General features: G+C 69.3%; 203 protein-coding genes, 1 tRNA gene, 3 pseudogenes and 3 riboswitches (2 of these 210 cut by a window edge). Of the genes and pseudogenes, 91 read left to right on the top strand and 116 right to left on the bottom strand.

The genetic code is table 11. The annotated features are described in order from the left end of the window. Positions 1-185, top strand: partial view of a tetratricopeptide repeat protein gene (locus ASE10_RS04530; protein ID WP_157480860.1) — the end only. The gene continues 1,954 nt to the left of window position 1, outside the view; the window shows 185 of its 2,139 coding nt (coding positions 1,955-2,139); its start codon lies beyond the left edge, outside the window; the stop codon is at positions 183-185. A 9-nt stretch (positions 186-194) separates the two neighbouring features. Here ASE10_RS04530 and ASE10_RS04525 read toward each other — a convergent pair whose 3' ends face one another. Further along, positions 195-674 (bottom strand): hypothetical protein, encoded by a 480-nt coding sequence (locus ASE10_RS04525; RefSeq protein WP_055903820.1) that lies wholly within the window; start codon positions 672-674, stop codon positions 195-197. Between the two features lie 289 nt (positions 675-963). On the opposite strand from ASE10_RS04525, the gene ASE10_RS04520 reads away from it, so the two are divergent. After that, on the top strand, positions 964-1,296 hold the full coding sequence (locus ASE10_RS04520) for a hypothetical protein (RefSeq protein WP_055903817.1): 333 nt from the start codon (positions 964-966) through the stop codon (positions 1,294-1,296). Between the two features lie 140 nt (positions 1,297-1,436). On the opposite strand, the gene ASE10_RS04515 is transcribed toward ASE10_RS04520, so the two are convergent. The 3 genes from ASE10_RS04515 to ASE10_RS04505 all read right to left on the bottom strand — a co-directional run bounded on the left by ASE10_RS04515 (position 1,437) and on the right by ASE10_RS04505 (position 5,745). Continuing rightward, positions 1,437-2,549, bottom strand: a complete 1,113-nt coding sequence (locus ASE10_RS04515) for a hypothetical protein (protein WP_055903814.1) — start codon at positions 2,547-2,549, stop codon at positions 1,437-1,439. A 227-nt stretch (positions 2,550-2,776) separates the two neighbouring features. Continuing rightward, the gene (locus tag ASE10_RS04510; protein ID WP_055903811.1) at positions 2,777-3,469 is read right to left on the bottom strand and encodes a hypothetical protein; all 693 of its coding nucleotides are present in this window, start codon (positions 3,467-3,469) and stop codon (positions 2,777-2,779) included. A gap of 341 nt (positions 3,470-3,810) precedes the next feature. Next, positions 3,811-5,745: an acetyl-CoA hydrolase/transferase C-terminal domain-containing protein gene (locus ASE10_RS04505; RefSeq protein WP_055903810.1), complete on the bottom strand. Its 1,935-nt coding sequence runs from the start codon at positions 5,743-5,745 to the stop codon at positions 3,811-3,813. A gap of 84 nt (positions 5,746-5,829) precedes the next feature. Here ASE10_RS04505 and ASE10_RS04500 point away from each other — a divergent pair, with 84 nt between their 5' ends. Both ASE10_RS04500 and ASE10_RS04495 read left to right on the top strand, forming a co-directional pair. Next, positions 5,830-6,201, top strand: coding sequence for a BlaI/MecI/CopY family transcriptional regulator (locus tag ASE10_RS04500; RefSeq protein ID WP_055903807.1), 372 nt, complete (start codon positions 5,830-5,832; stop codon positions 6,199-6,201). Continuing rightward, positions 6,188-7,534, top strand: coding sequence for a M56 family metallopeptidase (locus ASE10_RS04495; protein WP_055903804.1), 1,347 nt, complete (start codon positions 6,188-6,190; stop codon positions 7,532-7,534). The genes ASE10_RS04500 and ASE10_RS04495 overlap by 14 nt, the downstream gene beginning before the upstream one ends. Before the next feature lie 81 nt (positions 7,535-7,615). Here the strand turns inward: ASE10_RS04495 and modC are convergent, their stop codons facing one another. The 7 genes from modC to ASE10_RS04460 form a co-directional block, all read right to left on the bottom strand. Beyond that, entirely contained in the window at positions 7,616-8,272 is a 657-nt protein-coding gene (gene modC, locus ASE10_RS04490; protein WP_055903801.1) for a molybdenum ABC transporter ATP-binding protein, read from the bottom strand. Then, a complete protein-coding gene (gene modB / locus ASE10_RS04485; RefSeq protein ID WP_055903798.1) occupies positions 8,269-8,961 on the bottom strand; it encodes a molybdate ABC transporter permease subunit in 693 nt (230 codons plus the stop codon). Before modB ends, modC begins: the two co-directional genes overlap by 4 nt. A 13-nt stretch (positions 8,962-8,974) precedes the next feature. After that, positions 8,975-9,763 carry a molybdate ABC transporter substrate-binding protein gene (modA, locus tag ASE10_RS04480; protein ID WP_055903795.1) on the bottom strand — a complete coding sequence of 263 codons (789 nt, stop codon included), beginning with the start codon at positions 9,761-9,763 and terminating at the stop codon, positions 8,975-8,977. A gap of 82 nt (positions 9,764-9,845) precedes the next feature. Then, on the bottom strand, positions 9,846-10,361 hold the full coding sequence (locus ASE10_RS04475; protein WP_055903792.1) for a hypothetical protein: 516 nt from the start codon (positions 10,359-10,361) through the stop codon (positions 9,846-9,848). A 7-nt stretch (positions 10,362-10,368) separates the two neighbouring features. After that, positions 10,369-11,232 carry an MBL fold metallo-hydrolase gene (locus ASE10_RS04470; RefSeq protein ID WP_055903789.1) on the bottom strand — a complete coding sequence of 288 codons (864 nt, stop codon included), beginning with the start codon at positions 11,230-11,232 and terminating at the stop codon, positions 10,369-10,371. A 75-nt stretch (positions 11,233-11,307) separates the two neighbouring features. After that, positions 11,308-12,102 (bottom strand): S1/P1 nuclease, encoded by a 795-nt coding sequence (locus ASE10_RS04465; protein WP_055903786.1) that lies wholly within the window; start codon positions 12,100-12,102, stop codon positions 11,308-11,310. A gap of 132 nt (positions 12,103-12,234) precedes the next feature. Further along, positions 12,235-12,861, bottom strand: coding sequence for an OmpW family outer membrane protein (locus ASE10_RS04460; RefSeq protein WP_055903783.1), 627 nt, complete (start codon positions 12,859-12,861; stop codon positions 12,235-12,237). 273 nt (positions 12,862-13,134) lie between these two features. Between ASE10_RS04460 and gap the strand changes: the two genes are divergently transcribed. Beyond that, complete coding sequence (gap, locus tag ASE10_RS04455) at positions 13,135-14,139, top strand: type I glyceraldehyde-3-phosphate dehydrogenase (protein ID WP_055903780.1); 1,005 nt, start codon at positions 13,135-13,137, stop codon at positions 14,137-14,139. 232 nt (positions 14,140-14,371) lie between these two features. On the opposite strand, the gene ASE10_RS04450 is transcribed toward gap, so the two are convergent. The 3 genes from ASE10_RS04450 to ASE10_RS04440 all read right to left on the bottom strand — a co-directional run bounded on the left by ASE10_RS04450 (position 14,372) and on the right by ASE10_RS04440 (position 19,033). Continuing rightward, complete coding sequence (locus tag ASE10_RS04450; protein ID WP_055903777.1) at positions 14,372-14,746, bottom strand: acyl-CoA thioesterase; 375 nt, start codon at positions 14,744-14,746, stop codon at positions 14,372-14,374. Between the two features lie 399 nt (positions 14,747-15,145). Next, positions 15,146-16,192, bottom strand: a complete 1,047-nt coding sequence (locus ASE10_RS04445; RefSeq protein ID WP_055904091.1) for a ribonucleotide-diphosphate reductase subunit beta — start codon at positions 16,190-16,192, stop codon at positions 15,146-15,148. Positions 16,193-16,684: 492 nt separating this feature from the next. After that, positions 16,685-19,033, bottom strand: coding sequence for a ribonucleoside-diphosphate reductase subunit alpha (locus ASE10_RS04440; RefSeq protein WP_235565838.1), 2,349 nt, complete (start codon positions 19,031-19,033; stop codon positions 16,685-16,687). Positions 19,034-19,409: 376 nt separating this feature from the next. Then, positions 19,410-19,700, bottom strand: a riboswitch (cobalamin riboswitch). A gap of 127 nt (positions 19,701-19,827) precedes the next feature. Here ASE10_RS04440 and ASE10_RS04435 point away from each other — a divergent pair. The 5 genes from ASE10_RS04435 to ASE10_RS04415 all read left to right on the top strand — a co-directional run bounded on the left by ASE10_RS04435 (position 19,828) and on the right by ASE10_RS04415 (position 26,375). After that, positions 19,828-22,581, top strand: a complete 2,754-nt coding sequence (locus ASE10_RS04435; protein ID WP_056304962.1) for a DUF2339 domain-containing protein — start codon at positions 19,828-19,830, stop codon at positions 22,579-22,581. After that, positions 22,578-23,960, top strand: coding sequence for a DUF3999 domain-containing protein (locus tag ASE10_RS04430; protein ID WP_157480861.1), 1,383 nt, complete (start codon positions 22,578-22,580; stop codon positions 23,958-23,960). Before ASE10_RS04435 ends, ASE10_RS04430 begins: the two co-directional genes overlap by 4 nt. Positions 23,961-24,126: 166 nt before the next feature. After that, entirely contained in the window at positions 24,127-25,302 is a 1,176-nt protein-coding gene (locus ASE10_RS04425) for a phosphoglycerate kinase (protein ID WP_055903768.1), read from the top strand. Further along, positions 25,299-25,955, top strand: coding sequence for an HAD hydrolase-like protein (locus ASE10_RS04420; RefSeq protein ID WP_082559695.1), 657 nt, complete (start codon positions 25,299-25,301; stop codon positions 25,953-25,955). The genes ASE10_RS04425 and ASE10_RS04420 overlap by 4 nt, the downstream gene beginning before the upstream one ends. A gap of 189 nt (positions 25,956-26,144) precedes the next feature. After that, positions 26,145-26,375, top strand: a complete 231-nt coding sequence (locus ASE10_RS04415; RefSeq protein ID WP_055903762.1) for a DUF6289 family protein — start codon at positions 26,145-26,147, stop codon at positions 26,373-26,375. A 298-nt stretch (positions 26,376-26,673) separates the two neighbouring features. On the opposite strand, the gene ASE10_RS04410 is transcribed toward ASE10_RS04415, so the two are convergent. Continuing rightward, positions 26,674-27,258, bottom strand: a complete 585-nt coding sequence (locus tag ASE10_RS04410) for a GNAT family N-acetyltransferase (RefSeq protein WP_055903759.1) — start codon at positions 27,256-27,258, stop codon at positions 26,674-26,676. A 90-nt stretch (positions 27,259-27,348) separates the two neighbouring features. Between ASE10_RS04410 and pyk the strand changes: the two genes are divergently transcribed. After that, a complete protein-coding gene (pyk, locus tag ASE10_RS04405; RefSeq protein ID WP_055903756.1) occupies positions 27,349-28,815 on the top strand; it encodes a pyruvate kinase in 1,467 nt (488 codons plus the stop codon). A 137-nt stretch (positions 28,816-28,952) separates the two neighbouring features. Here the strand turns inward: pyk and ASE10_RS04400 are convergent, their stop codons facing one another. Continuing rightward, complete coding sequence (locus tag ASE10_RS04400; protein ID WP_056304964.1) at positions 28,953-29,312, bottom strand: hypothetical protein; 360 nt, start codon at positions 29,310-29,312, stop codon at positions 28,953-28,955. A gap of 219 nt (positions 29,313-29,531) precedes the next feature. Between ASE10_RS04400 and ASE10_RS04395 the strand changes: the two genes are divergently transcribed. The 3 genes from ASE10_RS04395 to ASE10_RS04385 all read left to right on the top strand — a co-directional run bounded on the left by ASE10_RS04395 (position 29,532) and on the right by ASE10_RS04385 (position 33,369). Then, on the top strand, positions 29,532-31,388 hold the full coding sequence (locus ASE10_RS04395) for a hypothetical protein (RefSeq protein WP_055903749.1): 1,857 nt from the start codon (positions 29,532-29,534) through the stop codon (positions 31,386-31,388). Between the two features lie 222 nt (positions 31,389-31,610). Next, positions 31,611-32,621, top strand: coding sequence for a class I fructose-bisphosphate aldolase (locus ASE10_RS04390; protein ID WP_055903746.1), 1,011 nt, complete (start codon positions 31,611-31,613; stop codon positions 32,619-32,621). A gap of 217 nt (positions 32,622-32,838) precedes the next feature. Next, entirely contained in the window at positions 32,839-33,369 is a 531-nt protein-coding gene (locus ASE10_RS04385) for a hypothetical protein (RefSeq protein ID WP_055903743.1), read from the top strand. A gap of 373 nt (positions 33,370-33,742) precedes the next feature. On the opposite strand, the gene cysK (ASE10_RS04380) is transcribed toward ASE10_RS04385, so the two are convergent. Next, positions 33,743-34,699 carry a cysteine synthase A gene (cysK, locus tag ASE10_RS04380; protein ID WP_056098879.1) on the bottom strand — a complete coding sequence of 319 codons (957 nt, stop codon included), beginning with the start codon at positions 34,697-34,699 and terminating at the stop codon, positions 33,743-33,745. Positions 34,700-34,988: 289 nt separating this feature from the next. Between cysK (ASE10_RS04380) and ASE10_RS04375 the strand changes: the two genes are divergently transcribed. The 4 genes from ASE10_RS04375 (at position 34,989) to ASE10_RS20945 (ending at position 41,092) form a co-directional block, all read left to right on the top strand. Further along, positions 34,989-36,086: an efflux RND transporter periplasmic adaptor subunit gene (locus ASE10_RS04375; RefSeq protein WP_056304966.1), complete on the top strand. Its 1,098-nt coding sequence runs from the start codon at positions 34,989-34,991 to the stop codon at positions 36,084-36,086. 49 nt (positions 36,087-36,135) lie between these two features. Beyond that, positions 36,136-39,261, top strand: a complete 3,126-nt coding sequence (locus ASE10_RS04370; RefSeq protein WP_056304968.1) for an efflux RND transporter permease subunit — start codon at positions 36,136-36,138, stop codon at positions 39,259-39,261. Between the two features lie 90 nt (positions 39,262-39,351). Continuing rightward, positions 39,352-39,912, top strand: a complete 561-nt coding sequence (locus ASE10_RS04365; protein WP_055903730.1) for a GNAT family N-acetyltransferase — start codon at positions 39,352-39,354, stop codon at positions 39,910-39,912. A gap of 400 nt (positions 39,913-40,312) precedes the next feature. Beyond that, entirely contained in the window at positions 40,313-41,092 is a 780-nt protein-coding gene (locus ASE10_RS20945; protein WP_055904086.1) for a TrmH family RNA methyltransferase, read from the top strand. 562 nt (positions 41,093-41,654) lie between these two features. Here ASE10_RS20945 and ASE10_RS20940 read toward each other — a convergent pair. From ASE10_RS20940 to ASE10_RS04335, 5 genes and pseudogenes are all read right to left on the bottom strand, one after another. Then, a pseudogene (locus ASE10_RS20940) lies at positions 41,655-41,888 on the bottom strand (RebB family R body protein); the annotation flags it as partial. A 298-nt stretch (positions 41,889-42,186) separates the two neighbouring features. Continuing rightward, positions 42,187-43,611, bottom strand: a complete 1,425-nt coding sequence (locus tag ASE10_RS04350; protein ID WP_055903727.1) for a M28 family peptidase — start codon at positions 43,609-43,611, stop codon at positions 42,187-42,189. A gap of 506 nt (positions 43,612-44,117) precedes the next feature. Beyond that, entirely contained in the window at positions 44,118-44,519 is a 402-nt protein-coding gene (gene mscL / locus ASE10_RS04345) for a large-conductance mechanosensitive channel protein MscL (RefSeq protein ID WP_055903724.1), read from the bottom strand. Positions 44,520-44,564: 45 nt separating this feature from the next. Then, positions 44,565-45,278 carry a fumarylacetoacetate hydrolase family protein gene (locus ASE10_RS04340; RefSeq protein ID WP_055903721.1) on the bottom strand — a complete coding sequence of 238 codons (714 nt, stop codon included), beginning with the start codon at positions 45,276-45,278 and terminating at the stop codon, positions 44,565-44,567. Between the two features lie 8 nt (positions 45,279-45,286). Next, entirely contained in the window at positions 45,287-45,598 is a 312-nt protein-coding gene (locus ASE10_RS04335) for a hypothetical protein (protein ID WP_055903714.1), read from the bottom strand. Positions 45,599-45,701: 103 nt separating this feature from the next. On the opposite strand from ASE10_RS04335, the gene ASE10_RS04330 reads away from it, so the two are divergent. Continuing rightward, entirely contained in the window at positions 45,702-46,037 is a 336-nt protein-coding gene (locus ASE10_RS04330) for a Rieske (2Fe-2S) protein (RefSeq protein ID WP_200945840.1), read from the top strand. Positions 46,038-46,061: 24 nt separating this feature from the next. On the opposite strand, the gene ASE10_RS04325 is transcribed toward ASE10_RS04330, so the two are convergent. The 4 genes from ASE10_RS04325 to thiS all read right to left on the bottom strand — a co-directional run bounded on the left by ASE10_RS04325 (position 46,062) and on the right by thiS (position 50,245). After that, on the bottom strand, positions 46,062-47,909 hold the full coding sequence (locus ASE10_RS04325; protein ID WP_055903708.1) for an SLC13 family permease: 1,848 nt from the start codon (positions 47,907-47,909) through the stop codon (positions 46,062-46,064). Between the two features lie 20 nt (positions 47,910-47,929). After that, complete coding sequence (gene trmB / locus ASE10_RS04320; RefSeq protein WP_055903704.1) at positions 47,930-48,664, bottom strand: tRNA (guanosine(46)-N7)-methyltransferase TrmB; 735 nt, start codon at positions 48,662-48,664, stop codon at positions 47,930-47,932. Continuing rightward, positions 48,664-49,458, bottom strand: coding sequence for a thiazole synthase (locus tag ASE10_RS04315; protein WP_055903701.1), 795 nt, complete (start codon positions 49,456-49,458; stop codon positions 48,664-48,666). Before ASE10_RS04315 ends, trmB begins: the two co-directional genes overlap by 1 nt. A gap of 586 nt (positions 49,459-50,044) precedes the next feature. Next, positions 50,045-50,245 carry a sulfur carrier protein ThiS gene (gene thiS, locus ASE10_RS04310; RefSeq protein WP_055903698.1) on the bottom strand — a complete coding sequence of 67 codons (201 nt, stop codon included), beginning with the start codon at positions 50,243-50,245 and terminating at the stop codon, positions 50,045-50,047. Between the two features lie 214 nt (positions 50,246-50,459). Here thiS and ASE10_RS04305 point away from each other — a divergent pair, with 214 nt between their 5' ends. The 6 genes from ASE10_RS04305 (at position 50,460) to ASE10_RS04280 (ending at position 56,398) form a co-directional block, all read left to right on the top strand. Next, positions 50,460-52,277: an autotransporter domain-containing esterase gene (locus ASE10_RS04305; RefSeq protein WP_055903695.1), complete on the top strand. Its 1,818-nt coding sequence runs from the start codon at positions 50,460-50,462 to the stop codon at positions 52,275-52,277. An 88-nt stretch (positions 52,278-52,365) separates the two neighbouring features. Beyond that, positions 52,366-52,439 (top strand) — tRNA-Gly (locus ASE10_RS04300). A 75-nt stretch (positions 52,440-52,514) separates the two neighbouring features. Next, complete coding sequence (locus ASE10_RS04295) at positions 52,515-52,970, top strand: RimK/LysX family protein (protein WP_055903692.1); 456 nt, start codon at positions 52,515-52,517, stop codon at positions 52,968-52,970. Beyond that, the gene (rimK, locus tag ASE10_RS04290) at positions 52,967-53,875 is read left to right on the top strand and encodes a 30S ribosomal protein S6--L-glutamate ligase (RefSeq protein WP_055903690.1); all 909 of its coding nucleotides are present in this window, start codon (positions 52,967-52,969) and stop codon (positions 53,873-53,875) included. Before ASE10_RS04295 ends, rimK begins: the two co-directional genes overlap by 4 nt. A 488-nt stretch (positions 53,876-54,363) precedes the next feature. Continuing rightward, positions 54,364-55,044 (top strand): response regulator transcription factor, encoded by a 681-nt coding sequence (locus tag ASE10_RS04285; protein WP_055903688.1) that lies wholly within the window; start codon positions 54,364-54,366, stop codon positions 55,042-55,044. A 4-nt stretch (positions 55,045-55,048) separates the two neighbouring features. Continuing rightward, on the top strand, positions 55,049-56,398 hold the full coding sequence (locus ASE10_RS04280; RefSeq protein ID WP_055903685.1) for a HAMP domain-containing sensor histidine kinase: 1,350 nt from the start codon (positions 55,049-55,051) through the stop codon (positions 56,396-56,398). Positions 56,399-56,512: 114 nt separating this feature from the next. Here ASE10_RS04280 and ASE10_RS04275 read toward each other — a convergent pair whose 3' ends face one another. The 3 genes from ASE10_RS04275 to metF form a co-directional block, all read right to left on the bottom strand. Continuing rightward, positions 56,513-57,427 (bottom strand): branched-chain amino acid transaminase, encoded by a 915-nt coding sequence (locus tag ASE10_RS04275; protein ID WP_055903682.1) that lies wholly within the window; start codon positions 57,425-57,427, stop codon positions 56,513-56,515. 90 nt (positions 57,428-57,517) lie between these two features. Further along, the gene (locus ASE10_RS04270; protein ID WP_056304970.1) at positions 57,518-58,177 is read right to left on the bottom strand and encodes a hypothetical protein; all 660 of its coding nucleotides are present in this window, start codon (positions 58,175-58,177) and stop codon (positions 57,518-57,520) included. 90 nt (positions 58,178-58,267) lie between these two features. Then, positions 58,268-59,092, bottom strand: coding sequence for a methylenetetrahydrofolate reductase [NAD(P)H] (metF, locus tag ASE10_RS04265; RefSeq protein ID WP_056304972.1), 825 nt, complete (start codon positions 59,090-59,092; stop codon positions 58,268-58,270). A gap of 144 nt (positions 59,093-59,236) precedes the next feature. On the opposite strand from metF, the gene ASE10_RS04260 reads away from it, so the two are divergent. Next, positions 59,237-59,920 carry a GNAT family N-acetyltransferase gene (locus ASE10_RS04260; protein WP_055903674.1) on the top strand — a complete coding sequence of 228 codons (684 nt, stop codon included), beginning with the start codon at positions 59,237-59,239 and terminating at the stop codon, positions 59,918-59,920. A gap of 285 nt (positions 59,921-60,205) precedes the next feature. Here ASE10_RS04260 and ahcY read toward each other — a convergent pair whose 3' ends face one another. Continuing rightward, positions 60,206-61,636, bottom strand: coding sequence for an adenosylhomocysteinase (gene ahcY, locus ASE10_RS04255; RefSeq protein ID WP_055903671.1), 1,431 nt, complete (start codon positions 61,634-61,636; stop codon positions 60,206-60,208). 68 nt (positions 61,637-61,704) lie between these two features. Continuing rightward, a riboswitch (S-adenosyl-L-homocysteine riboswitch) is annotated at positions 61,705-61,784 on the bottom strand. Positions 61,785-61,941: 157 nt separating this feature from the next. Here ahcY and ASE10_RS04250 point away from each other — a divergent pair. Next, a complete protein-coding gene (locus ASE10_RS04250; protein WP_082559692.1) occupies positions 61,942-64,482 on the top strand; it encodes a prolyl oligopeptidase family serine peptidase in 2,541 nt (846 codons plus the stop codon). A gap of 206 nt (positions 64,483-64,688) precedes the next feature. Here ASE10_RS04250 and ASE10_RS04245 read toward each other — a convergent pair whose 3' ends face one another. Both ASE10_RS04245 and metK read right to left on the bottom strand, forming a co-directional pair. Next, positions 64,689-66,854, bottom strand: a complete 2,166-nt coding sequence (locus ASE10_RS04245) for an XVIPCD domain-containing protein (protein ID WP_056304974.1) — start codon at positions 66,852-66,854, stop codon at positions 64,689-64,691. Between the two features lie 314 nt (positions 66,855-67,168). Then, positions 67,169-68,392 (bottom strand): methionine adenosyltransferase, encoded by a 1,224-nt coding sequence (gene metK, locus ASE10_RS04240; protein WP_055903663.1) that lies wholly within the window; start codon positions 68,390-68,392, stop codon positions 67,169-67,171. A 211-nt stretch (positions 68,393-68,603) separates the two neighbouring features. Between metK and ASE10_RS04235 the strand changes: the two genes are divergently transcribed. Together ASE10_RS04235 and ASE10_RS04230 are read left to right on the top strand one after the other, a co-directional pair. Then, on the top strand, positions 68,604-70,364 hold the full coding sequence (locus tag ASE10_RS04235; RefSeq protein ID WP_055903660.1) for a GNAT family N-acyltransferase: 1,761 nt from the start codon (positions 68,604-68,606) through the stop codon (positions 70,362-70,364). After that, positions 70,361-71,185 carry a UDP-2,3-diacylglucosamine diphosphatase gene (locus ASE10_RS04230; RefSeq protein WP_055903656.1) on the top strand — a complete coding sequence of 275 codons (825 nt, stop codon included), beginning with the start codon at positions 70,361-70,363 and terminating at the stop codon, positions 71,183-71,185. Before ASE10_RS04235 ends, ASE10_RS04230 begins: the two co-directional genes overlap by 4 nt. A 245-nt stretch (positions 71,186-71,430) precedes the next feature. Here the strand turns inward: ASE10_RS04230 and ASE10_RS04225 are convergent, their stop codons facing one another. The 9 genes from ASE10_RS04225 to ASE10_RS04185 all read right to left on the bottom strand — a co-directional run bounded on the left by ASE10_RS04225 (position 71,431) and on the right by ASE10_RS04185 (position 81,203). Continuing rightward, positions 71,431-71,733 (bottom strand): hypothetical protein, encoded by a 303-nt coding sequence (locus tag ASE10_RS04225; RefSeq protein WP_056098938.1) that lies wholly within the window; start codon positions 71,731-71,733, stop codon positions 71,431-71,433. 287 nt (positions 71,734-72,020) lie between these two features. After that, complete coding sequence (gene dusB, locus ASE10_RS04220) at positions 72,021-73,019, bottom strand: tRNA dihydrouridine synthase DusB (RefSeq protein WP_055903648.1); 999 nt, start codon at positions 73,017-73,019, stop codon at positions 72,021-72,023. A gap of 97 nt (positions 73,020-73,116) precedes the next feature. After that, complete coding sequence (locus ASE10_RS04215) at positions 73,117-73,452, bottom strand: YegP family protein (protein ID WP_055903637.1); 336 nt, start codon at positions 73,450-73,452, stop codon at positions 73,117-73,119. A 93-nt stretch (positions 73,453-73,545) separates the two neighbouring features. After that, positions 73,546-74,640 carry a PepSY-associated TM helix domain-containing protein gene (locus tag ASE10_RS04210; RefSeq protein WP_055903634.1) on the bottom strand — a complete coding sequence of 365 codons (1,095 nt, stop codon included), beginning with the start codon at positions 74,638-74,640 and terminating at the stop codon, positions 73,546-73,548. A 27-nt stretch (positions 74,641-74,667) separates the two neighbouring features. Further along, positions 74,668-76,788 carry a TonB-dependent receptor gene (locus tag ASE10_RS04205; protein WP_055903631.1) on the bottom strand — a complete coding sequence of 707 codons (2,121 nt, stop codon included), beginning with the start codon at positions 76,786-76,788 and terminating at the stop codon, positions 74,668-74,670. 117 nt (positions 76,789-76,905) lie between these two features. Beyond that, a complete protein-coding gene (locus ASE10_RS04200) occupies positions 76,906-77,871 on the bottom strand; it encodes a ribokinase (RefSeq protein ID WP_055903629.1) in 966 nt (321 codons plus the stop codon). A gap of 3 nt (positions 77,872-77,874) precedes the next feature. Then, on the bottom strand, positions 77,875-79,251 hold the full coding sequence (locus tag ASE10_RS04195) for a nucleoside transporter C-terminal domain-containing protein (protein WP_055903627.1): 1,377 nt from the start codon (positions 79,249-79,251) through the stop codon (positions 77,875-77,877). 142 nt (positions 79,252-79,393) lie between these two features. Beyond that, positions 79,394-80,530 (bottom strand): GGDEF domain-containing protein, encoded by a 1,137-nt coding sequence (locus ASE10_RS04190; RefSeq protein WP_056098963.1) that lies wholly within the window; start codon positions 80,528-80,530, stop codon positions 79,394-79,396. A gap of 82 nt (positions 80,531-80,612) precedes the next feature. Beyond that, positions 80,613-81,203 (bottom strand): TMEM165/GDT1 family protein, encoded by a 591-nt coding sequence (locus ASE10_RS04185; RefSeq protein WP_235565823.1) that lies wholly within the window; start codon positions 81,201-81,203, stop codon positions 80,613-80,615. Between the two features lie 476 nt (positions 81,204-81,679). Between ASE10_RS04185 and ASE10_RS04180 the strand changes: the two genes are divergently transcribed. The 5 genes from ASE10_RS04180 to ASE10_RS04165 all read left to right on the top strand — a co-directional run bounded on the left by ASE10_RS04180 (position 81,680) and on the right by ASE10_RS04165 (position 87,219). Continuing rightward, positions 81,680-82,648 (top strand): aldo/keto reductase, encoded by a 969-nt coding sequence (locus tag ASE10_RS04180; RefSeq protein WP_055903614.1) that lies wholly within the window; start codon positions 81,680-81,682, stop codon positions 82,646-82,648. Positions 82,649-82,814: 166 nt separating this feature from the next. Beyond that, on the top strand, positions 82,815-83,042 hold the full coding sequence (locus tag ASE10_RS19460; protein WP_082559691.1) for a hemin uptake protein HemP: 228 nt from the start codon (positions 82,815-82,817) through the stop codon (positions 83,040-83,042). A gap of 335 nt (positions 83,043-83,377) precedes the next feature. Continuing rightward, positions 83,378-85,609 carry a TonB-dependent hemoglobin/transferrin/lactoferrin family receptor gene (locus ASE10_RS04175; RefSeq protein ID WP_056305269.1) on the top strand — a complete coding sequence of 744 codons (2,232 nt, stop codon included), beginning with the start codon at positions 83,378-83,380 and terminating at the stop codon, positions 85,607-85,609. A 4-nt stretch (positions 85,610-85,613) separates the two neighbouring features. Beyond that, positions 85,614-86,195 (top strand): hypothetical protein, encoded by a 582-nt coding sequence (locus tag ASE10_RS04170; protein ID WP_055903611.1) that lies wholly within the window; start codon positions 85,614-85,616, stop codon positions 86,193-86,195. Positions 86,196-86,268: 73 nt separating this feature from the next. Continuing rightward, positions 86,269-87,219 carry a DUF6607 family protein gene (locus ASE10_RS04165; protein WP_055903609.1) on the top strand — a complete coding sequence of 317 codons (951 nt, stop codon included), beginning with the start codon at positions 86,269-86,271 and terminating at the stop codon, positions 87,217-87,219. Between the two features lie 188 nt (positions 87,220-87,407). On the opposite strand, the gene ASE10_RS19975 is transcribed toward ASE10_RS04165, so the two are convergent. From ASE10_RS19975 to ASE10_RS04150, 3 genes are read right to left on the bottom strand one after another with little or no spacing between them, the layout of a single operon-like run. Next, entirely contained in the window at positions 87,408-88,718 is a 1,311-nt protein-coding gene (locus tag ASE10_RS19975) for a PDZ domain-containing protein (protein WP_055903605.1), read from the bottom strand. 59 nt (positions 88,719-88,777) lie between these two features. Continuing rightward, the gene (locus ASE10_RS20525) at positions 88,778-89,683 is read right to left on the bottom strand and encodes a hypothetical protein (protein WP_055903602.1); all 906 of its coding nucleotides are present in this window, start codon (positions 89,681-89,683) and stop codon (positions 88,778-88,780) included. Then, entirely contained in the window at positions 89,676-90,272 is a 597-nt protein-coding gene (locus ASE10_RS04150) for a sigma-70 family RNA polymerase sigma factor (RefSeq protein ID WP_055903599.1), read from the bottom strand. Before ASE10_RS04150 ends, ASE10_RS20525 begins: the two co-directional genes overlap by 8 nt. An 85-nt stretch (positions 90,273-90,357) precedes the next feature. On the opposite strand from ASE10_RS04150, the gene ASE10_RS04145 reads away from it, so the two are divergent. The 8 genes from ASE10_RS04145 (at position 90,358) to ASE10_RS19440 (ending at position 97,326) form a co-directional block, all read left to right on the top strand. Next, positions 90,358-91,311, top strand: coding sequence for an SPFH domain-containing protein (locus ASE10_RS04145; protein ID WP_055903596.1), 954 nt, complete (start codon positions 90,358-90,360; stop codon positions 91,309-91,311). 9 nt (positions 91,312-91,320) lie between these two features. Continuing rightward, complete coding sequence (locus tag ASE10_RS04140) at positions 91,321-91,758, top strand: NfeD family protein (protein WP_055904067.1); 438 nt, start codon at positions 91,321-91,323, stop codon at positions 91,756-91,758. 31 nt (positions 91,759-91,789) lie between these two features. Further along, positions 91,790-92,389 carry a hypothetical protein gene (locus tag ASE10_RS20695; RefSeq protein ID WP_056306734.1) on the top strand — a complete coding sequence of 200 codons (600 nt, stop codon included), beginning with the start codon at positions 91,790-91,792 and terminating at the stop codon, positions 92,387-92,389. Between the two features lie 226 nt (positions 92,390-92,615). Next, positions 92,616-93,722 (top strand): glycine cleavage system aminomethyltransferase GcvT, encoded by a 1,107-nt coding sequence (gcvT, locus tag ASE10_RS04130; RefSeq protein ID WP_055903590.1) that lies wholly within the window; start codon positions 92,616-92,618, stop codon positions 93,720-93,722. 8 nt (positions 93,723-93,730) lie between these two features. After that, positions 93,731-94,366, top strand: a complete 636-nt coding sequence (locus tag ASE10_RS04125) for a 2-hydroxychromene-2-carboxylate isomerase (RefSeq protein ID WP_055903587.1) — start codon at positions 93,731-93,733, stop codon at positions 94,364-94,366. A gap of 81 nt (positions 94,367-94,447) precedes the next feature. After that, entirely contained in the window at positions 94,448-94,843 is a 396-nt protein-coding gene (gene gcvH, locus ASE10_RS04120) for a glycine cleavage system protein GcvH (RefSeq protein WP_055903584.1), read from the top strand. Between the two features lie 1,142 nt (positions 94,844-95,985). Continuing rightward, positions 95,986-96,315, top strand: coding sequence for a hypothetical protein (locus ASE10_RS20930; protein ID WP_157480862.1), 330 nt, complete (start codon positions 95,986-95,988; stop codon positions 96,313-96,315). Between the two features lie 561 nt (positions 96,316-96,876). After that, positions 96,877-97,326: a histone gene (locus ASE10_RS19440; RefSeq protein ID WP_082559689.1), complete on the top strand. Its 450-nt coding sequence runs from the start codon at positions 96,877-96,879 to the stop codon at positions 97,324-97,326. A 536-nt stretch (positions 97,327-97,862) separates the two neighbouring features. Here ASE10_RS19440 and ASE10_RS04110 read toward each other — a convergent pair. Further along, entirely contained in the window at positions 97,863-99,185 is a 1,323-nt protein-coding gene (locus tag ASE10_RS04110) for a serine hydrolase domain-containing protein (RefSeq protein ID WP_327037117.1), read from the bottom strand. Positions 99,186-99,328: 143 nt separating this feature from the next. Here ASE10_RS04110 and ASE10_RS04105 point away from each other — a divergent pair, with 143 nt between their 5' ends. The 3 genes from ASE10_RS04105 (at position 99,329) to ASE10_RS19960 (ending at position 103,777) form a co-directional block, all read left to right on the top strand. After that, positions 99,329-99,922, top strand: a complete 594-nt coding sequence (locus ASE10_RS04105; protein ID WP_055903578.1) for a LemA family protein — start codon at positions 99,329-99,331, stop codon at positions 99,920-99,922. A 103-nt stretch (positions 99,923-100,025) separates the two neighbouring features. Further along, positions 100,026-101,921: a M48 family metallopeptidase gene (locus ASE10_RS04100; RefSeq protein WP_056304976.1), complete on the top strand. Its 1,896-nt coding sequence runs from the start codon at positions 100,026-100,028 to the stop codon at positions 101,919-101,921. A 1,397-nt stretch (positions 101,922-103,318) separates the two neighbouring features. Beyond that, positions 103,319-103,777, top strand: coding sequence for a hypothetical protein (locus tag ASE10_RS19960; RefSeq protein ID WP_157480863.1), 459 nt, complete (start codon positions 103,319-103,321; stop codon positions 103,775-103,777). Positions 103,778-104,022: 245 nt separating this feature from the next. Here the strand turns inward: ASE10_RS19960 and ASE10_RS04090 are convergent, their stop codons facing one another. Beyond that, a complete protein-coding gene (locus ASE10_RS04090; RefSeq protein ID WP_055904065.1) occupies positions 104,023-105,609 on the bottom strand; it encodes a choline dehydrogenase in 1,587 nt (528 codons plus the stop codon). A 220-nt stretch (positions 105,610-105,829) separates the two neighbouring features. Between ASE10_RS04090 and ASE10_RS04085 the strand changes: the two genes are divergently transcribed. The 5 genes from ASE10_RS04085 to ASE10_RS04065 are packed head-to-tail and all read left to right on the top strand — an operon-like array spanning position 105,830 to position 110,260. Then, a complete protein-coding gene (locus tag ASE10_RS04085) occupies positions 105,830-107,197 on the top strand; it encodes an MFS transporter (RefSeq protein WP_055904062.1) in 1,368 nt (455 codons plus the stop codon). Beyond that, the gene (locus ASE10_RS04080) at positions 107,194-108,336 is read left to right on the top strand and encodes an NAD-dependent epimerase/dehydratase family protein (protein WP_082586045.1); all 1,143 of its coding nucleotides are present in this window, start codon (positions 107,194-107,196) and stop codon (positions 108,334-108,336) included. The genes ASE10_RS04085 and ASE10_RS04080 overlap by 4 nt, the downstream gene beginning before the upstream one ends. Continuing rightward, on the top strand, positions 108,333-109,220 hold the full coding sequence (locus ASE10_RS04075; RefSeq protein ID WP_056099006.1) for a metallophosphoesterase: 888 nt from the start codon (positions 108,333-108,335) through the stop codon (positions 109,218-109,220). The genes ASE10_RS04080 and ASE10_RS04075 overlap by 4 nt, the downstream gene beginning before the upstream one ends. A gap of 17 nt (positions 109,221-109,237) precedes the next feature. After that, on the top strand, positions 109,238-109,846 hold the full coding sequence (locus ASE10_RS04070) for a DUF922 domain-containing protein (RefSeq protein ID WP_055903565.1): 609 nt from the start codon (positions 109,238-109,240) through the stop codon (positions 109,844-109,846). Positions 109,847-109,906: 60 nt separating this feature from the next. Beyond that, positions 109,907-110,260 (top strand): DUF1304 domain-containing protein, encoded by a 354-nt coding sequence (locus ASE10_RS04065; RefSeq protein WP_055903562.1) that lies wholly within the window; start codon positions 109,907-109,909, stop codon positions 110,258-110,260. Positions 110,261-110,272: 12 nt separating this feature from the next. On the opposite strand, the gene ASE10_RS04060 is transcribed toward ASE10_RS04065, so the two are convergent. The 3 genes from ASE10_RS04060 to ASE10_RS04050 form a co-directional block, all read right to left on the bottom strand. Further along, positions 110,273-110,650, bottom strand: coding sequence for a hypothetical protein (locus ASE10_RS04060; RefSeq protein ID WP_055903559.1), 378 nt, complete (start codon positions 110,648-110,650; stop codon positions 110,273-110,275). A 202-nt stretch (positions 110,651-110,852) separates the two neighbouring features. Continuing rightward, positions 110,853-111,323 carry a hotdog fold domain-containing protein gene (locus tag ASE10_RS04055; RefSeq protein WP_055904056.1) on the bottom strand — a complete coding sequence of 157 codons (471 nt, stop codon included), beginning with the start codon at positions 111,321-111,323 and terminating at the stop codon, positions 110,853-110,855. A 179-nt stretch (positions 111,324-111,502) separates the two neighbouring features. Next, positions 111,503-113,980 (bottom strand): acyl-CoA dehydrogenase, encoded by a 2,478-nt coding sequence (locus ASE10_RS04050; protein ID WP_056304978.1) that lies wholly within the window; start codon positions 113,978-113,980, stop codon positions 111,503-111,505. A gap of 226 nt (positions 113,981-114,206) precedes the next feature. Between ASE10_RS04050 and ASE10_RS04045 the strand changes: the two genes are divergently transcribed. The 8 genes from ASE10_RS04045 (at position 114,207) to ASE10_RS04010 (ending at position 122,046) form a co-directional block, all read left to right on the top strand. Further along, positions 114,207-114,797: a TetR/AcrR family transcriptional regulator gene (locus ASE10_RS04045; protein ID WP_055903552.1), complete on the top strand. Its 591-nt coding sequence runs from the start codon at positions 114,207-114,209 to the stop codon at positions 114,795-114,797. Between the two features lie 88 nt (positions 114,798-114,885). Then, positions 114,886-116,661, top strand: coding sequence for a phosphoenolpyruvate carboxykinase (GTP) (locus ASE10_RS04040; protein ID WP_235567534.1), 1,776 nt, complete (start codon positions 114,886-114,888; stop codon positions 116,659-116,661). A gap of 7 nt (positions 116,662-116,668) precedes the next feature. Continuing rightward, entirely contained in the window at positions 116,669-117,271 is a 603-nt protein-coding gene (locus tag ASE10_RS20925) for a 2OG-Fe(II) oxygenase (protein WP_055903546.1), read from the top strand. Next, positions 117,268-118,302: a hypothetical protein gene (locus ASE10_RS19950; protein WP_055903543.1), complete on the top strand. Its 1,035-nt coding sequence runs from the start codon at positions 117,268-117,270 to the stop codon at positions 118,300-118,302. The genes ASE10_RS20925 and ASE10_RS19950 overlap by 4 nt, the downstream gene beginning before the upstream one ends. Beyond that, positions 118,299-119,903, top strand: coding sequence for a sulfotransferase (locus ASE10_RS19945; RefSeq protein ID WP_056304981.1), 1,605 nt, complete (start codon positions 118,299-118,301; stop codon positions 119,901-119,903). The genes ASE10_RS19950 and ASE10_RS19945 overlap by 4 nt, the downstream gene beginning before the upstream one ends. Positions 119,904-119,982: 79 nt before the next feature. Beyond that, positions 119,983-120,582: a sigma-70 family RNA polymerase sigma factor gene (locus ASE10_RS04020; protein WP_056305273.1), complete on the top strand. Its 600-nt coding sequence runs from the start codon at positions 119,983-119,985 to the stop codon at positions 120,580-120,582. After that, positions 120,579-121,100: a hypothetical protein gene (locus tag ASE10_RS04015; protein WP_056099031.1), complete on the top strand. Its 522-nt coding sequence runs from the start codon at positions 120,579-120,581 to the stop codon at positions 121,098-121,100. The genes ASE10_RS04020 and ASE10_RS04015 overlap by 4 nt, the downstream gene beginning before the upstream one ends. A gap of 16 nt (positions 121,101-121,116) precedes the next feature. After that, positions 121,117-122,046: a DUF4097 family beta strand repeat-containing protein gene (locus tag ASE10_RS04010; protein ID WP_162250444.1), complete on the top strand. Its 930-nt coding sequence runs from the start codon at positions 121,117-121,119 to the stop codon at positions 122,044-122,046. Positions 122,047-122,083: 37 nt separating this feature from the next. On the opposite strand, the gene ASE10_RS04005 is transcribed toward ASE10_RS04010, so the two are convergent. The 5 genes from ASE10_RS04005 to ASE10_RS03985 form a co-directional block, all read right to left on the bottom strand. Beyond that, positions 122,084-122,743, bottom strand: coding sequence for a putative 2OG-Fe(II) oxygenase (locus ASE10_RS04005; protein WP_055903531.1), 660 nt, complete (start codon positions 122,741-122,743; stop codon positions 122,084-122,086). A gap of 142 nt (positions 122,744-122,885) precedes the next feature. After that, entirely contained in the window at positions 122,886-125,879 is a 2,994-nt protein-coding gene (locus ASE10_RS04000; protein ID WP_055903528.1) for a TonB-dependent receptor, read from the bottom strand. Between the two features lie 223 nt (positions 125,880-126,102). Continuing rightward, a complete protein-coding gene (locus ASE10_RS03995; RefSeq protein WP_055903525.1) occupies positions 126,103-128,979 on the bottom strand; it encodes a TonB-dependent receptor in 2,877 nt (958 codons plus the stop codon). 543 nt (positions 128,980-129,522) lie between these two features. After that, positions 129,523-130,341: a hypothetical protein gene (locus ASE10_RS03990; RefSeq protein ID WP_055904050.1), complete on the bottom strand. Its 819-nt coding sequence runs from the start codon at positions 130,339-130,341 to the stop codon at positions 129,523-129,525. Between the two features lie 142 nt (positions 130,342-130,483). Next, positions 130,484-131,431 (bottom strand): Hsp33 family molecular chaperone HslO, encoded by a 948-nt coding sequence (locus ASE10_RS03985; protein WP_055903522.1) that lies wholly within the window; start codon positions 131,429-131,431, stop codon positions 130,484-130,486. A gap of 117 nt (positions 131,432-131,548) precedes the next feature. On the opposite strand from ASE10_RS03985, the gene mtgA reads away from it, so the two are divergent. From mtgA to ASE10_RS03970, 3 genes are all read left to right on the top strand, one after another. Beyond that, positions 131,549-132,283 carry a monofunctional biosynthetic peptidoglycan transglycosylase gene (mtgA, locus tag ASE10_RS03980; RefSeq protein WP_235567533.1) on the top strand — a complete coding sequence of 245 codons (735 nt, stop codon included), beginning with the start codon at positions 131,549-131,551 and terminating at the stop codon, positions 132,281-132,283. 85 nt (positions 132,284-132,368) lie between these two features. Then, complete coding sequence (locus ASE10_RS03975; RefSeq protein ID WP_055903516.1) at positions 132,369-133,409, top strand: glycosyltransferase family 2 protein; 1,041 nt, start codon at positions 132,369-132,371, stop codon at positions 133,407-133,409. Then, positions 133,369-133,797, top strand: coding sequence for a CBS domain-containing protein (locus ASE10_RS03970; RefSeq protein ID WP_055903513.1), 429 nt, complete (start codon positions 133,369-133,371; stop codon positions 133,795-133,797). The genes ASE10_RS03975 and ASE10_RS03970 overlap by 41 nt, the downstream gene beginning before the upstream one ends. A gap of 67 nt (positions 133,798-133,864) precedes the next feature. On the opposite strand, the gene ASE10_RS03965 is transcribed toward ASE10_RS03970, so the two are convergent. Then, positions 133,865-135,868: an AsmA family protein gene (locus tag ASE10_RS03965; RefSeq protein WP_082559684.1), complete on the bottom strand. Its 2,004-nt coding sequence runs from the start codon at positions 135,866-135,868 to the stop codon at positions 133,865-133,867. 167 nt (positions 135,869-136,035) lie between these two features. Then, a complete protein-coding gene (locus ASE10_RS03960) occupies positions 136,036-136,686 on the bottom strand; it encodes a hemolysin III family protein (protein WP_055903510.1) in 651 nt (216 codons plus the stop codon). A 94-nt stretch (positions 136,687-136,780) separates the two neighbouring features. Here ASE10_RS03960 and ASE10_RS03955 point away from each other — a divergent pair, with 94 nt between their 5' ends. Then, positions 136,781-137,404 (top strand): sulfotransferase family 2 domain-containing protein, encoded by a 624-nt coding sequence (locus ASE10_RS03955; protein ID WP_055903507.1) that lies wholly within the window; start codon positions 136,781-136,783, stop codon positions 137,402-137,404. Positions 137,405-137,474: 70 nt separating this feature from the next. On the opposite strand, the gene ASE10_RS03950 is transcribed toward ASE10_RS03955, so the two are convergent. The 5 genes from ASE10_RS03950 to ASE10_RS03930 all read right to left on the bottom strand — a co-directional run bounded on the left by ASE10_RS03950 (position 137,475) and on the right by ASE10_RS03930 (position 142,133). Further along, positions 137,475-137,720 carry a hypothetical protein gene (locus ASE10_RS03950; protein ID WP_055903504.1) on the bottom strand — a complete coding sequence of 82 codons (246 nt, stop codon included), beginning with the start codon at positions 137,718-137,720 and terminating at the stop codon, positions 137,475-137,477. A 123-nt stretch (positions 137,721-137,843) separates the two neighbouring features. After that, complete coding sequence (locus ASE10_RS03945) at positions 137,844-138,332, bottom strand: hypothetical protein (protein ID WP_055903501.1); 489 nt, start codon at positions 138,330-138,332, stop codon at positions 137,844-137,846. After that, complete coding sequence (locus ASE10_RS03940) at positions 138,332-139,936, bottom strand: peptide chain release factor 3 (RefSeq protein WP_055904043.1); 1,605 nt, start codon at positions 139,934-139,936, stop codon at positions 138,332-138,334. Before ASE10_RS03940 ends, ASE10_RS03945 begins: the two co-directional genes overlap by 1 nt. 176 nt (positions 139,937-140,112) lie before the next feature. Then, positions 140,113-141,036 carry a M23 family metallopeptidase gene (locus tag ASE10_RS03935; protein ID WP_082559683.1) on the bottom strand — a complete coding sequence of 308 codons (924 nt, stop codon included), beginning with the start codon at positions 141,034-141,036 and terminating at the stop codon, positions 140,113-140,115. Positions 141,037-141,044: 8 nt separating this feature from the next. Further along, positions 141,045-142,133: a hypothetical protein gene (locus tag ASE10_RS03930; protein ID WP_055903498.1), complete on the bottom strand. Its 1,089-nt coding sequence runs from the start codon at positions 142,131-142,133 to the stop codon at positions 141,045-141,047. 118 nt (positions 142,134-142,251) lie between these two features. After that, positions 142,252-142,369: riboswitch (SAM riboswitch) on the top strand. A 65-nt stretch (positions 142,370-142,434) separates the two neighbouring features. On the opposite strand from ASE10_RS03930, the gene ASE10_RS03925 reads away from it, so the two are divergent. The 3 genes from ASE10_RS03925 to ASE10_RS03915 are packed head-to-tail and all read left to right on the top strand — an operon-like array spanning position 142,435 to position 145,828. Next, complete coding sequence (locus ASE10_RS03925) at positions 142,435-143,484, top strand: homoserine O-succinyltransferase (RefSeq protein ID WP_055903495.1); 1,050 nt, start codon at positions 142,435-142,437, stop codon at positions 143,482-143,484. Then, entirely contained in the window at positions 143,481-144,710 is a 1,230-nt protein-coding gene (locus tag ASE10_RS03920; protein WP_055903492.1) for an O-succinylhomoserine (thiol)-lyase, read from the top strand. Before ASE10_RS03925 ends, ASE10_RS03920 begins: the two co-directional genes overlap by 4 nt. Beyond that, on the top strand, positions 144,707-145,828 hold the full coding sequence (locus ASE10_RS03915; protein WP_082559682.1) for a homoserine dehydrogenase: 1,122 nt from the start codon (positions 144,707-144,709) through the stop codon (positions 145,826-145,828). The genes ASE10_RS03920 and ASE10_RS03915 overlap by 4 nt, the downstream gene beginning before the upstream one ends. 30 nt (positions 145,829-145,858) lie before the next feature. On the opposite strand, the gene ASE10_RS03910 is transcribed toward ASE10_RS03915, so the two are convergent. Continuing rightward, positions 145,859-146,680: a dienelactone hydrolase family protein gene (locus ASE10_RS03910; protein ID WP_055903489.1), complete on the bottom strand. Its 822-nt coding sequence runs from the start codon at positions 146,678-146,680 to the stop codon at positions 145,859-145,861. 92 nt (positions 146,681-146,772) lie between these two features. Here ASE10_RS03910 and ASE10_RS03905 point away from each other — a divergent pair, with 92 nt between their 5' ends. Beyond that, positions 146,773-147,753, top strand: coding sequence for a helix-turn-helix domain-containing protein (locus ASE10_RS03905; protein ID WP_055903486.1), 981 nt, complete (start codon positions 146,773-146,775; stop codon positions 147,751-147,753). Positions 147,754-147,931: 178 nt separating this feature from the next. Here the strand turns inward: ASE10_RS03905 and ASE10_RS21355 are convergent, their stop codons facing one another. The 7 genes from ASE10_RS21355 to ASE10_RS03870 form a co-directional block, all read right to left on the bottom strand. Next, positions 147,932-149,989 carry a glycosyl hydrolase family 18 protein gene (locus ASE10_RS21355; protein ID WP_056304983.1) on the bottom strand — a complete coding sequence of 686 codons (2,058 nt, stop codon included), beginning with the start codon at positions 149,987-149,989 and terminating at the stop codon, positions 147,932-147,934. A 572-nt stretch (positions 149,990-150,561) separates the two neighbouring features. Beyond that, positions 150,562-151,833, bottom strand: a complete 1,272-nt coding sequence (locus ASE10_RS03895; RefSeq protein ID WP_055903479.1) for a cytochrome c — start codon at positions 151,831-151,833, stop codon at positions 150,562-150,564. After that, complete coding sequence (locus ASE10_RS03890; protein ID WP_055903477.1) at positions 151,830-152,387, bottom strand: (2Fe-2S)-binding protein; 558 nt, start codon at positions 152,385-152,387, stop codon at positions 151,830-151,832. Before ASE10_RS03890 ends, ASE10_RS03895 begins: the two co-directional genes overlap by 4 nt. Next, complete coding sequence (locus ASE10_RS03885) at positions 152,384-155,242, bottom strand: molybdopterin cofactor-binding domain-containing protein (RefSeq protein ID WP_056304985.1); 2,859 nt, start codon at positions 155,240-155,242, stop codon at positions 152,384-152,386. The genes ASE10_RS03890 and ASE10_RS03885 overlap by 4 nt, the downstream gene beginning before the upstream one ends. A gap of 262 nt (positions 155,243-155,504) precedes the next feature. Next, positions 155,505-156,200: an alpha/beta fold hydrolase gene (locus tag ASE10_RS03880; RefSeq protein WP_082586044.1), complete on the bottom strand. Its 696-nt coding sequence runs from the start codon at positions 156,198-156,200 to the stop codon at positions 155,505-155,507. A 2-nt stretch (positions 156,201-156,202) separates the two neighbouring features. Next, positions 156,203-156,892, bottom strand: coding sequence for a hypothetical protein (locus ASE10_RS03875; RefSeq protein ID WP_056306730.1), 690 nt, complete (start codon positions 156,890-156,892; stop codon positions 156,203-156,205). Between the two features lie 19 nt (positions 156,893-156,911). Next, complete coding sequence (locus ASE10_RS03870; protein ID WP_056304989.1) at positions 156,912-158,309, bottom strand: L-serine ammonia-lyase; 1,398 nt, start codon at positions 158,307-158,309, stop codon at positions 156,912-156,914. 256 nt (positions 158,310-158,565) lie between these two features. Here ASE10_RS03870 and ASE10_RS03865 point away from each other — a divergent pair, with 256 nt between their 5' ends. Then, positions 158,566-158,793 (top strand): glutaredoxin family protein, encoded by a 228-nt coding sequence (locus ASE10_RS03865; protein ID WP_056304991.1) that lies wholly within the window; start codon positions 158,566-158,568, stop codon positions 158,791-158,793. Positions 158,794-158,920: 127 nt separating this feature from the next. Here the strand turns inward: ASE10_RS03865 and ASE10_RS03860 are convergent, their stop codons facing one another. From ASE10_RS03860 to ASE10_RS03850, 3 genes and pseudogenes are all read right to left on the bottom strand, one after another. Then, positions 158,921-159,472, bottom strand: a complete 552-nt coding sequence (locus ASE10_RS03860) for a YceI family protein (RefSeq protein WP_055903460.1) — start codon at positions 159,470-159,472, stop codon at positions 158,921-158,923. Between the two features lie 79 nt (positions 159,473-159,551). Then, a pseudogene (locus ASE10_RS03855) lies at positions 159,552-160,088 on the bottom strand (cytochrome b); the annotation flags it as partial. Then, on the bottom strand, positions 160,085-160,747 hold the full coding sequence (locus ASE10_RS03850) for a YceI family protein (RefSeq protein ID WP_235567538.1): 663 nt from the start codon (positions 160,745-160,747) through the stop codon (positions 160,085-160,087). The gene ASE10_RS03850 and the pseudogene ASE10_RS03855, both read right to left, overlap by 4 nt. Before the next feature lie 299 nt (positions 160,748-161,046). Here ASE10_RS03850 and ASE10_RS03845 point away from each other — a divergent pair, with 299 nt between their 5' ends. Both ASE10_RS03845 and ASE10_RS03840 read left to right on the top strand, forming a co-directional pair. Continuing rightward, on the top strand, positions 161,047-164,553 hold the full coding sequence (locus ASE10_RS03845; RefSeq protein WP_056304993.1) for an ATP-binding protein: 3,507 nt from the start codon (positions 161,047-161,049) through the stop codon (positions 164,551-164,553). Between the two features lie 196 nt (positions 164,554-164,749). Beyond that, on the top strand, positions 164,750-165,727 hold the full coding sequence (locus ASE10_RS03840) for a hypothetical protein (RefSeq protein ID WP_056304995.1): 978 nt from the start codon (positions 164,750-164,752) through the stop codon (positions 165,725-165,727). Positions 165,728-165,811: 84 nt separating this feature from the next. On the opposite strand, the gene hemE is transcribed toward ASE10_RS03840, so the two are convergent. The 3 genes from hemE to ASE10_RS03825 form a co-directional block, all read right to left on the bottom strand. Next, positions 165,812-166,894, bottom strand: coding sequence for a uroporphyrinogen decarboxylase (gene hemE / locus ASE10_RS03835; RefSeq protein ID WP_055903451.1), 1,083 nt, complete (start codon positions 166,892-166,894; stop codon positions 165,812-165,814). 223 nt (positions 166,895-167,117) lie between these two features. Then, positions 167,118-167,372 (bottom strand): WGR domain-containing protein, encoded by a 255-nt coding sequence (locus ASE10_RS03830; RefSeq protein WP_055903447.1) that lies wholly within the window; start codon positions 167,370-167,372, stop codon positions 167,118-167,120. Between the two features lie 50 nt (positions 167,373-167,422). After that, the gene (locus ASE10_RS03825; protein WP_055903444.1) at positions 167,423-168,376 is read right to left on the bottom strand and encodes a helix-turn-helix domain-containing protein; all 954 of its coding nucleotides are present in this window, start codon (positions 168,374-168,376) and stop codon (positions 167,423-167,425) included. Positions 168,377-168,494: 118 nt separating this feature from the next. On the opposite strand from ASE10_RS03825, the gene ASE10_RS03820 reads away from it, so the two are divergent. Continuing rightward, a complete protein-coding gene (locus ASE10_RS03820) occupies positions 168,495-169,127 on the top strand; it encodes a cysteine hydrolase family protein (RefSeq protein ID WP_056099087.1) in 633 nt (210 codons plus the stop codon). A 125-nt stretch (positions 169,128-169,252) separates the two neighbouring features. Here the strand turns inward: ASE10_RS03820 and ASE10_RS03815 are convergent, their stop codons facing one another. The 3 genes from ASE10_RS03815 to ASE10_RS03805 form a co-directional block, all read right to left on the bottom strand. Beyond that, positions 169,253-169,702: a hypothetical protein gene (locus ASE10_RS03815; RefSeq protein WP_056304997.1), complete on the bottom strand. Its 450-nt coding sequence runs from the start codon at positions 169,700-169,702 to the stop codon at positions 169,253-169,255. Positions 169,703-169,845: 143 nt separating this feature from the next. Then, positions 169,846-170,967 (bottom strand): 3-dehydroquinate synthase, encoded by a 1,122-nt coding sequence (gene aroB, locus ASE10_RS03810; RefSeq protein ID WP_056304998.1) that lies wholly within the window; start codon positions 170,965-170,967, stop codon positions 169,846-169,848. After that, positions 170,964-171,518: a shikimate kinase gene (locus ASE10_RS03805; protein ID WP_056099102.1), complete on the bottom strand. Its 555-nt coding sequence runs from the start codon at positions 171,516-171,518 to the stop codon at positions 170,964-170,966. Before ASE10_RS03805 ends, aroB begins: the two co-directional genes overlap by 4 nt. 126 nt (positions 171,519-171,644) lie before the next feature. On the opposite strand from ASE10_RS03805, the gene ASE10_RS03800 reads away from it, so the two are divergent. Continuing rightward, on the top strand, positions 171,645-171,848 hold the full coding sequence (locus tag ASE10_RS03800; RefSeq protein ID WP_055903428.1) for a dodecin family protein: 204 nt from the start codon (positions 171,645-171,647) through the stop codon (positions 171,846-171,848). A gap of 28 nt (positions 171,849-171,876) precedes the next feature. On the opposite strand, the gene ASE10_RS03795 is transcribed toward ASE10_RS03800, so the two are convergent. After that, on the bottom strand, positions 171,877-172,689 hold the full coding sequence (locus ASE10_RS03795; protein WP_056305000.1) for a kinase: 813 nt from the start codon (positions 172,687-172,689) through the stop codon (positions 171,877-171,879). 17 nt (positions 172,690-172,706) lie between these two features. Between ASE10_RS03795 and pdxH the strand changes: the two genes are divergently transcribed. After that, positions 172,707-173,309 carry a pyridoxamine 5'-phosphate oxidase gene (gene pdxH, locus ASE10_RS03790; protein WP_055903423.1) on the top strand — a complete coding sequence of 201 codons (603 nt, stop codon included), beginning with the start codon at positions 172,707-172,709 and terminating at the stop codon, positions 173,307-173,309. After that, the gene (aac(6'), locus tag ASE10_RS03785) at positions 173,282-173,773 is read left to right on the top strand and encodes an aminoglycoside 6'-N-acetyltransferase (protein ID WP_156087598.1); all 492 of its coding nucleotides are present in this window, start codon (positions 173,282-173,284) and stop codon (positions 173,771-173,773) included. Before pdxH ends, aac(6') begins: the two co-directional genes overlap by 28 nt. Before the next feature lie 90 nt (positions 173,774-173,863). On the opposite strand, the gene ASE10_RS03780 is transcribed toward aac(6'), so the two are convergent. Then, positions 173,864-174,277: a GNAT family N-acetyltransferase gene (locus tag ASE10_RS03780; protein ID WP_055903416.1), complete on the bottom strand. Its 414-nt coding sequence runs from the start codon at positions 174,275-174,277 to the stop codon at positions 173,864-173,866. Positions 174,278-174,352: 75 nt separating this feature from the next. Between ASE10_RS03780 and ASE10_RS03775 the strand changes: the two genes are divergently transcribed. The 3 genes from ASE10_RS03775 (at position 174,353) to ASE10_RS03765 (ending at position 177,240) form a co-directional block, all read left to right on the top strand. Continuing rightward, entirely contained in the window at positions 174,353-175,147 is a 795-nt protein-coding gene (locus ASE10_RS03775; protein WP_055903414.1) for a cobalamin-binding protein, read from the top strand. Positions 175,148-175,308: 161 nt separating this feature from the next. Next, positions 175,309-176,268, top strand: a complete 960-nt coding sequence (locus tag ASE10_RS03770; protein ID WP_056305002.1) for a triacylglycerol lipase — start codon at positions 175,309-175,311, stop codon at positions 176,266-176,268. After that, complete coding sequence (locus tag ASE10_RS03765; RefSeq protein WP_056305004.1) at positions 176,269-177,240, top strand: lipase secretion chaperone; 972 nt, start codon at positions 176,269-176,271, stop codon at positions 177,238-177,240. A 15-nt stretch (positions 177,241-177,255) separates the two neighbouring features. Here ASE10_RS03765 and ASE10_RS03760 read toward each other — a convergent pair whose 3' ends face one another. The 3 genes from ASE10_RS03760 to ASE10_RS03750 all read right to left on the bottom strand — a co-directional run bounded on the left by ASE10_RS03760 (position 177,256) and on the right by ASE10_RS03750 (position 179,434). After that, positions 177,256-177,750, bottom strand: a complete 495-nt coding sequence (locus ASE10_RS03760) for a DUF4426 domain-containing protein (protein WP_055903404.1) — start codon at positions 177,748-177,750, stop codon at positions 177,256-177,258. Positions 177,751-177,775: 25 nt separating this feature from the next. Continuing rightward, on the bottom strand, positions 177,776-178,621 hold the full coding sequence (gene proC / locus ASE10_RS03755) for a pyrroline-5-carboxylate reductase (protein WP_056305007.1): 846 nt from the start codon (positions 178,619-178,621) through the stop codon (positions 177,776-177,778). Between the two features lie 162 nt (positions 178,622-178,783). After that, positions 178,784-179,434 carry a YggS family pyridoxal phosphate-dependent enzyme gene (locus tag ASE10_RS03750; RefSeq protein ID WP_056099895.1) on the bottom strand — a complete coding sequence of 217 codons (651 nt, stop codon included), beginning with the start codon at positions 179,432-179,434 and terminating at the stop codon, positions 178,784-178,786. A gap of 230 nt (positions 179,435-179,664) precedes the next feature. Between ASE10_RS03750 and ASE10_RS03745 the strand changes: the two genes are divergently transcribed. From ASE10_RS03745 to ASE10_RS03735, 3 genes are all read left to right on the top strand, one after another. Next, positions 179,665-180,702, top strand: coding sequence for a type IV pilus twitching motility protein PilT (locus tag ASE10_RS03745; RefSeq protein WP_056306727.1), 1,038 nt, complete (start codon positions 179,665-179,667; stop codon positions 180,700-180,702). A gap of 117 nt (positions 180,703-180,819) precedes the next feature. Continuing rightward, entirely contained in the window at positions 180,820-181,950 is a 1,131-nt protein-coding gene (locus ASE10_RS03740; protein ID WP_055903394.1) for a PilT/PilU family type 4a pilus ATPase, read from the top strand. Positions 181,951-182,226: 276 nt separating this feature from the next. After that, positions 182,227-185,985: a hypothetical protein gene (locus tag ASE10_RS03735; RefSeq protein ID WP_055903390.1), complete on the top strand. Its 3,759-nt coding sequence runs from the start codon at positions 182,227-182,229 to the stop codon at positions 185,983-185,985. 142 nt (positions 185,986-186,127) lie between these two features. Here ASE10_RS03735 and ASE10_RS03730 read toward each other — a convergent pair whose 3' ends face one another. After that, positions 186,128-187,168: a hypothetical protein gene (locus ASE10_RS03730; RefSeq protein WP_235565820.1), complete on the bottom strand. Its 1,041-nt coding sequence runs from the start codon at positions 187,166-187,168 to the stop codon at positions 186,128-186,130. Positions 187,169-187,408: 240 nt separating this feature from the next. Next, complete coding sequence (locus ASE10_RS03725) at positions 187,409-187,975, bottom strand: DNA-3-methyladenine glycosylase I (RefSeq protein WP_055903387.1); 567 nt, start codon at positions 187,973-187,975, stop codon at positions 187,409-187,411. 159 nt (positions 187,976-188,134) lie between these two features. On the opposite strand from ASE10_RS03725, the gene ASE10_RS03720 reads away from it, so the two are divergent. From ASE10_RS03720 to ASE10_RS03705, 4 genes and pseudogenes are all read left to right on the top strand, one after another. Beyond that, entirely contained in the window at positions 188,135-188,701 is a 567-nt protein-coding gene (locus ASE10_RS03720; protein WP_055904021.1) for a YqgE/AlgH family protein, read from the top strand. Next, positions 188,698-189,192 (top strand): Holliday junction resolvase RuvX, encoded by a 495-nt coding sequence (ruvX, locus tag ASE10_RS03715; protein ID WP_055903384.1) that lies wholly within the window; start codon positions 188,698-188,700, stop codon positions 189,190-189,192. The genes ASE10_RS03720 and ruvX overlap by 4 nt, the downstream gene beginning before the upstream one ends. Beyond that, a complete protein-coding gene (locus ASE10_RS03710) occupies positions 189,189-190,133 on the top strand; it encodes an aspartate carbamoyltransferase catalytic subunit (RefSeq protein ID WP_055903381.1) in 945 nt (314 codons plus the stop codon). Before ruvX ends, ASE10_RS03710 begins: the two co-directional genes overlap by 4 nt. 53 nt (positions 190,134-190,186) lie before the next feature. Then, a pseudogene (locus ASE10_RS03705) lies at positions 190,187-190,396 on the top strand (alkylphosphonate utilization protein); the annotation flags it as partial. Positions 190,397-190,435: 39 nt separating this feature from the next. Here ASE10_RS03705 and ASE10_RS03700 read toward each other — a convergent pair. Together ASE10_RS03700 and mgtE are read right to left on the bottom strand one after the other, a co-directional pair. Beyond that, on the bottom strand, positions 190,436-191,242 hold the full coding sequence (locus ASE10_RS03700) for a prolyl oligopeptidase family serine peptidase (protein WP_055904018.1): 807 nt from the start codon (positions 191,240-191,242) through the stop codon (positions 190,436-190,438). Between the two features lie 231 nt (positions 191,243-191,473). Next, on the bottom strand, positions 191,474-192,835 hold the full coding sequence (gene mgtE, locus ASE10_RS03695) for a magnesium transporter (RefSeq protein WP_055903373.1): 1,362 nt from the start codon (positions 192,833-192,835) through the stop codon (positions 191,474-191,476). A gap of 292 nt (positions 192,836-193,127) precedes the next feature. Here mgtE and ASE10_RS03690 point away from each other — a divergent pair, with 292 nt between their 5' ends. After that, positions 193,128-193,682 (top strand): DUF4189 domain-containing protein, encoded by a 555-nt coding sequence (locus tag ASE10_RS03690; protein WP_055903370.1) that lies wholly within the window; start codon positions 193,128-193,130, stop codon positions 193,680-193,682. A 139-nt stretch (positions 193,683-193,821) separates the two neighbouring features. Here the strand turns inward: ASE10_RS03690 and ptsP are convergent, their stop codons facing one another. From ptsP to ASE10_RS03615, 15 genes are all read right to left on the bottom strand, one after another. Further along, a complete protein-coding gene (ptsP, locus tag ASE10_RS03685) occupies positions 193,822-195,534 on the bottom strand; it encodes a phosphoenolpyruvate--protein phosphotransferase (RefSeq protein ID WP_055903366.1) in 1,713 nt (570 codons plus the stop codon). 28 nt (positions 195,535-195,562) lie between these two features. Then, the gene (locus ASE10_RS03680) at positions 195,563-195,832 is read right to left on the bottom strand and encodes an HPr family phosphocarrier protein (RefSeq protein ID WP_055903365.1); all 270 of its coding nucleotides are present in this window, start codon (positions 195,830-195,832) and stop codon (positions 195,563-195,565) included. A 61-nt stretch (positions 195,833-195,893) separates the two neighbouring features. Then, entirely contained in the window at positions 195,894-196,286 is a 393-nt protein-coding gene (locus ASE10_RS03675; protein WP_055903362.1) for a PTS fructose IIA subunit family protein, read from the bottom strand. Between the two features lie 142 nt (positions 196,287-196,428). Then, a complete protein-coding gene (locus ASE10_RS20690) occupies positions 196,429-196,725 on the bottom strand; it encodes a hypothetical protein (protein ID WP_055903358.1) in 297 nt (98 codons plus the stop codon). A gap of 57 nt (positions 196,726-196,782) precedes the next feature. Continuing rightward, positions 196,783-197,124 (bottom strand): hypothetical protein, encoded by a 342-nt coding sequence (locus tag ASE10_RS03665; protein WP_156087599.1) that lies wholly within the window; start codon positions 197,122-197,124, stop codon positions 196,783-196,785. A gap of 214 nt (positions 197,125-197,338) precedes the next feature. Then, complete coding sequence (rapZ, locus tag ASE10_RS03660) at positions 197,339-198,220, bottom strand: RNase adapter RapZ (RefSeq protein WP_055903352.1); 882 nt, start codon at positions 198,218-198,220, stop codon at positions 197,339-197,341. Beyond that, positions 198,217-199,167: an HPr(Ser) kinase/phosphatase gene (gene hprK, locus ASE10_RS03655; RefSeq protein WP_055903348.1), complete on the bottom strand. Its 951-nt coding sequence runs from the start codon at positions 199,165-199,167 to the stop codon at positions 198,217-198,219. Before hprK ends, rapZ begins: the two co-directional genes overlap by 4 nt. Then, complete coding sequence (locus tag ASE10_RS03650) at positions 199,164-199,637, bottom strand: PTS sugar transporter subunit IIA (RefSeq protein ID WP_055903346.1); 474 nt, start codon at positions 199,635-199,637, stop codon at positions 199,164-199,166. Before ASE10_RS03650 ends, hprK begins: the two co-directional genes overlap by 4 nt. Positions 199,638-199,680: 43 nt before the next feature. Further along, positions 199,681-200,007: a ribosome-associated translation inhibitor RaiA gene (gene raiA, locus ASE10_RS03645; RefSeq protein WP_055903344.1), complete on the bottom strand. Its 327-nt coding sequence runs from the start codon at positions 200,005-200,007 to the stop codon at positions 199,681-199,683. A gap of 362 nt (positions 200,008-200,369) precedes the next feature. Continuing rightward, on the bottom strand, positions 200,370-201,809 hold the full coding sequence (locus ASE10_RS03640) for an RNA polymerase factor sigma-54 (RefSeq protein WP_055903342.1): 1,440 nt from the start codon (positions 201,807-201,809) through the stop codon (positions 200,370-200,372). 98 nt (positions 201,810-201,907) lie between these two features. Next, entirely contained in the window at positions 201,908-202,627 is a 720-nt protein-coding gene (gene lptB / locus ASE10_RS03635; protein ID WP_055903341.1) for an LPS export ABC transporter ATP-binding protein, read from the bottom strand. Further along, complete coding sequence (gene lptA, locus ASE10_RS03630; protein WP_055903340.1) at positions 202,627-203,154, bottom strand: lipopolysaccharide transport periplasmic protein LptA; 528 nt, start codon at positions 203,152-203,154, stop codon at positions 202,627-202,629. The genes lptB and lptA overlap by 1 nt, the downstream gene beginning before the upstream one ends. After that, a complete protein-coding gene (gene lptC / locus ASE10_RS03625) occupies positions 203,135-203,701 on the bottom strand; it encodes an LPS export ABC transporter periplasmic protein LptC (protein ID WP_055903339.1) in 567 nt (188 codons plus the stop codon). Before lptC ends, lptA begins: the two co-directional genes overlap by 20 nt. After that, entirely contained in the window at positions 203,698-204,246 is a 549-nt protein-coding gene (locus ASE10_RS03620; protein WP_055903336.1) for an HAD hydrolase family protein, read from the bottom strand. The genes lptC and ASE10_RS03620 overlap by 4 nt, the downstream gene beginning before the upstream one ends. A 76-nt stretch (positions 204,247-204,322) precedes the next feature. Continuing rightward, positions 204,323-205,339, bottom strand: coding sequence for a KpsF/GutQ family sugar-phosphate isomerase (locus tag ASE10_RS03615; RefSeq protein ID WP_056305009.1), 1,017 nt, complete (start codon positions 205,337-205,339; stop codon positions 204,323-204,325). A 326-nt stretch (positions 205,340-205,665) separates the two neighbouring features. On the opposite strand from ASE10_RS03615, the gene ASE10_RS03610 reads away from it, so the two are divergent. Beyond that, positions 205,666-205,902, top strand: coding sequence for a BolA/IbaG family iron-sulfur metabolism protein (locus ASE10_RS03610; protein ID WP_055903328.1), 237 nt, complete (start codon positions 205,666-205,668; stop codon positions 205,900-205,902). 16 nt (positions 205,903-205,918) lie between these two features. Next, entirely contained in the window at positions 205,919-207,175 is a 1,257-nt protein-coding gene (gene murA, locus ASE10_RS03605) for a UDP-N-acetylglucosamine 1-carboxyvinyltransferase (protein WP_055903326.1), read from the top strand. 187 nt (positions 207,176-207,362) lie between these two features. On the opposite strand, the gene ASE10_RS03600 is transcribed toward murA, so the two are convergent. From ASE10_RS03600 to purM, 7 genes are all read right to left on the bottom strand, one after another. Next, positions 207,363-208,061: a DUF3108 domain-containing protein gene (locus ASE10_RS03600; protein ID WP_055903324.1), complete on the bottom strand. Its 699-nt coding sequence runs from the start codon at positions 208,059-208,061 to the stop codon at positions 207,363-207,365. Next, positions 208,061-208,774, bottom strand: coding sequence for a DUF3108 domain-containing protein (locus ASE10_RS03595; protein ID WP_082586041.1), 714 nt, complete (start codon positions 208,772-208,774; stop codon positions 208,061-208,063). Before ASE10_RS03595 ends, ASE10_RS03600 begins: the two co-directional genes overlap by 1 nt. Before the next feature lie 110 nt (positions 208,775-208,884). After that, on the bottom strand, positions 208,885-209,547 hold the full coding sequence (gene purN / locus ASE10_RS03590) for a phosphoribosylglycinamide formyltransferase (protein ID WP_055903322.1): 663 nt from the start codon (positions 209,545-209,547) through the stop codon (positions 208,885-208,887). A gap of 220 nt (positions 209,548-209,767) precedes the next feature. After that, a complete protein-coding gene (locus ASE10_RS20515) occupies positions 209,768-210,175 on the bottom strand; it encodes a DUF4259 domain-containing protein (RefSeq protein WP_055903320.1) in 408 nt (135 codons plus the stop codon). A gap of 101 nt (positions 210,176-210,276) precedes the next feature. Next, positions 210,277-210,750 carry a hypothetical protein gene (locus ASE10_RS20510; protein ID WP_162250443.1) on the bottom strand — a complete coding sequence of 158 codons (474 nt, stop codon included), beginning with the start codon at positions 210,748-210,750 and terminating at the stop codon, positions 210,277-210,279. Beyond that, positions 210,747-211,352 (bottom strand): DUF2238 domain-containing protein, encoded by a 606-nt coding sequence (locus ASE10_RS03575; protein ID WP_055903232.1) that lies wholly within the window; start codon positions 211,350-211,352, stop codon positions 210,747-210,749. The genes ASE10_RS20510 and ASE10_RS03575 overlap by 4 nt, the downstream gene beginning before the upstream one ends. Before the next feature lie 28 nt (positions 211,353-211,380). Continuing rightward, positions 211,381-212,442: a phosphoribosylformylglycinamidine cyclo-ligase gene (purM, locus tag ASE10_RS03570; RefSeq protein ID WP_055903230.1), complete on the bottom strand. Its 1,062-nt coding sequence runs from the start codon at positions 212,440-212,442 to the stop codon at positions 211,381-211,383. Positions 212,443-212,569: 127 nt separating this feature from the next. On the opposite strand from purM, the gene ASE10_RS03565 reads away from it, so the two are divergent. From ASE10_RS03565 to hda, 3 genes are all read left to right on the top strand, one after another. After that, entirely contained in the window at positions 212,570-213,643 is a 1,074-nt protein-coding gene (locus ASE10_RS03565; protein ID WP_055903228.1) for a DUF2066 domain-containing protein, read from the top strand. Positions 213,644-213,742: 99 nt separating this feature from the next. Continuing rightward, positions 213,743-214,894 (top strand): AI-2E family transporter, encoded by a 1,152-nt coding sequence (locus ASE10_RS03560; RefSeq protein WP_055903226.1) that lies wholly within the window; start codon positions 213,743-213,745, stop codon positions 214,892-214,894. Positions 214,895-214,904: 10 nt separating this feature from the next. Beyond that, positions 214,905-215,600: a DnaA regulatory inactivator Hda gene (gene hda, locus ASE10_RS03555; RefSeq protein ID WP_055903224.1), complete on the top strand. Its 696-nt coding sequence runs from the start codon at positions 214,905-214,907 to the stop codon at positions 215,598-215,600. Between the two features lie 371 nt (positions 215,601-215,971). On the opposite strand, the gene murU is transcribed toward hda, so the two are convergent. From murU to cysG, 4 genes are all read right to left on the bottom strand, one after another. Beyond that, positions 215,972-216,670 (bottom strand): N-acetylmuramate alpha-1-phosphate uridylyltransferase MurU, encoded by a 699-nt coding sequence (gene murU, locus ASE10_RS03550; protein WP_055903222.1) that lies wholly within the window; start codon positions 216,668-216,670, stop codon positions 215,972-215,974. Beyond that, entirely contained in the window at positions 216,667-217,683 is a 1,017-nt protein-coding gene (locus tag ASE10_RS03545) for a phosphotransferase (protein WP_055903220.1), read from the bottom strand. Before ASE10_RS03545 ends, murU begins: the two co-directional genes overlap by 4 nt. A 979-nt stretch (positions 217,684-218,662) precedes the next feature. Next, on the bottom strand, positions 218,663-219,640 hold the full coding sequence (cysK, locus tag ASE10_RS03540) for a cysteine synthase A (protein ID WP_055903218.1): 978 nt from the start codon (positions 219,638-219,640) through the stop codon (positions 218,663-218,665). Positions 219,641-219,683: 43 nt separating this feature from the next. Next, complete coding sequence (gene cysG, locus ASE10_RS03535; RefSeq protein ID WP_055903216.1) at positions 219,684-221,111, bottom strand: siroheme synthase CysG; 1,428 nt, start codon at positions 221,109-221,111, stop codon at positions 219,684-219,686. Positions 221,112-221,400: 289 nt separating this feature from the next. On the opposite strand from cysG, the gene ASE10_RS03530 reads away from it, so the two are divergent. After that, positions 221,401-222,384, top strand: a complete 984-nt coding sequence (locus ASE10_RS03530; protein ID WP_055903214.1) for a LysR family transcriptional regulator — start codon at positions 221,401-221,403, stop codon at positions 222,382-222,384. A gap of 14 nt (positions 222,385-222,398) precedes the next feature. Here the strand turns inward: ASE10_RS03530 and ASE10_RS03525 are convergent, their stop codons facing one another. Then, positions 222,399-223,082 carry a hypothetical protein gene (locus tag ASE10_RS03525; protein ID WP_055903212.1) on the bottom strand — a complete coding sequence of 228 codons (684 nt, stop codon included), beginning with the start codon at positions 223,080-223,082 and terminating at the stop codon, positions 222,399-222,401. A 111-nt stretch (positions 223,083-223,193) separates the two neighbouring features. Here ASE10_RS03525 and ASE10_RS03520 point away from each other — a divergent pair, with 111 nt between their 5' ends. Further along, positions 223,194-223,754 (top strand): TetR/AcrR family transcriptional regulator, encoded by a 561-nt coding sequence (locus ASE10_RS03520; protein ID WP_055903209.1) that lies wholly within the window; start codon positions 223,194-223,196, stop codon positions 223,752-223,754. A 12-nt stretch (positions 223,755-223,766) separates the two neighbouring features. Here ASE10_RS03520 and ASE10_RS03515 read toward each other — a convergent pair whose 3' ends face one another. Further along, entirely contained in the window at positions 223,767-224,513 is a 747-nt protein-coding gene (locus ASE10_RS03515) for a phosphoadenylyl-sulfate reductase (RefSeq protein ID WP_055903207.1), read from the bottom strand. Beyond that, positions 224,510-224,915, bottom strand: the 3' portion of a protein-coding gene (gene cysI / locus ASE10_RS03510; RefSeq protein WP_055903205.1) for an assimilatory sulfite reductase (NADPH) hemoprotein subunit. It continues 1,349 nt past the right edge of the window; 406 of the gene's 1,755 nt are visible here — the last part of the coding sequence; the start codon falls outside the window, past its right edge; the stop codon is at positions 224,510-224,512. Before cysI ends, ASE10_RS03515 begins: the two co-directional genes overlap by 4 nt.

The following is a 224,915-nucleotide window of genomic DNA, read 5'->3' as shown; positions in this document are numbered from 1 at the left end:
GCGTGCGTGCGATGGAGCGCTATCTGGTCTTGTCCAAGCTGCCGCGGCAACCGCGCTGGCGCGATGTGCTGCGTTCGGCCTACTACGTGCTCGGACATTGCACGATGGCGCCGCAGGAGCGCGAGGAACTGCAGCGCCGGGTCGACGCGGCGCTGGCCTACACCCGCCGCCGCGCCCTGGTGTGAACGCCGCGCTCAGCTATCGGGCGCGAGCACTTCGCCCGGCACCCGGTTGTCGACGCAGACCACGCACACGCCGCGCAGGTCGCCGTCCTTGAAACGGTACAGGTCGTGGTGGCTGCCGTTGTCGGGATTGAAGTCGGCCGGCCCCTGGACGAAGGGCATGGCCTGCTGACTGGGGCTTTGCATCGACTTGTCGCCCAGCGCCGAGCACTGGTCGTGCGCAGCCTGGTTGGCCCAATACCACTCGTCGACGATGCCGCAGGTCTTTTCCGGAACGCAGTAGCCGGATGCCTCCTGGCCCAGCAGCGGGGCGTGCTCGGCGCGGTACTGCGCCAGCGCGGCCGGAGTGATGCTGAAAGTGCTGACGATCTGCGGCGAGGCGTTCGGGTCCAGGCACCAGTTCTTGCTCTTGGCCAGGGGGTCGTGGGCGTGGGCGCAGGTGGCGAACAGCAGGCTCAGGCCGAGCAGGCGGGGCAGGCAATGACGCGTCATGGCTCGATCACGGTGTGTGGATGACCCGGCCAGTGTAGGCGTCGGCCGCGCCGGGGCTCCAATGGTTTCGGGGGCGAAACGGGGCACGAATTCACGCCAAGCGATTGATTCTTCGAAACATCGCCGGGATTCGTTCCCGCCGCGGTCCGGTTTGGTCCCTGCTGCGTTCTGGTGGGCGGGCGGCGTCGACCCTAGCGTGATCCGGCCCGGTCGGCCCGCGATCGCGTCGCTGCCCGGGAACCCGCATCGTCCAACCGCCGTGCCACGGCGGTCCCACCTGGAGACCGATATGAAGCTCAAGCTGTTCAACCTGGCCCTGATGACGACCGTGCTGCTCGGCGCCGGCCTCGCCTCCGATCCCGCCAGCGCCGCCAACGGCGTGCCGGGCCGGGTCATCAACGACCGCGACCCGAGCGGCCCGCAGACCGGCACCTGGCGCGGCAGCTACTACACCGAATACACCGTGTGGGGCGACGGCATCGAGCACATCGGCGAGGTCGGCACCACCTTCCGCACCGGCCACGACGTCTACGGCACTTCGTACGCGAACTGCCACAGCGCCCTGATCGCCGAGATGAGCGCCGCCTACGCGTCCGGCTGGACCGACTGCTCGCCGATGTAAAGCGGTCCACGGCCGCGAGGGATCGCAGGCCGTCGCGTATCGGCATCGGCGCTCCGGACTCCCCCGGGGCGCCGATGTCTTTCCTTGAGGGCGCCGCAGGCTGGAACGCAGGCGGCGGATCGAACCGGCTGGCGCGGCCGTCAGCGGCGCGCGGGCTTGTCGGCGATGCTGATCACGCGTTGTTGCGCGGGTTTCGGCTCATCGGTTTCCAAGCGGCCCGGGTAGCGGTCGTATTCCGACATCGGGCTGTCCTGCGCGCAGCGCGCATCCGGGAAGCCGTAACGCTGGCGCAGGGCCAGGCCGCATTCGGCCATGGCTTCGAAGGCCTGGCCGACCTGCATGCACTGCTTGTCGAAGTCGCGCCGGAAGGCGTCGCGGCGGCGCATGAAGTCTTCGCCGCATTTGCGTCCGACCCGTATCCGGTCGAGGTCGTCCTGCGCGGCGTTGCTGCCGGCCAGGCCGTATTCCTTGAGTTCGGCTTCGCTGAGGATGCGCAGGTCGCGGTTGGCGACCGTCATCATCTGGTCGGCGACCGCGGTGGCGACGCCGTTGCGTTCCAAGTAATCGCGGACCTGGGTATTGATCGCCTTGAGCTCGGCGCTGAGCTCGGCGCGCGAGGTCGCGGTGGAACGGTCGCGGATCAGGCGGTGGATCCCGACCTTGCCCGAAATCGAGCGGGTGTCGCCGGCGGCCAGCACCAGCACGCAGGCGCTGTGGCACAGCGAGTCTTCGCGGATCCAGATCGCCCAATGCGATTCGGCGATCGAGTCGCCGGCGCGGATCGCTTCTTCGACGTGACCGCCGGTCGAATCCAGGTCGAGGATGCGGGTCGGGATTTCCATGCGGTCGGCCATCGCCGCCACGCGCTGGACCAGGGCGGTGAAGCCGGCGCCGATCTTGCCGCGGTAGCGGACCCGGACCATGCCGCGCGGCTGGCAGTCCCTGAGCGCGTCGACCAGGCTGAAGAATTCCAGCGAAGCCAGCGGTTCGCCGTCGCCATGCCGGGCGTAGTCGTATTCGCAACTGATCGAGGCTTCGCCGGCGTCGAGCCTGGCCGGCGGCCAGTAGGTGCCCTTGAGTGCGTCGGCCCGCGCCGGAGCGGCGTTGCCGGGCGCCGCAGAACGGTCGCCGGACTGGTCGCCGATGGTCACCGCCGCGGGCTGGGCGTCGTCGCTGGGCGCCCGCGGCTGGCAGGCCGCGGCCAGCAGGCACAGCGGTAACAGCCCCGATGCGAACGACCACCTCTTCGACATGCCTTGCCCGTCCTGGTTACGTTCCGGTCGCATCCGCGGCTGTGTTGCCACGGTAACCGGCGCTGGTTTCGACCTCGCCCGGCGCCGAGTTTCGTCCGCCGGTTGCAGCATGATCGCGGGTCGAGGATGAACGCGGGCGCGCTCGACGGTTTCCATGTCATGGATAACGGCATGGACGCCGCTGCCGGGACGCCGTCGTCGCGGGCGACGACGGCCGGGCATCGCGCTCAGGCCGCTGGGCGCGGCGTGTCGTGGCGCTTGAAGTAGCGGTGATGGCGCAGGTGGTCGTGCTGCTGTCCGATCGCGAAATAGGCCTTGCCGCCGCGCCGGCCGTCCTGCAGGCAGGGCAACTCGTACTGCGCGTCGGGATTGTTGGTGTAGTAGACCGGGACCTTGTCGATGAAACGGCTGAGCATGCCCGGCCCGCATTCGACGTCTTTGTAGCTGTCGAAGCCGAAGCGCGGGTTGCCGATGTTGAAGTCGTCGACGCAGACCACGCCGTTGTCGATCAGCGCCAGTTCGCGCTCCAGCGGCCAGGCGTCGTACCAGTGGGCGTCGAGGTAGTACAGCGGGCAGCGGAACTGGTCGCGGAATTTCGCGATCAGCTCGGGCGAATCGAGCTTTTCGACATGGGTATGCGGCATGAAACCGACCCGGCGCTTGACCAGGTCCACGTAACGGTCGACCACGTCGCAGGTGACGATGCTCAGGTGCGGGTAGGTGCGCGCCAGGTAGTCGGTGGTGTCGCCGACGTTGGAGCCCGTCTCGATGATCGCGTCGCACTGGTAGCGTTCGATCAGGTAGTCGAATTCCAGAGCAGTGGTGATGTCGAAGCCGAACGGCCCGCCGCCGTCGCTGAGTTCGGCCGCGCCCAGGCGCAGGGTGCGGTAGAAATGCTTGTAGACGTTCTCGGCGGACATCCGCGACGCGCTCCAGGGTTCGTAGCCGGGAAGTATAAGCGGCCGCCGTCCCGGTCATCGGGGCCGTGCCGTGCCCCCGAGGGAGCGATGCTGACCGCGGCCGCGGTCTCGCGATCCATGGCGCTGGCTCCGTTGCACCGAAGCGCCCAGCCTTCTGTGGGAGCGGCGTAAGCCGCGATCGCGGTCTCACGGCCCGTGGCGCTGGCTCCGTTGCACCGGAGCGCCCAGCTTTCTGTGGGAGCGGCGTAAGCCGCGATGGCTACCGGCGGGGGCGGCGCCGCGACTGGCGAATTCGCGATCGCGGCTTACGCCGCTCCCACAGGACGCAGGAGCGAGCCGGCTCAACTCCGCGTTTCGCGCAGCGCCAGCGCCAGCAGCCGGGCCTCCAGCCTGGCGCCCAGGCCGGACGGGGCGGCCAGGTCCATGCGCGCCAGCGCCTCGGCGTCGTCGCCGCTGCCGCCGAGCAGGGCGCGCGCGACCGTGCCCAGCTTGCCGGTTCGGGTCGCGGTGGCGGCCTTGAGCCAGCCCAGCGCCCGTACCAGGCGCTCCTCGACCGGGGTGAAGTCGCTGCCGAGCGGATAGTCGGGCAGCAGGCCCTCGCGGCGCAGCGGCGCCAGGGCCTGGCGCAGATGCTCGGGAGTGTTGCGGCGGGCCGCGGCGGTCAGGCTGAAGTCGGCGCGCAGCTTGCCTTCGCGGCGCGCGGTGTCCAGCAGGCCGCGGCCGTAGCGCGCGTCGGCGATGGCGGCCATCGCCTGCACGCAGTCCTCGTCGGCGCGGCCGCGCAGGTCGGCGATGCCGTACTCGCTGATGTAGATGTCGCGCAGATGGCGCGGGATGGTGGTGTGGCCGTAGTTCCACACCAGGTTGGAGCGGTTCTCGCCGCCGGCGTCGCGGGTCGCGCGCAGCATCAGCACCGAGCGCGCGTCGGGCAGGGCGTGGGCCATGGCGACGAAGTTGTACTGCCCGCCGACCCCCGACACGACCCGACCGTCGGCGAGGCCGTCCGACACCGCCGCGCCCAGCGCGGTCGCCATCATGCAGGTGTTGAAGAAGCGCGCGTCGCGGCGCTGCAAGCGTTCCAGCGCTTCGTGGCCGCCGTAGAGTTCGTTGACCTCGCTGATGCGGCGCATGCCGATGCCGCGGCGCTGGTCCTCGGGCAGGTGCCGCAACCACTCGTAGAACTCGGGCGAGCCCAGGTAGAAGCCGCCGTGCAGATATTCGCCGTCGCGTTCCAGGACGGCGCGATCGGCATCGTCGGCGCGGCCGTCGGCGATGCGGCGCATCAGGGCCTCGTCGTCGACCACCTTGCGCCGGATCACCCCGACTTCGACCAGGCGCCGGAAGCCCTCGTTGATCATTTCGCTGCAGCCGTACAGACCTTCGGCGAACGGCGCCAGGTCCGGGCGCGAGGCCAGGGCCGGGTCGAGCGCCGCGAGCACGCGCCGGTAGCCGGCGTTGTCGGCGTGGCGCAGCGCCAGCGCGTGGCAGAGCGCGTCGGCGAGCGCGCCGATGCCGATCTGCAGGGTGCCGCCGTCGCGCACCAGGGTGCTGGCGTAGAAGCCGATCGCGTAGTCGGCGTCGGTCACCGGCTGGCGCGGCAGGCCGAACAGTTTCGGATGCGGGCCGGGCGGGGTCACCACCGCATCGAAGTAATCCTCGGCGACCGTCGCGCTGCCGCCCAGCCAGGGCAGCTGCGGATCGACCTCGGCGATCAGCAGCGGCCGCGGCAGGCCGCGGGCGACGATCGCATCGACCGCGTCCTGGGTCAGGTCGGTATTGCACGACAGCGACAGCCGCGTGTCGCCGTCGCGGCGCGCGACCTTCTGCACGATCGCGTTGACGCCACGGTCGGCGAGCGCGCGGGCGACGTGGGTGTAGTTGAGGCTGGCGTAACGCTGCTGCGCCAGCGGCGAATTCAGCAGCGCGCCGGACTGCAGATAGAACTCTTCGATCTCGATATGCGCGGGCAGGGTGTTGCGCTTGAGCGCGTCCACGTAGGCCAGGCGCGGGAAGTCGTCGCCGAAGTGGCGGCGCGCGAACGGCCCGACGAAGCGGCCCTCCAGGCCCTTGCCGGCGCCGGGAGGATCCAGCGACAGCGCGGTGTACAGATGCAGCGCGCGCGAGGGATCGGCGGCGATCCGCGCGTACAGCGCATTCAACAGCCGGTGCGGCTTGCCCAGGCCGAGCGGGGCACCCACGTGCAGCGGGCCCTGGGTGCGGGCAAGCAGGAAGTCGACGGCGTCGTCGATGCGTTCGAAGCGGGCGGGTGCGGTCATGGCGGCAGTATCGCATCGGCCCGGCGGATCGCTTGACATCGTCGTTTACGGGTGTAATCTCAAGAAAAATTACGGATGTAATCGATGCAGATCAGCGAAGCCGAATCGGTGGTGATGGACGTGCTCTGGCGGCGGCATCCGCTCGCCGCCGAGGACGTGGTCGCGGCGCTGTCCGAGCGCCAGGACTGGCAGGAGGCGACCATCAAGACCCTGCTCAACCGGCTCTTGAACAAGGGCGCGGTGCGCGCCGAGAAGCAGGGCCGGCGTTATCTGTATGCGCCGGTGCTCAAGCGCGAGGACTGGGTGCTGGAGGAGAGCCAGGGCCTGCTGCAACGCCTGTTCGACGGCCGGGTCGCGCCGCTGGTCGCGCACTTCAGCGAGCAGCGCAAACTCAGCCGCAAGGACATCGCCGAACTGCGCAAGCTGCTGGAGGAGCTGGACGATGGACAGGCTTGAGCTGCTGACCGCGCTGATCGAAACCGCGCTCGCCGGCAGTGGCGCGATCGTGCTGGTGTTGTTGCTGCGCCATCCGTTGCGGCGCGGCTTCGGCGCCGGCGCGGCCTATGCGCTGTGGGCGCTGGTGCCGGCGGCGATGTTCGCGGTGTTGCTGCCGGCAGCATCGGCGCCGATGCTGCCGGTCGTGCCCGTCATGGCCGTGATCGCGTCGCCGTCGACTGCGGCGGCCTCGGGGTCGGCGCCGCTATCGCTGCCGACGCTGGCGCTGATGCTGTGGCTGGCCGGCACGCTCGCGACCGCGCTGGTCTTCGCCGTCCAGCAGCGCCGCTTCGTGCGCGCGCTGGGGCGGCTGCGCCTGCGCGCCGACGGACTGCATCAGGCCGATGCGGTCGCGGGCCTGCCGGCCGCGATCGGGGTGCTGCGGCCGGCGATCGTGCTGCCGCAGGACTTCGAACAGCGCTACAGCGAGCAGCAGCAGACGTTGCTGCGCGCCCACGAGCGTGAGCACATCGCGCGCGGCGACCTCTTGCTCAATGCCGCGGTGGCGCTGCTGCGCTGCCTGCACTGGTTCAATCCCTTGCTGCACTACGCCGCGCATCGCTTTCGCCACGATCAGGAACTGTCCTGCGACCAGCGCGTGATCCGGCGCCACCCGCAGGCGCGTCGCGCCTACGGCGAAGCCATGCTCAAGACCTCGTTGGCGTCGCGCCCCGCGCCTCTGGGGTGCCAATGGGGCCACGGTCATCCGCTCAAGGAGAGAATAGAAATGCTGAAGCGTCCCGATGTTTCGTCCCGGCGCTGGAAAGCCGGCGCCGTCCTGATCGCACTGCTCGCCGCCGCCACCGGCACCGCGGCCTGGTCGGCGCAGCCGCGGCGCGCGCCCGCCGCGCCGACGGACTTCGTGCGCGCCGACTTCGCGATCGCCCTCGATGGCGGGCAACCGGAAAACTTCTCGTTGATCCAGCGCCTCGGCGAGCCTTTCGAGGCGCGCGGTTCGTCCTGGCGCATCGAAGGCAAAGTGCTGCCCACGCGCGCAGGCCAGTTGAGCCTGGAAGCCTCGCTGCAGCGCGACGGCAAGACCCTGGGCGAGCCGCGTTTGCTGATGCGCAACGGCGAGCCCGCACGGATCACGCTGGGCAGCGTGCGCGGTTCCGGCCCGACCGAAACCCTGCAGGGCATCGACGTCACGGTGACGCTGACGGCGTCGGTGAAGCCGCCGCCGCCCCCACCGCCGGCACCTCCGGCGCCGCCGGTTCCGGTGTCAGCGTCTTCCGCCGCGACAGCGTCGACGCCGGTTGCGACCGTCGCCGCCGACCGCGCGATCGCGCAGTAGGGCGCGTTGTCGCCGCCGCCGTACCCGATCCAGGTCGGGCAGGGCTGATCCAAGCGCGGCTGTGGTGCGTTCCAGTGCAGGCTAGGCAGTGCGTTGCGATCCATCGCCGACGATGTGGACCTCGTCGGCGATCCGGCGCACTTCGTCCGGGTAGTGGCTGACGTAGATCATCGGCAGCGCGATCTCGTCGCGCACCCGCTGCAGGTACGGCAGCAGCTCGTCGCGGCGGTTCATGTCCAGCATCGACAGCGGTTCGTCCAGCAGCAAGATCTGCGGCTGCGACAGCAGCGCGCGGCCCAGGGCCACGCGCTGCATCTCACCGCCCGACAGGCCGGCGGTGGAACGCGACAGCAAGGCATCGATGCCCAGCAGGTCGACGACGGCGTCGAACTGGAACCGCGGCGCGGCCCGGGCGTCGCCGTGCAGGCCGTAGAGCAGGTTGCGGCGCACATCCAGGTGCGGGAACAGGCGCGCGTCCTGGAACACGTAGCCGATCCGGCGCCGATGCGCAGGCAGGTCGATGCCGGCGGCGGCATCGAACAGGCAGCGCCCGCCGATCTCGATGCGTCCGCGCTGCGGCCGCAGCAGGCCGGCGATGGCGTGCAGCAGCGAGGTCTTGCCGGCGCCCGAGTCGCCGACCAGGGCGATCACCCGGCGTTCGCTGCGGATGCTCACGCTGCGCTCGAACGCGCCGCGCCGCAGGCTGAAGTCGAGCAGATAGGTCGGCGCGGCGCTCATGCCTGCGTCTCGCGGCGCTGGCGCTGCACCAGCCATTCCGACAGCAGTACCGCGCCGAACGAGATCGCGACCGCGACCACGGTCAGCCGCCACAGCCCGGATTCGGCGCCGGGCACCTGCAGCAGGCCGTAGATCGCCGACGACAGGGTCTGGGTTTCGCCGGGGATGTTGGACACGAAGGTGATGGTGGCGCCGAACTCGCCCAATGCCTTGGCGAAACCGAGCACGGCGCCGGCGATCACGCCGGGCAGGGCCAGCGGCAGAGTCATGCCGAAGAACACCCGCCAGGGGTTCGCGCCCAGGGTCGCGGCGGCCTGCTCCAGGCGGCGGTCGACCGCTTCGATCGAGAGCCGGATCGCGCGCACCATCAGCGGGAAACCCATGATCGCGCAGGCCAGCGCCGCGCCGGTCCAGCGGAACGCGAAGCTCACGCCGAACCAATCGGACAGGAACCGCCCGATCGGCCCCTGCGAGCCGAACAGAATCAGCAGCACGTAGCCGGTCACCACCGGCGGCAGCACCAGCGGCAGATGCAGCAGCGCGTCGAGCAAGAGCTTGCCGGGAAAGCGTTTGCGCGCGAGCAGCCAGCCCATCGCCACGCCCAAGGGCAGGCTGGCCAGCACCGCCACGGTCGCGACCTTGAGGCTCAGTGCGATCGCCGTCAGTTCGGCTGGGCTGAAGTCGAACATGCGCCGGCCGCGCTCAGTCCAGGACCGCGAAGCCGTGGCGGCGGAACACCGTCGCCGCCGCCGGGGTCTTGAGCCAGCGCACGAACGCGGCCGTCTGCGCGCGCTTGCTGGCGCGGATGCGCGCGACCGGGTAGACGATGGCGGGGTGGGTGTCGGCCGGGAAGGTCGCGAGCACGCGCACGTTCGGCTCGGCGCGCGCGTCGCTGGCATAGACCACGCCCAGCGGCGCTTCGCCGCGCGCGACCAGCATCAAGGCCGCGCGCACGTTTTCGGCTTCGGCGACCCTGGGCTGCAACTGCCGCCACACGCCCAGCGATTCGAACGCGGCGCGCGCGTACTTGCCGGCCGGCACGCTCGCGGTCAGCGCCAAGGCCAGGCGGCCGTCGCCGAGCAAGGGGCGCAGATCGACGCCGGGTTTCAGCGTCAGCGCCTGTGCGCTGCTGGTCCTGGGCGCGATCAGCACCAGGCTGTTGCCGAGCAGGTTGCGGCGGCTGCCCTCATCGATCAGCTTGCGTTGCTGCAGGTAATCCATCCAGTCCAGGTCGGCGGACACGAACACGTCGGCCGGCGCGCCCTGTTCGATCTGCCGCGCCAGCGCCGAACTGGCGGCGTAGGACATCCGCAGTGGTTGACCGGTCTGGCCCTCGTAGACCACCGCGGCTTCGTCCAGCGCTTCCTTGAGGCTGGCCGCGGCGAACACGGTGATCGGCTCGGGTTTGGGCGGAGCGGCAGCGGCGCTGGCCGCCAGGGACAGGCCGAGGGCGCAGAACGCGGCGAGCCAGCGGCGACGCGACAGGATCATGAGGGGACAGCTCCAGGGGCCACGGCGCGAGCGTAGCGCGAAACCGCTGCAGCGCAGAGGCGTGGACGCGCTGCGGGAAAGATCAGGGCGCGTCGATCACGCGGATCGATTCGATCTGGCGGATCCAGCGCGCGGGCCGCGATTCGCCCGGCGCGATCAGGCGCCAGGGGCCGTCGTCCGCGCCGAGCGCGGCGCCGTCGCAACGGTCGGTCAGGACCACCTCCCGTGCGCCCAGGCTGGCGTCGAGTTCGGCCAGCGAGTAGGCGACGCGGTAGCCGTCGCGCGCCGACACCACCACCATGCGCGCCAGTTGCGGCCCGCGCAGCGGTTCCTCGGGCATGGCGCCGGACGCGCGCAGCAGCGCCGCCAGCGACACGCCTTCGCAGCTCAGGGTCTTGCCGTGCGCGTTGCCGGTGGCGACGACGCGCGGCAGGCCCGCGATCTTCGCCGCGTCCAGGGCCACGTCGATCGGCGCCATGCGCTGCGGCGGATCGGAAGCATGCGCGTGCGGGTTCTTCTCGGGCTCCGCGGCGACAGCGGCCGACACGGCCCCGATCAGCAGGCAGGCGATCGCGAGCGGCAGGCGTGTCGGACTCATGGCGGCCTCAGAGCTGATTGAGCGGAATCTTGAGGTAGCGCACGCCGTTGTCTTCGGCCTCGGGCAGGGCGCCCGCGCGCAGATTGACCTGCAAGGCCGGCAGGATTAGCGCAGGCACCGCCAGGGTCGCGTCGCGGGCCTCGCGCATGCGCACGAACTCGGCTTCGACGGTGTCGTCGCGGAGGTGGATGTTGGCGCGCTTCTGTTCGCCGATGCTGGTTTCGCAGCGCGGCGCGCGGCCGTCGGGGCCGTAGTCGTGGCAGACGAACACGCGGGTGGCGTCGGGCAGTTCGTACAGGTGCCGGATCGAGGCGTACAGCATGGCCGCGTCGCCGCCCGGGAAATCGCAGCGCGCGGTGCCGCTGTCGGGCATGAACAGCGAGTCGCCGGCGAACAAGGCGTCGTCGATCAGGTAGGCCAGGCTGTCGAGGGTGTGGCCGGGCACCGCGATGGCGCGTGCGCGCAGCTCGCCGATCGCGAACGTTTCCTCGTCCTCGAACAGGTGGTCGAACTGGCTGCCGTCGGCTTCGACCTTGGCGTCCAGGCCCAGCACCGGTACGAAGGTGCGCTGCACTTCGCGGATGCGGCGGCCGATCGCGATGCGCGCCTGCGGCAGGCGCTGCTTCAGCCAGTGCGCGGCGGTGAGGTGGTCGGCGTGGGCATGGGTTTCCAGCAGCCAGCGCACGTCCGCGCCGCAGGCTTGCGCAGCATCGAGGATCGCCTGCGCCGAGTTGCCGCCGGTGCGGCCGGAACGCGCGTCGTAGTCGAGCACCGGATCGACGATCGCGGCCTGCGACGTCGCCGGGTCCACGACCAGATAGCTCCAGGTCCCGGTGTCGGCATGATGGAAGGACTGCACCTGCGGGGACATCGGCTTCCTCTGACTGCGGCGTCCGTGCGATGGAGCCTGCGCGCGGTGTGCGGCGCGCGGCGTTTTGCGTCGCGCTCAGCGCTTGAGTGCGGCGTTGAGCAGGGCGGCGAGGCGGGTGCCGCCGCGGCGCAGCTGGGCTTCGGCTTCAGGTCGCCAAGTCTGCACGTATTCGTCGTCGATCGTCGCCCGCGGCGGATAGAAGCCTGGTTGCAGCGCGATCCGGCAGGAGGCCTCGGCCCAGCCCGCCGAATCCGGCGGCAGCGGCGGCTCCGACAGCGCCACCGCCAGCGGCAGCGCGCGCAGGCGTTGCAGCCAGGCGGCCTCGTCCAGGCCGGCGCGGTTGAGCATGCCGCTGTCCCACAGCGCGTGCAGGTTGGTGCCGCGCCCGCCGAGGTTGACCTGGACGTCGTTGCCGCCCTTGTCGCGGGCGTAGCCGGCATGCAGCGGCTGGTGCACGTCGCCGACGAAATGGACCACGAACTTCAATGCCTGCAGGCGTTCGGCACGCGGACGGTGGCGGTCGGCCAGGATCAGGCTCTGGTCGCGGATCGCCGCGACCACGCAGGCGTCGCCGGGGCAGTCGCGCTCGGGCTGGTAGACGCAGTCGTGCTCGGCGATGTTGACGTAGTGCCACTTCGCGCTCTTCTTGCCCAGGTCGGGGTCGTTGGCGCGCAGTTCGTCGGCCCAGTTGGCGACGCCGGGCAGGGTCGGGTCGGGTTCGCCGGCCAGCAGTTCGTCGATATCGCGGCGCACGGCCGGATCGAGTTCGTCCAGGGCCAGCAACGCGACCAGGCGGTGGCCGAGCGGGCCCCAGGCCAGGGCGTCGATCGGCAGCAGCAGAAGTAGGGCGAGGGAGAGGGCGCGGATCATGACGCCACTTTACCGGAGACGGCAGGGTTCCCGGCTGTAATCAGTGCACACGAATGGTGCCGCTCCTGTCGGTTCGCGCCCCGGCGCCGCGGTACCGCCGCAACGCCGGGGCTGCCGCCTTGGTCGGCGGGCTCAGAACCGGTAGATGTAGGCGACGCCGTAGGTCAGCGGATCGATCTGGGCGGTGCCGATCTTGACTCCGTCGACCTCGACATCGGTGTCGATGTCCATCCAGCGCACGTCGACCCGGATCGCGCCGCTCTCGCCGAGCATGAAGTCCACGCCCGCGTGCGCGGCCGGGCCCCAGGAGTCCTTGAGTTTGATCGTGGTGCCTTCGAGCGCGCCGCTGGTCTTCTCGCTGAAGAACAGGGTGTAGTTGATGCCGGCGCCGACGAACGGCGAGACCATGCCGCGGCTGTTGAAGTGGTACTGCAGGGTAACCGTCGGCGGCAGCTGCTTGGTCGTGGCGACCTGGCCGACGTCGACGATGTCGATGTCGTGCTCGAACGGGAGCGAGGCCAGCACCTCGATGCCCAGGTCGTTGCTGATGAAATACTCGAGCGTCACCGTCGGCTGGACGCTTTCGCTGACCTCCAGGTCGAACTCGCCGTCCAGGACGCTGCCGTTGTCGGAGGTCGGCGAGACCTGGTGGACCCCGACGCCGACGCTCCAGGTGCCGGCCGACTGGGCCAGGGCGGATTGCGACAGGCAGGCCAGGGCCAGGGCGGCGATCGCGCCACCGTAAGTACGCTTGTTCATTCCTTGAATCCCCTGTTGGATCGAGCTGATTTGATCGGGCTTGGCGTAGTTCGGTGCGTTACCGCATGGATCGCCACCCACTTTATGTGCGCCGAATCCTGCCCGTCCTTGACTTTGGTTGCAATATCGCCCGTCCGGAGGCCGCCCCGGGCGTCCAGGCCGCCTGGGCCGCCCCGAGGCCGGGGGCGGCGTCGGGGCGGGGTCGGGCCCGCGCTTGCTACAATGGCGGTTTCCCATCCCAGCCGCGTGTTGCGGGCCCAGGAGTTTCCAGAAATGGCGATCAAGGTAGGCATCAACGGCTTCGGCCGCATCGGACGCAACGTGCTGCGCTCGGCGGTGCAGAATTTCGGCGGCGAGATCGAGATCGTCGCGATCAACGACCTGCTCGAGCCGGACTACCTGGCCTACATGCTCCAGTACGACTCGGTCCACGGCCGCTTCAAGGGCGAGATCGCGGTCGAGGGCAACACCCTGATCGTCAACGGCCAGAAGATCCGCCTGACCCAGGAACGCGATCCGGCCAACCTCAAGTGGGACGAGGTCGGCGCCGAGGTGGTGATCGAATCGACCGGCCTGTTCCTGGACAAGGCCACCGCGCAGAAGCACCTCGACGCCGGCGCCAAGAAGGTCGTGCTGTCGGCGCCGTCCAAGGACGACACGCCGATGTTCGTTTACGGCGTCAACGACAAGACCTACAAGGGCGAGGCGATCATCTCCAACGCTTCGTGCACCACCAACTGCCTGGCCCCGCTGGCCAAGGTGCTGAACGACAAGTGGGGCATCAAGCGCGGCCTGATGACCACCGTGCACGCCGCCACCGCCACCCAGAAGACCGTCGACGGCCCGTCCAACAAGGACTGGCGTGGCGGCCGCGGCATCCTCGAGAACATCATCCCGTCCAGCACCGGCGCGGCCAAGGCGGTCGGCGTGGTGATCCCGGAGCTCAACAAGAAGCTCACCGGCATGTCGTTCCGCGTGCCGACCTCGGACGTCTCGGTGGTCGACCTGACCGTCGAACTGGTCAAGGACGCGACCTACGCCGAGATCTGCGCCGAAATGAAGGCGCAGAGCGAAGGCGCGCTCAAGGGCATCTTGGGCTACACCGAGGACAAGGTGGTCGCCACCGATTTCCGCGGCGACACCCGCACTTCGATCTTCGACGCCGACGCCGGCATTGCGCTCGACGGCACCTTCGTCAAGCTGGTGAGCTGGTACGACAACGAGTGGGGCTACTCGAACAAGTGCCTGGAAATGGTCAAGGTGGTCGCGGGCAAGTAAGCCGCGACGGTCCTGGCGATGCGAGAAAGCCCCGCGGTTGCGGGGCTTTTTCTTTGTGACGTCTTCTTCGGAAGGTCGAGCACGTAGCGGTCCCGAGTCTTCCCCAGCCCGCAGGAAGAGCCGTCGTCGGCTCAGGTCGCGGCCGTCGCTGAATCATGAGCTGGACTCGCAGCTCAACGACCTGCGCAAGTTCCTGCCGATCTCGACCAAGATGCTGATCGGCGCAGGCGCGTCAATCTTCCGGATACGGCGGCACCGGCGTCGGCACGCCCTCGCGATCCAGCGCGATCATGGTGAAACGGCCGCGCGTGGCCAGCTGCGACTCGCCGCTGAGCAGGTCTTCGCTGTGCATCTCCACCTCGACCTGCATCGAGGTGCGCCCCACCGAGACCACGCGCGCGATCAGTTCGACCAGCGCGCCTTTGGGCACGGCGGTATGGAAGTCGATCTGTTCCGAACGCGCGGTCACCACCGTGCGGCGCGCGTAGCGCGAGGCGGCGACGAACGCGGCCTTGTCCATCCACGCCAGCGCCTGGCCGCCGAACAGGGTGCCGAGGTGGTTGGTGTGGTCGGGGAAGACGATTTCGATGATGCGGGCTTCGGTCATGGGGCTTGTGTGTTGGAGATAAGCGACGAGAGTGGCGTCGCAGCGGCCCTCACCCCAACCCCTCTCAGCCTTGCACACCCTTCGGGCGCCGCAGGCGGGAGAGGGGCTTTAGCGATGAGAGTGGCGCCGCGGCGAACCGTTCCCTCTCCCGCTTGCGGGAGAGGGCTAGGGTGAGGGGGCTTTTGATCTTCAATAGGGGGAACGAGAGCAAAGGCATTCGCGCCTTTGGCGCTCATCCCCTCACCCCAACCCCTCTCCCGCAAGCGGGAGAGGGGCTTTATTCAGCGATGAGAGCGGCGCCGCGGCGAACTGTTCCCTCTCCCGCTTGCGGGAGAGGGCTAGGGTGAGGGGCTTTTGATCTTCGGGGGGCTTTGAGCGGAGAGGCGCACTTCGATGTCCTCAGAACGCCTCGTCGAACGCCACTTCGCCCTGCACGCCGACCTGGTAGGCCGAGACCCGGCGTTCGAAGAAGTTGGTCACTTCCTGCACGTCCTGCAGGTCCATGAAGCCGAAGGGGTTGGTCGAGCCGAAATGCTTGGGCATGCCGAGCTGCGCCATGCGCTGGTCGGCGCAGTACTCCAGGTACTGGCGCATGTCCTTCAGCGACAGGCCGACCACGCCGCCGGACAGCACGTCCTGGGCGAACTGCAGCTCGCAATCCACCGCATCCTCGAACATCTTCACCACCTGCGCGCGCAGATCGGCGTCGAACAGGTCGGGCTCCTCCTCGCGCGCGGTGCGGATGACTTCGAAGGCGAAGGCCATGTGGCAGCTTTCGTCGCGGAACACCCAGTTGGTGCCCGAGGCCAGGCCGTTGAGCAGGCCGCGCGAACGCAGATAGTAGACATAGGCGAAGGCGGCGAAGAAGAACAGGCCTTCGATGCAGCCGGCGAAGCAGATCAGGTTGAGCAGGAACTGGCGGCGCTGCTCGCGGGTCTCGATGCGCTTGAGGTCCTGCACCGAATCGATCCAGCGGAAACAGAACTCGGCCTTGGCCCGGATCGAAGGGATGTTCTCGACCGCGTCGAAGGCCTTGGCGCGCTCGTTCGGATCGGGCAGGTAGGTGTCGAGCAGGGTCAGGTAGAACTGCACGTGCAGCGCTTCTTCGTACAGCTGCCGCGACAGGTACATGCGCGCTTCCGGCGCGTTGATGTGCTGGTAGAGGTTCAGCACCAGGTTGTTGGCGACGATGCTGTCGCCGGTGGCGAAGAACGCGACCAGGCGCTCGACCAGATGGCGCTCGGCCGGGCCGAACTTGTGCTTGAGGTCGTTGACGTCCTGCGAGAAATCGACCTCTTCGACGGTCCAGGTGTTGCGGATCGCGTCGCGGTACATCTCGTAGAAATGCGGATAGCGCATCGGCCGCAGGGTGAGATCGAAACCGGGGTCCAGGAGCTTGGGAACTAGTAGGGAGGAATCAGTAACGGGAAGGGCTTTGGCTGACATGGACATGGGCGGTTTTCCGACATATGAAAGGCAGTGGTGCGGTCAAGCTTGAGGCGAACACGAAGCGACGGCATGCACTACCGGGGAGCATTGGTTTGGATCAAGTCCATGCGGCTGGCGGAGCTGGTTTGTATGAATGCGGCGAGATTGCCGGTGGAGGAGCGATACGGCGTGAGGCTGCAGATGACGAGGGCCGCAATCTCCGTTCCCAGCAACATCGCAGAAGGGTGGACGCGAGAGTCCCGCAAGGAAAAGGCTCAGTTCCTGGCGGTCGCGCATGGATCGCTTGCCGAAGTGCATACGCAAATGCTGCTTTGCGTGCGACTTGGTTGGCTCGACGGCCAGAAACTGGCGGAGGCCCTTGCCCTGGTCGACGAGGTCGGCCGAATGCTTACCTCGTTGCGCAGAACAGTGAGAGGTCCGCCAAGCATCGGCGGCCCTCCAGGCTCAGGCACTCGTTGCTAGTTCCTCTCCCTTCTAGTTCCCCCGCAACTACTGACAGGCTTCGCAGGACTCGGGGTTTTCCAGCGAGCAGGCGATCGCTTCGTCCGCGGTGTATTCCGGCTTCGGCGTTGCCGCCACCGGAGCGCTGACCGTGCTCTTGGCGATCTTGGTGGCCGGGCGCGAACGCAGGTAGTAGGTGGTCTTCAGGCCCTTCTTCCAGGCGTACATGTACATCGAGCTGAGCTGGCCGATGTTCGGGCTTTCGATGAACAGGTTCAGCGACTGGCTCTGGTCGATGTAGGCGCCGCGCTCGGCGGCCATGTCGATCAGCGAGCGCATCGGCAGTTCCCAGGCGGTGCGGTAGACCTGGCGCAGCGACTCGGGCACTTCGTGCACGGACTGGATCGAGCCTTCGGCCATCTTGATTCGGTCGCGCATCTCCGCCGTCCACAGGCCGAGCTTCTTGAGCTCCTCGACCAGGTATTTGTTGACCACCAGGAAGTCGCCGGACAGCGTTTCGCGCTTGAACAGGTTGGACACCTGCGGCTCGATGCATTCGTAGCAGCCGGCGATCGAGGCGATGGTCGCGGTCGGCGCGATCGCGATCAGCAGCGAGTTGCGCAGGCCGTGTTCGGCGATGCGCTGGCGCAGCGCGTCCCAGCGCTCGGGCTGCGACGGGGTCACGCCCCAGGCTTCGAACTGCAGCTCGCCGATGCTGGCGCGGGTGTCGTCGAAGCCGGGATGGCGGCCGTGTTCCAGCGCGAGTTCGTTCGAGGCCGACAGGGCGTGGAAGTAGATCGCCTCGGCGATGTCCTGCGACAGCTTGCGCGCGGCCTCGGAGTCGAACGCCAGGCGCAGCTTGAAGAACACGTCCTGCAGGCCCATCGAGCCCAGGCCGACCGGGCGCCACTTCAGATTGGCGCGGCGCGCGGTCTCGATCGGGTAGAAGTTCAGGTCGATCACGCGGTCGAGCTGGCGCACGGCCAGGCGCACGGTTTCGGCGAGCTTGTCGAAATCGAAAGCGCCCTTGCCGTCTTCGTACATCTCGACGTGGTGGGAGAGGTTGATCGAGCCCAGGTTGCACACCGCGGTCTCGTCCTGCGAGGTGACCTCGAGGATTTCGGTGCACAGGTTGGACAAGTGGATGACGTTGCCGTCGCGCAGGGTCTGGTTGGAGGCGCGGTTGGACTTGTCCTTGAAGTTCATCCAGCCGTTGCCGGTCTGCGCCAGGGTCCGCATCATGCGGCCGTAGATGTCGCGCGCCTTGACCTTCTTGACCGCCAGGCCGGCGGCTTCGGCCGCGGCATAGGCCTGCTCGAAAGCTTCGCCCCACAGGTCGGTCAGCTGCGGCACCTTGGCCGGATCGAACAGCGACCAGTCGGCGTCGGCCTCGACCCGGCGCATGAATTCGTCGGGAATCCAGTTGGCGAGATTGAGGTTGTGGGTGCGGCGCGCTTCGTCGCCGGTGTTGTCGCGCAGTTCCAGGAACTCTTCGACATCGGCATGCCACGGCTCCAGGTAGACGCAGGCCGCGCCCTTGCGCTTGCCGCCCTGGTTGACCGCGGCCACCGAGGCGTCGAGCGTCTTCAGCCACGGCACGATGCCGTTGGACAGGCCGTTGGTGGAACGGATCAGCGAGCCGCGCGAACGGATGCGGGTGTAGCTCAGGCCGATGCCGCCGCTGAACTTGCTGAGCTTGGCCACGTCCATGTAGCGCTTGTAGATCGACTCCAGCGAATCCTCGGGCGAGTCGAGCAGGAAGCAGCTCGATAGCTGCTCGTGGGTGGTGCCGGCGTTGAACAGGGTCGGCGAGGACGGGATGTAGTCGAGCTGGGCCATGCGCCGGTACAGGGCCAGGGCGTCGCCGACGTCTTCGCTGAGCGCGCAGGCGATGCGCAGGAAGAACTGCTGCGGGGTTTCGATCACGGTGCGCGCGGTCGGGTGGCGCAGCAGGTAGCGGTCGTACAGGGTGCGCAGGCCGAAGTAGTCGAAGCGCGCGTCCAGGCTGCGGTCGATGGCGTCGTTGAGCTTGCGCGCGTTGGCCTGCACGAAGCTCAGCAGGCGGTCGTTGATCAGGCCCAGTTCGTGGCCGCGCACGACCGACTGCGAGAACGCATGGATCTCGATGCCGGCGACTTCCTTCTCGATCACGTTGCTGAGCAGGCGCGCGGCGAGGCGGCCGTACTCGGGCTCCTCGGCGGTGAGCAGGGCGGCGGTGCGGATCGACAGTTCGTCGAGCTCGCGCGTGGTCGCGCCGTCGTAGAGGCCGGAGATGGTGCGGGTGGCCACGCGCATCGGATCGACCGCGTAGAGGTCCTCGCTGCAGCGGGTGACCGCGCGCACGATCTTGTTGAGGTCGACCGGCTCGCGGCGTCCGCTGCGCTTGGTCACGCTCATGGTGAGGTTGGCGGCCGGCGGGGTCAGGGCGAAACCGGGGGCGGCGTCGGTATTGCGCGCGGGCGCTTCGGCGGGGGAGGGGGCGGAAGAGGAGGTGCTCGCTGCGGCGGGCGCTTCGGTGGTGGCGGTCATGGGGGCTCCGATGCGTGGGCGCACGGGTCGCCGGCCTCCCTCGAGGGCCGACGTGCGCGGACGCAGGACGCAACGCCGGGTGGAGTCGGCGTTGCGGCGTGCGCCCCCGCGGGCGCGAAGTGTTCGAGGATGACGACAGGGTGTCGCGCAGTCCGAGACGGGCTGCGGCCGCGACGGAAGACCGAGGCGGCGGAACGACACCGGCCGCCTTCCCCCGAAGACTCCTGAGCCGGTACCGCGCGGTGTGCGACGCGCGGCTGTCGGCAGGTCTTCGGGCTCGGGACTTGGAGCGAGGGGCGAGTTAAGAGCGGTGGTCGGCAGGCCTCGGCCCGCGTCTCACTCCTCTCTACTCGCTCCTCGGCTCCTCCTACTGGTGGCCGCTTCCCAGGCGCCGGGCGCCCAGTGCAATGACCACGTTCGTTTCCCATACCGCTGCGGGGCAGCGCCGGCTTTGTCGCCGTCCAGAAGGACGGGTCCGCACCGGCTTCCCTATTAAGCCGATCTCGCGATCGGCACCGACGGACACAACATATTAGGGGTCCTTCGATCCGTCAACACGATATGTGGTGAGCGACAGCAGATTCGAAATAAAATCCCGGCGCCCTCGCGGCGGCGCGCTTGGTGTTAACGTGCGGGGCGACAAGGACAGGGGGCGCGGCGCGATGGCAGGACTGGTGACGTTGCTGGTGCTGGTGCTGCTGGCGGTACCGGCGCTGCTGATCGCGGCGCTGGTGATGATCTCCGGCCTCAAGGGCCGGGTCGCGATGTTGGAGGCGAGGGTCGACGAGCTCGGCTCGCCAGCCGCCCGTGCGGCCGATGCCCCGGTCGATGCGCGCGAGGCCGCGATGGCCGCCGAGCCGACCCTGGACGAGCTGATGCGCAGCGCGCCCACACCCGTGGTGCCCGAAAGTCGCGTCGATGCCACGCCGATTGCGCCGCCACGGACGCCTGTGCCCGAATCGTCGGTTCCGCCGCCGGTCGCACCGCCGCCCCTGCCGTCGACGCCGCCGCGCGCGGTGTTCGACACGCCGCCACCGAGCCCGCAGGCCGCCACACCGGCGCGCGCCGCGCCTGCGGCGGTGCGCCGTCCGCCGCCGAATCCGGCCACCGTATTCGTGCGTGCGGTCAAACGCTGGTTCACTGAAGGCAACGTGCCGGTCAAGGTCGGCATGCTGGTGCTGTTCGCCGGCGTCGCGGCCCTGCTCAAGTACGCGACCGATCAGGGCTGGATGCGCTTTCCGATCGAACTGCGCCTGGCCGGCATCGCCCTGGCCGCGCTGGGCGGAGTGGTGTTCGGCTGGTACCAGCGCGAGCGCAAGCGCAGTTTCGCCCTGAGTCTGCAGGGCGGCGCGATCGGCGTGCTGCTGTTGGTGGTATTCGCGGCCTTCAAGCTGTACGGCCTGATCGAAGCGGGCCCGGCGTTCGGGCTGAGCATCGTGCTGGTCGCCGGCGCCGGCGTGCTGGCGGTGCGGCAGAACGCGATCGCGCTGGCCTTGCTCGGCATCCTCGCCGGTTTCATGGCGCCGATCTGGCTCTCGACCGGGCAGGGCAACCACGTCGCCCTGTTCGGCTATTACGCGGTGCTCAACGCGGCGATCTTCGCGATCGCCTGGTGGCGGCCGTGGCGTGCGCTCAACCTGCTCGGTTTCGTCTTCACCTTCGGCATCGGCACCGCTTGGGGCGTATTGAGTTACCGCGCGCAGGACTACGCGACCACCGAACCGTTCCTGCTGCTGTTCTTCGGGTTCTATCTGCTGATTCCGATCCTGTACGCCTGGCGCCGTCCGGCCGGCAAGCGCGATCTGATCGACGGCTGCCTGGTGTTCGGCACGCCGCTGATCGCGTTCATGCTGCAGGCCGGCCTGCTCGAAGGCGAGCGCATGCCGCTGGCGTTCTGCGCGCTGGGCCTGGCCGCGCTGTACGCGGCGCTGGCGTGGTGGCTGCAGCGGCGCGAGCACTTCGCCGCGCTGGCCACCCCGTACGCGCTGCTCGCGGTCGGCTTCGCGACCCTGGCGGTGCCGCTGGCGTTGTCGGCGCAGAGCACCGCCTGCGTGTTCGCGGTCGAAGGCGCGGCGCTGGTCTGGCTGGGGCTGCGTCAACAACGCATCCTGCCGCAGCTGGCCGGCTTCGCCCTGCAGCTGTTCGCCGCGGGCGGTTTCGCGATCGGCGTCAGCGACGGTCCCGAGCCGCTGACCGCGCTGCTCAACGCGCGTTTCATGGGCGCCTTGCTGATCGCGCTGGCCGCTTTCGCCAGCGCCTGGAGCTATCGCCGCGCCGAGCGGCGCGGTTTCGCCCTGGCCTATTACCTGTGGGGCCTGGCCTGGTGGTGCGGCAACGCGCTCGGCGAGATCGAGCGCTTTCTGATGTCGGACGTGCGCGCCGACGCGGTGCTCGCTTTCGCCGCGCTCAGCGCCTGGCTCGCGGCCGAGACCTATCGCCGTCTGCCGGCGCGCGCGCTGGCCTGGACGGTCGCGGCCGGTCTGGCCGCGGCGCTGCCGCTGGCGTTCGCGCAGGAGTCGGCGCACCTGCACCCGTTCGGCGGCTATGGCCTGGCGGCCTGGCTGGTCTACGCGATCGCCGGTGCGCGCGCCTTGCGCTGCCTGCGCGATCGGGCCGGCGGCGAGCTCGGTGTCGCGCATGCGGCCTGGCTGTGGGCCTGGCCGCTCGCGGCCAGTCTGTCGCTGCACGAGTTCGTCGGCCGCAACACGGTCGGCGACGGTTGGACCTGGGCTGCGCTGGCGCTGCCGTTCCTGGCGATGGCGGCGGCGCTGCAATGGCGTCCGGCCGCGATCGCGGCGCCGCTGAGCGAGCGTTTCGGGCAATGGCGCGGCGCGGTCCAGGGCACGTTCCTGTTCGCGCTGGTGCTGGGCGCGATCGTCGCCCTCGGCCAGCCCGGCGCGAGCGCGCCGCTGCCGTGGCTGCCGCTGCTCAATCCGCTCGACCTGAGCCAGCTCGCGGTGCTGGCGCTGTTTGCGTTCTGGCTGGCCTCGCCGGTGGGCCCGGACGATCTGCGCGCACGCCGGGTGCCGCTGCTGGCGACCGCCGGCTTCGCCCTGATCACCGTCGTCACCCTGCGCGCGACCCATCACTGGGGCGGCGTGCCCTGGGATGGCGCGATGTTCGGCACCGGCCTGGTTCAGACCAGCCTGACCGTGGTCTGGAGCCTGCTCGGCGTGCTCGGCTGGGTGATCGGTTCGCGCCGTGGCCAGCGCGCCTTGTGGCTGGCCGGCGCGGTGCTGATGGCGGTGGTGCTGGCCAAGCTGGTGTTGGTCGACCGCACCCACCTGGGCAACCTGCTCGGCATCGCCTCGTTCATCGCATACGGCTTGCTGTGCACGCTGGTCGGTTACCTCGCGCCGGCGCCGCCGAGCCGGGCCGCCGACGCCGAAGACCGCCAACCGGAGATCCCGGCATGAGCCTGGCCCGTACTGTCGCTGCGTTCGCTCTCGTACTTTTGCCCGCGTTGGCGAGCGCCGGGCCGCGCGACGATTACGCCCAGCAATGGCCGCTGCAACTGGGCAGCGAAGGCGCGGGCGCGTACCGGGTCGCGCTCGACGACAGCGTCTACCAACATGCGCGCCGCTCCGGCCTGCGCGATGTCGACGTGATCGACGGCGCCGGCAATCCGGTGCCGGCCGCGCTGTACCGGCCCGGTCCGGGCGAAGCGCGCGCGGCGGTCCGCGCCAGCCTGCCCTGGTTCGCCTTGCCGGCGCGTCCGGCCAGCGGCGCCCAGGAGTGGCAGTTGGTCAGCGAAGTCGAAGCCGACGGCCGCCTGCGCCGGGTCGAGGCGCGCGGCATCGGCCGCGGCGCTGCGATCGGGCCGCAGACCGCCTTGCTGATCGACGCCAGCACCTTGCGCGCGCCGATCCGCGCGCTGGAACTGGACTGGGCGCCGGGCACCGCGTTGGACGCCACCTACCGCGTCGAAGCCAGCGACGACCTCGAACATTGGCGGGATGTGGTCGCGCGCGGACGTCTGGTCGATCTGGAGCAGGGCGGCCGCCGCCTGCTGCAGCGCCGGATCGCGTTCGACCCCGACGGCCTGCGCGCGCGCTACCTGCGCCTGAGCCCGACCAACCCCGACGCGGTCGCGCCGATCCGCGCGGTCAGCGCCGAACTCGACGCCAGCGCCGATCCCTCGCCGCTGCGCTGGCGCCAGCTCAAGGGCCGCAGGGTCGCCGCCGAGCGCGCCGGCGAGAAGGGCGCGCGTTTCGAATTCGAACTCGACGGCCGCTTCCCGATCCAGCGCATCGACGTCGCGCTGCCCGGCAATTACGCGGTCGGCTGGAACCTGGAAAGCCGCGACCGCACCGACGCGCCCTGGCAGCGCCGGCTGGCGCCGTGGACCGCCTACCGCGTCGGCAGCGATGGCCGCTCCTCGTCGCGGGCGCTGCCGGTGCGCAGCGACGACCGCTATTGGCGCTTGAGCGCCGACGCGGCGGTGCCCGGCGAACCGAGCCTGCGCCTGGGCTACCAGCCCGAGATGATGGTGTTCATCGCCCAGGGCGCACCGCCCTACGCCCTGGTCGCCGGCAGTGCGCGCACGGCGCGCGAAGACCTGCCGCTGCCGCAGACGATGCTGGCGCTGCAGGCCGAGCGCGGCCCGACCTGGCGCCCGGCCGAGGCCGCGCTGGGCCCGATGCAGGCCCTGGCCGGCGCCGCCGCGCTGGTGCCGGACGAACCCGAGCGCAACTGGCGCACCTGGCTGTTGTGGGCGGTGCTGGTGGTCGGCGCCGTGGTGGTCGCCGGATTCGCCGTCGCCCTGCTGCGCGGCAGCGCGCCGCCGGCGGCGTAGACGGTCGGGATTCGTCGCAGCGATCAAGGCCTGCCATCGCGGGCCTTTCGCATTTTCGAATCCCAAATCCCGAATCCCAAATCCCGGCCTTTACAATGTCCGGCTCCGGCAGTCGGCCCCGCGTGCGCCGCCGCCTTCCCCCTTTGTCCGCGCCCAGGAGGCCTCCGTGTCCATCGTCCGCATGACCGATCTCGATCTCGCCGGTAAACGCGTGTTGATTCGAGAAGATCTCAACGTGCCGATCGATGCCGGCCGCATCACCTCCGAACAACGCATCCTGGCCGCGCTGCCGACCCTGAAGCTGGCGCTGGAAAAAGGCGCCGCAGTGATGGTGACCTCGCACCTGGGCCGGCCCAAGGAAGGCGTGTGGAGCGAAGCCGATTCGCTGGCGCCGGTGGCCGCGCGCCTGTCGCAGTTGCTGGGCATCGACGTGCCGCTGATCAAGGACTGGGTCGACGGCGTCGATGTGCAGCCCGGCCAGCTGGTCCTGCTCGAGAACTGCCGCATGAACCCCGGCGAGGGCAAGGACGACGACGCCCTGTCGAAGAAGTACGCCGCGCTGTGCGACGTGTTCGTCATGGACGCCTTCGGCACCGCCCATCGCGCCCAGGCCTCGACCCACGGCGCGATCCGCCATGCCAAGCTCGCCGCCGGCGGCCCGCTGCTGATGGCCGAACTCGATGCCTTGGCCAAGGCGCTGGAGCAGCCGGCGCGTCCGCTGCTGGCGATCGTCGCCGGCTCCAAAGTCTCGACCAAGCTGGAATTGCTGTCCTCGCTGGTCGGCAAGGTCGACCAACTGATCGTCGGCGGCGGCATCGCCAACACCTTCATCGCCGCGCTCGGCCACGGCGTCGGCAAGTCGCTGGTCGAAATCGACCTGATCGGCACCGCGAAGCAGATCATGGCCGACGCCAAGGCGCGAGGCGCCGACATTCCGGTGCCGACCGACGTGGTGGTCGCGCCGGCTTTCGCCGCCGACGCGCCGGCCACGGTCAAGGCCGTCGATGCGGTGGGCGCCGACGACATGATCCTCGACATCGGTCCGGACACCGCCGCGCGCTACGCCGAGCTGATCAAGAACGCCGGCACCGTGGTCTGGAACGGCCCGGTCGGCGTGTTCGAGTTCGACGCTTTCGGCCACGGCACCCAGGCCCTGGCGCGCGCGATCGCGGCGTCCAAGGCGTTCTCGATCGCCGGCGGCGGCGACACTTTGGCCGCGGTCGACAAGTACGGCATCGCCGACGACGTCAGCTACATTTCCACCGGCGGCGGCGCCTTCCTCGAATTCCTCGAAGGCAAGGAACTGCCGGCGGTCGCCGCGCTCAAGCAGGCGGGCGCGTGAGCGTGGCCACGGCCGCGCCGACGCTGTTCTTCGACCTAGACGGCACCCTGATCGACTCGGCGGTCGGCATCACCCGCTGCGTCGCCCATGCGCTGACCCAGATGCAGCATCCGGTGCCGCCGCAGGCCGAACTGCGGCGCTGGATCGGCCCCTCGCTACGCACCAGCTTCGGGCCGCTGTTCGCGCAGCCCGAGCAGGTCGAGCGCGCGGTCGAGCACTACCGCGAACGCTTCGAAACCCACGGCTGGGCCGAGCACGAGGTCTACGCCGGAATCGAGCGGACCGTGGAATCGCTGCATGCGGCCGGGCACCGGCTGGCGATCGTGACCGCCAAGAACGAGCCGCATGCGCGCAAGATCATCGATCACCTGCCGTTCGGCCACCGCTTCGAGGACGTGATCGGCTCGACTCTGGACGGCCGGCTCAGCGACAAGCCCGAGCTGATCGCCGAGGCGCTGCAGCGCCTGTCGTTGACCGCGCAGGACTGCTGGATGATCGGCGATCGGCGCATGGACATCGAAGGCGCGCGCCACCACGGCATGCGCAACATCGGCGTGCTCTGGGGCTTCGGCGGCGAAGAGGAACTGCGTCGGGCCGGTGCGCAACGCCTGGCGGACGCGCCCGAGCAACTGCCGGCACTGCTCGCGGCCTGAGCCTGCCGCACTGCCGCATCGCGCGGCGCCGCAAGCGCCGCACGTCGGTCGGTGCGCGTGCGGATGTGCCGGCGCGCCCAATTCGCGGCCTCCGCTCGGCCGCCTGTGAACCGGATCAAGGTTTGCGGCGGCGGCGGGGGGTAGCGTCCGGTTGCGGTCAGGAGACCGCGTCGAACCGGAGATCGCATCATGCGTCGCAAGGGATTTCTGCTGTCGAACACGCTGATCGCCGCGGCCCTGCTCGGGCTGCTGCTGGCCGGCGCTGCCGTCGCCGGACGCGCCGGCGAGGCTTATTCGGTGATCTATTTCGACGACGCCGGCAACGAGGTCGGCGGCGCCACCGCCAACTGCGGCGGCCAGTACCTGTCCTGGGGCATCCGCACCACCCATTACACCCGCAACACCTGGATCTGCGACTGAGCGCAGCCGGGTCCCGCATCGGCCTCCCCGACGTAGGATGCGGTGAGCGCAGCGAAACGCATCGCTGCGGATCACCGACACAGGCGCCGCGTAGCGAAGCATCGCGGCGAGGCGGTTCGCCCGTGGCTCATCGCATCCTGCGGTTCCACCGCTGTTCGCAAGCCGTCGCCGCGCGTTTCCTGCGCGGCGTCGCGTGCCGCCCGCGCCACCGTGAGCGCGGACGCCGCGACGATGCCGCGCTGTCCCGGTGCGCAAGCCCTTCAACGCAGGATTCGATGAGCGCGGCGACCCGCGTCCTTCAATCCGTCTGCGACCGCCACTCGCGCGCGAGCAGACCGTAGATCGCCGAATCCTGGCATTCGCCGGCGACGTTCCAGCGTTCGCGCAGCAGGCCCTCGCGGCGGAAACCCAGGCGTTCCACCAGCCGGCACGAGGGCAGGTTGCGCGGGTCGATGTCGGCCTCGATGCGGCGCAGCGACAATGTGGAATACGCGTAGTCCAGCACCAGCCGCAACGCTTCCTGGGCGTAGCCGCGGCTCCAATGCGCGGACCGCAGCGCATAGCCGATCTCGGCCCGGCCCTGGGCGCGCTGGATATCGAACAAGGTGGTCGCGCCGATCAGGCGGTCGTCGTCGCGCCCGACGACGGCCCAGCACAGCATCTCTTCGTTCGAGCGCGCCGCGATCGCCCGGGCCAGGTGGTCCTCGGCCTGGTGGCGCTGGGTCCAGGCCGGGAAGCTCCAGTAGCGCATCACCGCAGGATCGGCGTGCAGGGCGAAGAAGTCGCCGAGGTCGTCGCTGCGGAAGCCGCGCAGGCGCAGGCGTTCGCCGCGCAGCAGCGGCAGGTCGTCGCGCTCGACCGTTTCATCGTGGACAAGATTCATCGTGGACAAGAGAGGACATGGGCGCGAAACCGATCGAAGGACGCGGCAGCTGTGCTAGCGTGGCCCGCAGTCACGGAACCGCAGTCTGCCATGTCCGCCAATCCTCGTCGCACCAAGATCCTCGCCACCCTCGGCCCGGCCACCGATCCGCCGGGCGTGCTCGATGCGCTGCTGACCGCAGGCGTCGACGTGGTTCGCCTCAATTTCTCCCACGGCGATCCCTCCTCGCAGGTCGCCCGCGCGACCGCGGTGCGCGAAGCCGCGCAGCGGGTCGGCGTCGAGGTCGGCATCCTCGCCGACCTGCCGGGTCCGAAGATCCGCATCGAGCGTTTCGCCGAAGGCCGGGTGCTGCTCAAGGCCGGCGACCGCTTCGACCTGGTCGCCAGCACCGACGCGCCGCCGGGCAGCCTGCGCGAAGTCGGGGTCAGCTACCTGGGCCTGCCCAACGACGTGAAGCCCGGCGACGTGCTGTTGCTCGACGACGGCCTGCTGCAGCTGCGCGTGGACGCGGTCGAAGGCCAACGCATCGTCAACACCGTGCTCAACGACGGCGTGCTCTCGGACCGCAAGGGCCTGAACAAGCAGGGCGGCGGCCTGTCGCTGGGCGCGCTGACCGAGCGCGACAAGGAACTGATCGCGGTCGCCGCCGAACTCGGCGCCGACTTCATCGCGGTCTCGTTCTGCCGCAACGCCGCAGACATGAACGAGGCCCGCCGCATCGCCCGCGCCGCCGGCAGCGACGCCGCGCTGGTGTCCAAGATCGAGCGCGCCGAGGCGATCGAGAACCTCGCCGAAATCGTCGAGGCCAGCGACGTGGTCATGGTCGCGCGCGGCGACCTGGGCGTGGAGATCGGCGACGCCGAACTGCCCGGCCTGCAGAAGAAGATCATCCGCGAGTCGCTGGCCCGCAACCGCGTGGTCATCACCGCCACCCAGATGCTGCAGTCGATGGTCGACAGCCCGATTCCGACCCGCGCCGAAGTGCTGGACGTCGCCAACGCCGTGATCGACGGTACCGACGCGGTGATGCTGTCGCAGGAGTCCGCCGCCGGCCGCTATCCGATCAAGGCGGTGGAGGCGATGGCGCGCATCTGCCTGGGCGCCGAACGCCAGTTCGACCACGACACCGATTTCGAAGCCGCGCCGCGCAACCTCGAACGCGCCGACCAGGCGATCGCGATGGCGGCGATGTTCCTGTCCGAGCACATCGGCGTGCGCGCGATCGTGGCCCTGACCGAGTCCGGCGGCACCGCGCGCTTCCTGTCGCGGTTCCGCTCCAACTCGCCGATCTACGCCTTCTCGCGCCATCCCGGCGCGCGCCGGCGCATGGCCCTGATGCGCGACGTCTACCCGATCGACTTCGACAGCCGCGGCCTGGCCTCGCGCGACGCCGCCCGCAGCGCGGTCAAGCAGCTGTTCGACACCGGCAAGCTGGCGATCGAGGAACGGGTGATCTTCACCAGCGGCGACACCATGGAACAGCACGGCGCCACCAACACCCTGCGCCTGCTCCAGGTCGGCGCCGGCGGCTCCGCCGAGGGCCTGGGCGAGCTGTAAGCCTGTTCGTCGCGGCCTTATCCTCGGCCGATCAGCACAAGGCCCAGCTCACGCTGGGCCTTTCTTCTATCGGTCGTTGACGATACAGGGTTCGCGTCCGTGACCGTCGTCGTCAAAGTTTCATGACTAAAGTGCTTTCAGCGGCATCGCGCCACATATCGGCATCGTGTATCAAGCGAGTTATTAGTGGCATAGCCAGTAGATGCCACTCCGATGATGCCGTATCGAGCATTTGAGGGGCCCGAGGCCTCCAGCAACAGCACCGAATCCAGCGTCGCATCGGCCTGGTCCGGGCTGCGCGGCGGCACCGCGGCCATGGCGGTGGCGACCAGCAGGCGCTTGCCGCCGGCGAGGGCGAGCGCTTGCACGCGCAGGCCGCTGCGCTCTTCGGCGTCGTAAGGGCGCAGTGCCTTGTCGACGGCGGCGCGGTCCAGGCGCTGCCGGCCCAACGGGGCGCGCAGCTCGCGCTCGACCGCACGGCGCTCGACCGCACTCACTTTCCCGCGATGACAGGTGCCGGCGCCGAGGGTTTCGTCGCTGGCCAGACCGATCAGCTATTGGTCGCGCTCGGTCGCCACGGCGGTATATATCCCGGTCGGCCAATCCCCACCCGTCGGGATGGCACATCTCGCTTGTTGCGATGATCTCGGGTTACAACGGCGCTCGCGGCGGGCGAATGCGACCGCGGCGACTGGACCATCAAGGCAGGGGTTGGAATGAACAAGCGATTCAAATGGATATGGCGGGCGGCGCTGGCCACGTCGATGCTGGCTTCGGCGTCGGCCTGGGCGGCGGACGAGGACGCCTACGATTTCGGCGGCATGTTCGGCCTGTACCCGGAGGGCGGGGTGGTCAAGTACTACAACAATCCCGCGACCGGAGCGGCCAGCTGTCCCGCGGGTTACGACGCCAGGCAAGTATTCGGCACCGGCAACGTGGATTGGTCGATGTTCCTGTGTACGCGACCGCATGTCGCCGGTCGCGCGCCGCTGTACGACTTCGGCGGTATGGTCGGTCTGGCCAATGGCTCGGAAGAGGGCGCGTTGCCCTGGCGCGGCTACTATTACTTCGTTAATCCTTTCACGCATACCCATGAGTGCCCGAACGGCTACCAGGCCCGGCAGGTCTTGGGTACGCCGAGCGTCGATAACAACTTGTTCTATTGCTACCGGCCGCATGTCGAAGGCGGTCTGCGCATGGATTTCGGCGGCATGACCGGCCTCGGTGCGGTCGAATACCCGAACCCCGCGACCGGCGTCGCTCGCATTTGCCCCTCCGGTTACTCTCGCTACGCGGCATTGGGGAGTCCCAATGTCGATTATCAATTCTTCTACTGCGGCAATCCGCGCAATGCGAATCTTCAGGCGGCCGGCAAGGGCAGCCTGGGCCTGGGCGAGCCGATTGTGCCGAATGCGATTAGTCGGTATCCGTACGACACGGCGAAGCAGATCGAGGATGTCGACCGGCAAGTGCTGGTCGCCAAGGGGTTCCGGCCCCGTGTCTTTCGCATGTGGATGCTGAATACCCATCTGCTGGTCGACGAGAACACGTTCGGTCCCTATCTCGGTCTGCATCGGCGGGCAGTGGACGGACTGAGGGACGCCAACATCACCTTGGTGGGCGTCGACAATAGCTTCCCGCAATGGCTGACCGGCCATGCATCGCGAAATAATTCGTGGGTTTTACCGTGCGTCGATACGCCTCTGCAGCCCAGTGCGGCCTATCGGGCCTTCCTTGCCCGCTATGAGCGCAGCTGGACCACGATCGCACGCGAATTCCCGGAGATCGAGCTGTGGCAGATCGCCAATGAGACCAACGGCCCCACAGTCCTTGCGCCTCCTTTGGTAGGCCAGGCTGACGCTTGTTCGGACAGACGCGAGGAATTCACCGAGATGGATCGGGTCAACATCACCCTGGACCTCATGTTTGCGGCCCGGCGTGGAATCAAGGCAGGTAACCCGGCCGCCAAGGCGGTGATGCCGCCGCCGTCGCCGCTGGGGCATAACGACCTTGAGCCGATCAAGACGTTCATCAAAGCCCTCTACGAAGGTATCGCCAGCGGGCGGCGCGGTCCGCCGGATGCGCGCCAGTACTTCGATGTGGCGTCGTGGCATCCGTACATCTTTCGCGATGCCGACGACAGCACCTGGGTCGCCAAGAACGAAGCCATTCACGATGTGCTGGAAGGCTATAACGACGACACTTTGCCGGTGATCCTGTCCGAGGCTGGCAACTCGAGTACGCGTTGCACCGGTACGCCGGATGAAGTCACCGGCCAGTATCCGTCCTGCACCAAGGCCGATCCGGCAGAGCTGGCGCTGTGGATGAAGAACACGCTGTATCACACCCACAAGCTCGTGGAAACGGAGCCGGGCCAGTTCGAGGCTGCGCTACCTTGGCTGACCTATCTGATCTGGTTCCGCATGGCCGACGCACATGGCTTTGATCCCGACTTCCCCAGCCCGGAGCCGTTCTACGGACTGCTCAAGGTTGAAGGCGAGCCGTGGTCAGCATCGGCTGACGTGTTCTGCCGCCAGACCGGTTGCTACTGGCCGGAGAGCATCCCGTTCTGAAGGCGAGACGGCGGGCGGCATGGCCGCCCGCCGTCTCCGGCACGATTTCGCTCCAGTGCCTTCTTCGGGCCATGGCATCGGTATCGATCGACAAGGTGCCTCCCTGTAACCGATTACCGCGCAACGCGTCGCAAGTCACTGATTGAACAGGGTAAGGCTCAAGGCAAGGTTCACCGTCAGCGGCTATAATCGCGGGCTTCCCACCGCTGCCGCAGGATCTCCATGAGCATCGAACAGCTTGCCGAAACCGCCCAGGCCATGGTCGCCGCGGGCAAGGGCATCATCGCCATCGATGAGTCCAACAACACCATCGCCAAGCGCTTCGCCGGCGTGGGCATCGAGAACAGCGAAGAGAACCGCCGCGCCTACCGCGAGCTGCTGCTGAGCACGCCCAAGCTGGGCGACTACATCTCCGGCGCGATCCTGTACGACGAAACCATCCGCCAGTCGACCAAGTCCGGCGTGCCGTTCACCAAGCTGATGGCCGACAACGGCATCATTCCGGGCATCAAGGTCGACAAGGGCCCGCAGCCGCTCGCCGGCTTCCCGGGCGAAGTGGTCACCGAAGGCCTGGACGGCCTGCGCGCGCGCCTGGAGGAGTACTACAAGCTCGGCGCCCGCTTCGCCAAGTGGCGCGCGGTCATCAACATCGGCGACGACATCCCGTCGGGCACCTGCATCGAAGCCAACAGCCACGCCCTGGCGCGCTACGCCGCGCTCTGCCAGGAGCAGGGCCTGGTGCCGATGGTCGAGCCGGAAGTGATCATGGACGGCAGCCACGACATCGACGCCTGCTTCGAAGTCACCGAGGTCGTGCTGCGTTCGCTGTTCGGCGCGCTGTACGAGCAGAGCGTGATGCTCGAGGGCACGATCCTGAAGGCCTCGATGGTGCTGCCGGGCACCACCAGCGACGAGCAGGCCAGCGTCGAGGAAGTCGCCGCGGCGACCCTGCAGTGCCTGAAGTCGACCGTGCCGGCGATCCTGCCGGGCATCGTGTTCCTCTCGGGCGGCCAGTCCGACGAGGACGCGACCGCGCACCTGGATGCGATGAACCGCATGGGCCCGAATCCGTGGCCGCTGTCGTTCTCCTACGGCCGCGCCATGCAGTCGGCCGCGCTCAAGTTGTGGTCGCAGGACCTGGTCAACAACGTCGCGTCGGCGCAGCAGACCGTGTTCGCGCGCGCCCGCGACAACGGCCTTGCCGCGCTCGGCCAGTGGCAGTCGGCCGCGTAAATCGCGCAGCACGACTCGACTCAGCGGAAACGCCGGCCTTGCGCCGGCGTTTTCGTTTCCGGGGTTCGCGCCGGCCCTTAGCCGACCCCGCTCCCGCCGAGCGGAAGAGGGGTGGGGAGAGGGCAGCGTTTCGGCCTCCGGCTAACGCCATTTAGCTAGATCGGCGGCGCGCCAAAGCCGGGTAGACTGACCGCAGTCGATGCAGGAGGCAGCGAGCATGGCCGAGTCGAAGAAGGTCGCGATTTCCCCCGAGGCCGCTGCGGCGGTCGCGCGCGGCGATCTGATCGCGGCGATCAAACTGGTGCGCGACAGCAACGGCAAGATCGAGCTGCGTCTGGCCAAGGAAGCGGTGGAGGCCTGGCGCGACAGCCGGCCGCTGCCCAGCGCGAGCGTGATCAAGCCCGCGTCGAGCCCGGGGTCGGCGCCATCGGCGCACGGCGGCCTGCCCGCGGCCGCGTTGCTGGCGCTGTCGCAGGGCAAGACCATCGAGGCGATCAAGGTTCTGCACCAGTCCGGCATGGACCTGCGCACCGCCAAGGAGCGGGTCGAAGCGCACATCCATGGGCATGCGAAGGCCGCGGCGACGATGCGTTCGGGCAATGCCGCTACGACCCGCCCGATCACAGCTGCGACCGTACGCCCGCCGACCGTGCAGCACGACGACAGCGACCGCCGAGTGGTGGTGTTCGCGCTGCTGGCGGTGGCCCTCGCCCTGATCGTCTACGTTTGGGACGCGGGCTGGTTGTAACGTCTGCGTCGCTGCGCAACGGCGGCCGCAACCCTCGCCCTAGGATGCACTGAGCGCAGCGAACCGCATCTGGCCGCGAGGCACACCGTTATCGATGCGGCTCGTTGCGCTCACCGCACCCTATGAAGCGCGAGTTTGCGAAGTGCGGGGTCGCGAAGCGCAGATCCGTGCAGTGCGACCCGCGCTCACGTTTCCTCGTCGCCCGCCGCACTCGCGCAGCGACGGCATGCGTCGCCGCGCGTAGTAGCCGACGATCACGCTCTGGATCCAGTACGTCCACAGCAGCCTGCCCACGCTCCAGTGCAGCGCCAACGCTGCGACCAGGGGCGCGGCGTTGGACGGCAGCAGGTTGCGGGCCGACGGGCTCACGCGCTCAGGACAGGCCGGCCAGCCACTCGTCGTCGGAACCTTCGTTGACGCCTTCGAACAGCAGCGTGCTGAGATAGCGCTCGCCGGTGTCGGGCAGCATCGCCAGGATCACCGCGCCCGGGGCCGCGGTCTTGGCGACTTCCAGCGCCGCGGCCGCGGTCGCGCCTGCGGAAATGCCGACGAACACGCCTTCCTCGGCGGCGAGCCGGCGCGCGGTGTCGCGCGCGAGCATGTCCTCGACCGGCAGGATCGCGTCGGCGGCCTGAGGGTTGAGCACTTCCGGCACGAAGTCGGGGGTCCAGCCCTGGATCTTGTGCGGTTGCCACTCCTTGCCGCTGAGCAGGGCCGCGCCGGCCGGTTCGGACACGGTCACGCGCACCTCCGGCCGCGCCAGCTTGAGCATCTCGCCGACCCCGGTCAGGGTGCCGCCGGTGCCCCAACCGGTGACGAAATGGTCGAGCCTGCGGCCGGCGAAGTCCTGCAGGATTTCCGCGGCGGTGGTCTGGCGGTGGTAGGCCGGGTTGGCCGGATTCTGGAACTGGCGGGCCAGGAACCAGCCGTGCTGTTTGGCCAGTTCCTCGGCGCGCCGGACCATGCCGCTGCCGCGCTCGGCGGCCGGCGTCAGGATCACCTTGGCGCCGTAGGCGCGCATCAATTTGCGGCGCTCGACCGAGAAGGTTTCCGACATCGTCGCCACGAAGTGGTAACCGCGCGAGGCGCAGACCATCGCCAGGGCCACGCCGGTGTTGCCGGAGGTCGCTTCGATCACGGTGTCGCCGGGCTTGAGCAGGCCGCGCGCCTCGGCGTCGAGAATGATCGCGATGGCGAGGCGGTCCTTGACCGAGCCGCCGGGATTGAAGGATTCGACCTTGGCGTACAGGGTGACGTGGGCGGGGGCGATGCGATGCAGCCGCACGATCGGCGTGCGGCCTATCGTGTCGAGAATGCTGTCGTAAATCATGTTCGGCGGCTCCTGAGTGGGGGACGGGAGGAGGATGGGGGAGGCGAACGGGGCGGGCGACCGCCGCGGACGATCTCCGACCCGATGCGGGTCCGGCTCGCGACCCGCCACATTCGGCAAACCTTACACGCGCTGGGCGGCGCGGGCCGGCCACGCAGGCCCGCGGCGTCAACCAATGGCCCACGCGAACGTTAACGCAGGGCCGCTAGAATCGCCCGGCTGGGCCTTTGCGCGCCTGTCGCGGCCGCGCGTCCAGCCTCCCTTCCGTGTTTCCCGTTCAGAGAACCGCATGCGCCTTGCCCCCGGATTCCGTGCAGCTTGCTTCCGCGCCAGCTGCGCGCTCGTCGTCGTTCTGGCCGTAGCGGCCTGCAGCAAGGGCGAGGAACGCCAGCAGGGCGGCGGCGGCGACCGGCCGGTGCCGGTCACGATCCAGGCGGCCGCGCTGCGGCCGTGGAACGACACCGTGCAGGCGCTGGGCAACGTCAAGGCGCGCGAATCGGTGACCGTCACCGCCAAGGTCAGCGAGACCGTGCAGCGCGTGCATTTCGACAGCGGCGACGTGGTCGCCGCGGGCGCGCCGCTGATCACCCTGACCGGGCAAGTGCAGCAGGCTTCGCTGGAACAGGCGCAGGCCACCGCCAAGGAGGCCGAGAGCCTGTACCAGCGTCAGACCGAACTGGCTGCGCAGCAGTTGATCGCGCGCTCGGCGCTGGACACGCAGCGCGCCACCCGCGACGCGGCGCGCGCGCGCGTGGCGCAGATGGCCGCCGATCTCGACAACCGGGTGATCCGCGCACCGTTCAGCGGCGTGCTCGGCATCCGTCAGGTCAGCCCGGGTTCGCTGGTGACGCCGGGCACGCCGATCGCGACCCTGGACGACACCGCGCGCGTCTACGTCGATTTCCCGGTGCCGGAAACCCTGCTGGCCAACATCGCCGTCGGCCAGCGCGTGAGCGGCACCAGCGCCGCGTATCCGGGCCGCGCCTTCGAAGGCCAGGTCAGCACCGTCGACGCGCGCGTCGATCCGGCCACGCGCGCGATCACCGTGCGCGGCGACTTCGCCAACGGCGACCGCGCGCTGCGGCCGGGCATGCTGGTGCAGATCACCCTGGAACGTCCGCAGCGCCAGGCCTTGCTGATCCCGGAGATCGCCGTGGTCCAGGTCGGCAACGACTCGTTCGTGTATCGGGTCAAGCCCGACAGCACGGTCGAGCGCGCCGACGTCAAGATCGGCACCCGCCGCGAAGGCCTGGCCGAGATCGTCGAAGGCCTGAAGGCCGGCGACCGTGTCGTGATCGACGGCACCGGCAAGCTGCGCGCCGGCAGCAAGGTGGCCGAGGGCGGCGCCAAGCCGGCCGCGGCCGCGAAGGGCGGCGCCAATGGCTGAGCGCGCGCATCGGCTGTCCGCTAACGCCGCAGTGCAGGGCTGAGCGACGATGAATCTGTCCGATCTCTCGATCCGCCGTCCGGTGTTCGCCACCGTGATGAGCCTGCTGCTGATCACCCTGGGCGTGATGGCGTTCTCGCGCCTGACCCTGCGCGAACTGCCGGCGATCGATCCGCCCATCGTCTCGGTCGACGTGACCTATCCCGGCGCCTCGGCGGCGGTGGTCGAAACCCGCATCACCCAGGTGCTCGAGGATGCCCTGGCCGGCATCGAGGGCATCGAGACCATCGAGTCGCGCAGCGTCAACGGACGCGCCTCGATCAGCATCGAGTTCACCCTGCAGCGCGAGATCGAGGCCGCGGCCAACGATGTGCGCGACGCGGTCAGCCGCGTCACCAATCGCCTGCCCGAAGAAGCCGATCCGCCGCAGATCGAGAAGGTCGAGAGCGACGCCGACCCGATCATCTGGCTCAACATGAGCTCCAAGCAGATGGACACGCTGCAGCTGTCCGACTACGCGGAGCGCTACGTCGTCGATCGCCTGTCGTCGGTGGACGGCGTGGCCCAGGTCCGCATCGGCGGCCAGCAGCGCTACGCGATGCGGATCTGGCTGGACCGCGACGCCCTGGCCGCGCGCGACATCACCGTCAACGAGGTCGAGGCCGCGCTGCGCGCCGAGAACGTCGAGCTGCCGGCCGGCCGGATCGAATCCGAATCGCGCGACTTCACCCTGCGCGTGGCGCGCAGCTACCAGAAGCCCGAGGACTTCGCCCAGATTCCGCTGCGCAAAGGCGCCGACGGCTACGTGGTGCGCCTGGGCGACGTCGCCAAGATCCAGCTCGACTCGGCCGAGCGCCGCGCCTACTACCGCAGCAACGGCGAGCCCAACATCGGCCTGGGCATCGTCAAGACCTCGACCGCGAACAGCCTCGACGTGGCGCTGGCGGTGCGCAAGGCCGCCGACACCATCCGTCCGTCGCTGCCGCAGGGCACCGACATCTTCGTCGCCTTCGACACCACGGTGTTCATCGAATCGGCGGTGGAGCGCGTCTATCACACCCTGGCCGAAGCGATCGTGCTGGTGCTGATCGTGATCTGGCTGTTTCTGGGCAGTTTCCGCGCCGCGCTGATTCCGGCGGTGACGGTGCCGGTGTGCCTGATCGCCGCGTTCATTCCGCTGTACCTGTTCGGCTTCTCGATCAACCTGTTGACCCTGCTCGCGCTGGTGCTGTGCATCGGCCTGGTGGTCGACGACGCGATCGTGGTGCTGGAGAACATCCAGCGCCGCGCCGACCTGGGCGAACCCAAACTGGTCGCGGCCGCGCGCGGCACCAAGCAGGTCGCGTTCGCGGTGATCGCGACGACCGCGGTGCTGGTGGCGGTGTTCCTGCCGGTGGGCTTCATGGAAGGCAACACCGGGCGCCTGTTCCGCGAGTTGTCGGTGGCGCTGGCCGGCGCGGTCGCGATCTCGGCCTTCGTCGCCCTGACCCTGACGCCGATGATGTCGTCCAAGCTGGTGCGCCCGCACAAGGACGAGAAATCCAACCCGATCAACCGTTGGGTCAACGCGCGCCTGGACGGCGTCAGCGATCGCTACCGGCGCTGGCTCGACCGCAGCGTCGAGCGCCCCTGGCTGTTCGGCGTGCTGATGCTGGTCGCGATCGGCTTGAGCTACGGCCTGTTCCGTTACGTGCCCTCGGAACTGGCGCCGCCGGAAGACCGCGGCGCGTTCCAGATCTCGATCCTCGGCCCTGAGGGCGCCGGCTTCGATTACACGGTCAAGCAGGTGCAGCAGGTCGAGAAGATCGTCGCCGCGCACGTCGGCCCGGACAAGACCATCCAGCGCTACAACCCGCGCGTGCCCGGCGGCTTCGGCGCCAGCGAGGAAATGCACACCGGCCGCATCGCGGTGTTCCTGCAGGACTGGGACAAGCGCGACGTCAGCACCGCCGACGTCGCCGACAGCCTGCGCGCCGAGCTCGGCCAGCTCACCGGCGTGCGCGCGCTGCCGCAAGTCGGCGGCGGCCTGGTGCGCACGCGCGGCCAGCCGATCCAGATCGTGCTCGGCGGTCCCGAGTACGCCGAGCTGGCGCAGTGGCGCGACAAGCTGCTCGCGCGCATCGAGAAGAACCCCGGTTTCTTCTCCGCCGATTCGGACTACAAGGAAACCCGGCCGCAGATGCGGGTCGAGATCGACCGCCAGCGCGCCGCCGACCTCGGCGTCAGCGTGACCGATATCGGCCACGCGCTGGAAACCATGATGGGTTCGCGCCGCGTCACCACCTTCGTCCAGAACGGCGAGGAGTACGACGTGATCGTGCAGTCCGACAAGGCCCTGCGCGCTTCGCCGGCCGATCTGGCCGCGATCCAGGTGCGCGCGCGCGACGGCGCGCTGGTGCCGCTGTCGAACCTGGTCACGCTGCAGGAACTGGCCGAACCCGGCAGCCTCAACCGCTTCAACCGCCTGCGTTCGATCACGATCAGCGCGGGCCTGACGCCGGGCTATCGCATGGGCGAGGCCATCACCTGGCTCAACCAGGCCGTGCGCGAGGAGTTGCCGGACCAGGCCCAGATCGACTGGAAGGGCGAATCGCGCGAGTACCAGGCTGCCGGCGGCGCGGTGCTGCTGACTTTCGCCCTGGCCCTGCTGGTGGTGTATCTGGTGCTGGCCGCGCAGTTCGAGAGCTTCATCCACCCGTTCGTGATCATGCTGACCGTGCCCTTGGGCGTGCTCGGCGCATTGATCGGCCTGGCCGTCACCGGCGGCACGCTCAACCTGTTCAGCCAGATCGGCATCGTCATGCTGGTCGGCCTGGCGGCGAAGAACGGCATCCTGATCGTCGAGTTCGCCAACCAGTTGCGCGACGAGGGCCGCAAGATCCACGAGGCGATCGTCGAGTCCGCGGCGGTGCGCCTGCGTCCGATCCTGATGACCTCGATCGCGACCGTGGTCGGTGCGCTGCCGCTGGTGCTAGCCGGCGGTCCGGGCTCGGCCAGCCGCGCGACCATCGGCGTGGTGGTGATCTTCGGCGTGTCGTTCTCGACCCTGCTGTCGCTGTTCATCGTGCCCGCGTTCTACGTGCTGCTGGCCAAGTACACCCAGTCGCCGGAAGCGGTCGCGCACGAGTTGGAGAAGCTGGAGCGCGAGACCCCGCAGGCCGGCGGTCACGCCTGATCCGCTGCGCGGGAGCGGTTTGCGCCGCTCCCGCCGCCGCCGTCGCGTATTTCGATTTGCGCCGGAGCGCGGGCGTATTAGGCTAGCGGCATGAACCGCGCCTCCAGCCGCCATGGCCCGCCTCCGACGGGCGCGGGCTACATCCTGCGCCGGTGGCGCGGCGACGACCTCGACAGCCTGCTCGCGCACGCCGACGACGCCCAGGTCGCGCGCGGCGTCAGCGACCGCTTCCCGCACCCGTACACGCGCGACGACGGCGAACGTTTCCTGGCCGGCGAAGTGGTGAGCTTCGACGATCCGGTCTACGCCATCGAGGTCGGCGGCCGTGCCTGCGGCGGCATCGGCGTGCGGCCGGGGCAGGGCGAACGCGGCTACGGCGCCGAGCTGGGCTATTGGCTGGGCCGCGCGCACTGGAACGGCGGCTTGATGACGCGGGTAGTCGGCGCGTTCGCGCCCTGGGTGATGGGCGAGCTCGGCCTGCACCGCCTGTTCGCGACGGTGCTGGACAGCAATCCGGCCTCGGCGCGGGTGTTGCTGAAGAACGGTTTTATCGAAGAGGGCGCGCAACGCTGCGCCGTGGTCAAGTACGGCGAACTGCACGATCTGCGTGTGTTCGCCAAGGTGAGAAGGAGTCTGCAAGATGCGCCGTGATCCTCCCCGTGGTCCGCGCCCGCCCGGCGGCGGCGATCCCTGGCGGCGCGAAGGCGCAGGCGACGAACGCAGGCCCGGCCGCGAACGCACCGACGATCGCCCTGGCGAGCGTGCGAGACCCGAGCGTGCGACACCAGAACGTGGCCCGCGCGAACCGGGCAACGCCGGTCCCTGGGCCGGTCGCGGCGACGACCGCAACCCGCGCAACGAAGATCGCAACCGCGGCGGCGAGCCCGCGCGCGGCCGCGACACGCCCTGGCGCGAGCGCGCACCGCAGGCGCCGCGCGGCGCCGAGCGCAGCGGTGCCGTGCATCCGCGCAGCGAACACCCGCGCAGCGAGCATGCGCGGCCTTCGCGTCCGCCGCGCGACGACGCTCAGGGTTACCAGGTCGGCGAGCGCCTGGACGAAGCGCAGCTGCAGGCCGAGGCCGCGCCGCGTCGCGCGCGCGATCTGGAGCTGCGCCTGTACGGACTCAACGCGGTGCGCGCGGCGTTCGCGCGCCGTCCGCAGGCGATCCGCAAGCTGTATCTGACCGAAGCGCGCATTCCGGCCCTGCAGCCCTTGCTGGCCTGGTGCGTCGCCCATCGCGTCGGTTATCGCGTGGTCGAGGAGGGCGATCTCGACAAACTCGCCGCCAGCAGCCATCACGAAGGCGTGGTCGCCGACGTGCTGCGCGAGGAGGTCGGCTCGCTGTCGACCTGGCTGCGCGATCTGCCGGCCGGTCCGCAGGCCGCGCTGTGGCTGGACGGCGTCGGCAACCCGCACAACCTGGGCGCGATCCTGCGCGCCGCCGCGCATTTCGGCGTGTCGGCGGTGCTGCTGCCCAAGCATTCGCCCCTGGCCCTGTCCGGCGCCGCCGCGCGCGTCGCCGAGGGCGGCGCGGAGGCGGTGCCGATGGTGCGCCTGGGGCGCGAGGACAACGCGATCGCGCAACTGCACGGCGCCGGCTTCGCGCTGGCCGCGACCGTGGTCCACGGCGGCGGCGACCTGTTCGCGACCGCGCTGCCGGAGCGCTTGGTCTATGTGATCGGCGCAGAAGGCGAGGGCATGGATCGCGAACTGGCTGCGGCCTGCGACCTGCGCCTGTCGATCCCCGGCAGCGGCGCGGTCGAAAGCCTCAACGTCGCCTCGGCTACGGCGGTGTTCCTGGCGGCCTGGGCTGCGCGAAAGCGGGGTTGAGGGCGTTCGTAGGCGGCGGCGCGTCGCCGCAACACAGCAAGACCAAGTCCCCCCAGTCCTCTCGACAAAGGGGACTTGTGGGCAAGTTCAATACTGCCGATAGCTCGCTGGCCCCCTTAAAAAAGGGGGCAAACGTATGCGCAACGGGCGCTGGGGGATTTGCTGCGGCTGTTGTCCCAGCTCAGACGAACAGCCCCGCAGGTAGACGCCGAGCCGGCGCCGCGGCTCAGCTCAAGCGCCGGATCGCATCCATCACCACCGCATAGGCGTCGGCCTTGTCCGGGTCGGCGATCATCGCGCGCAGGCAGCTCGCGGTCGCGGCGAGTTTCACCGTGTCCAGCGCATCGTGGTGGGAGTTCTTGCTCATGTCGTCCAGCGCGGCCTGCATGGCCTGGGCCGCGCAGCGCACCGCGTAGGAAAAGTCGCCGGCGCTGTCGAGCACGCTGTGCAGGTTCATTTTCACCGCGTCGACGATCTGCGGATTGACGCCGCCCATGACCGCGTTCTTGAGTTCGGCCGCGCTTTGTTCGGCCTTGGCCTGCAGCTGTTGCGGGCCGTCCGGCGCCTGCGTGTCCGTGCTGTAGATCTGGATCGCGCCCTGAGCGGCCGCGGATTGCAGCAGGATGTTCATCTGCTGTTGCTGCATTACCGCGTTCTCGAACAGGATGCCGGTGGAGCGGGCCATGCTTTGGTAGATCGAGCCCATCGCGAACGCCGGCGCTTCGCCGATGACTTTGACGTTGGACTGGGTGATGGAGTCGGTGATCTGGTCGTTGACGGCGGTCGGGAAGGACATGGCGGCGTTCCTGGTCGGTGAGTGGGCGTTCCTTGCGCGATCAGTCTAAGGCCGCGCAACGACGCCAGGGGACGGCCGTGAACCGATGCGACGAATGGATTCGGCGCGAGCGACGAACGGTCGTTGCCGGGGCGACGGCGGGCTCGGCTAGGGCACGCCGCGGGCGATCAGCGGGCGATCAGCGGGCGATCAGCGGGCGAGGGCGCGATGACGCGCACGGCGACTTCGGCAAGGGAGCGCCGGCTGCAGCCGGCGCTCCGTGGTTGGAGCTTGCGCCTTGGAACTTACTCTTCGGAACTTACTCTTCAGGAACTGGGGCGGCCTTGGGCTGGCTGCCGAAATCGCCGTCGGCGGACGCGGCCAGGTAGGCGAACACCGCATAGGCCGCGACGTTCTGCGCCAGCGCCTGGGGATCGATCTTGTCGAAGGTGTCGTCGGGCGTGTGGTGCAGGTCGAAGTAGTCGCTGCCGTCCTGGGCCAGGCGCGCCCAGGCCATGCCGCGCTCGGCGATCGGGCCGATGTCCGGCCCCGGGCCGCCGCTGCCCGGCGTGTGCTCGATGCCCAGCGGCGCCAGCGCTTCGGCGATCTGCTTGTCGGCGGCCTGCGCGTGCGCGGGCGCCGAGCTGGAGTAGGCGTAGATGCGGCCGGCGCCGAAGTCGCTCTCGGCGCCGATCTGATGCTTGGCGACCGCATTGGCGTGCGCCGCCGCGTAGGCCTTGCCGCCGTACAGGCCCTGCTCTTCGTTGGCGTAGGCGATCACGCGGATGCTGCGCGCGGGGCGTTGTTTCATCTCGCCGATCAGCTTGCCGGCGGCCATGGTCAGGCCGACGCCGGCGCCGTCGTCGATCGCGCCGGTGCCCAGGTCCCAGGAATCCAGATGACCGCCGATCACCACGACCTCGTCGGGCTTCTTGCTGCCGCGGATTTCGCCGATCACGTTGTGCGAGCTCACCTGGCCGTTCCAGCCGCAGTCCAGGGCGACGCGGACCTCGACCGGGCCCTTGGCGACCAGGCGCGCGAGCTGGTCGGCGTCGGGCGCGGCCAGCGCGGCCGACGGGATCGGGGTCAGGCCTTCGTCGAAACGGGTGATGCCGGTGTGCGGCGCGCGGTGCGAGTCGGTGCCGGCCGAGCGCATCAGCATGGCGCTGGCGCCGGCGCGGATCGCCGCCGACGGCGCGCGGCTGCGCACGCGCGAACCGGGGCCGTAGCCGGCGCCGTCGCGGGCGCGCTGCATGCGGTAGTCGACGAAGGCGATCTTGCCGGCCAGCGAGCCGGCCGGCGCGGCTTCGAGCGCGGCCAGATCGGCGAAGCGCACGACTTCGGCCTCGACCGTGCCGCCCGGGCTGCCGCCCAGCGCGGTCAGGGTCAGCGGCTGGCGGTGCGCGCCCAGCACTTCGGCGCGCTCGCTGCGGCGTTCCCACTTCGGGAAGCTGACCGGCTCCAGCCAGACCTTGTCGAAGCCCAGTTCGCGGAACTTGGCTTCGGCCCAGGCGACCGCGCGCGCATCGGCTTCGCTGCCGGCCAGGCGCGGCCCGACTTCGGTGGTCAGCGATTCGGTGATGCGGTAGCCCAGGTCGCTGGCCAGCGCGCGCTCGCGCAATTGCGCGGCATTGGCGATCGCAGCTTCCGGAATGCGGGTTTCGCGCTCGGCGGCATAGGCCGGACCGATCAGCGACGAGACGGACAAGACGGCGACGATCGCCGCCCACAACGGTGCACGCATTCCCAACTCCCCGGCTGCAAAGACGAAGCGTCGAGCTTAGCAAGCCGGCGCGCTTCGCCTGCATGCCTCAAGTCACGCCGGACTTGAGCCTTATTTGTCGCTGCCTATCGCGGCGCTTGAGGCTGGCGCGAAAGTTTGCCGAAGCAGCGTTTTCGTTTCGGCGCGCGCCGCGCCTTTTCGCTTCGGGGCATCGGGGCTCCGAGCTTTCGTGGCTTCGGGCTTCGGGCCTCGTAGCTTCGGTCCTCGTGGCTTCGGGCCTGAGCGCTTTGGGGTAGGAGCGGCGTAAGCCGCGACCGCGCAATGGCCATGGATTCGCAATCGCGGCTCACGCCGCTCCCACATTGGCCCGGCGATTCCGCTGTGGGAGCGGCGTGAGCCGCGATTTCGCAGGCGCCGGAGCCGCGCGGTCGCGGCTGGCGCCGCCACTACCCCAAGCGGGACGCAGGACTCCGAAAAGCGCAACGGCCGCACTGGGCGGCCGTCATGGGCTCTTCGCGGAGGAGCGCTTACTTCTTCAGCGAATCGCGAATCTCGCGCAGCAGCGCGATGTCCTCGGGCGTGGCCGGGGCTTCGGCGGGCTTGCGCAGCTTGTTGTACGCCTTGAGGACCAGGAAGATCACCAGCGCGATCAGCAGGAAATCGATCGCCGTCTGCAGGAACAGGCCGTACTTGACCGCGACTTCGGCCGCGACTTCCTTGCCGGCCGCGTCCAGCTGCGAGGGCTTGAGCACGAATTTCCAGTCGCTGACGCTGACGCCGCCGCTGGCGTAGCCGATCAGCGGCATCACGATGCCGTCGACCAGTGCGGTGACGATCTTGCCGAACGCGGCGCCGATCACCACGCCGACCGCGAGGTCGACGACGTTGCCGCGCGAAATGAATTCCTTGAACTCGCTGATCATGCCCATAGCGGATCTCCCTGGAAGTGCGGCACGGGGGTGCCTGGCGCCCGACTATACCGTTGCGGGTGCGATACGGCCGCGCAACTCGGCCACGCCTTCGAGCACGGCGTGGTAGCGGTCGCCCGGTTGCAGCGCGGCGACCCCGGCCGGCGTGCCCATGAACACCAGGTCGCCGGCGCGCAACGCATACAGCCGCGACAACTCGTGCAGGATCTCGGGCACGTTCCACACCAGGTCGTCCAGCGAGCCGCGCTGGCGGATCTGGCCGTTGACCTCGAGGGTGAGCGCGCGTGCGCCGAGTTCGCCGACCTCGGCCGCGGGCACGATCGGGCTGATCGGCGCGGAATGGTCGAAGGCCTTGCCGGTGTCCCAGGGCAGGCCCTTGGCCTTGGCCGCGGTCTGCAGATCGCGGCGGGTCAGGTCCAGGCCGACCGCGTAGCCGAAGATCAGCGCCGTGGCGTCGGCCGGGTCGAGCTCGCCGGCGGGCGCGTCGCGGCCCAGCGCCACCACCAGTTCGACTTCGTGGTGCAGGTCCTGGGTGCCGCGCGGGTAGGGCACGGCCTCGTCGAGCACGATCGCGTCGGCGGGCTTGAGGAAGAACACCGGGTTGCCGCGGTCGGCGGCGGAGGTCGGTACGGCGGCGCCCATTTCGCGCGCATGCTCGGCGAAATTGCGGCCGACGCAGTAAATGCGGCGGACCGGGAACTGTCCGCCGCCGCGGACCGGAATACGGGGCTGCGGCGCGGCCGCGATCACGTCGGTCATTGCTGGCCTTACAGGGGACGGGTGGTATCGGCGCGCTCGACGCGCGCGGCATCGACGACGCGGAACTCGCCTTCGACGATGCGCGGGTCGCGCGCCGCCATCGGCTGGCCGCGGCGCTTCCACAGTTTGTAGACGATGCCGGCGGCGATCATGGCCGTGCCGATCACGACGCTGAACATCACCAGCAGCGCCAGCAGTCCCAGGCCGACGATGCCGACGGCGAAGCGCAGCAGCCGGTGGCGCGGCTTGCGCGGCTCGAAAGCGTGGCGCATGCGCTGCTGGAACTGGTGGTGGTCGAAGCGGAAGCTGTGGGCGAACATTTCTTGCGTCGTGACACAATGCGGCAACAAGGCCGGGCAGGCGAGTATCGGACCAGCGATGAACGAGGGTGTGAGAACTTCGTTAAACCATGCCGAAGCCGGCATTTCGGCGGCGCAGCCCTTGATTTCATTGGAGCGCATCGCCGTCGGCGGCTTTGCCGAGGCCGAGGCGACCATCGACGGAGACGCCGAATCGCTGCTGCTGTACCGCGACGGCGACGCCGTGCGCGCCTGGCTCAACATCTGCCCGCACGCCGGCCGCCGGCTGGACTGGGCGCCGGGCCAGTTCCTCAGGAGCAAGGACGGGTTGCTGGTGTGCGCCGCGCACGGCGCCAGTTTCGAGCTGGCCGGCGGCGAATGCGTGGCCGGCCCCTGCCGCGGCGAAGCGCTGCGCGCGATCGCGGTGGTGGTGCGCGATGGGGCGGTCTGGTTGGCCTGAGGGCAGGGATTTGCTCCCGCACGCTTACTTGCCCCAGAACAGCAGGTTGACCATCAGCACCGCGATCACGGTGTAGATCAGCGACAGCGGCGCGCCGATCTTCCACAATTCCTTACCGGTGTAACCGGCCGGGCCGGTGATCATCGAGATCACCGGGTTCGACGCGGTCATGAAATTGTTGGACGCCGACAGCGCCACGATCAGGGCGAACGCGGTCGGGTTGCCGCCCGCGGCCAGGGCCAGGTTGACCGCCAGCGGTACGACCACGATGGTCGCGCCGACATGGCTGATCACCAGGGAAAAGATCGTCGTCAGCAGGCCGATCAGCAGCTCCAGCAGCCACACCGGCGTGCCCGTGGGCAATCGCTCGATGGTGTGGCCGGCGATCCAGGCCGCCGCGCCGCTGGAATCCATGGCCCAGCCCAGCGGGATCAGGCAGGCCATCAGGAACACGGTCTTCCAATTGATCGCCGCGTAGGCCTCGTCGATGTTGATGACGCCGGCGATCAGCATGCCGGCCACACCGGTCATCAGCGCGATCGACACCGGCAGCCGCGACGACAGCGCCAGCAGCATGGCCACGGCGAAGATGGTCAGCGCCAGCTTGAGCTTGTGCGGACGCTGCTCGCCCTTGGGGTAGTCGGTAACGACGACCAGGTCCTTGCTCGCCGCGACATCGGCCAGGTCGGTCCAGATGCTGTGCAGTACCAGCATGTCGCCGGCGCGCAGCGGCACGTTGCGTACGTTCTCGCGCAGCACCTGCTTGTCGCGATTGACCGCGAGCAGGCTCAGGCCGGCCTGCTTGCGCAGGTGCAGGTCGCCGGCGGTCTTGCCGATGTAGCCCGAAGTGGCCGGGATCACCGCTTCGGAGATGCCGGCGCGGCTGGGATTGAACAGGTCGCCGAAGGTGCGCAGGCGCGAGGACAGGCGCAGGAAATGGTTCTGGGCGAAGTCGCTGACGTGCTGCTTGGATCCCATCGCGCCGAGCACGCTGCCGACCCAGATGCGGGTATCGGCCGGCGGCGACAGCCGCGATTCGTTGTCGCTCTTCAGCGCCAGCAGCAGCGGTGCGCCGCGCAGCGCTTCGGCCTCGCCCAGCGACATGCCGACCAGCGGGCTGTCGGCGGTGACGGTGAGCTCGTAGACGTCGCCTTCGATGCCGTAGGCCTTGGCGAAATAGCTCTGGGTGCGCGCCGGGGTCGCGCCCTTGTCGCTGTCGTCCTTGAGCAGCTTGTCGCCGAAGAAGTGGAAATACGCCAGCGAGGCGGCCAGCAGGGCCAGGCCGATCGGCAGCGGCGCGAACATCTTCAGCGGTTCGATCGTGGCCGCGCCCGAGGGCAGGTTGCTGTTGGCGTTGAGCAGCAAGTCGTTGAGCAGGATCAGCGGCGAGTTGCCGACCATGGTCAGGGCGCCGCCCATCACGATCGCCGCGGCGATAGGCAGCAGCAGGCGCGGCAGCGACAGGCCGGTGCGCGAGGACAGGCGCGAGGCGACCGGCATGTACAGCGCCATCACCGACGGGTTCTGCATGAACGAGGAATTGAGGCCGGCGACCGCGGTGGTCAGCAGCAGCAGGCGCTGCTCGACGCCGTGCGCGCGCCGCAGCAGCCAGCCGGCGAGCCGGTTGAGCGCGCCGGTGCGGTCCAGGCCGGCGCCCAGGATCATGGTCGCGATGATGCTGATCACCGCGTTGCCGGAGAAACCGTTGAACAGCTCGTCGGGTTCGACCAGGCCGGACAGGCCCAGCAACACCAGCACCACCAGCGCGACCACGTCGGCGCGGATGCGCTCGAACAGGAACATCGCCATCGTGAAGCCCACCAGCCCGAGTACGAGCTTCATGTCGGTGGTGAGCGTCAGCGCGGTGTCCATGCCGGATCGGTCAGGGCTCGTCAGGTGCGGTCGTAGAGCAGATCCCAGACGCCGTGTCCCAGCTTCTGGCCGCGGGTCTCGAAATGCGTTTGCGGGCGCCAGTCCGGGCGGGGCACCGCGCCGCGCGCTCCGGCGCGGTTGGCGAGGCCCTGGGTCGCGTCCAGAACGTCCCACATCTGTTCGGCATAGTCCTGCCAATCGGTGGCGAGGTGCAAGCGACCGTCGCCGGCGAGCTTGCGCACCAGCAGCTGCGCGAACTCAGGTTGGACCAGACGGCGCTTGTTGTGGCGCTTCTTGTGCCAGGGGTCCGGGAAGTAGATCCGGATCTCGTCCAGCGCGCCGTCGGCGACTTCGTTGTTGAGCACCTCGACCGCGTCGTGGTGATAGAGGCGGACGTGGTCGCTGGCGTCTTCGGCCAGCGCGTTCAACAGGCGGCCGACGCCGGGGGCGTGGACCTCGATGCCGATCAGGTCGCGGTCCCGGTCGTGCCGGGCCGCGAAACGCAGGGCGTCGCCGTTGCCGAAACCGATTTCCATGACGCGTTTGGCGCTGCGGCCGAAGATCGCGTCGTAGTCGCGCGGCGCGCCTTGGTAGTCGATGCCGAAGCGCGGCCACAGTTCGTCGAAGGCGCGCTGCTGGGCCGGGGTGAAGCGGCCCTGGCGCAGCACGAAGCTGCGCACCTGGCGCCGGCCTTCCTCGACCGTGAACGGCTTGGGCGGGGTCTTGGCGCCGTCGCTGGAAAACGGGTCGGTCATCAGCCGATCAAACCGTCGACCGGCGAGGACGCGCTGGCGTAGCGCTTGCGCGGGATGCGTCCGGCCTTGAACGCGGCGCGTCCGGCCTCGACCGCGAGCTTCATCGCATGGGCCATCAGGATCGGATCGCGGGCGCCGGCGATGGCGGTGTTCATCAGTACGCCGTCGCAACCCAGCTCCATCGCGATCGCCGCGTCCGAGGCGGTGCCGACGCCGGCGTCGACGATGATCGGCACCTTCGCGTTCTCGACGATTTCCAGCAGGTTGTACTTGTTCTGCACGCCCAGACCCGAGCCGATCGGCGCGGCCAGCGGCATCACCGCGACGCAGCCGATCTCTTCCAGGCGCTTGGCCAGGATCGGATCGTCGGAGGTGTAGACCATCACGTCGAAACCGTCGCGCACCAGGATCTCGGCCGCGGCCAGGGTCTGGACCACGTCCGGGAACAGGGTGCGCTGGTCGCCCAGCACCTCCAGTTTCACCAGCGTGTGGCCGTCGAGCAGCTCGCGCGCCAGGCGGCAGGTGCGCACCGCGTCGTCGACGTTGTAGCAGCCGGCGGTATTGGGCAGCAGGGTGTAGCGGTCCGGCGGCAGCACGTCGAGCAAGCTGGGCTCGCCGGGGTTCTGGCCGATGTTGGTGCGGCGGATCGCGACGGTGACGATCTCAGCGGCGGCGGCCTCGCTGGCCAGACGGGTTTCGGTCAGGTCTTTGAACTTGCCGGTGCCGGTCAGCAGGCGGGAACGGTAGGACTTGCCGGCGATGACCAGCGGATCTGCAGCGATGGGGGTCGTCATGTGCGGAATTATGAACGATAGCCCGGGGCGCAGGGTGATCGCGGAGCCACTGCGTCAGGGGTTTTTCAGGCCCGCGAGGTGAGCACGCTGGGCTTTGGGGTGGGAATGGCGTGAGTTGCGGCTGGGAGCAGGCGCGGCACGGGCGATCGCGTTGCCGCTTCATGTGGGAGCGGCGTGAGCCGCGATGGCGGGCGGTGTATTTGCCGCGCTTGCCGTGGCATGCGGTGGTAGCCGCGCGGTTTTGCGGAGGGGTGGGCGGGGGGCGATGCGATGCGTCTTAGGCTTGCCGCGTCCTTCGGGCCTTGGCTTTGGGGTAGGAGCGGCGTGAGCCGCGATCGGGGCTTGCGGGGCGCGACACGGGCGATCGCGTTGCCGATTCATGTGGGAGCGGCGTGAGCCGCGATGGGGGCTGCGCGGGCGATGTAGGTCTGGGTTGGGGCGTTGCGCTGTTTCCGGCGTCGTTTCGGTGAGTTGCGCGTTGCCGTCCATGGCGCTACTTACTTGGCTTCGGATCGTCCGGCCCGGCCATCCCTGGCCGGGCGTTCGCCCGGACTGCGCGGCAGTGCCGCGCAAAGCTCGTCCGGGCTCACCCCCCCCCCAACGCATGCACGATTTCGACCTTGTCCCCCGCGCCCAGCGCATGCGCGGCATGCGCGCCGCGCGGGACGATTTCGCCGTTGACCTCGACCGCGACCCGGCGTTCGCCCAGGCCCTCGTCCAGCAGCAGTTGCGCGACCGTGGTCGCGGCCGCGATCGCGCGCGGCTCGCCATTGAGAGTGATGTCCATGCCGGCTATTGTCCCGCGCCGCCCGGCGCTCGGCCAGGGCGGCTGCGGCCACTATGCCGAGGTGGGCCGTCGGCCTGGGGTTTTGCCGCACTGCGCCTTGTATGTCGCAGCGCCGCATGCTTCGATGCCGAGCCATCCGCGGGCGTACTGTCGCACCGCGGCAGACGTTGCGCCCCGATACCTAACGCTTACTCACGATCTCGCAGGGAATCCCATGATCAAACCCGTTCGCACCGTGCTCGCCGCCGCCCTGGCGCTGGCGACCGCGCCGGCCTTCGCCCAGACCTATTCGCAGACGGTCTTCTTCGGCGACAGCCTGACCGACTCCGGCCATTTCCGCCCCGCGCTGATCCAGGCGGTGGGTCCGAACGGCGCCTTGCTCGGTCGTTTCACCACCAACCCGGGCCTGGTCTGGTCGGAGTACCTGGCCGACTACTACGGCACCAATGCGGTCAGCGACAACCAGGGCGGCACCAATTACGCCGTCGGCGGCGCCCGCACCGGCACCAACACCAGCGGCGCACTGGGCCCGATCCCGTCGCTGAACACCCAGGTCACCGGCTACCTCGCCGCCAACGGCGGCCGCGCCGACGCGCGCGCGCTGTACACCGTCTGGGGCGGCGCCAACGACCTGTTCGCGGTCGCCGGCGGCGCCCCGGCCAGCACCATCGGCACCGCCGTCGCCTCGCAGATCGGCGTGGTCGGCGCGCTGACCAACGCCGGCGCCAAGTACATCCTGGTCCCGACCATCCCCGATCTGGGCCTGACCCCGCAGTTCCGCGCCGGCGGCGCCGCCCAACAGGCCGCGGGCACCCAGCTGTCGAGCACCTACAACACCGCCCTGTTCGGCGGCCTGGCCACGGCCGGCTACCGGGTGATCCCGCTCGACACCTTCAACCTGCTGCGCGAGATCACGTCCAACCCGGCGCCGTACGGCATCACCAACGTCACCGGCACCGCCTGCAATCCGCAGATCACGGCGTCCTCGCTGACCTGCAGCCCGCTCAACTACGCCGACCCGACCGCGCCGGACACCTACGCCTTCGCCGACGGCGTGCATCCGTCATCGCGCGCGCACAAGATCCTCGGCGATTACGCCGTGTCGATCCTGGAGGCGCCGCGCCAGATCGCGCTGCTGCCCAATTCCGAAGCCATGGTCGGCCGCTCGCGCGCCGATCGCGTCGCCAATCACCTGGGCGCCAAGCCCGAGGGCGACGGCATGCGCTGGTGGGCCGACGCGCGCGGCGACTTCCAGCGCTACGGCAAGGGCGACAGCTACGACGGCGCCGGTCCCGGCCTCAGCGGCGGCGTCGACTGGACCCGCGGCGACTGGGTGTTCGGCGCATTCGCCGGCTACAGCCGACAGAGCCTGGACTGGGGCCGCAACGGCGGCGAGTTCGACCAGAACGACGCCACCCTGGGCGGCTTCGCGGCCTGGTACGGCGCCAACGCCTGGGTCAACGGCCAGCTGAGCTGGACCAAGGTCGACTACGACACCGACCGCCGCGTCGTGCTCGGTCCGACCAGCCGCGTCCACAGCGGCTCCACCGACGGCCGCAACCTGACCGCCGCGATCAACGCCGGCTGGGAGTTCGGCGAAGGCGCACTGCGCCACGGCCCGGTGATCGGCGTGACCGCCCAGCAGATCGACGTCGACGGCTTCAAGGAAAGCGATCCGGCCCTGGCCACCTCGCTGGCCTACGGCGATCAGAACTACGACTCGCTGATCGGCAGCGCCGGCTGGCAGGTGAGCTATGCGATCAACGACCACCTCAAGCCCTACGCCCGCCTGACCTACGACCACGAGTTCGAGGACGCCGACAAGGAAGTGTTCGCGCGCCTGCAGTCGATGCCCGGCACCGCGCCGTACGCGGTTCCCGGCCACGACTTCGACCAGAGCTACGGCACCTTGCTGATCGGCGCGCGCACCCAGCTGTTCGGGCTCGACGCCAACCTCGGCACCAGCGTCACCGTGGGCCAGGCCGGCGGCAACCACGCCACCGTGTTCGCGACCATCGGCGCCGGCTTCTAAGCATCGGCGCAGGCACCACGCCGCGCGGGCCCGCAACGGGTCCGCGCGGTTTGCCAACCCGCAAGGGCGCGCATAGACTTCGCCGCATGCGGGTGTAGTTCAATGGTAGAACTGCAGCTTCCCAAGCTGCTAGCGTGGGTTCGATTCCCATCACCCGCTCCATATCGAGACGGCGGCACGTCCCAGCGGACGGCCGCTGTTTTTTCTTGAGGGCGACCTCGGCGCAGCGGAGACGCGATGGCAGCTCGTATCGTGCTCGGTTGGCGGGAGTGGGTGGCGTTGCCCGGCCTGGGCGTCGCCGCGCTGCGCGCGAAGATCGACAGCGGCGCGCGCAGTTCGTCCCTGCACGTCGACGCGCAATGGCAGTTCAGCGACGCCGGGACGCCCTGGGTCGGCTTCCGGTTCAGCCCGGGTGCGGTCGGCGCCGGCACGGTCGAATGCCAGGCCCCGATTCACGACATCCGCGACGTCACCGACTCCGGCGGCCACCGCACCCAGCGCCTGTTCGTGCGCACCGGCCTGCGCCTGGCCGGGGTCGAACGCGAAATTGAAATAAACCTCACGGATCGTCGCGGCATGCGATTCCCGATGCTGCTCGGGCGCACCGCGATGGCGCGCGTGTTCACGGTCGACCCCGCACGCTCGTTCCTGCACGGCAAAGCCGCCCCTATTCCGGATACCCCCTCGCCATGAAGCTCGCGATCCTGTCGCGCAACACCAAGCTCTATTCGACCCGGCGTCTGGTCGAGGCCGCGCGCCAGCACGGCCACAGCGTGCGCGTGCTGGACCCGCTGCGCTGCTACATGCGCATCGCCTCCGACGGTTTCGAGATGCATTACAAGGGCCGTGAGATCTCCGGCTACCACGCGGTGATCCCGCGCGTCGGCGCCTCGATCACCCGCTACGGTTCGGCGGTGCTGCGCCAGTTCGAGCTGATGGGCACCTACACCCCGAATTCGTCCGACGCGATCCTGCGCGCGCGCGACAAGCTGCGCAGCCACCAGCTGCTCGCTGCCGAGGGCATCGGCCTGCCGGCGACGGTGTTCGGCGATAACCCCGACGACACCGCCGACCTGCTGTCGATGCTCGGCCCGCCGCCGCACGTGATCAAGCTCAACGAAGGCACCCAGGGCGCCGGGGTGATGCTGACCGAGAAGCTGTCGGCCTCGCGCGGCGTGATCGAGGCGCTGCGCGGCCTGTACGCCAACTTCCTGGTGCAGGAGTTCATCGAGGAAGCCAAGGGTGCCGATCTGCGCTGCTTCGTGGTCGGCGGCAAGGTGGTCGCGACGATGAAGCGGCAGGCGCCGAAGGGCGACTTCCGCTCCAACCTGCATCGCGGCGGCACCGCCAAGGGCGTCAAGGCCAGCTTCGCCGAACAGGACGTGGCGATCCGCGCCGCGCGCGTGCTCGGCCTGGGCGTGGCCGGCGTCGATCTGATCCGCTCCGATCGAGGGCCGCTGGTGCTGGAGGTCAACGCCTCGCCCGGCCTGGAGGGGATCGAGGAGGCCAGCGGCGTGGACGTGGCCGGCGAGGTCATCGCCTACGTCGCCGCCAGCATGAAGCGGCGTGCGGCCCGACGGGCGGCGGCGAAGAAATAGTGACGGACCGCTCATTTTGAGGATTTGCCACGATCTGCCGCGAACGCCCGCCAATCGGCAGATTCGTCGGCCATCGGGCCCTGCCGGACGTCCTGGGCTTTGCCAGCGGCGCCAGCGTGGACCTGAACAAACTGCGATTTCGAGTTGCTGTTAACAAAAACATAACAAGCGTTTTAACAGCTGTTTAATCGATTTCCGCGTAGCGTGTCCGGACCGCAGCACTGCCGCTCTTCCAAGTCAGCGATCTGGTCGAAGCAGGTTACGGTAATCGGGGCAATACCCTTTTGGCCCAGGCGCGGTGGCCCCGCGCTTGGGCCTTTGTTTGCCCGGTGCGGCCCGTCATGAACGAGTGAGAAGCGCATGGCGCGGGCTCTGGCAGAATCATGAACTACGCCGCCTCGTCTTCACTATCGCCGCCGCGGGTCGCCGCCACAGAGTCAGGAACCTTGCAGCGACTGCAGGGTCGAAGGCACAAACAGGAAGGTCCAATGCGCATACTCGTAATCGAAGACAATCAGGACATCGCCGCCAACCTGGGCGACTTTCTCGAAGACCGCGGCCATACCGTGGACTTCGCCGCCGACGGCATCACCGGATTGCACCTGGCGGTGGTGCACGACTTCGACGCGATCGTGCTCGATCTGAACCTGCCCGGCCTGGACGGCCTGGAGGTCTGCCGCAAGCTGCGCAACGAAGCGCGCAAGCAGACCCCGGTGCTGATGCTGACCGCGCGCGACAGCCTCGACAACAAGCTCGCCGGCTTCGATTCCGGCGCCGACGATTATCTGATCAAGCCGTTCGCGCTGCAGGAAGTCGAGGTGCGCCTGAACGCGCTCTCGCGCCGCGGCCGTGGCGTGCAGACGCGCGTGCTCAACGCCGCCGATCTGGAATACAACCTGGACACGTTGGAAGTGCGTCGCCAGGGCAAGCTGCTGCAGCTCAACCCGACCGCGCTGAAGATCCTGCAGGCGCTGATGGAAGCCTCGCCGGCGGTGGTCACGCGCCAGGAACTGGAAACCCGGGTCTGGGGCGAAGAGCTGCCGGACTCCGACAGCCTGCGCGTGCACATCCACGGCCTGCGCGCGGTGGTCGACAAGCCCTTCGAAACGCCGCTGATCCAGACCCGTCACGGCATCGGCTACCGCATCGCGGCCCCCGAGAACGGTTGATCGCGTGGCGACAGGGGAATCGCCCGCGCCCGAACGGCGCAAGAAGCGGGTTCGTTACCGGCGGCGCCTGCGCAGCCGCATCATCCTGTCTTTCGTCCTGCTCGGCTTCGGGCTGACGACCTTGTTCGCGTTCGCGACCAACTGGACCCGGACCCGGGTCGAGAACGCGCTGGTCGAAGACGTGATGAACCGCAACATCAGCCAGTTCGCGTTGCAGTTCGAGAAGGATCCGAAGAATCCTGAATTCGCGGTCGATCAGATCCGCGCGTTCGTCTACACCCAGGACAAGTTCGATTCGGTGCGGCTCAACCGGCCGGAGTGGTCCGAACTCAAGGACGGCATCCACGGCCTGCGCGGCCAGGACGAGAACGGCGAGTCGTTCGCCTACAAGCTCGCGGTGCGCAAGACCCCGAAGGCCTGGTTCTTCCTCGCCTACGACATGAGTTCGACCACGCGCGGCGAAATGCAGTTCAACCGCGCGATCTACGGCTCGGTGCTGGTGTTCACCCTGCTGTCGCTGCTGGTCGGCTGGTGGGCGGCCTCGCGCGTGATGAGCCCGGTGTCGGAACTGGCGCGGCGCCTGCGCCTGTCCGGCCGCGCCTCGCAGCCGGAAGGCCTGGCCACGCATTTCCCCGACGACGAGGTCGGCGAGCTGGCCAAGGCCCTGGACGACTACGCCGAGCGCCTGACCGACGTGGTCCAGCGCGACCGCGAGTTCAACGCCGACGTCAGCCACGAACTGCGCACGCCGCTGGCGGTGATCAAGGGCGCGGTCGAGCTGTTGCTGACGCGCTCGGACCTGGACGAGAAGACCCGCATCCGCCTGGCCCGCATCCAGCGCGCCGAACAGCAGTGCACCGATCTGATCAGCGCCTTGCTGCTGTTGTCGCGCAACGAACGCGGCCACGGCGCGACCGACATCGCGCGCCTGTCCGAGCAACTGCTGGAAGCGCACCGCGCCCAGCTGGCCGGCAAGCCGCTGGACCTGCGCGTGGAAGGCGAACGCGGCCTGACCGTAGATGCGCCGGAGGCCGCGGTCGCGGTCGCGCTGGGCAACCTGATCGGCAACGCGGTCAAGTACACGACCCAGGGCGAAGTGATCGTGCGCCTGCATCCGACCTGGGTGGAAGTGATCGATTCCGGTCCCGGCCTCAGCGCCGAGGACGCGGCCAAGCTGTTCGAGCGCGGTTACCGCGGCACCCACGCCGGCCATTCGCAGGGCGGCGGCATCGGTCTGTCGATCGTGCGCCGGCTGTGCGAGCTCTACGGATGGGACGTGCGGGTCAAGCCGGGCGAGCGCAAGGGCGTGGTGGCGACGCTGCGGTTCGACGGCTCGATGAACCGGTTGGGCTGACTGCCGCGTGGCGGCGCCGGCTGTGCGCTGGCGCCGCGGGTTCGTTCCTGCAATGGAATCTGTTTCCCCGCTTCATGCGTAGCGGGGAAACTCCGGCGCGGTCGCGCCGCGCGATCAATCGACGCGTTCGAGCCAGCCGTACTTGTCCGGCGTCTTGCCGTTGAACAGGCCGAAGAACAGCTCCTGCATGTGCTGGGTCACCGGGCCGGGCTTGCCGGCGCCGACCTGGCGGCCGTCGACCGAACGGATCGGGGTGATCTCGGCGGCGGTGCCGCACATGAACAACTCGTCGCACAGGTACAGGTATTCGCGCGGCAGGTCGCGCTCGACCACCGTGTAGCCGGCGTCGCGGGCCAGGGTGATGATGGTGTTGCGGGTGATGCCGTTGAGCAGGGCGGCGCTGACCGGGGTGGTGTGCAGGGCGCCGTCGAAGACCAGGAACAGGTTCTCGCCCGCGCCCTCGGACAGCAGGCCGGTCGAGGCCAGGGCGATGCCTTCGCCGAAGCCCAGGCGACGCGCTTCGCGCGCGACCAGCTGGCCCGACAGGTAGTTGCCGCCGGCCTTGGCGCCGGCCGGAATGGTGTTCGGAGCGAAGCGCTGCCAGCTCGACACGCAGGCGTCGATGCCCTGCTCGAGCACGCTCGCGCCCAGGTACTGACCCATCTTCCAGGTCGCCACCGCCATGTCGGTCGGGGTGTCGGCGGACAGGCCGAAACCGCCCAGGCCGCGATAGGCGACCGGACGCAGGTAGTCGGTGGTGTAGTCGTTGGCCTTGAGCACGTCGCGGCAGGCCCGGTTGACCTGGTCCAGCGTGTACGGCATCGGCATGTCGTAGATCTTGGCCGAGGCGAACAGACGCGTGTTGTGCTCGCTCAGGCGGAAGATCATCGGCCCGTTCGGGGTGTCGTAGCTGCGGATGCCTTCGAACACCGACGAACCGTAATGCAGCGCATGCGACATCACATGGGTGGTGGCTTCGGCCCAGCGCTTGATCGCGCCGTTGTGCCAGATCCATTCGGGGTAGTTCATGCCGGCTTCCGTGGGGGAGAAACCGCTATTGTGCCCTGAAGGCGCGACCGGACCCATCCGCACGTTCCGGCACGCTCCGGCCGCGGCGGTTCAGCCCTTGATCCACCAGCAGCCGAAATGCCGGATCAGCCCGAACACGGTGTGCGAGGGCGTGCTGCCGTTGGACAGGGTCTGCTCGACGCGCAGCGCCACCGGGGTGCGGCGGACGCTGGTCTGCGGGTAGTAGTCGGGATCGGGTGGGACGGGGGTGAGCTCCGAGCCGGGTTCGGCATCGGCCGGCGCCGCATCGTCGCTGGCGACGACCCAGGTGGGCTCGGATGGCGGGACAGGCGGCGTGGCCGGTGTCGACATCACCGGCACGATGTCGACCAGGGGCCGCCGGGCGATCGCGTCCAGCCGCTCCAGCACCGAATAACCGGTGCTGCCGGACATGCCGGTCCAGTGGTAGACCCCGGCCAGGCGATTGGCGTCGTGGCTCTCGATCGCGCTGGTCATCTGGAACACCAGGTCCTGCAGGTTGCGCGCGCAGCCGCCGCGGTAGCCGCGGTCGCTGCTCTTGGCGCCGGCCGCCGCGGCCGGGGTGCGCGGCAGGCTGTCGGCGCTGCCGATGTCCTCGCAGCGACGGTCGGTGAACACCGCCGCGCCGTCCGCTCCGACGCAGCGCCGGATCTGCGCCTGCGCCGCCCGCGGCCACAGCGACGCCGCGATCAGCAGCAGGACTAGGGCGCAGAAACGGACGTACCAAGGCATCGCCGCAGCGTAGCGCCGGTGCCGGGTGGGCGACAGTGCGAAGGTCGCAGTCCGTTCATCCGCCGTACGCGTAGCGCGCACGGCGGCGCATCAACCCAGGCGCGAGACCACGCTCAGCGTCGGCTTGGACAGATTCAGGGTGTAGAAATGCAGGCCCGGCGCGCCGCCTTCGATCAGGCGCCGGCACAGCTGCGCGACCACGTCGGCGCCGAACTCGCGCAGGCTGTCGGCGTCGTCGCCGTAGGCCATCATGCGCTGCTGGATCCAGCGCGGGATTTCGGCGCCGCACAGGTCGGAAAAACGGTGCAGCTGGCTGAAGTTGGCGATCGGCATGATGCCCGGCACGATCGGAATGTCGATCCCGGCCGCGCGCACGTCGTCGACGAAACGGAAGTAGGCGTCGGCGTTGTAGAAGTACTGGGTGATCGCGCCGTTGGCGCCGGCGCGGACCTTGCGCTTGAAATTTTCCAGGTCGCTGTGGGCGTCGCGCGCCTGCGGGTGCATTTCCGGATACGCCGCGACTTCGATGTGGAAGTGGTCGCCGGTTTCGGCGCGGATGAACTCGACCAGTTCGTTGGCGTAGCGCAGGTCGCCGGCGCTGGCCATGCCCGAGGGCAGATCGCCGCGCAGGGTGACCAGGCGGCGGCAGCCGATATCGCGGTACTGGCTCAGCAGCTGGCGGATTTCGGCGCGGGTGCCGCCGACGCAGGACAGGTGCGGCGCGGCGTCCAGGCTGTGGGTTTCGCGCAGGTGGCGCACGGTGTCCGGGGTGTAGCTCAGGGTCGAGCCGCCGGCGCCGAAGGTGCAGGACACGTAGTGCGGCTTGCGCGCCTTGAGCTTGGCCGCGGTCTTGTCCAGCTGCGCGCGCTGCTCGTCGGTCTTGGGCGGGTAGAACTCGAAACTGATCGGCAGCATGGGCGAGGGACGCGCGACGGAGTGGCGTCCATGGTATCGCTTCATCGCGATGAAATAAAACGTAATCCGTTCAGCCCTTGATCGCCGCGCCCGCCGGCCCAAACCTGCCCCTTAGACCCGTCTCAGCGCACACGGTGACCCCGCATGTCCGAACAAGTACTCGATAACCCGATCTGGGAATCCCTGGCCAGCCGGCACCGGCCGCTGGCCTTGCGCGAGGGGCAGGCCGCGCGTTATCCGGCGCAGGTGGCGCCGTTCCTGGGCGTGCCGCAGGCCGGCCTGGAGGCACATACCGCGCTGCAGGCGCTGGTCCCGGCCGGCGATACCGCGCTGGTGCTGGGGCGCGCGCCGACGGTGTCCGCGGCCTGGCAGCTGACCCATCTGGCCGATCTGGCGCAGATGATCTGCGACCGCCCGGTGGCTGCGGTCGAAGGCCCGGAGATCGTGCCGCTGGACGAGAGCCGGCGCGAGGACGTGCTGGCCCTGACCGCTCTGGTGTATCCGCATTATTTCCGCCCGCGCACCATGGACCTGGGCCGCTACTTCGGCATCTACCAGGACGGCCGGCTCGCGGCCATGATCGGCGAGCGCATGGGCACGGATGCGTACACCGAGATCAGCGCGGTCTGCACGCATCCGGATTTCAACGGCCGCGGCTACGCGCGCCGGCTGCTGGTGTTCCTGTCCAACGACAACCATGCGCGCGGGCGGATCCCGTTCCTGCACGTGAGCCAGGAGAATCCGCGTGCGATCGCCCTGTACGAGCAGAACGGCTATCGACTGCGGCGCGAGATACCGTTCTGGTCGCTGCGTCGCGCGGACGGGTAGGGCGCGATAGTCAGCGCATTGCCTTGATGCGACGGACGATGCGCCGCGCCGGTGCATCGCCGCATCCCACGGGACCGAGGCTTTGGGGTAGGAGCGGCGTAAGCCGCGACCGCGCCGCTATGCCACCTTCCGCAATCGCGGCTCACGCCGCTCCCACAGGAAGCCGGTGCGCCTGTCGTGCGCCCGTCGCCATCGCCTCGACGCCGCAGCCCGTCCGCAAAAGAAAACGGGCGCCGTAGCGCCCGTTCCCGTCTTGCATCGCAGCGGCCTGGCGGCCGCCGTCGATCAGTAGCGGTAGTGATCCGGCTTGTACGGACCGTCGGCCGAGACGCCGAGGTAGGCGGCCTGCTCGTCGGTCAGACGGGTCAGCTTCACGCCGATCTTTTCCAGGTGCAGACGCGCGACTTCCTCGTCCAGCTTCTTCGGCAGGATGTAGACCTTCGGCTCGTAGCTGTCCTTGTTCGCCCACAGGTCGATCTGGGCCAGGGTCTGGTTCGAGAACGAGTTCGACATCACGAAGCTCGGGTGGCCGGTGGCGCAACCCAGGTTGACCAGGCGGCCTTCGGCCAGCAGGAAGATCGAGTTGCCGTTCTTGAAGGTGTACTTGTCGACCTGCGGCTTGATGTTGAGCTTGGTCGCGCCCGAGGCGTTCAGCGCATCGACCTGGATCTCGTTGTCGAAGTGGCCGATGTTGCAGACGATGGCCTGATCCTTCATCTGCGACATGTGCTCGAGCGTCAGCACGTCCTTGTTGCCGGTGGTGGTGACGTAGATGTCGCCGCGGCCGAGGGTGCTCTCGACGGTGTTGACCTCGAAGCCTTCCATCGCCGCCTGCAGGGCGTTGATCGGGTCGATTTCGGTGACCACGACGCGGGCGCCGTAAGCGCGCAGCGAATGGGCCGAGCCCTTGCCGACGTCGCCGTAGCCGCACACGACCGCGACCTTGCCGGCCAGCATCACGTCCATCGCGCGCTTGAGGCCGTCGGCCAGCGACTCGCGGCAGCCGTACAGGTTGTCGAACTTGGACTTGGTGACCGAGTCATTGACGTTGATCGCCGGGACCAGCAGGGTGCCGGCTTCGGCCAGCTGGTACAGGCGGTGCACGCCGGTGGTGGTCTCTTCCGAGACGCCCTTCCAGTCCTTGACCACGGTATGCCAGAAGCCCGGACGTTCCTTGGCGACGCGCTTGAGCAGGTTCTTGATGATCTGCTCTTCGTGCGAGGACGCCGGCTCGTCGACCCACTTGGAGCCGTTCTCGAGCTCGTAGCCCTTGTGGATCAGCAGGGTCACGTCGCCGCCGTCGTCGACGACCAGCTCCGGGCCCTTGTTGCCCGGGAAGGTCAGCGCGTCGAGCGTGCAGTCCCAGTATTCCTCCAGGGTTTCGCCCTTCCAGGCGAACACCGGGGTGCCGGTGGCCGCGATCGCGGCGGCGGCGTGGTCCTGGGTCGAGAAGATGTTGCACGAGGCCCAGCGCACGTCGGCGCCGAGATCCTTCAGGGTCTCGATCAGGACCGCGGTCTGGATGGTCATGTGCAGCGAACCGGTCACGCGCACGCCCTTGAGCGACTGCGAGGCGGCGTACTTCTTGCGGATCGACATCAGGCCCGGCATTTCATGCTCGGCGATGTCGAGTTCCTTGCGGCCCCAATCGGCCAGCGAGATGTCGGCGACCTTGTAATCGCCGTCGGTGGAGAAGGTCTTGGCTACAGCGTTCATTGTTTAGCTCCGATTTTTGGGGTCTGCCGCGTCGAGACCGGCATGGGGCCGGAAAGCGCGGTGACCGCGGACATCGGGCGCCGTTACGTTTGGAATCCGCCAAGCCTGGCCGCGCTCTTGCGTCGCGGTCGCAGCGCCCCTCGGCGAACCGGCAGAATTGTACCGGTAGTCGCCGCCGGAAGCCGCTATCCTCGACCCTTGGGGAGGGCTCCGGCCCGGCCCCGTTCATCGACGGACCGCCGCCGGCAGGGGATCCACGCCGTGGCCGCGGCCGTTTCCGCCATCACTACGCAAGCGGATCGCCCATGAAGAAGCCCTTACGGCCTCGTTGTGTTTCCCTGGCCCTGGTTGCCAGCCTGATCGCCAGCCTGATCGCGGGCGTGTCGCTCGCGCCTGCCGCCGCGTTCGCGGCCGCGCCTGCCGCCGCGTTCGCGGCCGCGCCTGCCAAGCCCGCCGCTGCCGCCGACAGCGGCTACCGCCTGCCGCCGCCCGCGCTGCAGGCCCTGGTCGACGCCCCGCGCCCGCCGCAGCTGATGCTGAGCCCGCGCCGCGACCTGGCGGCGATGATGCAGGTGCCCAGCCTGCCCGGCATCGACGTGGTCGCGCAGCCCGAACTCAAGCTCGCCGGCCTGCGCATCAACCCGCGCACGTACGCGCAAAGCCGGTTCAGTTTCGGCACCGATCTGTGGCTGCTGGATATCGCGACCGGCAAGGACATCCGTCTGCAGGGTCTGCCGCAGCCGTTGGCCCTGGCCAGCGTCAGCTGGTCGCCGGACCAGAGCCAGATCGCGTTCAACCACATCGACGCCAAGACCGGCGCCAACGAACTGTGGGTGGTCGATGTGGCCGCGCGCAGCGCGCGCCGGCTGATCGCGCAACCGCTCAACACCGTCAGCGGCCGCGGTTACACCTGGATGCCCGACAGCCGCCGCCTGCTGGTGCAATTGCAGCCCGAAAACCAGGGCGCGCCGCCGGCGTCCGACGGCATCCCGACCGGCCCGGCCACGCAACAGACCCTGGGCGGCGGCACGGTGCGCCAACTGCGCACCTTCCAGGATCTGCTCAAGAACGAGAACGACGCGCGCCTGTTCGCGCATTACCTGCGCTCGCAGCCGGCCCTGATCGACCTGACCGGCAAGCTCGCCAAGGTCGGGCTGCCGGATCTCTACCAATCGCTGGCGCCGTCGCCGGACGGCAAGCTGCTGCTCGCGCAGCGGATCGAGCGGCCGTTCTCCTACGTGGTGCCGTCGTTCTATTTCCCGCGCCGGATCGAAGTGCTGGCGTTGGACGGCAAGCTGGTCTACGAAATCGCCAAGCTGCCGCTGTTCGAGGGCCTGCCCACCGGCAACGACGCCGTGCCCACCGGCGTGCGTTCCATCGGCTGGCGCGGCGACGCGCCGGCGACCCTGGTCTGGGCCGAGGCGCAGGACGGCGGCGATCCGGCCAAGCAGGTCGCGATTCGCGACGCGGTGCTGATGCAGGCCGCGCCGTTCGAGAAGCCGCCGGTGACCCTGGCGCAGCTGGGCACGCGCGTGTCCGACATCGAATGGGGCCGCGGCGACCTGGCGCTGATCAGCGAGTCCTGGTGGAAGACCCGCCAGACCAAGCAGTGGCGCGTGGCGCCGGACGACGTCGGCCGCGAGCCGCAGCTGGTGTTCGAAGGTTCCTATGAGGACCGCTACAACGACCCCGGCACGCCGGCCACCGAAAGCGACGCGGCCGGCAATCCGCGCCTGATCCTGGACGGCGACAGCGTGTTCCTGATCGGCGACGGCGCCTCGTCCGAGGGCGACCGTCCGTTCGTGGACAAGCTGAACCTGGCCGACGGCAAGAAGACCCGGCTGTTCCACTCGCAGGCGCCGTACTACGAGTACCCGCGCGCGCTGCTCGACAACACCGGCACGCGCGCCGTCACCACGCGCGAATCGCCGACCGAGCCGACCAACTACTACATCCGCGACCTGGCCCGGGCCGACGCCGCGCCGACCGCGCTGACCCGCTTCCCGCATCCCACGCCGCAGCTCAAGGACGTCAAGAAGGAGCAGATCCGCTACAGCCGCGCCGACGGCGTCGAACTTACCGGCACGCTCTATCTGCCGCCCAAGTACGAACCCAAGCGCGACGGCCCGCTGCCGCTGCTGATGTGGGCCTATCCGCAGGAATTCAAATCCGCCAGCGCCGCCAGCCAGGTCACCGACTCGCCGTACCGCTTCAACGCGGTCGGCTACTGGGGCCCGCAGGCGTTCCTGGCGATGGGCTACGCCGTGCTCGACGACCCCTCGATGCCGATCGTCGGCGAGGGCGACAAGGAACCCAACGACACCTATCTGCAGCAGCTCACCGCCAGCGCCCAGGCCGCGGTGGACGAAGTCGTGCGGCGCGGCGTCGCCGACCGCGAACGGATCGCGATCGGCGGTCATTCCTACGGCGCCTTCATGACCGCCAACCTGCTCGCGCATACGCGGCTGTTCAAGGCCGGCATCGCCCGCAGCGGCGCCTACAACCGCACCCTCACGCCGTTCGGTTTCCAGGCCGAGGAGCGCAACTACTGGCAGGCGCAGGGCACCTACGACACCATGTCGCCGTTCAACTTCGCCGACAAGATCAAGGATCCAATACTGCTGATCCACGGCGAACAGGACAACAACTCCGGCACCTACCCGATCCAGAGCGAACGCATGTACGCCGCGATCAAGGGTCTGGGCGGCAATGCGCGCCTGGTGATGCTGCCGAACGAAGCGCATGGCTACCGCGCGCGCGAGTCGATCCTGCACATGCTGGCCGAGTCGAACGACTGGCTGGAGCGGTATGTGAAGAATGTCCAGCCCGCGATAAGCCGTGAATGACATAGAACCGGGCGCCTTCACGGCGCCCGGTTCGCTTTGGGGCGTAGGCGACGGACGGCCGCACAGATCGCCGCGTACGCCGTGCGCTGGCGATGAGGTCGCGGTGAAGCAGCGTCAAGGTTCGTGGGCGGGATGGTGAGCCGTCACGGCGGCTTGCGTGAGCGGCATGGCTGGCGAAACGACTAGCGGAATGACGAACGGAATAGTCAGCGCGTCTTTCCAGGATCGTTGGGGTTGTGTGCTTGCTGTTGCGTTTGCGTGCGTTGGCGCTCCAGCTCCTGGTCGATCGTCTGGTTTGCGGCCGCGAGCTTCTGGTCGGACTGTTCCACCGGCGTCTTGAGCGCCTGTTCCGACGCAACGAACGCGCGTTTGTGGGCAGGGTCGTCGAGCTTGCCCTCGACCGCGAAGATATTGCCGTTGTTGGCGGCCACGACGTGATCCACGCGGCCGAGCGCATTGGCCGACGCCGACACGTTCGCACCCGGGTACCGGCCGCGAGGGTCCTTCGACTCGGCCAGCAAGGCGCGGCTGATCCGCTCGCTGCCTTCGTCGTAAGGCTTGCCGATCTGCGCATCGAGCTTGCGCACGCCATCGCGGATCTGCAGCAGCATCGAATGGTCGCGATGGCCGGGGTTGTCCGGACCCGCCGGCGCCGGCTTGGTAGCCGCTTGCGCCGGCGCCGGCGCGGTCAGTTGCGGGAACTCGGCGCGCACGGCGCGTTCCTGCGCTTGCACGCGCGAGGCCATGCTCGGCAGCACGGCTTCGGTCATCAGGTGGCGGGTGATGCCTTCTCCGCCCTGCGTATAAGCGCCGCGAGCGAAGCGCTCGGTCTGCACCAGGTCGCTCGGATTGAGGTGGCTCATCACGCCGGCCGCGCCGCCGGCGGCGGCGCCCGCGCCGGCGCCAAGCATCGGCGTGCGGCCGCCGGCATCCAAGGCCAGGTCCGCTGAAGCACCGGGCCCGGCGATGACCGAGCGCTGCGTATCTTCGACCACTGCCTGCACCCGCTCCAGATCGACCACGCGCGCGGACGCCGCGGCTCGGATCGAGCTCGCATCCTGAGTCGCCTCGGCGCGCGCCTGTGCGGCTTCGCCGCGATTGCGCGCGTGCGCCTCGACGCCGCCGCGCTTGATGCCGTCGGCGTGGTCGTGCGCCCAGCGCTGGACGTTGTCGGGCAGCACGTCCAAGCCGCTGATGTGGCGCAGCACGCCCGCCGCCGCTTGCGCGCCACGCAGTTGCGCCTGGCCCTGCGCCGTGTCGACGATCGCCTCGGCGTGGCCGGCCGCAAGCCGTACCTGCGCCGCGGCCTCGCCGCCGATGCGCACGCTGCCCTGCGCCGTCGCGTGCGAGACGTGGGACACGACATCGGCGAAATCGGCCGCGTTCGCGCTCGACATGCGCATGACGTTGCCGGCGCCGTCCAGGCCGTGCGCGGCGGCGCGCCCGGAGGTCGCCGTCAGTTCGCCGACTTCGCGGCCCGCGTGCGCGCCCAGCAAAGTGAGGTGTGCGGTTTCGAGCACCGGCTTGGCGAAGTTGGAGATTTCGGTGAGCGTCAATTGCTGCTCCCGATCGACCAGACGGCCGTTGTTCCATACCTTTACGTCGTCCAAGGGCACCACCTTGCCCGCTGCGAGCGGCAGGTCGCGCAGCATCTGGCGGGTGTCGCCCTCGGCGAGTTCCTTGACGAACTCGCGGGCCGCGGGACGGGCGTGCTCCGGCAGCATGGCGTAGAGCTTGGAACTCAGCAGCCGCTGGCCCTCGGGCACGCTCCGCAACAGGTCGCAACTTTCCTTGAGCACGCCGGCCAGCTGCGCGCGATGGTAGGCGTCGAGACGGTCGATATTGTGCTGGACACCGTCGTTGAGCAGCTCGCCGCGGATCTGGTAGGCGGTGACGGTGCGGTGGGTGTCGTGGACCTGCACACCGGGATGTTCGCGAGCGAAGCGCGCGGCGGTTTCCGGGTGCAGGCCGGCGGCGTTGAAGGTGGTGGCCGGACGACCGGTGACGGCCGACATGGCGGATGCGTTACCTCCGCCGAGGGAGTGTCCGGCGTATTCGGCGATGAGGCCGCTGTTTTCCACAAACAACGCCAACTGCATCGAGCGGTCGTAATAGTCGCTCCTTAATCCGATTGACTGCGGGAAATTGTTGGCGATGAAGTCCTCGGGGCCGGTGGCATGCAACTTGCCGTCCGGGCCCGCTACTTCGCCGGCCGAACCCTTCGGCACGATCACTGGTATGTAGCCTGGGCCCAGGATCTTCGGGTCGGGCAGGTAGATTTCGGCGCGAAAGCCGGAGTCGTCGGGCTTGAGATAGTCGAGCAACTGCCTGTCGGTCAGGTGCGCAAGATCCGGCGCAGCCTGCCGCAGCATATCGAGATTCTCGCTGGCGCGAGTCCATCCGGCCGGTGGATGCTTGCCTTCTTCTGGAGCCAAGCTCCCCATCGCCGACCAGTACGTGTCCTGGACCTGGAGCAGGTTAGGGTGCGGACCCGAGTGGCCGCTCCGTTCTTCCATGCAGCCAGGCCGGGGTCGCGCGCGATGCGTTGCCGAGCGCGTCCACGACGCAGCAGGCGGTGGCGCGCGGTCGCCAGGCGTAGCCGCGCGCATGCTGCCCGCTGCCTGGCGGAACCCCATAAAAAAAGGCCGCTTTCGCGGCCTTTTTTTATGATGCGGAGATGCTGGGCTTACTTCTTCAGCCCGGCGTCCTTACGCAGATCGTCGGCCCGGTCGGTCTTTTCCCACGAGAACGCGGTCGCGGTGTGCTTCTTGCCGGCGGCGTCGACGTAGCTGACTTCCTTGGGCTTGCGGCCGAAGTGGCCGTAGGCCGCGGTCAGCTGGTAGACCGGGTGGATCAGGTCGAGCATCTTGACGATGCCGTACGGGCGCAGGTCGAAGTGCTTGCGGATCAGCTTCTCGATCTTGTCGTCGCTGATCTTGCCGGTGCCGAAGGTGGTGACCGAGATCGAGGTCGGCTCGGCGACGCCGATCGCGTAGGACACCTGCACTTCGCAGCGATCGGCCAGGCCGGCGGCGACGATGTTCTTGGCGACGTAGCGCGCGGCGTACGCGGCCGAGCGGTCGACCTTGGACGGATCCTTACCCGAGAACGCGCCGCCGCCGTGACGGGCCATGCCGCCGTAGCTGTCGACGATGATCTTGCGGCCGGTCAGGCCGCAGTCGCCGACCGGGCCGCCGATCACGAAGATGCCGGTCGGGTTGATGTGGACCTTGTTCTTGGGCAGCTTCTCGAGCCACGCCTTGGGCAGCACCGGCTTGAGGATGTGCTCGTACACGCCCTCGACCAGGTCCTTCTGCTTCACGCCCGGATCGTGCTGGGTCGACAGGACCACGGCGTCGAGGCCGGCGACCTGGTGCTTGTCGTCGTAGCGCAGGGTGACCTGCGACTTGGCGTCCGGACGCAGCCACGGCAGCTTGGAATTCTTCTGCTTGCGGACCTTGGCCTGCTGCTCGACCAGACGGTGCGAGTAGTAGATCGGCGCCGGCATGAACTCCGGAGCTTCGTTGCAGGCGTAGCCGAACATCAGGCCCTGGTCGCCCGCGCCCTGTTCTTCCGGCTTCTTGCGGTCCACGCCGGCGGCGATGTCCGGCGACTGCTTGCCGAGCATGTTGATGATCGCGCAAGTGTGGCCGTCGAAGCCGACGTTGGAATTGTTGTAGCCGATGTCGTTGATCACCTTGCGCGCCAGCGACTCGATGTCGACCCAGGCCGAGGTGGTGACTTCGCCGGCGACGATCGCCGCGCCGGTCTTGACCATGGTCTCGCAGGCCACGCGCGCGCGCTTGTCCTGGGCCAGGATCGCGTCCAGCACCGCATCGGAAATCTGGTCGGCGATCTTGTCCGGATGGCCTTCGGACACGGACTCGGAAGTGAACAGGTAGCTGGACATCAGGCGAATATCCTTCGATTCGGATAAAAAGATGGCCGCCCATGATACAGGCTCGGGCGGTTCGGCGCATTGTGCCCATTTCCGATGTTGATGGGTCGTTAAGCGGCCGCCGCAGGAAACGGCTGTCACATGGCTGAAGCGTCGGCGCCATCGGACTGTCGCCGGGGCGGCCCAGGCTGCGCGGCATAACGCCGCCAGCGCGACGCCAGCCATGCTGCAACTCGAACGACGCCTGCAAGAACGCTTCCCGCAGTGGTTCCGGGGCCGCCGGGCACGGTTGGCCCGGCCGCTGCTGCGGACCATCGGCCGCTGGTCGAAGTTTGACGCCGTAGACGGCTTCCTGGCCGAGAACGGCCACCTACGCGGCTTCGCCTTCGTCAGCGCCGGCCTGGAGTTCCTGCAAGCCCGCTACACCGCCGACCCGGCCGAGAAGCAGCGCATCCCGGCCAGCGGCCGCCTGCTGGTGGTCGCCAACCACCCCTCCGGGGCGATCGACGCGCTGGCCCTGCTGGACCTTGTGGGCAGTGTGCGCAGCGACGTGCGCATCGTCGCCAACGACCTGCTGCAGGCGCTGGACGGCCTGGACGGGCTGATCCTGCCGGTGAAGATTCTCGGCGGCCGACCCAGCGCCGAGAGCCTGCAGGCGATCGAGGCGGCGCTGGAGGCCGAGCAGTGCGTGATCGTGTTCCCGGCCGGCGAAGTCGCGCGGCTGGGCCTGCGCGGCGTCACCGACGGGCGCTGGCGCCGCGGTTTCCTGCGTTTCGCCCGCAAGACCGGAGCGCCGGTGCTGCCGGTGCGGATCGAGGCGCGCAATTCGGCTTTGTTCTACGGCGCCTCGGCCCTGTTCAAGCCGGCCGGCACTGCGCTGCTGGCGCGCGAAATGTTCGCGCGCGGCGCACGCCGGATCGCCCTGCGCATCGGCCGCCCGCTGACCCTGCCGGCCGACGCCGATCCCAACCGCCTGCTGCGCGAGGTCCGGCGCGAGCTGCACGCGATCGGCACGGTGCGCGAACGGCCGGCGCCGGAAGGCCCGGAGCCGCTGATCGACGCGGTCGATGCGGACGCGCTGCGCGTCGAGGTCGCCGCGCTGACCTCGCTGGGCCAGACCTTCGACGGCAAGCAGATCCGGGTCGGCCGCCTCCAGGCCGGTTCCAAGCTGCTGCGCGAAATCGGCCGCCTGCGCGAACTGACCTTCCGCGCGGTCGGCGAGGGCACCGGGCGGCGCCTGGATGTGGACCTCTACGACAGCTGGTACGAGCACATCGTGCTGTGGGACGCGGCGGCTTCGAAGATCGCCGGCGCCTACCGCATCGCGCGCGGCGCTCAGGTGCTGGCCGAACGCGGCCTGGCCGGGCTCTACACCGCCTCGCTGTTTCGCTACGCCGACGACACCGTGCCGCGTCTGGCCCAGGGCATGGAGCTGGGCCGCAGCTTCGTCGCCCCCGATTACTGGGGCAGCCGCAGCATCGACTACCTGTGGCAGGGCATCGGCGCCTACCTCGCGCGCCATCGCAACGTGCGCTATCTGTACGGCCCGGTCTCGATCAGCGCCGCGCTGCCGCCGGCGGCGCGCGAGCAGATCGTCGCCTACTACGCGCGCTACTACGGCGCCGGCGAGGGCGCGGCGGTGTCCAGGCAGCCCTTCGCCTACCGCGCGGCGCCGCCGCAGTTCGACGAACTCGACGCCGGCACCGCGTTCCGGGTGCTGCGGGGCAACCTGGACGCGCTCGGCGCGACCCTGCCCATGCTCTACAAGCAATACACCGAACTGTGCGAGCCGGGCGGGGCACGGTTCCTCGCCTTCGGCGTGGACCCGGCCTTCAGCGACGCGGTCGACGGCCTGATCGAGGTCGATCTGGAACGCGTGCGGCCGAAGAAGCGCGAACGCTATCTGAGCGTGGTCGATCCGGCGGCCGAAGCGGCCGCGTCGCGCCACGACGATGCTTCCGTCGCCAGCGAGAGCCGCGTATGAGCCCGTCGATCGCACAACTGCCACCGCGCCGCCGTGCCGTGTTCCTGTCGGACGTGCACCTGGGCGCCAAACACTGCCACGCCGCGGAACTGGCCGAGTTCCTGGGCAACCTGCGCTGCGACCGTCTGTACCTGGTTGGCGATATCGTCGACCTGTGGTGGATGGCGCAGCGGCGCATGAGTTGGGGCGCGGCCCAGTACCGGGTGATCGAAGCCCTGCATGCGCTGCGCCGCGCCGGCACCGAACTGATCTACGTGCCCGGCAACCACGATCGCCCGATCCGCCGCTTCTGCGGCCTGGCGCTGCCGCGCATGTCGATCCGCCGCCGCACCATCCACGTCGCCGCCGACGGCCGCCGCCTGCTGGTCACCCACGGCGACGACTACGACGGCGTCACCCATTTCGGCGGCCTGCAAGAGCGCTTCGGCGACTGGCTCTACTACCGCATCCTCACCGGCAACCAGATGCTGAACCGGGTGCGCCGCCGCTTCGGGCTGCGCTACTGGTCGCTGTCGGAGTTCCTCAAGCGCCAGAGCGGCGCGGCCGAGCGCTACATCGCGCGCTTCGTCCAGGCCGGCATGGACGACGCACGCCGGCGCGGCCTGGACGGAGTGATCTGCGGCCATATCCACCGACCGGGCCTGTTCGAGCGCGATGGCTGCGTCTACGCCAACGACGGCGACTGGGTCGAAAACCTGACTGCGCTGGCCGAAGATCCCGACGGCAGCCTGCGCCTGCTCTCGCACACCGGCGAAACCCTGGCGATGCTGCCCTCGCGCGAACCGCGCCAGTTGCCGTCGGCGTTGCCGCAAGCGGCTTGAGCCGCAGCCGCCGGGCTTCGGTTCGGGAGCGACGCGAGTCGCAGTCGTCGATGTTCGCGAAGTCCGCGCGGCTACGAGCCGGTGGGTCCCAGCCATCTGCATGAACGCGCCCGCATTGCGTCCACTGCTGGCGAGAGCGCTCGCGCGCTATGGCTTCGAGCGGCGTGGCGCCTGTGGCCCGCATTCGCCATCCGCCCGCCTCGCCGAAGGGGAGGGAAGGCTGGCGGTGGCGAATGCGCCGCGGCTTACTTGGCCGCGACGTCGCGATCCTGGACGCCGCCCAGCGCGACCTGGCGGTCGCCGATCTGAATCGCCTTGCCGGCCATCAGGCGCTGATAGCGCTCGTTGCCGAGTTCGCGCTTGAACTGCGCGAGCGAGCGATCGTAACTGCGCGTGTATTCGGCAAAGGCCGTGCGGTTGCCGATGATCATCTGGACCTTGCGTTCGCTCAGCCCGGTTTCCTGGGACAGCGTACTCACCACTTCATTGGCGTAGACCGGTGCGGCCGCGGCCATGGCGACGACGAACAGTGCGGTTCTTGCGTTCATTGACGTTCTCCGGTCGGGCCTCCTGGCCCTGTGGCTGCGACGTCGCCGCAGGCCGGTGTGGGGTGACTCCGGCACTGACATCATTCGCGTCTAAGCGCTTGCGCGCGAGTGCCGTACTGCCCCATGACTGATGTCACGTCTGCGTAGAAACCGACGAACGGCAGCAACGTTTTTTTGCGTTGCGGCATCGGAATTCGGATGAGTCGATGTCGCGTGCGTGCGTGCGCGCTGCGCGCGCATCGCGGATAACGTGTGCAGTCGTTGCGATCCCGTCGACGATGCGCGGCTCAGGCCGCTGCCGGCAACTCCGGCGTCACGCCGGCGATCAGCGCGTCGAAGTAGTCGCGGGTCAGGCGCAGCTGCGCATCCGCGCTTTCGGCGCGGTTGACCACGGCGCGGAACGCGGCGTTCTCGGGCCGGTCCTTGGCGTACCAGCCCAGGTGCTTGCGCGCGATGCGCACGCCCGAGAGTTCGCCGTAGAACGCATGCAGATGTTCCAGATGGCCGAGCAGCCAACCGCGGATATCGGCCAGCGAAGGCTCCGGCAGCAATTCGCCGTGAGCCAGGTAGTGCGCCACTTCGCGGAAGATCCACGGCCGCCCCTGCGCGGCGCGGCCGATCATCACCGCATCGCAGCCGGTGCGCGCAAGCACCGCCGCGGCCTTCTGCGGCGAGTCGATGTCGCCGTTGGCCAGCACCGGGATGCGCAGTTCGGCCTTGACCGCGGCGATGGTGTCGTACTCGGCCGTGCCGGTGTACTGCTGGTCGCGGGTACGTCCGTGCACGGCCAGGGCCTGGATGCCGGCGTCCTGGGCGATCCGCGCGATGTTCAGCGCGTTGCGTTGGTCGTGGTCCCAACCGGTGCGGATCTTGAGCGTGACCGGCACGTCCACCGCCCGCACCACCGCCTCCAGGATGCGCGCCACCAGCGCCTCGTCGCGCATCAGCGCCGAGCCGGCCCAGGCGTTGCAGACCTTCTTGGCCGGGCAGCCCATGTTGATGTCGACGATCTGGGCGCCGTGATCGACGTTGTGGCGCGCCGCGTCGGCCATCACCTCGGGCACGGTGCCGGCGATCTGCACGCTGATCGGCGCGGGCTCGCCGCTGTGGTCCATGCGGTGGCGCGACTTGGCGGTGGCCCAGAAGCGCGCGTCGCTGGTGGTCATCTCCGACACGCACAGCCCTGCGCCCAGGCGCTTGCACAGCACCCGGAACGGTTTGTCGGTGACGCCGGCCATCGGCGCGAGCACCACGCGGGGATCGATGTCGTGGGGACCGATGCGCATGCGGCGATTGTACCGGGCCGCCGTGTCGGGCCGCGGTGGCAGGCCCGAATTGCCAGGCATCGAAGCCCGGCCGGCGCTGGCCGGCCGGGCGCGGAACTCAGCCGGTCTGGTCGTCGACCGTGGCGCCCGGGGCGTTCAGGGTTACCGAGGCGATGCCGTTTTCGCGGCCGCTCTCGTCGGCGTACATCTGGCTGGTACCGATCACCTGGCCGTTGGTCGCGGTCAGGTTGAAATAGAGCTTGGCGTTGCTGGCGGTCTTGCGGTCGTAGCGCTTCGGGTCCTGGCTGTTCTTGCGTACCGACTCGATGCCGGCGGTGCAGGATGCTTTGGCCGAATAGCCTTCGCTGGTCAGGATCACTTGGCCGTTGCCGGCCTTGAGCACGAACTGGGACTCGCCGTTGGAACGTTTGCTGATCTCGAACTTGCCGGCCATCGTGTTTCCTCTTGGGGAAGGGCAACTGCCCTAGTCAAGCACACTAGACCAGGCTGTGTTACCGATCCATTGACATTGAGCGGCCAGGACCGCTCAGTGGCGGGCGGTGCGGCGGCGCCAGAACAAGAAACCGGTGACCAACAGGAAGCCCGGCACCAGGCCGGTGAAGGCGACCAGCCATTGCCAGATGCGGCCGCCGACGAAACCGCCGTGCACCGGGTAGAAGGCCTCGCTGACGCGCGCGCCGGTGCCCTGGGCGGTGGCGTCGTGCACACCGAGCACGACGCCCTTGTAGGGATCCAGCCAGACCGCGCTGCGCCCGACCGGGTGCCATTCGCCGGCGGCGCGCATGCGGATCGTGACCAGGCCGCTGTCGGCCTTGGGCAGGCCGATCCGGCGCAGCTCGGCGCCCGCCAATTGGCCGTCGGCGACGCGCAGCAGGGCCGGCCAGTCGATCGCCGCCTCGCGCGCGCCGAGCTTGGGCGGCTTGCGCGCATCCGCGCCATCGCCGAATACGGCTCGCAAGACCGTGCGGGTGGGGCCGTCGTAGACCATGCCGACGCCGGTCAGCACCGCCAGCAGGGTCAGCGGCAGCCACAGCACGCCGGCGCCGCGGTGCCAGCTGAACCAGCGCCGGGTCGGCGGGCCGCGGTACCAGCGCAGGCTCGCGGCCAGCGCCGACCATCGCGGCCACCACAGGTAGAGACCGCTGAGCAGCAGGAGCAAGGCGATCAGGCCGACCACGCCCAGCACCTGTTCGCCGGCTTTGCCCGCGAGCAGATGGGTGTGCCAATCGCGCAGCCATAGCACGGCATCGTTGTGCTTGTTGCGGACCAGCAGCAGCTCGCCGCTGGCGCCGTCGAAGTAGCGCCGTTCGCCGTCGGGGAAATAGCCTTGCCAGACCGGCAGCTGAGCGGTCGGCAGGTCCAGCGAACTCATGCCCTGCGGCTGCCAGTCGGCGACGATGCGCGCGAGCGCGGCTTCGCGTTGCGCCGGCGACGGCAGCGCGCGTTCGACCAGGTCCGGCTGCGACCACGCCAACAGCTCGCGCTGGAACGCGAGCACCGTGCCCGACAGCGCGACCAGGGCGAACACCAGGCCCACGCTCAGCCCCAGCCACAGATGCAGCCACTTCAGCGCCGCCCGCAGGCGGCGCTTGATCGGATGAGATGCCTGGCGTGAGGTCATGCTGGGCTCGGACTAGTGAGTGGCCGCTTAGAACCGGTGCGACCAGCTCGCGCTGAACACCCGGCCGCGGCCGGCGACGTAGGTGTCGGCGCGCGGCGTGCTCTGCGAGTAGTAGGTGATGTACTGCTCGTCGAACAGGTTTTCGATGCCCAGGCTCAGGCTGCCCAGCGGCAGGGCGAAGCGCGCCTGCAGGTCGAAGGTGGTGTAACCGTCGGCGCTGGCGACCTGGACGCCGCGCAGGTCGAAGTCGCGGTCCAGCGAGCGGCTGCCCTGCAGGCGGGTGGAGATGCCGGGGGTCCAGGTCTGGTCCCAGAACGCGGTCACGCGGTCGGGGCTGATGTTGATGCCGGGCAGGTCGCTGTCGACGCGGTCGTCGCCGTTGCTGTCGTAGCGGCCCTTGGCGCCGGCGTAGCCCAGGCCGACGCGGCCGGCCTCGGAGAACTGGAACGCGACGTTGCCTTCGATGCCGCGGATCTCGGTGCGCTCGCGCACCACGTTGTAGCTTTGGGTGGCGGTGTCGAAGGCCAGGCGCGAGCCCAGGTCGGAGTCCGACCAGTACGCGGCCAGGTGCACCAACCAGCGGCCGTTGTCGAAGTCCAGGCCGATCTCGCGGTTGTCCGACACCACCGGCGACAGATCGACCAGCTGGTCGACGCGCTGGTTCGGCGCGGTGATGCCGCGCAGCACGCGGCCGATGTCGGCGACGGTGTAGCCCTCGGAGTAGGAGGCATAGAACTTGAGCGCGTCGGTGGCTTCGAACACCACGCCGAAGTTCGGCAGGGTTTCGCTGGTCTTGGGCGAGCCGCCTTCGACGAAACGGCTGCCGCCGGCGTTGGCGGGAATGGTGTTGAAGTCGTCGACCTTGAGCTTGCCGCGCTCGTATCGCAGGCCGCCGGTCAGCATGATCTTGTCGGTAAGCCACCACTCGGCCTGCACGAACGGCGACCAGGATTCGTACTGCGTTTCCGGCACCCAGTTCAGCCGCGCCACCACCAGTTCCTGGTAGGTCTTGTCGCGCGCCCAGTCCAGGCCCAGGGTGACGCGCAGGCGCTGGTCGAACAGGTTGTCGCGCGACCAGCTGAACTTGCCGCCGAGCTTTTCCGAGACGTTCTGCGACTGGTCCCACCAATGGAGGTCGCGGCCGTCGCGCCAGAAATCGCCCCAGTCGGTGGCGCCGTACAGGCCTTTGAAATCGACCCAGTACAACTGCGCCTGAAAATAGCCGCCGGCCAGCGATTTGTCGGTGTAGTCCAGCGCCAGCGAGGTCGAACGGTTGCGCGCGCCTTCGCCCTCGCGGCTGCCGCGCGTGGAGGTCGCAAGCTGGCCGGTGGCGAGGTTGCCGTTGACGGTGATGTAGTCGTTGTTGCCCCGCAGCTCGTAACGGCTGGCGGTGAGCTGGAGGCGGCGTTCGTCGTCGAGTTCCCAGCCGGCCTTGGCGAACAGGTTGTGGCTGCGTGCGTCCATCAGGTCGCCCTGGATGTCGTTGACCGCGATCGCGTCGCCGTTGCCGTCGTAGTACAGGCCCTCGCTGGCGTAGGACAGGCCGCCGACGAAATCGAAGGCGCCGCTGCGGGTGCCGAACAGATAGGACGCGCGGTAGCCGGTGCTGTCGCTCTGGTGTGGCAGCGCGGTGCTGGCGCCGATGCTGATGTCCTGGAAGGTCTCGCCGTCCTGGCGCGGGGCGCGCTTGGTGATGATGTTGATGATGCCGCCCGACGCGCCCAGGCCCTGCAGCGCGTTGGCGCCGTGGATCACTTCGATGCGCTCGATCATGGCCGGATCGACGGTGTGGCCGTCGCGTCCGCCTTCGCGCAGCGGCGTGGACTGCGGCACGCCGTCGACCAGGTACAGCGGCTTGCGTCCGCGCAGGGTCTCGCCGCCGTTGGTGAGCTTCTGGCGCGAGGGCGAGAACGAGGGGATCAGGTTGGCCAGCACCTGCGAGATGTCCTGGGTGACGGCGAGCTGCTGACGCAACTGCGCCTGGTCGATCACCGTGATGGTGTTCGGCAGCGCGGCCTCGGAGTCGGGGCTGCGGCTGGTGCTGGCCGACACGGTGACCCGATCGAGGTCGGTCGCCTCTTCGGCGTAGGCCACGGGCGCGGCGAGGACGGCCAGCAGGGCGCTGGCGAGCAGATGACGAGGGGGCATTACCGGGTCCGGGAACTGCAGGGGACCGCTATGATAATGCGAGTTATTCTCATTTGACAGCCGGGAGTGGGGTCGGCCGCCAGCCCGGAGTTGGAATCGTCGGCCCTGGGCCCCTCTTTACGCGCCGAAGCGGGCCCGCAGCTCGTGGTCGCGCGGCATCGCCGAAGCGGCCCCGGCGCGCTCGGTGGACAGGCCGGCGTAGCGATTGGCGTAGGCCACGTGGTCCGCGAACGGGGTCTGGGCGTGGCGCGCCAGTGAGGCGGCCAGGGCGCCGTTGAAGGCGTCGCCGGCGCCGGTGGTGTCGATTGCGCGCACCGGCGCGGCCGCGACCCGGTAATAGGCCTGCGCGTCGCCGTGCAGGCGGCCCTCGGCGTGGGACACGAAGCAGCCGGCCGAGCCCAGGGTCACCACCACGCTGCCGTGCGGCAGCAGGCGCCGACAGTCGGCGTGCAGCTCGTCGTCGGCCAGGGCGGCGAGCTGGTCGGGATCGACCACGGCGCCGGTGTGGCGCTTGAGCTGGGCGCAGAACTCGGTTTCGTTGGGCGTGACCACGTCGGCCAGCGCCCACAGTTCCGGCGTCGCCACGGCGTCGGCCGGCGCCGGGTTGAGCAGGGCCAGCGCGCCGGCACCGCGCGCATGCGCGAACGCGGCCGCGACCGAGGCCGGCGGCGATTCCAGTTGTCCCAGCACCACGCGGGCCTGGGCGATGGCCTCGCGCTGCAGGTCGACGAAAGCGGTCGACAGCTCGGCGTTGGCGCCCGGGCCGATCACGATGGAATTGCGGCCGTCGCGATCGACGTAGATGCCGGCGGTACCGGTCGGCGCGTCGCTGCGCAGGTCGCGCAGGTCGATGCCGTCGGCGGTCGCCAGCGCGCGTGCGAGCTGTCCGCCCGCGTCCTCGCCCAGCGCGCAGACGAAGCTGGTGCTGGCGCCGGCGCGCGCCGAGGCGGTGGCCTGGTTGAAGCCCTTGCCGCCGGGGCCGGTGTGGTACTGCCCGGCCAGGGTCTCGCCGGGCCGCGGCAGCGCCGCGACCGACCAGACGTGATCGACGTTGAAGGAACCGACGACGACGACCTTGCTCATGGTTCAGGACGAGAAGTGGGTGAGCACGCCGGCGATGGTCGCGGTCATGAAGGTCGCGATCGAACCGCCGAGCACCGCGCGCAGGCCGAAACGGGCCAGATCGGCGCGACGCTCGGGGGCCAGGCCGCCGATGCCGCCGATCTGGATCGCGATCGAGCTGAAGTTGGCGAAGCCGCACAGGGCGTAGGTCGCGATCAGGCGGCCTTCGTCGCTCAGGCTCACCCCGGCGGTCTTGCCGTTGACGATGTCGGCCAGCTGCAGATAGGCCACGAACTCGTTGATGACGACCTTCTGGCCGATCAGCGAACCGACCGTGGTCGCGTCCTGCCACGGCACGCCGATCACCCAGGCCAACGGCGCCAGCAGATTGCCGAGCAGCGACTGCAGCGACAGTTCCGGGCGCGTGCCGAACAGCGAGAACCAGCCGTCCTGCAGGCTCGGCGCCAGCCAATAGGTGAACTGGCTGTGGATGCTGTCGTAGCCGTTGGGGATCATCAGATGCGAAGCCCAGACTCCGCCGATCATGCCGTTGACCAGCGCGATCAGGGCGATGAAGGCCAGCAGCATCGCGCCGATGTTCAGCGCCAGGCGCAGACCGTCGCCGGCGCCGGCCGCGGCGGCGTCGATGATGTTGCTGGAGGTCTTCTCGACTTCCATCTTGACCGTGCCGCGGGTCAGCGGTTCGCCGACCTCGGGGATCAGGATCTTGGCGACCACCAGGGTCGCCGGCGCGGCCATGATCGAGGCCGCGAGCAGATGCTTGGCGTAGAACGCCTGCTGTTCCGGATCGCCGCCGCCGAGCATGCCGACATAGGCTGCGAGCACGCCGCCGGCGATATGGGCCATGCCGCCGATCATCATCGTGATCAGCTCGGACTCGGTCATCTTCGGGATGTAGGGGCGCACCGTCAGCGGCGCCTCGGTCTGGCCGATGAAGACGCTGGCGCAGACGCTGGTGGTCTCGGCGCCGGACACGCGCATGACCTTGGTAATTGCCCAGGCCATGCCGCGCACGATGCCCTGCATCACGCCCAGGTGGTACAGCACGCCCATCAGGGCGGCGAAGAAGATGATGGTCGGCAGCACCTGGAAGGCGAAGATGAAGCCGTAGGTGTTGATGTCCATCAGGCCGCCGAAGATGAACTTCGAGCCTTCGCCTACGAAACTCAGCACGGTCACGAAGCCATGGCCGATCCCGTCGAACACGTCCTTGCCGCCCGGCACCAGCAGCACCAGAGACGCGAACGCGATCTGCAGCGACACGCCGGTCGCCACCAGCTTCCAGTCGACCCGGCGCTTGTTGTTGGAGAACAGCCATGCGATGCCGACCAGCACCGCCAAACCAAACAGGCCGAATAACACCCGGACGATCGAATCCACTCAGTTCTCCCCGTGCCGTCCGGGATCCCGGCGGCTGAAATTATCGTTATTGGACCACGCCGGGCGCGGCCGCCGGCCTCTACGCGGGCCGGAGGCGCAGCCTAGTCCACCGGTCCGCGCCGCGGCAAGCCGCGGGGCCGGTTCAGGTATCGCGCGCGACCACGCGGTTGCGGCCGGTCTGCTTGGCCTGCTGCAGGCGGCGGTCGGCACGGCGCAGCAGCCGCGATAGGTCCGAGCCCTCCTGCGGGTAGCCGGCCAGGCCGGCGCTGAAGGTCAGGTGCAGCGGATCGGCGCCGCGGCCGGGCTCGAACGGGCGCTCGGCCAGGACCTGCCGGATCGCGTCGACCTGCTCCCAGGCCGTGCCCAGGGGTTTGCGCAGCAGCAGCACGAACTCCTCGCCGCCCAGCCGCACCAGCCATTCGGTCGAGCCGGACTGCTCGCGCAGCACCGCGACCACGTGGCGCAGGGCGCGGTCGCCGGCGTGGTGGCCGTTGTCGTCGTTGATGCGCTTGAAGTGGTCCAGGTCGATCAGGGCCAGGGTCAGGCTGCCGCCGTCGTGGCGCACCGCGTCGAACAGGCGCTGGATGCGGTGCACCAGCCAGGTCCGGTTGGGCAGCCGGGTCAGGCCGTCGGTGCCGGACATCTCGATCAGGCGCTGCATGCGGTACACGACCATGGACGTGATCAACGCGAACATCAGCAGCAGCAACACGCGCTGGCCCTGGCCGCCGGGGGCGACCGCGCCGTAGTCGCTGGAAATCAGCTGTTCGGGCGAGGAGGTCAGCGCGAACACCGCCAGCACCAGCACACCGTACTGGACGATCGCCATCGCGCCCGCGAACAGGGTGACGCGGCCGTCGCTGCGTAGCGCGGTCAGCACGATCGACAGCGGGTAGCCGCACCACACGATCAGACTGTTGAGGCCCGACGGCAGGTGCTGCAGCGCCAGCGCGATCAACACCAGGGTGGTCGCGGTGACGTCGAAGCCGGCGGTAGCGAACGGCAGCCAGCGGTAGCGTCGCGGCCGCCGCGCCAGCACCAGCCACAGCTGCGCGAACACGTTGACGAAGATCGCGCCGCCCAGGCCGATCAGGGTTTCCTGGATGGTGCCGCCGCCGATCGCGTTGACCAGCGGCAAAAGCAGCAGCATCGCCGCAAGCACGGCGCGCAGGCGCGCGACCATCAGCTCGCCGCCGGCGCCGATCTCGAGCATGATTTCGTCGGGTCGCGACGTCAGCGATACCGCGATGTCGCGCAAGCGTTCGCCCACTGCGTGCATGGTGTCTCCCCGTTGGGCCAGCCGAGCATAGCGCGCGTGCGTCGCCCAGGGCAGGGTGGCCCAACGGCGCCGGCGCCCGGGCTCAGATCCCGCGCACCGCCACCCACAGCGCCAGCACCGCGAACACCGCGGCGGCGACCAGGCGCGCGGCCTTCAGCGGCAGGCGGTCGGCGAAACGGCTGCCGAGCGCCACCACCGGCACATTGGCCAGCAGCATGCCGACGGTGGTCCCGGCGACCACCTCCCACAGCGGCGAATAGCGGGCCGCCAGCAGCACGGTCGCGACCTGGGTCTTGTCGCCGATTTCGGCGACGAAGAAGGCGATGGCGGTGGCGATGAAGGCGCCGCGCGCCGGCAGGCGCTCGCCTTCGCCGTCGAGCTGGTCCGGTTTCAGGGTCCACAGCGCCACCGCGAGGAAGCTGGCGGCGACGATCCAGCGCAGCACCGAGGGCTGCAGCCACTGGGCGGCCAGCGCGCCCAGCCAGGCGGCCAGGGCGTGATTGAGCAGGGTCGCGACCAGGATGCCGGCGACGATGGGCCAGGGCCGGCGGAAGCGTGCGGCCAGCAGCAGGGCCAGTAACTGGGTCTTGTCGCCGATTTCGGCGAGCGCGACCGTACCGGTCGAAAGGGCGGCCGTAGCCAGTGGGGGCGTGCCCATCAAAAGCGTGTCCATCGGAACTCCGGGGCCGGGCTTCGCGCGGAGGCGAAGGCAAACGCTGCACGGCCCGACCCGGGTGCGCGCAACGCCTGCCTTCGGTCTTGCCCGTGGTCGCTGGCGCGGACATGCGTCGCGCGCTGGCTGCCGCTCCTGCGCCATGGCCGGTGGGCCAAGTGTGTTGACGCAGGTCCCCGCGTGCCGGATCGGCGGCGGAGGGGCTACTCCCCGGAGGAGGAAGTGCGCGCATTGTAGCCCCGTGCGGCGGCGAGTGCGTTAATGCTAGGAACTAGTAGAGGCAGGAATTAGGAACTAGTGAGCTTCTACTAATTCCTGCCTCTACTAGTTCCTGCCCCGAGTTCCTACTATTTCCTAATTCCCGCTCCTTCTATTTCCTGCTATTTCCTGCCCCGAGTTCCTACAGTTCCCAATTCCTGCCCCCCTCCAATCCCGGTCCCGGTTAGCATGCGGGGGCGAACCTCTCGGAGCACCTCATGCAATACCGTCGCCTGGGTTCTTCCGGCCTGCAGCTGTCGGCGCTGTCCTTCGGCGCCTGGGTCACCTTCGGTGCCCAGATCGGCCGCAGCGCCGCACGCGAACTGATCGCCACCGCCTGGGACAACGGCGTTAATTTCTTCGACAACGCCGAGGGCTACGCCAACGGCGAAGCCGAGCGCGTGATGGGCGACGTGATCGCCGACCTGCGCCTGCCGCGCGACGGCTATTGCGTGTCGAGCAAGGTGATGTTCGGCGCCGCCGCGGATCCTCTGCCGACCCAGAAGGGCTTGTCGCGCAAGCACGTGACCGAGGCCTGCCACGGCGCCCTCAAGCGCCTGCGCGTCGATCATCTGGATCTGTACTACTGCCACCGCCCCGATCCGGAGGTGCCGATCGAGGAAACCGTGTGGGCGATGGATGCGCTCATCCGCCAAGGCAAGGTGCTGTACTGGGGGACCTCGGAATGGTCGGGGGCGCAGATCCGCGAGGCCCACAAGGTCGCCCGCAACCATCATCTGCATGCGCCGACCATGGAGCAGCCGCAGTACAACCTGCTGCATCGCGAGCGGGTCGAACTGGAATACGCCTCGCTCTACGCCGAACTCGGCCTGGGCACCACGATCTGGTCGCCGCTGGCCTCGGGCCTGCTGACCGGCAAGTACAACGACGGCGTGCCCGAAGGTTCGCGCCTGGACCACGACGACTATCGCTGGCTGCAGCGCAGCGTGCTCAGCCCCGAGCAGCGCCGGATCGAACGCGCTCGCGCCTACTCCGCGGTCGCGCGCGAGCTGGGCACGGAGCCGGCACCGCTGGCGATCGCCTGGTGCTTGCGCAACCCGCACGTGTCCAGCGTGATCCTGGGCGCGACCCGGCCCGAGCAGCTGGTGCAGAACCTGCAGGCGCTGGACCTGCTGGACCGTTACTCCGAGCCGGACTGGGACCGGGTCGAGAAAGCCACCGCCTGAGCAGTCCCGGCTGAAGCGGCCCGATCCGAGGCCCGTGCCCGGGCCGGCCTGCGGATGGGCGCAGGTCCGGGGTGCCGGCTGCGTTCCGGCCAGCAGTGCAAACAGGTGTTGACTGGCAAATGAGAATCATTATCATCCAACTCGACCCCTGATCGAGTCACCTGCCATGTCCCTGCGCCAGCCGGTGTTGCAGCTCAAACCTCGTACTGACCGCTCCCTTCCCCCGGTAGTAACCGCCGTCGCCCCCGCGGCGAGCGCCGTGACGGCGGCCAACGTCTTGTTGGTCGAAAGCGTCGCCCTGTTGCGCGGCGCGCGCGAAATCCTGATCCGCCACGGTGGGGAGGTCTATCGCCTGCGCCACACCCGCAACGACAAGCTGATCCTGACCAAGTAAGCGCCGTAGCCCGCGACACCCGTTACGGCATGGCCGCGCCGCAATCCCAGGGAAGGGAGGCGGTGCGGCCATGCCATGACGGGCGCGGCGGGCTCGCTGAGCGGCTTCGCGGCAATTCCGGTAACGCCAATCGGCAACCCGACCCGCTCGGGTTCCGCGCCACGGACGGCGCTCCAAACCCTCCTCCAGGCCGCCAGCCAGCCGTTCGACGGCATGCCAGCCAGCCCGAATCCACCACTCGAGCTGACTCCATGCACCGCGTCGATCGCAACGCCGGCCTGCGCCGGTCCGTCCGTACTCCCCTCGTTCCCAGCGCGCTCGCGCTGGCCCTGATGCTGGCCCTGCCGGGCGTGGCGCTGGCCGCGCCCGCCGACGCCACGGCCGAATCGCCGGACGGTTCCGGCGCCGGCGCGCGCGAGCTCGAACGCATCGTCGTCACCGCCACCCGCACCGAGCGCGAACTGCAGGACGTGCCGGCCGTGGTCACCGCGATCGACCGCGAGCGCATGGACGAGGAGATCGTGCGCGATCTCAAGGATCTGTTCCGCTACGAGCCGGGCATCAGCGTGAGCAATGCGGTCGGTCGCTTCGGCCTCGGCGACATCCGCATCCGCGGCCTGGGCGGCAACCGCGTGCGCGTGGAGACCGATGGCATCCCGGTGTCGGATAGCTTCAGCATCGGCAGCTTCTCCAACGCCAACCGCAACTTCGTCGACCTCGACACCCTCAAGCGGGTCGAGATCGTGCGCGGCCCGAGCAGCGCGCTGTACGGTTCCGACGCGCTCGGCGGCGTGGTGTCCTTCGTCACCAAGGACCCATCCGACTACCTGCTCGACGGCAAGGACAGCTACTTCGGTTTCAAGCTCGGCTACCAGGGCGAGAACCGCGGCCTGTTCGGCGGCGCCACCGCGGCCTTCGGCGGCGAGCGCTGGTCGGGCCTGGTCGCGGTCGGCCACCGTCAGGGCAAGGAAACCGAAAGCATGGGCACGCGCCGCAGCGAGGACGCCACCCGCACCGCTGCCAATCCACAGGACAGCGACGGCCGCAGCCTGCTGGCCAAGCTGGTGTTCGCGCCCAGCGAGCACCAACGCTTCAAGCTGACCGTGGAAGGCAACGAGGATCAGACCGACACCGACGTGCTGAGCTCGCGCGGCAACGCCCTGGTCGCACCGGGCGCGCCGGCCGTGCGCACTCTGTCGCTGCTCGGCGACGATCATCAGACCCGCGCCCGGGTGTCGTTCGCGCACGAGATCGACGCGCTAGACGCCGCGTTCGCCGACTCGCTGCAGTGGCAGATCTTCCGTCAGGACAGCGAAACCACCCAGCGCACCAGCGAAGAACGCGTGACCATCGTCGGCGGCCGTCCGACCAACCCGACCCGGCGCGAGCGCGAGTTCAACTTCGACCAGCGTGCAACCGGCGCCGAGGCCACACTGCACAAGGGCTTCGTCACCGGTTCGGTCGAGCACACCCTGACCTACGGTTTCGAATACACCCGCACCGACATCCGCCAGAAGCGCGACGGCCAGGCCATCAATCTCACCACCGGCGCGGTCACCAAGAGCATCTCGCCGGACGTGTTTCCGGTGCGCGATTTCCCGGTCAGCCGGACCACGGTCGCGGCGCTGTTCGTGCAGGACGAGGTCGGCTTCGCCGACGGCGCGTTCCGTCTGGTGCCGGCGTTGCGCGTGGACCGTTACGAGCTCAAACCCGAAGTCGACGCGATCTTCGCCGGCGACAACCCCGGCGTGGCGGTGAGCGAACTCAGGGAAACCGCGGTGTCGCCGAAGCTGGGCGCGGTCTGGCATTTCGCCCAGGACTGGTCGCTGTTCGGCGGTTACCAGCACGGTTTCCGCGCGCCGCCGTACAACGACGTCAACCTGGGCTTCACCAACCTGCAGTTCGGCTACACCGCGATCCCCAACCCCGACCTCAAGCCCGAGACGAGCAACGGCGTCGAGCTGGGCCTGCGCTACTCGGGCGAGGCGGTCTACCTCGAAGCCTCGGCCTACTACAACCGCTACAACGACTTCATCGAATCGCAGCGCTACATCGGCAACAACGCCCAGGGCCTGATGGTGTTCCAGTCGCAGAACGTAGCCGAGGCCGAGATCCGCGGCGTCGAACTGCGCGGCGGCGTCGACTTCGCTGCGCTGTCGCCGGCGCTGGCCGGCTGGTCGCTGCGCGGCGCGGCGGCCTGGTCGAAGGGCGAGGACCGCAGCACCGGCGCAGCGCTGTCCTCGATCGACCCGCTGCGCGGCTCGCTGGGCCTGGCCTACGACCGCGACCGCTGGGGCATCGAGCTGGCCGGCCGTTTCGCGCGCCGCAAGAGCGATCTGCCGCAGACCGGATTGTTCGCGACGCCGGGCTACGGCGTGCTCGATCTGCTCGCGCACTTCAGCTTCGCGCCGGGCGCCAAGGTCGACATCGGCGTGTTCAACCTCGGCGACAAGAAGTACTGGGACGGCGGCGATCTGCCCAGCACCCTGGCGGTGACCAGCGGCACCGTCGACCGCTACAGCGCTTCGGGCCGCAATCTGGGCGTCAGCCTGGCGGTGAACTGGTAAGCGCATGCGCGCGTCGCGATCACGGCCGGGAGCGAACACGGACGCGGGCGCGCTGCCCGCGCCCGAGCGACTGGCCGCGGTCGCGACCGTGCTGTGCCTGTATCCGCGCCGCCACCACGATGCGCTGGCCGGCTGGCTGGACAGCGTCGACGCGCAGCGCTGCCTCGGCGAAGAGGTCGAGGCAGCGCGCGAGTCGATCCTGTTCCGCGACGCACGGGAACGCCCGTGCTGGCGCCTGTACCTGCTGCCCGACAGCGACTTCCTGGCCTGGGACCTCGCCGTCGGCGCCTTGCCCCACCATCGCTACGAACCGGCCGGCGGTCGCTTCGTCCGCGTTTGCCGTGGTCTGTGGCGCCGGCTGGGCAACGGTTGGAATGCGCAGGTGCTGCGCTTGCAACTGGCCCACGACGAAGCCGGCCGCCGCATCGTGGTCGCCGACAGCGCCACGCCTTCGGCGCTGGGCCTGGAGCATGCACGCCGCATCGCCGCGGCCGAAGGCGCGCTCCTGCGCACCGGGCCGGACACCTGTTGCTGCATGGCGCGTCGCGCCGCCGCATCCGGCTCGCAGCCGATCGCCTCGCATTGAGCTTCACCGAATCCGCCGAATTCAATTCGCCGCAACGAATCCGTTATCCATTCATCAACCGAGAACCGTACCCATGAATCTCCGACTGCTAGCCGCCTGCCTGACGCTCTCCTGCGCGGCAACGCCAGCCTTCGCCGCCGCGCCTGCCGCGGCCGACGCCGCGCGCGACCGCGCGTCGATCCTGGCCATGCAGGGCGAGTACATCGTCGATTTCGCGTTCGACGAAACCGTGCTGCTGCAACCCGGCTACGAGCGTGCGCCGGCCATGCGCAGCGGCGGCAACGAGACCGTGATCGTGGTCGAGGACACGCCGACCAAGATCGTCCTGCAGCACATCCTGGTAGATGAGAAGAGCGGCCACGTGACCAAACACTGGCGTCAGGATTGGACCTACGAGGCGCCGACGCGCTTCGAGTTCAGCGCCGACCAGACCTGGCAGGTGCGCGCGATCCCGGCCGAGCTGACCCGCGGCGCCTGGACCCAGTGCGTGTTCGAGGTCAGCGACGCGCCGCGCTACTGCGGCACCGGCCGTTGGGAATACCGCAACGGCGCGGCCACCTGGACCAGCGACCTGAGCTGGCGTCCGCTGCCTCGCCGCGAGTACACCAAGCGCAGCGACTACAACGCGGTCTCGGCGATCAACCGCCACACCCTGACCCCGGGCGGCTGGACCCACGAGCAGTTCAACACCAAGGTGCTGCGCAAGCCCGACGGCAGTCAGATCGAACTGGCGCGCGAGTTCGGCTTCAACGATTACCAGAAGACCAAGGACGTCGATTTCAAGCCGGCCTACAGCTACTGGGATGCGACCCGCGGCTACTGGGCCAAAGTGCGCCAGCGTTGGGACGGATTCCTGGGCAAGGCGCCGGGCGTGCACCTGAAGACCAAGATCGACGGCATGGCGATGATCGTTCCGCTGTTCGAGCAGGCCGGCGGCCTGGAGCAGGGCAAGGCGGTCGCCGACAGCGAGATCGATGCGGTGTTCGCCAAGTGGGTGGAGGCGGCGCCGCAGGAAAAGCGCTGAGCCGGCGCAGGCGGCGCGGACATTCGGCCGCGTCGTCGTGAAGCGCGGGGTTGGCGCGGATCGTCACTCGTATCGCGCCGCCTTGAACCGCGGTGTGAGATCGCGGCCGTGCGTCGCAAACGCGCTGCCGCCAATCCGCCGATGAACCGCTGCCGGCGCCCGATGCGGCGCCGGCTACGCGTACCGGATCAGACCAGGACCGGCGGGGGCGGCGGCGGAGGCGGTGCGGGAGGAGCCGGGGGCGCAGGCGGTGCCAGTGTCGGCGGTGCGTCCGGTGCCGCCGGCGGCCTCGGTGCGCGTGGCGCGGACGGCGGTGCGGGCGGCGCAGAGGGCGCCATCGCGTGCGGCGGTGCGGGCGGTGCCGGAGGAGCGGGCGGTGCTGGCGGCGTCGGCAGCAGCAGGCGCACGCTCTTGGGCACCTTGACCCGCGCGCTGGCTTCCTTGCGATCGCGCAGATAGGCGACCGCGACTTCGCTGCCTTCCGGACGCGCGCGCAGCGCTTCCATGGTGTCGCGCGGCGTGCTCACCGGCTTGCCGTCGATGCTGCGGATCACGTCGCCGGGTTCCAGGCCGGCCAGGTCGGCGCCGGCGCTGAGCACCAGCACGCCGCGGTCGGTGCCGAAGTAACGCCCCAGTCCGCGATCGACCGCGGCCAGGTTCAGGCCGTTCCAGCGGAACGCCTCGACCAGCGCCGGCGTCGGGCAGTCGCCGCCCTTGCAGGCGAAGATCGGGCCGGTCCGCGCGATGTCCGCACGCACGCGCTGCTTGATGGCCGGCAGCTGCTGCATGTCGAAGGCATAAGACTTGGCGTCTTCGGGATCGAAGGCGAATCGGCCCATGACCACGTTGCCGCCAGGCGTGACGATGCCGCCCTCGTCGCTGTCGAACACCAGCACGTGCTCGCCCAGCTGCGGCTTGATCTTGACCGTGGTCTTGCGGCCCTCGCGTTCGTAGCCGATCGTGATCGGCACATCCACGTCCAGCGAGTCGAGCGCGGAACGGGTCGCGGCCAGGCGGGTTTCGCTGTCGTCGCCGCGCACCGCGTCGCCGTTGACGGCGACGATGCGGTCGCCGCTGCGCAAGCCGGCCTTGGCCGCGGCGCTGTCGGGGGTGACGGCGACGATGCGCGCGCCGGCCTGCGGATCGGAATTCAGCACCACGCCCAGCAAGGGGCGCTGTTCGGTCTGGCGGATCACGATCTGGCGCTGCGCGTCGAGCGCCCCCAGCCGTGCGAGGCCGGCTTCGTCGCGGGCGATGTAAGCCTGGCCGCGCGCGCCTTCGGCGCGCGAGCGTGCCAGTTCGCTGACCCGGCGCTGGGCTTGGCGCAGCTGATCCAAGGCCGCCTTCATTTCGGCGTCGGTCTTGGCATCGGTCTTGGCGTCGCTGCGGGTCGTGACGGTGCGCGTGCGCACGGTCGCGTCCTGGGCGACCGCCACCGAAGCGACGGTCGCGGCGGTCGCGAGCGCGAGCGCGGTGATGCGGAGGCGGCGGGATGTCATACGGACCTCTGGAGGTGATGTGGACTGGACGGGCAGGAGATAAGGAGCGGCATGGCGGATCAGTCGACGCGCACCAGCGCGCCGTCGTAGCGCTCGCCGTGGGCGGCGAGCCAGCGTTGGGTGCTCTCGACGCCGGCCAGGTCGCGCAGCGTCTGCACCCGTTGTTCCCACAGAGAGGCGCGTTGCGCGGCCGGCAGGCCGTCCTGACGCAGGGCGGCGTCGATCACGCCGATCCGGCTGTCGAGGTCGGCGCTCATCAGGGTCGCGCCGGCGCTGCCGACGCGCTCGTCGCGGGCCAGCGCGACCAGGGCTTCCAATTGCGCCGACTCGGCCTGCCATTGCGCGATCGCGGCGGCTTCGGCGGTTTCGACATCGGTGGCATCGGCGGCGGCCAGCGCGGTCGCAGGTTCGGCGCTCGCCGATTCGATGACCGGCGCCGGGGCGCGGCGTTGCGGCTGACGCGCCTTCGGGTGCGGCTTGCGTTGTGTGCCGGCGATCTTGCCCGGCAGCTCGCGGGTCGCGATGGCGGGTGCGGACGCGACGAGGTCCGGCAAGGTGGCGGCGGACGGACGAGTGTCGGCGGCGATGCTCGGCGTCGGAGCCGGCTCGGCGCTGCGGTCGGACGCCGGAACGATCGTGGCAGGCGCGGTCTTGGCCGGCACGTTCGTGGCCGGTGCGTTCGCAGTCGCGATGCGGCCCGGCTCAGGCGTGTCGGTACCGCGCTGCAACGCGATCGGCACCAGCGCCATTACCGCCAAAGCCGCGGCGGCCGCGGTCCAGACCGGCCAGCGTCGACGCCGCGGCGAACGGGCGGCGCTCGGCGCGCTCGCACCGCCGCGCGCGTCCAGCGCTGCGGACAGGCGCGACCAGCCGTCGGCCGGTGGCGTCTCCGCCGGCAGGGCGGCGAAGGCGGTGGACCAGTCGCTCGGCGCGGGCACGCCGTGGCGGGAGCTGGCGTCAGGCATGGGTGGCCTCCATGGTCGGTTCCAGCAGTTCGCGCAGGCGGCGACCGCCGCGCGCGAGTTGGGATTTGGAGAAACTCGGCGTCCGCTGCATCAGCGCGGCGATTTCGTCGTGGGTGTAGCCCTCGGCGTGGTACAGCCACAGCACGCTGCGGGTCGCGGCCGGCAACTGCGCCAGCGCGCGCCCCAGCGCCGAGGCATCGGCGGCGGCCGGCGGCGGTGGCGCCTGTTCGTCGGCGTAGCGGTCGTCTTCCAGCACCAGGGCGTGCTCGTGGCGGCGTTGGCTGCGCAGGCGCATCAGGGCTTCGTTGATCGCGATCTGGCGCAACCAGCCCCAGAACGGGCTGTCGCCGCCGCCGCCCTGGCCGCGGAAGTCGCCGATCCGTCCCAGCACCTTGAGCATGGTGTCCTGCAGCACTTCGGCCGCCTCCTCGCGATCGCCGCCGCTGCCGCCCAGGATCCGCAGCGCCAGGGTGTAGACCGGGCGCTCGAACCAGCGATAGATCTGCTCGAACGCGGCCCGCTCGCCGGCGCGCGCACGGGCGAGCAGGGCGTCTGGCACATCGATCGCGAAGCTTGAGGTGGCTGGCATGTATTGGTCTGGATGCGGCCGGGCGGCAAACCGTCGCAGCGGCCGGCTGGGCCTATACTCCGCCTATCTAAAGGGAGGGGACACCATGGGACCGATTCTGGCCGTCGTGCTGCTGGTAGCCGGCGTGATTATCCTGTTCAAGACCGTGCGGATGGTGCCGCAGGGTTACGAATGGACGGTGGAGCGCTTCGGCAAATACACCCACACCATGACCCCGGGGCTGCACTTCCTGATCCCGGTGGTCTACGGCGTCGGCCGCAAGATCAACATGATGGAGCAGGTGTTGGACGTGCCCTCGCAGGACGTCATCACCAAGGACAACGCCGTGGTCAAGGTCGACGGCGTGGTCTATTTCCAGGTGCTGGACGCGGCCAAGGCCGCCTATGAGGTCGCGCAGCTGGAAATCGCCACGCTCAACCTGGTGATGACCAACATCCGTACCTCGATCGGTTCGATGGACCTGGACGAATCGCTGTCGCGTCGCGACGAGATCAACGCCAAGGTGCTGGTCGCGGTCGATCAGGCCACCCATCCCTGGGGCCTGAAGGTCAACCGCATCGAGCTCAAGGACATCCAGCCCCCGCGCGACCTGGTCGATTCGATGGCCCGGCAGATGAAGGCCGAGCGCGAGAAGCGCGCCAACATCCTGGAGGCCGAGGGCTTCCGCCAGGCCGCGATCCTCAAGGCCGAAGGCGAGAAGCAGTCGGTGATCCTGGAAGCCGAGGGCGAACGCGAAGCCGCGTTCCGTCACGCCGAGGCGCGCGAACGCCTGGCCCAGGCCGAAGCCAAGGCGACCGAGATGGTGTCCAACGCGATCGCCCAGGGCAACGTGCAGGCGATCAATTACTTTGTCGCGCAGAAGTACATCGAGGCCTTCAAGTCGCTGGCCGAAGCGCCGAACGCGAAGTTCGTGATGATGCCGATGGAGTCGGCCGGCGTGATCGGTTCGCTGGGCGGCATCGCCGAACTGGCCAAGGAAGCGCTGGACCGTCAGCCCGGTCGTCCCGCCGCTCCGCCGCCGCGTCTTCCGGGGGCCTGAGCGATGCAGCTGAACTGGCAGATGGTGACCTGGGCCGCGGTGGCCCTGCTGCTGTTCGCGGCCGAGGCCTTGGCGCCGGGGGCGTTCATGCTCTGGCTCGGCTTCGCCGCGGGCGCGGTGTTCGTGGTGGTGCTGGTGTTCCCCGACCTGCCGGTGCTCGCGCAGGTGACGATGTTCGTGGTGCTGAGCTTCCTGTCGATCCAGGTCTACCGGACCTGGTTCCGCGGCCGCGAGCGCAGCAGCGACCAGCCGGCGCTGAACCGCCGCGGCGAACAACTGGTCGGCCGCGTGCTCGTGTTGGACCGCGCCATCGTCCAGGGCCGCGGCCGGGTACAGATCGCCGACGCGTACTGGGAAGTGATCGGCCCGGAGCTGCCGACCGGCGCCTCGGTGCGCGTGGTCGCCTGCGAGGGCATGAGCCTGCGGGTCGAGGCGTTCGGGCAATAAAGGGTTCGCGATATTGCAAGGAAGGGATGCGATGAAGCGCCGTGAAAGCCTGTGGATCGGTGTCGCCCTGGTTGCGCTCGCAGCCGCAGCCGCTTCGCGCCCGGCGCTCGCCGGGCGGGCCGTGCCCGCGGCCGCACCGGCGCAGGCACCGGCACCGGCACCGGCACCGGCACCGGCACCCGCGGCCAGTTGGATCGGCCGCGTGGTGCCGCCGTATCCGGACGGCCTGAAGTCCAACACCGGCAGTTGCGTGGGTTCGGGCAGCTCGCCGGAACAGATCTGCGCGCGTTCGATCGGCACTCTCGACGACGCCGAGGACCATTCGGTCAAGTTCTACGCCGGCGAATTCGCCGGCCGCGAAGGCAACGAACCGCGTTGGAAGATCACCGACGTTATGCCTTATCCCAAGCTCAAGCGCGGCGAGTACGTTTCGGTCGCGACCTGCCAGCGCGACGGCGTCGACGACCCGGGCCTGGTCGCGATCGTCGATACCGCGGTACCCGATGCGGCTGCGCAGGAGATGTTCGAGGCCCGGCGCTGGGCGATGCGCCTGGACCGCGACAGCGGCAAGTTCGTCGAAGTGCCGCCGGCGAGCGTGCGCTGCTACAACGAAGGCTTCGGCGCCGAGTAAGGCTTGTCGTCCGGCCTGCTACCTGCGGCGACGACGTAGATCGCGGCCGGGTCTCCGGACGGCGGCGACGACCCGCATAGCGCATCGCGACTCGCGTCGCTTCCACCGTCGTGCCACCGTTGCCGCACCTGTCCGGCCCATGCGCCGGCGTACCGTGGGCCGGGGCGCATCGCGGTCGGTCTCCGTGGGATAATCCTGGGCTCCCCAACGTCCAGGCCCGCCGCTCATGACCCAGAAGACCATTCTTAACGACGCCCACCGCGCGCTCGGCGCCAAGATGGTCGACTTCGGCGGCTGGGACATGCCGATCAGCTACGGCTCGCAGATCGAAGAACATCACCAGGTCCGCCGCGATGCCGGCATGTTCGACGTCAGCCACATGACCGTGGTCGATCTGCGCGGCGCGCGCACCCGCGAGTTCCTGCGTCACCTGGTCGCCAACTCGGTCGACAAGCTGCAGAAATCCGGCAAGGCGCTCTACACCTGCATGCTCAACCCGCAGGGCGGCGTGATCGACGACCTGATCGTCTACTTCCTGGCCGAGGACTTCTTCCGCCTGGTGGTCAACGCCGCCACCCGCGAGAAGGACCTGGCCTGGATCGGCGAGCAGGCGCGCGCGTTCGACGTGCAGGTCACGGAGCGTCCGGACTACGCGATGATCGCGGTGCAGGGCCCGAACGCGCGCGACAAGGTGCTGAGCCTGCTGCGCGAGGAAGACCGCGCGCGCATCGGCAAGCTCGGCAAGTTCGTCGCCGGCGACGCACAGACCGCCGACGGCACCGCGCTGTTCGTCGCCCGCACCGGCTACACCGGCGAAGACGGCTTCGAAGTGGTAGTGCCGGAAACCGGCGCGGTCGCGCTGTGGAATGCGCTGCTGGCCGCGGGCGTGAAGCCGGCCGGCCTGGGCGCGCGCGACACCCTGCGCCTGGAAGCCGGCATGAATCTCTACGGCCAGGACATGGACGACCAGGTGTCGCCCTACGAGGCCGCGCTGGCCTGGACGGTCGCGCTCGACGAGGGCCGCGACTTCATCGGCCGCGCTCCGCTGGAGCAGCAGAAGGCCGCCGGTGCGCCGCGCCAGATGATCGGCCTGGTGATGGACGAGAAGGGCGTGCTGCGTCACGGCCAGAAGGTGCTGACCGCCAACGGCGACGGCGAAATCCTGTCGGGCACGTTCTCGCCGACCCTGAACAAGTCGATCGCGTTCGCGCGCGTGCCGGCCGGCGAGCCGGGCCAGGTGCGGGTCGACATCCGCGGCAGGGAAGTCCCGGTGCGCGTGGTCAAGTTCCCGTTCGTGCGCGACGGCCAGCCCCAGGACGGCGTGCTGGGCTGATCGCGACCATGGCCGCGCGCGTCGACTATTACTTCAGCCTGATCTCGCCCTACGCCTACTTCGGCCACGCCGCGTTCCTGGACGCGGTGCGCGAAGCGGGCGCCGAGGTGGCGTACCGGCCGTCGCGGATCTTCGACCTGTTCGCGGCCAACGGCGGTCTGCCGCTGGGCCAGCGCGCGCCGGCACGCCAGCGCTACCGCCTGATCGAGCTGCAGCGCTGGCGCGCCAAGCGCGGCTTGCCGCTGAACCTGGCGCCCAGGTACTTTCCGCTCGACCCCGGCCTGGCCGACCGCTGCGCGATCGCCCTGGTCGCGGCCGGCGCCGACCCGGCCGCATACATGGACGCCGCATTCCGCGCGCTGTGGGTGCACGACGCCGACATCGCCGCCCCGGCGGTCCTCGCAGAACTGTTGACGCGTCACGGTTTCGATGCCGCGCCGGTGCTCGCCGCGGCCGACGCGGCCGAGACCGTCGCCGCCTATCAGCGCAATACCGAGGCCGCGATCGCCGCCGATCTGCCGGGCCTGCCGGGCTACGTGCTCGACGGCGAGCCGTTCTGGGGCCAGGATCGCGTCGAGGATCTGCGCGAAGCCCTGATCAGCGGCCGCGCGCCCTTCCGGATCGGGCAGGACGACCGCGCATGAACACACCCTCTCGCATGTTGCTTCCGCGCCGCTAAACTAGGCGCAGTTCCCCAGCCGCCCCCGCAGAGTTTGAGGCCAGCCATGAGTGAAATCCCCGGCGATCTGAAGTTCATGAAATCCCACGAGTGGGCCCGCGTCGAAGGCGACGGCAAGGTCACGGTCGGCATCTCCGACCATGCCCAAGGCCTGCTCGGCGACCTGGTCTACGTCGAGCTACCGAACATCGGCGACCGTGTCGAAGCCGGCACCGCCTGTGCCGTGGTCGAGTCGGTGAAGGCCGCCTCCGACGTCTACGCGCCGATCAGCGGCACCGTCACCGCGGTCAACGCCGCGCTGGCCGACAAGCCGGAGACGATCAACGAAGACGCCTACGGCGAAGGCTGGATCTTCACCGTCGAGGTCGAGGAACCGGACCAGCTCAACGAACTGCTCGCACCGGACGACTACGCCGAGCTGCTCGAAGACGACGACCACTGAAGGCAGGCGTCGCCGGGCCCGCGCGGTCCGCGACGCAAGCCTGGCCGGACCGCAAGCGCGTCCGGCCTGTCCGCCACGGCCGCCTCGCGCGGCCGTTCGCTTTTGTGGAGGACGTCGGGCTCCGGCGCGCGGCCCGACGCGATGGCCTGGCTAAGAGGCTTCGCGCGGCGCAGGTGGTCCGGTGCCCTGCAGCCGGGTGAGCGGCGTGGGCGAGGGCGCGGAGCGAACTCGGAACTCGCGACATCCGTCCATGCGACGTCCGCGCGTGCGACGCGCGGACGTGCCGGGGCTGCGCGGCAGCAGGAGTGAGGCGCCGATCCGCGTCAGCTTCCGCTCTCGTTCGCCGGCTTCCGGCCGACGGCAACGCCCAGGCCGCGTCGTCGACGCTGGCCTGCCATCCACGCCAGTCCGGTATCTGCCGGTCGCATGCGGCGGCTGCAGCCAGACGCGCGCGGCGGCTATCGGTACCCGCCATAGCCGGTGCAGTGACGAAAGCGAGCAGGCGGCGCGCGCCTGTCGCTGACGTCAGCCTCTGACGACTTATGGCCGCGTACAGCGGGCGAAGCGGTTCGCGGACGCATATCGGTCGCCGCCGCGGTCGCCCGGTTTGCGGCCACGTACGGCGGGTGCAGCGCGTCGTCGGCGCGCATACGCCGTGCTCGGCGGCCCTTCGATTCGTGGCCGCTCGCTGCGAAATCCGTCCCGCGTTCGGCGTCGGCGCCGCCGCCGTTCGTACCGGCGCACACCCCGCGTAGGGCGCTCGGTCGCCGCGCGAGGCATGGAGTGGGCTCGCGATGCGAGGCCCGATCCGGTCGGCGACTCGCCCGCGGCGTCGGCGAACCGAGACGCTCCGCCGCGGCCGATGGGCGGCAGCGACCGTGGTCGCCGTGCCGCTTCACCCACTCCTCACGCGTCCGACGTCGCCGCGTCCATCCCTCGTGCGCCGCGCCGATGCCGTTCGGCGGTCGCGCCGGAGCGGCGGCATCGGTCGATCGGTTGCCGGTCCGATCGCCGACGAGGGCGAGCCGCCGCCTCCGCGATCTCCCTCCGCCGCCGACGATGGCCGCTGCCGCTGCCGCTGCCGCTGCCGACGCCCGATCGCGAACACGATTAAAAACCCCTTGTTTTCAGCATCCGCGTGGATGCTGCGCGAGCGCAGCGCCGGCGCCGGAACCGACGTTCGGCGGCACCACATCGAACGCTCACCAGCGCCGCGCGTGTGCCCACGCCGAGTGCGCGCAGCGTCGCCGCCGATGCCGTTCGCGGTGCGTCGCCGGTCGCCGGCGGCTTCGAAGGCGGCGGAAAAAGTTCGCGCACTTTTGCGCAAATCGGCTTGTGCGGCGCGAAACGCGGCGCCCGTCGGCGCCGTCGCCGACGGGCGCGAAACGACGCTCGGAACGACCGCGATCGCGCTGCGACGCAATGCGCGCATCGCAACGCGCACGCGCGATAAAAAAATAGCGATGCGCTGAAAGCCGCGCCAGATATGGCTTTCAGCGTAGTCGTTCGAACTCGATGCGATGCGCGACGCGCGATCGCCGCGTCGTCGCGTCGTCGTCGTGGTGGTTTTCCGTCAGGGTCGGCGGGAGCCGGTCCGAAAAAAAAGTTGCCGGAATTGTTGACAGTGCGAAAAAGCGTGATTAGGTTTCGCCCAGCAGACGTTTCCTGCGGAAGAGAGTGAGTACAACGAACGCGACAACGCGCAGCAAAAAACGAACCTCCGCCCGGACAGTCAAAACGGTGGACGCAGGATTCGTTTCCCTCGCGAAAACGCAATCGTTCTTCTCGGCCCCGTCGGCGTCGCGCCCCATACGACCCGGTTCGCCCTGTGCGGATCGGGTTTTTGTTTGGCCGCAGTACGCGGCCGGATGCGTTCCCGCCCCCGGGGAGCGTGTCGAAGAATCCGTTCCGGCGCGCTCTGCGCGTCGACGGCTGCTCGCGGGTCCGACTCCCGCGGCTCTGGTTCAACTGGGCTTTAAAACCTGCAATACCCCTGATCAATCGCTGATCAACCACTGACGAGGAGCCATAACATGGCCACGAAGAAAGCTGCGAAGAAGAAACCCGCCGCCAAGAAGGCTGCTAAGAAGGTCGCCAAGAAGCCGGCCGCCAAGAAGGCCGTGAAGAAGGTAGCCAAGAAGGCCGCTAAGAAGGTCGCCAAGAAGCCGGCCAAGAAGGCCGCCAAGAAGGCCGCCAAGAAGGTCGCCCGCAAGCCGGCGAAGAAGGCCGCCAAGAAGACTGCCAAGAAGGCCGTCAAGAAGGCTGCTAAGAAGGCCGTCAAGAAGGCTGCCAAGAAGGTCGCCAAGAAGCCCGCTAAGAAGGCTGCTAAGAAGGCCGCCAAGAAAGTAGCCAAGAAGCCCGCTAAGAAGGCTGCTAAGAAGGCTGCCAAGAAGCCTGCCAAGAAGGCGAAGAAGGCCGCGAAGAAGTCGGCTCGCAAGCCGGCCGCAGCGGCCATGCCGGCGACCCCGGCTCCGCTGATCTAATAAAGCCCCGAAAGCCGTAATCCCGCTCTCTCCCCGCAGCCCAGGCGGGGGGAGAGTTTTTTATTTGGGGCCCGCGAAATCTTCGGGGACCCGCCATCGTCGGTGGCCAGCGTCGCCGATCCTGGTTTCTGCGCCTGAGCCGTGGTGTTCGACGGCCGCCTCCCGCGCGAGCCCTAAGGCACAGCCAGTGTGCCGCCGCTGACCATGGCAGCCCTCTCACTCTGGGCTCGGGTCGTAACGGCCTCGCTCAGGAGGGCGCTGGTGCCCACACGCATTCGCGAACGCCGTAGGGTGTGGTGAGCCGAAGGCGAACCGCACCACCGCTCGGACCGGGAGGTCCGCGTCGATCGATTGCTGCCGCAACCGCGAGCTGCGCGCTGATCCCCGGGTAGGTGCGCCCAAGGACGCCAGCAGCTGGCCGCGCTCGATCCAAAGGACCATGGGCGCATAAAGGCGCAGGCACGCCTACAGACCGCCTGCGACGCGTGTGAGCGCGCAGGCTGGGGTTTGGATCGTCTTGAGTCGCTGCGCGCCGCTTAGCGCGGCGCGGCGGTCGCGGTCGCGGCTTCGCTGCCGGCCGGGTTGGCCGGATTGCGGCCGCTGTCGGCGTCGACGTACAGGGTCGGATCGTCGAAGTCGACGTCGAGCCAGCGCTCCGGCGGCATGCCGATGGCGCGGTCGAGTATGGTCGGCAGCAGGCCGGAGGGCAGGGCGCTCTCGCTGTTCCAGAGCACGGCGATGCCGAGGTCGCGCTCGGGCAGCAGCGCGACCAGGCCGCGGTAGCCCTGCACCGCGCCGCCATGGAACACCAACTGATGGCCGGCGTAGTCGTACACGCGCCAGCCCAGGGCGTAGCCGGCCGAGCTCACGCGCGAACGGCGCCAGGCCGAGCCGCGGGTTTCGCCCGGGGTATCGACCAGCGGCTGGTGCAGCGTCGCCAGCAGCGGCGCCGGCAGCACGTCGGGACGATGGCCGGTCTGTGCGAGCAGCCACTGCGCCATGTCGCTGGCGCTGGCGTTGACGCCGGCGGCCGGCGGCAACTGGTAGTAGGTCGGCTTGGGCGCGACCGAGGTCCAGCCGCCGCGCGCACGCACGTGCGGACGCGCCCAGCGCGCGCTGGCGGTGATGCCTTCCAGGCCGAGGCTGGCGTCGTTCATGCCCAGCGGCTTGAACAGACGGCGCTGCACTTCCTGGCTGTAGAAGTCGCCGGTGGCGGCGAAGACCACGTCGCCGATCAGGCTGAAAGCGATGTTCTGGTAGCCGTAGCAGGTGCCGGGCTGGCAGGACATCGGCGCGTACGCGAGCTTCTGCGTCAGCGTGCGGTAGTCGGTGTAGTTCTCGAGATCGCGGTCGTAGGTGTTGTGGGTCAGGCCGACGCGATGGCTGAGCAGGTCGGCGACGGTGATCTGCTGCGCCGCAGAAGGATCGACCAGCTGGAAGCCGGGCATGTAGTCGACCAGCTTGCTGTCCCAGCGCAGGGTGCCGTCGTTGACCAGCACGCCGGCCATGGTCGCGGCCACGCCTTTGGACAACGAAGCCAGGCGGAATACGGTGTGGGCATCGACCGGCTCGGCCGCGCGCACGTCGGTGATGCCGTAGCCGCGCGCGCTGAGGATGCGGCCGTTGTGCACGATCGCCATCGCCAGTCCCGGCACGCGCTGATTGGCGACCAACTGCTGGGCCATGGCTTCGAACTGCTGCACCTCGAAGCCCGCAGCCAGCGGCATGACCGCATTGCGGGTCGCGTAATTCGCCACGGGTTGCGGCAGGCCATGCGCCGGTTCGGCGGTGGCGACGCGCGCGCTCGACGTCGGCGGGTTCCAGCGCAACGAAGTCTGCGCGGCGGAACCCAGGGTCAAAGTAAGCAGGCCGGCGAGGCTCGCTACACGCCAGAACGTGCGTCGCGACCGCGGGATCGGCTCTTCTTTCATCGGTCGCAGCGCCTGCGTATGCTGGGTTGCGCTCGATAATAGCGCCGATCTAAGGGGATTGGGGAACAACCATGTTCAGCATTCTGATTTTGTTGGCTTTAGTGGCCATCGTCGCAGTTTGGATCGTGGGCATTTACAACGCCCTGGTGACGTCCCGGAACGCCTATAAAAATGCCTTCGCCCAGATCGACGTGCAGCTGCAGCGGCGCTTCGACCTGATCCCGAACCTGGTCGAGACGGTCAAAGGCTATCTGACCCATGAACGCGAGACCCTGGAAGCGGTGATCGCAGCCCGTGGCGCGGCGGTGTCGGGCCTGGCCGCGGCCAAAGCCAACCCGGGCGATCCGGCGGCCATGGAGCAATTGGCGGCGGGCCAGGGCCAGCTGAATGGGGCGCTGGGGCGGCTGCTCGCGGTCTCGGAGGCCTACCCGGACCTCAAGGCCAACCAGAACATGATGCAGCTCACCGAGGAGCTGACCAGCACCGAGAACAAGGTCGCGTTCGCGCGCCAGGCCTACAACGACTCGGTGATGGCCTACAACAATCGGCGCGAGATCTTCCCGTCCAGCGTGGTCGCCGGCATGTTCAGCTTCGGCGCCGCCGCGCTGCTGGAAATCCCGGCCGAGCGCGCGGAAATGCGCGAAGCGCCGAAGGTGAAGTTCTAACCGGCCCGGATCCGGAATCGGGGAGGCCGGATCCGCCCGGCGAGCGCCGGCGAGCCGGGCCACGAATCCCCGAATCCCGGGTCTCCCATCTCGGATTCCCTGCATGAATTTCTTCGAACGCCAGGCGCAGGCCCGGCGCACGTCGGCCCGGTTGGTGTTGCTGTTCGGGCTGGCCGTGGCCGGCATCGTGTTGGCAGTGGACCTGGCGGTGCTGGTGTTCGCCGGTGCCGATCCGGTAATGCTGGCCCTGGCCAGCTTGGGCACGATCGCCGTGATCGGCTTGGGTTCGTTGTTCCGCATCGCCTCGCTGCGCGGCGGCGGCGAATCGGTCGCCTTGCAGATGGGCGGCGTGCCGGTGCCGGAAGACACCCGCGATCTCAACCTGCGCCGCTTGCGCAACGTGGTCGAGGAGATCGCGATCGCGTCCGGCGTGCCGATGCCCAGGCTCTACGTGCTCGAACACGAGGCCGGCATCAACGCGTTCGCGGCCGGTTACTCGCCGTCGGACGCGGTGGTCGCGGTGACCCGCGGCGCGCTCGACCGGCTCAACCGCGACGAGCTGCAGGGCGTGATCGCGCACGAGTTCAGCCACATCCTCAACGGCGACATGCGCCTGAACATCCGCCTGATGGGGGTGCTGTTCGGGATCCTGATGCTGGCCATCATCGGCCGCAAGATCCTCGAGGGCGGCCGCCTCGGCGGGCGCAACAGCAAGGGCCTGGGCGCGATTCTGGTGGCGGCGCTGGTGGCGATGCTGGTCGGCTACATCGGTCTGTTCTTCGGCCGCATGATCAAGGCCAGCGTGAGCCGCAGCCGCGAGCGCCTGGCCGATGCCTCGGCGGTGCAGTTCACCCGCCAGACCGCGGGCCTGGCCGGCGCGCTGAAGAAGATCGGCGGCCTGCATGAAGGCGCCCAGCTCAACGACCGCGCCGATGCCGAGGAGGTCAGCCACATGCTGTTCGGCGACGGCGTCGGTTTCAGCGGCTTGTTCGCGACCCATCCGCCGCTGCTGGAGCGCATCCGCGCGCTGGAGCCGTCGTTCCGCGCCGATCAGCTGGAAAGCCTGAGCCGCCGCTGGTCGATCGAGCCGCCGCAAGGCCTGGCCGAGGACGTGGCGATGGGCTTCACCGATCCGGCGCCACCGCCGCCGCTGCCGCCGATCGAAAGCCTGCACGCGGTGACGCCGCCGATGGTCGCGGCCCAGGTCGCTCAACCCGGCGCCGACGATTACCGCCGCGCCGACCTCATCGCCGCGACTCTGCCCGATGGATTGCGCGCGCTGGCGGCGCAGCGCGACGCGGTGGTGCCGCTGTTGCTGGCCCTGCTGCTGGACGACGACGCCCAGATCGCCGCGCGTCAGCACTACGAGATCGCCGCGCGCCTGGGGCCGGAACTGGCCGACGAGGCGCGCCGTCTGCGCCTGCAAGCACTGGCCGACCTGCACCCGATGCTGCGCCTGCCGCTGGCGTCGCTGGCGTTCCCGGTGCTGCGCTTGCGCCCGCGTCCACAGCTGGACATGTTCATGGACGCGGTGCAGGCGGCGGTCAACGCCGACGGCCGGGTCTCGCTGTTCGAGTACTGCCTGGCGCGGTTGCTGACCGTGCAGGTGGTGGAGTCGCTGGATCCGTCGCGGCACGCGCGCTTCGGCCGGCGCAAGCCGCAGGCGGTGGCGGCGGAACTGGCGACCTTGCTGGCGGTGGTCGCGCAGAGCGGGCACGCCGATGCGGCGTCCGCGCAGCGCGCCTACCTTGCCGGCCTGCAGCGCGTACTGCCGCAGGAGCACCGTCCTTACGCGCCGCCGGCCGACGGCGTGCTGGCCCTGGATCGTGTGTGGGAGGCCTTGGATGCGCTGGATCCGCTGGCCAAGCAACTGCTGGTGGAAGCGGTGACCGCGGCGGGCAGCCACGACAACCGGATCGCGGTCGCGGAAGCGGAATTGCTGCGCACGATCTGCGCGGTGTTGCATTGTCCGTTGCCGCCGATGTTGGCGAAGGCCTAGCTGCGGGGCGCGCTGCTTTTTCGGGAGGGGCGCGGCATGCGGCGGTCGAGCTTCGAAGGTGTTCCGGCGGTGTGCATGGCCCGCTGCCGTCGCTTTGGGGTAGGAGCGGCGTAAGCCGCGACCGCGACCTTCGCCTGCCGGCGGGGCTTCGCGCCGGGTCCGCCGTCCGCTTTCTGCCTTGTGCTTTCTGTGGGAGCGGCGTGAGCCGCGATCACCAGTCCGGCGGCCGCGCCTGTTCCGCTCTGGCCTTGGGGTAGGAGCGGCGTGAGCCGCGACCGCGAACTTCGGCTGCTGGTGGGGTTTCGCTTCGGGTCCGCTTTCTGCTTTCTGTGGGAGCGGCGTGAGCCGCGATCGCCAGTTCGGCGGCCGCGCCTGTTCCGCTCTGGCCTTGGGGTAGGAGCGGCGTGAGCCGCGACCGCGAACTTCGGCTGCTGGCGGGGTTTCGCTTCGGGTCCGCTTTCTGCTTTCTGTGGGAGCGGCGTNGGCCTTGGGGTAGGAGCGGCGTGAGCCGCGACCGCGAACTTCGGCTGCTGGCGGGGTTTCGCTTCGGGTCCGCTTTCTGCTTTCTGTGGGAGCGGCGTGAGCCGCGATCGTCAGTTCGGCGGCCGCGCCTGTTCCGCTCTGGCCTTAGGGTAGAAGCGGCGTGAGCCGCGACCGCGAACTTCGGCTGCTAGCGGGGTTTCGCTTCGGGTCCGCTTTCTGCTTTCTGTGGGAGCGGCGTAAGCCGCGATCGCCAGTCCGGCGGCCGCGCCTGTTCCGCTCTGGCCTTGGGGTAGGAGCGGCGTGAGCCGCGACCGCGAACTTCGGCTGCTGGCGGGGTTTCGCTTCGGGTCCGCTTTCTGCTTTCTGTGGGAGCGGCGTNGGCCTTGGGGTAGGAGCGGCGTGAGCCGCGACCGCGAACTTCGGCTGCTGGCGGGGTTTCGCTTCGGGTCCGCTTTCTGCTTTCTGTGGGAGCGGCGTAAGCCGCGATCGCGAATTCCGTTTGCTGCGTTGGCTTCGTTCTTAAGCAACAGCTTCCGCCCGCTGCGCGTGCGGGTCACTTTCTCTTGCTAGCCCAAGAGAAAGTAACCAAAGAGAAGGGCTTACCTTGACAACTCTCCCGTGCGAGATCGGAGGTGGCGCGGGGATTTTTCGAAGGAACATCCTGTTCCTCGAAAAACGGCGCGCGTCCTGCGCGCCGCCCTTCGGGTCTGAGGCGCGGGGATTTTTCGAAGGAACATCCTGTTCCTCGAAAAACGGCGCGCGTCCTGCGCGCCGCCCTTCGGGTCTGAGTGGGGTTGGGCGAGTGCGGGGGCATTGGATTTCAATGCAACAGCAACAACAACGGCAACAGCAACAGCAACGGCAGTCGTGGGGCACCAGCACCAGCACCCGAAACAGGGCCGCACGTTCGCTGCATGCATCGCCAAGCCGGTCACGTCTCGGGAGTCGATCCGTACTTCAGCGCAGTATCTGCTAGCGTTGGCCCCGCCGTGCATCGAGAGGCCGCCGCCGCCTCCGTAAGCCGCTCGCCGTGGCTGTCGCGCTGGCAAGGCGAGCGCTTTCGTTGCCTGGAAAGGGACGACTTCCGGCGGTTTTCAATGGAGGAAAACGCAATGAAGAAATGGACTGCGAAAGGCGCTGTGTTGGCTCTGTTCGTCGGGATGGGTGCGACCGCTCCGGTCGCGGCGGAACCGACCTATGCCTGCACGGCGGAGACGGAAGGGCATATGTTCCTGGTGGCTTACGATCATCCGGTCGATCCGGGTTACTACTACCAGTGCCGCGGCGGCGCATGGCGTCTGGTCGGTATCTGCACGGCGGGCGGGGGCTGTCCTCCCGAGCCGGACCCGAATGGGCCGATCGTGGAAATGTAGCGCCTTAGGATGCGCTGAGCCGCAGGCGAACCGCATCGTCGCGCGAATCGGTGATTGGCGGTGGCGCGGTTGTCCGCACCCTGCGGCCTACTGGCTACGCTGCTCGATCCGCATGCGCATCCGCTCCCTCTCCCGCTTGCGGGAGAGGGTTGGGGTGAGGGGATGAGCGCCGCAGGCGCGAAGGCCGTTGCGCGAAACTCCGCAAATGGTTGCGTTAGCCGCAGCCTGCGACATGCCGCCGATGCTTACTGCGCGCGGCCGCGAATCAAATCCGCCGCGCGCTCGGCGATCATCATCGTCGGCGCATTGGTATTGCCGCCGATCAAGGTCGGCATCACCGAGGCGTCGACCACGCGCAGGCCTTCGACGCCGCGGACGCGCAGTTGCGGGTCGACCACCGATTCCTCGTCGCTGCCCATGCGGCAGGTGCCGATCGGGTGGTAGACGGTTTCGGCCTTTTCGCGGATGAACTCGATCAGCTCGGCGTCGCTGTAGTCGTTGCGGGGCGGGAAGATCGGCGCGCCGCGGTAGGCGTCGAAGGCCTTCTGCGCGAACAGTTCGCGCGAGAGCTTGGCGCATTCGAGCATCATCTTCAGATCGAAACCTTCCGGATCGCTCAGATAACGCGCTTCGATGCGGGCCTTGTCCGCGGCGCGCGCGCTGACCAGGCCGATGCGGCCACGGCTGCGCGGGCGCAGGAAGCAGGCGTGCAGGGTGTAGCCGTCGCCGACGAGGCGGCGGCGGCCGTGGTCGTCGAGCATGGCCGGCACGAAATGCAGCTGGATGTCGGCGCGCTCGTCGGGCGCCAGCGCCGAACGCACGAACGCGCCGGCCTCCGCGATATTGCTGCTGCCGGGGCCGCTGTGGCCGCGCAGGTAGTAGTCGAAGGCGATGCGCAGGTCGCTGACGCGGTCGTAGGTGACGCGTTGGGTCGAGTGCTGCAGGGTGCAGATGTCGAGGTGATCCTGCAGGTTCTCGCCGACCTGCGGCGCGTCGGCGACCACGTCGATACCGTGCTTGCGCAATTGCGCGGCCGGACCGACGCCGGACAGCATCAGCAGCTGTGGCGAGTTGATAGCGCCGCCGCTGAGCAGGATCTCGCGCGAGACTTCCTGGTGGTAGGGCTGGCCGTTGGCGACGTAGATCACGCCGTTGGCGCGGCCTTTGTCGAAGGTGATGCGGTTGACCTGGGCGCCGGTGACGATGGTCAGGTTGTGGCGTTCGCGCGCCGGGTCGAGGTAGGCGACCGCGCTGGAGCAGCGCGCGCCGTTCTTCTGGGTGACCTGGTAATAGCCGAAACCCTGCTGGGCGGCGCCGTTGAAGTCGCGGTTGACCGCATAGCCGGCTTCGCGGCCGGCCTCGATGAACACCTGCGACAGCGGGTTGGTGTAGCGCAGGTCGGAGACGTAGAGCGGGCCGTTGGCGCCGTGCAGGGCGTCGTCGCCGCGGCTGTTGCGCTCGGAGCGGCGGAAGTAGGGCAGCACCGTCTTCCAATCCCAGCCGGTCGCGCCTTGCGCGGACCAGTCGTCGTAGTCGCCGGACACGCCGCGGATGTAGCACATGGCATTGATCGAACTCGACCCGCCCAGCACCTTGCCGCGCGGCCACCACAGGGTGCGGCCGTTGAGCTCGTGCTCGGGTGCGGTGTCGTAGTCCCAGTTCACGCCCTTCTTGTTGACCAGCTTGGACAGGCCGGCGGGCATGTGGATAAAGGGATGGCGGTCGCGCGGCCCGGCTTCGAGCAGCAACACCTTGGTGTCCGGGTCTTCGCTGAGGCGGTTGGCGAGCACGCAGCCGGCCGAACCGGCACCGATGATGATGTAGTCGTACACGCCCACGCCCTGTCTGTGACCGGGCGACCGTAAGCCTGGCGATTAGAGCAAATGCTCCCAATAACGCGCGAGCGGCCGGCATGCGCCGCGGTGGCGGGGTGGGGCGGGTTCGGCTAACGTTCCGCCAGCACGTGCCGGCCAGCGCGCACGGGAGCGAGGACATGAGGCGCGATCCCAGCCAGCCGACACCGACCGCGGGACGCTGCGCGTGACCGATCCGATACGGACCGACGCCGAGCCCGCGCCCGCGCCCGCCACCGGTCGCTGGGGCCGTTTCCGCGCCGCGCTGGCCGAGTCGCCGCCGCTGTGGTGGTCGCTGCTGTACTTCTTCAGCCTGCTCTGCGGCTACTACGTGCTGCGCCCGGTGCGCGACGCGATGGGCGCCTCGGGCGATATCGAGACCGTGTTCCCGCCCGGGTTGATCGCCTGGGCCCTGAGCCACGGCGTGTCGCTGAAGGAGTTCACCCTGCAGGTGCTGTTCACCTGCACCTTCCTGAGCATGCTGGCCTTGCAGCCGGTGTACGGCGCGCTGGTGTCGCGCTTCCCGCGCCGGGTGTTCCTGCCGGTGGTGTACCTGATCTTCATCGCCTGCCTGCTCGGTTTCTACTGGGCCTTCCACCACGAACTGGCGGGGCGCGGCGCGCTGTTCTTCGTCTGGACCGCGGTGTTCAACCTGTTCGCGGTGACGGTGTTCTGGAGCTTCATGGCCGACGTGTTCGACCACGAGCATTCCAAGCGGGTATACGGCTACATCGGCGCCGGCGGCACGGTCGGCGCCCTGTTGGGCCCGCTGATCACCGGCCTGCTGGTCGGCCGTCTGGGCGTGGCCAATCTGCTGCTGGTGTCGGCCGCGTTCCTGGCGGTGTGCCTGCTGTGCATCCTGCGCCTGCGGGTGTGGGCGATCCGGCGCGAGCAGGTCAGCGGCGCGGCCAGCGGCGAAGTCGCGATGGGCGGTTCGGTGCTGGCCGGCCTGAAACTGGTCTGGCAGCGGCCGGTGCTGCGCGCGCTGGCGCTGGTGATGTTCTTCGGCGTCGGCGTGGGCACGCTGCTCTACAACGAGCAGGCGGCGATCGTGAAACAGTTCTACCCGAACGCGCAGGCGGCGGCGCGCTATTACTCGATCATCGACGGCTTCGTGAACGGCACCACCATCCTGGTGCAGCTGCTGCTCACGCGCTTCCTGCTGCGGCGCTGGGGCGTGGCGCCGACCCTGCTGGTGCCGGCGTTCGCGATCCTGTTCGGCTATGCGTTGCTGGCGCTGTCGCCGCTGCCGCTGCTGGTGGCGATCGTGCAGGTGGCCACGCGCGCGGGCGAGTTCTCGCTGGCCAAGCCCGGCCGCGAGACGATCTACACGCGGGTCGACCGCGAATCGCGCTACAAGGCCAAGGCGGTGATCGACACCGTGGTCTACCGCGCCGGCGATCTGACCTTCGTCTGGCTGCACAAGGCGCTGGCGATCTTCGGCACGCGCATGGTGTTCGTGGCTGGCATCGGCGTGGCCCTGGGCATGACCTTCGGCGCATGGCGGGTGATCCGTGCCCAGCGCACGCTGCCGGTCGACGCCGCCACGCCCGGGACCGACCGATGACCCACCGCCGCGATTTCCTCGCCGTCGGCCTCGCCGGCGCCGGCCTGCTGGTCCTACCGTCGTTCGCGCGCAGCAAGCCGCGGTCGAAGCCGCTGAAGATCCTGGTCATGGGCGGCACCGGTTTTCTCGGCCCGCATTTCGTCGAGGCCGCGCGCAAGGCCGGCCATACCCTGACCCTGTTCAACCGCGGCAAGACCAACCCGGAGCGTTTCGCGGGCGCGGACTACCGCGACGTCGAGCAACTGCACGGCGACCGCAAGACGGACATGAAGGCGCTGGAAGGCGAGCGCCGCTGGGACGCGGTGCTGGACACGTCCGCGTATCTGCCCGCCGACGTGACCCGTGCGGCCAAGCTGCTGGGCCCGCGGGTGGGCCAGTACCTGCTGGTGTCGACGATCTCGGTCTACGCCAAGACCGATACCCCGAACCAGGACGAGACCGCGCCGCTGGCGCAGCTGGCCGATCCCACCGTTACCGAGGTCACCGGCGAAACCTACGGCGGCCTCAAGGCGCTGTGCGAACGCGCCGCCGAAGCCGAACTGCCGGGCCGCACGACCGTGGTGCGGCCGGGCCTGATCGTCGGTCCCGGCGACACCACCGACCGCTTCACCTATTGGCCGGCGCGCGCGGACCGCGGCGGCGAGATCCTCGCCCCGGGCAGCGCTAAGGATCCGACCCAGTTCATCGACGTGCGCGATCTGGCCGCGTTCCTGCTGCGCACGCTGGAGCAACGCAGCTTCGGCATCTACAACGCCGACGCGCCGGCCGGAAAACTGAGCATGGGCGAGGTGCTGGGCGTCTGCCAGCAGGTCGCGGGCGCAATGAAGGCGCCGAAATCGACCCTGACCTGGGTGCCGGCCGCGTTCCTCGAAGCGCAGAAGGTCAGCCCTTGGCAGGACATGCCGATCTGGATTCCGGCCAGCGGCGACTACGCCGGCTTCGGCCGCATCAGCAGCGCCAAGGCGCAGGCGGCGGGCCTGACCTACCGGCCGCTGCGCGAGACCGTGCGCGACACCCTGGCGTATTGGCGCGGCCTGCCCGCCGAACGTCGCGCCAAGCCCAAGGCCGGCCTGTCCGCCGCGCGCGAAGCCGAAGTGCTCGCGGCCTGGCACGCGCAGGCCAAGCAAACCGCGGGATGAACCGGCCGGATCGGCGGCGGCGATGGTGGCGGCGCTGGAGCGCGCGCATCCTCGCTCTGCTGGTGCTGGTCTTCGCGGTCTGGGGCTGCGTGATCGAGCCCGGCTCCTTGACCGAGCGCGACTACGCGTTTTCCCTGCCGAACTGGTCGCCGGAGTGCGACGGTCTGCGCGTGGAACTGGTGTCGGACCTGCACGTGGGTTCGCCGCGCAACGGCCTGGCCCAGTTCGACCGGCTGGTCGCGCGGCTGGCCGTGAGCGATTCGCAGGCGGTGCTGATGGCCGGCGACTACGTGATCCTGAGCGTATTCCTGGGCACCTACATCCCCGCCGACACCATCGCCGAGCACCTCAAGCCGCTGACCGCGCGCAAGCCGGTGTATGCGGTGCTCGGCAACCACGACTGGTGGAAGGACGGCGTACGCGTGCGCCGCGCGCTGGAGTCGGTCGGCGTGGTGGTGCTGGAGGACCAGGCGCGCGAGGTGCAGCTCGGCCGCTGCCGGCTGTGGATGGTCGGCGTGGGCGATCTGCTGGAGGCGCCGCACGATGTCGGCCGCGCGTTTTCCGCAATCGACGACAAGGCGCCTGCCCTGGCGATCACGCACAATCCCTTGCTGTTCCGGCGGATGCCGGCGCGCGCTTCGCTGGTCGTGGCCGGGCATACCCACGGCGGCCAGATCGCGTTCCCGCTGCTGGGCCGGCCGGGTTTGTGGAAGGAAGTCGATGGCGCCTATCCGGTCGGCCGTTTCGAAGAGGACGGACGGCAGCTGTTCGTGACCCAGGGCATCGGCACCAGCATCCTGCCGATCCGGTTCGGCGTGCCGCCGGAGATTTCGCGACTGCATTTGTGCGGGCAGGGCGCGGGCCGCGACGCGGCCTGCCGTTGATACCGAGGAGCGAACGCATGGCCGCAGGACGGCGCGCGTGGCGACTGACGGTCCCGCTGTGGGGCCTGGCGTCGCTGTGCGCCGCGGCGGCGCCGGTCGAGACGCCGACCGCCGAGGTCAGCATCGAGGAGCGCATCGTCCGCTACCGCATCTTCGGCCGCAGCGCGCTGGAACTGGCCGGGCAGATGCGCCAGCACGGCCCCGAGCACGCCCTCGGCGGCCGCCGCCTCGCCGGCAGCACCGACTGGCACGTGACCTGGTCCTACCAGTCGCTGCCGCGCCACGGGCGCTGCGAGCTGATTTCGGTGACGGTCGGCGCCGAGATCGTGACCACCCTTCCGGAGTGGAGCGGCGCACGCGTCGAAAGCGACCTGGCGCGCGAATGGCGGCGCTTCTACGCCGGTCTGCAACGGCACGAGGCCGGCCACGTCCAGCATGGCCGCGAAGCCGCGCTGGCGGTGCGCGACGCGATGCTGACGGCGACCGCGCAGCCGGATTGCAAACTGCTGCGGCGTGCCCTGGACGACGCCGCGCGCGCGCAGCTGCGGCGTTACGCCAGCCTCACCCGCCGCTACGACGCCGAGACCGACTTCGGCCTCCAGCAGGGCGTGCAGTTGCGGCCGTGAGCGCGGCGCCGGTTCCGGCCCTAGACTAGGCCGAACGCACGTCCACTTTCGGAGTCGCCCATGTCCTTGCTCGCCGTCTCGCTGATCCTGCTGGTCGCCGCGCTGCATGCCGGCTTCCTGGTGCTGGAGATGTTCCTGTGGACCAAGCCCGCCGGCCTCAAGGTGTTCCGCCAGTCGCGCGACAAGGCCGAGCAGTCCAAGGTGCTCGCGGCCAATCAGGGCCTGTACAACGGCTTCCTCGCCGCCGGCCTGATCTGGGCCGCGGCCGGCGGGCGCCGCGACGTGGCGCTGTTCTTCCTGGGCTGCGTGGTGGTCGCCGGCGTTTACGGCGCGGCCACGGTCAACCGCCGCATCTTCTTCGTCCAGGCGGTGCCGGCGCTGCTTGCGATCGCCGCGGTCTGCCTGGCCGGTTAACAGGGACGGCCGTCAGGCCAGCAGCGGCATCGCGAACGCGATCGCACCGAGCACGAACAGTGCGGTCAGCGCGTGCACCAGCGGCCGATCGATGCGCAGGAACACGAACTGCTCGACGGTGCGTCCGATCCAGAACAGCGACATGCCGGCCAGCAGCGCGCGGCCCAGCGCGCTGCCGTGCAACTCGTCGGTGAATACGAAGCACAGCGCGGCCACGCCCAGCAGCACGTAGATCAGGCGCAGGTTGAGGATCTGCAGGATCGCGCGGTCGGCGACGGTCGCCGTCTTCAAACTCTCGCGCCAGCGGAACAGCTTCCAGAACGCCATATGGAACACGGCGAAGGCGAGGCTGTGCAGGCCGCAGAGCCAGATCCAGGTGTGCGCGCTCATGGCCCGCACTCTAGCCGATGCGGGCTGCATGGGTTGTGCGGGACCGTCCGCAAGACCTGTGCTTGCGCACGCAGCGCCCTCGGCCCGGGCCTAGGGTGCGGTGAGCCGAAGGCGACCATCGCACCGTCGCGTCGCGCCGATGCGGCGGTCGCCGCCTCCTACGAGCGATGTCTCGATCGCGGCATTCGTTGGGGCAAGCGCTTCAAGCCTTGCGCGGCGATACCCACATCGCGATGCGGGCGCGGAACACCGCTTCGCCGGCGTCGTTGTTGACCACCACGCTGACCGGCAGGTCGTAGCCGGCGGCGGCTTCGACCACCGGGATGTCGGGCGTGGCGATGCCGTGCATGGTGCCGGTCGCCTTCTTCAGGTATTCGACCGTCATACCCTTGGGGATCCAGCGCATGCTGCGCGGGATCGTGGCGTCGGTCATCACTCCAGCGGTGAGTTCGGCCAGGTTGCACAGCGCGATCGCGTGCACGGTGCCGAGATGATTGGTGACGCGGCGGCGATGGCGCAGGGTGGCGACGCAGCGGCCGGGCTCCAGCGACTGGAAACGCGGCGCGATGCTGGCGAAGTAGGGCGCCTTGTGGCAGACCGCGCGCGAGAACAGCCAGCGGCCCGCGGGCAGGCGCTCGAGTTTGCGGTAGGTGGCGAGGATGTTGGTGCTCATCGGTGGACTCCGCTGGAGGGTGGCGACGTCGCGGCGCGGGCCGACGGCGCGCGGCGGCGTATCGAATGGATCGGCTTTGCGCTGTCGGCGGGCGCGCGACGGCCGCATGCGAAAACGGCGGACCCGAAGGCCCGCCGTTTCAGTTCAAGCGTCGAGGCGGTGCACGCCGCGGTTACGCGTCAGGCCGCGGCGCGTGCGTCGTGGCCGTGGTCGCGCAGGTTGCGGTACCCGGCCGAACGCAGCTCCTCGGTGTCGAAGTCGTCGACGCTGATCGCGTCGATCGTCATCTCACGCAGTTCTTCCAGTTGCTTGCGTTCCTCGGCGGTGATCCAGCCCTCGCGCACGCCCTCGTCGAGCTGGCTGGGGAAATCCAGCGCTTCGATGTCGCTGTTCTTCAGGGCCTTGAGGAACTTGCGCTCGACCGGCTCGGCCAGGATCACCTTCTGCAGGTAGCTGTTGATGCGGCCGGCCGGGTTGTTGGCGCAGGGCGTGGTGAACACGCCCTGGGCGAGGCGGTCGCGGGCGTCGTTGGGCGACATCAGCAGCGCCGCGGCGCGATGGCCGAGGCGGTCGCTCGGGGCCTGGGCACGACGGCCCCAGGGGAAGATCAGCGCCCACAGCAGCCAGCCGACCGGACGGATCGGGAAGTTGCGCAACGCGCCCGACAGCGCCAGTTCGATCTTGTGCACGGCGTCGTGGAAGGCCCAGGCCAGCAGCGGCTGGTCGCCGACCGGACGGCCCTCGTCCTCGTAACGCTTGAGCATGCTGCTGGCGATGTAGAGCTGGCTGAGCACGTCGCCCAGGCGTCCGGACAGCGACTCCTTGAACTTGAGCTTGCCGCCCAGCAGCAGCATCGAGGTGTCGGCCATCACCGCCAGGGTCGCCGAGTAGCGGTTGAGCTTGCGGTAGTAGCGGCGCGTGTAGGTATCGCCCGGGGCGGCGCCGATGCGCGCGCCGGTGAAGCCGTACCACCAGCTGCGCACGGCGTTGGAGATCGCGAAGCCGATGTGGCCGAACAGGTTCTTGTCGAACTCGCGCAGCGCCTGCGCCTTGTCGGGCAGCATCGCCGCCTTCATTTCCTTGAGCACCCACGGGTGGCACAGGATCGCGCCCTGGCCGAAGATCATCAGCGAGCGCGTCATGATGTTCGCGCCTTCCACCGTGATCATGATCGGCAGCGCCTGCCAGTTGCGGCCGGCGTAGTTCTGCGGTCCCAGGATGATGCCCTTGCCGCCGTGGATGTCCATCACGTCCTTGGCGACTTCGCGCGCCATCTCGGTGCAGTGGTACTTGGCGATGGTCGAAGGCACGGCCGGGTTCTCGCCGCGGGCGACCGCGGCGGCGGTGGCCTGCGACAGCGCACTGACCGCGTAGGCGCGGCCGGCGATGCGCGCCAGCGCTTCCTCGACGCCTTCGAAGCGGCCGACCGAGAGGCCGAACTGCTTGCGGATGCGGGCGTAGGCGCCGGTGACGATCGCGCCCATCTTGGCGCCGCCGCTGCCGGTGGAGGGCAGGGTGATCGAGCGGCCGATCGACAGGCACTCGACCAGCATCTGCCAGCCCTTGCCGGCGTAGGCTTCGCCGCCGATCAGCTGGCTGAGCGGAATGAACACTTCGTGGCCGCGGATCGGGCCGTTCTGGAAGGTGCTGTTGAGCGGGAAGTGGCGGCGGCCGATTTCGACGCCGGCGGTATCCCGCGGCAGCAGCGCGATGGTGATGCCGATGTCGCGCTTGTCGCCGATCAGGCCGTCCGGGTCGTACATGCGGAAGGCCAGGCCGATCAGGGTCGCGACCGGCGCCAGGGTGATGTAGCGCTTGTCGAACGTCAGCTTGACGCCGACCACGCGCGCGCCGTTCCAGTCGCCCATGGTCACGATGCCGAAGTCCGGAATCGAAGTGGCGTCCGAACCGGCCCAGGGACCGGTCAGGCCGAAGCAGGGCACTTCGCGGCCGTCGGCCAGGCGTGGCAGGTAGTGGTCCTTCTGTTCCTGGGTGCCGTAGTGCATCAGCAGTTCGGCCGGGCCCAGCGAGTTGGGCACGCCGACGGTCGAGCTGACCACGCTCGAAACCGAGGCCAGCTTCTGGATCACCTTGTGGTTGGCCAGCGCGCTGAAACCCAGGCCGCCGTATTCCTTCGGGATGTTGAGGCCGAAGAATTTGTTTTGCTTGATGTAGGACCAGACTTCCGGCTGCAGATCGGCGTAGACGTGGGTGATTTCCCAGTCGTTGGTCATCTTGCACAGCTCTTCGACCGGGCCGTCGAGGAAGGCCTGTTCTTCGGCGCTGAGTACCGGCTTGGGCTGCGACAGCAGCGCGTCCCAGTCCGGCTTGCCCGAGAACAGCTCGCCCTCGAACCCGACCGTGCCGGCTTCCAGCGCGGTGCGCTCGGTTTCCGACAGCGGCGGCAGGATCTTGGTGTAGAAGCCCAGCAGCGGCTTGGTGATCAGCGGCAGGCGGATCTGCGGGATCAGCAGCGGCACCGCGATCAGGGCCACGATGGCCGCGGCGATGACGGTCGCGACCGGATTGGCGCCGAACAGCCAGCAAGCCACCAGCACGGTGGCGGTCAGCGCGGCCCAGACCGGCAAACGCAGCCGGTGGTAGGCGGCGATCGCACCAATAAGAAGGAAAGCGATAAAGGGAATGGCGATGCTCATGGCGACGCTCCAGCGGCGTTACGGCGTGTTGGCTAGGCTCAGGCTAGTCGGGCATGCGTGATGCTGGAGGAGTTTGCGTGGGCTTCCTGGCCGCACCGCCTTCAAACGCCAGCATCAAACGCTCAACATACGCACGAGTATGGTAAGGTTCCCGGGTCGCTGTCAACTGACGGATGCTGCACTGCATACTGTTCCCGTCGGTGGCGTATGGTTACACTTGTCATCCATGAGCCATCCCGTCCAGACCAAGCAAGAACGCAACGGCCGATTGAGCGCCGACGACTGGGCGCAGGCCGCCCTCGACCTGATCGCCGAACAGGGCGTGGCCGCGGTCGCGGTCGAACCCCTGGCCCGGCGGCTCGGGGTCACCAAAGGCAGCTTCTACTGGCACTTCCCTTCGCGCGACGCCCTGCTGGTCGCGGCGCTGGAGCGCTGGGAAAAGGTCGAGCAGGAGACCGTGTTCGGCCAGCTCGAACCGATCCCTGATCCGCGCCAGCGCCTGCGCTCGCTGTTCCACCTCGTCGCCCACGAGGTCAAGTCGCACATCATCTATTCCGAGCTGCTCAAGGCGCTGGACCATCCGGCGGTGCAGCCGGTGATCGGCCGCGTGTCCGAGCGGCGTCTGGACTATCTCACCGCTTCCTTCCGCCAGGCCGGGCTCAGCCGCACCGACGCGCAGCATCGCGCGCGACTGCTGTACGCCGCCTACGTCGGTTTCCTGCAGCTCAACCTGCAGTTGCACCAGACGCGGATGCAGCACGACGAATTCGAGGCCTATGTCGAGCACATGATGGCCACGCTCATTCCTAACTCTTAATCAATCCCCCCGGCTGGAGGCCCTTGCCGTGAACGCCCTTTCCAAAGACGTACCGACTGCTCCAGCGCCGGGGAGCGCCGGCAGCCGTTTGGCCGCATTGAACGAGTGGGTCGCGCAGGTCGCGACCCTGACCCGTCCCGACCATATCCATTGGTGCGACGGCAGCGACGCCGAGAACGCCGCCCTGATCGAGCGCATGCTCGCCGACGGCACCCTGGAGAAGCTCAACGGGGACACCCACCCGGGCAGCTACCTGCACCGTTCGCATCCCGACGACGTCGCCCGCGTCGAACACCTGACCTTCGTGTGCACGCACGAGCGCGACGATGCCGGTCCGAACAACCATTGGATGGAGCCGGCCGAGGCCCACGCCAAGATGGACGCGCTGTACGACGGCTGCATGCGCGGCCGCACCCTGTACGTGATCCCGTACTGCATGGGTCCGATCGATTCGCCGCTGTCGCGTTGCGGCGTGGAGATCACCGACAGCCCGTACGTGGTCGCCAACATGCGCATCATGACCCGCATGGGCGCGCCGGCGCTGGCCCGGATCGAGCGCGAGGGCGCTGAGAGAGCCGCTCGCGGCGAACGGAACGACACGTTCGTGCGCGGCCTGCATTCGATCGGCGAGCTCGACCCCGAGCGCCGTTTCATCATGCATTTCCCGGAAGAGCTGACGATCAAGTCGTTCGGCTCCGGCTACGGCGGCAACGCTTTGCTGGGCAAGAAGTGCCACGCCCTGCGCATCGCCTCGCACCAGGCGCGCAGCGAAGGCTGGCTGGCCGAGCACATGCTGATCCTGGGCATCGAGAATCCGCAGGGCGAGATCCACTACGTCGCCGCCGCGTTCCCCTCGGCGTGCGGCAAGACCAACCTGGCGATGCTGATCCCGCCGCAGGGCTATCGCGACGCCGGCTGGAAGGTCTGGACGGTCGGCGACGACATCTGCTGGATGCGTCCGGGCGCCGACGGCCGCCTGTACGCGATCAATCCGGAAGCCGGTTTCTTCGGTGTCGCCCCGGGCACGTCGAGCAAGTCGAACCCGAACGCGCTGGCGACGATCCAGCGCGACACCATCTTCACCAACGTCGGCGTCACCGCCGACGGCCAGCCGTGGTGGGAAGGCCTGGACAACGGCCAGACTCCGGTCACCGACTGGCGCGGCCATCCCTACGATCCGGCCAAGGGCCCGGCCGCGCACCCGAATTCGCGCTTCACCGTCTCGGCCAAGCAGTGCCCGAGCTATTCGGACAAGGCCGAGGACGCGCAGGGCGTGCCGATCTCGGCGATCGTGTTCGGCGGCCGCCGCGCCTCGCTGGTGCCGCTGGTGTTCGAGGCCCGCGACTGGACCCATGGCGTGCTGGTCGGCGCCGCGATGGGCTCGGAAACCACCGCCGCCGCGACCGGCGCGGTCGGCGTGATGCGCCGCGATCCGATGGCGATGAAGCCGTTCTGCGGCTACAACTTCGCCGACTACTTCAGCCACTGGCTGTCGTTCGACGGCGAACAGGTCCAGTTGCCCAAGGTCTTCCACGTCAACTGGTTCCGCAAGGGCGACGACGGCAAGTTCCTGTGGCCGGGCTTCGGCGACAACCTGCGCGTGCTCGAATGGATGATCGGCCGGGTCAAGGGCGAGGCGGGCGCGGTGGAAACGCCGATCGGCCACCTGCCGGCGACCACCGACCTCAATCTCGACGGCATCGGCCTGTCGGACGAAGCGCGCGCCAAGCTGTTCGGCTTCGACCACGCCGGCTGGAGCGCCGAGTTCGACAGTATCGGCGGCTACCTGGACGAGTACGGTCCGCGCATGCCGCAGGCGCTGAAGGACGAACAGCAGCGCATCGCCGCCGCACTGGCCCGCTGAGACCTCCATGTCCGTCGCACATCCTGCCGCGCTCGCGGCCAGTCGTGAAATCCTGATCGACGGCCGCCCGCTGCGGGTGTACGACGGCTTGCTGGGCAACGTCGGCGAGTACGTGCGCGGCCTGGCGCGGGCACCGTTCACCCGCACCGAAGTCGCGCGGCCGGAAACCAACGACTACAAGCACTGGGCCACCGAGGTGAAACTCGAAGCCCTGGTGCAGCAGCCGATCTTCGACCTGACCCGGCGCGCGGTGCTCGGCTTCACCGGCCCGAACTTCGGCTACAAGCCGTACCGCGCCTACACCAACGTCGCCAGCTTCGGCGACATGCTGTTCACCCATACCGACTGCCTGCCGGACCAGCACGACCTGACCGCGCTGTGGTACCTGTGCGAGCAGTGGGACCTGGAGTGGGGCGGCGAGACCATGTTCTACGACGCCGCCGACGAGGTCGCCTGCGCGGTCACGCCGCGCCCGGGCCGGCTGGTGATCTTCGACGGTGCGATCAAGCATGCCGGACGGCCGCCGAACCGGATCTGCTACGCGCCGCGCTACACCTTCGCGATCAAGTTCGAACGCGTGGCCGTCGCCGCCGGCCACGGCCCGGGATGAGCGCCGCCGGCGCGGCGCCGCCGTCGCCCGAACTGGGCGACGCGCGCTGGTTCCCGGTCGATCTGCACGTACCCGGACGGGTGTACGGTTTTCTGCGCCTGGACGAAGGCGTGCTGGAACGTTCCAGCTTCCTCGACACCCGCATCGACGCGCCGCTGGCGCAGGCGCGGCCGCTGCCGGCCGACGCCGTCGACGCCGCCGGCCTGGCGCAGGCGCCATTGGGCTGGCTGTTCCACACCTCGTTCTGCGGCTCGACCCTGCTGGCGCGCGCGCTGCACCTGCCGCCGTACCAGGTGGCGCTGAAGGAGCCGATGCTGCTGCGCCGGCTCGGCGATGCGCGTCACGAAGGCCAGGCGTTGGGCGATCTGGTCGCGACCAGCGTGCGGCTGCTGGCGCGGCCCTGGCACGCGGACGGCGCGGTCCTGGTCAAGCCGACCCATGCCGCGCTCAACCTCGCCCTGCCGCTGCTGGACGCCGCCCCGGCCAGCCGGGCGCTGGTGCTGAGCTCGTCGCTGGACGATTTCCTGGTCTCGAATCTGAAGAAGCGCCCCGAATCGCAGGCGCGGATACCCGAGCTGGCCGAACGCGCGCTGCGCGCGGGTGCGTTCCACCGGCGCCTGTCCGCGACCGCGCTGCAACCGCCGGACCTACTGTGCGCGGCCGGCCTGCAGTGGGCGGCGCAGCGCGAGCTGGTGCTGGACCTGGTCGAAAGCGCCGGCGTCGGGCGCGTGCGCCTGCTCGACATGCAGACCCTGCTCGACGATGTCGCCGGCACCGCCTGGGCCTGTGCGCAGTGGCTGGGCCTGCCGGCGCCGCGTGCGGCCCTGCTCGCGCAGGCCGAGGCGGTCGCCGGACGCAACGCCAAAGCGGTCGAAACCGCTTACGACGCGCAGCGCCGGGCCCGGGAAGCGGATATCGTGATCGGCATGTATGCCGACCCGCTGGCGCGCGCGCGCGACTGGCTGGGCGAACATGTGCTGCCGGCGATGCGTCCGGCGGCGCGGGCCACACCGCATTGGGAATCGCAGTGAACCGTCCACCGTCCAATATCCAACCGGCCGCGGCCGGCGAGTCCAAGCAGCAGCGCCTGTGGCGCAACGGCGAGGACTACATCACCCGCAAGCAGTGGCGCGAGGCCGCCGACTGTTTCGAGCAGATCGTCGCCCACGAGCCCGGCCACCTGCCGGCGCTGCTCAAGAGCTGCAGCACGCTGCTGCAGCTGGACCGCTATCGCGATGCGCGCGCGCGGTTGTTCGCGGCGCTGCCGCTGGCCAACGCGCATCCGGGCCTGGTGATGGAACTGGGCCGCAAGCTGCGCCAGTTCCACGAGGCGGCGATCCTGCTCGATCTGGTCCGGCATTCGGGTTTCCTGCGTTCGGCGTCGCCGCCGATGCTGACCGAGATGGCGCTGATCGTGAGCTCGGTCGGCGACCAGGAAATGGCCCTGGAGCTGGTCAGCCGCGCCGCCGCGCTCGACCCCAACGCGGCGCATCCGCACTATCTGCGCGGCACGGTGCTGATGTTCCTGGGCCGCATGGAAGAGGCCGAAACCGAGCTGGAAACCTGCATCCGGATCTCGCCCAGCTTCCCGCAGGCGCATTGGGTGCTGTCGCGGTTGCGCAAGTGGAGCGACGCCGACAACCACGTCGAACGGCTGCAGCGCGAAATCGCGCGCGTCCCGGCCGGCACCGAGGCCGAGGCCTATTTCGCCTACGCGCTGCACAACGAACTGCACGACCTCAAGCGCTACGAGGAATCGTTCCGGGCGCTGGAGCGCGGTTGCGCCGCCAAGCGCAAGCTCGACCCCTACAACGAGAGCAAGACCACCGAGCTGTTCGCCGCGATCAAGGCCCTGTGCACGCCCGAGTTCGTGCGCGCGCAGCCGCGCGAGCACGAGTACACGCCGATCTTCATCGTCGGCATGCACCGTTCCGGCACGACCTTGCTCGAACGCATCCTCGGCGGCCACAGCCTGGTATCCGACGGCGGCGAGACCTACGCCTTCACTGCGCAGATCAAGGTCGCGACCGACCACAAATGCTCGCAGGCGCTGGACCTGCTGTCGGTGCAGCGCCTGGCCGAGGCCGATTTCGAGGCGATCGGGCGCGGCTTCATCGCCGGCTCGCGCTGGCGCGCCAAGGGCAAGCCGTTCCTGACCGAGAAGCTGCCGCCCAATCTGACCAACGCCGGCTTCATCGCCAAGGCGCTGCCGAACGCGCGCATCCTGCACATGGTGCGCGACCCGGTCGATACCTGTTTCTCCAACCTGCGCACCTACTTTTCGAACGCGGCGCTGTATTCGTTCGACCAGAACGACCTGGGCAACTATTTCGGCCATTACAGCGGCCTGATGCAGCACTGGCGCCAGGTCATGCCGGACCGCATCCTGGACGTGTCCTACGACGCGCTGGTCAGCGATACCGAGGCCACCGCGCGGCGGGTGTTCGAGTTCTGCGGTCTGCCGTACGAGGCCGAAGCGCTGCAGGTGGAGCGTTCTTCGGGCGCGGTGTCTACCGCCAGCAGCGCGAGCGTGCGCCAGGGCATCCTGACCAACCGCGGCGCGGCCTGGAAGCCGTACGAGCCTTACCTGCAGCCTCTGCTGGAGCGTCTGGCCGCGCAGGGCCTGATCTGAGCGTCCCGTCCGCCCGCCGGCCGTCCGCGCCGTCGGGGCGGTATTTAAACCCGGAGCCATGGCCGGACATCCCATGGACATGCTGACCGCTTACGTGCCCCAAGACTGGACCACTCGCGACGCCAGGACCGAAACGGCCGGTGCCGACGGCGACCTCGCCCTGGTGCGCGCGGCGGCCGGCGGCGACGTCCGCGCCTTCGAGGCCCTGTACCGGCAGCATGCGGGCCGGGTCCACGGCGTGATCGCGCGGCTGGTCGGCCAGCACGGCGCCCGCGCCGAGGACCTCACCCAGGAGGCCTTCGTGCGGGCCTGGCAGGCGCTGCCGGCGTTCCGGTTCGAGTCGGCCTTCACGACCTGGCTGCATCGGCTGGCGGTCAATACCGCGCTGATGGAGCTGCGCAGCCGCCGCGGCAAGCCGCAGGAGGATGGCGACGACGAGGTGTTCGAACTGGTCGGCAGCGCCGACTCGGCCGGACACATCACCGCGCTGTCGATGGACCTGGAGCGTGCCGTCGCCAGCCTGCCGCCGCGTGCCCGCGCGGTGCTGGTGCTGTACGACGTGGAAGGCTGGAAGCATGAGGAGATCGCCGCCGAACTCGGCATGGCGGTCGGCAGCAGCAAGGCGCAATTGCACCGGGCGCGCGGATTGTTGCGCGAACGGCTAGGAGGACAGGCATGAACACCGAACATCGAGACCCCGCGGCGGACGGCGAACTGCCCGACGCCCTGCGCTTTCAGCTGCGCGCGCTGCGCCGCGACCAGCCGCCGGCCGCCGACCTGTGGCCCGGGATTGCCGCGCGCCTGCAGCCGCAGGCTGTAGCGCCGGTACGCGCGCCGCGTCCGCGCTGGCTGGCGCCGTTCGCGGTCGCCGCGACCCTGGCGCTCGCGATCGGCTTCACCGGCGTCTGGCGCGACCAGGCCGCGAACGACGCGCCGCAGGCGCAGGCCGAATCGCTGGTCCAGCGCGAAGCCGCCGGCATGACCCTGCAGTACCAGGCCGCGATGCACGAAATGCAGCGCACCGCGCCGGCCGCGACCGCGACCACCCTGCAGCCCACCTTCGACGAACTGGACCGCAACGCCGCCCTGATCCTGGATGCGCTGGCCCACGACCCCGATTCGCGCCTGCTGCTGGATCAGCTGCGCCGCACCTACGCACGACGCCTCGCGCTCGCCCAGCGCGTGGCCTATACCTGATTACCGGAGGACGACCATGACCCGCGCAACCCATCAAGCAAGCAAGCTCGGACTCGCCCTCGGCTTGGCTTTGGCCGTCGCCCCGGCGTTCGCCGCTACCCCCATCAACCAGACTCGCCCGCTGGATCCGCGCGGACGGGTCGAGATCGAAAACGTCAAAGGCCGCATCGACGTGCGCGCCTGGGACCGGCCGGAAGTGAAGATCGAAGGCAGCCTCGGCAACGGCGTCGAGAAGCTGGAGATCGAAGGCAACGGCGAGCGTCTGTCGATCAAGGTCAAGTACCCCAACCGCGGCAGCGGCATGGGCTTCCTGATGGGCGGCGACAAGAGCGAACCCACCGACCTGAAGGTGACCCTGCCGCTGCGTGCCGACATCGAGATCGACGGCGTCTCGGCCGACATCGACGTCACCGGCGTGGCCTCCTCGGTGCTGTCGATCGACAGCGTCAGCGGCGACGTCGCGGTGGCCGCGGCCCCGCGCGAGGCCCGGATCGACAGCGTCAGCGGCGATCTCACCCTCACGCTCAACAGCAGCAAGGTCAGCGCCGAGACGGTCAGCGGCGACATGCAGTTGCGCGGCCGCCTGGACGGCGATGTCGACGTGGAGACGGTGTCCGGCCGGGTCGACGTGACGGTGCGCGAATCGTCGCTGCACCGCTTCAGCGGCAATTCGGTGTCCGGCGACATCCGCCTGGCGACCGCGCTGACCGGCAACGGCGAGATCTCGGTGGAAACGGTCAGCGGCGATGTCCAGCTGACCCTGCCGCGCAATCTGTCGGCGACCGTGCACGGGCAGAGCTTCAGCGGCGACCTGTCGGCGCCGGATGCGCAGATCGTCAAGCCCAAGCACGGCCCGGGTTCGAGCTTCGAGCACCGCTACGGCAGCGGCAGCGGCGAAGTCCGGATCGAGACCTTCTCCGGCGACGCGACCCTGCAGCTCGACTGAGCCGCGCGCGCCTGCCGGGACGAAACGACGCCGCCGCTCAGGCGGCGTCTTTCATTCCGAACCAGCAATTGAAGGCGATGGTGATGCGCTCGTCGTTGCCGTAGAAGGGCAGGACTTCGTGCTGCAGCCAGGACGGGAACAGCACCAGCTGGCCGGGCTGGAGGCGGATGCTCCAGGTGCCGTGATGGTAGGGCTGCTGCTGACGCATGTTGCCGGCATCCATGAAGTAATTGCTGTAGTGGTGCGGGTTATGGAAGCGCAGCACGCCCGATTCGGGGCGGTCTTCCGGCATCTCGCCCGGGGTCACGCAGTACACGCCCGACCACGACGCCATCGGGTGGGTGTGCAGGATCGTGAAGCCGCCGTGGCGGGTCACGTGGTACCAGGTGTGCGAGAAGATCTGCAGGCGCTGCATTTCCTCGACGCTGTAGCCGTTGAGTTCCTGGATGGTGCGGCCCAGGACGGTCCAGCAGAACTGGCGCAGCTGCTGCACGCAGGCGTCCGGCCACGAGAACAGGTTGAAGTCGCTTTCGAACACGCCGGGCTGCTGCTTCAGCGACGGGTTCGGGTTGGCGTAGCCGCCCTGTTTCTCGCGGGTCAGCAGCAGCGATTTGAGCTGCGCGTTGAGACCCTCGGGACTGGGCACGAAGTCCTGCGCGAAGGGGACCGAAAAGGCGGGGTAGAGCTCGAAGGGCATGGTGCGGTTCCGGGATCGGAGGCCGCGCGCGCGGCCGCGTCGGGAGTGTAGCGCGGCGGGCCGGGCGCTGGCGCGCGGCCGGCGCCGCAAAGAACTACGGCCCCTTTCGGGGCCGTAGCGGGTGTTGCGTACAGCGGGTCGATCAGAACTTCTGCGCGTAGCGGAAGTAGATGAAGCGGCCCGGGACTTCGTACTGCGGGTCGAAGCTGTTGGCGAAGGCCGACACCGAACGCGGCGGATCCTTGTCGAACAGGTTGTTCACGCCGATGGTGACCTTGGAGTTCCACGGCGTGTTCCAGAAGACGCTGGCGTCGTGGTAGGTGGTCGCACCGATGTGGTTGCGGGCGTGCTGGACCGAGACCAGGGTATCGCCACCAGCGCCGGTGCCGTCCCAAACGCCGTTGCCGTTGGTGTCCTGCGGCTCAGCCGTGAAGCGGTTCGGATCCGAGCAGAGGAAGCTGTAGCCGTAGTCCACGAAGGTCTGGCAGTCCTCTTCCTGGCCCGAGAAGTAACGCACGTTCCAGGTCGCGCCGAAGTCGCCCTTCTCCCAGCGCATGGCCAGGTTGGAGCGGATACGCCAGGCGTTGGAGTTCTGCGCGTACAGGCCCGGAGCGTTGTTGGACTCGTCGATGCCCCAGGTTGCGACCGGAGCGCCGACAGCCGGCACGTCGTTCTTGCGCTCGTTGAAGCGGCCGTCGCCGTCCAGGTCGAAGTCCGACTTGGCCAGGTAGGTCGTATCCCAGCTGAAGCTGAACTTGCCCCACGAGTTTTCCGGAAGCTTGTAACCGATGGTCAGGTCGTAGCCTTCGGTCGTGATGCCGCCGACGTTGCCCGGTTGCGCGGTCAGGTTGAGGCTGCCACCCGGGTTGCGGGTGAACATGTTGCAGTAGAACTGGACGTTACCGACGATGCACTCGTCGACGATGAACTGACCGGTCGGCAGCGTCAGCGCGTTGTCGATCTCAATCTTCCACCAATCGAGGCTGACGTCGAAACCTTCGATCCAGCTCGGGCTGTAGACGAAGCCGAGGGTGGTCGATTCGCTGCTTTCCGGCTTCAGGTTCGGGTTGCCGCCCGAGTTGATACGGATCTGCGGGTTGCCCTGGTCGTAACCGCCGGCCGGGACGCCCTGCGCGATGCATCGGGCCTGGGCGTCGGGCGCCAGGTTGCCGAAGCCGGCGAGGGCGCAAGGATCGGCGATGGTCGGGAACGAGTCGCCGATACCGGTGAACAGCTCGCCGATGGACGGAGCGCGGAAGCCCTCCGACCAGTTGCCGCGGATCATCAGGTCGTCGATCGGCTTCCAGCGAAAACCGAATTTGCTGTTGAGCGTGTCGCCGACGTTGCTGTAATCCGAGTAGCGGGTGGCCACCGAGAAGTCGAGCAGCTTGGCGAACGGCATGTCGGCCAGGACCGGCACGGCCAGTTCGAGGTAGGCCTCGTCCAGGCTGTAGCCGCCGGCGGTCGGAGCCGTGGCGTTACCGGTGGTGTTGCCCGAGGCGATCAGCGCGTCCGGCTGCGAGAAGCCGTTTTCGCTGCGGTGCTCGAGGCCGAACGAGAAGGCCAGCGGGCCGCCCGGCAGATCGAACAGGTCGCCGCCGATGTTGGCGTAGTAGCTCTTCTGCTTGTAGCCGAGCTGGTCGTGGGCGACGAAGGTCGAGTAGGCCAGCATTTCCGGGGTGATCGTGCCGACGGCGCCGAGCAGGTTCAGCGGCACGCAGCCGGTGATGACCGCGGTCGGGGTGCCGCAACGGGCCACGCCGTTGGCATCGCGGAACGACGGGCCGAGCGCGTTACGCAGCGCCAGCACGTTGAACAGGCCTTCGGTGACGTTGTTCTGCTTGTTCTCGCCGTAGAAGTAGCCCGCTTCCCAGTCGAACGGCTTGCTGCCGACGTTCAGGGTGCCTTCGAGGCCGAAGTTGGCGGCGAAGGTGTCGACGTCCTGCTCGAAGGTGCGGAAGCCGGCTTCGATCGCGCGGCGCTGGATGCGCGACACGGTCTGGCCGAAGGGGTTGTAGATGCTCTGCGCCGAGATCGTGAGCTGCTTGGACTGGGCGTTGGCGCCCGGGCCGCTGCCGAGCACGATCGGCATCGCCGCCAGCAACTGTTCCGACTTGCGGTTGTTGTAGGTCAGCGTGGTCTTGAAGCGCAGGTTGTCGGTGATGTCCAACGAACCGGCCGCGAACAGCGACTTGCGCTCCTGCGGGGTCAGCAGGTAGTTGTCCGGGGCGAAGTTGTAGATGTCCGCGCCGGTGCGGTTACGCCAATTCAGGCCCGACTGGCCGTCGTTGTAGGTGAACTGACCGGCGGTGCCGTTGGGACGGGTCTCGCCGACCGAACAGGTGCCGGTGGCCGGATCGTAGGTGCCGCCGCAGAGGGCGAAGCGGCCGTTGGGCACGGTCGAGCTGCCGAAGGCGTTGCCGGTACCGGCGACGGGCTCCTTCGAGATCTTGCGATCGCCGGCCATGACCGGCTCTTCCTTGACGTAGCCGACGCCGAACATGGCGGTCCAGCGGTCGGAGGCTGCGCCGACGGTGAAGTCGTAGGCTTCGCGGAAGCCGTCGCCGTCGGAGTAGGTACCGAGGTAGGCGTTGGCTTCGGCGCCTTCGTAGTTCTGGCGCAGGATCACGTTGACGACGCCGGCGATGGCGTCGGAACCGTAGATGGTAGAGGCGCCGTCCTTCAGGACTTCGATGCGCTCGACGGCTGCGGTCGGGATGGTGTTGAGGTCGACCGCGCCGCCGAGGCCGGTGCCGCCGACCCAACGACGGCCGTTGACCAGCACCAGGGTGCGGTTCGAGCCGAGGTTGCGCAGGCTGACGCGGGTTTCGCCGTTGCCGCCGTTATTGAAGGTGCTGTTGAGGGTGGAGCCGTTGGCGGTGATGTTCTGGATCACATCGCCGACCGAGGTCAGGCCCTGGGCCTGGATGTCGTCGCGGCTCAGCGAGAACACCGGCTGCGAGGTTTCGATGTCGGTGCGCTTGATGCGCGAGCCGGTCACCTCGATGCGATCGAGGGTAGTGGCTTCCTTTTCGGTTTCCTGGGCAAAGGCTACGCCGGTGCCCGCCGCTGCGGTGGCGCCCACGGCGAGCGCGAAGGTAATCGCGTCGCGGAGCTGGGTGGTCTTCAAGGTCATCTCTCTCTCCAAGTCAGTCTTGGTGTCCCATGGGAGCCTGCCGGGTGGCGCAAAATGAATGGCCTAAATCGGCAAGGCTGCGGCCGATACTAGCTGCGTCCGCCAAGTAATTAAAGTGTTGTTAACTGACTGGGCTGTGGTCGCACGAGTTGGTGAGATGGCCCCCAAAAAGCTACGGCCCCGTATGGGGCCGTAGCGGTTTGCAGCATTTGCAGCGGGTCGATCAGAACTTCTGCGAGTAGCGGAAGTACAGGAAGCGGCCCGGGATTTCGTACTGCGGGTCGAAGCTGTTGGCGAAGGTCGACGCAGCGCGCGGCGGATCCTTGTCGAAGATGTTGTTCACGCCAACGGTGATGCGGGCGTTCCACGGCGCGTTGAAGAAGACGCTGGCGTCGTGATACGTGGTCGCGGCGATGCGGTTCTCCGGGCGGGCGCGCGGACCGTCCGGGGCGGTACCCGGGTCATTGCCGTCGAGGTTGGTGAAGCGGGTCGGATCCGAGCAGAGGTTCGCCCACTGGGTCGAATTGATCGTGGCGCACGATTCGTCCTGAGCCGAGAAGTAGCGCACGAACCAGGTCGCACCGAAGTCGCCCTTCTCCCAGTTGACGGCCAGGTTGGAACGGATACGCCAGTTGTTGTTGCGGCTGAAGTATTCGCCAACGGTGTCGCCGCCCTCGCCAGTCACCGGGTCTTCGGAGACGACGCCGTCGCCGTTGACGTCGGTGGTCGACTTGGCCAGGTAGGTCGTATCCCACACGAAGCGGAACTTGCCCCACGAGGTTTCCGGCAACTTGTAGCCGACGGTCAGGTCGTAGCCTTCGTTGAAGATCGTGCCGACGTTGGCCGGGGTCGCCTGCAGGCCCGAGATCTGGCCGTCAGCCGCGCGGCTGATCAGCGCGCAAGCGCTGGCCGTGCCGTTGCGGTAGCAGTTGTCCAGGATCGCCTGCGCGGTCTGGGTGAAGATCGCGTTCTCGATCTTGATCTCCCACCAGTCCAGCGAGATGTCCAGACCTTCCGCCCAGCTCGGGCTGTACACGAAGCCCAAGGTCTTGGAGGTGGAGTTCTCCGGGCCGAGCTGCGTGTTGCCGCCGGTGGTGGTACGGATCTGGTTGTTGGCCTGGACGTATGCCGGAATGCTGGCGCACGAAGCAGGACGATCCGGATTCGCATTACCCGGTGCGTTCGAGCCGAGGAAGCCGCGGCACGGATCGGTGACGTTCTGGAAGGTGTCGGAGACGCCGGTGAACAGCTCTGCAATCGACGGAGCGCGGAAGCCTTCCGACCAGTTGCCGCGGATCATCAGGTCGTCGATCGGCTTCCAGCGGAAACCGAACTTGCTGTTCAGCGTGTCGCCGAAGTTGCTGTAGTCCGAGTAGCGGGTCGCCAGCGAGAAGTCGAGCAGCTTGGCGAACGGCACGTCGGCCAGGACCGGCACGGCCAGTTCGAGGTAGGCCTCGTCCAGCGAGTAGCCGCCGGCGGTCGCCTTACGCGAGTTGCCGGTGGTGTCGCCGGTGTTGACGATCGCGTCGGGCTGGTCGAAGCCGCTTTCGCTGCGGTGTTCCATGCCGAACGAGAAGGCCAGCGGGCCGCCCGGCAGGTCGAACAGGTCGCCGCCGACGTTGGCGTAGTAGGTCTTCTGCTTGTAGCCACGGTTGTCGTGAGCCACGAAGCCGGAGTAGGACGCCATTTCCGGGGTGAAGCCGCCACCGCCGCTGAGCAGGTTCAGCGGCACGCAACCGGAGATGACCGCGGTCGGGGTACCGCAACGGGCCACGCCCTGGGCGTCGCGGAACGACGGGCCCAGCGCATTGCGCAGCGCGCTGATGTTGTACAGGCCAAAGGTCGTGTCGTAGCGCTTGTTCTCGCCGTAGAAATAGCCGGCTTCCCAATCGAAAGTGCGCTCACCGAGATCGAAGTTGCCTTCAAACGCGCCGTCGAAGGCGTAGGTGCTGACTTCCTGATTGAAGCTACGGCCACCCAGTTCCGTCGGACGGTACTGAATGCTGGTGACGTCGGCGCCGTAAGGATTGTAGATGCTCTGCGACGAGATGAAGATGTTGGCGCCGTTCGTGCCCGGCGCGATCGTGCCGAGGTTGATCGGGCTGGCGGCGAGCAACTGCTCCGACACGCGCTCGTTGTACGTCGTGGTGATCTTGAAGCGGACGTTGTCGGTGATGTCGAGGGTGCCCGACGCGAACAACGACTTGCGCTCCTGCGGCGTGATCAGATAGTTGTCCGGCGCAAAGTTGTAGGCGTCGGATGCAGGGTCGTAGGTGCGCGTGCTGGTCGGAGTGCCCGAGGTCGGCGTCGGCACGAAGAAGCGCGAGGTGCCGCGCAGCTGCATGCGGCCCTGAGGCGTGGTGCTGCTGTTGCCGAAGCCGGCGCTGGCGCCAAAGTTCGGCACCGCCGAGATCTTGCGATCGCCTGCACTGACCGGCTCTTCCTTCACGTAACCGACGCCGAGCATCGCGCTCCAGCGGTCGGACGAGGTGCCGATGGTGAAGTCGTAGGACTGACGTTCGCCGTCGCCCTTGTCGAACGCGCCGATATAGGCGTTGGCTTCGGCGCCTTCGAAGTTGCGGCGCAGGATCACGTTGACCACGCCGGCGATGGCGTCGGAACCGTAGATGGTCGAGGCGCCGTCCTTCAGGACTTCGATGCGCTCGACGGCTGCGGTCGGGATCGTGTTGAGGTCGACCGCGCCACCGAGACCGGTGCCACCGACCCAACGACGGCCGTTGACCAGCACCAGGGTGCGGTTCGAGCCAACGTTGCGCAGGTTGACGCGGGTTTCGCCGTTGCCGCCGTTGTTGTACGTGCTGTTCAGCGTCGAGCCGTTGGACGTGATGTTCTGGATCACGTCGCCGACCGAGGTCAGGCCCTGGGCGCTGATGTCTTCGCGGCTGAGCGAGAAGATCGGCTGCGAGGTTTCGATGTCGGCGCGCTTGATGCGCGAACCGGTTACTTCGATGCGATCGAGGGTGGTGGGATCTTTGCTCTCTTCTTGCGCAAAGGCCACACCCGTGCCGGCGGCGGCAGTGGCGCCCACGGCGAGCGCGAAGGTAATCGCGTCGCGGAGCTGGGTGGTCTTAAAGGTCATCTCTCTCTCCAGAAATCGGAATGGTGGTACCCATGGGACCAAGCCGGCGGAGTCAAGCAAGACGCCAATTCCAGCAAGGTGCGCTGGATCGTACCGATGAGATGGCAAAAATTAAAGTGTCGTTAAATGTCGAGTTTTGACAAATTCTTCACTTCATTCAGCTGGCGTTGCCCACAAGCGGCCCTATGCCGCATTCAGCCGCCTAAGTACGCAAACGTGTTGAAGTTTTAACCCGGATCGAAATGGCTGGGCGCTCTATGGAATTGCGCCGCGTGGGCGTCGGGCAGGGCAAGAAACGAGACGCGGAACCGGACTGGCGCATCGGCGACGGAGCCCTGTCCGGCTTGCCGGTCGCGGAACTACGGCACGGCGTCGGTCGCGGGCGGCCGAGGGCGTCGCCTGTGTTCACGAGGCTGGGTCGACTGCGCGAATGAGCATGCCGATCGTGACTGACGAGGCACGTTCAACGCGGCACCAAGATGCCCGGAAGCTGCGAAACGGAACGGAGAGGCACCGCGATCGCGGTGCCGGCGAGGAGCCTGCTTAGAGGTCCTGCTCGTAGCGGACGTAGGGCACGGTGCCTTCGTCCTTGTCGCTGTTGCCCGGCGCGAACGGGTTCTTGCCGCGGGTGATCACGTTCTCGGCGCCGACCGAGAGCTGTCCGCTCCACGGGGTGCGCCAGGTCAGGCCGACGCCCAGGCCTTCCCACTGACCCGGCTGGCCGGGGGTGTCGACCACGCGGCCGACGATGTTGGCGCCGAAGTTGCCGTAGCCGGCGCCGATGGTGAGGCTCTTGCTGTTCCAGCGGTCGGCGATGGTCGGCATTTCGCCGGCGGGAATCAGGCGCGCGCGCGCCCAGGTGCCGCCGATCGACACCGTGGCCTCGCGGCCGATGTTCTTCTGGCCGTAGACGGTCAGGGTGTGCTGGTCGAGCTTGCTGTTGCGGCCGTTCGGACTCAGCCAGGCGGGCAGATTGTCCTTGCCGGCGCCGACGGTGAGCCCGATCTTGCCGCCGGGGCGGCTCAATGCCGCACCCGCGGACACCTGACGCGCACCGCCGCGGTCGTCTTCATCGAGCGCGGCGAGCATGCAGTGATTGGCGAGGTTGCCGATCGCGCCGGCGAGGCCGGTCTTGCGATCGCAGACCAGCCCCAGGGTGTCGCCCGCATCGAGGCCGAATGCGGCATCGAGCGAATTGCTGCCGACACGCCAGCGCGCGCCGGCGACCGGGGCGTTGGTGGGTTCGAGTTGCAGCAGGTATTCGACCTTGCCGTTGGACTGGTTCCAGACCGGCAGATACGTCGTGTCGCCGCGCTTGGACGACTGCGCATGCGCGCCGGACGCCGCGCCGAAGGCGAGCATCAGGGCAAACGACAGGCGTAGCGAGCGCGTGAGCATGGTGACGATACGACCGGGTTGGGCCGGTCAAGTTCCCCTAGAACCTGGATGAAGACTATAGACGGTTTATGTTTATTTAACAAACCGAGACGACGGTGTGAAGGCCCTATTGCAGGCGGTCCGGGCCTGCCACTTCGGCGGCCGCGACCGCGAACAGGCGGCCGATCTGCTCAGCGCCGAAACGATAGCTCTGGCCACAGAACTCGCAACGGATATGGGCCTCGCCATCGGCCGCGGCGGCCGCCGCTTCGGCCTCCTGCTGGCCCAGCGAGACCAGCATGGCCTCGACCCGTTCGCGCGAACAGGAGCAGGCGAAGCTCAGGGCCTTGCCGCCCAGCAGCTGGATCCCTTCCTCGTGGAACAGGCGGGTCAACAGGGTGGCGGTATCCCAATCCAGCAGTTCGCCGGGCCGGAGGGTGTCGAACAGGGCCCCGACCCGGGCCCAGCCGTCCTCGTCGCCGCCGTCGCCGGGCAGCTTCTGCAGCATCAGGCCGGCGGCCTGGCGCTCGTCGGCGACCAGCAGCAGCCGGGTCGGCAGCTGTTCGGACTGGCGGAAATAGTCCTCGAAGGCGCCGCTGAGCGAATCCGAGTCCAGCGCCACCAGGCCCTGGTAGCGGGCCGGGTCGCGGTCGCCGCCGGCGCGGCTGCCGATCGGCGGGTTCTCGATGGTGATCGCCAGGACCGCGTCCGGGCCGAGCTGGCGCAGGTCGCGCGAGACCTCGCCGCCCTCCTCGGCCAGCTGGGCGATGCCGCGCAGGGTGCCGGCCGCGGTGCATTCGGCGAACAGGGTGCGCAGGGCGCCCTCGCCGCGCAGTTGCACGGACAGCCGGCCCTCGACCTTGGCATGGCCGGTGAACAGCGCAGCCGCGGCCGCGGCCTCGCCCAGCAGCTCGGCCGCCGCGGGCGGATACTCGGCGCGTTCGCGGATCTGGCGCCAGGTCTGGTCCAGGTGCACGCGCACGCCGCGCACGCCGGCGCCTTCGATCAGGAACCGGGTCAGGCGGTCGCGGTCGTCGCGGGCGGCGTCGGTGGGGGCGGGGGTGGCGTCGTTCATTGCGGGACTCGTGCGGCGCGGTGCGTGCTGCATTCTTATCCGATCGCGGATAATGCGGGCGACCGCGTGAAAGGGGAGACCGGGCTAGATGGGGATGGAGTGCAGGCAGTGCAAGTCGTGAATGAGTCCGTCCCTGCAGCGGCGGCGCCCCGCCGCCGACGCCGTTGGCTGCGCTGGCTGCTGGCGCTGCCTTTCCTGTTCCTGGCCGCCTCGATCCTGCAGGTCGCGGTGCTGCGCTTCATCGATCCGCCGCTCAGCGCCTTCATGGTCGCGCGCCAGTTCGAGGCCTGGGGCAGCGGCGATTTCGGCTTCCGCGTCGCCTACGACTGGCGCGACCTGGACGAGATCTCGTCCAACGTGCCGGTCGCGCTGGTCGCCTCGGAGGACCAGAACTTCGCCGAGCACTTCGGCTTCGACCTCAAGGCCATCGAGAAGGCGCGCAAGAGCAACGCGCGCGGCCGCAAGGTCCGCGGCGGCAGCACCATAAGCCAGCAGACCGCGAAGAACCTGTTCCTGTGGAGCGGCCGCAGCTGGGTGCGCAAGGGCATCGAGGCTTGGTACACCCTGCTGATCGAGCTGATGTGGCCCAAGCACCGCATCATCGAGGTCTACGCCAACATCGCCGAGTTCGGCGACGGCGTGTACGGCGCCCAGGCCGCCGCCCGCACCTATTACCGCAAGGACGCCTCGCGCCTGAGCCCGGCCGAAGCCGCGCGCATGGCCGCGGCACTGCCCAACCCCAGGCGCTACAGCATCGCCCGCCCCGGTCCTTACGTGCAGCGCCGCGCCAACGCGATCCAGCGCCAGATGCGCTACATCGGCGGCAACGGCTACCTCAAGCAGATCGACTGAGCGCGCCCGCGGGGGCTGGGCCGCGGCGCGATTCCGGCCAAGCCTGCGCACACCGCCGTCGCGCCCGGCGGCTATGATTGAACGCATGAATCGCGATCTGCTCACCGTCGTCGTCGCCGCCTACAACGAGGCCGACAGCCTGCCGCTGCTGCAACCGCGCATCGCCGCGGCGCTGGATGCGGTCGCCGCCGACGGCGTCGAGGGCCGCGTGCTCTACGTCGACGACGGCAGCCGCGACGGCACCTGGACGGTGCTGGAAGGTATCGCCGCCGCCGATCCGCGGGTCGCGCTGCTGCGCTTGTCGCGCAACTTCGGCAAGGAGCTGGCGCTGACCGCCGGCCTGGACCGGGTCGAGCGCGGCGCCGCCCTGATCCTGGACGCCGACGGCCAGGATCCGCCGGAACTGATCCCGGCCTTCATCGTCAAATGGCGCGAAGGCTACGACGACGTCTACGGCACCCGCATCGAACGCGAAGGCGAGGGCTGGATCAAGCGCACCACCGCGCACGCCTTCTATCGGGTGATCGGGCGGCTGTCCAAGACCCCGATCCCGGCCGACACCGGCGACTTCCGCCTGCTGTCGGAACGCGCCCTGGCCGGCCTGCACCAGCTGCGCGAACGTCACCGTTTCATGAAGGGCCTGTTCGGCTGGGTCGGCTACAACCGGGTCGCGCTGCCCTATCACCGCGAGGCGCGCGTGGCCGGCGCCAGCAAGTTCAATTTCTGGCGGCTGTGGAACCTTGCGCTGGAAGGCATCACCAGTTTCTCGACCGCGCCGCTGCGGCTGGCGACCTACCTGGGTCTGGCGACCGCGCTGTTCGCGTTCGGCTTCGGCGTCTGGGTCGTGGCCAAGGCGCTGCTGTGGGGCGACCCGGTCGCCGGTTGGCCGACCATGATGGCGGTGATCCTGTTCCTGGGCGGCGTGCAACTGATCGCGCTGGGCCTGATAGGCGAATACCTGGGTCGCTTGTACGAAGAATCCAAGCAGCGGCCGCTCTACCTCGTAGACACCTGGTGGCCGGCGGCAGGAGTATCCTCGGGTCAGGGCTCGCTGCCCCCGTCCCAGATCGCGGAAGGAGAAGGCCATGCGTACCGTACGGCAACTGCTCGAAGCGAAAGCGTCTGAAGTGTTCGCGATCGGTCCGGACGCGCCGGTCATCGACGCGATCCGGCTGATGGCCGAAAAGCGCATCGGCGCGGTATTGGTAATGGAAGGCCCGCGATTGGCCGGGATCCTGTCCGAGCGCGATTACGCGCGCAAGATCGTGCTGCAGGGCCGCTCATCGGCGGACACGCCGGTGCGCGACATCATGACCGTCGAAGTGCTCAGCGTCGGCCTGGACGACAGCGCCGAGCGCTGCATGCAGATCGTCACCGACCGCCGCATCCGCCACCTGCCGGTGGTGCAGGGCGGGCAGGTGGTGGGCGTGGTTTCGATCGGCGACCTGGTCAAGGCGGTGATCGAGGACCAGCAGCTCGAACTCGACCAGTTGCAGCGCTACATCGCCAGTTGAGCATCGCCAGCTGAGCGTTGCTGGCTGAGCGATCCGCGCCGGACCGACCCGCATCCAGCGGCGCCGATTAGCGTGCGTAATGGCCGCCGCAGGCCGCGTCCTTGCCCGGTCCCCATTCTATCGTCGCCAGCAAGGCCGCCGGCGGAGCGATCGTGGCCAGCGTCAGGGCCACCGCGCCGCGCAGGCCCACGCGCGCGTAGTCGGGCTTGGCGCTGGGATGCTTGAACGTGCCGCTGACCTTCAACGGCGAGCGCAGCGCCAGCAGGCTTCGGTCTTTCGGCCGCGCGCGGACGGTCAGGTCCAGGGTTTCGTCGCGCAGATTGATATCGCCTTCGCCGATCAGGATGGTGTCGCTGGTGTCGAACGCTAGCGCACGGCTGTGCATCAGGCCGTCGCGCACGTCGAAGTCGCCGAACGCGCAGCGGATCGGGATCTGGCGGTCGTGGCTGAGCTTGAATTTGACGATCTCGGCGATGTCGATGCCGGTGTATTCCATCAGCAGGTTGCTGATCCGTCCCGGACCCATGCCGATCGCGACGTCGCCGTCGCTGCTGCCGAGCATGGCGGCGATCGAATTGCCTTCGCCGTCGAGCACGACCCGGCCGCCGACCTTGCCGATCGCGTCGCGCGCCAGTTCCACCGTCGGCATCAGCTTGGCCAGGGTCAGGCCGCGCGCGTCGATCTCGGCGCGGGTCGCGATGGTCGGACGGCGCGCGTCCATGTGCACGGTCGAGCGGATGCGGCCGTCGGCGACGCCGAAATCCAGCGGCTGCAGCCGCAGGACTCCGCCTTCCAGCAGCAGGTTCGCGTCCATGTCGTCGATCGGCCAACCCGGGGCGTTGATGCGCTGCGCCTTCCAGCGCACGTCGGCGTCCATCGCGCGCAGCTTGTCCAGGCGGTAGGGCTTGTCGGGCAGCACGCGCGCGCTGGCACGTTCGCGCGCGGCTTGCGCCGCGAGTTCGGCATTGCTGGATTCGCCGCCGCCGGTCTGCGGCGCGGCGCCGACGAAGCCGGACAGGTCGTCGAAATCGAGCCGGCGCGAGTGCAGGTCGGCGCGCAGATAGGGACGGGCGCCGCCGCTCTCGACGCTGGCGCGGCCGGACAGGTCGCTGTCGCCGACCTTGCCGGTGAAGCCGTCGTAGTGCCAGGTGGTGTGGGTGCCGGCGATATCGCGGCGCAAGCGGCCGTCGAGCGCATAGGGCGGGGTCGGCGGGGTGGCCACGCCGATCAGCGGATACAGATCGGCCATGTCCTGACCCGACAAGGCCAGGCGCAGGTCGAAGTCGCGCAGCCGCAGCGGATCGAGCAAGCTGCCGCGCGCATGCGCGTGAGTCGCGCCGGCGCTGGCGCGCACGTCGACCTGGTACGGGCGTTCGCGATCGCGCAGTTCCAACGGCGATTCGGCGCGTCCCTGCAGAGTGAAACGGTTGCCTTTCCAGCGCCCGCTGCCGCGCGCGGCGATCGGCGCGGCGTCGTCGCCCGCGCGCGCTGCCTGGCTGGCGATCTCGAAGCGCATGTCGCTGCGGCTGGACGGGTCGAGGAAGCTCAACTCGCCGCGGTCGATCCAGATCCGGCGCAACTGCAGGGCATCGCCGCCGGATTCGCCGAACACCCAATTTCCGCCCTGCTTGGCATCGTTTTCCAGATACAGGCGCGGGCGGCTCAGGCGCAGTTCGGGGATACGCACTTCGCCGCGCAGCAGCGGCAACAGTTCGACTTTGAACTGCAGGCGGTCGGCGGCCGCCATGGTCGGTCGCTGCGACCACGCGGCATTGCCGAAGCGCAGCGCGTCGGCGCGGATGGTCGGGGTCCAGCCCAGGTCGACGTCGAGATCGCCGGCGATGTCGAAATCGCGGCCGGTGCGAGCCTGCACCTGGCGCTCGATCGGGCCGCGCAGCCAGTTCCAGTCCCACAGCGCCACCAGGAGCGCGATGGCCAGCAGGATCAGCGCGGCGGCGCTGCACCAGGGATGCCGCCGCAGCGCGATCGCCGCGCGCTGCGCAGGGCTCGGATGTGCGGCGATGTCGGGTCGGGTGTCGCCCCGGCCGGCGTGGGGGTCGTTGGCGCTCATGCGTGTGGGGCGGTTCCGGAGCGGTCCGGACTCGGTGCCGTCCGGAGTCGGCGCCGTCGTTCGCGCGCCGCCGCCTTCCTGATGCGGATGCCCCACGATCCGCAGTCGGCGGTCAAGCGCAGGTGAACGTGTTGCGCGGGGTTCAGGCAGATGAGCGCGGCGTCGGCTCAGCGCGTGGGAATCACCTGCGCCATGACCGCGACGTAGTGGCAGACGCTGCCGCCGATCACGAACATATGCCAGATCGCATGCGAGTAAGGCAGCGCGGGCCGGTGGTAGAACACGGTGCCCAGCGTGTAGCTCAGGCCGCCGGCGAGCAGCCAGCCCAGGGTCCAGGCGTCGAGCGCGCCGATCAGCGGCTTGATCGCCACGATCACCAGCCAACCCATCGCGATGTAGATCGCGGTCGACAGCAACTTGAAGCGGCCGGTGTAGAACAGCTTGAACACGATGCCGGCGAAGGCCAGCACCCAGATCGCGGTGAACAAGCCCCAGCCCCAAGGGCCGCGCAGGACCAGGGTGAACGGGGTGTAGGTGCCGGCGATCAGCAGGTAGATCGCGCAGTGGTCGAACACCTTCAACCGCGCCTTGGCGGTCGGGTGCTGGATCGCGTGGTACAGGGTCGAGGCGACGTACAGCAGCAGCAGGCTGACGCCGAACACGATCGCGCCGGCCAATTGCCAGGTGCTGCCGTACAGCGCCGCGAGGGTGATCAGGACCGCGCCGCCGGCGAGCGCGGCGGTCGCGCCCAGGCCGTGGGTGAGCGCGTTGGCGATCTCCTCGCGGACCGAGCCGTGGTGGGCGTGGGCGGTGGGCATACGACCAGCATCCTAGCGCGGACTGGAGCAATTACTCAGTGTGACGCCGGCGCCGGATTGCCTATGATCGGCGTACCGCTCCGCGACCACGCGCATGATCATTTCCCACCAGCACCGTTTCGTCTTCGCCGCGATCCCCAAAACCGGCACCCACTCGGTGCGCCAGGCCCTGCGCGCGCACATGAGCGCCGACGATCTGGAGCAGGTCGCGCTGTTCGTGAACAAGCGCTTCCCGTTCGAGGAACTGGCCGCGATCACCCACGGCCACATCAGCCTGCAGCAGGTGCGGCCGTTCCTCGGCGAGGACGCGTTCGGCGGTTATCTGAAGTTCGCCTTCGTGCGCAATCCCTACGACCGCTTCGTGTCCTACTGCGCGTTCATGACCCGCGCCAACGACGCGTTCTCGCGCAATCCCAAAGGGGTGATGCGGCACATTCTGTTCGAGGCGCGGCCGATGCAGCACATCCTGTTCGTGCCGCAGCACAGCTTCGTCACCGGCGCCGACGGCGAAATGCTGGCCGACACGGTCGGCCGGGTCGAGGACATGCAGGGCTCGTACGACGCGATCTGCGCGCGCCTGGGGCTGCCCACCACCGAACTGGGCGTGATCAACAGCTCGCGCCGCGGCCACTATCGCGACTACTACGATCCAGAACTGATCGACGGAGTGTCCGCGCTGTACCGGCGCGACCTGGAACTGTTCGGCTACGAGTTCTGAGCGGTCGCCGGGTTCCGGCGCGGATGGAATCAAGACGTCCGGCGCGGCCAGCGCGCCGGACGGTGCCGCTTCACGCCGCCGGCTGCGCGCCAGCGGCGATCTCCGACATCGACGGCATGCCCATGACCGTCAGCACGGCGCCGATCACGCAGATCAGCAGCGGGATCTTGTTCGCGGAGAAGTTCATGATCGCGAAGATCAACGCGACCAACGGGATCAACAGCGAACCCAGCCCCCACAGCAAGCTTTCACGGAACGCGTTGACGACGATCCACAGCCCGCCGACCACGCTCAAAATCAAACCCAATAGATACATTGCGCTCCCCTTGCGGTTGATGCCGCGGCCCCCTGCCGCGGTCGCGTGATCCTAGCCGATCTATTCAGATTTGTGATGGGGTGCGTAATTTGCGCGGCGGGGCGGGACTTCGCGCCCGGCGTTTCATTCCAGCTCGTTGAGCCGGCGCACCCGCCGCAGCCGGCGCTGGATCTTGTGCGGCCGCCCGAAGCGGTATTCCTCGACCTCGACCGCCAGGGCGCAGTCCGCGCCGAAGGCCTCGCGCATGGCATAGAGCCGGCCGTTGCCCTCGAACGCGAGCCAGCGCTCGCCGTCCTGGACGACCTTGATCTGCGAGACCGAGGGGATGATCTCGGTCAGGGCGGCCAGGTCGAGGCGGCCGTGGGCGAGCAGTTCCTCGCGCCGCGCCGCCAGGGCCTGGGCGCGGGCCCGGGTAGCCTGCTGCGCGGATTCGCGGTCGATGCGGTGGATCGGGTGCAGGGCGCGCAGCGGCACCATCGCCTGCGCCTTGTCGCTGCGCAGGCGGTGGATGTCCATGATCACCTTGGCCATGTAGGCGTCCTTGTAGTCGAGCGCGGCGACTTCGCTGCGCTTGCTCAACAAGTAGAGCCACCACTGCCGCAGCAGCGACATCAGTCGACGGCCACCGCGTGCGCATGCTCGCGCGTGGCCAGGAACTGCACGCCCGGCGCGCGCTCCTGCGCCAGTTGCAGGTTGACCCGGGTCGGGGCCAGGTAGACCAGTTCGCCGGCGGCGTCGAGGGCGAGGTTCATCGCGTTCTTGTCGCGGAACTCTTCCAGCTTCTTGGCGTCGCTGCAGCGGATCCAGCGCGCGGTGGCGACGCTGACCTGCTCGAAGCTGGCGTCGACGCTGTACTCGTCCTTGAGCCGATAGGCGACCACGTCGAACTGCAGCACGCCCACCGCACCCAGGATCAGGTCGTTGCTCATCAGCGGCCGGAAGAACTGGGTCGCGCCCTCTTCGGACAGCTGGGCCAGGCCCTTCTGCAACTGCTTGAGCTTGAGCGGGTCGCGCAGGCGCGCGCGCCGGAACAGTTCCGGCGCGAAGTTCGGGATGCCGGTGAACGACAGCGCCTCGCCCTCGGTGAAACTGTCGCCGATCGAAATCGTGCCGTGGTTGTGGATGCCGATGACGTCGCCGGAGTAGGCGGTTTCGGCGATCTCGCGGTCGGAAGCCATGAACGTCAGCGCATTGGCCAGCTTCACTTCCTTGCCGGTGCGCACCTGGAAAGCCTTCATGCCGGCACTGAACTTGCCCGAGCAGATGCGCATGAACGCCACGCGGTCGCGGTGCTGCGGATCCATGTTCGCCTGGATCTTGAACACGAAACCGGTGAGCTTGTTTTCCGTCGCCGCGACTTCGCGGCCGGTGGTCTCGCGCGGCTTCGGCGGCGGTGCGTGCTCGACGAAGAAATCCAGCAGCAGCTGCACGCCGAAGTTGTTGACCGCCGAGCCGAACGACACCGGCGTCTGCTTGCCGGCAAGGTAGGCCTGCTTGTCGAACGGGTGCGATGCGCCCTGCACGAGTTCGAGTTCGTCGCGCACTTCGCGCAGCGCGTCCGCGCCGATGCGCGCCTCCAGCGCCGGGTCGTCGATCGAGGCGAAAATAGTCGAATCCTGGCGGGTGAAGTTGCGGCCCTGTTCGAACAGATGCACTTCGCCGGTAAGCAGATGCACCACGCCCTTGAGGCGCTGGCCCATGCCGATCGGCCAGGTGATCGGCGCGCACTGGATGCCCAGCACCGATTCCACTTCATCCAGCAGGTCGATCGGGTTCTTGCCCTCGCGGTCGAGCTTGTTGATGAAGGTCATGATCGGCGTGTCGCGCAGGCGGCAGACCTCCATCAGCTTGATCGTGCGTTCCTCGACGCCCTTGGCGACGTCGATCACCATCAGCGCCGAGTCGACCGCGGTCAGCACGCGGTAGGTGTCCTCGCCGAAGTCGGCGTGGCCGGGGGTGTCGAGCAGGTTGACGATGCGGCCTTCGTACGGGAACTGCATCACCGACGAGGTCACCGAGATGCCGCGCTCTTTTTCCAGCGCCATCCAGTCCGAGGTCGCATGGCGCGCGGCCTTGCGGCCCTTGACCGAACCGGCCATCTGGATCGCGCCGCCGAACAGCAGCAGCTTCTCGGTCAGGGTGGTCTTGCCGGCGTCGGGGTGCGAAATGATCGCGAAGGTGCGGCGGCGGAGGGCTTCTAGGGAAACGTCGGACATGGCGACGGCGCGCACCGGGCGCGCCGGAAGGTAAGGAGTAGGCCGGCGATTATAGCCTCCTGGAAAAGCCCCATACCGACTCCCTTCCCCCGCCCGCGGGGGAAGCTGGCCCGCGGGGCCGGATGGGGGGTGCGAATCCCGCCTGCGTCGTCAGCCCCGAAGCACCGCTCCAGCCCTCAAGGCCCGCCCGAAATCCGCAACGGCCCCGCCGGCCCGTTCATCCGGAACGGAATCGACTCCAGGCGCATGCCGCGGTTGACCTGGATCGCGAAGTGCAGGTGCGGCCCGGTGGTGAAGCCGGTATTGCCGGACAGGCCGATCTGCTGGCCGGCGCGCACGCGCTGGCCGACCCGGACCAGGGCCCCGTCGGCCTTGAGGTGGGCGTACAGGGCCATGCTGCCGTCGTCGTGGACGATGCGGACGAAGTTGGCGCGGCCGCCGTACCGCTCCCGGTTGAGGCCGGCCTTGTCGAAATCCGACTCGACCTGCATCACCACGCCTTCGCGCGCGGCCAGCACCGGGGTGCCGATCTCGGCGGCGAAATCGACCGCGTAGCGGTTCTCGGGATCGCTGTGGCTGAACTGGCCGCCGTAGCCCTGGTCGATGCGGAAATTGTTCTGGCGCAGCGGCAGCAGATAGTCGACGTTGCGCGGACGCGCGCTGGGGTCGCCGGGCAGGCTTTCCATCTGCAGTTCCACGCCGCGCCCGGAATCCTCGCTGCTGAGCACCGCGACCAGGGCGCTGGCGCGCGCGGCCACCGTGGCCCGCGCCGGCAGGGTCGAAGTGCCGCCCACACCGCCGCCGTAGCTCTGGCTGTAGTCGACCTTGACCTCGATCGGTCCGGACAGGTTGTTGTCGGCCCAGGCCAGGTAGCGGCTGCCGTCGGACTCGATCCGCAGCCGCGCGATCGCGCCGGGCTCGCTGTGGACCGGGATCACCTTGACCTCGGACGGCGGCGCGGCGTCGGGGACGTGGTCGCCGTAGTGGGTGATGCCGCTGCGGTCGGTCCAGCGGTAGATCTTGGCGGCATGCGCCTGCGGCGCGGTGGCCAGGGCCGCCACGCACAGCGATACGGCTAAGGCGCGCGGCCCCCAAACCATGCGATTTCCTACTCGGTGCAGCCCGGTTTCAAGTTTAGCGCGTGGGCGACATCGGCGAGGTCGAACGCGGTCACGGCTTTATCGTCGTGTACGGCGAACAGCGCGCCGCTGGGGAAGGCCGCGGTGGCGGCGGCGTGCAGGGCGACGCCGTCGGTGTGCGAGGTGACCTTGCCTTCGAAGCTGCCCACAGGCGCCAGGGTGATGCGGTCGAACAGGTGGAACACGGTCAGCGGCGCGAGCTGGTCGACCGCGATCCAGTAGCCGCCGCCGTCCGGGCAGGTCCACAGCGCCACGCCCTCGGCCTCGGCGCCGAAGCTGCGGTCGGGCAGGCTGCGGCCGGTGTACTTGCCGCCGAAGGTGTACTCGCGCAGGGTCGATTCGTGGCGGCGGTCCTCGTCGGCGATCAGCATGCGGTCGTTGGCCGGGTCGCCGGCGATCGACTCGACCATGCGCAGGGCCGCGGCCTCGCTGGTGTCGCCGAAGGAGCCGCCGTAGTTGGCGCGCAGGCGGCCGTCCTGGTCGAACTGGACGCGGTAACGGCGCACGCGCTGGTCGAGTTCGGCCCACGGCGGCACTTCGTCGAACTTCTTGCCGTACATGAAGCTGTCGGTGACGTAGACCTCGAGCTCGCCCGGCTCGGTCTCGGTCAGCCAGATGCCGTAGGGGCTGCGCAGTTCCTGTTCGCCGAAGCTGCCCAGCGGGGTGAAGTCGGGCAGCGCGAACACCTGCACCCGGCGGTTGTCGCGTTCCACCACGAACACGTGGTCGGCGTAGACCGCGATGCCGTTGGGGCGGTCGAACTGGCCGATCGCCTTGCCTTCGCCGCCGACCGTGCGCAACGCGGCGCCGGTGTCGGCGTCGTAGACGTCCAGGCGGTGGGTCGATTTGGCGGTCGCGATCAGCCAGGTCTTGCCGTCCTCGGTCGGCCAGGTGGCGAGCGAATCCAGCTCTTCCTTCGGCGTCTCGGCCGAGACGTAGCGCTCGGCGATCGAGGTGACGCCCGGCGTGCGGACGGCGGGGGCGGGAGCGGTCCGCGTGGTCGCGCAGGCGGCGAGCAGGGCGGCGAGGCTGGCCGCGACAAGAAGGCGTGGGGTCATGGACGCGAAGTGTATGCGGCGGCCACCGGCTTTTGCGATGCCGGTTGTCGGCTTATGATTAATCGCTATATGCGGATGAAGCGATTGACAGGCCTCCGAGGCGCGGGCAGACTGGCCGCATCCATCGAGACCGGCTGAGGGACAGGCCCTTTGAAGCCGGGGCAACCCAACGCGACGCAAGTCGTGTGAAGGTGCCAATTCCTGCGGCCCGCTCTGCGTTGGTCGGAAGATGGTTGCGACGTGCGCCCTGGCGTACGTGCGACTTGCAAGCTCGATGGCCCCGTCACTTCGGATGCCCGCCATGAGCTTTGCCCCCGCTACCGCCTTCGCCGAAACCCACGCCCCCATCGCCTTCGAGCGCAGCGAGGCCTTCATCGCCGCCGCCAGCGAACGCGACGCCGTGCGCGGCGAGCTGCGGATCGAGCTGAACCTGCGCCACGCCGGCCGCCGCGATGTGGTCCTGCGTTACGAAGTCCAGGGCGACACCGCGCTGCCGGTGCTGTTCGTGGCCGGCGGCATCTCCGCGCACCGCCACCTTGCGCCCAGCCGCGCCCACCCCGAGGGCGGCTGGTGGGCAGCCCAGGTCGGCCCAGGCCGCGCGCTGGATCCGGGTCGCCACCGCCTGCTCTCGTTCGACTGGCTCGGCGCCGACGGCACGCTCGACGTGGCCCTGGACCCGGCCGACCAGGCCGACGCGATCGCCGCCTTGCTGGACGCGCTGCGCATCGAGCGCCTAGAAGCCTTCGTCGGCTATTCCTACGGCGCCATGGTCGGCCTGCAGTTCGCGGCGCGTCATCCGCAGCGGCTCGGCGCACTGGTCTCGATCAGCGGCACCCACCGCGCGCATCCCTATGCCGCCGCCTGGCGCGCCCTGCAGCGCCGCGCGGTCGCGCTGGGCGCGCTGCAGTGCGACGAAAGCCAGGGCCTGGCGCTGGCGCGCGAACTGGCCGTGCTCAGCTACCGCACCCCGGAAGAATTCGCCGAGCGCTTCGGCGCCGCCCAGGTGCGCGATGGCCGCGTCCGCGTCGATGCCGAGGACTACCTCGATCATTGCGGCGCCAAGTACGTCGCGCGCACCCCGACCACCGCGTTCCTGCGCCTGTCCGAGTCGATCGACCTGCAGCAACTCGACCCGAGCCTGATCCGCGCCCCGGTGACGGTGGTCGCGGTCAGCGAAGACCGCCTGATTCCGCTGTCCGAATCCTACGACCTGGTCGAGCGCCTGCGCGGCGAAACCCGCCTGCGCGTGCTGCGCTCGATCTACGGACACGACGCCTGCCTCAAGGAAGCCGGCGACATCGACACCATCCTGCGCGAAGCGCTGGCCGACTGTAGCCAGGCGGCGGCATGAGCACTCATAACAAAGGAACGACCGCCGTGACCCAGAACCGCACCCGCAACGCCTGCACCGCCGCCGTCCGTGCCGGCATCGACCGCGACGCGGCGTACGGAGCGGTCACGCCGCCGATCGTGCTGTCGTCCAACTTCAGCTTCGCCGGCTACAACGACAAGCGCCAGTACGACTACACCCGCAGCGGCAATCCCACCCGCGACCTGCTCGGCGAAGCCCTGGCCGAACTCGAAGGCGGCGCCGGCGGCGTCGTCACCAGCACCGGCATGGCCGCGATCACCCTGGTGCTGCATGCCTTCCTCAAGCCCGGCGACCGCATCGTGGTGCCGCACGACGGCTACGGCGGCAGCTGGCGCCTGTTCAACGCGCTGGCCGCCAAGGGCGCGTTCGAACTGATCACCGCCGACCTGACCGATCCGCGTTCGCTGACCGAAGCGCTGGCGGCCAAGCCGGCCGTGGTCTGGATCGAAACGCCGTCGAACCCGCTGCTGCGCATCACCGATCTGCGCTTCGTGATCGAGGCCGCGCACGCGCAGGGCGCGCTGACCGTGGTCGATAACACCTTTCTATCGCCGGCGCTGCAGCGTCCGATCGAATTCGGCGCCGACCTGGTCGTGCACTCGACCACCAAGTACGTCAACGGCCACAGCGACGTGGTCGGCGGCGCGGTCGTGGCCAAGAGCGCCGAGCACCACCAGCAGCTGACCTGGTGGGCCAACGCGCTGGGCCTGACCGGCTCGCCGTTCGACGCCTTCCTGACCTTGCGCGGCCTGCGCACCCTGGACGCGCGCCTGCGCGTGCACCAGGAGAACACCCACGCGATCGCGGCGCTGCTGGACGCGCACCCGGCGGTGCGCGTGGTCCATTACCCGGGCCTGGAATCGCATCCGGGCCATGCCCTGGCGGCACGCCAGCAGCGCGGCTTCGGCGCCATGCTCAGCGTCGAGATCGAAGGCGGCGAAGCGGCCGTGCGCGCCTTCGTCGACGGTCTGGAGTGCTTCACCCTGGCCGAATCGCTGGGCGGCGTGGAAAGCCTGATCGCGCATCCGGCGACCATGACCCATGCCGCCATGTCGCCGGAAGCGCGCGCCGCGGCCGGCATCGGCGACGGACTGCTGCGCCTGTCGGTCGGCATCGAGCACGTCGACGATCTGATCGCCGACCTCGAGGCCGCGCTGGAGCGCGCCGCCGACGCGGTGGCCACGGCGGCGCGCGCGAAACGATGAGCGCCGCGGCCGACGTCCTGCAGCAGGTGCAGGTTCAGCAGGCGCCCGCGTCGCATCCTTATCGCGCCCCGGCGCCGGCGCCGGCGCGGCTGGCGCTGCTGGGCACCGGCACCGTCGGCAGCGCCGTGCTGGCGCGCCTGCAAAGCTGGCAGGGCGCGCCGCTGGGCGAGCGTCTGGCGCTGGTGCATGTGGCCAATTCGCGTCGGGCCCTGGCCATTGCCGACGGTCTGGCGCCGGAACGCGTGGCTTCGCTGCTGGCCGATGCGCCGCAGGCCAGTTCGCTCGACGCCGTCGCCGCGGCGCTGGGCGAGGTCGGGTCGCGGGTGGTGATCGACGCCACCGCCAGCACCGCGGTCGCCGAGCATCATGCGCAGTGGCTGGCCCAGGGCATCCATGTCGTCACCGCCTGCAAGATCGGCCAGGGCACCTCGCTGGCGCGCTGGCGCGCGATCCGCGGCGCCTGCGCGGCCGGCGCCAGCGGCTACGGCGACAGCGCCACGGTCGGTGCGGGCCTGCCGCTGCTGCGTTCGCTGCGCGAATTGCAGGCCGGCGGCGACCGCATCCGCGCGATCGCCGGCGTGCTTTCGGGTTCGCTGGCTTGGCTGTTCAATCATTACGACGGCATGCGCCCGTTCTCGTCGCTGGTGCGGCAGGCGCGCGACGCCGGCTACACCGAGCCCGACCCGCGCGACGATCTGTCCGGCGATGACGTGCGGCGCAAGCTGCTGATCCTGGCGCGCGCGTCCGGCGTGGCGCTGGATGCGGACGAGGTCGCCGTCGCCTCGCTGGTGCCGCCGGAGCTGGCGATCCTCTCGCGCGACGGCGTCGACGCCGCCCTGCCGGCGCTGGACCTGCCGTTGCGCGAGCGCTACGCGCAGGCCTACAAGAACGGCGAGCGCCTGCGCTTCATCGCCCGCCTGGAAAACGGCACGGCGCGGGTAGGCCTGGAATCGCTACCGGCCGATCATCCGCTGGCCGGCGGCGCCGGCACCGACAACAAGGTCGCGATCTGGTCCGACCGTTACCGCGAACAGCCGCTGGTGATCCAGGGCCCGGGCGCGGGCGCTGAGGTCACCGCCGCCGGCCTGCTCGACGACGTGCTGCGCCTCGTCCGCTGAAGCGCGAACGCCGAGGCCGCGACCCGGCCTTCAGCCGGCGAGGCGCCGGGCGAAGAACGCGAGGATCTCATCGCGCGCGGCGATCGTGGGTTGCCCGGCTTCGTCGATCAGATGCGCCGTGACCACGCTGTGCGGCCCGGCGACCAAGTGCTCGAAGAACGGCGGCAGCTCGTCGCGTTTGGCCGCGCTGTCGGGCAGCACGCGTGCGACGAAGCGATCGCCTAGCGCCTGCGCATAGGCGGCGAAACGCTGTGCCTGGCAGAACCGATCGCCTTCGAAACGGTAGGCCAGCACGCTGAGATCGTCGCGCTCCAGGCGCTGCCGCACCGCCGACAGTTCCTCGGGCGCCATCTCGATACCGGCCGGGTCGTCCAGCGGCAGGCTCGGCTGCGACAGCACCGGCGCCAGCATCGCCGGTTCCAGCATCATCGTCAGGGCGAAGTTGCCGGTGAAGCACATGCCGATCGCGCCGATCCCGGGCCCGCCGCATTCGGCATGCGCCAGCCGCGCCAGCGCGCGCAGCCATTGCGTCACCGGGCTGGATCCCTTGTCCGCGAACGCGCGGAACTCGGCGCTGACGCAGGCGCGCTGGAAGACCGCCTTGCTCTCGTCCAGGTCCGGTATCGCGCCGTCGCGGCCGAACAGCGAGGGCAGATAGACGGTGAACCCGGCGTCGCGCACCCAGCGACTGAATCGCGCGACCTGCGGGCTGATGCCGGGCATTTCGGCCATCACGATCACCGCCGGCCCGCTGCCGGCGACGTAGACGCGCTTGAGGCTGCCGTCGAGGACGATCTGGCGGACGACGAAATCCTCCAGCGGATCGGGCTGAGTCTGGCTGCGGCTCGGCATCGCATGGTTCCTCGGTGGGCGTGACGGCATTGCACACCGCGCGGCGCTAGACTGGCAGTGTCTGTTTAGACATCTTTCGAGCGTTTTCGGCCATGCACGATTTCAGCGTCCTGGTGCTGCCCGGCGCCTATGCCAGCAGCGTCGCGAACACATTGGACATACTCGGCACCGCCGCCGTACTCGCGCCGCGCCTGCGTCTGCCGCGACCGCGCTGGCGCTTGCTGTCGCCGCAGGGCGGGGACGTGGCGCTGAGCAGCGGCATGCGGATCGGAACCCGGGCCTTGCCCGGCCGCGCCGGCGCCGACGTTTCGACCTGGATCGTTCCCGGCCTGGGCGTGGACAACCCGCCCGAACTCGCCGCGCGCCTGGCCCGCGACGACGCCGCGCTCGCGATCGCGGCGTTGCGCCGGCATGGCGCGCGCGGCGGCGCGGTGGCGGCCTCGTGCTCGGCGGTGTTCCTGCTGCAGGCCGGCGGGCTGCTGCGCGGCCGCCGCGTCACTACATCGTGGTGGCTGGCCTCGGAGTTGCGCCGGCTGCAACCCGATTGCGTGGTCGATGCCGATCGCATGGTCTGCGCGGACGGTCCGGTCAGCAGCGCCGGTGCGGCGTTCGCGCAGTCGGATCTGATGCTGCATCTGCTGCGCAGCCGCTTCGGGACCGCGCTCGCCGACGTGGTCGGCAAGGTGCTGCTGATCGACGGACGCCAGGCCCAGGCGCCGTTCGTGGTGCCCTCGATGCTGTCCAACGGTAACGAGTTGGTGCGGCGCCTGACCCAGCGCATCGAAGCCGCGTTGCCGCGGCCGCCCAGCGTCGCGGCCCTGGCCGAAGAGTTCGCGATGTCGCCGCGTACCCTGGCCCGGCACGTGCGCGCCGCGACCGGTACCGGCGCACTGGCCCTGGTGCAGAGCGTGCGCCTGAACCGGGCACGGGCCCTGATCGAGAGCAGTCGTATGACGATCGAGCAGGTCGCCGCGCAAGTCGGCTACGAGGACGCGACCGCGCTGCGCCGGCTGATGCGGCGCTCGGCGGGGGCGACGCCGAGCCGGTTCCGCTCCGGCTCGCGCAGCGTCTGAGTCGGACCTCGTGCGGCGTTCGCGTGCCGCGCATGCAAGACGGCCGCATGCAGGCATGCGGCCGTCGTCTTCATATCTCAGAGAAGTCATGCCCGGATAAATCCGGGGCGCCGACCCGAGGGGAGGCCGGCGCCCCGAGGCAAGCGCCGGACCGCGAACGGTCAGGCGCTGCACAAGCTCACTGCAGGCCGTCGCGGATCGCGGTGGCCAGGCTGCCCTGGGCGTCGTCGCCGCTGAACTCCCAGAAGAAAGCGCCGCCGAGGTTCTGCGCCTTCACGTAGCTCATCTTCTCGATGACCATGGCCGGCGTGTCGTAGCTCCAGAACGTGCTGCCGTCGTACTTCCAGGTCGCACGCGCATTGGCGTCGGTGTAGATCGTGCCGGGCCGGTTTTTGAGCACCTTGTAGTCCTCGTTGCCGGCCTCGTAGGTGCCGGGCGCCGCGCTGCCGTTCTGGTACAGGCCGTTGTTGACGTTGGCCACGCCGGTCCAGCCGCGGCCGTAGAAGCCGATGCCCAGGTTGAGCTTGGCCGCCGGCACGCCGCGCGACAGGAAGGCCTCGAGCGCATCGTTGGTGTTGTAGAACTTCTGGTCGCCGGTCGACGGATCGTTCGGCGAATTGAACAGCGCCGAGTGATGGTTGGTCTTCGCATCCCAGGTGCCGTGGAAGTCGTAGGTCATCACGTTGATGAAGTCGAGATACGGGTGATACGCGGCCGGGTTGGTGACGCGCACCTTGTCGACGCCCGCACCCGCGGCGATGGTCAGCAGCAGGCCGGGGCGCACCGCGTTGAGCTGGCTGCGGAACTCGGCCAGCAAGGCGGTGAAGTTGGCGTTGTCCTCCGGCGTGCCGCAGGTCAGGCCGCAGGCTGCGGGGTATTCCCAATCCAGATCGATGCCGTCGAACACGCCGGCTGCCGCGCCCACGCCGCCGGCACCGTCGGTGACCGGCAGGTTGCCGCGGATGTAGGCGTCGATGCACGAGGCGACGAAGGCCTGGCGGTTCTCCGGGCGTGCCGCGCTGGCGAAACCGCGCGACCAGGTCCAGCCGCCCAGCGAGATCAGCACCTTCAGGCCCGGGTACTTGGCCTTGAGCTGCTTGAGCTGGTTCCAGTTGCCGCGCAGCGGCTGGTCCCAGGTGTCGGCCGCGCCGCTCACGCTTTCGGCCGCGCCGAAGGCCTTGCTGTAATCGGCGAAGGCGTCGCCGCCGGCGCCGGTATTGGGATCGGAGGGCTGGATCACGCCGACTTCGCAACGGTTGTTGCGCACGTTGCCGAAGGCGTAGTTGATGTGGGTGATCTTGGCTGCCGAGCCGCTGGTGTCGATGTTCTTGACCCGGTAGTTGCGGCCGTAGATGCCCCACTGGGCGAAGTAGCCGATCACCCGCTTGTTGCCGCCGCCGCCGCCCTGGGTGGTGCTGGCGCTGATCTGCGCGCTCTGCGCGGAGGCGTTGCCGGCGTTGTCGCGGGCGCGCACGCGGAAGGCGTAGGCGGTGTTGGCGCTGAGGCCGGTGGCGGTGTAGCTGGTCGCGGTCGGCGAACCGACCAGGCTGCCGTCGCGGTACACGTCGTAGCCGGCCACGCCGCTGCCGCCGCTGTTGTCGGTCGACGCGTTCCAGGTCAGCGAGATGCTGCTGGAGGTCTGCGAGGGCGAGCTCAGGCCGCCGGGCACGCTTGGCGGGGTGGTGTCGGTGGACGGCGCGGTCACGGTGACCGTCGAAGTCGCCGAGGTCGTGCTGGCGCCCTGGTTGTCGGTCGCCACCGCCTTGAAGGCGTGGCTGCCGGCGCTGGCGTTGCTCCAGGTCACGCTATAGGGGGAGCTGGTGTCGACGCCCAGCGAAACGGTGCCGCGGAAGAACTCGACCTGGGCGACGCTGCCGTCGCTGTCGGAGGCGTTGGCGCTGACGGCGATATTGGCGCCGGTGGTGTAGCTGCCGCCGTTGGCCGGCGAGGTCAGGCTGACGCTGGGCGGCTGGTTGGTGCCGCCGCCGCTGCAGGCGCCGAGGTCCTGGTACCAGCCGCAGCTGGGGCAGTGGGTCGGCGGCGCGTTCCAGATCTGGATGTTGGCCTGGTAGAGCCGGTTCTGATAGACCAGCTTGTCGCCGGGGTTGTAGATGGTCGACGCGTTCCAGGCCGGAATGTTGGCGCAGCTGGCGCTTTGCGCCAACGCGTTCGAGCCCCAGGACGCTGCCAGCAGGCAGGTCCATAGCGCCAGTGTGGTCGATCTTGCGTGCTTCATGAGCGTCCTCTCCCTGTGCGAAGTCCGATGCGAAATCCCGGGCCGTCGCCGGCCGGTGCTGTCCCTCTGTGTTCGGAAAGGAGGCGCGTGGCCTCGGTGCTGCGCGGGAGGTTCGGACCTCCTCGTAGATCGCCGCAGTGCGGCGCGAAAGCGGAGCGGGCGCGGCCCGCGCGTGTTGCCTGCTGGTTCCTCCCCATGCCGTTGCGGCGGCGCGCGGGCCGTTTCAGCGGTCCCTGCGCCTGTTTCGGGGGTCGAGGCTGTTTTTTGCTGACAACGTTGTCAATCGCATCAGTATGGGTTTGCGGCGCAGTTCACAAATATTGATGACAACGTCGGTCAGCGGAGGCCCTGTTTGTTGCATCGCAACGAGTCAGAAATGACCGGAAGACAATCGCATCGCGCGCTGCGACGGCGCCTGTGGGGTATGGAGTCGACCAATAGCTTTTAGCTTTGGTAGGAGCGGCGTAAGCCGCGACCGTGATCTCACGACCGACCATGCGCCGCGGCCATGCGGATTGGTGCGGTCGCGGCTTACGCCGCTCCTACCCCAAAGCGGAGCGCGGGCCTGGGGCTCAGTGCGCGCGCTGGTCCTTGCGCAGCTTGGCGACAGCGTCGGCGTGCACCGGGGCGGCGCCACCGTGCGTGCGCAGCCAAGTCGCGAGCTTGGCGACCTCGGCATCGTCGAGATCCTGGGAGAAGCCCGGCATGGCCTGCATCCGCTCCAGCCCCGGCAGATCGTGTTCGGGGAAACCGTCCAGGATGGCGACTATCAGGTTGTGCGGATCGCTGTCGCGGACGCTGCTGTTGTCGCGCAGGCCCGGCGCGACGTGCGGGACGCCCTGGCGGTCGCTGCCGTGGCAGCCGGCGCAGAGATTGGCGTAGTCGAGACGGGCGGACTCGGAGGCCCCGGCCTTCGATGCGCTCGCGACCGACTTCGCTTTCGGCGTCGTATCGCCGAGCAGGTAGGCGGTCATCGCATCCAGGTCCGCAGACGTAAGCCGGCTGGTCGACAGATTCACCACGGTCAGCATCTCGTCGGAAGCCACCGCATGGGCGCTGAGCCCGGTGGCGAGGTAGCCGCGCAACTGCGCCGCGTTCCAGCCGCGCGCGACCAGGCCTTGCGGTGTGATGTCGGGCGCGGCGAAGCGCCCGAGCTCGTTGTTGCCGGCGAGCGGTTGCGCGCGTTTCAGTTGCCCCGCCCAGCCGCGCGGGCTGTGGCATTCGCCGCAATGGTCGAGGGTGTCGACCAGATAGCGCCCGCGCCGCCAGGCAGGCGACGATCCTTGCGAAGCCGGTGCCGCGTCGGCCCCGGCGCCGGCGAAGGCCAGATTCCACAGCGCGATGCCGCTGCGGATGTTGAACGGGAAACCGACGTCGTTCTTGCGATTGGCCTGCGCCACCGCGGGCTGGTTCATCAGATAGGCGTAGATCGCGTCCGAGTCTTCGCGCGCGATCGGGCTATACGACACGTAGGGCATCGCCGGATACAGCTGGTGACCGTCGCGCGCTTCGCCGCGCGTGAGCGCGTGGTGGAAGTCGTCGGCGTCGTAGCGGCCGATGCCGTGGTCGGGATCGGGGGTGATGTTGGTGCCGTGGATGGTGCCGAACGGCGAGGCCAGGGGCACGCCGCCCGCGAACGGCGCGCCGCCGGGCGCGGTGTGGCAGGCGGCGCAGTCGGCGGCGTCGGTCAGGTAGCGGCCGCGCGCGAGTTGCGCGGCCGTGGCGTCGACCTTCCGCACCGGGCCGCGACCGGCCCACCACTGCAGCAGCCAGCAGCCGATCAGCCAGATCGCGATCAGCAGCACCGCCCAGGCGACGATGCGCCGCCAGCCGATCCGAGTCATGGCGCGTTCTCCCGCACCAGGCCCGGCGTCGCCAGCACCAGCGCTTTCACCGCCTGGTAGTAGCGCACGTAGCCGGTGCAGCGGCACAGGTGCGAGTCCAGGGCTTCGGTGATCGCGGCTTCGACCTCGGCGGCGGCCACCGGTGTTTTCTTCAGCCGCTCCAGCAGCACCGTGGCGGCGTTGACGAAGCCCGGCGTGCAGTAGCCGCACTGGAAGCTGAAATGGTCGAGGAAGGCCTGCTGCACCGGCGAGAGCTCGACGATCGCGCCGGCGCCGTCGCGCTTGGCGTGGCCTTCGACGGTGCGGATGCGCTTGCCGGCGAAGTAGTGCGCGCCGGTGATGCAGCTGCGTACTTCGCGCGGACCGTTCTCGTCGTCGACGATGACGGTGCAGGCGCGGCACACGCCCTGGCCGCAGCCGAAGCGGGTGCCGGTGAGGCCGAGGTACTCGTGCAGCACGTCGACCAGCATCATGTCTTCGGGCACGTCGATCGGGCCGTGGGCGCGGCCGTTGACGTGCAGGGCCAGCGGTCGTTTGACGATGGGCGCGCTCATGCGGCGCTCTCCGAAGCATTGGTTTCCGTGGCCACGCCCGACAACGCCGCGCGCACCTTGTCCGGGGTGATCGGCAGCTCGCGGAAGCGGTGCCCGGTGGCGTGCGCGACCGCATTGGCGATCGCCGGCACCACCGCGATCATCACCACTTCGGCCATGCCCTTGGGCGGATCGGTGTCGGACAGCGCCGGCAGCACTTCGCCGCTCTGCTTCCATACCGCGACGTCGCGCGCGCGCGGCAGGCTGTAGCGGTTGAAGTTCCAGGTGCCGTTGCCGGGTCCGTCCTCGTACAGCGGCAGGAACTCGTGCAGGGCATGGCCGATGCCCATCGCCAGCCCGCCCTGCAACTGGCCGGACACCAGCTCGGGCACTATCTGATTGCCGCATTCGAGTATGGAATGGTGGTTCAGCAGTTCGACCGCACCGCTGGCGGTGTCGACCGCGACTTCGGCGAGGGTGCCGATCGCGCTGTAATAGACGACGCCGGCGTTGTTGCGCTGCGTCGGTGGGTAATGGGCGCGCGTGCGTTCGATCATGCGGTAGCCGTTCGCGGTCGGCGTACCGGCGCCCGCGCCGCTGCCGTCGCCCCAGCGCAGGGCGATGCCGTCCAGCGGCAGGCGCGCGTCGTCGCCGGGCAACGGGAACTCGGCTTCGGCCCATTGCCAGCGGTTGAAGGTGTGCACGATCGCGCCGGTCGCCAGCCCCAGCTCGTGCGCCTTCGCCGCCAATTGCGCCAGCGTCAGCGCCACCAGTCCGCCGGCGGTGAGCTTGCCTTCGACCCAGCGCGCGTCCTCGCGGCGCACCGCCAGCGGCGCCAGCTGGCCGCCGCCGTAGCCCTGGCCCCACAGCGCCAGCGCCGCCGGCCACAGGCCCTGGGTGAACAGCAGCCGCGAGGCTTCGCGGGTAGCGTGCCCGTAGAAATACGCGGAGTTGCTGGCGCTGCTCGGGATCACCCGGTTCGGAGTCCAGCGAGGATCGCCTTGGTGGCGGTCCTGGTCGGCCTGCGACATCAGCCAGGGATCGCCGGTCGCGACCATCGGCAGCTCCGGCCAGTCGCTCTCGCCGGTGCGCACGTCGTCGGCGGGACGGCCGAGCCACTGCACGCAGAGCGCGGCCTGGCTGGTGGTCATGCCGGTGCCCATTTCGACCGCGACATGGCGCAGCCCGACGCGGCCGTCGCGGGACAGCGTGACTTCGGCGAAAGCCGATTCGGCGCCGGTGCCGAAATCCTTCTGCACGCAGCCGAAGCCGACGCCATAGCGCTTGCCCGGATGCGCGGCTTCGTATTCGCGTTTGCGCTCGGCCCGTTCGCGCCACAGCGGATGCGCCTTGGCCTTGGCCAGCACTTCGTCGGCGCGCTGGGCGCCGCCCGGGATCGCGCCCTGGGTGTTCTTCATCCCGGACTTGAACACGTTGCGCTCGCGCAGTTCGATGGGGTCCAGCCCGAGTTCGGCCGCGACCTCGTCGACCAGCATCTCGGTCGCGCCCATGCTTTGCAGCGTGCCGTAGCCGCGCGCCGAACCGGCGTCGAGCGCGCGCGATGAGATCACGGTGCTGGCCAGGTCGCTGCGCGGGAAGTAGTAGATCGACTGCGCCGCGGTCGCCGCGACCAGGCATACCGAGGGCGAGAAGTTGCGCCGGCCGCCGCCGTCGCCGCGCATCTCGCCTTGCAGGATCTCGAAGCGGCCGCTCTTGCGATCCACCGCGATCCGATAGCGCATACGGAAACTGTGGCGCTTGAGGCTGGCCTGGAACTGTTCGTAACGGTCGTTGGCCAGGCGCACCGCGCGGCCGTCGCCGTACAGGCCCGCGACCAAGGCATAGAACGGATACGGATTGTGATCCTTGGAGCCGTAGCCGACGGTGTAGCAGGGATGCAGCACCAGCCGCTTCACGCCCAAGCCGCTGGCGGCGAGCGCGCGCGCGCCGTCCTCGGCGATTTCCTGCGGCGACTGTGTGGCCACGACCAGGTGCAAGGTGGCGCTGTCGCGGTCGAACCAGCCGTTGCCGTTGTCGGGCTCCAGCGCGGCGGTGTCGATGGATTGCGAGAAGTATTCGCGCTGCAACACCAGGCGCCCGTCGCCGGGCGCGTCCAGGCTGGCCGCGATCGCGCTTGCGTGGGCCATGCCCTGGGCGTCGATCGCGCCCGCCGCGTCGGCCTGCGGCCATTGCGGCTGGTTCTTGCGATAGCCGGCCGGGAACAGCGGCGTGTCTTTAAGACTGGAATAGGCGTCGTCGTCGAACGCGGTCGCGCCGCCGACGCGCACGTAGCGGAAGCTCGCCCAGGGCTCGCGTTCCAGCGGCCCGGTCTGCGCGCCCCAGCGGATCAGGTCGTCGCGGAACTTCAGCCGGGTCTTGGCCGCGCGGAAACGCGCGAAGTCGTGCCAGATCAGCAGCGCCACCGCGTGGCCCAGATAGGCCGGCGTCCGGCCTTCGGGCAGCAGCATGTGCTCGCCGTAGAACGGCGGGAACCCGAGCCCGTCGCGAGCGAGATCGGCGGCAGTGACGATGCGGTCGGGCTGCAGACCGTCGCCCAGCACCGACAGGTCGAAACCGGCGTAGGCACGGTCGGCGCGGGTCACCCGCAGCAGCATCGCGTGCGCCTGTTCCTGCGGCCAGCCCGGCAGGTCGCGCGCGCGCACGTCGAAGCTGAAGAGCTTTTCGCCGCAGACCTTGGCGGTGGCGTCGGTGCGGTAGCGGATCTTGCCGGTGGCCGCGTCCCAGGGCATCGGCCGCAGGCGGTCGCGTTCGAACAGGGCCGCCAGCGCGGCGCTGCCCGGCGCGGCGACGTAGACCGAGATGCCGGCCACCACGCTGCATTTGAGGAAATCGCGACGGCTGAGGCGGGCTGGCATGGAGGGCGTCCTAGCTGGCTCTGGCGAATAGTAACCACAAGTCCGGCGGGAAAAATCGCCTTGCGCCGCGTGGCCGGCGCCGGGCGCGCTTTCTCCTTCGGCGATGTGTAGGCATCGTGAGGACGAGGGCGACGGCCGCTCAGCCCGGCCGCTTCGAGGTCTCGTCCACGCCGGCGTAAGCATCGGACCGTTGCGGGCATCCGCGCCGCACCGGCCGCGCAAGGCAACGCGAACAGGGACGTCGGCCGTCGACGTGGCGCGCCTAGGTCGCGAACGCGCGCTTGATCGCGTCGGCGGCCTCGACGGCCTTCGCCTGCAGCAGGAAGTGCGGGCCGTCGAGTTCCACGTAGTTCGCCAGCGGCAGGATCGCGCGTATGTGCTCCCAGCTGCGCCGCGACACCAGCCGGTCGTGGCGGCCGCGCAGGTACAGCAGCGGGCAGGCGACCCGGGCCAGGGCCGCGGTTTCCTCGGCCGTGCTGCCCGCATGCATGCGCGCACGGATCACCGCCGGATCCAGCGTGGCCAGCACCTCGCGCGTGCGCGCCAGCCATTCCTCGCTGGCCCAGGCGCCGAGCATCGCCGCCGCCGTCAGTCGGGTCGGGAGTCGGTCGATCGGCAAGACGGTGCCGATCCGGCCCAGCCACGAGGCAGGCAACCGCCAGCCCGGCGGACTGGGTGCCCGCGCGAAGCTCGCGCACAACACCAGGCCGCGCAGACCGTCGGGACGCGATGCGGCGATGCGGATCGCGATCGGGCCGGAGAAGGATTCGCCCAGCAGCACGAAGGGCTGGTCGCGCGGCAGGCGTGCGCGCACGTAGTCGGTGAGTGGGTCGTAGCCCCAGGCCGCGTCGCGCGGATAGGCGACGACTTCGGGGCGGAACTGCGGCGCCAGCGCCGCGGCGAAATCGCCGAGCAGCGCGCCGGTGCCGTCCATGCCCGGGAGCAGCAGGCAGCGCATGCTCAGGCCTCGTCGGATGTCGACAGGCGCAGCTGCAGGCGATCCAGCATGCGCAATACGTAGCCGCGGTTGCGCGCGAGCTTGATCCAGGTCGGCAGGCGCGAAATCATCGAGCGGTTGGCCAGGACCCGCCGTTCGCGCTGCTGCGCGCCCACATAGCGGCGCAGCTCTTCGAGATGGGCGCGGTTGTACACCCACAGCGGGCCGGCGCTGGTCGTTTCGATCAGCCGCAGCGGCAGACCGAAGTGCGGATCGCGACCGTCGGCGACGTGCAGGCGCTGCGCCGATACCTCCACCATGCTGCTGCGCCCGCAGATCGGACAGGTTCGGGCGAGGCGGCCGAATCCGGGGCTCGAATACAGATCCGGCACCTGGGCCGAGCCTGCTTCGTCGTCGCACCGCTCGTTCACGTGCAGCCACTGATGGCCGCAGTAGCCGCAGGGTCGGCGGCCCCACAGGCGGACCGGACCCAGCCAGTCGTGGCGTTCGCTGCGCGCTTCCAGGCCGCAATGCGTGCACACGTAGCGGGCGGTCCAGCGCCGTTCGAGCCAACTGGCCGTCACCGCGCCGGGCCGGTCGCAACGCTTGCAGCGGACTTCGACGCGTTGCGCGAACGACCACAGGCCCAGGCCGGTATCGCGATGGCGGGCCGGTTCGACGGCGAGCTCCCGGGGCCGCGTCTCGTCGCTCATGCCGTGCTCCGCACGTTCTTCAGCACTCGATGACGTTGACCGCCAAACCGCCGCGCGAAGTTTCCTTGTACTTGTCCTGCATGTCGCGGCCGGTGTCGCGCATGGTCTTGATGACCTTGTCGAGGCTGACCTTGTGCTTGCCGTCGCCGCGTATGGCCATGCGGTAGGCGTTGATCGCCTTGACCGCGCCCATCGCGTTGCGCTCGATGCAGGGGATCTGGACCAGGCCGCCGATCGGGTCGCAGGTCAGGCCCAGGTTGTGTTCCATGCCGATCTCGGCCGCGTTCTCGATCTGGCTGGCGGTGCCGCCCAAAGCCGCGACCAGGCCGGCGGCGGCCATCGAGCAGGCCACGCCGACCTCGCCCTGGCAGCCGACTTCGGCGCCGCTGATCGAGGCGTTTTCCTTGTACAGGATGCCGACCGCGGCCGCGGTGAGCAGGAAGTTGCGGATGCCCTGGATGTTGGCGCCGGGGCAGAAGCGGTCGTAGTAGTGCAGCACCGAGGGGATGATGCCGGCCGCGCCGTTGGTGGGTGCGGTGACCACGCGACCGCCGGCGGCGTTCTCTTCGTTGACCGCGAGCGCGTACAGGTTGACCCAGTCCAGCACGGTCAGCGGGTCGCGCATCGCCGCCTCGGGCTTGCTCGACAGCTCGGCGAACAAGGCCGGCGCGCGCCGCGACACGTGCAGGCCGCCGGGCAGGGTGCCGGTCTGGCGGATGCCGCGCTCGACGCAGGCCTGCATCGCCTTCCAGATTTCGTCGAGGCCGGCGTTGATCTCTTCGGGCGTGCGCCAGGCCTGCTCGTTGGCGAACATCAGGTCGGCGATGCTCAGCCCGCTGCGCTGCGCCTGGGCCAGCAGTGCGTCGCCGGAGTGGAAGGGGTAGGGGAGGTCGGTGGTGTCGGCGACGATGCGGTCTTCGGCCGCTTCGTCCTGATTGACCACGAAACCGCCGCCGACCGAGTAATAGTCGCGCGTGGCGATGGTTTCGCCGTCGCTGTCGTAGGCGGTGAAGCGCATGCCGTTGGTGTGGAACGGCAGCTTCTGGCGCTTGTTCATGATCAGGTCGTGCTTCTCGTCGAAGCCGATCTCGCGCTGGCCGAACAGGCGCAGGCGCTTGCTGCTGCGGATACGCTCGAGCGCGTCGGGGATGATGTCGGGGTCGATCTGGTTCGGCCAATGGCCTTCCAGGCCCATCAGCACGGCCTTGTCGGTGCCGTGGCCGCGGCCGGTGAGGGCGAGCGAGCCGAACACTTCGGCGCGCACGCGCGTGCAGCGTTCGAGGTCGCTGCCGTTACCGGTGCCGCCTTCGATCAGCCAGCGTTCGACGAAACGCGCGGCGGCGCGCATCGGGCCGACGGTGTGCGAGGAGCTCGGCCCGATGCCGATTTTGAAAAGATCGAAGGTGCTGACGGCCATGGGCTGGGGGGTGCTCGGCTGGAGGGCGATGGGACGCGATCAGCGTCCGTTGGCGGTCTTGCGGTGGCGGGCGCCGCGGCGTTCTGCAGGTTCGCGCGGCGGCGGGGTTCGCCGGTCGCTCCGGCCCGCGGCGGGCGCCGGCAGCGGCGCGCCCGGGGTCGCGGTGCGGATCGAGCGGAGGACCATGAACCCGTCCCAAAATGGACTCCAGGTATTCTAGACGCTCGCGAACCCCGCCACCTCAGTACGCAAGCGCATGCACCTGATTCTCTACCAGCGCGACGATTGCCACCTCTGCGACCTGGCCCTGGAGGTGCTGGCGCAGGCGCGCGCGCCCGAGTTCGACAGCGTCTTCATCGACGAGGACCAGGCCTTGGAGGAGCGCTACGGTACGCGCGTGCCGGTGTTGCGCGACGAGGGCCGCGGGCGCGAGCTGGAATGGCCGTTCGATGCGGCGCGCCTGCAGGGTTTTCTGGGCGCCTGATTCGGCTCGGGGTGTTGCTGGAGCGCCGTGCGATGCGCCTTCGGCTTACCGCAGGCTAGGTGCGGTGGGTGCGGTGGGTGCGGTGGATGCGGCGGTAACTGCACCGCATCGCACCGCTGTCGCCGGCTTACTTCGCCGCCGGCACCAGGATTACCTTGGTGCTGACCGCGACTTCGTTCGGAATGATCGAGGTGTCGGCCCAATCGCCGCCGCCGACGCCGAAGTCCAGGCGCTTGACCGTGGCCTTGCCGCTGAGCACGGGCTTGGCGCCGCCGGTCCAGGTGAAGGTTAGGGTGACCGGCTTGCTCACGCCGCGCAGGGTCAGGCTGCCGTCGGCGGCGTAGTTGTTGCCGCCCATGCTGCGGAACTTGGTGGCGACGAAGCGCGCCTGCGGGAATTTGGCGATGCTGAAGAAATCGGTGCCCTTGAGGGTGTCGTCGCGCTCGGCGTTCTTGGTGTCGGCGCCGGCCAGGGGGATGGTCACATCGAACTTTGAGGTGTCCAGCCGGGCCGGATCGAAGCTGATCTTGCTGGTGAAGCCGGGCAGGCGGCCGCTGAACACCTCGCCCTGGTACTTGGTGGCGAAGGTCAGGGTCGAGCCGGGCGCCTGCACGTAGTCGGCGGCGTAGGCCGGTGCGGCGGCGAACAGCAGAGCGTAGGCGAGGGGCTTAAGGGACATCGGGGTTCTCCGGAGTGGGGGCGGGGGCGACGACGGCGGGCACGGCTTCGACCGCGACCGGCGCCTGGCGCAGGCGCATCGGCAGCATGCGTCGCAGGGTGTCGTCGTGCTGGAACAGGTGGTGGTAGAACGCGGCGCCCGCATGCGCGAGCACCAGCAGCAGGAGCAGCCAGAAGCCGTTCGCGTGCAGCGACTGGCTCAGGTCGGCCAGGCCGGGGTTCACCGCCGCGATCTTGGGCAGGTTGAACAGGCCGAAGTACTGCAGCGGGTAGCCGGAGCTGGAGTTGAACAGCCAGCCGGTGATGGGCAGGGCGAACATCAGCAGGTACAGCGCCCCGTGGGTGAGCGTAGCGATGCGCTCCTGCCAGTGCGGCGTGCCGGGCACCGGCCTGGGCGCGCCGGCGTAGTAGCGCCACAGCAGGCGCAGCACGACCAGGCTCAGCAGGGTCAGGCCCAGGGATTTGTGCAGGGCGTAGATCTTGATCTTCGACGGGCCGTTGGCCATGTCGGTCATGGTCAGGCCGAGGATCGCGATCGCCGTGATCAGCAGCACGATGGCCCAATGCAGCAACTGGCTGATCGCGCCCCAGCGTAGTTCGGTGTTCTTGATCGTCATGCGTGCGGTACCGGGACGGGTTCGTAGGGATCGTTGTCGGGTTTGCTCGGCGGACCCGGCGGCGCGGCTTCGGGTTCGGACGGCGCCGGCGCGGCGTCGTCGGGCTCGCCGGCGTTGCGCTCGCGCACCGCTTCGACCTCGATGCGCAACTCGACGCTGTCGCCGATCACCGACTTCCAGGCGTCGATGCCGAACTCGGCACGACTCAGGGTGGCGGTCGCGGAAAAGCCGGCGGTGCGGCGGAACGGCGGCAGCGGATGGCGCTTGAGCGCATTTAGGGTCACGTCCATGCACAGCGGCCGGGGCTGGCCGCGCAGGCTGAGCTGGCCGCAGACCCGGGCGTGGTCGGCGTCGACCGGTTCGATATGGTCGGAGACGAAACGCGCTTCGGGATGGTGCTCGCCGTCGAGCAGGCCGGCGGCGAGCGCGGCGGCGTTCCATTTGGCGTCGCCCAGGTCGAGCCTGGCGATCGGCACGCGCACGTCCAGGCGCGCGCTGCGCCAGTCGTCGCGGTCGAAGCTGAGCGTGCCGGTGCTGCCGGAGACGGTGCCCAGGGCCTTGGAGAAGCCGGCGTGCGAAATCGCGAACATCACCCGCGTGTGCACCGGATCCAGCGCGTAGGTGTCCGGGCCGGCGGCGCGCACGCCCGGCGCCAGCACGCAAAGCGCGAGCGCACAGACGAGCGGTCGGATGGGCTGGTTCGGCACGCGACGCTCCAAAGGCAGGGCCAGCCTGCATCGTCCGGGGATTCTATGGACCGCACGATGAACCCGTAGAGCCGTGTCCGCAACGGTCCGTTGCGGACCGGCCGCGGAACGCACCTATGAGTTGCGCGGGCGCGGCCCTTGCTTCGCCGGGGCCGGATCGGGGAGCCTAGCGTCCGTACTGCGAAGGAATCGGACCGGGGATGCTCAGGCCAGCGGTGGTGCACGGAAGCCCTGCTTGGGCGGGTTGGGCCTTGTGGCTGCTGCTCGCGGCGCTGGCCCTGCCGGTGCGCGCGGCGCTGCCGGAGACGCCGCAATTCCGCTACTACGGCGTCGCCGAGGGCATGCCGTCGAGCACCGTCGCCGCCCTGGCGCAGGACGCCGAAGGCTACATCTGGCTGGCCACCCACGACGGCCTGGCGCGCTACGACGGGATCAGTTTCAGGGTCTGGCGGCACGTGCCGGGCGATCCGGGTTCGCTGCCCAGCAACATGATCCAGGCCCTGCATGTGGACGCGCGCAACCGGGTCTGGGTCGGGCTCAGCGGCGGCGGTCTGCACATGCTCGACCGCGAGCGCCAGAACTTCGTCCACTACAGCCGCGACACCCATCCCGACATCGGCAGCGACGAGATCTACACGATCGCGTCCACGTCCGACGGCGCGATCTGGTTCGGTACCGACGGCGCCGGCGTGCACCGGCTCGACGCGGACGGCCGCATCACCCGCTACATGCCGAGCCGGGACGCGGGCCAGGACGGCCTGCCCGGCGAATACATCTGGACCTTGAAGACCGACAGCGCCGGCAGGCTCTGGGTCGGCACCACCACCGGCCTGGGCTATTGGGACGGCACGCGTTTCCGCACGGTCGCGCATCCGGGCATCAGCGGCGCCTGGGTCACCGCGCTGTCGCCGGCGGACGACGGTTCGCTGTGGATCGGCGCCGGCTTGCGCGCGTTTCGGCGCACGCCCGACGGCCGCATCGAGCAGAAGCCGTGGTTCGCGCCGGGCGACAAGACCGGCGTCTACGGCGTGGTCGGCGACGGCCCCGGCAACTACTGGGTCGCGACCCATCGCGGCCTGCGTCGCGTGCTGGGTGGACGGCTCACGCCGCTGGCGGGCGACGTCGCCATCGCGCAGATCAACACGCTCGATCTGCTCCAGGATCACGAAGGCGGCTGGTGGTTCGCGACCGAGGAGAAGGGCGTGGCCTACCTCGCGCCGAACTGGCGCCAGTTCACCGTGCTCAAGCCCGGCACCGGCCGCCCGGGTGCGCCGCGCGTGGCCTACATGCGCGATCTGGCCCCGGCCCGCGACGGCAATGTATGGATGGTCGGCGAGCGCGGCGTGATCGATCGCCTCGATCTGGGCGACGGCCGCTCGCATTCGCTGGCGGTGCCGCTGCTGGCCGACGCCGCCTTGTACTCGGTGATGGAAACGCGCCGGGGCGTGATGTGGTTCGGCAGCACGCTCGGACTGGCGCGCGTGCCCGAGGACGGCGGTCCGGTGCGCGACTGGACCGTCACTTCGCCGCGCGACGCCACCTTCAGCGATATTCCGGACCAACTGGTCGAGACCCCCGACGGCAACGTCTGGGTCTCTTACATGCCGCCGTCCCTGCAGATGCGCGACAGCGAAGGCCGGGTGCAACTGGCGGTGAAGCCGGAGGACGAGCGTGGCGTCAGCACGCTCTACATCGAGCAGATCGAGGTCGGCCCGGATGGCGCGCTGTGGATGGCCGGGCCCAACGGCCTGTCGCGCTGGAACGTCCGCACGCGCCGCTTCGACGCCTTGCCCGGCGGTCCCGAAGGCCGCGTGTTCGGCTTCGCCATGGCCGGCAAGGACCGGCTCTGGCTGCATCGGCTAGAAGCGCTGGAACAGTACGCCTGGGATGGCCGCGGGCTGCGCCTGCTCAAGCGCGTCAGCGGCGACGAAGGCCTGCCCGCGACCGAATCCGGCGGCGTGCTGGCCTGGGGCGACAACGTCTGGCTGACCACGCGCCGCGGCCTGATCTGCTGGAACCAGCGCCGCGAGCGGCTGCGCATCTACGGCATGCGCGACGGCCTGCCCAGCCAGGAGTTCACCGAACGCAATCCGCTGCTCACCCGTTCCGGCATCGCGGTCGCCAGCACCATGGACGGTGTGGTCCTGTTCGACGCCGGACGCGCGTTCGGCGAGGCCAAGGCGCCGCGGCTGGTGATCGAAACCCTGAGCTACCGCCGCGACGAGGACGAATTCAAGCTCGATCCCGACCGCCCGGTGGTGTTGGGACCGCAGGACCGCGACCTGCGCGTGTCGGCGCGCCTGCTGTCCTTCGTCGATCTGCAATCGCACCGCTACCGTTTCCGTCTGCACGGCTACGACCCGGACTGGGTGATCCAACCCGCCAACGGCGAGCGCGTGTTCTCGAAACTGGAACCGGGCAGCTACCGGATGGAAGTGCAGGCGGCCAACGCCGACGGCATCTGGTCGCAGTCGCGCCAGTTTTCGCTGACCGTGCAGCCGCCGTGGTGGCGCACGCCGCCGGCGCTGGCGGCGCTGGTCGGCCTGATCATCCTCGGCGCGTGGTGGGCGGCCGACCGCTACCGCCGGCGCCTGAAGCGCAGGCTGGACTGGCAGGCCGCCGAGCACGAACGCGAGATCGCCAAGCAGGCCTCGCTGGCCAAGACCCGGTTCCTGGCCACGCTCGGCCACGAAGTGCGCACGCCGATGACCGGCGTGCTCGGCATGAGCGAGCTGTTGCTGGATACGCCGCTGGATCAGCAGCAGCGCGGCTACACCGAATCGATCCAGCGCGCCGGCAAGCACCTGCTGCGCCTGGTCAACGACGCCCTGGATCTGGCCCGGATCGAATCGGGCAAGCTCGAACTGACCGACGAAGCCTTCGATCTGCGCGTGCTGGTCGAGGACGCGAGCGCGTTGATGGCGCCGCTGGCGCGCAAGCGCGGGCTCGAATTCGAACTGGATGTCGCGAAAGACGTGCCGCGCGGCCTGCGCGGCGATCCGCACCGGGTGCGGCAGATCCTGCTCAACCTGCTCGGCAACGCGATCAAGTTCACCGAGCGCGGCAAGGTCTGGCTGCGGGTGTCGGTGCTGGCGCCGCAGGGCGTGCGCTTCGAGGTCGCCGACACCGGGCCGGGCCTGGACGAGGAGCAGAAGTCGCGTTTGTTCCGCCGTTTCGAGCAGGCCGAAGGCGTGCGCACCGCGGTGCGCTATGGCGGCAGCGGCCTGGGCCTGGCGATCTGCCAGGAACTGGCGGCGGCAATGAATGGTCGGATCGTGGTCGAGAGCACCCTGGGCGAGGGCGCGCGCTTCTCGTTCGAACTGCCGCTGCCGGCGGCGATCGTCGGCGGCGGCGCGACCGCCCCCGACCGGGTCGGCGAATCGCGGCGCGCGCCGCTGGCGCTGCTGCTGGTCGAGGACGACCCGACCGTGGCCCAGGTCCTCGCCGGGCTGCTGCGCGTGCAGGGGCATCGGGTCACCCATGTCGGCAATGGCCTGGCCGCGCTGACCGAGATCGCCACCGCGAATTACGACGCCGCGCTGCTGGATCTGGACCTGCCCGGCCTGAATGGCCTGGACCTGGCGCGCCAGTTGCGCGCCCAGGGCTATGCGCGGCCGCTGATCGCGGTCACCGCGCGCGCCGATGCCGAGGCCGAGCCGCAGGCGGTCGCGGCCGGTTTCGACTGCTTCCTGCGTAAACCGGTGACCGGCTCGCTGCTGGCCGCGGTGCTCGATGTCGCGCTGCCGCCGGCGCGGTGAAGGCGGCGCGGTGGGCGGAATATCCTTCCGCGCCGCATGGACTGGCCGGCGGCGCGGAAGCGGCGCATGATCGCGATGGAACATCGCGACGGAATAGGGTTGGGGTCGGGTTGGAATAGGGTCGGGCGCGATGGCGTGCAGCGGAGTCGGGGTGGCGGCGATGATCGGTAAGCAAGTTCGCGCAGGTGCCTGCGCAGTGGCCGTCGGCTGGGCCTTGGCGCTCGCGTCGGCGCCGGGCGCGGCGATCGCTGCCGACACCACTACCGCGAGCGTGACGTCGAGCGCGCCCGCCGGCGCCGCCAAGGAACCGGCGATCCCGCTGTTGGGCGGCTTTCTGCGCGAGACCCGCGTGGTCTATCCGCTGCGCCTGGGCAAGTGGCAGGCGGTCGACGAACACCGCTTCGATCGGCAGGAGTTCGGCGTCTCGGTGCGCTACGCGCTGAGCAACCGCAGCGACCGCTGGATCGACGTCTATTTCTATCCCGCGGGCCTGCTGACGCCGAGCGAGTTCGAGCAGATCGCGCGCGAGGAGCGCGATGCGCTCGCGCAGATCGGCAAACAGTCCGGCGGCTACGAAGCGATGGAGATGGGCGAGCTGCGCGACTTCGCCTACGCGCGCCGCAACGGCGCCGCGCTGAGCGGGCGTTCGCTGGACCTGGGCTTCGACAGCCAGGGCGAACGCAAGAGTTCGGCGATGACCTTGCAGCTCGATCGCATGTACCTGATCAAGGGCCGCTACAGCGTCGCGGCCAAGGCGGCGTCGCGCGAGCAGGCGCGCGGTTCGCTGGAGGAGTTCATGGCCGATCTGTCCGCACGCTTGACCGTGGCCAGCACCGGCCGCTGCTGGAATCCGCTGCCGATCGAAAAGCTCGAAGCCGGCGCGCCCAAACCCAGCGGCGCGGTGTCGTCGGTATCCAAGGACGGCCGCGACAGCGCGTATCTGATGGGCGACCGGGTGCTCGCGCGCGAACCCCAGTCGGACGAGGCGCAGGCCTTGATGATGATCGGCATGGGCCTGGGCAAGCGCCTGCTCCCGGGCTGCGAGCCGCCCGAAGACATCGAGCAGTCGGTACCGAAGGACATGCGCGAGATCCGACTGGAATACAGCGTGCCCAGCGACGCGCCGGCGGATCCGTCGCGGCGGCTGCGCAGCAACAAGATCGACGTCGGCTGAGCGCCGCACGCGGGCGCTGGAAACGCGGACACGAAAAAGCCGGCGCATGCGCCGGCTTTTTTCTTTACCGCCCGGCGGCCAGGATCAGCGCGCGCTGAGTTCGTGCACCGCGCTGACCATGGCCGCGACGTGGTCGGGGCTCATGTCCGGCGACAGGCCGTGGCCGAGGTTGAACACGTGGCCCTCGCGCGAACCGCCGTTGCCGTCGCGGTAGTCGTCCAGGGCGCGGCCGACTTCGCTGCGGATCGCCGCGGGCGTGGCGTACAGGGTGACCGGATCCAGGTTGCCCTGGATCGCGACGCGGCCGCCGATGCGGCGCGCGGTGTCGCCCAGACCAATGGTCCAGTCGACGCCGACCGCTTCGGCGCCGCTGGCGGCGAGGTCTTCCAGATACGGATCGTTGCCCTTGCCGAACAGGATCAGCGGCGCGCGCGCCGCGCCTTCGCCGCGCGGCAGCTCGGCGGCGATGCGCTGCAGGTAGCGCAGCGAGAACTCGCGGTACATGGACGGCGACAGCACGCCGCCCCAGGTGTCGAACACCTGCAGCGCCTGCGCGCCGGCCGCGTGCTGGGCCTTGAGGTAGGCGATCACCGCGTCGGTGACCACGCCCAGCAGCTTGTGCATCGCCGCCGGCTCGTTGAGCGCCAGCGCCTTGACCTTGGAATAGTTGTCGCTGCCGCCGCCTTCGACCATGTAGCAGGCGATGGTCCAGGGGCTACCGGAGAAACCGATCAGCGGCACCGAGCCGTCGAGTTCGCGGCGGATCGTGCGCACGGCGTCCATCACATAGCGCAGCTCGCCTTCCATGTCCGGCACGGCCAGGCGGTCGATGTCGGCGGCGCTGCGGATCGGACGCTCGAACTTCGGGCCTTCGCCGTCGGCGAAGTACAGGCCCAGGCCCATCGCGTCGGGCACGGTGAGGATGTCGGAGAACAGGATCGCGGCGTCCAGCGGGAAGCGGCGCAGCGGTTGCAGGGTGACTTCGCAGGCCAGTTCGGGATTCTTGGCCAGGTTGAGGAAGCTGCCGGCCTGGGCGCGGGTGGCGCGGTACTCGGGCAGGTAGCGGCCGGCCTGGCGCATCAGCCACACCGGGGTGCGGTCGACCGGCTCGCGGCGCAGGGCGCGCAGGAATCGGTCGTTGGCGGGCGTGGTGTGGGGAGCGGTCATTCGGGGTCCTGGTGCGTGGGGCGTCGGTTCGGGGGCGCATTATCGCGGCCCGGCGGGGTGCGGCGCGAGCCGGACAGGGGTGTTGCTGTGTTCTGTTGCGGTGCCGACCCGGTCTGAAGACTCGCCGCCATGCCGTCGGCAGCGCTCAGGCGGCGGACGGAGCCTCCGTCGTTTCTGTTGCGCACGGTACTGCCCGATTCGGACGGCGGGGCGGGGCCGGCGCTTACTTGGGCGCTTCCGCGCCCTGCGCGAACATCAGATGGAAGCCGCGCTTCAACTGCTGGTCGCGCGCCTTTTCCAGCGCGGCCAAGGCGCTGTCGCGATCCATGAACTGCTCCCGGCGCAGCGTGCTGCGGCCGCCGATCTGGCCGGTTTCGCGCACCAGCGCCCAGCCGCCGAGCAGGTCGGGCTGCAGCATCAGTTGCACGAAGCGCGGGGCTTCGCGGCCGTCGGGGCGTTGTTGTAGGAGCAGGCGCACGGCCCGATTGTAGCTATATGTCGTAGCGGCAGGCGGCGTCGCGGCGGGGTTCAGGCGCCGCGGAAGTCGCGCCGGTAGGCCGAAGGCGAGGTCTTGAGCGCGGCGGCGAAGCGCTGGCGCAGCGACACCGCCGAGCCGAAGCCGGTGTCGGCGGCGATCGCCTCGACCGCGCGGTCGGTGGTTTCCAGCAGGCGTTGCGCCCGCGCCAGGCGCTGGCTCAGCAGCCACTGCGCGACCGTGGTGCCGGTGGTCTGGCGGAACCGGCGGGTGAAGCTGCGTCGGCTCATCAGCGCGCGTTCGGCCAGCGCGTCCAGGCTGTGCGGCTGGTCCAGATGCGCCAGCGCCCAGCTCAGCACGCCCGACAGGCGCTCGTCCTGGGCCGAGGCCGGCACCGGCTGTTCGATGTACTGGGCCTGCCCGCCCTGGCGGTGCGGGGCCACGACCAGGCGCCGCGCGACCCGGCTGGCGAGTTCGGCGCCGCAGCGCCGGCGCAGCAGGTGCAGGCAGCAGTCCAGCGCGGCCGCGGTCCCGGCCGAGGTGGTCAGCTCGCCGTCTTCGACATAGAGCACGTCCCACTGCAGCCCTACCTGCGGATAGCGGCGCGCGAAATGCTCGCTCCAATGCCAGTGGGTGGTGGCGCGGCGGCCGTCGAGCAGGCCGGCCTCGGCCAGCACGTAGGCGCCCAGGCACAGGCCGACGATCTGCGCGCCGCGTGCGTGGGCCCGGCGCAGGGCTTGCAGCAGCGGTTCGGGCGGGCGTTCGTCGGCGTTGCGCCAGGACGGCACGATCACCACCCCGGCATCGTCCAGGCCCTCCAGGCCGTGTTCGGGTCCGATGCTGAAACCGGCCTGGGTGCGCAGCGGCCCGGGTTCGGCCGCGCAGACCCGCAGCTCGAAGCGCGGCTGGCCGTCGAAACCGCGGTCCTCGAACACGATGCAGGGCACCGAGAGGTGGAAGGGGCTGATGCGGTCGAAGGCGACCACGGCGATGGTGTCGGGATTCATGGCCCGATTCTATCGAATATTGGCAGTCGGGCCACTGTCGGCGATTCCGGCCCAGGCGGAGCATAGGCGTCGTCAGCTTCTTCCCGTCCCGCACCTCTCATCACTTAGGAGTTCCGCCATGACCCGCAAGCGCGCCCTGATCGTCGTCGACGTCCAGAACGAATATTTCAGCGGCGGCCTGCTCATCGAGCACCCGCCGGTGAGCCAGACCCTGCCCAACATCGGCCGCGCCATGGACGCCGCCCGCGCCGCCGGCGTGCCGGTGGTGGTGGTGCAGAACACCGCGCGCCCGGATGCGCCGGTGTTCGTCAAAGGCACGCCGACCTGGGAGCTCAACGAGGTGGTCGCCTCGCGTCCGCGCGATCACTACATCGAAAAGAACCTGCCCAGCGTCTTCACCGGTACCGACCTCAAGGACTGGATCGCGCACAACGGCGTCGACACCCTGACGGTGGTCGGCTACATGACCCACAACTGCGACGCCTCGACCATCTTCGAAGCCGCGCACCTGGGCCTGAACGTCGAGTTCCTCAGCGACGCCAGCGGCTCGCTGTCGTACGAGAACAGCGCCGGCCGGGCCAGCGCCGAAGAGATCCATCGCGTGTTCTCGGTGGTGTTCCAGAGCCGCTTCGCCGCGGTGCTGGGCACCGACGAATGGATCGCCGCGCTCGCGAGCGACGCGGCGCCGTACCTCGACAATCCGTATGCGTCGAATCAAAGGGCGCTGGCGCGGGTGAAGGCGGCGGCGTAAGCGCGACGCTCGCAAGCGAGCCATGGGCTCGCGTGCACTGAACGCCCGACCGCTGTGCGGTCGGGTCAAGGCGCGGGCTGGGAGGCGAAGCGCACCACTCCCACCGTCCCCAAGCGCTCCGAACCCTACTGCGGCGGCAGTTCGACCGGACCGACCAGCGTCCCGAACAGATGCTCGAAGTGCACGACCTCGCCCAGCTGCGGCGGATTGCCGACCGCGGTCGCCGTCACCTGGACCGAGCCGTCGCGATACTCGTTGACCCGATAGACCGTGCCGCTGCCCTGCGAATAGCGTCCGGCGCTGACGAAGCGCATGTCGGTGAGGACGATGCGCCATTGCCGTTTTCCGGCGTCCAGCGTGGCCGTGCCGGCCGCGGATCCCGCGCCGCGATCCGAATAGGCGCGCACCACCTGGGCGATGGATTCGGTCCAGGCCTGCCAGTCGATGGCGTAGATCACCACGGCGGTGCGGGTGCGCGGGAAGGGACCGTAGCGCTCGAACGCGATTTGCGCCGCGACCTGGGCCGAGTCGGTCGCGCAGTGATGCTTGTCGAGAAATTCGAACTGCGAGTTCATGCGGTCGCCCCTGTGCGCCTGCAACGGATGGGGCCGCCGGTTGCGGCAGCGGCCCGCCGACCTCGCAGGCCGGTGGCGCACTGTGCGGCCCGGGCGTCGCTCAGGCAAGGCCGGATGCGCGGCGCTCGCCGCGGCAGCCCGCCTCAACCGCTGGCGAGTACGCGCAGTACCGTCTCGTCGGCCACGCCCGCGACGACCCGGGCCTGACCGGCGTGGTCCCAGAGGACGAAGCGCAGGCCGGCGGCGTCGGCTTTCTTGTCCAGGCGCATGCGCGCGAGCAGGGCTTCCGGCGTGAGCCCGGCCGGAATCGCAGTCGGCAGGCCGAAACGTTCGAGCAGGGCGCGCAGGCGTTGCGCATCGGCGGCGCTGGCCATGCCCAGCTCGGCCGACAGCCGTGCCGCCAGGACCATGCCGACCGCGACCGCTTCGCCGTGGTTGAGGCCGTCGCCGGTGGCGCCGGCATAGCCTTGTTCGGTTTCGATCGCATGGCCGAAGGTGTGGCCGAAGTTGAGCAGGGCGCGGTCGCCGCGCTCGTAGGGATCGCGCGCGACCACGTCGGCCTTGTAGACGCAGCTGCGTGCGATCGCCTGGGCCAGGGCCGCATCGTCGCCGGCCAGCAGCGCTTCGGCATGCGCTTCCAGCCAGTCCAGGAACGTGTCGTCGAAGATCGCGCCGTACTTCACCACTTCGGCCAGGCCGGCGCGCAGTTCGCGCGCGGGCAGGCTGCGCAGGGTCGAGGTGTCGGCGAAGACCGCGCGCGGTGCATGGAAGGCGCCGACCAGGTTCTTGCCGCTGGGCAGGTCGACCGCGGTCTTGCCGCCGACCGAGGAGTCGACCATCGCCAGCAGCGTGGTCGGCAGCTGCACCACGTCGACGCCGCGCATCCAGCAGGCCGCGGCGAAACCGGCCAGGTCGCCGACCACGCCGCCGCCCAGCGCCAGCACGGTGGCGTCGCGGGTCGCGCCGAGCTGGGCCAGCGCGGCCAGGCATTCGCCGAAGCGGGCCAGGGTCTTTTCGTGTTCGCCCGGCGGCAGCACGTAACGCGCCAGCGCCAGTTTCGGCTTGGCCGCGCGCAGCGCCGTTTCCAGCGCATCGGCGTACAGCGGCGCGACGTTGCCGTCGCTGACGATCAGCGCATGGCGGCCGCGCAGGTGCACGGCGATGCGCTCGGCCTGCGCGAGCAGGCCGGGGCCGATGTCGATCGCGTAGCTCGCGTCGCCGGAGACTTTGACGTGATGCAGGACGGGGGTGGACGCTGCGGTCATGCGGGGGCTCCGTGCGCGTGCGCAAGGCGGCGCCAGCGGATATCGAGTTGGTCGGCGAGCTTGTCCGCGGCCTCGGCCGCGGTCATGCGTTCGGTATCGAAGCGCAGGTCGGCGACGTCGGCGTACAGCGGCGCGCGTTGCGCGGACAGCGTGCGCAACACGTCCTCGCGGTCGTCGCGTGCGAGCAAGGGGCGAGTACGGTCACGCGCGAGGCGCTCCAACTGTGCCTCTACGCTCACTTGCAGGTGCACCACATAGCCGCGTTCGCGCAGCAGCGCGCGGCTGTCCGGGTCCAGCACCGCGCCGCCGCCGGTGGCCAGCAACAGCCCGTCCGCGGCCAGCAGTTCGGCCAGGGTGGCGCGCTCGCGGGCACGGAAGCCGGCCTCGCCCTCGCATTCGAAGATGGTCGCGACCGTGGTCCCGGTGCGCTGCTCGATCTCGCGGTCGGCGTCGGCCAGGCGCAGGCCGTAGCGCTCGGCCAGGCGGCGGCCGATACAGCTCTTGCCGGCCCCCATCGGGCCCACCAGGATCAGATTGCTCGCGGGATTCATGCGGCGATTGTAGCCAGCCGCGGCCCGGCATTGGCGCCCGGCAGTTGTTGCGTCGCCTTAACGCCGGCCGGCCTAGGCTCGCTGTTCCGGCCGCAAGCCCGCGCGCCGGCCAGACAGGAGCACGCCATGGCGATCGCCAAGATCATCGAACTCAACGCCTCCTCCAAGACCAGCATGGAGGACGCGGTCAAATCGGGACTGAAGAAGTGCGCCGAATCGGTGAAGAACATCAAGGGCGCCTGGGTCAACGAGATCAAGGTCGTGACCGACGACGACGGCACGGTCAGCGAGTGGCGGGTCAACCTGCGCGTGAGCTTCATCGTCGAATGACGCCGTCGCCGCACGGCGGCGCGGCGCTCTAGCCGAGCACGCGCCGGCGCGCGTCGACCGCCACCGTCCAGTCCGCGATCTCCGGCAGCCGCGCCAGCGCCTGCCGGCTCACGCGTTCGAACAGGCGCACGAAACGTTCGATCCCGGCGCGGTCCATGCCGACGCGTCCGGGGCTGGCGGCCTGCAACGAGCGCTCCTGTTGCCAGCGCCATTCCGGCACGTGCTCGAAGCCCGGCGGCTGCAGGAACAGCAGCCGGTCCAGGCGCGCCCACAGCGGCGGGTAGTCCTGCGCCAGGGCGCGGTTGCAATAGCCGCGCCAGAGGCCGTCGCGGTCTTCGTCGCGTTCCAGCGCGTTGACCGGCTCGATCAGTTCCTGCGCCGACTGCGCCGGGGTCTTGAGGAACCAACCCTCGAACAGGGTCAGATCGATGCCGCGCACCTGCGGCCAGCGCGACGGCGGCAGGCGCCGGTCGCCGAGTTTGTCGAAGCGCGGCAGCCGCACCGCGCCGCGCGTGCGCAGGGCGTCCAGGGTCGCGCAGGCCAGTTCGGGTTCGTGCGTGCCCGGCGGCCCGCGCGTGGCCAGCAAGGGATGCACGTCGCGGCCCAGGCGCGCGCGTTCGCGGCGGCCGAGGTAGCAGTCGTCGACCGACAGCACCGCCACCCGCAAGCCGCGTTCCAGGGCGCGCGCCGCGACCTGCGCGGCGAGGGTCGATTTGCCGCTGCCCTGCAGGCCGGCGATGGCATAGACGCGGGCGCCGTGGCTCAGCGCGTCGTCCAGCACGCGCTCGACGAAATCCGCACCGTAAGCGTCGGAGGCGGAGGGGTGCGCGGCGGACGGCATCGCGCCACAATAACCCAATGACCACACACACTCTGTTAGCCGAAGCCGTCGCCGGTTTCTCCGCCCTGTTCGAGGAAGCGCGTGTCGCCGGCGAGCCCGATCCCACCGCCATGACCGTCGCCACCGCCGGCCTGGACGCGCGGCCGTCGGCGCGCACCGTGCTGTTGAAAGCGCACGACGCGCGCGGTTTCGTGTTCTACACCCATCTGGACGGCCGCAAGGGCCGCGAGCTGCAGGCCAATCCGCACGCCGCGCTGCTGTTCCATTGGCCGCGCGTGCGCAACGGCGTGCAGGTGCGGGTCGAGGGCGCGGTCGAGATCGTCTCCGACGCCGAAGCCGACGCCTACTTCGCCTCGCGTCCGCGCGTGAGCCAGCTCGGCGCCTGGGCCTCGCTGCAGTCGGAGACGCTGGAGTCGCGCGAGACCTTCGAGCAGCGCCTGAGCCAGGTCGAGCAGCGCTTCGACGGCCGCGAGGTGCCGCGCCCGCCGCGCTGGACCGGCCTGCGCGTGCGCCCGGAAAAGATCGAGTTCTGGTACGGCGCCGATTTCCGCCTGCACGAGCGCTGGCTGTACGAATGCGACCGCGCCGGCGAATGGTCCAAGCGGATGCTGTATCCGTGAACGACGGCTGGCGGGTGCGGCCGGCGACCGAGGCCGATCTCGCGGCCTGGGCGCAGCTGCGCCGCGCCCTGTGGCCGGACGACGAGGGCGAGACGCCGTCCGGTCACGGCGACGACATGCACGGGCTGCTGTCGCGTCCGGATCGCAATGTCTGCCTGCTCGCCTTCGATGAGCGCGGCCAAGCCTGCGGTTTCGCCGAGGCCAGTCTGCGTACCGACTACGTCAACGGCACCGACGGCTCGCCGGTCGGCTTTCTCGAAGGCTGGTACGTGGTGCCCGAACTGCGCGGCAACGGCGTCGGTCGGGTTTTGATCGCCGCGGTCGAAGCTTGGACGAAGCAGCGCGGCTGCGCGGAACTCGCCTCCGATTCCCTGCTCGACAACCGCGACGCGCATCGCGCGCACGCGGCCTGCGGCTTCGAGGAAACCGAGCGCGTGGTGTATTTCCGCAAGTCGCTGCGCTGAGGCTCGTAACCACGATGGTGTGGTCACCGCCGCACCGCATCGGCGCATCGCGCGGCAGCCCGATGGCATGGATGCCGCCGCAACCAGCGCTCAATACTCGCGCTTGTACCAGAACGTGTGCTGCATCGGCGCCATGCCGGCGCGTTCGTAGAAGCCGACCGCGTCGGGCACCGAGGCCAGGATCAGGCTGACGCTGGGGCCAAGCTGGCGCCGCGCCTCGTCGAGCAGGCCTTTGCCGATCCCCAGCCCCTGCGCCGATTGCGACACCGCCAGTTCCGACAGATAGCAGCACCAGGCGAAGTCGGTCACGCAGCGCGCGATCCCGACCAGCTCGCCGTCGGGCCGGCGCGCGGTCACGATCAGGTTGGCCGCATCCAGCATCTGCTGCAGGCGCGGCTCGTCGCCGACCGGGCGGATCGCGCCCAGTCCGGAGTCGACCAATACCTGGCGGAAGTCGGCGACGGCGACGCTGGCCTCGCGCGCATAAATGATGGCAGGTTCCATGGACGCGAAGATCGCATCGCACGACGCGGATGGCAATCGCCGGCGCGCGCAAGCCGGTAATGCGACAATCCCGTCATGGGCCCCCAACGCATCGTCTGCCTCACCGAAGAACCCACCGAGACCCTGTATGCGCTCGGCGAGCAGCACCGCATCGTCGGCATCAGCGGCTTCACCGTGCGCCCGGCGATCGCGCGCAAGGAGAAGCCCAAGGTCAGCGCCTTCACCAGCGCCAAGATCGACGAGATCCTGAAGCTCGAACCTGACTTCGTGATCGGCTTCTCCGACATCCAGTCCGAGATCGCCGCCGCGCTGATCAAGCAGGGCATCGAGGTATGGATTAGCAATCACCGCAGCGTCGAAGGCATCCTCGACTACATCGTGCGCCTGGGCGCCCTGGTCGGCGCCGCCGATAAGGCCGTGGCCTACGCCGGCGAACTGCGCCGCGGGCTGGAGGAGATCGAACGCGAGACGCTCGCGTACCCGCGCCGCCCCAAGGTGTATTTCGAGGAGTGGGACGAGCCGCTGATCACCGGCATCCGCTGGGTCGCCGAGCTGGTCCGGATCGCCGGCGGCGACGACGTGTTCCCGCAGCACGCTGCGCAGTCGCTGGCCAAGCACCGCATCCTCGCCGACTCGGCCGAAGTGATCCCGCTAGCGCCGGACATCGTGTTCGGATCGTGGTGCGGCAAGAAATTCCGTCCGCAGCGGGTCGCTGCGCGCCCGGGCTGGGAGGCGATCCCGGCGGTGCGCGACGGCGAGCTGCACGAGATCAAATCGCCGCTGATCCTGCAGCCGGGGCCGGCCGCACTCAGCGACGGAGTGCGCGAAATCGCCGGCCATATCCGCGCCTGGGTGCAGCGCAACAATTAGCCGGCGCCGTCCCGGCCTCCTGCGGAGGGCGGCGCGATGGGCATCACAGTTCGCTCCCGTATGGTGCGCTGCGGCGTGCAGGTTCCATACGCATTCGTACAGTCGACCGGGCCGGCGCCGCCGGCCTCGCCAACGGTACGGCACGGTTTCTGGGAGGGAACATGTCGCGATCGAATCTGCGTCCGGGCGCGCTGCGCATCGGAGTCTGGGGCCGCGTGCTCGCGGTCCTGCTGTTGCTGGCGGCGGCCCTGCCGGCCAGCGCCGACGATTACACCAAGACCAAGAACCCGGTCGTGCTGGTGCACGGCCTGTTCGGCTTCGACGAACTCGGCGGCATCTACGACTACTGGTACGACATCCCCGGGCAACTGCGCGCGGGCGGGGCCAAGGTCTACGTCGCCAACGTGTCCTCGGCCAACTCCAGCGAACTGCGCGGCGAGCAGCTGATCGACTACCTGGAAACCCTGCAGGCGACCTACGGCTACAGCCGCTTCAACCTGATCGGCCACAGCCATGGCGGCCCGACCGTGCGGTATGTCGCCTCGGTGCGGCCGGACCTGGTCGCCTCGATCACCTCCATGGGCAGCCCGCACACCGGCAGCAAGGTCGCCGACGGTATCGGCACCGCGTTCCCGCCAGGATCGCCGGGGCGCGGTCTGGTCGCCGGCCTCGCCGACGCGCTGGGTTCGTTCCTGGAATTCCTGTCCGGCGACGACGATCCGCAGGATGCGCTGGCCGCCCTGGCCTCGCTCGACAGCGCCGGCGCGGCAGCGTTCAACGCCCGCTATCCGGAAGGCCTGCCGGCCAGCGCCTGCGGCCAGGGCGCGGCCAGCGTGCGCGGCGTGCGCTATTACTCGATGGGCGGCACCTCGCCGCTGAGCAACGCGTTCGACCCCAGCGATCTGCTGATGGGCGCGGGCGCGCTGTTCTTCGGTTTCGAAGCCAACGACGGTCTGGTCGGACGTTGTTCCTCGCACCTGGGCAGCGTGATCCGCGACGACTACGCCTGGAACCATCTCGACGAGGTCAATCAGGTCGCCGGCCTGCGCGGCCTGTTCACATCCAGCCCGCCCAGCGTCTATCGTGCCCACCTCAACAGACTGAAAAACGCCGGACTCTAGATGCTGCGTTTCACCCTCGCACTGATGTTGGCCGCCGCCGTGGCGCTGGTGCTGGGACTGTCGGGTTGGCGTCGCGACGCGGCGCCGACCCGCGCGGCCGGGCCATCGGCGGCGCGCGTGCAGGCGGCCCTGAATGCGCAGCGCGGGCGCGGGCAGGCCCCCGCCGGCGCCCAAGACGACTCCCTGCGCGACACCGCCGTCGACGGGGCGTTGACCCTGAATGCCGCGGGCAAGGCGGTGCCGGACCGCGCCATGCGACGCCTGTTCGACTATTTCCTCACCCGCCTGGGCGAGCGCTCGTCTGCGGAGATCCGCGACGACCTGCGCCGCCATCTGCAGCCGCGCGTCGGTGCGGCCGTGCTCGCGCAGGTACTGGCCTGGTTCGATGCCTATGTCGCGCTGGAGCGCGAAAGCGCAGCCCTGGACACGGGCAACGATCTGCGCGCCGATCTCGAACGCCGGCGCGAGCTGCGCCGGCGTCGCCTGGGCGCCACGGTCGCGCAGGCCTGGTACGGCGAGGAAGAGCGCCGCCTCGAGCACGCGATCGCGCGCCAGGCGCTGCTGCACGATCGCAGGCTCACGCCTGCGCAACGCGCCGTGCGCCTGCGGGAACTCGATGTTGCATACGGGCTGGACGCCGATCCGACCCGCACCGAAAGCGACGCCGTGGCCCTGGCGATGCGCCAGAGCGCGCAGTTCGAAGCGCAGGGCGCCGCGCCGGAACGCCGCTACGCCGAACGCGAGGCGACGTTCGGACCCGAGGCGGCGCAGCGACTGGCCGAGCTCGACCAGCGTCGCGCGCAATGGAATCGACGCGTGGCCGCGTATCGCGCCGGGCGCGAGCGAGTGCTGGCCGATCGCAGTCTGGATGCGGCGCAACGCCAGGTCCGGCTGGCCGCCTTGCTGGCGCCGTTCGATGCGCGCGAACGGCTGCGCATCGAAGCGCTGACCCGCGACGATCCGGGCAGATAAAGCGTTCGCCGACGCTCAGCGCGGATAGAACTCGCGGCTGAACTGCAGATTGGTGCCGACGCCGCTTTCCGGCACCACCGTCACGTCGAATCGCATGGTCTCGGGCAGGGCGATGTCGACCGTGCCGATGTAGTCCAGCAACTGCGCGCTGCCGGCTTCGCCGGTGCGCAGCTCGCGCAGTTCCAGGGTATGGCGTTGGCCGCGCAGGTCGGTCGCGGTGGCGCTGACGCGCGCCGGAACCGCGACGTCCTGGCCGTCGGGACCGCGCCGCACCGCCACCAGCAGCATCACCACCGCGTCGTCGCGCACGATCCCGTACTGCTGCGCGACCGCCGGCGACAGCGCCGACGTCTGCAGGACGCTGGCGTGCACGGTGACGTCGCCGCTGCGCGCGGTCGCCTCCTGCGGCGCGGCGCCGACGCTGCCGGAGCCGGTGGGCACCGCAGCCTCGCGGCCGCAAGCACTCAGCAGCGCGAGAGTGAGCAGGCAGAGGGCGAGAGTCGTGCGCATGGCGGCGGTTCCGGTGGTCGGGAGATCAATCGTTGGTGGCGGAGAGCTCGCGGCCGCGTTCGGTGGCGGCCTTGATCGCGGCCTCGACCAGGGCACGGAAGCCGCCCGTCTCGAAGGTTTCGATCGCGGCCTGGGTGGTGCCGCCGGGCGAGGTCACGCGCGCGCGCAGCTCCTGCGCGGCTTCGTCGCTGCGGGTCAGCATGGTCGCCGCGCCGAGCAGGGTCTGGTTGACCAGGGCGCGTGCGGCGTCCGGGGTCAGGCCCTGGCTCACGCCCGCGGCCTGCATCGCCTCGGCCAGCAGGAACACATAGGCCGGGCCGCTGCCGGACACCGCGGTGACCGCATCCATCTGCGCTTCCTGTTCGATCCACACCGTCGGCCCGACCGCGTCCAGCAGCGCCGCGGCGCGCGCGCGTTGCGGCGCGCCGGTGACGGCGTTGGCGTACAGCCCGGTGATGCCGGCGCCGAGCAGGGCCGGCGTATTCGGCATCGCCCGCACCACCGCCTGTCCGCCGCCCAGCCAATGCTCGAGCTGGCCGGCGGTGATGCCGGCCGCGATCGAGATCACCAGCGGCCGCTGCGCCTGCGCCAGCGGCGCCAGCGCCGCGCAGACGCTGCGCATTACCTGCGGCTTGACCGCGAGCAGCCACACGCTGGCACCGTCCGCGGCCTCGGCGGCGTTGCCGTAGCTGCGTACGCCGAAGTCGCGCTGCAGCGCTTCGCGCAGCACCTCCACCGGCTCGGCGACGCGGATCGCGTCGGCGTCGCCGCCGCGCGCGACCAGGCCGCCGATCAGGCTGCGCGCCATGTTGCCGCCGCCGATGAAGGCGACCGGGCTGAGCGGGGACAGGGCGGTATCGGCTACGGACATGAGGGCGGCGGCGCACGGTGTCGGAACGCCAGCATACCGAGGCGGCCGCACTCCCGCGCTAACCCGTCGCTCTCAGCCGCGGACAGGCCAAATCGTGGACGCAGGTTTCGAAGTGGGGATCGCCGATGCAGCGCAGGCGGCGCTCGCCGATCCGCTGCCCGCTCATGCCGATGCTTTCGGCGGCCTGGCCCCGAACAGCGCGGTGCCGATCCGGACCATGGTCGCGCCTTCCGCTATCGCGATGGCGTAGTCGTCGCTCATGCCCATCGACAGGGTATCGACGCCGGGATCGGCGCTGCGCAGGGCCTGGAACAGCGCAGCGCTGCGGCGGAACGCGGGCCGGCGCCGCTCCGGGTCCTCGTGCGGGGTCGGGATCACCATCAACCCGCGCAGCCGCAGGCGCGGTTCGGCCGCGATCGCCGCCGCCAGCGCCGGCACGTCTTCGGGGCGACAGCCGTGCTTGCTGGCCTCGTCGTCGATGTTGACCTGGATCAGCACCTGCAAGGGCGCGCGTGCCGGGTCCCGGTGGCGCGCCAGCGCAGCGACCAGCTTGGGCCGGTCCACGGTCTGCACCCAGTCGAACAAGTGCGCGGCCTGCTCGGCCTTGTTCGACTGCAGATGGCCGATCAGGTGCCACTGCAGTTCCAGGCCGGCCAGGGCCGCGGTTTTGGCCGCCGCTTCCTGAACATAGTTCTCGCCGAAGGCGCGCTGGCCGGCCGCCGCCAGTTCCGCGACGGCGGTCGCATCCTGGGTCTTGCTCACCGCCAACAACTGCGGTACTGGCCGCTGCGCAAGGCTCGCGGCGTTATCCAACTGGTGCAAGATGCCGTGCAGGGCGTGCGCGCGCACGTGGGGAATCCTGTGAAAGAGGGCTGGTTCGGCAATGCGGGTACGGGGCTATACTGCCTCGCAGGGGACGCTTCCCGCTACTTGCGGTTGGCCACATTCGTCGCTCGTTCGCGTTTTAGCGTTTCCGCTGTAGCTACGATACGTTTCGTCTGAAGTTTCCATCTGAAGTTCTGTTGCAGTGCGGGGGAGCACGCATGGATATCGCCGAACTGTTGGCGTTTTCGGTCAAGAACAAGGCATCCGACTTGCACCTGTCGGCTGGCCTGCCGCCGATGATCCGCGTCGACGGCGACGTGCGACGCATCAATATTCCGGCACTGGATCACAAACAGGTCCATTCGCTGGTCTACGACATCATGTCGGACAAGCAGCGTCGCGACTACGAAGAATTCCTCGAGGTCGACTTCTCGTTCGAGATTCCCGGCCTGGCCCGTTTCCGCGTCAACGCGTTCAACCAGAACCGCGGCGCCGGTGCAGTGTTCCGTACCATTCCTTCGGAAGTGCTGAGCCTGGAAGACCTGGGCTGCCCGCGCATCTTCAAGGAACTGATCGAGCAGCCGCAGGGCCTGATCCTGGTGACCGGACCGACCGGTTCGGGCAAGTCGACCACGCTCGCGGAGATGATCGACCACATCAACAAGAACGAGTACGCGCACATCCTCTCGGTCGAAGACCCGATCGAGTTCGTGCACACCTCGCAGAAGTGCCTGATCAACCAGCGCGAAGTCCACCGCGACACCCACGGCTTCAACGAGGCCCTGCGTTCGGCCTTGCGCGAAGACCCGGACTACATCCTGGTCGGCGAGTTGCGCGATCTCGAAACCATCCGCCTGGCGCTGACCGCGGCCGAAACCGGCCACTTGGTGTTCGGCACCCTGCATACCTCGTCCGCGGCCAAGACGGTGGACCGCATCATCGACGTGTTCCCGGCCGGCGAAAAGCCGATGGTGCGTTCGATGCTGTCGGAATCGCTGCGCGCGGTGATCTCGCAGGCGCTGCTGAAGAAGGTCGGCGGCGGCCGTACCGCGGCCTGGGAGATCATGGTCGGCATCCCGGCGGTGCGTAACCTGATCCGCGAGGACAAGGTCGCGCAGATGTATTCGGCGATCCAGACAGGCCAGAACCACGGCATGATGACCCTGGACCAGCACCTGCAGGACCTGGTGAAGCGCGGCATGATCCTGCGCCCGCAGGCCCGCGAGTACGCCAAGGACAAGCGTCTGTTCGACTAAGTGAAGCAGGTCCCGGTTGCCTGCGGTCGGTTGCTGGCACAGTGCCGGCGCCGACCCCTCAACCGCAGCGGCACGGCATCGTCTTTCAAGTTTCAGACCTCCCGAGGAGGCAGCCCCATGAGCACCATCGACTTCACCTCGTTCCTCAAGCTGATGGCGCACCAGAAGGCGTCGGACCTGTTCATCACCGCCGGCATGCCGCCGTCGATGAAGGTCCACGGCAAGATCTCGCCGATCACCCAGAATCCGCTGACGCCGCAACAGAGCCGCGATCTCGTGCTCAACGTCATGAACCCTCAGCAGCGCGAGGAGTTCGAGAAGACCCACGAGTGCAACTTCGCCATCGGCGTGACCGGCGTCGGCCGCTTCCGCGTCAGCTGCTTCTACCAGCGCAACCAGGTCGGCATGGTCCTGCGCCGCATCGAGACCAAGATCCCGACCGTCGAAGAGCTGAACCTGCCGCCGATCATCAAGACGCTGGCGATGACCAAGCGCGGCATCATCATCTTCGTCGGCGCGACCGGTACCGGTAAGTCGACCTCGCTGGCGGCGATGATCGGCTACCGCAACCTGAACTCGACCGGCCACATCATCACGATCGAGGACCCGATCGAGTTCGTGCACAAGCACGAGGGCTGCATCATCACCCAGCGCGAAGTCGGCATCGACACCGACAGCTGGGACGCCGCGCTCAAGAACACCCTGCGCCAGGCGCCGGACGTGATCATGATCGGCGAGGTGCGTACCCGCGAGGGCATGGACCACGCGATCGCCTTCGCCGAAACCGGTCACCTGGTGCTGTGCACCCTGCACGCCAACAACGCCAACCAGGCGATGGACCGCATCATCAACTTCTTCCCCGAGGACCGCCGCGGCCAGTTGCTGATGGACCTGTCGCTGAACCTCAAGGGCGTGGTCGCGCAGCAGCTGATCCCGACTCCGGACGGCAAGGGCCGCCGGGTGGCGATGGAAATCCTGCTGGGCACGCCGCTGATCCAGGACTACATCCGCGAGGGCGAGATCCACAAGCTCAAGGAAGTGATGAAGGAGTCGACCAACCTGGGCATGAAGACCTTCGACCAGGCCCTGTTCGAGCTCTATCAGGCCGGCGAGATCAGCTACGAAGACGCGCTGCGCTACGCCGACTCGCAGAACGAAGTGCGTCTGCGCATCAAGCTCGCCCAGGGCGGCGACGCGCGCACCCTGGCCCAGGGCCTGGACGGCGTCGAGGTTGCGGAAGTGCGCTGACGCCGCGCCGCGGTTTCCATCGCAACAAGAAGCCCGGCTGGTCCGGGCTTCTTGCCGTTTGGGCGCTGCGCAGGCGCTGGGCGAGCGGCGCCGCTAGCGTCCCGGATCTCGGCGCAACCTCGGCGCAAATCCCGGCGCAACGAACCCGCGCGCCGCCGGTTCCATCGGCATCGCCGGACGCGCCGGCTCGCCCGACGGCCGGCGCCGTGTCCTGTCGCGCGCATCTGTATCGTTAGCCGCTAGCAGGGATGTAGCCAACGACACGGAGCATGTCGCATGACCAGCACCGATCACGGACCCGCCGCGTCCGGCCCGGACCGCACGCCCACGCCTGCCGGTGCGCATGAGCGCGGCACGGGTCCGCAACACGCGAACGCCGATGCGAACGCGGACGCGATGGCCGCGGCGATCGACGCCGCCGAGCGCGCCGCGATCGACGCCCGTCGCGCAGTCGCCGGTGTCGCCGGCCCCGAAAGCGGTCCGACCAGCACCATCGGCCTGGCCTTGTCCGGCGGCGGCGTTCGTAGCGCGACCTTCTGCCTGGGCCTGATCCGCGGCCTGGCCCAGAACGGTCTGTTGCCGCGCTTCGACTACCTGTCCACGGTCTCCGGCGGCGGTTACGCGGGCGCGGCGCTGGGGCGGTTGATCGCGTCCGTCGGCGTGGTCCAGGCGCAGGAACTGCTGCGTCGCAGCGATACCCTGCTGCTGGGCTGGCTGCGCCGCTACGGCCGCTACCTGGTTCCGCGCGGTGCGCGCGACTACGGCGTCGCCATCGCCACCTATCTGCGCGCCGGCTTGGCGGTGCACCTGGAATTCGCGCTGCTGGCAATCGCGATCGGCGCGATCGTGGTCCTGCCGCACATGGTCCAGAGCCACACTTCGCTGCTTTCGCCGCAGGACTGGAGTGCGTGGCGCAGCGCGTGGTGGCCTCTGACGGCGTTGGTCTGGCTGTCGTTGGCGCCGGGCAATCTGATGGCCTACTGGGCGTTGCGCGATGTGGCGCCGAAGAACGCGGCCGTGCTCAGCGAGCGCGCGCGTTTCCGGCTTTGGGACATGGCCATGGTGCTGGGCCCGGCCGCCTTGGCGGTGCTGCTGTATCTGAGTCTGCCCAGCGCCGCGGTGCCGCTGCCCGGCTACTCGGGCAAGTTCCTCGCCTGCGTGGCGCTGGTCAGTATCGCCGCCTACGGCTTGTGGCTATGGCTGCGGATCGCGCGTGCGCGCGAGGATCGCGACACGGTCAACGCGCGCGAACGCGATCGACTGACCGCGCATCTGCGCTGGATCAATATCGCCGCCCTGTTGCCCGCGTTCGCGGGCCTGCTCGATTGGGCCAGCTGGAGCCTGCTCAAGACGCTGGAGTCCGGCGCGCTCTGGGTGTACGGCAGCGTCGGTCTGGGCAGCCTGCTGGTAATCGTGGTCCGCGCGTTCGGCGAGCCGATCCAGCGCCTGCTGTCGAGCGACGAGGGGCCGCGCCCCGGCCTGATGCCCTTGCTGATCAACGTGCTCGGCTTGGGCGCGACCCTGGTCTTGCTGGTGCTGTGGGTGACCGTGGTGCAGTGGTGGGTGTTCGGCGATCACGCCGGCGAGTCCGGCTGGCGCATCTGGGCGATGCAGCAGTCGACCCTGCAACGCGTGGGTTGGCTGATGCTGGGGCTGCTGGTCTGGTTCATCGGCACCGGCCTGCACACCGAAACCGTCAACACCACTTCGCTGCACGGTTTCTATCGCTCGCGTCTCACCCGTGCCTACCTGGCGGTGGGCAGCCGGCGCCGGTTCCCGGGCGAGGCCGTGCTCGGCGCGCGGCGCGCCAGTCCGGAAGAAGTGTCGAACATCGTCGAGACCGTGGACGACGACGATGTCGCCATGGCGCAGTACCGGCCCGACCTTCGTGGCGGCCCGCTGCATCTGGTCAACACCTGCCTCAACCAGACCCGCGGCGCCAGCAGCAAGCTCTACAACGCCGACCGCAAGGGCGTGCCGCTGGTGGCGAGCGCGTTCGGTCTGGAAGTCGGCCGCGACGGCGAACGCGCCCAGATCACGCCGCAGCGGCTGGACAAGCTCGGCCGCTGGATCGCGATCTCCGGCGCCGCGGCTTCGCCGGGCGCGGGCTCCAACACCACCACGGGTTGGGCGATGCTGCTGTTCCTGGTCGGGGCGCGTCTTGGATATTGGTTCGATACCGGCCGCGGCAACGCCCAGCTCGATCCGCCGATGGCCGGGGTCGGGCCGGCGCGCACTCACGGCCCCGGCAAATGGACGCTGGCGCTGGCGCGCAGCTGCCGCAATTCCAAGTTCGGGCGCCTGGTTTCGGAAGCCCTGGCTTCGTTCGACGGCGCCGCCGCGCGCGCCTGGTACCTGTCCGACGGCGGTCACTTCGACAACACCGGCGTGCACTCGCTGTTGCGGCGCCAGCTCGATTTCATCGTGCTGGCCGATTGCGGCGCCGACCCCCACTACGAGTACGCCGATCTGGAGAACCTGATCCGCAAGGCGCGCATCGACTTCGGCGCCGAGATCGAGTTCTACACCGAGGACAGTGCCTGCCACCTGCCGCTGATGCAGGACGAGCACATCTGCGTGCTGGCGCCGGAGAAGCTGCACGACAACTACACCGCGCGCGGGGTGATGCTGGCGCGCATCCGCTATCGTCCCGACCGGCAGGGCCGCAGCAAGCAGGGCACCTTGCTGGTGGTGAAGCCGAACCTGCATTTCGCGCTCGACAGCGATGTGCTGGCCTACGCGCGCCGCAATCCCGAATTCCCGCAGCAGCCGACCGCGGACCAGTTCTTCGACGAGGCGCAGTGGGAGAGCTACCACCGGCTCGGCGAGGACTTCGGCCGCGCCCTGAAGCCGGGTTGGCTGGAGCAACTGCCGGGATGGTCGGCACCGGTCGAGCCGCAGGACGCGCTGCCCTCGCTGCGCCGCCTGCGTCCGTCCACGGCGCAGGCCGACGAAGCGGTCAAGGCGTTCTGGCGGCCGGAGACCAAGGCCGCGGCGATCAGCGCAGGCCTCGGCGCGGGCCTGGTCGCGACCCTGCTGGTGCCGGCCTGGACCGCGTTCGACAAATTCTCCGAACAACGCCGGCAGGAGGCGACCGCCTCCGGCGTGCGCCTCAAGGAACTGCGTCAAAAGCTGCCGTCCTGGGCCAGCGCCGGTGCCCTGGCGCCGGCCGGCGAGGAAAACGCCGATATCGACGAGGATCTGCAGGCGCTGCTCAACGGCGTCTATCAGCAAGTGCGGCGCGAGCGCGACCAGGTCAGTGCCGGCGGCGGCTTGGTCAAGAAGGTGCAGGCCAGTTGCGGCCTGGCGCCGTCGCGGTCGGTGGCCAAGGCCTGTCCGGCGGTGCAAAGCGCGCATCGCACGCTGTGCGAGGCGGTCTGCGATCCGCCTGCGCGCGATCCGTATTGGGAGCGCAGCACTGCCGCGACCGCGTTGGCGGTGCCGCTCGGCGCCATCGCAGCCGCGACCGATGCCGGCCGACCCATGGTGCGCGGCGCCGCTGCGCAGGGCGGCGCTTTGCCGAGCGCGTCCGACTTGCCGGCGGGGGTGACTACCGCACCGCCTCAACAAACCGGCGCCAAGAAGCAGGTCGGTGCCGAGAAGCAGGCCAGCGCCGAGAAGCAGGCCAGCGCCGAGCCAGCGCGACCATCGCCGACACTGGCCGTGCAGCAGGCCTGCGGTGCCTATCCGGTGGTGGTCTACGTGCAGGTCTACGACGAGGCGACGCGCAAGCGCGCTGTGGCCTTGCCCTGGACCCAGCTGAAGCCCGCCGCGACCATGCCCGGGATCGAGAACGTGGTGCGTTCGGCGCGCGCGCGCAACGCCGATCCGCCCAAGTCCTACCTGCAGCCGACCCTGGTCGTGCATCGCATGGACGACCAGGGCGCTTGCGCGGCCGCGCTCAAGGACTGGCTGACGCCGAACATCGCAGCCTGGTACGCCGGCACGACCGAGATCGAGCTGCTCAAGCTGCCCGGCGCGTTCAAGCCCGAGGAGCGGGTGATCGAGCTGTGGTTGCCGAATGCGTCTCCGTAGCTACCGGCAGAGGCGCCGCTCGGACGCCGCCGTCTGCGGTGGATTTGGATTCCGTAGCCGTTGTGCCGCGAAGTCCGCAAGGACGCCTACGCACCAAAGCGGAGGTGTCCTTCGCTCGATCGGCCCGAAGGTGCTTGCCGGCCTACGGTAGCGTCCCTTCGTACCAACAGATCTCCCAGCTGTTCGGGTCGCCGCTGCCGCTGCAGCCGTGGTTGACGGAAATGTTGGGCAGTTGTCCATCCAGACTGCCGTATAGATTGGTGAGGAAGCCGGGCTCGACCTCGACCGGTTTGACATGGGTGCTGTCCAGTACCCGCGTCCACGTGCCGGTGAACGCATCTTCGCCTTCTGCGCGATAGACACAGACGGCCTTGGCGGTTCCCCATTCAGGGTGGTTGGGTCCGAACGGGCCATCGTTGTGGGTCTCGCAGACGTTGACCAGATAGTAGAAGTAATGGTCCTGATAGGCGCCCGGAGCGAATCCGATCGCAGAGTTGGCATGCGAGATGCCCGGCACGCCGTTGAGCGTGAGGCCTGCTTGGCTCAGTTCGCGCCGGGCTCCGAAATTGACGCCGTCGGCAGACTCTCGGTAGTAGTACTTAATGAGGCCGGCGCCGTCGACGAAGGTGTAGGTGGTGCGAACGCCGGCGCCGCCGCTTGCGCTCCATGCGACGGATTGACCGGTGCCATAGGTGCCGGTAATGCCTTCATCGATCACGGGTGCTTCGTGCTTGATCCAAAGCTTTCCGTCGTTCGAGAAAGCCACGCCGATCCTATTGTCGAGACCGGCGGTTCCGGGGCGCTCCGTGGTGTAGTAGAGCGCATAGGTGTAGGTCGTTCCGAAGTAGTTCCAGGTTCCGCGGGTCACGCTGGGGTCGCAAGTGTGGATGCCTTCCCACGGCAGGTCCGCACTGGGCAGGAAGCGATTGGATTGCAGGACCACCTGGGCGGGGCTCCAGGGGCCCGTCGCCGTGCGCTCCCGGTACTTGATGACGTCATGGCCGTCGAGATGTCCGCACCACCAGACCTTCTCCTTTCCGTCCAGGTCCAGCATGGCGCTGGGCGAATAGTCCCAGCCCGGCTGATCGAACAACAGTTCCCCGTCGTCGAAACTCGTTGCGTTGGCGTGTCCGTAAAACGCAGTGCATAGAACGGCGACGGCGAGGTAGAGGGTTTTGCTCACAGGAAGCTCCTTGAAGAAGAACGCGATCACCGAATAAAACCGGCGCGCGCCGAACGATGCCGATGCGTTCGAGCGCGACGGCGGAAACGATGGGCATTTTCGCCCGCCGTCGTCGCAGCCGGAGAGACGTTCGGTTGCGCAATTGGCAGCGGTCGGTTGCTTCTTCGGGCAGTTGTGCGGGGCGGCACAACCGCTGTGCTTGAATGCCGCAATTCGGCGCTTGGGCAGAACCCGGCTCGCTCAGCCCTTCGCCGCCCGTATCCACGGCGGCGGCGGCCGCAGCTTCGCCAGCGTGGCGTACACCGGGCAGGTCTCGCGGTGGCCGCCGGGCAGGTAGCCCAGGCTCATCAGGAATTCGTTGGTGATCTCGCCGCCGGTGAAGCGGAAGGTCTTCTTGAACAGCTTGACCCAGCCGGCCTTGTCGCGCGGGCGGTCGTCCAGGATCAGGTGTGCGTCCAGCCACTGCGCGAAACCGCCATGGCTGGCGCGCAGGGTCTGCACGACCTGGGCGTTGTGGATCGCCGCATCGACCTTGAGCCGGTTGCGGATGATGCCGGCGTCGGCCAGCAGGCGCTCGCGTTCGCGCTCGCCGTAGGCCGCCACGGTGTCGACGTCGAAACCGTCGTAGGCCAGGCGGAAACCCTCGCGCTTGCGCAGGATGGTTTCCCAGCTCAGGCCGGCCTGGTTGATCTCCAGGATCAGGCGCTCGAACAGCTCGGCCTCGGCGCGTTGCGGGAAGCCGTATTCGCGGTCGTGGTAAGGGCCGTGCAGAGGATGGCCCGGGGCGTAGTCGCAATAGCCGGACATGGTTCAGGAGCTTCCGCGAGGGCGCGAAACGGCGGTCGCGGCCGGCGCCGGGACACGGAGGGGCGACCGGGGCATGGCGCGGTTCCGAAGGGGCAAACCCCATGCTACGACGGATCGGCCGCGACCCGCGAGCGCGGCGCCCACGTTAGAATGGGCCCCATGTCCGTGATGCCCACGCCCCTGGCCAATCAGCTCCTGATCGCGCTGCCCGCGCTGTCGGACACCAATTTTTCGCGCAGCGTCGCTCTGATCTGCCAGCACGACGGCGACGGTGCCATGGGCATCGTGGTCAACCGCCCGTCCGAGTACACCCTGGGCGAGGTCTTCGGCCAGATGGGCGTGGACGGCGGCGACGATTCGCTGCGCTCGCAGGTCGTGCTCGCCGGCGGTCCGGTCCATCCGGAGCGCGGTTTCGTGCTGCACGACGGCGGTATGCAGTGGGATTCGACCCTGGCGATCGCCGATGCGCTGTTCCTGACCACTTCGCGCGACATCCTCGAAGCGATGGCGCGCGGCGAAGGTCCGGACAACGCGATCGTCGCGCTGGGCTGCGCCGGCTGGGGTTCGGGCCAGCTCGAACACGAACTGACCGAAAACGACTGGCTGACCGCGCCGGCCGACGCCGAATTGCTGTTCGATCTGCCGCTGGACGCGCGCTGGCAGGCCGCCGCAGGCCGCATCGGCGTCGATTTCGCGCACCTGGCCGATTACGCCGGCCACGCATGAACGCCGACGCCGACCAGCGCACAGGCATCCGGCGCGACGGCACGGTCCTGGGCTTCGATGTCGGCGCGCGCCGGATCGGCGTGGCCGTCGGCAGCGCCTTCGGCCATGGCGCGCGCGCGCTGGCGGTGGTCGATGTGCACGGCCACGGCCCGGACTGGAGCGCGCTCGACCGCCTGCGCGGCGAATGGCGCCCGGACGGGCTGATCGTCGGCGACCCGATGACCCTGGAAGGCGGCGATCAGCCCGCCCGCGTCCGCGCCCACGCCTTCGCGCGCGAGCTGCACGCACGCTACAAATTGCCGGTGGTGCTCGTCGACGAGCGCTCCAGCTCGATCGAGGCCGCGCAGCGTTTCGCCGCCGACCGCGCCGAGGGCCGCAAGCGCCGGCGCGACGCCGAGGCGCTGGATGCGGTCGCCGCGGCGGTGATCGTCGAGCGCTACCTGGCCGCCCCCGACGACGCCACCGACCTGAACCAACTGCCCATCGCATGAATTCTCCGCTTTCGCATCCGACGCCGGCTTCCCCGCCGCGCCATCTGCTGACCCTGGACGGGATGTCGCGCGACGCGCTGACCGCGTTGCTGATCCGCGCCCAGGCCTTCGCCGAAGGCCATTACGACCGCCGGGCGCTGGACGGGCTGGCGGTGTGCACGCTGTTCTTCGAGCCGTCCACGCGCACCCGCATGAGCTTCCAGCTCGCGGCCCAGCGCCTGGGCGCGCACACCATCAACTTCGACGCCTCGACCTCGTCCACGCGCAAGGGCGAGACCGCGCTGGACACGCTCAAGAACCTCGAAGCCATGGGCGTGCGCGGTTTCGTGATCCGCCACCACGAGGACGGCGCGGTCGCCGCGCTGGCCGAGCACGTCAATCCGGGCACGAGCCTGGTCAACGCCGGCGACGGCCGCAGCGCCCATCCGACCCAGGGCCTGCTCGACATGCTGACCCTGCGCCAGGCCAAGGGCGTCGATTTCTCGGCGTTGCGCGTGCTGATCGTCGGCGACGTGCGCCACTCGCGCGTCGCCCGTTCGGACCTGCATGCGCTGCGCGCGCTGGGCACGGGCGAGATCCGGGTCTGCGGCCCGGCCTCGCTGCTGCCCGACGACGGCACGCTGCGCGGCTGCACGGTCTCGCAGGACTTCGATGCGGCGCTGGAGGGCGTGGATGCGGTGATGATGCTGCGCCTGCAGCGCGAACGCATGGAAGAAGGGCTGGTGGCGTCGCTGGACGACTACCACCGCGACTACGGCCTGACCGCGACGCGCCTCAAGCGTGCCGCTGCGGACGCGGCGGTGATGCATCCGGGCCCGATCAATCGCGGCGTCGAGATTACCGACGAAGTCGCCGACGGCGCGCAATCGCTGATCCTGACCCAGGTCGCCAACGGCGTCGCCACGCGCATGGCGGTACTCGAAGCCCTGCTCAAGGGCTGATCCCACACTAAAGACGCCGCCCATCCCTGCGCGGCCGGAAGGATTGCAAGATGATCGTGAAAGACAGCAATGGCACCGCACTGGCCGACGGCGACTCGGTGCTGGTGATCAAGGACCTGAAGGTGAAGGGCACTTCGGTGACGCTCAAGCGCGGCACCCTGTGCAAGAACATCCGCCTGACCGACGACGAAGAGCTGATCGAATGCAACGTCGAAAAGGTCAAAGGGCTGGTGCTGCGGACCGAGTTCCTGAAGAAGGCTTGACCTGAAGAAGGCTGGATCGGCGGCGAGGGGCGCAATCCCCTAGTGCCGACGCTGCCGCCACAGCCACGCCCACAGTTCGGCGGTCGCGTACGCCGGGTCCCAGGCGTTGTGGTTGGCTTGCGCGAACTCCGTGTAGCGCACGTCGCCGCCGGCCTGCTTCAGGGCTTCGACCATGCGTCGCGACTGTTCGGGCGGCACGACATCGTCGCGCGCGCCGTGGAAGGCCCACACCGGAATGCGGTGCAGGCGCTGGGCGGCGATGGTGAACGGGTCGTCGGCCGTCGCCACCTCGTGCAGGTACAGATCGCCGATCGCGGCCGGCGCGGTGACGCCGCCGCAGATCGGAACCAGCGCGGCGAAGCGGTCGGGTTGCATCAGGGCCAGTTCGTAGACGCCGTAGCCGCCACGCGACAGACCGGTCAGCGCGACCCGGTCGGGGTCGCCGCCGAATTCGCCCATCGCCGCGTCCAGGGCGGCCAGCGCCATGCGCGCGGTCTCGCCGGTCCAGGAGGCGCCCTCGGGCGACTGCGGGAACACCGCGATCGCGGGGAAGTCGTCGCGCATGCGGCCGATGTAAGGGCCCAGCCCGGCCGCGAGCTGGCGCTGGTTGTCGTCGCCGCGCTCGCCCGAGCCGTGCAGGAACAGCACGACCGGCGGCCGCGCCCCGCCGGCGCTGCGCGAGGGCACGAACACCTGATAGCGATACGTCCTGCCGTCCAGGTCGAGGGCCCGGGCGACGAAGGCCCCGTGCTGGCGGCTCGCCGGCGTGTGCGTGCAGGAGCCCGCGGCCATCAGCGCGAATAACAGGAAGATCGCCCATTGGCGGGCGGGTAGTGCGCGCAGCATCGTGCTGTCCAGGGCATCCTTGTTGGTCGCATGATTCCGCGCGATTTCGGCGCTGTCCATGCGCGATTCGGCGATTTGACGCGACCGCCACATCGGGACAAGTCCGCGGTCACGTTCCGCCGCATGACCGAGCCGGGCGGCTCGATGGTACGGGCAGTGGGGCGATCGAATGGCGGCATCGGATTCGCTCGAAGGATGGCGCCGGCGATAAGCCAGCCCTGTGCGCCGCATTCAACGCAGCAGGATCAGCGTCGCCAGGCCGAGGAAGCTCAGGAAGCCCATCACATCGGTCAGCGTGGTCAGCACTACGCCGCCGGCCAGGGCCGGGTCGAAGCCCAGGCGCTTGAGCGTGACCGGCACCAGCACGCCGCCGGCGGCGGCGGTCAGCAGGTTGACGGTCAGGGCGACGCCGATCACCAGCGACAGCCCCGGCTGGCGGAACCACAGCAGCACGATCAGCCCCAGGCCGACGCCCAGCACCAGGCCGTTGATCAGCGCGACCGAGAGTTCCTTGCGCAGCAACACGCCGACGTTGGAAGCGCCGATCTGGCCCAGGGCCAGGCCCCGGATCATCAGCGCCAGCACCTGGGTGCCGGCGTTGCCGCCCATGCCGGCGACGATCGGCATCAGTGCGGCCAGCGCGACCAGCTTGGCGATGGAGTCCTCGAACTGGCCGACCACGCTGGCGGCCAGGAAGGCGGTGCACAGATTGACGCTGAGCCAGATCAGGCGGCGCCGGAACGCGCGCCGCACCGGGCTGAACAGGTCCTCGTCCTCGTCCAGGCCGGCCGCGCTCAAGGCCTGGTGCTCGGCCTGGTCGCGGATGATGTCGACCACGTCGTCGATGGTGATGCGGCCGAGCAGGATGTTGTTGTCGTCGACGACCGGGGCGCTGATCCAGTCGTGGTCGGAGAACTGGCGCGCGACTTCGGACGCGGTCTCGGTCATGTCGATCGCCGGCTGCTCGTCGTCGATCAGCTTGTTGATCGGGGTGCCGGGCTCGTGGGTCAGCAACGCGGCCAGGGCGATCCGGCCCAGGTACTGGTGGCGGCGGCTGACCACGTACAGGTGGTCGGTGTGTTCGGGCAGTTCGCCGCGCAGGCGCAGGTAACGCAGGACCACGTCGATGGTGGTGTCGGCGCGCACCGTGACCACATCCGGGTTCATCAGGCGGCCGGCGGTGTCCTCCGGGTACGACAGCACCTGCTCCAGGCGCTCGCGGTTCTCGCGGTCCATCGACTTGAGGACTTCGTCGATGACGGTGTCGGGCAGGTCTTCGACCAGGTCGGCGAGGTCGTCGATGTCGAGGTCTTCGACCGCGGCGACGATCTCGTCGGTGTCCATGTCCGCGAGCAGGCTTTCGCGCACTTCGTCGCCGACGTGGACCAGCACCTCGCCGTCGTCCTCGGGATCGACCAGGCCCCAGACCACCACGCGCTTGGCGGGCGGCAGCGATTCGAGCAGGTTGCCGATCTCGGCGGGCGAGAGGGTGTTGACCAGGCGGCGGACCGGCCCCAGACGGCCGCTGTCGAGCGCGTCGGAAAGCAGTCGCAGCTGACGTGCGGTCTTGTCGTGGCGGACGGCTTCGGCCATGCGGTACTTCCGTTGGCGCGTCGCGGCCACGAGGGCGGCGACTGGGTTAAGCGTTCATAGAGGCATTATCGCCCGCGTCGGCGGCAAAGCCCAGCAAAATCGGCGTTACGACGATGACTCGCGTCGCGTGCGGATGCGTGTTCGCAGGCCATGGGCCCGATGCGAACGCGCGCTGGCGACCGGCTCGCCGCACTTTCGCGGGACAGTCCGGTCCCGCATCGGGCCTGGCCGCGCATGTTGGCCACAATGCGCGTGCCGGCGAGATCGCGGCGTCTACGCATCAGGAGGATGCATGAACATCAGAACGCTGGTCCTGCTCGGACTGATCGTCGCGATCGGCGACGCCCACGCCGAGCAGGGTTGCCCGGACGGCCAATATCCGGGCGGCAATCCGACCGGGCAGCTGTGCATTCCGCTCCCCGGCTACGGCCTCAACGGCGACAGCAAACCCGCCGACGCGGCGCCCGACACGTCGCAGGCGATCGAGCGCGAGTACAAGGCCTGGGCCGCGATCGCCCACGACCCGGGCAAGCGCAGTCTGGGCATGGCCGGGCAGGACAACGGCATCAGCGAGAAAAAGGAGGCCGAGCAGGCCGCGCTCGAAGCCTGCCGCGACAACGGCGGCGGCACCGGCTGCGCGATCCTGCTGAGCTACCGCTCCGAATGCGCGGCGATCGCGGTGGGGATGGGCGCGGACGGCAACGCCGCGCTGTTCGCCGACAAGGGCCGCAGCGAAGCGCAGGCGCTGGCGACTGCGCTCGCGCGCTGCGCCAAGAGCGCGCAGATGTGCCAGAAGCTCAACAGCAACTGCGTGACCGGGAGTTTCCACTTCGACGGCTGGCGCTGAACGCCGCCGCGGCCCCGTTGCCGTGGGGCGCGGCGTGAGCCGCGCTAGCTCGCTTCGACTGCCGGTACGGTCGCGGCAGAGGCTGCTCCTGCATCGCTCATCGACGACGGATTTGGTCTCGCGGCCGCAACCGCCCGACTCAACACGAGCGCAACCAGGCCTCGATCGCCTTGCGGTCGCGCGCGCGCAGCAGGGCCGGCGCGCGCGCGCGCAGCGCGCCCAGGTCCAGTTCGCGGATCGCACGGCGCAGTTCCAGCAAGGTCGCCGGGTGCAGGCTGAATTCCTCCAGCCCCAGCGCCAGCAGCAGCGGCGCGAACGCCGGGTCGCCGGCCATCTCGCCGCATACCGCCACCGATTTGCCGCGCGCCTTGGACAGGCGGATCACGTCGCGGATCAGCCGCAGCACGGCCGGGTGCAGCGGCGTGTAGAGCTCGCCCAGGGCTTCGTTGTTGCGGTCGGCGGCGAGCAGGTACTGGATCAGGTCGTTGGTGCCGATCGACAGGAAGTCGATCGCGCCGATGAAGCTGGGCAGGGCGATGGCGGCCGCGGGCACCTCGATCATCGCGCCCAGCGGGACCTGCTCGGCGATGTCGTGGCCTTCGCGGCGCAGATCGACCGCGACCCGGTCGAGCATGCGGCGCACGCGCCGGACCTCCTCGCGCGAGCTCACCATCGGCACCAGCACCCGCAGCGGGCCGTAGTTTGAAGCCCGCAGCAGCGCGCGCAGCTGGGTTTCGAGCAGGCCGTCGCGGGCCAGCGACAGGCGCACGCCGCGCAGGCCCAGGGCCGGATTGGGTTCGTCGCGCAAGGCTAGGCCGGTGCGGTCGGCCTTGTCCGCGCCCAGGTCGAGCGTGCGGATGGTGACCGAGCGGCCGGTCATGCCCAGGACCACGTCGCGGTAGGCGCGGAACTGTTCTTCCTCGGTCGGCAGCTCGTTGCGCTGCAGAAACAGGAATTCGGTGCGGTACAGGCCGACGCCGGCCGCGCCCAGGGCGTGCGCTTCGGCCACGTCCTCGCGAGATTCGGCATTGGCGTAGAGACGGATGTCGACGCCGTCGACGGTGCGGGTCGGTTCGCGGCGCAGGCGGTGCAGCTGCTTGCGCTCGCGCGCGTGTTCGCGCATGCGGTCGCGGTGCGCTCGCAGGTCGTCGGCGTCGGGTTCCAGGATCACCGTGCCGCTGCTGCCGTCGACGGTCAGGGCATCGCCGTCGTTGATCTTGAGCAGGGCCTGGGCGGTGCCGACCACCAGCGGCAAGTGCAGGCTGCGCGCCAGGATGGCGCTGTGCGACAGCGCGCTGCCGGCGGAGGTGACGATCGCCAGCACGCCCTGGGCCTGCAGCTGCGCCAGTTCGGCCGGCGCGACGTTGTCGGTGACCAGGATTTCGCCGGCCACGCCCTGCATCTCGCCGGCGCGGCGGTGCAAGGCGGCGTGGATGCGGCCGATCACCTGGTCGATGTCGTCGACGCGGCTGCGGAAGTAGGCGTCGTCCATGGCCTCGAACACCGCGGCGATGCGGTCGCGTTGCAGGCGCAGGGCGTAGTCGGCGGCGTAGCGGCCGGTGCGGATCAGTTCGTCCAGGCCATGCAGCAGTTCGGGGTCGTCGAGCAGCAGGGTGTGCAGGTCGAGGAACTCGCCGACTTCGTGCGCGAGCGCGCCGTGCAGGCGGTCGCGCAGCGAGTGCATTTCCCCGCGCACGGTTTCGATGGCGGCGTGCAGGCGCGCCAGTTCGGCCTCGACCTGGGCCGGCTCGATCCGTTCCTCGGCGACTTCCAGCGCATGCGGCAGGCGGACCCGGGCACGGCCCAGGGCGCTGCCACGCGACGCGCCATGTCCGAAGAACGCTTGCCTCATCGAGTCTGCCTCACTGCCGCGCCCTCGCTCAGCTGTCTTCGTCGAAACGGCGATCGAACAGCGCGATCACCGCGTCGGCCGCGGAGGTTTCGTCTTCGCCCTCGACCCGCAGCTTGACCGAGGTGCCCTGGCCGGCGGCGAGCAGCATCACGCCCATGATGCTCTTGGCGTTGACCTCGCGGCCTTTGGCGGTAAGCGTGGCGGAGCTGCGGAAGCCGGAGAGCACCTGCACCAGCTTGGCGGTGGCGCGCGCATGCAGGCCCAGGCGGTTGGAGACGGTCAGTTCGCGTTCGATCATTGCGGGTTCCTCAAAAGCCGTCTCGTCGTTGCGGTGTCGCGGTGTGGTCTGGGGTAGGACATCAGGCCTCGTCGATGATCACGCCGTTGCGCGCGCCGGCCGCGGCGACCGCGGGCAGTTCGTCCAGTTCGAGGTCGGAATAGTTCAATACGCGCAGCAGCATCGGCAGGCTCAGCGCCGAGACCCGGCGCACCGGCGTGCCCAGGCGGGCGACGCGGGCGGCGAGGTTGCTCGGCGACGCGCCGTACAGGTCGGTCAGCACCAGCACGCCCTGGCCGCCGTCGACGCGGCGCAGCGCGGCGCTGGCCATCGGCAGCAGCAGGTCGTGATCGGCGTCGAACGGCACTTCCAGCGCTTCCACCTTCAGCGGCAGCGGGCGCAGCAAACGGCTCGCCACCGCGACCAGCGCGTTGCCGATGCCTTCGTGGGTGATGAGGAGGATGCCGACGCTCATGCAGCCAACTTAACAGACGCCGGTGACAGGCCGGAAGCGTCTGAAGCGCTGCGGATGCGATTTTGCGAGCGGCGTCGGCGACTGCTGCGGCACGGACAGCCCGGAGGCTGCCCGTGCATGGGGCGGACCGGCGGCGGGGCCGTCAGTGGGCCGGCTGCTTGGTGTCGGTCTTGGGCTCGTCCGGCGGGGTCTGGGTGGAGGTGCCTTCGACCGGAGGCGGTGTGCCGGTATCGGTGGCCGGCGGTGGCGGGGCGGTGGTGTCGGTCGGCGGGGCGGCCGTGTCCGCGGGCGGCGCGGTGGTATCGGCCGGTGCGGTGTCGGCGGCCGGCGGCGGCAGTTCCCCGGCCGGCGGTTCGGGCTTGTTGCAGGCACCGAGCGCAACGGTGGCCAGCAGCGCGCCCAGGGCCAGCGCCAACTTGCGATGAGCGAAAGTGTTCATGTGGGGCTCCTTGGTTTCGGGCCGGCCCGCGAGCGCAGTGCGCTCGCCGGCATCGGCTTACTTGCGTTTTTCGCCGTCGTGGCGGTCGCGCCCGGCGAGGTACTCGGCTTGGCTGAGCGCGCCGTCGCCGTCCTGATCGCGGGCGACGAACTCGGCGCTGAGCTTGCTGTCGATCGCAGCTTCGGCCTTGCTGATCTTGCCGTCGCTGTCGACGTCGTACTCGGCGAAGGTGGGAGTGATGCCGGCGGCGTCCTTCGACGGCAGGGGTTGCGAGACCTCGCCGCGGGCGGTCGGCGGCGGGTCCTGCGGCGAGTTGGATTGAGCGAGCGCCAGAGGCGTCGCCAATGCTGCGGACAGCGCGATCAACCACGGCAGCGGGGTGCGAATGGGTGAGGTCATCGTCGGTGCTCCGGTGTGGACGCAGTGCGCTGCGGACAGCGCAGCCTCACCGTACGGTCGCGCGTGTAGAAACGCGGTACGGATGCGCAAAAGTTTCGTAAGGATCTCCGCGCTTAGCGCCGATTCACCTGGTCGACGTGGCGGGGCGGGCGATGAATGCGCCGCGCCGCCGATCGCGCGATACGACGCTACGGAGGCGGCGCGGCCGCGTCGCTCAGTCCAACTCGCGATGGTGCACCGCGACTTCGTTCCAGCCGCGTTCGCGTGCGTGTTCGGCCAGGCGTTCGGCGAGGTAGACCGAGCGGTGACGTCCGCCGGTGCAGCCGAAGGCGACGGTGGCGTAGCTGCGCGTGCTGTCGGCCTGCAGGCGCGGCAGCCAGGTGTCGAGGAACTGGCCGATCTGCTCGACGAACTGCTGCACGTAAGGCTGCCCTTCGAGGTACTCGCGCACGCCGGCGTCGCGGCCGGACAGCGGCCGCAGGGTCGGGTCCCAGTGCGGATTCGGCAGGGCGCGCGCGTCGAACACGAAATCTGCATCGGCCGGCACGCCGCGCCGGTAGGCGAAGGATTCGAACAGCAGCGACATGCCGGTCTCGCCGCCCATGCCGAATTCGGTGATCACGTAGCGACGCAACTGGTGCACGTTGAGGTCGCTGGTATCGACCACGGCGTCGGCGATCTGGCGCAGCGGACGCAGCACCTGGTGTTCGAGCGCGATCGCGTCGGCCAGGGCCAGGCCGAGCTGGCTCAGCGGATGGCGGCGGCGGGTGTCGGCGTAGCGCTTGAGCAGCACCTCGTCGCGGGCATCGAAGAACACCAGCTTGGGATCGACCCCGAGCGCGCCCACCGTCGACAGCCAGCCCGGAATATTGGCCAGATCGCTATGGCGGTTGCGCACGTCGATGCTGACCGCGAGCTTGGCCGGGGCGCCGTCGCCGGCCTGGACCACGCTGCGCACGAATGCGGGCAGCAGCTCGGCGGGCAGGTTGTCGACGCAGTAGTAACCCAGATCCTCGAAGGTGTGCAGCGCCACCGACTTGCCCGAGCCGGACAGGCCGCTGACGATGATCAGGATCGGTTCGACGCTCTGGTTCATGATTCGCCGCGCTCGAGGAAATTGCTGTGGCGCGCGATGAAGGCCGCGGCCGGATCCAGGCCCTTCATGCGCAGGCTGTGCAGACGGGTCGCGGCTTCGGTCAGCACCGCGAGGTTGCGGCCGGGCATGACCGGCAGCGTGATCACCGGCACGTCCAGGTCGAGCACGCGGCGCAGGCCGGTGTCGCCGGTGAGGCGCTCGATGCCCGAGGGCAGGGGCTCGGTCATCGGCTTGGTCAGGTGCACGATCAGGCGCAGGTATTTGTTGTTCTTGACCGCGGTGTCGCCGAACATCTGGCGGATGTTGAGCACGCCCAGGCCGCGCACTTCGAGCAGGTCCTGCAACATCTCGGGGCAGGTGCCGTCGAGCACGTCGGGCGCGATCTGGGTGAACTCGGGCGCGTCGTCGGCGACCAGGCGGTGGCCGCGCGTGACCAGTTCCAGCGCCAGCTCGCTCTTGCCCGATCCGGACTCGCCGGTGATCAGCACGCCGATCGAGTAGATCTCCATGAACACGCCGTGCATGGTGATGCGCGGCGCCAGGGTGCGGGCCAGGTGGTACTGCAGATGGTTGAGCAGTTCGTGGCCGCGCCGCGGCGAGACCCACAGCGCGGTGCCGCTTTCCTCGGCGGCCTGGCGCAGGTCCTCGGGACAGGCCTGGTCCTTGCTGATCACCAGCGCCAGCGGGCGGAACTGGATGATCTTTTCGATGGTTTCCCAGCGCAGGCGCGAGTCCAGCCCGTCCAGCCAGGACAGTTCCTCGCTGCCGAGGATCTGCACCTTGTTGGGGTAGATCGCGTTGAGATAACCGGCCAGCGACGGCCGCCGCGCGACCGTCTCCACCGCTTCGACCACGCGGTCGTCGCCGCGTTGCCCGGCCAGCCAGCGCAGGCTCAGGCGTTCGCGTTGCTGTTCGAACAGTTCCCCGGCGCTGATGCTGGTGGTCATGCGCGCGCCCCGCTGCGCAGGGCGTCGCCGCCGAGCAGGCGCCGGCTCAGCTCGTCGACGTCGGCCGCGCCGCGCAGGGCGGCGCGGAATTCGGCGTCGCCGAAGTGCTCGGCCAGTTCGGCCAGCAGTTGCAGATGCTGTTGCACGTAGTGTTCGGGTACGGTCATGGCGAGCACCAGGTCGACCTTTTCGCCGTCGGCAGCGCCGAAGTCTACCGGTTGTTCGAGGCGCAGAAAGGCGCCGCGGCTGTCGCCGAACAGGGCGCTGCGGCCGTGCGGGATGGCCACGCCGTGGCCGATGGCGGTGCTGGCGAGGCGCTCGCGCGCGCGCAGGCTGTCGGCGACGGCGCCGGTCGCGGCCGGCGTGCCGTCGGCCAGCAGGCGCGCAGCGGCTTCCAGCACGGCGTCGCGATCGCTGGATTGCTCCAGGATCGCGACCCGTTGCGCGCTCAGCAGTTCATGAAGCGGCATCGTTCAACACAGCGTCGGGAGGCGCCGCATTATCCCCGAACGATCAGGTTAATTCGCCGTTCCGGGCGAGACTTTCTCCGCGGTGGTGGTCGACGAGCTTGCTCTTGTGCTTCATCAGCAGGCGGTCGAGCTTGTCTGCGAGCAGGTCGATGGCCGCGTACATGTCGATGGCGGCGGCGTCGCAGTGCAGGGTGCGGCCGGCGAGGTTCACGGTCGCTTCGGCGCGATGGTCGGGCTTGTCGAGGCTGAGTTGGGTGCGAATGTCGAAAGGCTGTTCGTAGTGACGTTGCAGCCGCGCCAGCTTGGATTCGACGTAGTCACGCAGCGCACTGGTGACTTCGAGCTGCTGGCCGTGGGTTTCGATACGCATCGGAGGCCTCCTTACACATCAACTAGGGAATGCGGCTCCGTAGCCGGAGCCACGAGCCCAGCATCGCACGCTGGCGACAAGGCGCAAGGGGTGGAAGACACGAAATCGGGCGGCTGGCGTGAAAAGCCTTGATCCGATGCGGATTTCGCGTGCACTACGACCGCGGATTGCGACCAAAGTCGGGTGCGGGAGTAAAAACGAGGTTAAGAGGCAAGGTGAAGGATGTTCCACGAAGCGGGGGCGATTGCTCCACGCGGTGAAGGCGGCCTTCGCTTCGATCTTTCTTCTTCCGCTTGCGGCAGACGTTGCCGGAGGGCGGATGAGGCAGTCGATGAGGCGGCGTGCGGCGTTCGCGGCCGGCCTCAGCCCATTCGCACCCGGTCCTGCGACGACGGAATGCTCATCGCCTCGCGGTACTTGGCGACGGTGCGGCGCGCCACCGGCACGCCGGTGGCCTTGAGGGTCTCGGCCAGGCGCGCGTCGGACAGCGGCTTGCGCGGGTTTTCGGCCTCGATCAGGCGCCGGATCATGGACTGGATCGCGGTGCTGGAGGCCTCGCCGCCGGCGCCGGTGTCGATGCCGGAGGCGAAGAAGGCGCGCAGCGGCACGGTCCCGCGCGGGGTGCGCGCGTACTTGCGCGAGATCGCGCGCGAGACCGTGGATTCGTGCAGGCCGATCTCGTTGGCGACTTCGCGCAGGGTCAGCGGGCGCAGCGCGCTGTCGCCGAATTCCAGGAACGCGGCCTGCTGCTTGAGCAGGCAGCGGGTGACCTTGAGCAGGGTGTCGCCGCGCGCTTCCAGGCTCTTGAGCAGCCAGCGCGCTTCCTGCAGGTGGCCGCGCAGGTAACTGGCGTCGGCCGCGCTGGCGTGGCGGATCATGCCCTCGTAGGCACGGTGGATCGACACCCGCGGGCGCATGCCGTCGGCCAGGGCGACCCGCCACAGGCCGTGCTGGCGCCAGATCACCACGTCCGGGGCGACGTAGGTATCGGCCGCGATCGCGCCGATCTGGGCGCCCGGGCGGGGGTCCAGCGAGCGCAGCAGCTGGACGGCGGTCTCGACCTCGGCCACTTCCAGCTTGAGTTCGCTGGCCAGCCCGGCCGCGCCGATCTTGGGCAGGCGCTCGAGCGGACCGTTGGCGAGGCGGCCGGCCAGTTCGCGGCCCGGCGTCTCCGCGGGCAGCTGGGCCAGCTGCAGGCTCAGGCATTCGCCCAGCGAGCGCGCGCCGACCCCGACCGGGTCGTAGCGCTGGATCTGGTGCAGGACCGTGGTCAGCTCGTCCACGCCGGCGTCGATGGCCGGCCCCAGCGAGGCGACGATCGCGTCCAGCGGCTCGCGCAGGTAGCCGTCGTCGTCGATGGCCTCGATCAGGGACACGCCGAGCAGGCGGTCGCGCGCGGTCAGCGGGCTCAGGTGCAGCTGCCACAGCAGGTGGTCGTGCAGGGTGTCGGCGTCGGCGACCTGTTCAGCGACCGGGCCGTCGTCGTCCTGGTCGGACGGGCCGATGCGCTGGTACCAGGGTTCGCCGTCGCTGGCGCCCCAGTCGGCTTCCGGCGGCAGGACTTCGCGGTCCTCGCCGGAGGATTCGGGAGATGAGCTTTCGCGCTCGTCGCCGCCGCTGTCGGCGCCGTTGCTGACGCTGATCGCGGTCTCGGTCCAGTCCAGCAGCGGATTGCTTTCCACCGCGGTGACCAGCTCGGCTTCCAGCTCCACCGCCGACAACTGCAACAGACGGATGGCCTGACGCAATTGCGGCGTCATCACCAGCTGTTGGCCTAGCGAGGCTTGGAGGCGGGGCTTCATGCTCGGTTTCTAACGCGACCTGATGGGGCGGGCGGCCGCAAGCGCGTTCCAGGGCTGGCGAAAAACGACGCCTGGAACCCTGCGCAATCGAGCTAAGGTTACAGACGGAAGGTTTCGCCCAGGTACACGCGACGGACGTCGGGATTGGCCAGCAGCGCGTCCGGAGCCCCCTGCGCGAGCACGCCGCCTTCGTTGAGGATATACGCCCGGTCGCAAATGCCCAAGGTCTCGCGCACGTTATGGTCGGTGATCAGCACGCCGATGCCGCGATTCTTGAGGTGGCGCACGATTCGCTGGATCTCGCCGACCGAAATCGGGTCGACGCCGGCGAAGGGTTCGTCCAGCAGCATCAGGCGGGGCTTGGCCGCCAGCGCGCGCGCGATCTCGACGCGGCGGCGCTCGCCGCCGGACAGGCTGGCGCCGATCTGGTCGGCGACGTGGGTCACCTGCAGTTCGTCCATCAGGTTGGCCAGCTCGCGCTCGCGGCCGTTGCGGTCGAGGTCGTCGCGCAGTTCCAGCACCAGGCGCAGGTTGTCGGCGACGCTGAGCTTGCGGAACACCGAGGGTTCCTGCGGCAGGTAGCCGACGCCGTACTTGGCGCGCGCGTACATCGGTTCGCTGGTGATGTCCTTGCCGTCGAGCACGATCTGGCCGGCGTCGGCCGGGACCAGTCCGACGATCATGTAGAAGCAGGTGGTCTTGCCGGCGCCGTTGGGACCGAGCAGGCCGACCACTTCGCCGGCGTCCAGCGTCAGGCCGAAATCGCGCACCACTTCACGCGAACGGTAGGCCTTGCGCAGGCCGCGGGCGACCAGCATCAGCGGCCTCCCTTGGGCGGCGCGGCGGGCTTGCTCTTGGGCTTGAGCGTCATGTTGACGCGGCCGCCGGTGCCGCCGCTTTCGATCTGGCCGGTCTTCATGTTGTAGACGATGCGGTCGCTCTTGATCGTATCGCCGCCCTTGTCGACGTAGGCGTTGCCGGTGAGGATCACGGTGTCCTTCGGCATGTCGTAGTCGACCTTGTTGGCGCGGCCGTTGAACGGCGAGCCGTCGTCCATTTCCTGCTTCAGCGTGACCTGCGAGCCGGTCAGGGTGACGTAGCTGATGTCGCCGTCGGCGCGCTTGATGTCGGCCTTGGCGGCGTTGATGACCAAGGTGCCCTGGACGATCTTGACGTTGCCGCTGAGCAGGCACGGACCGCTGTCGCTGCTGACCGAGCAGTTGCTCTGGTCGGCGCCGACGTCCATGGGCTGGTTGCGGTCCGAAGAACGCGCATGCGCCGCGGTGGCCGCCAGCAGGGCGACGACCAGGCACAGCACCTGCGGCTTAGCGGGCTTTCGCTTCATAGCGGACCTTGACGTTGGGGATGTTGACGTTCTTGGTATCGAGATCGGCCTGCAGTCCCGAGCCGGTCATTATAGTGCCCGGCTGAACCAGCTTAACCGGGGCCGCCGAAGTCGCCTTGTTCGTGTCCGGGAACACGTTCAGCTCCTCGGAGGTGATGGCGACCGGTTTGCCGGAGGCGTCGGTGCTGTCGGCCTGGACCGCGCCGCGCAGGCGCACCTCGTCGGCCTTGGCGCTGACCCAGGCGCTCTTGGAGCGCACTTCCCAGGCGCCGCCCTGGGTTTCGGCCCGAGGCGGGATCAGGAAGGTCGGAGTGGCGATGTCCATGGTCTTGATATTGGGATCGCGCACCAGCTTGGGTGCGCGCAGGGTGAAGGACTCCTTGCCCTGCTTGTCCAGCACGACCACTTCGAAGTCGTTGAGCACGTAGTCCGAGCGCCCGCCGCTGGCCGGAATGCCGCGGTCCTTGTGGCGCTGCGACCACAGCGCCCAGCCGCTGGAGAGCGCGCCGAGCAGCAGGATCGCGGTGATCAGGCCGCGCCAGCTCATGCCAGCACCTGCGCCAGCAGGCGCTCGGCGTGACCCTGCGCGGCCAGCAACAGGTCGCACAGTTCGCGTCCGGCGCCGGCGCCGCCCTGCGCGCCGGTGCGCCAGTGCGCGCGCTCGCGCACCCAGGGGTGGGCGTTGGCGGGCGCGACCGCCAGGCCGACGTGCGCCAGCACCTTCAGGTCGGGCAGGTCGTCGCCCATGAAGGCGACCTCGTCCAGGTCCAGGCCCAGCCGCTGCGCGATCTCGCGCACGCAGGCCAGCTTGTCGGCGACGCGGGTATGCGCCTCGACCCCGAGTTCGGCCGCGCGCTGCTCGGCGATGGTGCTGGCGCGCGCGGTGACGAAGGCCACGGCGATCCCGACCTTGCGCAGCAGCACCAGGCCCTGGCCGTCGTGGACGTGGAAGGCTTTGAGCTCGCGGCCATCGCTGTCGTAAATCAGGCGGCCGTCGGTCAGGGTGCCGTCGACGTCGAAGCAGGCCAGCCGGATCCGGGCGGCGCGTTCGCGGACTTCGGCGGGATAGTCGTTGAGGTGGCTGTAGGGCACGTGGGGATTCGGAATGGGAGGGAGCCGCGAGGCGGGTAGTGCGGGGAAAGGGATCGCGGATCCCGAATCCTGGCCTTTAAACCACTCTAGCGCGCAACAAGTCATGAATATTGAGCGCGCCGACCACGCGCTGTTCAGCGTCCACCACCAGCAGGCCGCTGATCTTGTGGGTTTCCATGAGCTGCGCGGCTTCCACCGCCAGCGCCTCGGGGCCGATGGTCTTGGGCGCGCGGGTCATGACTTCGACGATACGGGTCGAGCGCAGGTCCACGCCCGGGTCGTCGAGGGTGCGGCGCAGGTCGCCGTCGGTGTACAGGCCGAGCAGGCGGCCGGCCTCGTCGACCACCGCGGTCATGCCCAGCCGCTTGCGGCTCATTTCCACCAGCGCCTCGCTGACGCTGGCGTCGGCGGCGATCCTGGGCACGTCGTCGCCGGCGTGCATGATGTCGGTGATGTGCAGCAGCAGGCGCCGGCCGAGCGCGCCGGCCGGGTGCGAGCGGGCGAAATCGTCGGCGGTGAAGCCGCGCGCTTCCAGCAGCGCGACCGCGAGCGCGTCGCCCATCGCCAGCGAGGCGGTGGTGCTGGAGGTCGGCGCCAGCGCCAGCGGACAGGCCTCGGCGGGGACGCTGACGTCGAGGTGGACGTCGGCTTCGCGGGCCATGGTCGACTGGGCGCGGCCGGTCATCGAGATCAGCTTGTTGCCCTGGCGCTTGAGCACCGGCAGCAGCATCAGCACTTCGTCGCTCTCGCCCGAGTAGGACAGCGCCAGCACGATGTCGGCGTCGGTGATCATGCCCAGGTCGCCGTGGCCGGCTTCGCCCGGGTGTACGTAGAAGGCCGGGGTGCCGGTAGAAGCCAGGGTCGCGGCGATCTTGCGCGCGACGTGGCCGGACTTGCCCATGCCGGTGCAGACCACCCGCCCGTGCGCCGCCAGCATCAGCCGGCAGGCCGCGGTGAAGGCGCCGTCGATGCGCGCGGCGACCGCGGCCAGGGCCTGGCCCTCGATCTCGAACACGCGCCGGCCGCTGGCGGCCAGGCCGGCATCGGTGACCGGGTGCGGCGCGGACGCCGCGGTGAGGGGGGAGATCGTCATCGGCACAGGTCGCTCTGGGGACGAAGCGCCGGGCGCTCCGGGTCGGAAAGGGGCCGGCGGCCGGGGCCGCGTCGGCGGGCCTGGCTCGCCGCGCGTTGCCCGAATGCTGGGGCGGGGCGACCGCTGGGACGGGCCGTTCCTTTGCCGCCATTCCGGACCGCGGGGCTTTCCGCTAGGCTAATCCGTGAATTCTATGCGGTTCGTCCGCTGAATGCCCGTCCACCCGGGCGTTACCCCCACTCTCCACGGCTCGCCGTGCCGCGCGCGCAATCGCGCCGACCGGCGTACCGTCGTCCTCCGTCCGAATCCAAGGCTGTGCCCCGAACGTGAACGCCGAAACCATCCAATCCTTGATCGAACAGGGCCTGCCCGGCGCCCGCGCCGACGTGCGCGGCGACGACGGCGTGCATTTCGAAGCCACGGTCGTGGCCGAAGCCTTCCGCGGCAAGCTGCCGCTGGCCCGCCACCGCCTGGTCTACGCGACCCTGGGCGACCGCATGGGCGGCGAGATCCACGCCCTGGCCCTGAAGACCCTCACCCCCGACGAAGCCGCCGCGGCCTGAACCGAGTAGACATTCCATGCAGAAGATCGTGGTCGAGGGCGGGCCGGCACTGAACGGCGAAGTCCAGATTTCCGGCGCCAAGAACGCCGTGCTCCCTATCCTGTGCGCGACCTTGCTGGCCGATGCGCCGGTGACGATCCGCAACGTGCCGCACCTGCACGACGTGGTCACCACCGCCAAGCTGCTGGGCGAGCTCGGTGCCGGCGTGGTCACCGACGGCGCGACCATCACCGTCGATCCGACCACGGTCAACAGCCACGTCGCGCCCTACGAGCTGGTCAAGACCATGCGCGCCTCGGTGCTGGTGCTGGGCCCGCTGCTGGCCAAGTACGGCGAGGCCGAAGTCTCGCTGCCCGGCGGTTGCGCGATCGGTTCGCGTCCCGTCGATCAGCACATCAAGGGCCTGCAGGCGCTGGGTGCGGAGATCACGGTCGAGAACGGCTACATCAAGGCCCACCGCAACGGCCGCCTCAAAGGCGCGCGCTTCGTCTTCGACGTGGTCAGCGTGACCGGCACCGAGAACGTGCTGATGGCCGCGGTCCTGGCCGAAGGCACCAGCGTGCTCGAGAACGCGGCGATGGAACCGGAAGTGGTCGACCTGGCCGACTGCCTCAACGCCCTGGGCGCCAACATCGAACACGCCGGCAGCGGCCGCATCGTCGTCCACGGCGTCGAACGCCTGCACGGCGGCAGCCACGACGTGCTGCCCGACCGCATCGAGACCGGCACCTTCCTGGTCGCCGCCGCGATGACCGGCGGCCGCGTCACCACCACCAGCAGCCGCGCCGACACCCTCGACGCCGTGCTCGACAAGCTGCGCGACGCCGGCGCCAAGATCGAAGTCGACGGCGACCGCATCACCCTGGACATGCAGGGCCGCCGCCCGCGCTCGGTCGACCTGACCACCGCGCCGTACCCGGCGTTCCCGACCGACATGCAGGCGCAGTTCATGGCGCTGAACTGCATCGCCGAAGGCGCGGGCGTGATCAACGAAACGATCTTCGAAAACCGCTTCATGCACGTCAACGAGCTGCTGCGCCTGGGCGCCGACATCCGCGTCGACGGCCACACCTCGGTGGTGCGCGGCGTCGCCAAGCTCAGCGGTGCGCCGGTGATGGCCACCGACCTGCGCGCCTCGGCTTCGCTGATCCTGGCCGGCCTGGTCGCCGACGGCGAAACCACGATCGACCGCATCTACCACCTGGATCGCGGCTACGAGAACATCGAGGCCAAGCTGTCCAAGCTGGGCGCGAAGATCCGTCGCGTGAGTTGACCTTCGGGGCGGCGGTGCAGCGACCGAAAGCCCCGCTGCTGCGGGGCTCTTCTTTTGTCGGGCGCGATCGGGCCGACAGGACGGCCGTGCGGCGCCCGCGGGCCGAAACCTGCGCGGCCGGCGCATCGGCGCATAAAAAAAGCCCCGCGCTCGCGGGGCTCTTGTTTGGGTCGCGTCGCCGGCCGCGTCAGCGCATGCCGCGCACGCGCAGGTCGATCGCGTCCTGGCCCTTGTCGCGCTGCAGGATCCGCGCCGGTACCGGCATGCCGTCGACGACCCAGGCGATGGTCTGCTTGTCGCCGTTGGTGCTGGTGACCTTGGTCGCGGTCTGGCTCTTGCCGCCGACGTCGATGGTTTCCTTGCCGGCCACGGTGTAGGTCAGCTGCTTGACCCGTCCATCCTCGACCATGCGGTAGCTCATCGGCTTGCCGGCCAGCGCGTCGCGGACCAGGGCCAGGTTGATCAACAGCGCGTCCAGGTCGCCGCTCTGCAGCTTGATCGGGCCGGCGCGGTCGGGCTTGACGTCGCCGCCCCAGGTCGCCACGCCACGGCTCCAGTCGTAGGTCGCGGTTTTGTTCTTGCCGCGGGTCAGCACTTTGCTGCTGTCGTTGCCCGACAGGGGCCGCCACTGGCCGGCCTTTTCCTCGAACACGGTCGACTGGCTCAGATTGGCCAGGGCGCTGCTCACTTCCAGGCTGTACTTCCAGCGGCCGGGGCCGGCCGCGGCCAGGGTCATGCGGCCGTTGCCCTGCATGCCCATGTAGCTGGCGGTGTAGTCGGCGCTGAAGGGCTTGATCGCCAGCGCGGGCAGGCTGGCCGTCAGCAACGCGCCGGCCAGCAGCCAGGGCGACAGACGCAGCGACGGAACCTTGGGGGTAGGGGCCATCAGGGAACTCCTCGGTATTCGACCAGACGCAGGTCGTAGGTATCTTGACCGTTTTCGCGCTGCAGTATCCGAACGGGGGTCGGAACGCCCTCCACGACCCAGATCACGGTCTCTTCGTTGCCGCTCTGGACCCGGTTCACGCGCATCGCGCTGTAGCCCATATCGGCGACCGACACGCTTTCCAGCTCCTGCGCGACCACGTACTGGTGCGGGCGCGCGCGGCCGCCGTCGACGAAGCGGTAGCTCAGGGTCTTGCCGGGCTGGGCGTCGCGGATCACCGCCAGATTGATCAGCAGGCCGCTCATGTCGCCCTCCTGCAGGGCGATGGGCTTCTGGCGGGCTTCCTTGACGTAGCCGGTCCAGTGCGCGCTGAGCTTGTTCCAGTCGTAGACGCCGACCACTCGGCGCTTGGAGAACGCCACCTTGCGCAGCAGCGCCTGGCTGAGCGGACGGTAGGTCTCGCCGACCAGGTCGAATACGGTGCTCTGCTGCGCGGCGGCACCGGCTAGGCCCAGCATGCCGTGCTCGGCGCGGATATCCAGGTCGATGCGCCAGTGGCCGCCGGAGGGCACCACCTGCATGGTCGCGTCGCCCAGCACCTTGCCGCTGTTGTAGACCTGATAGTCGGCCACGAACGGTTCCAGCGCGGACGCGCGTGCGGGGAGCAGCGCGCCGAGCAGGGCGGCCGCGAGCAGGGGCAGGAGTGACTTCATAAGCGGAGCGAAGGTCCTTGGGGCGCGAGGCGTCGACGGACGGGGTGGATCGGTGTGAAGGCCCGGTGCGATGGGCGCGGAGCCCTCGACCAAGTGGTCCGCTTCCGGGTTCAGCGGCTCAGCGAATTCCCGGCGGAATCTAAACGCAGGGGGGTAAATAGCGGATGACCGTCCAGGGTCACGTTTGCGCCCTGTTCAGTAATCCGGCCCGCCACGACCAACTGCAAGGTGGCCAACAGCAGCGGGTGTTCCACCGAAAGCACGCGCGCGGCGAGGGTGTCGGCATCGTCGCCGGGAACGATCGGTACCACCGCCTGGGCGATCACCGAGCCGGCATCGAGCTCCGGGATCACGAAATGCACGCTGGCGCCGTGTTCGCGGTCGCCGGCGGCGATCGCGCGCGCATGCGTGCGCAGGCCGCGATGCAGCGGCAGCAGGGAGGGGTGGATGTTGAGCAGGCGGCCGCGGAAGCGGTCCACGAATCCGTTGCCGAGGATGCGCAGGTAGCCCGCGCACAGTACCCAGTCCGGCGCGGATGCGGCGACCGCGTCGGCGAGCGCCGCGTCGAAGTCCTCGCGCGAGGCGTAAGCGCGCGGATCGGCGCTCCAGCGCTGCGCGGCCGGCACCCGCTGCAGGGCGGCGGCCTCGGGCTTGTCCGAGTAGACCCCGACCACCTCGGCGGCCAGACGGCCGTCCGCGATCGCGTCCAGCACCGCCTGCAGGTTGCTGCCGCGTCCCGAGGCGAGGACGGCGATCCGGGGAAGCTGGGGCATGCGGGCGGGGATTCGGGAGCGGAGGCGCATTTTAGGCGATCCGCCGCGGCCGGCGGCGCACGGAGGGCTATCGGCCGACGCCGGTGCGCGGATCGAGTGCCGCCAGGCGTTGCGAAGCGTGCCCGCTCGCTGGGCTCGAATCCGGCCGGACGAATCCTGTCAGGCAAATCCGGTCGGACGAATCTGTTCAGAGCGGCGGCCGTCGCCCGGCCGCGCGGGGTTACGCGGTCAAATGCGAACGCAGGCGTCCGACGTCGGCGCGCCAGTCGTCGTAGTCCTCGGTTTCTTCCCAGAGCTCGCGCAGCTCCGATTCCGGCGCCAGGATCCGGTCGATCGCGCGCAGGGCTTCGCGCACCAGCGCCGTGTCGGCCTGCGGCTGCAGCCGCGCCAGCCAGGCCCGCAGATCGTCCTCGTCGGTGATCGCGGCGGTCGGGCGGCCCAGGGTCGCGGCCAGCACTTCGATCGCCGCCAGGGCCTCGACCGCGACATCCGAATCCAGATAGTCGTCGTCGGCCAGCACCTGCGTAATCGCCACGCGCAGCGGCGCGAGGTCCTCGCCGTCGATCAGGTCCAGCAGCCAGTCGCAGGCGTTGTCGTTGTCGAACGAACCGATGCCCCAGGCGCCCATGCATCCTCCATGAAGGTCGGCCGTGCGCCGCGCGGGTCCGCGCGGCCAGGCCGTCAGCGCGGCCAGTGTCGCAAGAAACCCAGGGCCGTGCGCGCCCGCGCTCAGTCCGGGCCGGGTTCCAGGCCCAGCAGGGCCTGATGGGCGGTGACCGCGTCGGCGCCGCCTTGCGCGGCGATGGCTTCCAGCACCGGGCGCAGGGCGCGCGCCTGCCGCGCCAGTTCGGCGGCGAGCGCCTGCTGGCCGGCGTCGGGCTCGAACGACAGGGCGAGGTCGACGAAGGCTTCCAGGGCCGTGCTGCGCGGCCAGCTGTCGCCGTGGCGCATCAGTTCGCCCAGGAACGGCAGCACCGCGACCGCGACCGCGCAGTAGCTGCCGGCGCGATCGTCGCCGACCGCCTGCAGCACGGCGCGATAGGCGCGCTCGCTGCTGCTGCGGTCGTGCGCGTGCAGGGCTTGCGCCAGGGCGTCGCGCACCGCCGCGGCGTCGATCCCGTCGGGACGGGCGTAGGCGTCCCAGTCGACCGCGGCGACGCGGCCTGCGAAGTCGTGCAGGGGCGAAGGCTCGCTCGCGCTCATGCCCGGCGGCGGCGCGGCCATGCCGCCAGCGCACCCAGGGTCGCCAGGAACATGTCGGTATGCGCGTCCCAGACATCGCCCTGCTGGCCGTTGTAGGACTCGGCTGCCTCAGGCGACATACCCAGCGCGATCGCCCATTCGATCCATTCGTAGATCAGGCTGGTGCACATGATCGCGGCGACCGCGAGCACGAACGCCTGGCGCGCGCTCAGGGCGGGCCAGCGCTGGCGGAAGTATTCGCGCACCGCCGGCGCGAAGCACACGCCGTAGAGGAAATGGATCAGGCGGTCGAAATGATTGCGTTCGAAGCCCAGCGCGCGATCCAGCGACCAGCCGCCGCTCAGCCACTGGATCCAGCGGTCGTAGGGCACGTAGGAATACAGCCAGCGCGCGGCGACGCAGTGCGCGATCATGAAGACGCAGATCGCGACGAAATGGCTGTCGCGCATCGGCCAGCGCCGGTTGTGCAGCCACAGCCAGGCCAGGCCGACCACCGTCAGCACGCTGTGCATGCCTTGTTCGAACGGGCTGGTCGGCGCGATCCAGCTGATCGCGAACACGACCAGCACCGCGCCCAGCGCGATCCCCTGGACCGTGCTCATGCGCCCTTGCGCGTACGTCACCCGCGGCTCAGCCGATATGCACGCGTTCGCCATCGGCACGCGCGACCACCTTGCCGATGCGCCAGTGGGCCAGCTCCATGCGCTGCAGCTCGGCTTCGATCGCGGCGGCGTCCTGCGGCGCCACGATCAGCACGAAACCGATGCCGCAGTTGAAGGTGCGCCACATTTCTTCCTGCGGCACCGCGCCTTCGCGCTGCAGCCACTGGAACACCGGCGGCAGTTCCCAGGACGCGGCATCGATGTCCAGGCCGAGGCCGTCGGGCACCACGCGGATGATGTTCTCGGTCAGGCCGCCACCGGTGATGTGGGCCATGCCGTGGATCGTGTGCTCGCCGCCGTTGCCGCGCAGCAGTTCCAGCACCGGCTTCACGTACAGACGGGTCGGCGCCATCAGCGCGTCGATCAGTTTGACCCCGCCCAGGTCGGTGTCGGCCGGGCGGCCGGCGCGGTCGTAGATGCGCCGGATCAGCGAGTAGCCGTTGGAATGCGGGCCGCTGGAGGCCAGGCCGATCAGCAGATCGCCCTCGCCGACACGGCTGCCGTCGAGCAACTGCGACTTCTCGACCGCGCCGACGGTGAAACCGGCCAGGTCGTACTCGCCCGGCGGATACATGTCGGGCATCTCGGCGGTTTCGCCGCCGATCAGCGCGCAGCCGGACTGCTCGCAGCCGCTCGCGATGCCGCCGACCACCGCCGCGGCGGTGTCCACGTCGAGCTTGCCGGTGGCGAAGTAGTCGAGGAAGAACAGCGGCTCGGCGCCCTGCACCAGGATGTCGTTCACGCACATGCCGACCAGATCGATGCCGATGCTGTCGTGGCGGCCGAGCTGCTGCGCCAGCTTGAGCTTGGTGCCGACGCCGTCGGTGCCGGAGACCAGCACCGGCTCGCGGAACTTGCCGGACAAGTCGAACAGCGCGCCGAAACCGCCCAGCCCGCCCATGACTTCGGGGCGGAAGCTGCGCTTGACCATCGGCTTGATGCGTTCGACCAGGGCATTGCCCGCGTCGATGTCGACACCGGCGTCGCGGTAGGTCAGGGGAGTGGGAGCGTCGGGGGTGGAAGCGGTCACGGCGGCTCCGGCGGGCGCGTTTGAAGAGGACGAGCCCGATATTTTAACAGTCGCGGAGCGTGTGAATGGACGTTGCGGCCCCACTACGGCACCATTTCCTCCATTACGCACCTATGTAGGGACAGCGATGGTTCGGGCAATCCGCGTTTTTCTGGTCGCGACCCTGCTGCTGGCGAGCTCTGCCGCCTTCGCGCAGCGTGTCGAAGGCGATCGTGCCAAGGCTGAGGGCGTCTATGCGGCCGAGGTGCCGGTCAACGGCCAGGGCGAAGCCGAGCGCAACGCCGGTTTCGCGCGCGCGCTGGCGCAGGTGCTGGGCAAGCTCTCCGGCGACCGCGGCGCGGCCGCGCGCCCGGGCGTGGGCCAGGAACTGCGCCGCGCCAAGGACTACGTGGCCGGCTACGACTACCGCCAGGACGAGGGCGTGGGCCCGACCGGGGCGCCCAGCTACCGCACGACTTTGGTGGTCAATTTCGACCAGTCCCAGGTCGACAGCCTGGCCTCGGTACTGGGCCTGCCGGTCTGGCCGACCCCGCGCCCCAAGCCGGTGCTGTGGCTGGCCATCGACGACGGCAGCGGCCCGCGCCTGGTCAGCCTGGCCCAGGCCAACGCCGCCCGTTCGACCCTGAACCGCGCGATCGAGCGCGGCTACCGGCTCGGCCTGCCCACCGGCAACGCCGCTGAACAGGCCACGGTCGGTGCGATCTGGCGCGGCGACAGCGCCGCGGTGGCGCGCGCTTCGGCCCGCTACAGCCCGCCGATGCAGCTGATCGGCAAGCTCTATCGCTCCAAGGCCGGCTGGAAGGCCGACTGGATTTTCGTCGACAGCGGCAAGGTGCTGTCGACCTGGTCCAGCGAAGAGCCCGACGCCCGCCGCGCCATGTCCGGCGGCGCCGACGGTGCCGCCGACGCCCTGATGCGCCGCTACGCCAAGCGCGGCACCGCCGCGGGCCCGCCGGGCATCTACCGCGTCACCTTCACCGGCCTCACCAGCAGCGACGACTTCATCCGCCTGTCCGGCTACCTGCAGCGGCTGGCCGTGGTGCGCCGGATCACCCCGGTGCGGGCGACCCCGGGCGGGGTCGAGTTCGAGCTGGATCTGATCTCCGGCCTGCAGGGCTTCAATCGCATGACCCAGGGCGACGACGTGCTCGAGGCGCAGGAAGGCCTGGAAGGCCAGCCGCCGGTGTACCGGCTGCGTTGATCGGCTGGGTTGATGGCTGATTAGCCCGCTGCGCTGAATCACGAACCGCGACGCGCCGCTCCACGGCGCGTCGCACGCTCGAACCGACAGGATCCCCGGATGGAAACCTCGCCCCTGCACGACATCGCCCAATTCCTGCGTCGCCTGCAATGGGCCGCGCTCGGCCTGGGCGCATGCTGGCTGCTGTGGCTGCTGGCGCCGATCCTGACCCCGTTCGTGGTCGCGGCCCTGCTGGGCTGGCTGGGCGATCCGCTGGTCGACCGGCTCGAACGCGCCGGACGCTCGCGCAACGTCGCCGTGACCCTGGTGTTCACGGCGATGGCATTGCTGGTGCTGCTGGTGCTGGTGATCCTGGTGCCGCTGATCGAACGCCAGATCACCACCCTGATCGCCTCGCTGCCCAGCTACCGCGACTGGTTCATGAACACCGCGCTGCCGTGGGTCGAAGCGCGCAGCGGTCTGGAAATCACCAACTGGCTGGACCTGGAACACATCACCCAGCTGCTGCGCAGCAACTGGGAGCGCGCCGGCGGCGTCGCCAGCACCCTGCTGGGCTACCTGTCGCGCTCGGGCTTCGCCCTGATCGGCATGGCCGCCAACATCGCCCTGCTGCCGGTGATCACCTTCTTCTTCCTGCGCGACTGGGACCTGATGGTCGCGCGCGTGGCTTCGCTGATTCCGCGCAACCACCTCGACATCGTCGGCCGCCTCGCGCGCGAGTCCAGCGACGTGCTCGGCGCGTTCCTGCGCGGCCAGTTCCTGGTCATGCTGATCCTGGGCGTGATGTACGGCCTGGGTCTGTGGGCGGTGGGTCTGGACCTGGGCATCCTGATCGGCCTGATCGCCGGCCTGCTGACCTTCGTGCCCTACCTGGGCCCGGCCAGCGGCATCATCCTGGGCACCATCGCCGCGCTGGTCCAGTACGGCGACTGGAAGTACGTCGCCGGCGTGCTGACGGTGTTCGGCATCGGCCAGCTGATCGAAGGCTATTGGCTCACGCCCAAGCTGGTCGGCGACCGCATCGGCCTGCATCCGGTGGCGGTGATCTTCGCCGTGCTCGCCGGCGGCCAGCTGTTCGGGTTCCTCGGCATGCTGCTGGCGCTGCCGGTGGCGGCGGTCGCCAACGTGCTGCTGCGCTACGCCCAGGAACGCTACACCCACAGCCGCCTGTACGCGGGCACGCCGTCAGCGATCCTGCTGGAGCCGGGTCCGCACATCGTGACGGCGCCGAGCGAGCGCGAAGCCGAGTGAATACGTCCGTATGAGCGCGAAGCAGCTGCCGCTGGCGCTGCGCTACCCGCCGGATCAGCGACTGGATACCTTCGTCGCCGCGCCGGCCGGGGCGATCGCGCAACTGCGCGCGCTGGCCGAGCAGCCCGGCGGCGACTGGCTGTACCTGGCCGGGCCCGCGGGCGTCGGCAAGACCCACCTGCTGCTCGCCGCCTGCGCCGCCGCCGAAGCGGCCGGACGCCGCGCTGCCTACCTGCCGCTGGTCGCGGCCGCTGGGCGCCTGCGCGACGCGCTCGACGCGCTGGAAGGCAACGACCTGCTCGCCCTGGACGGCCTGGACGTCATCGCCGGCACGCGCGAGGACGAGGTCGCCCTGTTCGACGCCCACAACCGCGCCCGCGCCGCCGGCGCCGCGGTGATCTACGCCGGTCGCGACGCCCCCGACGGCCTCGCCCTGAGCCTGCCGGACCTGCGCTCGCGGCTCTCGCAATGCGCACGCATCGCGCTGTCGCCGCTGGACGACGACGGCCGCGCCGAAGTGCTGCGCCAACGCGCGCAACGCCGCGGCCTGGTGCTGGAAGAGGCCGCGCTGGAATGGCTGCTCAAGCGCGTCGACCGTGACCTGGCCGGCCTGACCGCGCTGCTCGACCGCCTCGACCGCGCCTCGCTCGCGGCCCAGCGCCGGATCACGGTGCCGTTCCTGCGGCAGACGCTGGAGCAGCGCTGAATCTCCCGGGCTGTGGGAGCGGCGTGAGCCGCGATTGCAGTAGCGCGGAAACACTGGGCATCCGACGCAGGCCGGTGTCGCGGTCGCGGCTTACGCCGCTCCTACAGTGAAAGACGTTCGCTCGTGGTGCCAGATCCGGTGACCTTGCATCGCTTGGATCGTGTTGCGGTGGGGGGCTTCTCTGCAGGAGGGGCGCACCGCGGCCGCAACACCGGCCTGCGTCGAATGCATTCATGCGCCGACACGAATCGCGGCTTACGCCGTGCCTATGCGGGGCGTCTGTGCGGCTCGGGTTCGCCGGCCCGCAGCGCCGTCCGCAGCGCTTCGTCCCGCGTGTCGCCGCCCCAGACGTTGGCGTGCACCAGATCCGCTCAGCCCGACAAGGCCGCGTCGAGTTCGGCCAGCCGTTGCGGCGTGCCGACATCGGTCCAGCGGCCGCGGTGGTGTTCGCCGCTGATCAGGCCGCCGGCCATATGCGCACGCAGGATCGGCGCCAGGCGGAAGCGCGGCGGCGTTTCGTCGGCGCCGGCGTCGCGGCTGTGCGCGCGCCAACCGTCGAGCAGTTGCGGCCGGTAGATGCCCAGGCCGGCGTAGGTGAGGCGCTGCTCGCCGTCGCTGCGCACCAGGCCGTCGGCGTCGAGCGCGAAATCGCCCTGGGTCGCCTGCGGCGGCCGGTCCACCATCACCAGATGCGCCAGGCCGGCCGGCTCGCGCGGCAGGCGCGCGAAATCGGCGTCGGTCCAGACGTCGCCGTTGACCAGCAGGAACGGCGCATCGCCGAGTAAGGGCAGGGCGTGCAGCATGCCGCCGCCGGTTTCCAGCGGCGTGGCGCCTTCGTAGGAATAGACAATGCGCAGGCCCCAGCGCGCGCCGTCGCCGAGCGCCTGCGGGAACTGCTGCGCCAGCCACGAGGTGTTGACCACCACGTCGCGCACGCCGCAGGCCGCGAGTTTTTCCAGGTGCCATTCGATCAGCGGCTTGCCGGCGACGGCGAGCAGCGGCTTGGGCGTGGTGTCGGTCAGCGGGCGCATGCGCTCGCCCAGGCCGGCGGCGAAGATCAGCGCCTTCATGCCGGAATCCTCGCCAGCGCCGGGCGGATGCGGGCGTCCAGCAATTCCGCCAGCGGTTGCAGCTCGGCATAGCGCGGCAGCACTTCGTCCAGGTAGGCGATGAAGCGCGGCGCGTCGGGCAGGTACTTGGTCTTGCCGTCGCGGTAGTGCAGGCGGGCGAAGATGCCGAGGATCTTCAGGTGACGCTGCACGCCCAGCCAATCGGCGTCGCGGCGGAAACGCGCCAGCGGCGGCACCGGCACCCCGGCGGCCACGGCACGCTCGTGGTAGCGCGCCAGCCAGCCGTCGACGCGCTGCAGCGGCCAGCTCAGGAACGCGTCCTTGAACAGGCTGACCGCGTCGTAGGCCACCGGTCCACGCACGCAGTCCTGGAAATCCAGCACCGCCGGGCCCGGCTGCACCGGCATCAGGTTGCGCGGCATGAAGTCGCGATGGGTGAGCACCTGGGCCTGCGCCAGGGCGTTGTCCATCAGTCGGCGTTGCACCAGTTCCAGTCGATCGCTGTCGTCGCAGTCCAGTTCCAGGCCGAGGTGGCGGCGCAGGAACCATTCTTCGAACAATCCGGCATCGCGCTGCAGCAGGGCCTCGCCGAACTCGCCCATGCCTTCGGGCGGCGCGATCGCCTGCAGCTTCAGCAACTGGTCGATCGCGGCCTCGAAGTGGGTGTCGGCGTTGTCGGCATCGATCACCTGGGCCAGGGTCGGGCCGCCGAGGTCTTCGAGCAACAGGAAGCCGGCCTCCACGTCCTCGACCAGCACCCGCGGCACGCGCACGCCGCCGCGTTCCAGCAGTTCGCGCAGACCCAGCCAGGGGCGCACGTCCTCCAGCGCGGGCGGCGAGTCCATGACGATGACGCTGGCCGGCGTGCCGGCGGCCTCGGGCGCTGCGCGCCAGTAGCTGCGGAAACCGGCGTCGACCGAGGCGCGCTGCAGTTGCAGGCCCTCGTCGCCGGTGGCGGCGCGGGCCCAGTTCAGGCGCGCGTCGGCGCGGTCGGGTGATTCGGGGTGGGACATGGGGGCTCCGGGCGGGGGTGGGCCGCCAGGGGCACAGGGTAAACGTTGAGGTGGGGGCGGGGGTATGCGGGGGCGCTGGCGGTTCGCACTCTTCGCCTTTTTGGAGTTGATTGGCTGGGTGCGCTATGGCCTTGGGTTTAAGTCGAAGGCTGCAGTCCGATGGGCATGCGAGTCAGCCGCTCGCTTTGGGATGGGCGCGGCGTGAGCCGCGACCGCGACCTCCAGCTGCCGCGCGAGTTTCGATGCGGATCGGCTTCGCTTTCTGCCTTCTGTGGGAGCGGCGTAAGCCGCGATTGCAATTCCGTTTGCTGCGTTGGTTTACTTAAGTCAAAGGCTTCCGCCCGCTGCGCATGCGGGTCACTTTCTCTTGCCACTCGCTCTGGGGTAGGAGCGGCGTAAGCCGCGACCGAGACCTCCGGCTGCTGCGTGAGTTTCGGTGCGGACCGGCTTCGCTTTCTGCTTTCTGTGGGAGCGGCGTAAGCCGCGATTGCGAATCCCAGCTACTTCGTGGGTTTCGTTCTTAAGCAAAGGCTTCCGCCCGCTGCGCGTGCGGGTCACTTTCTCTTGCTAGCCCAAGAGAAAGTAACCAAAGAGAAGGGCTGTTTCTTGACAACCCTCCCTTGCGAGTAAACGGCGCGCGTCCTGCGCGCCGCCCTTCGGGTCTACGGTTGCTCGTCGTAGTGCGGCTCAATGGATTCCAATGCAACGGCAACGGCAACGGCAACGGCAACGGCAACGGCAACGGCAACGGCAATCGCAGCCGCAACCGCGATCGTTGAGCGGCATGGCGGTGAGGGCGCTAGGGAGGCCGCGACAGTGGGCTTACGGGCATCGTGGTGATGCCCGGTTTCCGTCACCCCGCGCAGGGCGGGGATACGCTGACTTCAGCGTGGTATTCGCGCCCGTGGTGAACGAAGGTGCGGAGGAGAGAACTACGTGCTGATGGCTCGCATCCAGCCGTAACGCGAACGCGCCGGTGTCAGGCTTCTACGGCTTCCCGTTCCAACGACGCCAGCCATTCGTCATCCGAGCCCTCGGCGACGCCCTCGAACAGGAACGTCGAGAGATAGCGCTCGCCGGTATCGGGCAGCATCGCCAGCAGCACCGTGCCGGCCGGTGCCTGCTCGGCGACCTGCAACGCCGCGGCGACGGTGGCGCCGGCGGAGATGCCGACGAACACGCCTTCTTCAGCGGCGAGGCGGCGCGAGGTGTCGCGGGCGAGCAGGTCGTCTACCGGGCGGATCTCGTCGGCGACGCCGCGGTCGAGCACGGCCGGTACGAAGTCCGGGGTCCAGCCCTGGATCTTGTGCGGCTGCCAGTCCTTGCCGCTCAGCAGCGAGGCGCCGGCGGGTTCGGAGGCGATGATCTTCAAGTCGGGGCGGGCCAGCTTGAGCACCTGGCCGGCGCCGCTGAGCGTGCCGCCGGTGCCCCAGCCGGTGACGAAGTAGTCCAGGCGCTTGCCGGCGAAATCGCGCAGGATTTCCGGACCGGTGGTGCTGCGGTGATACGCCGGATTGGCGGGATTCTCGAACTGGCGCGCCAGGAACCAGCCATGCTTGGCCGCCAGTTCCGCAGCCTTGCGCACCATGCCGCTGCCGCGTTCGGCGGCGGGCGTCAGGATCACCTTGGCGCCGTACGCGCGCATCAGCTTGCGCCGTTCGACCGAGAAGGTTTCGGTCATCACCGCTACGAACGGATACCCGCGCGCCGCGGCGACCATCGCCAGGGCGATGCCGGTGTTGCCCGAAGTCGCTTCGACGATGGTCTGGCCGGGCTTGAGCGCGCCGCTGCGTTCGGCGTCGAGCACGATCGCCAGCGCCAGGCGGTCCTTGACCGAGCCGCCGGGATTGAAGGATTCGACTTTGGCGTACAGCGATACGTGCGCCGGCGCGATCCGCTGCAGTTTGACGATGGGCGTGTTGCCGATGGTATCGAGGATGCTGTCGTACAGGGCCATGGCGGCGATCCGGAAAGAGCGGGGAGAAGGGTAGGGACGCAGTTCAGGCCGCCGCGGCCAGCGCCGGCGCATGGCGCAGCGGCGGTGCGCCGTGCCAGTGCAGGCGTTCGGCCAGGGCCGCGACTTCGCCCAGGATCAGCAGCGCCGGCGAACGCACGTCGTGAGCGAGCGCGGCATCGGGCAGTTCGGCCAGGCTGCCGACGACGGTGCGCTGGTTGGCGCGCGAGCCGTTCTCGATCAGCGCGAACGGCGTGTCGGGCGCGCGGCCGTGGGCGATGAGGCGGTCGCGCAGCTTGTCCAGGCCGGCCACGCCCATATAGACCGCGAGCGTCTGCCGCTCCTGCGCCAACGCGGCCCAGTCGAGCGTGTCGTCGGAATCCTTGCAGTGCGCGGTGACCAGGCGCACCGACTGCGCGTGCTCGCGATGGGTCAGCGGCACGCCGGCATAGGCCGCGCAGGCCAGCGCCGCGGTGATGCCGGGCACCACCTCGTAGGCGATGCCGTGGGCGCGCAGCACTTCGATTTCCTCGCCGCCGCGACCGAACACGAACGGGTCGCCGCCCTTGAGCCGGACCACGCGCTTGCCGGCGCGTGCGTGTTCCAGCATCAGTTCGTGGATGCGGTCCTGGGTGGTGTGGTGGTCGCCGGCTTGCTTGCCGACTTCGATGCGCTCGGCGTCGCGCCGGGCCAGACGCAACACGTCGGCGCTGACCAGGCGGTCGTGCAGAATCACGTCGGCTTCGTTGAGCGCGCGCAGGCCGCGCAGGGTCAGCAGGCCCGGGTCGCCGGGGCCGGCGCCGACCAGCACCACCGAACCCTTGCGCGCGCTCGGGTCGCGTTCTTCGAGCGCGGCGGCGAAGGCGCGTTCGGCCGCGCGTTCGCGACGCTGGCGCAGCAGGGCCGGCAGCGGGCCATCGAGCAGACGGTCGAAGAAGCGCCGGCGCGCGCCCAGTTCGGGATGGCGCGCGCGGATGCGCAGGCGCTCGCGGCCGAGCAACTCGGCCAGTTCGCCCAGCGAGGGATCGAGTTGGGTCTCCAGGCGTTCGCGCAGGTGCCGCGCCAGCATCGGCGCGCCGCCGCCGCTGGAAATCGCGATCTGCAGCGGTCCGCGCTCGACCCTGGCCGGCACGTGGAAGCTCGAGGCCTCGGCGTCGTCGACCACGTTGACCCAGACCCGGCGCGCTTCGCCGGCCGCGGCGACCGCGCGGTTGACCGCTACGTCGTCGGTGGCGGCGATCGCCAGCCAGACCTCGTCCAGCCAGTGCTCGGCGAATTCGCCGGGCAAGTGCTCGATGCGTCCCTGCGCGGCCAGTTCGGCCAGGGCCGGCTGCAGCGCGGGCGCGCCGACCCGCACCTGCGCGCCGGCCTCCAGCAAGGCCTCGGCCTTGCGCTGCGCGACCGCGCCGCCGCCCACCACGAGAACGGCGCGGCCGCGCAGGGCGGCGAACAAGGGAAAAAGACGGGTGCTCATGGGCTGGGTCAGGGCGCGACAGGCCGGGGACGATGGATCGAACCTACAAATCCCGGCCCGGCGGGGGAAATGACGCCCCCGCCTGTGCCCATGCCCTAACGGCATGAGCGCCGCGCCCCCGGCGGGCGGACACTACTGGACAGGAGCCATGGGGCGGCTTAGGCTATAAATCCTTTCATCCGAATAGAGAGATAAACGTGAACGCGAGGTCCTGCCGGATGCCCGGGTGTTGCCGCCGCGCCGCCGCCTGCCGTCGTCCCGTGATCTCCCTGCTTCGGATACCGCCGTTATGACCCTGACCCAACTCCGCTACCTCGTCGCGATCGCCGACTCCGGCCTCAACATCACCCTGGCCGCCGAGCGCGTGCACGCGACCCAGCCCGGTCTGTCCAAGCAGCTCAAGCAGCTGGAGGACGAGCTGGGCTTCCAGCTGTTCGTGCGCAAGGGCCGCAGCCTGGAAGCGATCGCCCCGGCCGGTGAACGCGTGCTCGCGCATGCGCGCCGCATCCTCGACGAGGCCGGCAACATCCGCGCCTACGCCGCCAACGAACGCGGCCAGCACGCCGGCCGCCTGGTCCTGGCGACCACCCACACCCAGGCCCGCTATGTGCTGCCGCCGGTGATCGCGAACGTGAAGCGCGGCTTCCCGGAGGTCAGCGTGCATCTGCAGGCGACCGCCGACGGCGAAGTCCTGGAGCATCTGTCGCACGGCAACGCCGATCTGGCGGTGATCAGCACCGCCGGCGCCGCGCCCGAGGGCGGCCTGGCGGTGCCGCTGTTCCGTTGGCGGCGGGTGGTGCTGGTGCCGCGCACGCATGCGCTGGCGTCGCTCAAGCGCGCTCCGGCCCTGGCCGAACTGGCCGCGCATCCGCTGATCAGCTACGAATCCTCGACCCGTCCGGAGTCCTCGCTGCGGCGCGCCTTCGCGGCTGGCGGTTTCGAGCCGCAGCTGGCGATGACCGCGCGCGATGCCGACCTGATCAAGACCTACGTGCGCGCCGGCCTCGGCGTCGGCGTGCTCGCCGAAATGGCCGTGACCGGCCGCGACGAGGACCTCAAGGCGCTGACCGCGCCCGACGCGCTGCCCGAATGCGTGACCTGGGCGGTGATCCCGCGTGCGCGCGTGCTGCGCGACTACGCGCTGGAACTGCTGCACGGCCTGGCCCCGCACATCGACCGTCGCGACCTGCGCCGGGTGCTCGAGGGCAACCTGGAAGCGCAGTGGCCGCTCGCGCCGAGCTGGGAAGAACTGATGCGCACGACCGCTGCCTGAGCGTAGCGTTCGGCTCAGGCCTTGCCGCGCAGCAATTGCACCGCCAGCGCGAGATTCCACGCCGCCGGCGCCGACAGGGCCAGGATCGCGCCGTGCAAGTCCAGGCGCAGTGCGCCCGCTGCGATCGCCAGCGCCGGCACACCGCCGGCCAACAGGCCGAACGCTGCTAGCACGCGATTGCGGCGCAAGTGCAGCAAGGCGCACGACCACAGCACCACGCCCAGCCCGCGTCCGATCTCGCCCAGGCCGGCCAAGGCCTGGTTGCCGCGCCAACACAGGCGCAGCAGGTGGCGCAGTTGCTCCAATGCGGCAGCGTCGGCGCCGACATAGCGCAGGCTCAGTTCGGGGGCGACGATGCCGTTGATCAGCGCCGCGCCGATGCTGGCGGCCACGCCGATGGCGTAGGCCAGCAAGGCGGCGCGCACCAGCGGCCGATCCATGCCGGCGCGCGCCGAGTATTCGCCGAAGCCGAACAGCAACGCCGCCAGCAAGGCGATCAGGCCGCCGTGGACGTAACGGTCGAGCGCGGCTTTACGTGCGATCTCGGCGACCACCTCGGGCATGCCGTGGGCGGACACGGTCGGGTGGTGTGCCATCATCAGGATCGCCAACACGGTGGCGATGCCGATGATCGAGCCGATCGCTCGATCGCTGGACGGGATGCGGACGGGGGCGTGCATGTCGGTAGGGAAATTCATCGGCGTCGGGGTTCCGGTCTGCGTTGCTGCGCAGCCTAGCCTTGGTCGCTGGTGCGGCGGACGCGGTCGCGGGCGTTTCCGGACGCATCCGCGCGATTGTCCGGAAAGCGCATGAGCGCCGCCCCCGACGACCCGCGCGTCGAGCGCACGCTCGCCGCCCTGCGCCAGGCCTTCGTCGCGCTGTTCTTCGCGCATGGCTACGACGAGATTTCGGTGGCCGACATCGCCGCGCGCGCCGGCGTCGGCCGCTCGACCCTGTACGAGCACTATCGGGGCAAGGAAGACCTGCTGCTGGATACCGTGCGTTACCCGTTCGAGGGCCTGGCCGTGGCGGTCGATGCCGACGCGGATCCGGCCCGGGTGCTGGCGACCTTGCAGCACTTCTGGGGCAATCGCGCCAACGCGCGCGCGTACCAGCGCGAGTCGTCGCGGCGTGCGATGGCGCGAGTGCTGGCGATACTGATCGAGCGGCAGCTGGCGCGCCTGCATCCGTCGGCGCCGGCACCACGCCGTCGCGCGGCGGCGGTTTACGTGGCCGAGGCGATGTTCGGCACGATCAGCGCATGGCTGGCCGGCGATCTGGTGCTGGGGGCGCCGGAACTGGCGCGCGTGCTGCGCGAGATGGCGCTGCGGGATTGCGCGGCTTTGCTAGGGCAGGAAGGGGGCTCTTGAAACCCGCGCGCCCTAAGCCGCCTGCTCCGCCGTCCCTTCATCGTCGAAGTGCAGGCCGCACTCGCGCTTGAGCCCGAAGAAGCGCGTGTCCTCCTCGCGCATGCCGGCTTCCAGCTTGCGGGTGGTGTGGACGTCGCCGATCGACACGTAGCCGTCGTGCCAGAGCGGGTGGTAGGGCAGGTCGTGCGTCTGCAGGTAATGCCAGACGTCGCGATCGGTCCAGTCGGCCAGCGGATGCAGTTTCCAGCGGCCGTCGCGCAGGCTCACGATGTCGAGGTTGGCGCGGGTGCTGGACTGGCTGCGGCGCAGGCCGGCGATCCAGGTGCGCACGCCGAGTTCGTTCAAGGCGCGCTGCATCGGTTCGACCTTGCGCAGGCGGTTGTAGCGCTCGATCCCGTCCACGCCCTGTTCCCAGATCCGGCCCATGCGCGCTTCCATCCAGGCGACGCCGATCTGCGGACGGTAGACCTTGAGGTTGAGGTCCAGACGCTGGCTCATCTCATCGACGAAGCGATAGGTCTCCGGAAACAGATAGCCGGTGTCGACCAGGATCACCGGAATCTTCGGCGCCTGCCGGGTGACCATGTGCAGTGATACCGCGGCTTGCGCACCGAAGCTGGACGAGAGCGCATGCTCGCCGGCGGTGTTCTCCAGCGCCCAGGCCACGCGGTCCTGCGCGCTCAGGCGTTCCAGCCAACGGTTGAGATCGGCCAGCGCGCGCGGCGATTCGGCGGCGGTGATCGGATCGGGAGGGCTCATGCACGGACCTCGGTGGCGACGACCGTGACGGGGATGCCCGGTCGGATGGCGTGGGGCGGAATCGCGACGGTTTCGCTGCGCAGCAGGTAGTCGCCGAAGCCTTCGTCGGGCTGGCGTTGCGCGGCGTAGCCGGCGAACAGCGGATCGAGCGCGGCCAGGATTTCCGGCTCGGCGATGTTCTCGCGGTACAGGGTGTTGAGGCGCTGGCCGCGGTGATCGGCGCCCAGCATCAGGTTGTAGCGGCCGGGCGCCTTGCCGACCAGGGCGATCTCGCCCAGGTAGGGACGTGAGCAACCGTTCGGGCAGCCGCTGATGCGCAGGTGGATCGGCGCATCGCCGATGCCATGGTCGTGCAACAGACCTTCGACCTTGCCGATCAGTTCCGGCAGGTAACGCTCGGCC

The sequence above is a fragment of the Lysobacter sp. Root76 genome (genome assembly GCF_001428685.1).
Classification (GTDB): domain Bacteria; phylum Pseudomonadota; class Gammaproteobacteria; order Xanthomonadales; family Xanthomonadaceae; genus Lysobacter.
Note: the sequence above shows the minus strand (reverse complement) of the source record. Positions and strands in the feature narration are given on the sequence as shown.

Excerpts from the sequence above, each read along its gene's own strand:
- ASE10_RS04415 (WP_055903762.1), top strand. The coding sequence starts at position 26,145 with ATGCGTCGCAAGGGATTTCTGCTGTCGAACACGCTGATCGCCGCGGCC.
- ruvX (WP_055903384.1), top strand. The coding sequence starts at position 188,698 with ATGAACGCCGACGCCGACCAGCGCACAGGCATCCGGCGCGACGGCACG.
- ASE10_RS04500 (WP_055903807.1), top strand. The coding sequence starts at position 5,830 with ATGCAGATCAGCGAAGCCGAATCGGTGGTGATGGACGTGCTCTGGCGG.
- ASE10_RS04020 (WP_056305273.1), top strand. The coding sequence starts at position 119,983 with ATGCTGACCGCTTACGTGCCCCAAGACTGGACCACTCGCGACGCCAGG.
- ASE10_RS03955 (WP_055903507.1), top strand. The coding sequence starts at position 136,781 with ATGATCATTTCCCACCAGCACCGTTTCGTCTTCGCCGCGATCCCCAAA.
- ASE10_RS03915 (WP_082559682.1), top strand. The coding sequence starts at position 144,707 with ATGAGCGCCGCGGCCGACGTCCTGCAGCAGGTGCAGGTTCAGCAGGCG.
- ASE10_RS04370 (WP_056304968.1), top strand. The coding sequence starts at position 36,136 with ATGAATCTGTCCGATCTCTCGATCCGCCGTCCGGTGTTCGCCACCGTG.
- ASE10_RS04050 (WP_056304978.1), bottom strand. The coding sequence starts at position 113,980 with ATGAGCATCGCCATTCCCTTTATCGCTTTCCTTCTTATTGGTGCGATC.
- ASE10_RS03700 (WP_055904018.1), bottom strand. The coding sequence starts at position 191,242 with ATGCTGCGCGCACTACCCGCCCGCCAATGGGCGATCTTCCTGTTATTC.
- ASE10_RS03735 (WP_055903390.1), top strand. The coding sequence starts at position 182,227 with ATGACCAGCACCGATCACGGACCCGCCGCGTCCGGCCCGGACCGCACG.
- ASE10_RS04385 (WP_055903743.1), top strand. The coding sequence starts at position 32,839 with ATGGCCGAGTCGAAGAAGGTCGCGATTTCCCCCGAGGCCGCTGCGGCG.
- ASE10_RS03910 (WP_055903489.1), bottom strand. The coding sequence starts at position 146,680 with ATGCCGAGCCGCAGCCAGACTCAGCCCGATCCGCTGGAGGATTTCGTC.
- proC (WP_056305007.1), bottom strand. The coding sequence starts at position 178,621 with ATGTCCGTAGCCGATACCGCCCTGTCCCCGCTCAGCCCGGTCGCCTTC.
- ASE10_RS03870 (WP_056304989.1), bottom strand. The coding sequence starts at position 158,309 with ATGGCCGTCAGCACCTTCGATCTTTTCAAAATCGGCATCGGGCCGAGC.
- ASE10_RS03905 (WP_055903486.1), top strand. The coding sequence starts at position 146,773 with ATGCACGATTTCAGCGTCCTGGTGCTGCCCGGCGCCTATGCCAGCAGC.
- ASE10_RS03525 (WP_055903212.1), bottom strand. The coding sequence starts at position 223,082 with ATGAATTTCCCTACCGACATGCACGCCCCCGTCCGCATCCCGTCCAGC.
- ASE10_RS04200 (WP_055903629.1), bottom strand. The coding sequence starts at position 77,871 with ATGAGCAAGGTCGTCGTCGTCGGTTCCTTCAACGTCGATCACGTCTGG.
- ASE10_RS04105 (WP_055903578.1), top strand. The coding sequence starts at position 99,329 with ATGTTCAGCATTCTGATTTTGTTGGCTTTAGTGGCCATCGTCGCAGTT.
- murU (WP_055903222.1), bottom strand. The coding sequence starts at position 216,670 with ATGAAGGCGCTGATCTTCGCCGCCGGCCTGGGCGAGCGCATGCGCCCG.
- ASE10_RS04375 (WP_056304966.1), top strand. The coding sequence starts at position 34,989 with ATGCGCCTTGCCCCCGGATTCCGTGCAGCTTGCTTCCGCGCCAGCTGC.
- hda (WP_055903224.1), top strand. The coding sequence starts at position 214,905 with ATGAGCGCGAAGCAGCTGCCGCTGGCGCTGCGCTACCCGCCGGATCAG.
- ASE10_RS19975 (WP_055903605.1), bottom strand. The coding sequence starts at position 88,718 with ATGACATCCCGCCGCCTCCGCATCACCGCGCTCGCGCTCGCGACCGCC.
- ASE10_RS03895 (WP_055903479.1), bottom strand. The coding sequence starts at position 151,833 with ATGACTCGGATCGGCTGGCGGCGCATCGTCGCCTGGGCGGTGCTGCTG.
- ASE10_RS04305 (WP_055903695.1), top strand. The coding sequence starts at position 50,460 with ATGATCAAACCCGTTCGCACCGTGCTCGCCGCCGCCCTGGCGCTGGCG.
- ASE10_RS04340 (WP_055903721.1), bottom strand. The coding sequence starts at position 45,278 with ATGACCGACGTGATCGCGGCCGCGCCGCAGCCCCGTATTCCGGTCCGC.
- ASE10_RS03960 (WP_055903510.1), bottom strand. The coding sequence starts at position 136,686 with ATGCCCACCGCCCACGCCCACCACGGCTCGGTCCGCGAGGAGATCGCC.
- modA (WP_055903795.1), bottom strand. The coding sequence starts at position 9,763 with ATGATCCTGTCGCGTCGCCGCTGGCTCGCCGCGTTCTGCGCCCTCGGC.
- ASE10_RS04390 (WP_055903746.1), top strand. The coding sequence starts at position 31,611 with ATGAGCATCGAACAGCTTGCCGAAACCGCCCAGGCCATGGTCGCCGCG.
- gcvT (WP_055903590.1), top strand. The coding sequence starts at position 92,616 with ATGACCCAGAAGACCATTCTTAACGACGCCCACCGCGCGCTCGGCGCC.
- ASE10_RS04465 (WP_055903786.1), bottom strand. The coding sequence starts at position 12,102 with ATGATCCGCGCCCTCTCCCTCGCCCTACTTCTGCTGCTGCCGATCGAC.
- mgtE (WP_055903373.1), bottom strand. The coding sequence starts at position 192,835 with ATGGCCGAAGCCGTCCGCCACGACAAGACCGCACGTCAGCTGCGACTG.
- ASE10_RS04435 (WP_056304962.1), top strand. The coding sequence starts at position 19,828 with ATGGCAGGACTGGTGACGTTGCTGGTGCTGGTGCTGCTGGCGGTACCG.
- ASE10_RS03985 (WP_055903522.1), bottom strand. The coding sequence starts at position 131,431 with ATGAACGACGCCACCCCCGCCCCCACCGACGCCGCCCGCGACGACCGC.
- ASE10_RS04525 (WP_055903820.1), bottom strand. The coding sequence starts at position 674 with ATGACGCGTCATTGCCTGCCCCGCCTGCTCGGCCTGAGCCTGCTGTTC.
- ASE10_RS04325 (WP_055903708.1), bottom strand. The coding sequence starts at position 47,909 with ATGGACACCGCGCTGACGCTCACCACCGACATGAAGCTCGTACTCGGG.
- ASE10_RS04445 (WP_055904091.1), bottom strand. The coding sequence starts at position 16,192 with ATGTCAGCCAAAGCCCTTCCCGTTACTGATTCCTCCCTACTAGTTCCC.
- ASE10_RS04510 (WP_055903811.1), bottom strand. The coding sequence starts at position 3,469 with ATGTCCGCCGAGAACGTCTACAAGCATTTCTACCGCACCCTGCGCCTG.
- ASE10_RS20515 (WP_055903320.1), bottom strand. The coding sequence starts at position 210,175 with ATGGGCGCCTGGGGCATCGGTTCGTTCGACAACGACAACGCCTGCGAC.
- ASE10_RS03945 (WP_055903501.1), bottom strand. The coding sequence starts at position 138,332 with ATGTCGCTGCTGCGGCAGTGGTGGCTCTACTTGTTGAGCAAGCGCAGC.
- ASE10_RS21355 (WP_056304983.1), bottom strand. The coding sequence starts at position 149,989 with ATGAAGCACGCAAGATCGACCACACTGGCGCTATGGACCTGCCTGCTG.
- rimK (WP_055903690.1), top strand. The coding sequence starts at position 52,967 with ATGAAGCTCGCGATCCTGTCGCGCAACACCAAGCTCTATTCGACCCGG.
- ASE10_RS04150 (WP_055903599.1), bottom strand. The coding sequence starts at position 90,272 with ATGCCAGCCACCTCAAGCTTCGCGATCGATGTGCCAGACGCCCTGCTC.
- ASE10_RS04075 (WP_056099006.1), top strand. The coding sequence starts at position 108,333 with ATGAACCGGCCGGATCGGCGGCGGCGATGGTGGCGGCGCTGGAGCGCG.
- ASE10_RS04055 (WP_055904056.1), bottom strand. The coding sequence starts at position 111,323 with ATGAGCACCAACATCCTCGCCACCTACCGCAAACTCGAGCGCCTGCCC.
- ASE10_RS03935 (WP_082559683.1), bottom strand. The coding sequence starts at position 141,036 with ATGGTTTGGGGGCCGCGCGCCTTAGCCGTATCGCTGTGCGTGGCGGCC.
- modC (WP_055903801.1), bottom strand. The coding sequence starts at position 8,272 with ATGAGCGCCGCGCCGACCTATCTGCTCGACTTCAGCCTGCGGCGCGGC.
- ASE10_RS03965 (WP_082559684.1), bottom strand. The coding sequence starts at position 135,868 with ATGAGCGCCAACGACCCCCACGCCGGCCGGGGCGACACCCGACCCGAC.
- pdxH (WP_055903423.1), top strand. The coding sequence starts at position 172,707 with ATGACCACACACACTCTGTTAGCCGAAGCCGTCGCCGGTTTCTCCGCC.
- cysK (WP_055903218.1), bottom strand. The coding sequence starts at position 219,640 with ATGGCCCTGTACGACAGCATCCTCGATACCATCGGCAACACGCCCATC.
- ASE10_RS04080 (WP_082586045.1), top strand. The coding sequence starts at position 107,194 with ATGACCCACCGCCGCGATTTCCTCGCCGTCGGCCTCGCCGGCGCCGGC.
- ASE10_RS03740 (WP_055903394.1), top strand. The coding sequence starts at position 180,820 with ATGAGCACCATCGACTTCACCTCGTTCCTCAAGCTGATGGCGCACCAG.
- ASE10_RS03990 (WP_055904050.1), bottom strand. The coding sequence starts at position 130,341 with ATGCTCGCCTTCGGCGCGGCGTCCGGCGCGCATGCGCAGTCGTCCAAG.
- ASE10_RS03595 (WP_082586041.1), bottom strand. The coding sequence starts at position 208,774 with ATGAAGTCACTCCTGCCCCTGCTCGCGGCCGCCCTGCTCGGCGCGCTG.
- ASE10_RS04015 (WP_056099031.1), top strand. The coding sequence starts at position 120,579 with ATGAACACCGAACATCGAGACCCCGCGGCGGACGGCGAACTGCCCGAC.
- ASE10_RS03970 (WP_055903513.1), top strand. The coding sequence starts at position 133,369 with ATGCGTACCGTACGGCAACTGCTCGAAGCGAAAGCGTCTGAAGTGTTC.
- ASE10_RS03885 (WP_056304985.1), bottom strand. The coding sequence starts at position 155,242 with ATGCCAGCCCGCCTCAGCCGTCGCGATTTCCTCAAATGCAGCGTGGTG.
- ASE10_RS03720 (WP_055904021.1), top strand. The coding sequence starts at position 188,135 with ATGTCCGTGATGCCCACGCCCCTGGCCAATCAGCTCCTGATCGCGCTG.
- ASE10_RS04475 (WP_055903792.1), bottom strand. The coding sequence starts at position 10,361 with ATGAGTCCGACACGCCTGCCGCTCGCGATCGCCTGCCTGCTGATCGGG.
- ASE10_RS04250 (WP_082559692.1), top strand. The coding sequence starts at position 61,942 with ATGAAGAAGCCCTTACGGCCTCGTTGTGTTTCCCTGGCCCTGGTTGCC.
- ASE10_RS20510 (WP_162250443.1), bottom strand. The coding sequence starts at position 210,750 with ATGAGCGCGAGCGAGCCTTCGCCCCTGCACGACTTCGCAGGCCGCGTC.
- ASE10_RS03880 (WP_082586044.1), bottom strand. The coding sequence starts at position 156,200 with ATGCGCTGCCTGCTGCTCCCGGGCATGGACGGCACCGGCGCGCTGCTC.
- ASE10_RS04520 (WP_055903817.1), top strand. The coding sequence starts at position 964 with ATGAAGCTCAAGCTGTTCAACCTGGCCCTGATGACGACCGTGCTGCTC.
- ASE10_RS03780 (WP_055903416.1), bottom strand. The coding sequence starts at position 174,277 with ATGGAACCTGCCATCATTTATGCGCGCGAGGCCAGCGTCGCCGTCGCC.
- ASE10_RS03675 (WP_055903362.1), bottom strand. The coding sequence starts at position 196,286 with ATGAGCGTCGGCATCCTCCTCATCACCCACGAAGGCATCGGCAACGCG.
- ASE10_RS04230 (WP_055903656.1), top strand. The coding sequence starts at position 70,361 with ATGAGCCCGTCGATCGCACAACTGCCACCGCGCCGCCGTGCCGTGTTC.
- ASE10_RS04170 (WP_055903611.1), top strand. The coding sequence starts at position 85,614 with ATGCGCGCGTCGCGATCACGGCCGGGAGCGAACACGGACGCGGGCGCG.
- ASE10_RS03775 (WP_055903414.1), top strand. The coding sequence starts at position 174,353 with ATGGGCCCCCAACGCATCGTCTGCCTCACCGAAGAACCCACCGAGACC.
- ASE10_RS20695 (WP_056306734.1), top strand. The coding sequence starts at position 91,790 with ATGAAGCGCCGTGAAAGCCTGTGGATCGGTGTCGCCCTGGTTGCGCTC.
- aroB (WP_056304998.1), bottom strand. The coding sequence starts at position 170,967 with ATGACCGCAGCGTCCACCCCCGTCCTGCATCACGTCAAAGTCTCCGGC.
- ASE10_RS03795 (WP_056305000.1), bottom strand. The coding sequence starts at position 172,689 with ATGCCGTCCGCCGCGCACCCCTCCGCCTCCGACGCTTACGGTGCGGAT.
- lptC (WP_055903339.1), bottom strand. The coding sequence starts at position 203,701 with ATGAGCTGGCGCGGCCTGATCACCGCGATCCTGCTGCTCGGCGCGCTC.
- ASE10_RS04065 (WP_055903562.1), top strand. The coding sequence starts at position 109,907 with ATGTCCTTGCTCGCCGTCTCGCTGATCCTGCTGGTCGCCGCGCTGCAT.
- rapZ (WP_055903352.1), bottom strand. The coding sequence starts at position 198,220 with ATGAACCAGAGCGTCGAACCGATCCTGATCATCGTCAGCGGCCTGTCC.
- dusB (WP_055903648.1), bottom strand. The coding sequence starts at position 73,019 with ATGCGCATCGGTCCCCACGACATCGATCCCCGCGTGGTGCTCGCGCCG.
- trmB (WP_055903704.1), bottom strand. The coding sequence starts at position 48,664 with ATGACCGACCCGTTTTCCAGCGACGGCGCCAAGACCCCGCCCAAGCCG.
- ASE10_RS04165 (WP_055903609.1), top strand. The coding sequence starts at position 86,269 with ATGAATCTCCGACTGCTAGCCGCCTGCCTGACGCTCTCCTGCGCGGCA.
- ASE10_RS04460 (WP_055903783.1), bottom strand. The coding sequence starts at position 12,861 with ATGAACAAGCGTACTTACGGTGGCGCGATCGCCGCCCTGGCCCTGGCC.
- thiS (WP_055903698.1), bottom strand. The coding sequence starts at position 50,245 with ATGGACATCACTCTCAATGGCGAGCCGCGCGCGATCGCGGCCGCGACC.
- ASE10_RS04495 (WP_055903804.1), top strand. The coding sequence starts at position 6,188 with ATGGACAGGCTTGAGCTGCTGACCGCGCTGATCGAAACCGCGCTCGCC.
- ASE10_RS03865 (WP_056304991.1), top strand. The coding sequence starts at position 158,566 with ATGCACCTGATTCTCTACCAGCGCGACGATTGCCACCTCTGCGACCTG.
- ASE10_RS04365 (WP_055903730.1), top strand. The coding sequence starts at position 39,352 with ATGAACCGCGCCTCCAGCCGCCATGGCCCGCCTCCGACGGGCGCGGGC.
- ASE10_RS03820 (WP_056099087.1), top strand. The coding sequence starts at position 168,495 with ATGACCCGCAAGCGCGCCCTGATCGTCGTCGACGTCCAGAACGAATAT.
- ASE10_RS03860 (WP_055903460.1), bottom strand. The coding sequence starts at position 159,472 with ATGTCCCTTAAGCCCCTCGCCTACGCTCTGCTGTTCGCCGCCGCACCG.
- metK (WP_055903663.1), bottom strand. The coding sequence starts at position 68,392 with ATGTCCAGCTACCTGTTCACTTCCGAGTCCGTGTCCGAAGGCCATCCG.
- ASE10_RS04410 (WP_055903759.1), bottom strand. The coding sequence starts at position 27,258 with ATGAATCTTGTCCACGATGAAACGGTCGAGCGCGACGACCTGCCGCTG.
- ASE10_RS19950 (WP_055903543.1), top strand. The coding sequence starts at position 117,268 with ATGAGCGCCGCCGGCGCGGCGCCGCCGTCGCCCGAACTGGGCGACGCG.
- ASE10_RS19440 (WP_082559689.1), top strand. The coding sequence starts at position 96,877 with ATGGCCACGAAGAAAGCTGCGAAGAAGAAACCCGCCGCCAAGAAGGCT.
- ASE10_RS03640 (WP_055903342.1), bottom strand. The coding sequence starts at position 201,809 with ATGAAGCCCCGCCTCCAAGCCTCGCTAGGCCAACAGCTGGTGATGACG.
- ASE10_RS03995 (WP_055903525.1), bottom strand. The coding sequence starts at position 128,979 with ATGACCTTTAAGACCACCCAGCTCCGCGACGCGATTACCTTCGCGCTC.
- ASE10_RS04470 (WP_055903789.1), bottom strand. The coding sequence starts at position 11,232 with ATGTCCCCGCAGGTGCAGTCCTTCCATCATGCCGACACCGGGACCTGG.
- ASE10_RS03805 (WP_056099102.1), bottom strand. The coding sequence starts at position 171,518 with ATGAATCCCGCGAGCAATCTGATCCTGGTGGGCCCGATGGGGGCCGGC.
- ASE10_RS03930 (WP_055903498.1), bottom strand. The coding sequence starts at position 142,133 with ATGACCCCACGCCTTCTTGTCGCGGCCAGCCTCGCCGCCCTGCTCGCC.
- lptA (WP_055903340.1), bottom strand. The coding sequence starts at position 203,154 with ATGAAGCGAAAGCCCGCTAAGCCGCAGGTGCTGTGCCTGGTCGTCGCC.
- ASE10_RS03725 (WP_055903387.1), bottom strand. The coding sequence starts at position 187,975 with ATGTCCGGCTATTGCGACTACGCCCCGGGCCATCCTCTGCACGGCCCT.
- ASE10_RS03975 (WP_055903516.1), top strand. The coding sequence starts at position 132,369 with ATGAATCGCGATCTGCTCACCGTCGTCGTCGCCGCCTACAACGAGGCC.
- ASE10_RS04145 (WP_055903596.1), top strand. The coding sequence starts at position 90,358 with ATGGGACCGATTCTGGCCGTCGTGCTGCTGGTAGCCGGCGTGATTATC.
- ASE10_RS03545 (WP_055903220.1), bottom strand. The coding sequence starts at position 217,683 with ATGTCCCACCCCGAATCACCCGACCGCGCCGACGCGCGCCTGAACTGG.
- ASE10_RS03745 (WP_056306727.1), top strand. The coding sequence starts at position 179,665 with ATGGATATCGCCGAACTGTTGGCGTTTTCGGTCAAGAACAAGGCATCC.
- ASE10_RS04335 (WP_055903714.1), bottom strand. The coding sequence starts at position 45,598 with ATGTTCGCCCACAGCTTCCGCTTCGACCACCACCAGTTCCAGCAGCGC.
- ASE10_RS04215 (WP_055903637.1), bottom strand. The coding sequence starts at position 73,452 with ATGGCCGGCAAGTTCGAGATCAGCAAACGTTCCAACGGCGAGTCCCAG.
- ASE10_RS04505 (WP_055903810.1), bottom strand. The coding sequence starts at position 5,745 with ATGACCGCACCCGCCCGCTTCGAACGCATCGACGACGCCGTCGACTTC.
- ASE10_RS04515 (WP_055903814.1), bottom strand. The coding sequence starts at position 2,549 with ATGTCGAAGAGGTGGTCGTTCGCATCGGGGCTGTTACCGCTGTGCCTG.
- ASE10_RS03920 (WP_055903492.1), top strand. The coding sequence starts at position 143,481 with ATGAGCACTCATAACAAAGGAACGACCGCCGTGACCCAGAACCGCACC.
- raiA (WP_055903344.1), bottom strand. The coding sequence starts at position 200,007 with ATGCGTATCGAAACCCACGGCCAGCAGCTCGAAGTCACCAGTGCGCTG.
- ASE10_RS04045 (WP_055903552.1), top strand. The coding sequence starts at position 114,207 with ATGAGCCATCCCGTCCAGACCAAGCAAGAACGCAACGGCCGATTGAGC.
- ASE10_RS03765 (WP_056305004.1), top strand. The coding sequence starts at position 176,269 with ATGCTGCGTTTCACCCTCGCACTGATGTTGGCCGCCGCCGTGGCGCTG.
- ASE10_RS19460 (WP_082559691.1), top strand. The coding sequence starts at position 82,815 with ATGTCCCTGCGCCAGCCGGTGTTGCAGCTCAAACCTCGTACTGACCGC.
- cysK (WP_056098879.1), bottom strand. The coding sequence starts at position 34,699 with ATGATTTACGACAGCATTCTCGACACGATAGGCCGCACGCCGATCGTG.
- ASE10_RS03925 (WP_055903495.1), top strand. The coding sequence starts at position 142,435 with ATGAGCTTTGCCCCCGCTACCGCCTTCGCCGAAACCCACGCCCCCATC.
- ASE10_RS04440 (WP_235565838.1), bottom strand. The coding sequence starts at position 19,033 with ATGAGCGTGACCAAGCGCAGCGGACGCCGCGAGCCGGTCGACCTCAAC.
- cysG (WP_055903216.1), bottom strand. The coding sequence starts at position 221,111 with ATGAGCACCCGTCTTTTTCCCTTGTTCGCCGCCCTGCGCGGCCGCGCC.
- ASE10_RS04270 (WP_056304970.1), bottom strand. The coding sequence starts at position 58,177 with ATGCCTTGGTACGTCCGTTTCTGCGCCCTAGTCCTGCTGCTGATCGCG.
- ASE10_RS03600 (WP_055903324.1), bottom strand. The coding sequence starts at position 208,061 with ATGGCCCCTACCCCCAAGGTTCCGTCGCTGCGTCTGTCGCCCTGGCTG.
- ASE10_RS03875 (WP_056306730.1), bottom strand. The coding sequence starts at position 156,892 with ATGAGCGACGAGACGCGGCCCCGGGAGCTCGCCGTCGAACCGGCCCGC.
- ASE10_RS03615 (WP_056305009.1), bottom strand. The coding sequence starts at position 205,339 with ATGACGATCTCCCCCCTCACCGCGGCGTCCGCGCCGCACCCGGTCACC.
- pyk (WP_055903756.1), top strand. The coding sequence starts at position 27,349 with ATGTCCGCCAATCCTCGTCGCACCAAGATCCTCGCCACCCTCGGCCCG.
- ASE10_RS04185 (WP_235565823.1), bottom strand. The coding sequence starts at position 81,203 with ATGGACACGCTTTTGATGGGCACGCCCCCACTGGCTACGGCCGCCCTT.
- ASE10_RS04225 (WP_056098938.1), bottom strand. The coding sequence starts at position 71,733 with ATGAACGCAAGAACCGCACTGTTCGTCGTCGCCATGGCCGCGGCCGCA.
- metF (WP_056304972.1), bottom strand. The coding sequence starts at position 59,092 with ATGCTGCCGATCAGTTTCGAGTTCTACCCGCCCAAGACCGACGAGCAG.
- ASE10_RS04295 (WP_055903692.1), top strand. The coding sequence starts at position 52,515 with ATGGCAGCTCGTATCGTGCTCGGTTGGCGGGAGTGGGTGGCGTTGCCC.
- mscL (WP_055903724.1), bottom strand. The coding sequence starts at position 44,519 with ATGGGCATGATCAGCGAGTTCAAGGAATTCATTTCGCGCGGCAACGTC.
- hemE (WP_055903451.1), bottom strand. The coding sequence starts at position 166,894 with ATGACCGCTCCCCACACCACGCCCGCCAACGACCGATTCCTGCGCGCC.
- ASE10_RS04350 (WP_055903727.1), bottom strand. The coding sequence starts at position 43,611 with ATGCGTGCACCGTTGTGGGCGGCGATCGTCGCCGTCTTGTCCGTCTCG.
- hprK (WP_055903348.1), bottom strand. The coding sequence starts at position 199,167 with ATGACCACCAGCATCAGCGCCGGGGAACTGTTCGAACAGCAACGCGAA.
- ASE10_RS03760 (WP_055903404.1), bottom strand. The coding sequence starts at position 177,750 with ATGCGCACGACTCTCGCCCTCTGCCTGCTCACTCTCGCGCTGCTGAGT.
- ASE10_RS03560 (WP_055903226.1), top strand. The coding sequence starts at position 213,743 with ATGGAAACCTCGCCCCTGCACGACATCGCCCAATTCCTGCGTCGCCTG.
- ASE10_RS19960 (WP_157480863.1), top strand. The coding sequence starts at position 103,319 with ATGCATCGCCAAGCCGGTCACGTCTCGGGAGTCGATCCGTACTTCAGC.
- ASE10_RS04190 (WP_056098963.1), bottom strand. The coding sequence starts at position 80,530 with ATGCACGCAGTGGGCGAACGCTTGCGCGACATCGCGGTATCGCTGACG.
- ASE10_RS03650 (WP_055903346.1), bottom strand. The coding sequence starts at position 199,637 with ATGCCGCTTCATGAACTGCTGAGCGCGCAACGGGTCGCGATCCTGGAG.
- ASE10_RS03950 (WP_055903504.1), bottom strand. The coding sequence starts at position 137,720 with ATGTATCTATTGGGTTTGATTTTGAGCGTGGTCGGCGGGCTGTGGATC.
- ASE10_RS20925 (WP_055903546.1), top strand. The coding sequence starts at position 116,669 with ATGTCCGTCGCACATCCTGCCGCGCTCGCGGCCAGTCGTGAAATCCTG.
- ASE10_RS20525 (WP_055903602.1), bottom strand. The coding sequence starts at position 89,683 with ATGCCTGACGCCAGCTCCCGCCACGGCGTGCCCGCGCCGAGCGACTGG.
- ASE10_RS04205 (WP_055903631.1), bottom strand. The coding sequence starts at position 76,788 with ATGCCCCCTCGTCATCTGCTCGCCAGCGCCCTGCTGGCCGTCCTCGCC.
- ASE10_RS20930 (WP_157480862.1), top strand. The coding sequence starts at position 95,986 with ATGCTGCGCGAGCGCAGCGCCGGCGCCGGAACCGACGTTCGGCGGCAC.
- gap (WP_055903780.1), top strand. The coding sequence starts at position 13,135 with ATGGCGATCAAGGTAGGCATCAACGGCTTCGGCCGCATCGGACGCAAC.
- ASE10_RS04060 (WP_055903559.1), bottom strand. The coding sequence starts at position 110,650 with ATGAGCGCGCACACCTGGATCTGGCTCTGCGGCCTGCACAGCCTCGCC.
- ASE10_RS04070 (WP_055903565.1), top strand. The coding sequence starts at position 109,238 with ATGGCCGCAGGACGGCGCGCGTGGCGACTGACGGTCCCGCTGTGGGGC.
- ASE10_RS04235 (WP_055903660.1), top strand. The coding sequence starts at position 68,604 with ATGCTGCAACTCGAACGACGCCTGCAAGAACGCTTCCCGCAGTGGTTC.
- murA (WP_055903326.1), top strand. The coding sequence starts at position 205,919 with ATGCAGAAGATCGTGGTCGAGGGCGGGCCGGCACTGAACGGCGAAGTC.
- lptB (WP_055903341.1), bottom strand. The coding sequence starts at position 202,627 with ATGCTGGTCGCCCGCGGCCTGCGCAAGGCCTACCGTTCGCGTGAAGTG.
- ASE10_RS04005 (WP_055903531.1), bottom strand. The coding sequence starts at position 122,743 with ATGCCCTTCGAGCTCTACCCCGCCTTTTCGGTCCCCTTCGCGCAGGAC.
- ASE10_RS04430 (WP_157480861.1), top strand. The coding sequence starts at position 22,578 with ATGAGCCTGGCCCGTACTGTCGCTGCGTTCGCTCTCGTACTTTTGCCC.
- purN (WP_055903322.1), bottom strand. The coding sequence starts at position 209,547 with ATGCCCCAGCTTCCCCGGATCGCCGTCCTCGCCTCGGGACGCGGCAGC.
- ASE10_RS03515 (WP_055903207.1), bottom strand. The coding sequence starts at position 224,513 with ATGAGCCCTCCCGATCCGATCACCGCCGCCGAATCGCCGCGCGCGCTG.
- ASE10_RS03520 (WP_055903209.1), top strand. The coding sequence starts at position 223,194 with ATGAGCGCCGCCCCCGACGACCCGCGCGTCGAGCGCACGCTCGCCGCC.
- ASE10_RS03710 (WP_055903381.1), top strand. The coding sequence starts at position 189,189 with ATGAATTCTCCGCTTTCGCATCCGACGCCGGCTTCCCCGCCGCGCCAT.
- ASE10_RS04180 (WP_055903614.1), top strand. The coding sequence starts at position 81,680 with ATGCAATACCGTCGCCTGGGTTCTTCCGGCCTGCAGCTGTCGGCGCTG.
- ASE10_RS04000 (WP_055903528.1), bottom strand. The coding sequence starts at position 125,879 with ATGACCTTGAAGACCACCCAGCTCCGCGACGCGATTACCTTCGCGCTC.
- ptsP (WP_055903366.1), bottom strand. The coding sequence starts at position 195,534 with ATGAGGCAAGCGTTCTTCGGACATGGCGCGTCGCGTGGCAGCGCCCTG.
- ASE10_RS03770 (WP_056305002.1), top strand. The coding sequence starts at position 175,309 with ATGTCGCGATCGAATCTGCGTCCGGGCGCGCTGCGCATCGGAGTCTGG.
- ASE10_RS04260 (WP_055903674.1), top strand. The coding sequence starts at position 59,237 with ATGTCCGAACAAGTACTCGATAACCCGATCTGGGAATCCCTGGCCAGC.
- ASE10_RS04275 (WP_055903682.1), bottom strand. The coding sequence starts at position 57,427 with ATGAACTACCCCGAATGGATCTGGCACAACGGCGCGATCAAGCGCTGG.
- ASE10_RS04450 (WP_055903777.1), bottom strand. The coding sequence starts at position 14,746 with ATGACCGAAGCCCGCATCATCGAAATCGTCTTCCCCGACCACACCAAC.
- ASE10_RS04100 (WP_056304976.1), top strand. The coding sequence starts at position 100,026 with ATGAATTTCTTCGAACGCCAGGCGCAGGCCCGGCGCACGTCGGCCCGG.
- ASE10_RS04010 (WP_162250444.1), top strand. The coding sequence starts at position 121,117 with ATGACCCGCGCAACCCATCAAGCAAGCAAGCTCGGACTCGCCCTCGGC.
- ASE10_RS03575 (WP_055903232.1), bottom strand. The coding sequence starts at position 211,352 with ATGAGCACGGTCCAGGGGATCGCGCTGGGCGCGGTGCTGGTCGTGTTC.
- ASE10_RS04125 (WP_055903587.1), top strand. The coding sequence starts at position 93,731 with ATGGCCGCGCGCGTCGACTATTACTTCAGCCTGATCTCGCCCTACGCC.
- gcvH (WP_055903584.1), top strand. The coding sequence starts at position 94,448 with ATGAGTGAAATCCCCGGCGATCTGAAGTTCATGAAATCCCACGAGTGG.
- ASE10_RS04315 (WP_055903701.1), bottom strand. The coding sequence starts at position 49,458 with ATGACGACCCCCATCGCTGCAGATCCGCTGGTCATCGCCGGCAAGTCC.
- ASE10_RS03530 (WP_055903214.1), top strand. The coding sequence starts at position 221,401 with ATGACCCTGACCCAACTCCGCTACCTCGTCGCGATCGCCGACTCCGGC.
- ASE10_RS03665 (WP_156087599.1), bottom strand. The coding sequence starts at position 197,124 with ATGACCTCACCCATTCGCACCCCGCTGCCGTGGTTGATCGCGCTGTCC.
- modB (WP_055903798.1), bottom strand. The coding sequence starts at position 8,961 with ATGTTCGACTTCAGCCCAGCCGAACTGACGGCGATCGCACTGAGCCTC.
- ASE10_RS03565 (WP_055903228.1), top strand. The coding sequence starts at position 212,570 with ATGGTTCGGGCAATCCGCGTTTTTCTGGTCGCGACCCTGCTGCTGGCG.
- ASE10_RS04395 (WP_055903749.1), top strand. The coding sequence starts at position 29,532 with ATGAACAAGCGATTCAAATGGATATGGCGGGCGGCGCTGGCCACGTCG.
- ahcY (WP_055903671.1), bottom strand. The coding sequence starts at position 61,636 with ATGAACGCTGTAGCCAAGACCTTCTCCACCGACGGCGATTACAAGGTC.
- ASE10_RS03890 (WP_055903477.1), bottom strand. The coding sequence starts at position 152,387 with ATGAGCGCGCCCATCGTCAAACGACCGCTGGCCCTGCACGTCAACGGC.
- ASE10_RS04245 (WP_056304974.1), bottom strand. The coding sequence starts at position 66,854 with ATGCTGCGGCAGGCTGCGCCGGATCTTGCGCACCTGACCGACAGGCAG.
- ASE10_RS20690 (WP_055903358.1), bottom strand. The coding sequence starts at position 196,725 with ATGAACACTTTCGCTCATCGCAAGTTGGCGCTGGCCCTGGGCGCGCTG.
- ASE10_RS04285 (WP_055903688.1), top strand. The coding sequence starts at position 54,364 with ATGCGCATACTCGTAATCGAAGACAATCAGGACATCGCCGCCAACCTG.
- ASE10_RS03680 (WP_055903365.1), bottom strand. The coding sequence starts at position 195,832 with ATGATCGAACGCGAACTGACCGTCTCCAACCGCCTGGGCCTGCATGCG.
- ASE10_RS03815 (WP_056304997.1), bottom strand. The coding sequence starts at position 169,702 with ATGAACTCGCAGTTCGAATTTCTCGACAAGCATCACTGCGCGACCGAC.
- ASE10_RS03690 (WP_055903370.1), top strand. The coding sequence starts at position 193,128 with ATGAACATCAGAACGCTGGTCCTGCTCGGACTGATCGTCGCGATCGGC.
- ASE10_RS03800 (WP_055903428.1), top strand. The coding sequence starts at position 171,645 with ATGGCGATCGCCAAGATCATCGAACTCAACGCCTCCTCCAAGACCAGC.
- ASE10_RS03825 (WP_055903444.1), bottom strand. The coding sequence starts at position 168,376 with ATGAATCCCGACACCATCGCCGTGGTCGCCTTCGACCGCATCAGCCCC.
- ASE10_RS03940 (WP_055904043.1), bottom strand. The coding sequence starts at position 139,936 with ATGTCCGACGTTTCCCTAGAAGCCCTCCGCCGCCGCACCTTCGCGATC.
- ASE10_RS04210 (WP_055903634.1), bottom strand. The coding sequence starts at position 74,640 with ATGACCTCACGCCAGGCATCTCATCCGATCAAGCGCCGCCTGCGGGCG.